Genomic DNA, 230,686 nt, shown 5'->3' with positions numbered 1-230,686 from the left:
CGGAGGGAAGACAAGTATTGCATACCGCCTTACGCAATCAGTCAACACGTCCCGTGTTGGTGGATGGTGAAGATATTATGCCCAAAATAAAAGCTGTGCAGGCGCAAATGAAAGACTTTACCAACAGGATTCTTTCGGGCGAATGGAAAGGGTATACCGGCAAAGAGATAACGGATGTGGTGAACATCGGCATTGGCGGCTCAGATTTAGGGCCCGTGATGGTAACGGAAGCCCTGAAGGCATACAAAACGCGGCTGAACATGCATTTTGTATCCAACGTAGACGGCACACATATTGCGGAGACATTAAAAGGACTAAATCCGGAAACAACTCTCTTTCTTATCGCGTCTAAAACCTTTACAACGCAGGAAACAATGGCTAACGCCAAATCCGCAAAAGCTTGGTTCTTGGCCTCCGACGCTAAAGAGGCTGATGTAGCAAAGCATTTTGCAGCGTTAAGTACAAATGAACAAGGTGTAGCTGCGTTCGGCATCGACACCAGCAACATGTTTGAATTTTGGGATTGGGTAGGTGGTCGATATTCGTTATGGTCAGCCATCGGATTATCCATCGCTTTAGGTATCGGCTATGCTAATTTTGAACAGCTTCTTCAAGGTGCCCATGCGGCAGATGAACACTTTAAAGACACGGCGCTTGAACAGAATATCCCTGTTATACTTGCTTTGCTGGGCATTTGGTATAATAATTTTTTTGACGCAGAAAGCCATGCTATTTTACCGTATGACCAATATATGCACCGTTTTGCAGCCTATTTCCAACAGGGTGATATGGAAAGTAACGGAAAATATATTGACAGGAACGGCAACCGGGTAGATTATCAAACAGGTCCTATTATTTGGGGAGAGCCCGGCACCAACGGACAGCACGCTTTTTATCAGCTCATCCATCAAGGCACGAAATTAATTCCTTGTGATTTTATTGCTCCTGCTGTCTCACATAACCCCATCGGCAATCATCATCAATTACTGCTATCCAACTTTTTCGCACAGACCGAAGCACTTATGAACGGAAAGACGGAAGAAGAAGTGGTAGGCGAGCTACAGAAAGCCGGTAAAACAGAAGCGGAAATTACAGCACTGAAAAATTTTAAAGTATTTGAAGGTAACCGTCCCACCAACTCGTTCCTTGTTAAGAAAATCACGCCCTATACGCTCGGCTGCTTGACAGCCCTTTATGAGCACAAGATTTTTGTTCAAGGCGTTATTTGGAATATATTCAGTTTCGATCAGTGGGGTGTAGAGCTAGGCAAACAATTAGCAAATAAGATTCTTCCCGAATTAGAAAACGACGAACCCGTAAATGCACACGATGTATCTACAAACGGCTTGATCAACCAGTACAAAGCCTGGCGGTAAATAAGTAGGGGCGCAATGCGCGCCCCTACTGTCAGTTTAATATCTCATTCAGCTTCTCTTCCAGTGCTGGCCCCCTTAGGTTGGACGCCACAATTTTCCCTTCCGGATCTAATAAATAATTCTGCGGAATACCCCGAATAGAATATAATTTCACTACCGGTGATTCCCAGAATTGCAAATCGGATACATGCGGCCATTGCTCCAACTTGTCATCGTGAATCGCTTTTATCCAATCTTCCTTTTTTCCCGGGCGATCCAGCGAGACCCCTAGAACAGTAAAGTTTTTGTCTTTAAATTTCTCAAAAGCGGCAACTACCGTTGGATTCTCGTTCCGGCAGGGGCCACACCAACTCGCCCAAAAGTCCACTAGAACATATTTGCCGCGCATGGAAGAAAGCGCTAACTCATTACCAGCTGTGTCAGGTAATACAAAATCGGGTGCCAGGGCGCCGATCGCTAGCTTCTCCATATTCGCAATTTTTTCCCCTAACCGCTTACCCAAACCTGTAGCCTTTAAACTGCTTGATAAGCCTTCATAAGCTGGCTTTACGAAACTGGCTAGCTTTTCAGGAGATGCTTCCTCATCCAAGATAGTTAATGAAACATAGCTATTGGGATTCGAAGTGACGAATGCTTCGCTAATATCCGCTTGTTTTTCATAGAGCTCTTCTGCCTTTGCTTGAAGACCTTGAATAAAGGTTTCATCCTGCTTCTGCTCGTCTGGAGCCGCTTGATACTCGGCATCTAAGGCCGCAAACCCCTCATTAATGTCGTTCAACAAGCCCTGATACTTCGAAAAGTCATCATTGATAGCGTTACCTGTTGCTTTTGCACTGATAAAATCATCTCCTTCAAACTTGACAACTCCTTTAGCGAGATACACTGAATTTATAGGAGGTCGCTCCCCGCTGGCACGCAATTCATCCATCGTCTCCCCGTTCGCTGCTAAAACTAGCATCGCCCGGGTAGGGTGTGCGACCGTCCCCTGATACTTAAATGCACCGTTCGCCATAACCACGGAATCCAAAACGGTTTGGCCATTATCTCTATATTGAAAAAAGACTTTGGCTCCTTCTTGCGCACCCCCTACCTTTCCATTTATGGTAAAGTCCTCTTGGGCAAATAGCAACGCTGGGATTGCCATTATCGTCGTTAATATTCCTGTTTTCATTTTAATGTGTTATGTTGTTTATTGTTACTATGTCGTCTACTATCCTGACACATCGTTACTCGTTTTCACAAATTACCAACGTCCACTAGCTCCGCCGCCACCGAAGCCACCGCCACCAAAACCTCCAAAACCACCACTTCCTCCTCCACCGAAGCCGCCGCCACCGCCGCCACCTCTACCCAAACCACTAAGCAAAGTCCACCAAAAGATATTTGAAGCGCCTCTCCCCGTCATCACACGTCCTCCACGTCCGCCACCGCCACCCTTTGAAAATAGGGATATGATGATGATCGCTATAATGACAATCAAGATAACAGGTACACCGTCGCCGCCCTCTCGCCGTTCCCGGGCGTCAGCTTTGTATTCACCTTTTGTATACGCGATAATCGCATTTGTTGCCGCATCGAGGCCCTGATAATATTGCTGTCGACTAAAGTGGGGTCTTATTTCATTCTGAATAATCCGATGCGCGATGATATCCGGCAAGACTCCTTCCATACCATAACCTGTTTGGATAGTAACTGTCCTGTCTTCCAACGCAGCCAACAAAATAACCCCATTATTATATTTTTTACCCCCAACGCCCCACTTTTGCCCTAATCGAACGGCGTAATCCCCAACGTCATAGCCGTCGGTTGTCCTCACCAACACGACAGCAATCTGCGTTGATGTCGAGTCTTCAAAGGCCAGCAATTTCCGCTCCAATGCTTGGACTTCAGTGCGGCTCAACGTTCCGGTATAATCCGTAACCAGTTGGTTCGGGGCATCGGGTAAATCTTGTGCAAAAAGCGAAAAAATTGAGCCCAATAGCACAAGAAATACAGCTCCAATCCATTTTATGGCCGGCTTAAACAATATATATAGTTGCATTGGATTTTTAATTTGTTCCAAAATAAATATCATTTGGAAGTTCATTCACGTCATCAACACCACGAGGAAAATAGCGTTGTAACTGATCCCCTACATGGTGTATCCCTTCAATGAGCCCTTGGACGATATCATCACGACGGAAGAAAGAAATCATCAGTTCCCGCGTCTCATCCCAAAAATTGGCCTCTAATTTTGTATCTAAACCGCGGTCTCCTATAATGGCAAATTCGTGATCATCTATTGCCATGTAGATAAGCACGCCGTTATTTAATCCCGTTTTATGCATTTCCAATTTTTCGAAATACGCCACCGCCGCATCCATCGCAGAAGATGCCTTTAATTTTTCATCGATTACGAGACGAATCTCACCCGACGTTTTTGCCTCTGCTACATTGATAGCGTGAACAATACGATCTTGTTCTTCTGATGAAAATATATCCATATCAAACCCTCCTACTCAACTTTTCGTTATTAAAATGTATGCTAAAACTCCACCGTAGGCGCCTTGTCAGATCCTTCCGCCGCTTTAAACGTTCCTTTCGGCTTAAACCCGAAGATGCCGGCCATAATGTTATTTGGAAAACTCCTTACTGTCGTATTATAATCTTGAACAGCTTCATTATATGAACGTCGTTCCACAGAGATACGGTTTTCCGTTCCCTCTAACTGTACTTGCAATTCTTGAAAATTGGAGTTTGCTTTCAAATCTGGATAAGCCTCTACACTCACTAACAATCTGCCAATAGACTGTGACAATGCATCCTGCGTTTGCTGATAGTTACCAATAGCCTCTTCAGTTAGATTAGACGGGTCAACTGTAACGGAAGTAGCCTTCGCACGCGCCTCCACAACAGCCGTTAATGTCCCCTCTTCGTGTTCAGCGGCACCTCTTACCGTTGCTACTAAATTAGGAATCAAGTCCGCACGGCGCTGGTAGGCGTTTTCTACCTGTGCCCACTTTCCTTTTACATTCTCATCTTTAGAGACCATGGTGTTATACCCACAAGAGCTGAATGACAGCGCTGTAAACAAACCTACGATTGCAATAAGTAATCTTTTCATCTGTGACGTTTTATTCAAATTTTTATAAAAATACTAATTATCGTTCTTTTTTTCCGTAAAAAAGAACCAAAAAACTCGTCACTTCAAATGTTTTACATATGGGATAGTGCAGAAATAAGTTTGTACAGTTGTAAAACATTTGGATGTGACCTTTTATGTTTATTGGGGATGGTGCAAATGCGTATATAAAAGCGATCAGGATGGCTTCGCGGTTATATGGGCTGTAACGGCCTAGCATTGTTCCGCGGTCAGCTTTACGCAGACTATTCCATTAAAAACAGAAAGTTGTCCGAGCGTCAGCGAGCTCCTTTCTGTTTAGGAATAGACAAGTAAAGGTCGCGGAACCTTGCAAGTCTTGACTTTTTTTGTTTCTTTTTTCGTCAAGGAAAAAAGAAAAGAGACTACCTTTGTATTTGTTTTTGGGATAAAAACCCAACCATCGTCATTATGCAGAAAGAAATTGAAGTTACCGTATTTCCGGATCAGATTCACGATATCGACTACCTTATCGCGATTGGCTCGGAACAACTAAAGGTAGAACGCTCGCGTATACAGGGGTATCACGTCCGCAAACGGTCTATTGACGCCAGAGGCCGCAAAGTTGTGTATCGTCTTCGCGTCGTTTTCTATATCGACGAGCCTCGTCTCCCGGAAGTATTTACTTCCTCCATTAATCACGTGCATCATGCTGAACCCGTCATTATCATCGGAGCTGGACCGGCTGGACTTTTCGCAGCATACCGATGTTTGGAACGCGGATTTAAACCAATCGTATTAGAACGCGGAAAACCTGTAAAGGACAGAAGACGGGATTTAGCAAAGATAAACCGCGAGGGTGTTGTGAACCCAGAGTCCAATTACTGTTTCGGCGAAGGTGGGGCAGGTACTTATTCAGACGGCAAATTGTATACGCGGTCAAATAAACGCGGCGATGTGGAAAAAGTGCTACAGATTTTTGTACAACACGGTGCTCCACATGATATTTTGGTCGATGCCCGTCCGCATATTGGCACGAACAAACTCCCCCATATTATTGAAGATATGCGTAACACCGTCTTGGAACACGGGGGAGAAATAAGATTCGATTGTCGGGTCGATGATATTCTTACCGATTTCGGAAAGATAAAAGGAGTACGCACGTCGTTAGGAGACACGATACATGCGCATCACGTTATAGTAGCTACGGGACATTCTGCCCGTGATATCTTCCATCTTTTTCAGCGGAAAGGTTGGTCGATAGAGGCTAAACCTTTTGCTTTAGGCGTTCGGATCGAACACCCGCAGGAGATCATCGATCAGACACAATACCATTGCACGACACGTCCCGAAACCCTCCCACCCGCTTATTATAGCCTGGTAGAGCAGGTTAACAACCGGGGTGTCTTTTCTTTTTGTATGTGTCCGGGCGGAATCATTGCCCCCTGTGCTACGGAAGATAGGGAGATCGTCGTTAATGGTTGGTCTCCGTCAAAACGGAATAATCCGCATGCCAATTCGGGTACCGTTACCCAGATTAACTTAGAAGATGTGCCCAATTCGTTATTGGATCCATTCGCGCTCTTGCGATTTCAACAAGAAATAGAACAAAGGGCGTTTCATTTAGGGGGAGGCAACCTGGTTGCTCCGGCACAACGTATGGTCGATTTTGTACAACAAAAAGTCTCCACAACGCTCCCCGGGAACTCTTATAAGCCGGGGACAAAAAGTGTCGATCTTAATGAGGTGTTACCGTCTTTCGTGCATCAAGCATTACGTGGAGCGCTCCCGCTGTTTGGTAAAAAGATGAAGGGGTACTATACCAATGAAGCCATTTTGGTGGGTGTTGAATCCCGAACATCTTCCCCTGTCCGGATTCCAAGAGACCAAGAAACATTGCAGCATCCGGAAATTTCCGGTCTTTACCCCTGCGGGGAGGGTGCAGGCTATGCCGGCGGAATTGTATCGGCGGCAATCGACGGGATCAATTGTGTGGATGCTATTTTGAAATATTAAAATTCAAAAAGCTATTGACAGATATATACCGAATCGCTATCTTTGTACCACAATCAGCGAAAGTAGCTCAGTTGGTAGAGCACAACCTTGCCAAGGTTGGGGTCGCGAGTTCGAATCTCGTCTTTCGCTCGAAGAAAGGCCTCTGTATATGCAGAGGCTTTTTGTTTTTCACTAACGGAATTTTCTGAAAACGTGAGGTTAACGTACTTTCTATTTGATAAAGAACATATATAAATAGGAATTAATACTTAAATTTGTGCAAGGCTTCGTACAATTCTGATTACGCTAAACCAAAAAATGAGACATAAGCTAATTTTCATATTATTAATCGTTGTAGGCATCAACAAACAAGTATTCTCTCAGCCTTTTGGATTACGCTTTGCCAGTTACGAAATTGTGCAGGATAAACGGACCTCGTTGGATTTAAGTGCAAATAAAACCATCTGCTTCGACCGTAATTTTGAGTTGTCTTTTGATTTTTCTTTTTATTCCGGCTATTCAGAATATTTTGGCTACATATTCCGGATAATAAATGATGAAGAACAAAATATAGACTTAATTTATGACCACCGGCGTTCAGAAAAAGAAAACTTTAAAATTATTATAGGAGATAAGGCTTCGAATATAAAATTCAACATCAGCCTCGAGGAATTATTCAAAGGCTGGCATACCATCAAGTTAAAATTTGATGTTGAAAAAAGTGAACTGCACGTATTTGTTAACGACAAAGTGCTACTTGACAAGGTTAAACTCAAAAAAAGCTGTTATAAAATACTTTTTGGAGCAAATAACTATAAAGATTTTAAGGTTACCGATGTTCCCCCGATGAAACTTAAAAATATTAAGTTGAAAGAGGAAAATAACACCGCTTATTTCTGGCCGCTCGACGGTATAGAAGATGATATAATAGTTGACAAAAATAACGGGCTGGCGGCAATAACCTTTAATCCTATTTGGATTAGGGAAAAACATCGGGACTGGGATCTCGTCAAACGTGCTACCATCAAAGGAGTTGCAAGCTTGGCGTTTGACAGTGTTAAGAACGATATGTATCTCATTGGCGAGGATTCTCTCTATATATATAATATAATCAACAAAACACTTAGCCTCAAAGCATATCCCCATACTTATCATTTATTGGCCGGAAACCAGTCTTTATTTGCTTCAGATAGATTGCTTAATTTATATATAGATCAACAACTAATCTCTACGTACGATTCTGTAACAAACAGCTGGACAAGTGAATATATATTCCCAGACGTCATTACGAACTTTTGGCATTATAATAAATTTTATTCTTCATTGGATTCTTCTCTTTATATGGTTGGGGGTTATGGACAATTTAAGTATAAAAGTAATATTTATAGATACCACTTGCCCTCGAAGGAATGGACGGAAGTAAATCCAGCGGAAGGGTTTGTACCGAGATATTTGGCGGCATTAGGACAGCTGGGAGATGGGGCTTACCTATTAGGGGGATATGGCAGCACTACCGGAGAGCAGATATTAAATCCAAGAAATTTATACGATTTAATCTATTTTGATATCAAAAACAAGACCGTTACAAAGATTCTGGAGCTCGATCCTAAGGAAGAAAATTTTGCCTTTGCCAACTCGATGGTTGTTGATGCCAAGAACCGTAGGTATTATGCGCTAACTTTTCCGAACCATAAATACAATTCACATTTACAGTTAATACAGGGCTCTCTTGATTCTGCATATTATAAATTATTAGGGAACGAGCTACCCTATACTTTCCACGATATTCACTCATTCGCTGATTTATATTATAGTCCGGGAAGTAAGCAATTTATTGCCGTAACCACGTTTCATGATGATGAAAGTAATCAGACGGATATAAGTATTTACGTTTTGGGAAGCCCTCCGCTAGAAATGAAGTTCAATAACCGCTTTCTATCTTATAACAGCTGGGTTTATTTAATACTGCTCTTCGGATTGATTGTCTTCTTGTTTCTATTTTTTCGCAATCGCAAAAATAGAACTGTCGGAAAAAAAACAACGCACCGGGAAGAGATACCCAACGTCCCGGAAGATGTCGCTACGCTTTCACCTCAGCAAGGGGCTCCCGCCATCATCGCTCAAGAGGCGGAGCCGGAGGATGTGCCAAAAACAAATACCATATTCCTTTTTGGGGATTTTCAAATCTATGACAAGGAAGGAAATGATATTACGAGACTCTTTACCCCATTGATTAAGGAACTGTTGTTAATAGCCCTTTTATATACTTTAAGATGGGGAAGGGGAATAAGCTCCCAAAAATTGACGGAAATTTTATGGTTCGATAAAACAACAGAAAGTGCGAGGAACAATCGTTCAGTGAATATTGCAAAGCTGAAAAGTATTTTAGATAAGCTAGAGGGCTTCCAGGTATCTAAAGAAACTGGTTACTGGAAAATTAATGTAGATGCTCCGTCATATATAGATTACAAAGATTATTTACACATTGTAAATAGGGAGAAAAAAATTTCCAAGATGGAAGTCAACCGTTTAACGGAGATTGTCCAACGAGGTAGTTTTTTATCTAATCTGGAATATGAGTGGCTGGATCCATTTAAATCTGAAATATCGAATGACGTTATAGATACCTATCTACATTATATGTCTACGCTACAAATTAGCGAAGATCCCGAGTTTATTATTGGTTTGGCTAATTACATTTTTTATTTTGATCCAGTAAATGAAGAGGCCATGGTGTTTAAATGCAAAGCGTTGGCTTATCTGGGTAAACATTCTTTGGCTAAGACTACTTTTGATAATTTCAGTAAAGAATATAAGGCCATATATGACGAGGATTTTTATAAAAGCTTTAATGAAATTCTGGAATAAATAAAGAACTTAATCGATTCTTTTGCAAAGCTTAATATCTGGCGCATGCCAGATATTAAGCACTATGCTTCGCCTGTCGGGCTGATTTTGGGCTCTTAAATGATAATCAATATGTCGTCACAATGAATGACTCCCACTCGTCGACTGAAGTACGATTTGCAATTAAAGGGGAATTACCGCTGTTATCGGCACAAACGTATTTATTGTTAACGTCTGCCAACAATCCTATATTTCCGTTGCCTGCGTCAACTTCCGTAAAGGTTTCATAAGATCCAATCACCGTGCGATTGGCAATCAGAGGAGAAGCGCCACCATTATCTGCGCATACATACTGGTTATTAGCTAAAGAACGAAGGGCGATTTTGCCATTACCCGCATCAACAATTGTAAATTTTTCCCACTGCCCGGCAGAAGTACGGTCAGCAATGAGGGGGCTGTTTCCTCCATCATCAGCACATACATATTTTCCGTTAACAAGTGCGGTAAGGGAGACCGTGCTGCCGACAATTAATTTCTTTGTGCTGGTTGACGCCTGTACATGTGCCGTGGGGTGCGTACTGGTATGGGGAATCTGTTGTTTAATCATACGGGCCCCATCCCCTGTCAATCGCAGATAAAAGTCTGCGGAACATGCAATCCCGTCTGCGTCTAATGTCAGGAAATATTGGTTGGTTGGTATCATGGAGCTGTTTTCTGCAGCTTTGGCTATTGCCGTCGCTTCGTCGTATTCATCAAACATAGCTACGTATGCGCTTGGAATCCCTTTCACCCTGATGTTAGCAAATTGGCGCCACATGAAATCACCATGAAGCCGCGGGATCATGTTCTGCGCCGTACCAGGCTTCCAGTTTGACCATGCGAATCCGGGAAAGGCAACAGGTTGGTAATCCTGCCCACGGCTATCAAGATAGGCGACATCGGCCTGCATGACTGAAGCATACGTGTCTGCTTCTGCCAGGTTTGAAAAGGTGCCTACGGACCATGGCGTAATCATATCTGCGGCATGATAAGCTGCCATATTTGTCGCATCAGTACGCCAGCCACGGGCGGTACCTGCTATAACATAGCATCCCTGTGCTTTAAACCAATTAATTACATCTGTCCAGGATGTAACATCGCCGGGCCTTCCCGAAACGCCAATTCCCCATATACATACTACTGGTTTACCATTCTGCTTGGCATAGGCAGTGGAATTTGTGTGAACTTGCATCGCATTGGTCCAGTCTGTCTTAATCTCTGCCTGAAAACTATTCCATCCTGATATATCATACATGATGTAAAATTTTCGATCATAATTTTCTGCCTGGTTTCTTGCCTTCGCTACGATGCCATCCCTGAATGCCTTATCTCTGGAATCAACATAAAGATAGTTGCCGAATCGTTGTATAGCAGCACAGTCAATCCCATATTGCTGCATCCATTGAAAATGCTTGGCAACGGTTTGGGACGTCCAGGAAGAAAAGAGTTTAGCCGGCTGGCCATTCCCAAGGTTTCCATAACCGGTCTGGAAAGTGGTTAAATATTCTCTTGTGTCAGGATATAATTCAAACATCTGATTTCCGGGAGCCGGTGTTCCTGAGGCAGCCCAATGACGCCAGGAATTAAACGCAGAACCATCACCAGCAGCTCCAAACCATCCCTGGTAACCGACCACTAATTTTCCGACTACGTCTCCAACGGGCGAACGTAATATATCTGTCGTTATATTTTTAGTATTGGCCATCGCCTCCTTCTCAGGGGATATAGCGGCTTCTTTTTTAGAACAGGAGGCTAGGGCTACTATTAAAAGGCTATAAAGCCCAATTTTTTTTACAGCGATCATTTTCATATTTTTTTAATTTTTGTTTATCTGATTAGATATTATCCCTTTACGACGACAAACCACCTAACTACCGGCTATTTATGGAGTATATAAAACAAGTACTACTGAAAAATTAAAAAACGGCTACAGGAAGAAAAAGTTTATACTGGCAGGTTGGTATGCATATCCCGGATAATAGATGCGTTTGTTATGAACAGCAATTTTATGATAAAAAGTACTTTTTATCATAAAGGAAGCCAACGTGTTTAACCTGGTTATACATTTTCGGCTTCCTTTACTGATACATAAGTGACGGTATTAAAACCGCTACATGTTAGATAACATTACTCCTTTTCAAATTTTAAGTGATCGGCACCTATTGTTAGCGGATTTTCTTCAGATACTAAACCGGTAGCTCTCAAGTACATCCTAAAAAAGTTAATGTTTGTCAAGTCAACTGTTCCTCCCTGTTCTGCTCCCTCGGACAGCTTCAGTTCTACTTTATTCCAACCGTTTTTCGGATTTTCTATTTGGGAAGGGAACCAATGTATCTCGTTCATATCGGCTCTACCGGAACTGCTTAATTCGATCTGCGAATTTGTTGCTGCCCAGTCTATTTCACTTACATCAGCGACCCATAACCAAAATGTGAATTTACCATCTTCAATGGTTATTTCCGGGTTTAATGGTGTAGCAAATTCTTTTTTGAACTCTAGAGCACTGCTTCCCCCTTCAGCTGTACTGGTAGGTGTACCCGGACTACCAGGTCTATCTTTAAATATAAAGCTTAATGACCCCGTGCCTTCTTGCTTGTCCAAAGTGTTCAGCGAAAGCTCTGCAGCGGTACCCCTATTCCAGCCGGTAATATCATCACAGGCATCAAGCAGCATATTGTCAACAGGATCTGTTATAACTTCAGCTTCCACAAATTTTATATCGTCTAAAGCAACAGAGAACGGGGTTGTCGTTGCTTCTTTGAGCTTAAAGTACATTCTAAAGAAATTGATGGCATCCAGATCAGCTCCTCCATCGCCGGAAGCACCGGCTTGACTTACTTTTAATTTGACCTCATTCCATCCGTCTTTTAGAGACAAAGATGCTGTAGACCAGTTAAATTCATTGACATCAGGCCCGCCTGAACTGGTGATCTCTATTTGTCCTGTACTCATGTCTAATTTACTCACATTTTCTATCCATAACCAGAAATTTAGTTGTGCTGTTTCCTTGGTTAACTGCGTAACTATCGGTCGGGTTAACTGTTTTTGCATCCTTAGGTCAAGTCCCGACGTTATGGTGAATTTCACAGATGCAGCACCTTCTTTGCTATCCGTATAGAGAGAGTTGGTTCCAGTCTGCTCCCAACCATCGATCAGATCAGCATTATCAAAAATCTTAGTAATGATAGGGGTCGTAGGATCCGGATCTGTATCACCGGGATCCGGAGTTGGGGGAGTTCCCGTAATAGGTTCTCCGTGAATTAACGGAGGAGCCACATCCTTTGTACAAGCCGTTGTAAAACAGATGAAAATCGATATCAGAAATAAATTTAAAAGCTTCATTTTTTTCATTTTAATGATTTTTAGTTAATTATTGAGTTGATTTTTTTAATTGCTCGGCGTATCTCCATCCTAATTGTGTGGCGGATTTACTGTCAAAATGTAAAGCATCTCCTCTGTCAGTGAGGCCTTCAGAAGAAATTCTATACGTATTTGGAACGGATTGTATAAGCGCCGGAATTTGGTTGTTGATCAATATAAAATTCTCCTTACCATTAAAATCTCTACCTATTTCTCCGATTAGAAATTTTAAGTCCGGGTCCCGTAACTCCTTCCTATATCCGTTAATAATAAGTTTAACCTTATCCCCCCACCCCACGGTGGTATTTGCAAACGCATCTGCTTCCCCCTGTAAATAAAGTACCCCCTTTATTACGCCATCAGTTGCTGCAAAAAGTGATTTTCCTATCGAAGGACCGTAAAGGCTACCTCCCGGTATCCAATGACCAACATTACTGCCACCTTTGGCTGTAGGGATAAGCCCGATTTTTACCTTCGGATCAGCTTCTTCCAACATTTTAATTGCGAAATCTAAACCGGGACCAACGCCGGCGTTGTTTTGTTCTTCCGGATGTAAAGGATGTTTAGCAATATCCCATTCATTTTCCGAGTTCAATACCAATACCCGGTCGTTGGCGATGTCCGCATATTTTATATTTAATGTTGGATGGATATCCGTTAGATAACCGTATCCAGCCATATTAGACTGCCCGGCTAATATATATATGTGGAAATTAGGATCTACAACATGTCCATTATCATAAAAATTAGTGAAACGGATATGGTCAATCTTAAAGATAACAGACTCCCCATCTTCTGAACTAGCATAGAATCTCAAAAAATTAATGCCCGTGAAATCGGTCGTGCCGCCTGTATTAGAACCAGCACTTAGCTTTAATACCACCTCATTCCATCCGTTTTTAAGGCCTAAATAATTAAAGTCCCAAGCGGTTTCATCTAAATCGGCTTTCCCGGAGCTCGAAATTTCAAATTGCCCCGATCCCGTTAATTTAGACAAGTCGGAAACGTATAAAGAAAAACATAGGTACGCTTCATCCGGATCAATGGTTATGTTAAAGGGAGAAAATGATTTGATTAACCTACCTGTCGATGACCCTTCTGATTTTAACGAGCCGTTTCCCTCTGTTTTATCCGTTTGGTCTATGGTGAGTTCGTTGCCCGGGGACTGCCACCCTTCATTATTTTCCAGTCTATCAAAAGAGTGTGTTATCTTACCATCTCCATTTTCTTCTTCTGGCGGCGGGTTGTTCCCATCATCCTCGGGCTCTACTTGTTCTTCATTGTCTTTTTTTGATGCTGGACTCGCTTTTTTACATGCCTGGTTTATGAAAAAAAACATCACAAAAGCGAAAAGGATTAAATTTTTAATCTTCATAACGCTGTTGTTTTATGGAAAGTTTCGGTTTTTCTTTTGATGGCGCTGATCCTGTCTTTTTCAGTAGAGGAATTTCTTTACCCGAAAATTGTAGAAAAGCCCCATTCTTTAAGTGGCTTAGACTCATGAATTAAAATTTAGTTATTTATATATTGATTAACCTATGCAGGATTTTATAGCAAGTATAGCTCGCAACATTAATAAAAGATAAATAAATAATTAATTGTACGAGTTTTTGTGAAAAGGTTTTCTCCCAGGTTGGCAATTTCCGGTTTGGATAGGGCAAAAACTATGCATCGTCCTTTGAATCAAGAGAGGATAAGAGCCTTTAATATCACCTGGAGTGTTAGTTAAATATTAATTTTTTATTAAATGCCCTTATGTATATTTAGTGGGAAATTTAAAGAAAAATAATCAAAAACTAAGTTATATGAATACAAGAAGACGATTTCTCCAAAAAGGACTACTGAGCCTGTCGGGAATAGCATTGGGAAACACAATCCAGTCTACCGCTCAAGCTGCTCAACCCGTAAAGAAAGTAAAAGAAAATCCATTTCATTTAGGAATAGCTGGCTTCAGCTTCGTTAATTTTCAGCTTGATGCATCTCTAGCCATGATGAAACGCTTGGATATAAAATACCTATGCATCAAGGATTTTCATTTACCTTATAACAGCACTGAAAATGAAATTGCCGATTTTCATGCAAAACTGCAACATGCTGGGGTTATCGGTTATGCTGTCGGACCAATTTATACCAAGTCGAAAAAGGAAATTGATGATGCCTTTGATTATGCAAATAGAGTGGGCGTGAGCTTGATCATCGGTGTACCAAACCCCGAGGATCTAACCTATTTATCAGAGAAAGTTAAAGTTACCGGAATTAAGTATGCTATCCATAACCACGGCCCGGAAGATAAGCTTTATCCTAATGCTACCGCTATTTATAATTTTATTAAAAACTTACACCAAAATGTAGGAATCTGCTTTGATATGGGCCATGACGCAAGAGATGGACAAGATGTGATCGAAGACATCCAGCGTTATCATAAGCGTATTTTGGATATTCATCTTAAAAATGTGACCTCAGCGACAGCGGAAGGATCAACCACAGAAGTCGGACGGGGCGTCATAAATATTCCATTATTTATTAAAGCGCTGCGGAACGTAAACTATCGTGGCAAATGTAGCTTAGAGCATGAAAAGGACATGAAAGATCCTTTGCCGGGCCTGGCAGAGTCAGCAGGGTATTTTAGAGGCGTTTTAGCTGATTGATACCGCCAAAACCGCTTACCAGCTCGTGAAGATGAAGTTTTATGTAGTTTACCGTTTATCCAAGTTGGTTTAGGGCTGAAGGCGACGGTAGCCATGCTGGATTTAGCCATTATTTTCGGGTAAAGAAAAAGTAGGTATTGATATGTGGTCGCTTTTAATACGCCTCCCGATCATTACCTCTGGCTAACCGGAGAAGCGAGGAAGGTGCTTCGGGGAGAAAAACCATTAAGCACGGTTATACCAAAAAGATAATGCGGATACGGTCTGTAATCAAGATAAAAAATATCTATTTAATTACGATATTAATCAATTTTTAATCTTTTTTTAAGCCTGTAATAGTTATTTAGAGCTGTTATGATCGGCAACCATGAATCTAGATAACATCTATCATAACAAACAACTTATAATTATATAATTAATTAATAAACCAAGTAATAAAAACAAAGCATGAAGAAATTACTCTTTTCCATATTGATGTGTTTTACATCAATATGCCTATGCGCTCAAAATGTAACGGTGAGAGGTAAAGTTACCGATGAGTCGGGAAAGCCGCTTCCTGGAATTTCAATTAAACTGAGGGGGAGCGGGCTGGCAACACAAACGGATATTGACGGAAGCTATTCCATACAAGCTGAAGACCCCAATTCAATTCTAGAATTTTCATATATAGGTCTCCTATCGCAAGAAATTAAAATAGGGACACGAAAAGTTATTGATGTGGTTTTGATCTCTTCAAATACGGGTCTTGATGAAGTCGTTGTCGTTGGATATGGTACCCAGAAAAAAGAAACCGTGGCAGGCTCGGTGGCCGCTATTTCAGGTAAAGAACTTACTACGACAAAGACGCAGAATGTTCAGAATATGATGACAGGGAAACTGCCGGGTGTACGCGTTGTCCAAAGAACATCCGAACCAGGTGAGTTTAATAATCAATTTGATATAAGGGGTTTTGGTAATCCTTTAATTGTTATCGATGGTGTCCCCAGAGATAATATCACACGGTTAAATCCCAATGAAATAGAAAGTATTTCGGTATTAAAAGATGCATCTGCAGCTATTTACGGTGTCCGAGCGGCTAATGGCGTAATCCTGGTGACCACTAAGCAGGGGCGTGGTAAACCAAAAATTGAATATTCGGGGTACTATGGTACACAAACACCTATTGGATTCCCAAAACCAGTCGGTGCAATTGACAGAATGACCCTTATGAATGAAAAAAGTATGCATAATGTTGAATCTCCTGTAATTACTTACGAAGAATCAGAATTTGAGGCATATAGAAATGGTACAAGAGTAAGTACAGATTGGCATGATATCATTTTAAGACGGTATGCTCCACAACAGGAACATAATATCAGCACCGCGGGAAGCACCAAGGATGATGACATCAAGTATTTTTTAAATCTCGGCTATACCAATCAGGAAGGGCTATGGAGAAGTGGAATTACAAAGTATGACCGATACAATCTGCGTTCTAATATTAGTGCAAAAATATCAAAAAGACTGACTGCATCACTAAACCTTAATGGCGTCGTAGATGAGGCTAAAAGACAATCGACCCCTACTTGGGAAGTTTTTAGCGCGCTATGGAGAGCACAGCCTACAGAGCCTTATTATGCGAATAATAATCCTGATTATTTATTCAAACCGCTATTTAGACATGTCGGAGCTATTACAGATGAATCCATATCAGGCTATAATAAAAGTAAAAATAACTGGCTTCAAAGTCAATTTAGTTTAGAATACGAAATTCCGTATGTAGAAGGCTTAAAAGCAAAGGGAACATTTAGTTACGATAGAAGGTTGACGGACAATACGAATTACAGAAAAGAGTATAGTACCTATCTTTTTGACGAGAGTACCTATACTTACCATGTAACGGGTAATAATACGCCCCAACAAATCACGCGTAATTATGGCAGTAATCCACAAACCTTACTCAACCTGTCTTTAACGTACAATAAAACCATTGCAGAGAAGCATAACATAGGGGCGTTGGCATTATATGAAGAGAGCACCTATGATGGAGATAATTTCGGTGCATTAAGGGAACTTTCTCTTCCATTGGACTATTTGTTTGCAGGAAATGCATTAAATCAGCAAGCAACATCTAATGCCAATGGCATTTATAGAAATACAAACAAAGCATTTGCAGGTAGAATTACCTATGATTTTGAAGGACGATATATTATAGAGGGGACCGTCAGGAGAGATGGCTCTTCTAAATTTACTGAAAATAAAAAATGGGGAATTTTTCCTTCAGCTTTAGTAGCCTGGCGTATTTCAGAAGAGTCTTTCATTAAGAACAACTCCTCTTTGTCTTTTATCAACAACATTAAGTTAAGAGCGACTTATGGAGAAATGGGAGATGATTCGGCAAATAGCAATCAGGATATAAACGGATATACTTATCCATTTTCGGGAAATCCATTGTCTTTAGCTGGGGGCGCCATATTTGACGACGTATTTGTGTCCTCCTTGTGGCCGACCGTGTTGCCCAACGTAAATCTTACATGGTATACAGTACAAACTTCTAATATAGGTATTGATGCTGATTTCTGGAACGGAAAATTAGGAATCAGTTACGATCTGTTCAGGAGAAACAGACAAGGGCTATTAGCAACTAGACTCGTAACCTTGCCGGCAACGTTTGGTGCTGCGTTACCGCAGCAAAATCTGAACGAGGACCAAACAAGTGGCTGGGAACTCGTTTTATCCCATAAAAATACAATCAACGACTTAAACGTCAACATTTCTGCTAATCTAAATTACACCAGGACAAAGGTTATTTTTCAGGAAAGAAATATGGATGGCAGTAAGTACATGCAATGGAGAAACGATCCGATTAACAGATACAATGATATTTGGTGGGGCTATGGAGATGCAGGACAATTTACTTCATACGAAGAGCTTGCTAATGCACCTTATTTTACGGGGATAGCGATGTTACCCGGACAGTATAAATATGAAGATTGGAACAATGACGGTGTCATTGATGATCTGGATAGATATCCTATTGCTACTGGTACAAATAGAGGTGACGGAACAAGACATAACTTTCCATTAATAACCTATGGTTTTAATATCGGGTTAGACTATAAGGGATTCGACATGAACCTATTGTTCCAAGGAGGTGCGATGTCTTATATCTCCTATCCGGAACAATTGTCCCAGCCACTAGGATGGGACGGGAATGCACTAGATATGTTTATGGACAGATGGCGTCCGGTAGATCCGTTGGCCGACCCATATAACCCAAAAACACAATGGATCCCTGGTCATTATGGGTATACCGTTACCGGAGTTGACGCGAACTCGGCAAGAAATATACAAAACGGTGCATATATGCGATTAAAAAGCGCAGAGCTAGGTTATACATTACCTTTAAAAATTTGCGAGCGTGTGGGAGCAAAAAACCTTAGGCTATACACGAATGCCTATAACCTGTTTACCATGACAAAAGTAAAATTCTTGGATCCGGAACATCCGTCCGAGCTCTATGGCGCTATGTACCCTATCACAAGAACGGTAAATTTCGGAGCAAGTATTACATTTTAACTAAAGTTTTATAAAATTATGAGAAAGCAAATATTGGCGTTATTTATAGCAGCATTATCCTTAGGTAGCGCTTGTAATAAAATAGACATCGCGCCCCTAAATATTATCCAGGACAAGGATGTGTTTACAGATGCGGGCATGAGATCTTATATGGCCGCTTTATACAGTAGGTTGCCCATCGAGGATTTTAAACATGGTTTAAGTGACGGTGGTGCAGAGGAAGGTTTTAATACATGGAATTGTATTGTTACTCCGGAACTAAATACGGGAACTATAGCCAATCGTAATCAGGGAAATTTTGCAGATCCCGGAACAAGGCAATATTGGAGATCTGGATATCAATTGATTAGAAATGCGAATTATATTATTGAGAATTTACCAGAATATGGTGAATCCGTTGGAACAGACAACGTAACACGATGGATATCAGAAGCAAAATTCATCAGAGCATATACCTATTTTGCTTTAGCAAGAAGATACGGAGGTGTTCCGATTATTGACCAGGTCTTATCGGCAGATCTGGAGACAGATAATAATGATCATTTGAAAGTACCTAGAAATAGTGAAGAAGAGACTTACGACTTTATATTAGCGGATCTGGATGACGCTTATGCGAACATGCCGACAGTAAGTGAACAAAAAGGTCGTGTTAATAAAAATGTGGTGGCGGCCTTGATATCCCGGGTTGCATTACATGCCGGATCTATAGCGCGATACGGAGCGTTACAAAGGTATGCCGTTGACGGTGTCATGTTGACAGGTATACCGGAAAGCAGGGCAAACGATTATTTTTCCCAGAGCTTTAAAGCGGCAAAAGCAATTGAAGGGGTATATTCCCTATATAAGAAAAAATGGTCTGCAACGGATAAACTCGCCACGGCAGATAACTATGCTGATTTATTTTTAGATCCGGAAAGTCCGGAGACGATCTTTTCCAGAGCCTACCAATACCCCTATGCAGTACATAGTTTTGATGCCGTTTATTCACCGACTCACATGACCTCCGATTATGGGGACAGGTATAATATTACATTGGATTATGTTGAGCTATTTGATGGTTTACCGAAAAATGCAAAAGGGCAGCTGAACACACTCCATCCGAATGGTACTTATGTCGTTTACAACACGGTGGACGAGCTATGGGCAAACGTGGAACCCCGTTTGAGAGGAACAGTACTTTTACCGGGACAGCCATTTAAAGGATTTAGAACGGATCTGAGAAGAGGAACCATTATAGAAAGTGTCGATCCGGCAACTCCAATTCAAAAAATGGTTGCTGAAGAAACAACCGTTTCTTATAACAGTAATCCTTTTTATCAAGCCAATATAAGATCCTTTGGAAATGTTAATAATCAAGAACAGGTTACATTGGCTAATGGAACAAAAATCAACCCAATTGGTCTTGACGGGCCAACCAATGCCAATACCGGGACAATTACCGGATTTCATGGACGTAAATGGCTGCAGTCTGATATTACCAAAGCACAGACAAATTTACATCTTTCAGATCAGGCTTGGATAGATATCCGATATGCGGAAGTTTTATTAAATAGAGCAGAAGCGGCTTTAGAATTAGCTCAAAATGGCGTTCCTACATTGGAGGGCGTAAATCTTCAACAAGATGCTTATTTAAGTATTAACCTGATTAGAGAAAGAGCGGGTGCAACTTTGTTAACTTCTTCGGGTGAATTGTCTTCCGCGGCTCCTTTAGAAAAAAATACAGGTGTTGGCTCTTACGTATTGGCACCAACCAGAGGCCTACAAATTATTAGGGTAGAACGTAGAAAAGAATTAGCTTTTGAAAATAAACTTTGGTGGGATTTGGTAAGATGGCGTACCGCGGACCAAGAAGTAAACAACCGTACTTGGAGAAAGTGTAATCCATTTCTTTTCGCAAAAGGGGCTATCGTTGAGTCTGCTGATTATGTAAGAGGCAAGTATATTTTTGACTGTAGGTATGAAGAAAGGAATGCTCGTTTTACAGTTCCTGCAACACGATATTATCAAGGTATCCCTAATAATGAGATTACCGCAACGAATGGAATTATCAAACAAAATAACAACTATTAATTTTTGTCATTTTTAAAATACGAACAATATGAAAAAAATATTTTTTAACCTGATGATTCTCGTTCTAACCTTTCATTCTTGTGAAATAGATAATTTCGAGGGTCCCGATGCCTCTTTGCAGGGAGAAATAGTTGATCCGAACGGGAAAAGGCTGGAATTGGAGCAAGGACAGGGAAGCGCAAGAATCAGGATGGAGGATTTCGGATTTACGGAAACTCCGGTTCCATTTTACTTGAATTTTAAAATGGACGGAACCTACATAAATACAAAAGTGTTTGCTTCCAAATATTACATTACGCCAATTGATGGCCCTTTCTTTCCGGTATTGGGCGATACGGTTGAGGTAGTAGGTAATACTACGCATAATTTCACGGTAATACCCTATCTAGACGTGGAATGGGATGGAGATCCACAAGTAACCGCGGATAAAAAGGTCGTCGCTAATTTTAAGTTTAAGCGGAATGAACCAAGTGCTGGTGCAGCCAAACCGGATGTCTTAGATTATCAGCTTTTTATTTCGACAACCAAATATGTAGGGAATAATAATTCGGTATCAAACGGGCAACCTACCTCTGTAGGAAACGCCGCTGAGGGGACGTCTTTATCCATTACATCCCAAAACCCGATGAAATATGCAACAACTTATTATGTCAGAGTTGGGGTGAGGGTAGATGATAGTTTTAAAAAGTATAATTACAGTTCGGTCAAAACGGTTCAGATACCAGAATAAAATCAACGTTTAATTACTGCAGGGTATTTTATTATACCCTGCACTTAATCATTTATCAATATGAAGATAGGAACAGTACAACTCTTTGCTTTTTTCTTACTTTTTGTATCGTGTTCAAAAGGAAGTGATGGGCCTGTAGATAATGGAGATGGAGATCCAGTAAACGAAGAAAAGCGAGAGAAGGTCGTTTATGACGAAACCGGATTAGCTTATACCAGCTATACGGGTTTAGTCATGGCAGGTTATCAAGGGTGGTTTAATACGCCTGACGATGGTGCAAATAGGGGCTGGACGCATTATACCAAAGGAGGCTGCACGTTCGGCCCGGGATGTGTAGGGGTAGATTTCTGGCCGGATGTTACGGAGTATACGAAATTGTATGATAGTCCATTTAGATTTGAAGATGGCTCCATTGCGCAACTACCTAGCTCCTATGATTATGAAACGGTAGATCTTCATTTTAAATGGATGAAGGAGTATGGAATAGACGGCGTTTATCTTCAAAGATTTATTTCACAGCTACGCAATCCAGGCGCAAAAAATCAAGTAGACAAAGTATTTGAACATGTACTTAAAGCAGCCAATAAGTACGGAAGAGCGGTCAGCTTAATGTATGACCTTAGTGGATTGAGCGACAGAACAGGTATAGAAGCAGATTTGGAAATGATCGTGGAGGATTGGGAAAGTCTTCAAGAAAAACATGATCTCTTTAATCATGTTAAAAATCCCAGCTACTTAAGACATAACGGACAGCCGTTATTGGCATTATGGGGAATAGGATTTAGGGACAGAAGATATTCTACAGCAAATATAAAAGATCTTATTAATAGGTTGCAAGGGGAAGGAACGAAGAAATATTCATTATTACTTGGTGTACCTTATCACTGGCGGGAATTGAGAGGAGACGCAGAGAATAATGTTCATTTTCACACTTTAATTAAAGAAGAGGCAGATGTTATTATGCCTTGGGCTGTGAACAGATATAACAGTGGGTCTTATAATACGGTTGCAACGCCTGTTTTAAAGCCAGATATCACATGGTGTGATCAGCATAATATAGATTATGCCCCGCTTGTGTTTCCGGGATTTAGCTGGGCAAATTTATATGAATCGTCTTCCAATGAAAATGATAGAGTCTACGACGGAAACCCCCGATTGAAAGGAGATTTTTTTTGGATGCAAATAGCCGGAGCCAAAACAGCGGGGGCAAAATCGCTTTATATTGCGATGTTCGATGAGATTGACGAAGGTACGGCGATTTTTAAATGTGCGACAAGTGATAAACTTCCGCTAAATGGTGATGGGAGATTTGTTGGGATTGACCCTGAATTAGGTAGCGATCATTATTTATGGCTCGCAGGAGAGGCTACAAAATGGATAAAGGGTAACGGAACATACACGTCAACCAGGCCTGTTAGAACCGCCCAGTAATCATGCAAATGTACATACAGCAAGTTTGATCGTTACACCGCTATGAGAGGGTGTAACAATCAAACTTGATAATTCAAGATAAAGAATGAAGCTTAGTTTTAATTTATTTTATATTATCTATATTTTTTTTATCCCTCTATTTTCCCAAGCCCAAACTAAACATCATAAAACATCTGCCTTTAAAAGCTACAAAGGACTGATCATGACAGGTTATCAGGGCTGGTTTAATACGCCACAAGATGGAGCTGGAAGAGGGTGGGTTCATTATTCCAGGCAAGGCAAATTTGAACAAGGATTTAGTAGTGTAGATATGTGGCCAGATGTATCGGAATATGAGGTGATATACCGGACTCCATTTTTAAAGCAAGATGGAAATAATGCATATGTATTTAGTTCCTATGACTCGTCTTCCGTTAAGTTACACTTTAAATGGATGAGAGAATACGATATCGATGGTGCATTTGTACAACGGTTCGTCACCAATCTTAAAGGAGAAAAGAGCTTAAATCAGAAAAACACCGTATTGAAAAACGCTTTACATGCTGCCAAAAATAATGACAGGGCAATATCCGTCATGTATGACTTTTCCGGCATGCAGGATAGTGATGCTGAATTTGTTATTGAGGACTGGAAATTTCTTGTTGATAGCATGAAGATAACAAATAGAGGGCCACAGCAAAGTTATCTGTACCATAATCAAAAACCACTGGTGGCTCTGTGGGGGGTCGGTTTTAATGATAAGAGAAAATACTCCTTAAAAGTGGTTAACAAAATAGTTGACTTTTTACAAAATGATCCTCAATACGGGAATTGTTCCATATTAATTGGAGTGCCGACTTTTTGGAGAGAGCAAAAGGGAGATGCCGTAAAAGATACATTATTTACTAAAATATGTAAGAAAGCGGATATTATTCATCCTTGGTTTGTAGGTCGATTTGATGAACAAGGTTATCCTCGATTTCAGCAACTTATAAAAAAGGATCTGGAATGGTGTAGAATTAATAAAATTGACTACGTGCCGGTTGTATTTCCGGGATTTAGCTGGCATAATATGCATCCGAGCAGTAAATCTAATCACATTTCCCGAAATCGTGGCAGTTTCTATTGGAAACAATTAATGGGAGCCATAGATGCTGGTGCGAATATGATCTATGTCGCGATGTTTGATGAAATTGACGAAGCAACCGCTATATTTAAAATTGATCAAGATCCGCCTGTGGGTAAAAGTGTTTTTGTAAATTTTGAAGAAGGCCTTCCTTCAGATTATTATCTCTTTCTAACAAAAGAAGCATCGGCTATCCTTAAAAAGAAAAAAGAGAAACCTAAAGAATTACCGATTAAACAGGCACTAATGCATTAAAGCTTAACCAAATAGCGATTATTAATGTTTTATTAAGCTTTTTTTATTCCTCACCGCTGTTATTGCAAGAGTCTTTAAATATCAACATACTATTATGAGGAAAAGTAAAAAAAAGTATTGGCCGTTATTGACATATTTAGCCATTATTGTCACGCAGACTTGGGCATATGCTCAAACAGATTTTAGATTAGATACCAAATTTGATAACGACATCCCCAAATTTACCAAAGTCGATAGAGGTATCGTAAAAATAGAGGAAGGAAAACTAAAAACGAAAGAGGCTTACGCCACGTTTGGAGAAGATGACTGGACAGATTATGAAGTCAGTTTCAAAGCAAGAACATCTGCTACAGAAAAAGAAGTCCAGATATGGACAGGATTTAGAGCGTCTAGCCGTAACGATAGATATATTTTAGGAATTAGAGGCGGTATCCAAAATGACCTGTATTTGGCCAGATTGGGCTATATGGGAACAGATGACCATCTAGCACTTCGTCATCTTGAATTCCCATTACATCCAGGCGAGTGGTATAATGTTAAAATTCAGGTGTTTGGGAATCGGATACGGGTTTTCTTAAATAATGAGGCTTTACCTAGAATAGATATAGAAGATATGTATTCCAGGTTTTCCCCTACAGGAAAAATAGTCTTAGGGGGTAGTTGGCTTATCAATGAATTTGACGATTTAAAGGTAAGGTCCCTATCCGTAAGAGACTTTGATATAACGTTGCCATTTACGGAGTTCTCACGAAAGCCTATTAACAAAGAAGAGAAAAGGCAACGCGAACGGGCAGCTTACAAAAGTATCAACATAAGTTCGATTGTAGATAAAAGAATAAGTATTCTACTAAATGGGAAATGGTTGTTTTTGCCGGGCTATGAAGTTAGCAATGAAGCAGATATTATAAACGGTAAAGCCGACGACGCACAGTGGCACGTCATGCATGTTCCGGATTTTTGGAATCCGAATAGAGAATGGCTGCACGGAGAAAAGTATAATACCGCGAGTAAGGGTATTTCCGATAATTTTTATCAGAAAGAAATTGAACGTTGCGAAGCTTATACATTCGATTATGAAAAAACGGAAGTAGGATATTATCGCCACTGGATAAACCTGCCTACCCATGCAAGAAACAAAAAATTTGTGATAAAATTCGATGCCGTTTCTAAAGTAGCTGAAGTTTATGTAAATGGTACAAAGGTAGCACATCATATTGGCATGTTCGGGGAATTCAAGGCAGATGCTACCAAAGTGATCAAACCCGGTAGGAATATGATCGTAGTAAAAGTTACACGTGACTATGTTAAGGATATAGAAAATCCCGGTGAGATAAAAGATGTTTCGGTAACGGTGCCTATTACCAATAAAATGCTTAAAGATCTTGCGCATGGATTTTATAATGATGATCCGGCCGGAATCTGGCAACCCGTCAGTTTGGAAATAACAGACCTTTTAAAAGTAGAGGATGTCTTTATCAAACCGAATCTACAAGGCAGCGAATTTGAAGTAACCATAAAAAATCAGTCGAAAAAAGATGACGTTTTTTCATTAGGCATGCGAATAACAGACAAGCTCACCAAAGAACAAATCTATAATAAAGAACCGATTCAACATATCAGATTGAAAGCAGGACAAGAAAAGAAGCTGGTATACGAGGTAAATGGCTTATCCCCAAAACTATGGTCTCCTTCAAATCCAAATTTATATGACTTTGCCTTTGTTATCAAACAAAAAGAAAAAATAGTGGACGAGAAGATAGTGACTTCGGCTTTCAGAACATTTGAAGCTAAGGGCGACTATCTGTACTTAAATGGTCATAAATATTGGCTAAGAGGTGGTAATCATACTCCTATGTCTTTGGCGCCCAATGATACACTTCTAGCGGATACCTTTTCTAAATTGATGCGACAGGCCAATATTGCGATAACCAGGACACATACTGCTCCCTATAGCGAAACATGGATGCAGGCCTCGGATAAGAATGGAATAGGCCTGAGTTATGAAGGGCAGTGGCCATGGCTGATGATTCACGAAAGCTTCCCAGACCAGCATTTAATCGACCTATGGAAGGAAGAGTTTTTCGATCTGATGAAAAAGTACAGAAACCACCCTTCTTTATTGTTCTGGACGGTCAATAACGAAATGAAATTCTATGATAACGATCCAGATTTTGAACGGGTAAAAATTAAAATGAAAATAATTTCTGATGTCGTAAAAAAAATGAGAGAAATAGATCCAACAAGGCCTATTGTCTTTGATTCAAACTACAGAAGAAATGAGAAAAAATTTGGTAAAGATTATTTCAATGAAATAGATGATGGAGATATCGACGATCAGCATTGGTATATCAATTGGTATCATGGATCTGTATTTTCAGAATTTAAAGGAGAGTGGCAAAAAAGATTCAAAAATCCGAATCGGCCATTAATCAGCCAAGAGTTTTCAACCGGGTATCCAAGTGAAACAGGGCATCCTACACGTTTCTACACGTACGTTCATCAAAATCCTGCTTCCTTAGTTGGAAATTATGCTTACGAGTATGCCGATCCGAAGTATTTCTTACAGGCGCAATCGTTCATATCCAGAGAAAGTGCGGAAGCAATAAGAAGAAGCAATGATAACGCCGCCGGAATTCTACACTTTGCTACGCTCACCTGGTTCAAGAATGTTTATTTACATGACAAAATAGTGCCACACGTCACTTACGATTTAATGCGTAAAGCATTACAGCCAGTTTTGGTATCTGCGGAAATATGGGGCAGGCACTTTTATGCCGGTGAAAAATTGCCCGCAAGAGTGTATGTTGTCAATGATAGTGAGGACAATCGTGATCTCAAACCTACGACTTTAACCTGGAGTATCGTTGTGGACGGAAAGCCGCTGACATCGGGAGAAGAACAGTACCGTGCTATACCTTATTACGGAAGAGCATATCTGGATTTGAAAATGAATACCCCCACTAATCTACCCGCCGACCGAGTAGACGCAAAATTAGTTTTAAGGCTCTCAGAAGAAGATCACATTATCTCCGAAAATGAATATGAAATAACCATTGCGAATAAAAAATGGTTAAATGCAGACGCCGTCGATAAGAAAAAAATTACCGTTTTAGATCGCGAAGGAGGACTATCTGAAGTACTAGACTATCAAGGCGTTAGCTATACAAAAGCAACAACTCTTGATGGTGCTATACAACATAGGTCTGATTTACTTGTCGTATCTGATTTAGAAAACGTAGATATCGATAAACTGAAGCATTATATAGCGAATGGAGGCAAGGCCATCATCCTAAATCCAGAGGAGAATGCTACGATGCTCTACCCGAATTTAATCAGAGGACTGATTAAAGAAGATGCAGAAATAATTTCAATGGAAATTCCGGAATCCTCGGTTTTTGACGGGATTGAACCTATGGATCTAAGATACTTTAATGATAATAGCAGAGAAAATCCTCTAGTAGCAAAAAGCGTTTATCAAATAAACCGTGGTTCCAACATCGAACCATTAGCTGTGTTTACAAAAGTACACGGTTATTTAGAGGGGCCGATAGAGCAAAGAATAAAAACCTTAGACGCTATGAGGGGCTTTCCTCTCGTGAAGATCAAAGATAAGAAGGGCGAGGTTATCCTTTCAGAGATTTTATTCCATAAAGCAAAAACAGATCCTGTGGCAGGAAAGCTATTGGTAAACTTGATATTCAACTTAACCTATCAATAATTTTATACAGAAACGAAAAAGCACCAATCTGATTTTTTAAGAATTATAAATGAAACATTTAAAAATTAACATGTTACAACAACCAATCTATACCAAGGTGAAGCACTATTTATCGACATATTGTGTCACCATTACGCTTGGATTAGCGACATTTACTGCCTGCTCCTCAAAGAAAGCAATAGATATAGATCCTATCGATTATGTCAATCCGTATATGGGTAATATAAGCCATTTATTGGTGCCGACGTATCCAACCATCCATTTGCCCAACAGCTTATTGAGGGTATATCCGGAAAGAGGCGATTTTACAACCGATAGGTTACATGGGTTGCCTTTAATAGTAACTAGCCATAGAGGTAACTCCGCCTTCAATTTAAGTCCGGCACATAGCGAAATTGATATTTCTAAACCGGTGATAGATTATAGTTACGATCAAGAAGTTATTACCCCATATTCTTACAACGTTTATCTGGAAAAAGAAAATATAAATGTTGATTTTGGGCTATCGCATCAATCGGCTATCTACTCTTTGGATTTCCCCGAAAATAGTACCCCCCATTTAATTTTTAATTCTAAAAATGGGGGGTTAAAATGGGATGGAAAAGGACTTACCGGTAGCCAAGACATCGGTAACAACACCATTGTTTATTTATATGCCGAACCAGAGACTGCGCCTGTCCATGTGAAGGTGCTACAGCATAAAACAATTTCTGAAGGAAACCAGGCAGACGGCAGGAACGCGTGCTTAATATTGACGTTCGATAAGAAATCGAATATTAAAATTAAATACGGAATATCATTTATAGATACAAAACAGGCCAAGTCCAACGTAGACCGCGAAATTAAGAATTTTGATATTGCCGAAGTACAGAACCGCGGTAGAGAGATATGGAACGAAACGCTAGGTAAAATTAAAGTAAGCGGTGCATCGGAATCAGATAAACACGTTTTCTACACTTCGTTATATAGGACTTTTGAGCGTCCGGTAAATATTTCGGAAGACGGACGGTATTTTAGCGGATTTGACGGAAAGGTTCATGCGGACAATGGACGACCTTTTTATACAGATGATTGGATATGGGATTCTTATAGAGCACATCATCCTTTAAATGTGTTAATTGATGGAGATAAAGAAGCCGATATTTTAAACTCCTTTGTCAGAATGTCTGAACAAATGGAGAACTTTTGGCTACCTACCTTCCCCGAAATTAATGGAGATAGTAGAAGAATGAATTCTAACCATGGGGTCATCTCTTTATTAGATGCTTACGAAAAAGGTCTAAGAGGTTTTGATCTTGAAAAAGCATACCAAGCGGCAAAAGGCGCATTAACAGAAAAAACATTAGCTCCATGGTCTGCCATGCCTGCCGGTGAATTAGACAACTTTTTCAAAGAAAAAGGGTATATACCTGCGTTATATCCGGGAGAACAAGAAACTATCCCGGAGGTTCACCATTTTGAGAAAAGGCAACCTATAGCAGTGACGCTCGGTACGTCCTATGATCTGTGGTGTTTAGCTAAAATAGCTAAAATATTAGGCCATGATAATGATTACGAGTTATTTATAAAACAATCTCTTAATTATCGTAATCTATTTAATCATGAAACTAAATTTTTTCATCCAAAAGACGACAAAGGTAAATTTATCGAACCTTTTGATTATGCTTTATCGGGTGGACAGGGCGCAAGAGAATATTATGGAGAAAATAATGCCTGGATTTATCGGTGGGATGTACAACACAATATAAAAGATCTGATAAGCTTAATGGGTGGGAAAGATCAGTTTGTCAACTACCTTGAAGATATGTTTAATGAACCTCTAGGAAAGTCCAAGTCTAGTTTCTATGCACAGTTGCCAGACCATACGGGAAATGTAGGACAATTTTCCATGGCAAATGAACCTTCATTGCATATTCCGTATTTATATAATTATGCTAGTCAACCGTGGAAAACACAAAAAAGAATCAAAACCTTAATTCATCAATGGTTCAGAAACGATTTAATGGGCGTTCCGGGAGACGAAGATGGAGGAGGTCTTTCTTCTTTTGTTGTTTTTTCTCAAATGGGATTTTATCCTGTAACTCCCGGGAGTCCAATTTATACAATTGGGAGTCCGTTTTTTGAGAAATCCGTGGTGAAGTTAAAGGGAGGTAAAGAATTTATAATCCTGGCGAAAGGAGCTTCTAAAAGGAACAAGTATATACAGTCAGCTAAGCTTAATGGCAAGGAATTACCTACACCTTGGTTTACGCATAATGACATTATTAATGGAGCCACATTGGTATTGGAAATGGGTCCATTACCTAATAAGAACTGGGGTATAGAAAAGTAATATAAGTCATTTACAAATAAAAAAGCAAGAGGTAGCCTCTTGCTTTTTTATTTGTAAACATTTTGATTTTTTTCACTAAAATTTCTAACATTCCGATCAATGTCCGGACGACATTAAAGTTGAACCGCCCGTATCCAGTTTATTCTTATGACAGAAATATCCAAACCATGCAATAAAAGTATAACACAGTACAGGAAGCAGGAAAGAAATCTGTAATCCATAAAAATCAGCTATAGCTCCCTGTATCAGCGGAACAATAGCGCCTCCCAATATGGCCATGACCAATAATGAAGATCCTTGACTAGTATATTCCTGCAAACCTGAGATAGATAAGGTAAATATATTAGACCACATGACAGAATTAAAAAGGCCTATCGCCAAAACCATCCATACAGCCGCCTGTCCGCCCATCGACACCGCCAATATGAGCAATAAAACATTGATAGTTGCGAATAACAGTAAAGTACGGGAAGCTATCGATTTCCCTATATAAAACATCAATAAATTGAGCAAGATCAGTACAGGAAATACCCACAACTGCTCAAACGTCAGATTGACCATACCGAAAATCAAGAGAAATACCGTAAATGCCACAACGAACATATACAGTGCTTTCTTGACAACGGGGATGTTTTGGTTAAAGGAAATAGCTGCCAGGAATCTACCAATCATCGCTCCGCCCCAATACAATGCTAGATAATTCTTCGCTACAGCTTCGGATACACCAATTGTCTCAGGCAAATTCAAAAAATTGATTAAAAAACTTCCTATTGCTACTTCTGCGCCTACATAACAAAAAATCGCCAATGCACCCATCCTCAATTGTGGAAATTTTAATGCTCCCAAACCTTTCGTTTCTTCCTGAGCATTTTTAAAAACAGGCAGTTTGACAATCTTCACCAATACAAAGAGCAAGATAAAAATAGCTGCAAAGACCAAGTAGGGCTTCTTGGTTTCTTCGCCCGATATACTTTCGCCTTCAGCGAACAGTTCAAAAACCATATATCCACCAACCATAGGTGCTATAGTTGTACCTAGGGAGTTAAATCCTTGCACCAAATTCAATCTTCCCGAAGCTGTCCTTTCATCGCCCAATAACGCGACAAAAGGATTCGCTGCAATCTGCAGTAATGTAAACCCAAGTCCTAAGATAAAAAAAGCGGACAAGAATAAGAAATATTGCACATATTCGGCAGCGGGATAGAACAAGACGCAGCCGACTGCAGAAATCAATAAACCTAATAGAATACCATTTTTATATCCGATCTTATTGATAGGGTCCGAATAAAAATATGAAATAAAAAAGTACACCAAAGATCCTATGAAATAAGCCCCAAAAAAACAGAACTGTACCAACATAGCCATCAGATAACTTAGGCTAAACAATTCTTTAAGATGAGGTATCAATATATCATTCATGCAGGTTATAAAACCCCACATGAAGAAAAGCAATGTTAACGTTACTAATGGGATCGTTGTATTTTTTTTATCTTGATCAGTTTTCATAATTATTTACAGATAGAACTAAGAATTAAAAATAGTGTGTTCTTCATACTTTTCGACAAAATTACTTGCGGCACCTAATAACGCAGCACCTTCACCGGATACATTAATCTCAATCGAAACTGGTAACTCTTGCAATACCGGCATAAAATATGCAGAAGCTTTCGCAATATTACCTCCAATGATGACTTTCTCGACACGAAAAGCAGCTATCTGCAGCTGTAGAAATTCTTTAAGATTATTCGCAAATTCAGTAAAAATATCGTCGATCAGAACTTTTGGAGCTTCTTCACAAAGCTGTAGAACGTTTTTAACAGGCTTTCCTGTTAAATTTAGGTACTTTGTTATAAACCATCTGGTAGACAAATAATCTTCGGCTATCCCATCTTTATAAGCTGAGCACCACAATTCGGCATCTCTTACTTCACCTTTAATTGACACCACCGACCCCAGTCCGGTTCCCAATGTCAATCCCAATACATTCGCAACATCTGTAGCTTTGCCTACAAATACTTCTCCCTTAAGAAAACAGAATGCGTCATTGCTTAATAGGATATAATCTATCGGTAATTTTAGTGATTTGGCAAGTTTTTCTTTTACATTTACTTTATAAAGTTTTTCGTATTTATCCTGGTTTTTTATCAAGCATATTCCTTGATCGTAATCAAATGGGCCCGGAAGAGCCAGGCCTATATACGAAACATCTATACCCGACAGCCCTATAGATTTTTGTATGGCATTTGTCCAAAGCGCCATTATTTCACTGACTGATCCCCTCGAATTCACATGCCGCCTGATGTACGTATTTGTCAACACCTTCTTGTTCTCCATATCTACTACTGCTGCTGTGATATGAGATCCACCTATATCGACGCCAAGGATGTATTTAAGTTTATTTTTCATATATGCTATCGATAAATTCTGAAAAGCCCCTAGTCTAATAATAGAAGCTCGCTAAAATTTGTAACAAGAATATCGAACAGGTATTAATTTTTCCTTAATTTTCTATTAACAAGAAAAAGTTATTCATAAAAGGCTTATAAACAAAAGACTAGACATCGCCGTATGTCTAGTCAAATCATCCATATCATGCTCTAAAATCAGCATGATAGTATCATCAGGCACGCATAAGATATCCGGATGAAAACCTAAAAAACTACTTGCTCTTTTCCAATCCTTTTTCTATTAAGTGCTCGATGTATTGACGAACAATTTCGTTGGAGAAACGAGACGTTACATCAAATGCAAAGGCATGTACTAATAGCACACGGGCCGATTCTTCACCGATACCGCGGGCGCGCAAATAAAACAGTGCATCATCGTCAAACTGCCCCATTGTACAACCATGAGAACATTTCACGTCATCTGCAAAGATTTCTAGCTGCGGTTTTGAATATACAGTTGACTTATCCCCGATAAGCATATTATTATTTTGCTGAAAGGCATTCGTCTTTTGTGCATCTTCGCGAACAAAAATTTTACCGTTGAACACCGCAATGGATTCGTCCTGCGGGATATTCTTATACCATTCGTAAGATTCACAATGTGGTTTCATATGATCCACAACAGTATGGTTGTCTACAAATTGTTGGCCTGCCGTCAAATTGATACCGTACAGATGCGATTCCACCTGTTCTGCATCTAAACGTACATTAATGTTATTCCGCACGAAAGATGCTCCCGGCAAATTACAGTTATAGTTATTATACAGACTGTTTTGCGCTTGGTAAACTTCTGTATGCATCATGTAATGGCTCGCTGTGTCGGCCACTTGCAGGTAGTAATGTTGTACTTTTGCGCCCTCCTCTACAACAATTTCTGTCACTTTATTGTGTACATTTTTGGCAGTGCCATCCATGGTAATAAAGGATTCAATAATTTCTACCTCCGCATGGGGTTCTACTACGACCAGATTACGTGTTTGGGCAAAAAATGCGTCCTTTCCCGTAGCTACATGCACGATATGGATCGGCTTGGAAATCACTTTGTTTTTAGCGACCGATAAATATATGCCTGCGGTACTTAGCGCGGTGTTTAACTGCACCATTACATTATCCGATTTATCGGCATGCTGCGCATAGTGTTTTTCAAAGTTAGCTTCTGTATAGGCTTCGGTAATGGGCTTTATTACCAGACCAATTTCGTCTTCCAAAGAAGGAAACGCTAAAATATACTGACCGTTAACCAACACAATCCGATGGGCATCTAACCCGGTAATATCTGCTTTACGCGTATCCACCGCATCCACATCTACCGGTGTATCCAACGCATAGCTTGAATTGATTAAAGAATGTATATTGGTATATTTCCATTCTTCGTTCTTAACAGTCGGAAAACCTTCCTGTTGAAAACGTTCAAAAGCTCCTCTGCGCAACGCTGTCAAATGTGACGGTCCTTGCGTGTCCGACTCTTGAAACACCGAAACCAACTGTTGATATAATGAATCTGCAACTATTGTACTCATATTCTTTGTTATCAATCCGCTGTCCAAATTATCCATTGATAAATTTATTAAGCGGTTTGCGTGTCGTATTCTTTTAGCCAATCGTAACCCTTTTCCTCCAACTCTAGCGCCAATTCTTTCGGCCCTGTCTTCACAATTCGTCCGTTATGTAATACATGAACAAAATCGGGCACGATGTAATCTAACAGACGCTGATAGTGTGTAATAACCACAAATGCGTTGTTTTCGGAACGCAACTGATTTACACCGTTTGCTACAACGCGCAACGCGTCGATATCAAGACCTGAATCTGTCTCATCGAGGATGGCCAGTTTCGGATTTAACATCGCTAGTTGGAATATTTCGTTCCGTTTCTTCTCACCGCCCGAAAACCCTTCATTCAACGATCGGTTGGCAAGGCTCGCCGAGAAGTCTACTAATTTCTGTTTTTCTTTCACAGTTTGTAAAAACTCCTTTGCTTCCATTGGTGGCAGACCTTTATACTCCCGAATATCGTTTACAGCGGTTTTCAAGAAGTTAATATTGGACACGCCGGGGATTTCCACGGGATATTGGAACGCCAAAAAAAGACCTTCTCGAGCACGTTCTTCCGGCGCTAGGTCCAGCAGATCAACACCATCCAACATCGCTGATCCCTCCGTAACCTCATAAGCATCGCGGCCCGCTAACACATTTCCTAAAGTACTTTTACCCGCACCGTTAGGTCCCATAATCGCGTGGATTTCTCCCGCTTTGACCTCTAGGTCTAATCCCTTTAATATTTGTTTGCCTTCAACAGAGGCATGTAAATTCTTAACTGATAACATTTTTTTGAATTTGGAAATTTGAAAATTACTACCCTACCGATCCTTCCAAAGAAATCGCTAATAATTTTTGTGCTTCTACAGCAAACTCCATTGGCAGCTGATTTAACACCTCTTTGGCATAACCGTTGACAATCAAACCAACAGCTTTCTCTGGATCTATACCTCTTTGGTTTAGATAAAAAACCTGATCTTCACCAATCTTTGATGTTGTTGCTTCGTGTTCCAACATCGCTGTCCGGTTTTTGTTTTCTATGTAAGGGAATGTATGTGCTCCACAGCGGTCTCCAATTAATAAGGAGTCACATTGCGTAAAGTTTCTAGCTTTATCTGCGTTGGGACCAATTTTCACTAACCCTCTGTAACTATTATGGCTCTGACCCGCAGAAATACCTTTAGACACGATCTTGGAACGTGTATTTTTTCCGAGGTGTACCATTTTCGTTCCCGTATCGGCAATCTGTTTATTCCGCGTCATCGCGACGGAATAAAACTCCCCTACAGAATTATCCCCTTTCAAAATGACGCTAGGATATTTCCACGTGATCGCAGAACCTGTCTCTACCTGTGTCCACGAAATCTTAGCATTGTCACCTTTGCAAATACCACGCTTCGTTACAAAATTATAGATACCGCCTTTGCCATCCTTATCTCCGGGATACCAGTTTTGTACAGTCGAATATTTAATCTCAGCATCTCGTTCAGCAATCAGTTCAACCACCGCAGCATGTAGTTGGTTTTCATCACGCATCGGCGCTGTACACCCTTCCAAATAGGATACGTATGAGCCTTCTTCTGCAACGATCAGTGTGCGTTCAAACTGTCCGGTGTTCTGTGCATTGATACGAAAATACGTAGAAAGTTCCATGGGACATCTTACACCTTTTGGGATGTACACAAAAGAACCATCCGAAAAGACCGCGGAATTCAACGCTGCGTATATGTTGTCCGTTTGCGGTACCACGGAGCCCAAGTATTTTTTTACCAATTCGGGGTGTTCCTGTACGGCTTCACCAAAAGAGCAGAAAATAACACCTTGCTCTTTTAACTTCTCCCGAAATGTAGTCTTCACGGAAACAGAATCAAATACGGCATCAACAGCCACCACCCCAGCTAAAACCTTTTGTTCGTCCAGTGGGATTCCTAATTTCTCAAACGTTGAAAGTAACTCTGGATCAACCTCGTCAAGGCTTTCTAGTTGTTTTTTCGGCTTGGGTGCTGCGTAATAGGAAATAGCTTGAAAATCCACCTCCGGACTTTCAAAGTTTTGCCATGCCGGCATCTTCATCGTCAAAAAATGACGCAATGCTTTTAATCGCCATTCCAGCAACCACTCAGGTTCGTTTTTCTTTGCAGAAATAAAACGAACGGTATCTTCGCTTAGCCCGTTGGCGGCTATTTCCATCTCGATATCCGTCGTAAACCCGTATTTATATTCCTCGAGCTCTAGCTCCTTTAGTAATTCATCGTCTTTGGTACTCATTTCTCTACCCCTTTTTTTATTCGGCGATTCCTACCTTAATTTGGACAACAAAGATACGATTAATAGACGACATACCCTAAGCTAACGACCATTCCAACGTCCTTTTTAGAAAAAAAAATGACAAAAGTCATTTCTGCGCTTGTAAATGCGTATCGCCTCTATATTTTTGACATTATCATGATTCATGATAATATTTAACAATAACATAAAGAAAATATAATAAGATTTATCTATAACAAACAAGCCTTTACGAAGTTTTTTGTTCGCCAAATAATATTCCGTATATTTACATTCTGTAAAATATAATATTCACGTTAGCTGATTGTAGAAATGCCATATCAACCAGATAAAACAGATTTGAAAATCCTGAAACTTTTACAGGAAAATGGACGAATTACCAACCTGCAGTTGGCTTCAAACATCGGCCTTTCGCCCGCTCCCACATTGGAACGTGTGCGTAAATTAGAAAACTCAGGGTTTATTAAAAGCTATCATGCGTTTGTAGACGAAGAAAAATTAGGGTTGGGCATTAAATCATTCATCCAAATATCGTTAGACTTCCACACACACAATGCGATACCAGAGTTTGTAGAAGCAGTCAAAACTATACCCGAGGTGACTGAATGTCATCATGTTACGGGCAATTGCGACTTTATGTTAAAGGTTTACGTAAAGGATATCAAAGCGTATGAAGCGGTTATTATGGAAAAAATATCCAAAATTCCGTTTGTCAAAACTTTTCAAACCATGATGATCATGTCGACCAGCAAAAAAGAACCCATCATCCCTTTAGAATACTAACGTAAAAGGAAATCTATGCAGTCGACCATAACGTATAATGATATAGCCCTTATCCTTACATGGCCTGATGCCACCATTCGTGGGGACGAAAAATGGATGATGTTTTTTAGGAAGATCGGCATTGTAAAAAACTTAAATTTCAAAGTAGGCCATACGGGTATCGTTATAATTAAGCGGGAAACTGGCGAAATGCTCTTCTATGACTTCGGACGGTACATCACACCCCGGGGATATGGCCGGGCACGCTCCAAATTTTCAGACCCCCGCCTGGAGATAAAGCTCAAGGCTAGATTTAAAAAAAATGATATTATCAATCTCGGAGAAATTGTAGAACAGTTCGAGAAATTGAAACCCGCGATGTACGGCGACGGCATTCTTTATTTTTCTGTCGCCCGCCACATTAATTTTGAACTAGCTAAGGCGTACGGGGATGACTGCGTCCATCAAGGAACCTTTCCTTATGGTGCTGTGGCACGCCACAATAACAATTGTTCGCGCTTTATTGCCCGCATGCTAATTCGTTCGTCCAAACAGTATACCTGGCGACACAGTATTAATTTCCCGGAAACGATAAAAGCCAGCCCCATTAGCAATGTGGTAAACGCGGTCCCAAACCGCATGATTTATTCATTTTCGCCCGAACAAGGTTTAAAACACTTTCGAATGAACCGCTGGCAATCTTTTGGCTTTTTGCTAAAGAAACTGGGCGACAACGTGACACAAAAGAAAGCAGATCTTTTGCCCAACGACCTGATCATTGGCTGTATGAACTTCACATCCAGACCTATTGCTGTACCAAAAGACGCTCAATATCTGGGCGGCGTAGGTGATGGTGCATGGTTCAGTATACAACCTGCGACAGAAGACCAAGTCATTATTAGACGGTTTACGACAAAAGGGGAGTTGGAGTATGTCATTCTCGGTGAAGCAATGGAGTCGTTCGATTTATCCCAGCCGTATGAAATCACGTACGACAGCCATCTTCTCTTCACGCATATCAAACAACATGGAAGAAAGATACGCATTCACCATTTACAACGCCTGGCAAATCAGGATTATCAATTTAGCCTGCTAAAAGAACGGTTCGCTTAAATTTGCCAATCTATTGACTCTCTGCCATTAGATTGTAAATAGGCGTTGGCGCGGGAGAAATGCCTACACCCAAAGAACCCTCTGTGCGCCGACAGCGGCGATGGATGAACAGCTTTTAGTATCAAGTGTTTCTGAGAATCGATCAGCATAGCTTTCTTTTGTGCATAGCTCCCCCATAACATGAAAACTACATTTTCCAACTTCTGAGATATCAAGTGAATGATTTGATCGGTAAATTCTTCCCAGCCTCGCCTCTGATGGGAGGCTGCTTGATGAGCGCGCACAGTAAGCGTAGCGTTCAGCAGTAAAACACCCTGTCTAGCCCATTTTGTTAGGTCCCCGGACGTCGGGTACCGGAAACCCGGAATATCGGAAGCTAGTTCTTTATAGATGTTTTTTAATGACGGCGGTAATGCGATCCCTTCCGGCACCGAAAAAGATAATCCATGAGCCTGCCCATCATTGTGATAAGGATCTTGGCCGAGTATGACAATCTTAATATCGTGAAAGGGGGTTAGGCTGAAAGCATTTAATACGAGATTTTCAGGCGGAAAGACTACGGCTTGCCTCCGTTCATGCTGTACAAAAGTCGAAAGGGCTCGCATATAGTCTTGCCGGAACAACGGCTTCAAGACGGGCTCCCAGCTAGGGTCATAACGTTCTGCCATAATACAAACCTAAATAAATTTTACAATTTTATCACGCAAACAAGTTGGATAAACTCCAAAATAACCGGATATTTGTGCATAATTTTATTTTAGGTAAATCATATGTCAAATATAATTCGCATTATCCTGAGCAGCTTTCTCTTAATTGGAACAGTAGCGCTATTTTGGTTCGGCCATTGGGGATGGGGTATTTTAGGAATTTTTATTACTATTCTAGCTTGGGTGACTGTCTTTTTTAACGAAAACATGCTTATCGCACAGTGGTATCTGAGAAAGGAGAACATGGTTAAAGCGGAACAATGGTTGCGAAATATCAAGAATTACGAGAAACAACTTATCAGTGCCCAACACGGATATTACCATATGCTATTGGGCATTCTAGAATCGCAACGCGCCCCTCTACAATCTGAAAAATATTTTAAGAAGGCTTTATCTTTGGGCTTGCATATGAGTCATAATATCGCCTTGGCAAAATTAAGTTTAGCAGGCGTAGCAATGGCAAAACGCAATAAACGCGAAGCGGAGAAACTTTTGGCCGAAGCAAAAAAGGCGGATAAAAATAAGCTGCTCGCTGATCAGATTAAAATGATGAAGAATCAAATGGGAATGATGGATAAACAGCAATTTAGGTATTCTAGATAAACGTTATCCGATAAAGAATAACACAAGAGGTTGACTAGAATAAGTCAACCTCTTGTGTTATAAACCTTCCTTCCTCTGTACTATCTTCAAACACGAGTATTACTTTAGATGCTTTCTTTCCATTCCAATCCCCAACCTGTATAAGTAAAGGTACGGGCACATCTTCGTCCAGTAAATAGTGTAAGTAATTTTGCCTGTCTGCTAGTCGCACGAACACACGCCCCATCTTCATGGTGGAGAACAGGTGTTTACCCCCTTCACTATCTACAATCTGCGTGGCAAACGTATTCAGTTTAAATTCCCGCGGATCCATTTGATAAGAAATGAGAAATAACGCTATGGAAATAGTATCCCCATCCGCATGTGTCTTCACCGATTTTACGTCAACCTGAATATCATCCTGTATATTTTTTACAGGTTCCTGTTCTTGTGCTAAAAGCTCATAGGAAGAGAGCCAACATAGGGGTAAAAACAAAAAATATATTAACCTTTTCATCGCAAACGATCGGCTGATTTTATCAATTTTTCATCCTTACGAATGGCCCCTACAGCCATTCCTAAAAAGATTATAGCAATAGGCAAAAGGAAAAAGCCCACGCCAATATTTCCTGCTCGCAACTTTTGATTGATCACATCCAACGTCGTATGCGCGGTACTCCACATCCATATTCCCAGCAATATAACTAATACGATCTCTACGATCGCGAAAAGTACCTGTCTCTTTCTGTTTTTGTACTGAAAGACAATCAGTAATGGTACAATGGTCACAATACCTGCATAAATTGCTAATGCGATCGATGTAGATTCCCGAACAGATTCATTGTTATTTGAAGAATATATCCCCGTAACATAGATTTGTTTACCAAGACCCACCAAGTCAATAAAGCTCACAAAGGGAAAAACAAAAAGACCTAATAAAATAATAGCGGCAGCTAAAAGCCATAATGTTTGAATACGTTGAATCATAACTAAACTTTCTTTTTGTTTAACAAAGATACTCCTATTTTCTTTTTTCCTTAATGAAAAAAGAAACAAAAAAATCAAGGCTTAGAACGTTTTCGCTATTTTTCTTTGCCTCTTCCTAAACAAAATAAACTCGCTTCGCTTCAGACAATATTTTGTTTTTAACGGAATAGTCTGCTGAAAAATGGGCGCGAAAAAGTTCAAGGCCGATTTAATACCGCTTATCCACGAGCAGTTATTGCCCGTGATTATTTACGCATTTGTACTATCCCTTAATTAACTTAAAAGGTCACATCCAAATGTTTTACAACTGTACAAACTTATTTCTGCACTATCCCATATGTAAAACATTTGAAGTGACGATTTTTTTTGTTACTTTTTTTGAGGGAAAAAAAGTAAAAAGAAAAGAAGTAACTTTGTATAGTGGAAGATTCATTACAACGTTTTTTTTTGGAAATTGCGTATGACGGCACGTCCTACCATGGCTGGCAGGTGCAGGATAATGCTATTTCAGTGCAGGAAAGGCTAAATGAAGCGCTCCGTAAAATTTTACGTTATCCAATAGAAACCATCGGTGCAGGCAGGACAGATACCGGTGTGCATGCTAAGCAGCTTTTTGTCCATCTGGATATACCCGGGAGCAGCATAAAAAACGAGGATCGTTTTCTGCATTCACTAAATGCTTTGCTCCCTCACGATATTGCCGTATACCGTGTTTTTGCCGTTGACAAAGAGGCACATGCCCGTTTCGACGCAACGGAAAGAGCATATGAATATCACATCCACTTTCGGAAAAACCCTTTTCTTCTTTATAAATCTTGGCAACTACGCGAACGCCCCGATGTCATGGTTATGAATACAGCCGCTGCATTTCTAGTGGGTACCCAGGATTTCGAATGTTTTTCGAAGAGTCACACGCAAGTATATACGAATATATGTACTGTAACACAAGCGTACTGGCAAGAGACAAAAGATGGCCTTGTTTTTCACATAACCGCTAACCGATTTTTGCGGAATATGGTTCGGGCCATCGTGGGCACCTTGTTGGATATCGGTCTGAAGAAGAAAACGCCCGAATCTATACTGGACGTCATCGGTAGCAAAGACCGATCAAAAGCGGGTACCTCGGTGCCGGCACACGGCTTATATTTAACAAAAATTGTTTATCCTTATATTGATACAACATTTTGAACAAACAAAAAATAACTGGCAAAACATACGACTCCCAACTTCTCCAACGGATGGCGCGTTATATGGCACCCTACAAAGGTATATTTTGGGCTTCTGTCATATTGACCATCCTGTTGGCCGCGGTAGCACCTGCGCTGCCCATGCTTGTGGAGTACACCTTGGACAAGTATATCCTAAAAGCTGATGCTACGGGGCTTACGTGGATGTTAGTCATCATGATCGCCTTGTTAATCGTACAGACGGTAATCCGCTATTATCATACGTTGGCGACCAACGTCTTGGGACAAAACGTTATTCGTGATATCCGTATACAGGTATTTAATCATATCATTAATTTACGATTAAAATATTTCGATAATACGGCTATCGGCAAATTGATCACACGGACGATCTCCGATCTCGAGACAATCTCCAATATTTTCTCCCAAGGGCTGATTCAAATTATTGGCGATCTACTGCAGCTGGTTGTAATCGCAGGCGTCATGTTTTATACAGATTGGCAATTGACGCTTATCGTGCTCATTCCTATGCCGCTCTTGATATGGGCGACCTATATATTTAAGGAATCGATGAAATCGGCTTTCGTCGATGTGCGTACTTGGGTATCCAATCTGAATACGTTCTTACAGGAGCATATCAGCGGTATGGCTATTATTCAGTATTTCTCACGGGAAAAGCAAGAAATGGAAAAGTTTAAGGCGGCCAATAGCAAGCATCGGGACGCACATATCCGCGCGAATTGGTATTTTTCTATCTTTTTCCCTGTTTTAGAGATTATCCTCGCTATTGCGATCGGCCTTTTGGTATGGTATGGATCGAAACAGATTCTCGCCAACGCTATCTCGCCGGGAGTTGTAGTTGCCTTCCTGATGTACATCAATATGATTTTCCGACCTATTCGAGAACTAATAGATAAATTCAATACCCTACAAATGGGGATGGTTTCCGCAGAGCGGGTATTTGATGTATTAGATACCAAAGAATTTACACCGGATAACGGAACGTTTTCGCCAGATAGCATAGCGGGTGAGATCGAGTTTGATAAGGTTTGGTTTGCTTATAACGAGGATACCATCCGTCTCTCGACAGAGAGCTCCGTTATGGATGAAAAAGAAATTTATGCCAATGGAAAATGGGTATTGAAAAATGTCAGTTTCCACGTCCGGCCTGGAGAAACCCTCGCTTTAGTAGGGGCCACAGGCGCCGGAAAATCGTCTACCATTAATATACTCAGCCGTTTTTATGAAATACAGCAAGGCCGTATTTTATTAGATGGCAAAGATATACGTGCGTACAAACTCCATTCTCTCCGTCAACACATCGCCACCGTTTTACAAGATGTTTTCTTATTTTCCGACACCATATTCAATAACATTACCCTTTATAATTCGGATATTACCGAGGAAGAAGTTATAGAAGCTGCTAAAAAGGTCGGAGCATACGGTTTTATTATGCGATTGCCCGGAGGTTTCGATTATCAAGTACAGGAACGAGGTGCTACGCTATCTTCAGGGCAGGCCCAGTTAATCTCTTTTATCCGAGCATTGGTACATGACCCCGCTATATTGATCCTAGATGAAGCAACATCATCGATCGATACAGAAACCGAATTACTCATTCAGACCGCAATCGAAAAGATGATGGTCGGTAGAACGGCTATAGTCATTGCACACCGCCTGTCTACTATTCAGCGAGCGGATAAAATCATCGTTTTCGATAAAGGAGAAATCAAGGAAATTGGCACACATAGGGAGTTGCTGGCTGTTAAAGATGGTTATTACAAAAAGCTTTACGATCTTCAGTTTAATTCGTTAGGCATATAATCATAAAATGCGCCACTTTACACCGACCTGGTATTGCTGAATCATTGTTGTCCAACTACGGTGCACGTTAGTTGAGCGTTCAAATCCACGGTAACGAAAATAGAACTTTCCCAATTCTAGTCCGACAGTGTATCCCAGTCGGGTCCCACCCTTGAAAGCCAATTCGCCGTTTTGCAAGCGGTACCTGTCTTCATTTAAAAGCGAATTGAACTCAGCCCCTCCCAATAACGCAAATTCCGGAGTAAGATCTAACCTAAACAAGATAGGCAAATCAAAAAAACGCAGGCCTTTGTTTCCTTTGTCAATCCCGTTTGTCTCCTGGGTGGTCTCGGCATTTGCCCGTATCCGCGTAAGGTTCAAGGTAGGCTCCGCTTGAATGGCCATGTTCGGATGAAAGTGGTAGTTCATCATCACACCAGCCTGAACGCCCAAACGCTTCGATGAACGAAAAGAAAATGCGTCAGCACTAGACAAATTGCCTCCTAGTTTCACGCCGAGTCCCACTTGTGAAAAAACACTATCTCCTAACAATAAGCACAATAATATAAGCAAAATTTGCCGGACGGCTAGACGATTTAACATACGCAAATATATATAAAGAACGACAAGCCTATTTACTGACTATTGTAAAGAAATAGTCAATAAATAGGCTTGCGATGTTAAAAACGGAAAAAAGCAACCGTACAAATAACGGTTGCTGCTGATTTTAATCCAGTCCTCGTTTTTTCATGAGATGAACCGGGTCCGGGTCTTTACCCCTAAACTGTCTGTACATTTCAGCCGGATTACCGGTACCGCCTTTTTCTAAGATGTTTTCCCGGAAAGAAGTCGCTGTAGCTTGATCAAAAAGACCATTTTCCTTAAACGCTGCAAAAGCATCGGAATCCAGTACTTCAGCCCAGATATAAGCATAGTAGCCTGCAGAATATCCGCCAGAGAAAATATGTTGAAAATAGGTGCTTCTATAACGCGGAATAATAGCATCAATTAATCCGATCTTTTGCATACCGTCCGCCTCAAATGCATTTACATCACCCTCAATAGGCTTCGTTGTCGCATGATAATCCAAATCCAACAAAGAAGCTGCAACATACTCCACAGTTGCGAAACCTTGGTCGAACGTTCCTGCCTGTTCCATTTTTTCGATCAGCGAATCTGGAATAGCTTCGCCTGTTTGATAATGTTTGGCGTAGGTTTTCAATACCGCCGGATCAGCCGCCCAATTTTCCATAACCTGCGATGGTAGCTCCACGAAATCGCGCGATACAGATGTGCCGGCCAGGCTACGGTATTTTACATTCGATAAAAGTCCATGCAACGCATGTCCAAATTCATGGAACAATGTGGTCGCTTCGTCGAATGTTAATAGTGCAGGCTCATCTCCCACGGGTTTTGTAAAGTTGCATACGATAGATATAACAGGAGCTACACGCTCTCCATCTTTTGTACTTTGCGAACGGTAAGACGTCATCCATGCGCCCCCTCTTTTGGATTCCCTAGGGAAGAAATCGGCATAAAGCAGCCCTAGGTGTTTATCATTTTTGTCTTTTACTTGGTATACTTCGACCTCTTCATGGTAGGTCGGCACATTGCTCAAGGCGACAAAATGCAAACCGAATAACTTATTAGCGGTATCAAACGCGCCTTGTCGTACTGCTGCTAAACTAAAATAGGGCTTGATCTCCTCTTCATTCAACGCGTATTTTGCTTTGCGGATTTTTTCTTGGTAATATCTCCAGTCGTACGGCGCTACCTGAAAATCTCCGCCAGCGGCTTCGATCTCTTTTTGAATGTCAGCCGCTTCCACTTTTGCTTTTGCTAACGCCGGTGTCCATATTTTATTCAGTAGCGCATATACGTTCGTTGGATTTTCTGCCATAGCTTCTTCCAACACATATGCGGCATGTGAATCGTAACCCAATAATTTTGCCTTCTCTAAACGGAGGTTCGCTGTTTTAAGCAGGATTTCTTTGTTATCGTTATCATTGCCGTTGTTGCCTCGCATTTGGTAGGCATTCCAAATTTCCTTACGTAATTCCCTGTTATCTGCATACTGTAAAAAAGGCATTACAGAAGGATTCTGGAGAGTAAACACCCATTTTCCTTCTTTATCTTTCGCTTTAGCCGCATCGGCAGCCGCTTGCTTTAAAGCCGCAGGTAGTCCGGCCAAGTCTTCTTCATTATCTACAACCAATTCGTAGGCATTTGTTTCTGCCAACAGATTTTGTCCGAAATCATTCGTCAGTACCGATAATTCTGAATTAATTTTCTTCAGTTTCTCTTGATCACTTTCGGAAAGATTTGCCCCTGCGCGAACAAACCCTTTATATGTTTCCTCCAACAGTTTGGCATCTTCCGCATTCAACGCTAAAGAAGCACGATTATCGTATACTGCTTTTACACGTGCAAATAACTTTCCATTCAGCGATATCTCATCCCCGTGTGCTGACAATACAGGAGCCATATCTTTGGCTATGGCTTGAATAGAATCGTTTGTATTCGCTGAATTAAGATTAAAAAATACGCGCGAAACATCTCCTAACAAGCTCCCTGCATCTTCTAATGCCACGATGGTGTTTTGAAAAGTAGGCTCCTCGGTATTGTCTACAATAACATCAATTTCTTGATTGTGCTGTTCCAAAGCAGCTTTGAATGCTGGTCGAAAATGCTCGTCCCTGATTTTGTCGAACGGCGGTACTTGAAACTGGGTGTCATAAGCCGATAGCAACGGGTTGTTTTCGTTTTGGGTACTATCCGTCTCTTGGCAACCCACGACTACTGTCGCAACGACGATGCAAAATGGTAAGAATTTTAATTTATTCATTCGTGTTGTTTAGTTTTTGGCAAAGATAAGGATTACGAATTAGATACTTATTTTAATTTCCCACTTTCCTTCCGGAACTACCCATTGACCGTCCGAATTTCGTACAGCTATTTTTCCTTTTCGTATGATCTTGTCTACAGGGACTCCGTTGATAAGAATAGATGCATAATTCTTTAAAGGAAGCTCAAAAACCGCCGCTGAACCTTTAGGGACATTGAACGTTACCACCATTTGATCAGCAGATTGCGTGATAGAACTCTCTATCTCGCCCTTGATGGAAGAAACCTTGGCTTTGGCAAACGATAGATTACCTAGCTGAGGCGTCACCGAGAACGTTTTATACCCCGGTGTTAATGGCTTAATTCCACAAACCTCACTAGACATGATGGTAAGCCCTCCCCCGCTCCAAGCATGGTTTACAGTACCCCCGCCGTATCCATCCTTACCGATGCCCCAACCTTCGAATAGGGTAGTAAAATTAGGATTATTGACCATTTCGGCAAAGCGCTTTTTATGACGGACATTAGCCAAAACAGGTTCCCTCATTTTGTACATCGCTTCAAACACATATTTTTCCATATAAGGACTTGCGTGCTCCTGCTTCGAAAAGACATCTAGAATGAGATCATATTTATCCTTATCAGCAATATCAGCGAGAACTGCCAAAGCATGCGCCCTATCATCTGTCTTTCCGCTATAGGATGGATCGCGGTATGCTGCCCCATTCCAGAATCGCTGGTTGAAGGTTCGCTTAAATTGTTTCATTTCAGCCTCGATCCGGCGCATATCCTCCTTATACCCAATTTCATCAGCCATCAGACAACTTCCCTTCAAAGCTAGATAATACCAGAGGTTATAGAGCAGTAACATATCTTTATTCTCTCCCCAGTCACCCCATTGCCACCCCCCTTCCCGCAACAGAACCAGACCATCTTTATCCTTCTCCCAAAGCGAAATGTACTTTTGGATAGCTGGATAAAGATCCACAAGAACCTGCTTATCGCCTGTATGCATATAATACATCCAAATTCCATAATAGCCAATACTCGCAAGCGCTTGATCAGGAAGTTCTTTATCCCAGTTGCCAGCAGGAACAGGGGAAAACAGCACACCATCTGCTTTTTGCCAACCAATCAGCTCATACAGCCACTTTCTTGCCAGGGCGTGAGAAGAAGGGTTTAACGCATAAAAAGCTTCCTGCGCTTCAAGTACCACATCCCCCGTCCATTGCGCTCGCTCACGGTCGGGACAATCCATATAGGTGTCACGCATGGTTATATAAAGTGTACGGGCAGCCTTTTGCCAAAGTGTATTGAAAAAGGGATCGGAGCATTCGAAAAATCCTGCAAATTCCGTATCGTATCCCGTTTCGCGATACATTAGCTGATTGATCTTGACATGTTCGGGAACGATTAAGTACATCACATGTCCGTTGATCCATCCCAGACTTTCGTACTGCTGGCGACCATTTTTGGCGATATAGGCTGCGCGTAAATTTTCGGCCGAACCGTTATAATATAAGTAGTTGTCGGTAACTATGTGAATCGAATCTCCTTCATTGGCCTCGATATCAAAATAGGGGGTGAACTGCATGTTATATGGCAGTTTGCAGATGACGGTATCCCCGTTTCGGAGGATGTCCTGGGAACGAAACGCTTTAAGACCAAAGTCCTTCCATAATGGAATCGGCCGTTTAACGAGCTTATTCCAAGGTACAGATCCGAAAGCACCATGCTCTATAGCTGGTTCGAAAGAAGTCAGCTTTCCTTCGCTGCTATACCAGCCCTCGTCTCCCAAGCGAGCATCGTAAAGAATATTGGACTCAGGCAACCTGAAATTAGGTTCCTTTCCCGGAGCCGACTGATACTCCACCAACCGCTTGACAAGCCAGCTCTTGTTACTGGAAAGTTCAAGATTTTCACTCTGCAAATCAAACAAGAGCCCCAGCTTACCACTACTATTGTGCGAAAAACCATGTTTTCCAAAATACCACAGCTTGATTGCGATGGTATTGTCTCCTTTTTTAAGGTATTTGCTGATATCCACTTCATCGTAGTAGGTATCGCTTGGACTGGGTCCTCTTTTTAACCCACCCTCGAATACGACAAGTTTATCATTGACATAAAGCCAATATTTACTATCTACTGCAATCTTTGCTATAGCGTGCTTGGGTAATCTATCTATGTTAAAATCTTTCCGAAAACCTGCCCAGATGTTGGTTGAGCTTGTATCTTGAGACGCTAATCCAATCCACTTACCTTCCCATTGCTGGGCCGCAATCCGGTTAGAAAATAAAACGATAGAAAAAAATATTAGCAGCCACATTCGGTTCATCTTCATACTAGTTTTTCTTTATCTGGTTTATGTCGGACTATTTTAACTGCTTTTGGAGCATCACTTTGATCCTATGCAAATTAATCAATCGTTGGTACTTCTTGAAGGAAATTCTTTATCTGCTTAACAATATACGGGTTGTTATGATTAAGCAATGCCATTACACGCCGAAGGATTTCCGGCTCTTGAGGGAGATAATTCCGTAGACAGTGCAGTGCAGCAGCCAATACAGGGCCGTACATTGTTGGCAAGCGGTCGGTAATGTCCAACATAATTGATCTGTCTAGTTTTTCGTATGTACAAAGTTTTCCAATCACCTTTGGTTTCAGTGCTGCTGGAACGCAGTCAAATGCCAACCATAATTTATGCTGGAAGGAAGAATCTTCACCCCACTCCTTTGGTAAAACGGTTAAGGTATGTAATACAAGGTTGTATGAACTATGGCATAAAAAACCAACTACCTTTTCTTTCACTTGAAGTGGGTGATCTGGCAACATATGCATTCGATCCAGTGCCCAATATCTATCCCAGATATCATCGCTATTCAGCATATCAAGTAAAAAACCAGGATTCAGCGCAGCTTCGGTTGCGTTTTCAACATCCCGCTGCATCTGGCCATACACGAGACTCCACATCCTGTGGGTAGTAAAGACCGCTCCTTTTACGACATACGGCAGTACATCCTTGGATGTAGGACGGGTTACAGCATCCACGCTTTCAGCTGCACTGCTCTCCGGAATTAAATTTTGGTAATTGAAATTGCCTATGGGCGAAAGACTATCGGCCAATATGGTGTGTAGTAGCTGGTACTCCTGCGCATTGAAAGGCTCATGCTCCGCTTTGCTTAAAAATTCTGCTGGAGGAAGTTCAAAGCCAAGGTATCGACCCGTCACATTCCAATAAAGGTTTACCCTCAGCAACCGACAAGACCCGTCAAAGCAGACTTCTGTGCTTATCTCCCGATAATACGATATCGGATCGCCGCGTTCAGTCAATAGTTGAAAAAGAGTGTCTTTTGCCGTCGAAACGCCTCCTGTATCGATGAGTATACTATTGACATAAGCGACATTTTGCGGTAGCGTGGGCGTTGTGAAATAACGAATGGTGTCTTCCTGACGCTGCTGGCTGAAAGTCGAGGTAGTCCCATAGAAAAAAAGGAGTACAATAAAAATGGTTTCTAAAACCCTCATGACCAAATCTTATCTTTCTACCTATCCTGCCGGCACAATAGCGCCGTGTTCCATCAATAATTTCTTTATATCTGACATCGAAACCTCCGCTGGCGTTTTGCCCTGCGTGTGCGCCAATACGGCTGCGACAGCCGCAGCTTGCCCCATGCCCATACAGGATGCCTGGACACGTAAAGCTGAATTTGCCAAGCGGTCACTCCCAATACAACGACCAGCAACGATTAAATTGCGGCTATCTTTTGGTATTAGGGCTCTTAACGGCACGGATGCGACCCGTCCCTCTTCCAGGTGTTTGGGAATAACCCCCTGTTCGTCGTGAAGGTCTATAGGGTAGTAAGAATAGCAAACCGCATCTTCAAAAATTCGTCCCATAACGTAATCTTCATGTGTAACCCGGTAGATACTATCAATGCGATAGGTCTCCCGGACGGCTGTTTCGTTTTGCATATCCAACAGCTTTAAACCCGTTAAACCTGGCAACGTTCGAAGAAACTTCAGCGTCCTAAACAGCGATGCCCGTCCGTTGATGTTTGCAATAGTGTGCGATACAGAGGTGGTGGCGTCAGCGCCGGCGATGTGCTGCACGTTATCGCCGGCGTTACGAAGCAAAGATTCAACATTTAAAAACTCTCCTTTAATCAGGTCGCCACGATCTACCGCGGCGCTAAATTCATCCTTAATCCAGTTCATATCGAGTTGATCCACGGAATATCCACCAATACGGAACATCAACGTTCCCGGCTGCGTCTCTTTCTCCCGCAGCAAATTGAATCCTGCCAAGGAGACAGCAAACGCATTTCCGGTGCAATCAATCAATTGATTGCAGACAATCTCCGTTTTCGTTCCTTTTCCGATCGTGGTTACTTTCCAACCCTCCTTATGTTGCACGACCTCTACCGGCGTTTCGTAAAATCTCAGGTTCACACCCGCCTCCACACATTTATCTTCGATCATCATCGCATATAGCGGACCGTTTAAACGCACTTGATGATGCCAATGTTGGCGGCCATGAGGAACGGAAAAGTCAGGTAATTTGTCATCATTTAATGCGACAGCCTCCTGCACCATTTCCCAGCCTATGCCGCCAATAACCTGCTTGCCCCATGCGAAAAAAATACCAGGAAACGCGACTCCACCGGTCGTGGTAGTACCACCTAACATACTTCCGTTTTCGACCAAAATAGTTTTCTTCCCCGCCCTTCCGGCTTGCACCGCAGCTACTACGCCTGCTGTGCCGCCACCGATTACTAGAATATCGGTAGTGAGCATTTCCTTTTTTAGTACACGTGGTCCCTGTAGCATTTCTCCTTTGAGTAGCCGAGGCGTAGTCAATCCTAAGGAGATTGCTCCCAACGTGGCTATAGCTGACCTTCTTTTCATTTTGTCCATTCCTTTAAAGGTTTCTAGTTGTTAATACCCGGGGTTTTGATCAGTCACCGGGTCAATTGCATTGTTATAATTTGTCTCGGAAAGGGGAATCGGCCAAAGTAAATGCTTTTGGACAACCGATTTTCCTTTGCTATATTGAATGCGTTCATCCAATTTTCCAGTTCGCTTCAATTCGAACCAACGCTTCCCTTCATATATGAATTCATATCCCCGTTCCTGGACGATGAGATCCACAAAGGTGTCACTGTCATAATCGGCAGCGTCGTAATCGACTGGAGCTGACGCATTCGGCGCATAGCCATAAGCCCTCCGATGCACCTTGTTCAGTGCCTCCATCGCCGTTGCGGTGACGGTATTTTCAGCTTTTGCAGACGCTTCAGCGAAGATCAACAAAGCATCGGATAACCGATATATCGGCAGGTCATTTCCTGAAGTATTCGCATCAAGCGCATCCGGATCCACATACTTCGAACTAACCAGCGTATTTGGTCCCAAACCAAAGTTAATCTGGTCCCAGAGCTGCTTGCGGATATCATCGTTATTCCACTCGATATAATTCGCGTTGGTCGCGTCGCCATGGACGGCATAAGCGCCTGTACCGCCTGCTGTGAGCAGCTTAGTACTTGGATGGTTGGATATCCACAAAATGTAATTGCCTTGCGCAGGAAGACGTGCGTACTTCAGCGCAAAAATCTCCTCAGTGCTTGTGGTGATATCCGGTCCGAAAATTTTATACTGGTAGTCTTCGGGGCCACTCACGCTTACTAAACTAAAACCCGCTTGGACAACTTCGTTGGCCAGTTCAGCTGCTTCGTTATGGCGTTCCAATTGCAAGTACACATCAGCCAGTAGTGTTTTAGCGGCCCATTTAGTAGGGCGGCCACTAGACGCAGCAGTTTCTGGCAGCGATATCGTCGCTGTTGCCAAATCATCTAGAATTAACTGGTAGACTTCGTCCTCTGTACTGCGCGGAAGATCCTTTACGTCCATTGTTTCCTCCGTGCGCAACGGTACACCCCCCCAATTCCTGACCAGCTGAAAATAGGAAAAAGCACGCAGAAACTTTGCTTCGGCAACGTATTCCGCAAACGCTTCCCCCTCTACCACATTCAAGACAACCAGATTTGCGTTCCTGATCGCCAGATAGAAACCATTCCAAAAACCTTGGACGCGCGTTATGTTCGCGTCATCCAGCCCCTGGTAGTTACTCAGGGGGGTCCAACTGCCACGACCATACATCCAGTCTGAATGACATTCCAGCGCAGCAATATAATTCGGCATGAGGTCTTTACGCAACGGGCTATAAATCGCATTCACCGCGGCTTCCACTTCTTCTGTCGTATTATAAAAATTCTCCTCCGAGATCTGCTTAGGTGTTTCTTCGAGGGTCTTTTCGCACGCAACAAAAAGTGCAACTATACCCCACATGCATATTAATCTCTTCATCGTATTTAATTTCAATTTCTTCATCCTATGAACTGTAAAAAGTTAGAAACCGGCACGGATACCGAAGGTGACCGATTTCGCAGACGGGTAGCTATTATGATCGAGTCGAAAATTCACTTCCGGATCCCACCATGAATAATTGGTGAGCGTAAGTAGATTTTGTGCGCTCACATAGACCTGCAGCCGCTGTAATTTGTTCGCATTCCATGCCTGCAGCGGTAGGTTGTACGCCAAGGATATGTTTTTGAGTCGCAAAAAAGAACCGTCCTCTATAAATCGATCCGATACCTTTACGGGTGTCGATCTACTGATCCGCGGGTAGTCAGCATCTGTATTATTGATCGTCCAATGATTCTCATACACTGATTTGGGCATATTCAGACCAAAGCCATAGTCCATGGTGTTCGTAACAGAGCTCGCATTGAAAATATCATTTCCATACGTTCCCTGGAGAAAAAACGAAAATTCGAAATTCTTATAATTCATTACTGAATTAAATCCATATGTAAAATCGGGGTTAGCGTCTCCAATATATGTTTTGTCAGCAGATGTGATGCTACCGTCCTGATTGATATCACGAAAAATAATGTCTCCCTTCTCGTCGTAACCATCCTCTATGTAACCCCAGAACTGTCCGACAGGTCTCCCCTCCCTCAATATGCTGGTAGCATCGCTCACGATGACCATACCGATATTATCCCGCAGAACATCTTCGCCGTTGTATAGACTGATTACTTTGTTTTTGTTAAAGGCTATATTGGCATTTATATTCCACGTAAAACTGCCTTCAAAAGGCCTTGCTTCCACGCCTAACTCAACGCCTCTGTTTTGTACCCTGCCGACATTTCGGATTGTTGTCGTATAGCCCATGGAAGCCGGCAACCGGACATCACTTAGCAAATCGCGCGTATTCTTTACATAGTAGTCCGCGGTTAACAAGACTCTATTATTCAGGACGCCAATATCTGCTCCAATATCAAACTGCTCGGTAGTTTCCCAAGTTAAGTCATTCGGTAGCCGTGTTAATGGACTAACCGTATTGAAATATTCATTACCAAATATCGTCTTACCTGGGGACAGTAGATTAAGCGTAGTATACGGATCAATGGCCTGGCTACCGGTTAGCCCCCAGCTGGCCCGCAACTTGAGATCCGAAAAGGCCGAAACATTACTCATGAAATTTTCGTTTGAAATACGCCACGCAAGCGCTGCTGAAGGAAAATTCCCCCATTTACTTCCCGGCGAGTAGCGCGAGGATCCGTCACGACGAAAACTTACCGTGGCGAGATAACGGTAGTCGTAGCTATAATTGACACGCCCTAAGAGAGAAATTAATGCAGACTTTGTATACGCTGACCCGGGAACGCCTGGTGTACCAGCTGCCCCCAGATTGTAGGTCTCATAGATATCAGAAAGAAAATCCGTCCCTCCGGCATTTACAGCCGTAGTCATAAAATTCTGGTAGGTCAGCCCCGCTACCGCAGCGAAGTTATGCTTGTCACGAAACGTTTTATTATAATTTAATGTGTTTTCATTCAACAGGCTGGTCTGCTGCGTGGAAGATACATTTGCAATCCCCGGGCTATCAAAAAATTTGGTCGTCGTATAATTATCCGAACGGTCATCGCGGTTCTCCAACCCTCCAGCCACTTTGAAGATAAGTTCGGGGGTAATCCGATAGGATACAGCCGTATTGATCAATGCTACGTTGGCTTTGGTCTGTGCTGTACTTTCATTGATCCAGTTAATAGGGTTGCGCAGATCTGTTGCCAAAAATGGATAAGCTGTGTGAAGTATTCGATAGGAACCGTCTTCGTTATAGGGTGTCAGAATCGGAGGAGCAGAAATGGCCGCAGCAATCATGGAGTTGCCTCGATTGCCTCCTCCACTGTCTCGTCTTTCGGTTGTCAGGCGCGAGAGGATCGTATTCAATTCGACGGAAATCTTATCGTTGATTTTGTGATCAATACTGCTTTGCAGCGAATAACGATTGTAATTACTTCCTTGGATGATACCACCTTGCCCGAAAAAGCTACCATTTATGGAAAACCGCGTTTTCTCATTTCCGCCAGCTATGCCAAGCGCAGCCGTGGTCATCGGGGCCTTCCTAAAGACAAAATCCTGCCAGTCAAAACCTTCCCCAAATCCACTTATCTCTTCTTCGTTAAAATAAGGTGCCACATTATCGTTCGCCGCCTGTTCGTTGTAGAATCTCGCATACTCCTGCGCATTCATAAGATCGAGTCTACGGATGAGCCGCTGCGAACTGTAACTGGTTTCAAACGACACGTCGGTACGCCCTTCTTTTCCCTTTTTTGTCGTGATGATCACGACGCCATTGGCACCACGTGAACCATATATTGCCGTAGCTGATGCATCCTTTAGAATCTCAATACTTTCTATATCAGCGGTATTGACTATGGAGGGATTAGAACCGGCTATGGGAAATCCGTCAATAACATACAGCGGTTCATTACTTCCCTGAATAGAATTTCCTCCGCGAACACGAACGGATATACCGGGACCGGGGGCACCCGAACTCTGGCGTATATGTACCCCCGGGGCTCGGCCCGCGAGGGCTTGTAATGCGCTGGCATTAGGAAATGCATTTACCTCTCGAGCCTTTACCTGCGCTACAGACCCGGTCAAATCCGCCTTCCGTACTGTCCCATACCCTACCACAACTACTTCATCAAGTTCATCCGTTCGATCTATTAGTACAACATCGATCACCGTTCTATTTCCAAGACTTATTTCCTGATCTTCATATCCGACAAACGAAAAATGCAGCATCGCGGCATCATCTTCTGTACGGAGAATATAATTTCCTCTTTCATCAGTCATCGTACTGTTGGCTTTCCCTATTTCCGAAATAGTAACTCCCGCGAGCGGTTCACCTCCGCGATTCGTCACGTTACCCTTCACTATTCTTTCTTGGTTTATTCTCAGATTGTCCGTGGCTGCTATCGAAGAGTTTTCCTTTCGTACCAATATGATGTTCTTGTCCACCAACTTATATTTTATATGAAACTTCTCCAGCAGTCCGGTGAGGACTTTCTCGACATGTGTGTCGTGCACCTGCAAATCCACCATTGCATTTGCTGGTATGACAGATTTATCGTAAAAAATATTATATCCGCTTAGTTGCTGGATTTCCTTCAAAACAACAGTTAGTTTTACGTTTTTTCGGCTAAGCGTAATTTTTTGACCGAATGTAAATGCGCTAACCTGCAACGTACCTACAAACATTAAGATCAAGGATAGTTTCATGACGAACAATCTAGGTTTTAAACGCCTGCAAAACGGCGTAAGTATATCATAATTTTTATACATTTGTATTTAAGATTGGTTGTTTACTATTATATACTAAGACATCAATCGACAAGCCCGTAGGACTTGGTTAATCAGGGGCGGTCGCAACGCTCCTGATTGTTATGTTCTTCAAATTCTGCTGATTTTCATTCCATAACCAAAATCCTCCTTCCCTTGATTTCGAATTTTACTGATCCTGTTAACTCGACCGTTTGCAACAACTTCTGAATATTCTCAAATCTGGATATCGTACCGGAAAACCGCTTATCCTTTAAATCACCTTTAAACGCCACATCCACATCATACCATCTGCCAACACTTTCCATAACCTCCTCTATCGAGGCATCCTCAAATGCAAAGGATCCGTTTTTCCAAGCGAGAACATAAAAAGGATCCACGGTATTGATGGCTGTTCTTTTGGATTTCCGCGTGTAAACAGCTTGCTGATTGGGTTTTAGAACATGACTTTGTCCATTGTCGAAAGAGATTCTTACTGATCCTTCTACCAAGGTTGTTTGAATCATTCTACCATAGCTGTTGACGTTGAAAGCAGTACCTAGTACCTCCAAGGTTTGCTGATCCGTCTCCACAATAAAGGGAATCCGGTTACCATCTCTATATTGTTTGCTGACATCGAAATATGCCTCTCCCTTCAGTTCAACAGCGCGGGCATCTTCCTGGAAACGGATAGGGTAACGAAGCGTGGATGAGGCGTTCATCGCTATTTTTGTACCGTCAGACAGGGTTAAATTATACGCTCCACCTTTTGGCGTAATAATGGTGTTATACATGTCGCCGTTCAGGCTATGTTCATCCGTTACGGTGTAGGTAATGGATCCGTCGGCTGTCTTATGCACAGCATACCCTTCCAACTGAATTACCGTATCAATTTTCACCGTTTCCAAGTCTAATTGAGTTCCATCCGCCAAAACAATCCGGGCTTTATTTCCTCCCGGCGTAATCGTCCCAATCGCGCTCTTAGTGCTGAGCCCCGCCTCAATTGGATCTGGCCCATTTATAAAATCTATTGCAAATTTTAAAAAGACAAGGATACATGCGGCAGCCACCAGCGTGACTAAACGTTTGGTTGTTTTAATCTTTTTGGTGTCTTTAGAAAAATTCGGCTGGAGCCGCCCATCCAACATAATCCGTTGGAATAGGTGGTCGGAATCGGGGGCATGTCCTTTCGTGGCTGCCGACGACTCCATAAGGATATCCCAGAGCCATAAGAGATCTTCATCTGCTTTCTGCTCCAACGCGTTTTTAAGCAAAACAAGATTGTCGTCAGATATGGAATTATCCATATACTGATGTATGAGATGAATGAGCTGTCCTTTTTCCAACGTTTATAATTACTGGTTACTTATATAAACGAGGTAACAAGAAAAAAGGACTAGATCAAAACAAAGTTTTCAATAAAAAAAGTAAAAAATAAATACTTTTCACGATTAACCTCACTGTTTTGGATGCCATGATCAATTGATTCTTAACGGTGTATTTGGATACACCGACCTTATTCGCAATCTCCTCATAGGATAACCCATTGATTTTATTTAACGCATAGACTTCCCGTTGCTTTTCGGGCAGACGCTCAATAGCACTAGTCCATATACTGGTCAACTCGGTCGTATCGAGTGTGTGTTCGGTACTTTCACACGCTTCTTTCCAACTATACTTCAAATGATGATCAAATTTGGATTTCACCACCTTTTTTCTGAAAATGGAAATTGTTATCCGTTTGGTGATGATAAATAGATAAGGGTAAAGACTCTCGGGATTTTCTATCTTATCACGGTTTATAAATAGGGAAACAAACACCTCCTGGACAAGTTCTTCCGCTTCGTCATGATTTTTACTAAACTTATAGGCATAGTTATAGATTGACTTATGATAAGCATCAAAAACTTTGCGGAAGGCCTTATGGTCTCCGATCTTGAAATCCGCAAATTCAACGTCCGATATCGTATTTAAAATTTGGGCCATTACCAAAAGATTGTATCATATTCCTGTAGGCTTATACTATAAAATGTACGATGGCAATGAATACATTACCTAATACAACTGGATATTTCAAAAATATCAAAACGAACAACAACAACTGTCCTGCACTATCCTGCTACTATGGATGATATACGACCACGATTTCTTTATTTCCAGTCCCCAGGTCTGGCAATTTTATCCAATTTTGACGGAGTTCATATTCTTGTTCCTTCCCGTTCACACGCAAAACAGGCTTACCGCTTTTATTTTTACGTGGCAAATAAATTTCAGCGACGGTATTCGCCGGTATTGACAACTGCGCTTCCAGCCCATTCGCTGATTGTCTGTATGCTGCATCGATATAACCCTTAATGGTGGGAAAACGGATCTTAGCGTATTCAAGGTCGGCCAGTTGTGGCTGTATTCTAAATGTCCTCCACCCGGGCTCTAGGGGCTCGATTCCCATCAGTTTTCTGGGAATTCATTGTCTACACAGTAATGACACAATTGATTGATAAGGGCGTCCGCCTCGTAAGGAATGCGTTCCCGGTCGCCGTCAACGTATATTCCGGCAAAGCTGGTGGCCTTAATACTATATTTACTTAAGTCCCAGACCTGGTTCAGGATTTCATTCGATGAACGGAAATAAGATGCCTTGTCGTCGAAAGGATAATGCACCATAGACCGCTGTACATCAGCCTGGTGTAAAGGATAGTCGTAGCCTTCAATTTCCACGTAACGGAAAGGCAGAACTTCTCCGATATAATCGGGCATCAGGATAGCTGATCGCCCGGTATTCTGTCGATCTTTTCTAAATTTGATCCGGTACGTGTTCGTTCCCGGAGATAAAGAAAGCTTATACTCTTGGTAACGTATCGTGCCACCTGGATTTCTGTCGATTTGTCCTTCTGATGTAATTTTTTCACCGAACCGGACCAAAATCGTATCGGCGACCGGACTATCAATATTTAATCTCAACTGGCCGAAAGCAGCTTTTCCAAAATCGGCAAAGTACTCTTGATCCTTTTTTATCAATTTCTTAGGGACTTGATCCGTTCGCTGCAAAGGGTAAGTAGTTGTTTCGTATCCATCCACAAATTGGCCCGTATAAAAACAGGACACAGGACTAAATTCGCTTTCATTTCCCTGCTCATCCCAGACTTTTACTTTCCAATAATAAAGGTTACCTGAACGTAAGTCGTTTCCTCCGTAAAGCACCGCTGTCGATTCGGACGACCATACTTTTCCCGAATTCCATAAGTTGCCTCTGTCTTCCATTATATCTTCGAGATTATCTGCCAACAACAATTGATAATATTGTTGCCGGGTGGAGGTGTTTCTCGCGTTCATTATCCAGCCGAATACAGGTACTTTATTCTTGACAACAACCGATTCTCCCTGCTCGAAGGCTTGGGGAGTCCATTCGGACTGCAGCCGATATCCTTGCAGCGACTGATAGTCGGATTGCCGGAGCAAATCGCAGTGCGTATTAACAACCTTGAGTTTGCTCCGGGCACCTTGTCCGTACGTCGGATAGGCCACGCAGATCAGCAAAAAAACTTTAACAACTTTTATGATAATATGTTCATTCATCACCTGTTAATAAAATTTAGATTTAAAAACCTAAATATGAGAATAATAACTAATATATCCCCACGCAAACGATCGTTTTCCGGGATGACAGAGTCAGACAAAATCCTTACCTTTGTGGGTTATGTCAAAAAAATCGGAACAAAACGCTAAATCGTTTATCCAAATTAAGGGTGCGCGGGTCAACAACCTGAAAAATATTGATGTCGATATTCCCAAAAACAAACTAGTCGTTATCACCGGGATGTCGGGCTCGGGGAAATCCTCTCTTGCTTTCGACACCCTGTATGCAGAAGGACAGCGGCGTTACGTCGAGAGTCTATCTTCCTATGCCAGACAATTTATGGGAAGGATGAATAAACCCGAGGTAGACTACATTAAGGGAATCGCTCCTGCAATTGCTATCGAACAGAAAGTAATCACGTCCAATCCACGATCTACGGTAGGTACATCTACTGAAATATACGATTATCTTAAACTTCTTTACGCACGGATCGGCAAAACCTTTTCTCCAATTTCGGGCGAACAGGTCACAAAAGATACGGTATCTTCTATTATCGATGAGTTGATGGTCTATCCTGAGGATACCACAATTACGATTTTTGCTGAACTGATACCTATTAATAAGCGAAAGCTGAAAGAAGAGTTGTCCTTGCTGCTTCAAAAAGGATTCGTACGTGTTCTTTTCGAAGAAAAGATCCAGAAGATAGAAAGTATTATCGAAGATACGACGATACATAATAAAGATTTTAAGGCAGGAGAAATACAGATTGTCGTAGACCGTATCCGCTTGGATAAACAGGACGAGACAAACAGCCGTATCGCAGACTCGCTACAGACCGCTTTTTTTGAGGGGAAAGGCGAATGTTATATCGATATCGATGGTGACACACAGCATTATTCCGACAAATTCGAGCTCGACGGTATTCTATTTGAAGAGCCCACACCAAACTTCTTTAGCTTCAACAACCCCTATGGTGCATGCAAACGCTGCGAAGGATATGGAAAGGTCATCGGCATAGACGCCGATTTAGTAATCCCTGACAAAAGTCGTTCTGTTTACGACGGCGCTATCGCGCCGTGGCGGGGGGAAAAAATGGGTGAATGGTTAAATCGCTTGGTACGCAACGCCCTTAAGTTTGATTTTCCTATACACCGCGCTTATGGCGATCTTACCGCAGCCCAGCAGGAGCTATTGTGGTCCGGCAACAAATATTTTGGCGGGTTGAATCAATTTTTTGAAGAACTGGAACAACAGACTTACAAAATCCAGTATCGAGTGATGTTATCGCGGTATCGCGGTAAAACTGATTGTCCTGAATGCAAAGGTTCTCGGCTGCGCAAAGACGCCTCCTATGTAAAGGTCGGCGATAAATCGATTACGGACGTCGTGTTAATGCCGCTGGAAGAAGCATTGGAGTTCTTTCAGGAGCTTGAATTAACCGAACACGAACAGTTAATCGCTAAGCGTTTGCTCGCCGAGATCGTCAACCGGCTCCAGTTCCTTTGTAATGTGGGGTTGAGCTATCTCACCCTAAACCGTTTGAGCAACACACTTTCGGGGGGAGAATCGCAGCGCATCAACTTAGCCACATCCTTAGGAAGCTCCTTGGTGGGGTCTATCTACGTGTTGGACGAACCCAGTATCGGTTTGCATCCACGCGACACACAGCGTTTGATCGGTGTGCTGAAATCACTCCGTGATATAGGTAATACGGTGATCGTCGTAGAGCACGAGCAGGAAATGATGGAAGCGGCGGATTACCTGGTCGACATCGGACCGGAGGCTGGTATAAATGGGGGGCAGCTCGTTTTCGCCGGAACGTACCCGGAGATTCTTCAGGATAAACACAGCTTGACAGGACAATATTTAAATGGCCAATTGACTATCCCCATACCGAAAGAACGACGCAAATGGCGTGATTCCATCACGATCAAAGGAGCTCGGGAAAACAACTTAAAGGGAATCAATGTAACCTTTCCGTTAAATGTATTTACTGTGGTAGCGGGGGTGTCCGGATCCGGCAAAACTTCACTTGTTAAAAGGATTCTTTATCCCGCTTTACAAAAAGCCATCGGGAATTACAGTGGAGAACAAACCGGTATATTTGATGCGCTCGAAGGCGATACGACAAACGTTGAACAAATCGAGATGATCGATCAAAATCCGATAGGCAGATCCTCTCGTTCCAATCCGGTAACCTATGTAAAGGGCTGGGACGAGGTAAGGTCAGTTTATGCTAACCTGCCCGCGGCGAAGGCATCCGGGCTGAAGCCTGCCGCCTTCTCTTTCAACGTGGAAGGAGGGCGCTGCGATGTCTGTCAAGGAGACGGTGAGGTAAAAATCGAAATGCAATTTATGGCGGATATTGTCCTACCATGTGAGGCTTGCGGCGGTAAACGGTTCAAACAACATGTGTTAGATGTGGAATACCACGGCAAATCAGTAGCTGACGTTTTGGATCTCAGCGTGGACGAAGCTATGGAGTTTTTCAGTGACGTCCCTAAAGTCATTGCAAAAATTAAACCACTACAGGATGTTGGCTTGGGTTATGTGAAACTAGGACAGCCTTCGAGCACCCTATCCGGAGGTGAAGCGCAACGGATTAAGCTTGCATCTTTTTTAATCAAAGGGAACAATAGCAAAAAAACACTCTTCATTTTTGATGAACCGACAACAGGACTGCATTTCCACGATATTCACAAATTACTCAAAGCCTTTGACGCGCTGATTGCACTAGGCAACAGTATTCTGGTCATTGAGCATAATATGGAGATGATAAAAACAGCGGACTGGGTTATCGACATCGGACCGGAAGGCGGGAATAAAGGAGGAGAAGTCGTTTTTGAAGGTACACCGGAGGATTTGGTAGCATGTAACGTGTCTTACACTGGGAAGTACCTAAAAAATCATCTATCTTTAATCGTTCAATCTGAAAGCTAACTTTGTCATGTGGAAATTCTTCTTTACGGCTCTTTTGACCATAACCATCGCTATTCAAGTGGAAGCACAACCTGCACGTCCAAAATTGGTTGTGGGGTTAATGATCGACCAAATGCGATGGGATTACCTTTACCGCTTTGCCGACCGTTATGGAGATGATGGCTTCAAGCGTCTTTTAAATGAGGGGTTCTCGTGCGAAAATGCCCTTCTTAATTATATTCCAACGGTTACCGCTATAGGGCACGCCTCTGTTTACACTGGTTCCGTTCCCGCCATCCATGGCATCGCGGGGAACGACTGGGTTATACAGGCAACTGGACAGCCTATGTACTGCACGCAGGATGATAACGTCCGGGGAGTAGGCACGCTGGAAAGGGAGGGGCAACAGTCGCCTCGGAACCTACTAGCATCCACCATCACGGACCAACTGAAACTAGCGACGAATTTTCAGGCTAAAGTAATTGGCATCTCGATGAAAGACCGTGGCGGAATCTTGCCAGCAGGTCATTTTGCCGATGCGGCGTATTGGTTTGAGGGAAAATCAGGCAACTGGATTTCGAGCACTTTCTATATGGAGAAACTCCCGGGTTGGGTGGAAACCTTTAACAAACAAAAACTAGCGGACAACTATTTAAAACAGGACTGGAACACGCTGTACCCTATCGACACGTATATTAACAGTACTGCGGACGACACGCCTTACGAAGGCAAGTGGCCTGGCGAAGAGACTCCCACATTCCCTAGAAAGACTTCCGAACTAATGAAAGATGCTGGCTATGAGCTTATCAAAACAACGCCACAGGGAAATACCCTGACCTTAGACTTCGCCAAGGAAGCCATCAAACAGGAACAACTGGGAAACAATTCAACGGGCACGACAGACTTTTTATGCGTGAGCTTATCGTCAACGGATTATATCGGGCACCGTTACTCACTATCAGCCATAGAAATGGAGGACACTTATCTTCGTCTTGATCAGGATATTGCAGATTTTTTGGCTTATTTAGATAAACATATAGGTAAAGGTAACTATACTTTTTTCCTGACGGCCGATCATGCGGCTTCCTATAACCCCATGTATTATACGGACCAACAAGGCAACGGAGGCTATTTGTTCGCGCGCCAAATCCAACGTAATCTGAATAACGAACTTGAGAAAAAATTTGGCAGCGACAAAATCGTCAGAAGCCTGATGAATTACCAAGTACATCTTAACTATGGCCTCATCGACTCCCTTCAGCTAAGTCTTAAAGAGATCAAGAAAACGGTTATCAATTCGCTTAACAAGGAAGATGGTATTACGTATGTTATCGATATGGAGGGGGCACAGCATATGTTCATTCCCGCTCCGCTCCGGGAGAAAGTTATCAACGGCTATAACCGCAAGCACAGCGGCGCCATCCAGATTATCGCTGATCCCCAATGGTATGCTGGAACACCACGTAGCCCCGGAACGACACATGGTGTTTGGTCGCCATACGACTCGCATATACCGCTCGTTTTCATGGGTTGGGGGATACAACGCGGCGTAAGCAATAAAGAAGTTCATGTGGTAGATATAGCGCCGACGCTCGCATCGTTATTACATATTATGGAGCCGAATGGCAACATCGGAAAGCCTATCGTAGAGGTATTAGGGCAATAAGTCAAGAGCAAATTATTTTTTTCCGTATCTTCGCTACTATTAATTGATCCAAAAAAGGGAACGCATGCTTTCTAAGAAAACAAAATACGCCATCAAGGCGCTCATGGTGTTGGGACGTAACTACGGAAAAGAACCTATGCAAATTGTAAAGATTGCTGAAGAGGAACGTATTCCGAAAAAGTTCTTGGAACAGATTCTTTTGGAAATGCGGAATGCTGGTATACTATACTCTAAAAAAGGGGCCGGCGGGGGATACAGTTTAAATAAAGCGCCAGAAGACATCTACCTCTCCCAAGTTATGCGGTTAATTGATGGCCCTATTGCCTTATTGCCTTGCGTGAGTCTTAATTTTTATCGCTCCTGTGAGGAATGTGTGGAAGAGCATGCTTGCGGTATCCGAGACACCTTTATTGAGGTTCGAAACGCGATGCTACAGATCCTCAACGACACGAGCGTGGCGCAACTTATCAATAAGGAGAAGCAGTTGTCCTTGGAGTAGACCCACTAGTACTTCCTACAGTACTTCCGTCAATTTCTCGAAAGCCATACCACGAGAAGCTTTCAAAAGGACCGTACTATTAACAATAGGTCGTTCGCGGAATGCTTTTTTAGTAGCGTCCGTAGTTTCGTAAAATTCCGCTTTCGTATTTTGATGAGCATAAAATGCTTCACCCACAAATATAGTCCGATCGGCACCGATTGCTAAAGCACGATCGACCACGTGACGGTGTTCTTCCTGCGTGTTTTCACCCAGCTCAAACATATCGCCTAATACGATTACCTTGTGATCCGCTTCGATAACTGCCATATTCGCCAACGCGGCTTCCATACTACTTACGTTTGCATTATAATAGTCGGCAATAATAGTATTGTGTGTCGTCCTAGTAATTTGGGAACGGTTATTGGTCGGTGCATACGCCTCAATCCCTTGGCTGATATGGTCATCATCCATGCCGAAATAATGCCCCACCGTAACCGCGGCTAATATATTTTCCGTGTTATAGGAGCCCGTTAACTGCGTTGACACGGTATGGTATACCGCTGCATCATGGACTTTCCAAGAAACACAAAGTAGTGGGTTTGCATATTCCAGTCGTCCTATGACGTCATTTGCCGATGAAAAACCATAGCGAACAATTTTTGAAATTCCGCGCTGTATTTCCATTTCTCGCAGATGTTCATTATCTCCTTGTAGAAACAGCACACCATCATGAGTTTTAAGAAAATCGTACAGCTCACCCTTGGCTTTCTTCACCCCTTCAAACGAACCGAAGCCTTCCAAATGTGCCTTTCCTACGTTGGTAATCAGACCATGTGTGGGCCTAGCAATGTCGCACAGAAATGCAATTTCTTCCTGGTGATTAGCACCCATTTCGATAACCGCCATTTCAATGTCGTCATTTATCGAAAGCACGGTTAGCGGAACACCGATATGATTATTAAGATTTCCTTTTGTCGCATACGTTTTGAAGCGTTGCGATAATACGGCATGTAATAACTCTTTAGTGGTGGTCTTCCCGTTCGTTCCGGTGATCCCGATAAATGGTATGTTTAGCTGGCCACGATGATACCGTGCCAGATCTTGCAACGTAGCCAATACATTTTCTACCAAAATATAGCGTTCATCCGTTGCATATTTTGCTTCATCGACAACTGCCCATTTGGCGCCGCTCGCTAACGCTTGCCCTGCAAATTCATTTGCATTAAACCGCTCTCCTCTTAAGGCGAAAAATATACTATCGGGTATGATGTTACGCGTATCTGTAGATACCGAGTGATGTTCTTTATATAAAGAATATAACTGCTCGATTGTCATGCTGCTCAATTTTAGACAAAGGTAGTTTTATCCCCTTAAACTTACTATATCTTTTTCTTGATCTTATCCCCATTTACGAAAACATTCACGGTTTCACCCTTTTTGCCGCGCACCTTGAAGTTGGTGACGCGACCATCCTTCCATCGAATATCCACGGTATAATTTCCCCGTGCTTTCAATCCTTTCACTTCACCACTATGCCACGCTTTAGGTAACGCGGGGAGCAAGTGGATATAACCGTCATGCGACTGTATGAGCATTTCGGCAATTCCCGCAGAGCCGCCGAAGTTGCCGTCGATCTGGAACGGTGGATGCGCACAGAAAAGATTTGGATATGTTCCGGCTCCCACGCCTACATAACTCGCTTCATCTTTAAAAGCAGGTTTGAGCAATTGCCGGAGAATCTCCAACGCGCGATCACCATCATGCAGCCGAGCCCAGAACAAAATCTTCCACGCTCGGGACCAGCCAGTACCTTCGTCGCCTCTCGCAAGCAGCGTCTTCTTTGCCGCTTCGGCCCACTCAGGTGTACTAACCGGCGAAATGAAATGCGCCGGATATAGTCCGTATAAGTGTGACACATGGCGATGTTGAGGCTCAACTTCTGCGTAGTCCTCCAACCACTCCATCACACGCCCTGAGTTGCTGACAACCACCGGGGGCGGCACATCACGAAGTTGCCGTTCCAGATCTACCACAAATGGGTCCTTTAATTGGAGTATATCGTTTGCTTCGATTACCGCCTCGTACAGCTCCCGGACGATCTGATTGTCTATTGTAGGGCCCATCGCTACCGACGCCACCTTACCATTCGGCATCTTGAAAGCATTTTCCGGCGAAACTGACGGCGCAGTTACCCACCAACCGTTTTTAGGCTCTTTAACCAGTGTCGCATGGTAGAAAACAGCGGCTTTTTTTAGTACTGGATATATTTCAGCGAGGTAATTTTCGTCTTTTGTGAACTGATAATGTTCCCACAAGTGGTTGCAAAGCCAGCCCGATGCTGTACTTGCGCCCCACGATGCTTGCTCGCCCGGCGCCGAATACCCCCAAATATTCGTCATCATATAGACCACCCAACCGGGCGCATTATAATAAGCTTTGGCTGTCTTTTCACCTTCTTTCGCAATACGCTTAATCAAATTAATAAAAGGTATATGGTACTCCGAAAGATTATTTACCTCGACCCCCCAATGGTTCATCTGTGCGTTAACGTTCAAATGGTAGTCTCCATTCCAGGGCGTTTGGATTTGATGCGCCCACAAACCCTGCAGATTTGGGGGAAGCGCGTTTCCTACGTTCGGCGCGGTACTGGATATACTAAGGTATCGGCCAAATTGATAGTACAAAGCCGCCATGGCGTTATCCTGCGCAGGATCCTCAAAAAATTGCTCGATGCGTTGGTCGGTAGGAATGTCCCGGCTGTTCCGGTTATCTTCCAAATGTAACGAGACACGACCAAAAACATTTCCAAATCGCTGGCGATGTGCTTTCCACAGACTTTTGTATGTCCATTTAGCAGCACCGGCCAACAAACGCTCAACAGCCTCGTCAGGACGGTGTCCATAATAATCCGTTGACGCCGCAAAAACTAGCAGTACTTCATCCGCATTTTTAACAATGACTTGATGGTCATGCGTCCTATGGCTGCCACCATTGGTAATGACTTTTACTTTCCCCGCGAACCGTAATCCATCCCCTCCTTTTCCGTCGGGTAATGTGCCTCTCCATGTCATTTCGTTATCAGTCACGTTCATATGACGCACATTTTCATCCCTGTAAAAATGTGTAGCAAAGGTAATGGCTCCTTTCCTATTGGCTGATAAACGGATTACACCGATATTCCCGTCAAAAGAGGTAAAATACTCACGTAAATACTGTACCCCATTTGCCTCAAACGACGTTGTCGCGGTAGCATTTGCTAGGTTCAGCGTACGTTTGTATTGCGAAACCTCGCCCTGTATGGAATGTAAGAAATTGAGGAATCCGAAGTTCTGGAAACAGCCATAAGGCACCTTTGCTCCGTTTCCATTTCCCGAGCCTTTTCCTTTCGTTACAAAGTTCCTGTTGACCAACGCTTCTGCCTGTCCATTCTTCCCCGCGAACAACAGCTTTTGAATAGCATCGACGCTTTTATACGCATCATTGTTATTCGGATCTTCGGGGCTTCCCGACCACATGGATATCTCGTTTAGTACGATGGATTCGTCCAGAACTTTACCATCGGGCATCATGCCGATCTGCCCGTTGCCCAACGGCAAAGTTTCTTCCCAGCGAGCGGCGGGTTTATTATACCACATCGTCAAATCCTGCGCACATAAATTGCAGACGAAGTGGAAGAAGATGGAAAGGGTTAATAGCCGTCTCAACCCTCTTTTATTTTTTATCAAGCTTAAAAGCTTTGACGCTATTGCTATTAAACGTAGGAATGTATATCGTATTTGTCTCTGGGTGTATACCCAAATCTGCTGTGTTCATTTTCCCCCGCACATCCATCATTTTCTCAAAAGAGCCATCTGCTTTTACATAATACACCAGGCCTCCCCAACATGTAACAAGAAAATCTCCGTTGTTACCGACCGGCTCCAGCCCATCACCCCCCAGCTCAAAGCCTTTTGCGAGAACTGTGCTTTTCTTGTTGGCATCGATCTTCCATAATTCCGGCCCTACCAAAGCATAAAGATTTCCTTTAATAAATTTCAACCCGTTGACATTCGACGCATTTTCTAGAAATACCGTTGGCTTGTTATTTCGCATCTGGTAAATAGTCCCGGTACGCGTATCTGATACGTAAACCACGCCGTCATTATCTACTGTCACATCGTTCAGGAAAACAGCTCCCGGAAATTCAATTTCATTCACGACATTACCCGTCTCCATATCGATAACCGCAACAGCGGTAATATCAGCCACATATAATAAATCCTTGTAACTAGCCATTCCTTTGGGCGCGTTCATCCCAGTTACCCAATTTTGATCCTTCACGCTGCCATCCAGATTTAACACCGCAACACCGCCTTGTCCGTCTTTTGTCGCACCGTCTCCGTCAATCAATGACACGTATAAAACATCATTTCCGGCATGATAAAGCACAGACTCGGGAACCGGTAAATTTTTCGTTTCCCATAATTCCGTCAGTTGATGCTGACTAAACGCCGTTGTGGACAATACAGCTCCTAAAGAAAAAAGAAGTAATCGTTTCATTTGTATATTTTTTTATTTTAAACCCATACAAGATAACAATTTTTTAGGAGTTTGGTTTATCGACCTACCGGGCGCGGCTTGCTTCTTCAGATTCCTCGCCCCTTTTTTTCATTTGCTGTTTCAGATTACCGAATTTATAGGTATAAGTTAATCGAACGGTTTGATTGTCGTTGTACTGACGTATCATGGAGTTGAACTGCCCAAAATCTGTCGATACGTTATTTTGTTGTGTTCGGAAGATATCTGTTGCTGCCAATTTCAGCGCGTTCCGCTCGTCTTTGAAATTATAGTTAATACCTATATCCGTTCCCCAGCGTGCATGAATTTTATAAATATTATAGAGGAATGGGCTATTGTAATCAACGGCCAACTCCGCAGAAAGTGCTTTGGTCAGCTTAAAATTATTCGTGCTACGGCCTTGAAAGAAAACAGAACCAAGGTCGGCATACTCTCCAGCTATCGGACCCTTGAAATGCATATAAATCGTCGTCAGGTTATTGTTCATCGTCCAAATTTTTCCAATTCTAAATGGCGCATTGATATTCAGATAGGAAGTCATTGTTCTGGCAAGGTTCTCGCGCGTCACCCACGACTCGCCTTTAATATCGTCTTGCCCCATGCTTTCTACCATAGCGTCGTTCGTGATATCCGTACCCAGTGTTATATTAAACATCTTATAAAGTGTATAATTTAATGTAAATCCATCTGTATACTGAGGTCTGAGATAGGGGTTCCCTAACATAAACGTAAACTTGTCTATATAATAGGGCATGGGATTCAAATAGCGATAGTTTGGTCTAGAGATCTTTCGCGCATAACTTAAAGAAATAATATTGTTCTCATTAACCGTGTGAGAGATACTCGCCGAGGGAAAGAAGTCCAGATAGTCACGTTTATTGGTTACGCCGTTGGTGACCGAATGGGCATCCGAAAACGTATACTCTGCCCGGACACCGACCTTGATATCGGTTGCGCCGAAAGAGCGGTTGTAATCCAAATAACCCGCTGCAATCTCCTCGGTGTAGATAAAGTGATTTTGGCGCCCCTCAAAATCCTCCCATGTGTCATCAACAAATCTTTCAAAAGCTAAATTATTATCTGATTTTACGCGACTATATTTTAGCCCCGATTCTAGCTTTCCCTTTCCCAACTTTTTAGAGAAATCAATTTTCCCAACGTAAATATCAATATCAACCGGCATCCCCGTCCGCCATTTTTCTGGAGCATAAGACAGGTTCCCGTCTGGAAGATAGGTTTTATAGTCGTAATCGATATCGGCATCATTGCGAAATGCTGTCCAGTCAAAGTCAAATATCAATTTTCCGCCTAACGTATCCAGCTGAAGTTCATTGTTAAAGTTCAGGGAGTAACGGTTAAAAGGTGTTCTACTATTCGTTACCGTACGTAGAACCGAGTCCACGAGACCCAACTCCGGACCGATATTGGTCAAACTCGCATTAACGGAGCTTTCCTTATCGTTATCGCCAGAAAATTGCAATAGCATGGTGTTTCGTTCGGATGTCTTCTGTTCTATCCCTATTCGGTAATTGTGGGTTTTATTAGTTTCCACCAAGCTAGCGTCTTGATCAAAAACCCGGTCACCGACCTCTTCAGAAGGGATTTTTCGCTCCAATCCTAAATCAAATTGTCTCTTATTACGAGTGAACCCATACGTTCCAAAAACAGTTGTGTTGTTTTTCTTATAACTGAGGTTCAGTGACGAATTTCCCCGTGCATGCTTACCGTGCGCGCCACTGGCCAGAAACGATCCGTTGAAACCTTCAAGTCTATTCTTTTTCAAAACAATGTTGATGGTGCCCACCGTACCTTCCGCATCTTCCTTTGCACTCCTTATCGTGCTGACTTCCACACTTTTAATCTGGTCGCCGTTCATAGATTTGAGGAATGTCGACAGCTGTTCGCCACTCATGTATGTCTGTCGGCCATCAATTGTTACATTTACACCTTGCTGTCCCATCAATTGAAGATTTTCATCCTTGTCAACGCTTACTCCCGGGGCACGCCGCACCACTTCTAATGCATTATTGCCTGCTGCCAAGGTAGAGTTTTCCACATTCAAAATTAATTTTCCATCTCGTTGCTGGACAAGTGGAACCTGCCCTTCCACCGCAACCGCATCTATGGTTTGCGACTCGCTTTTTAATAGCATATCGTCTATCACCAGCGACTGCCCAGTGGCCTTCACTACAGCGGATTTCAATGTTTCATATCCGACAGAGGACGCTTGAATGACAAACTCGCCATGAGGTACATTTTTGATAACATATCGTCCTTGCTCATTGGTTACTCCCGTTTTTAGGAGAGCCCCTGCTTTTGCCGTCAGCAAATAAATCGACACATTCGATAAGGGTTCTTGTTGTTCGTTCAAAACACGACCGCTTACCTCCCCTTGTTGTGCTTGTGCTGTCAGTACAGCAACCAGGAGAATACATATATTTAAAATCGCGCGCATAAATTAGCTGTCTTCTTTTTTGGTATTTATTTTTACGTTTTTGTCTTTTACTTCAATTGTCACGTTAGAACCATCAATGTGGATAACTGAATCCTTCTCTATCGCCACATTATCTAGCGAAGCTTCTCTGCGGGATTCCACCTCATCTTTTTCCTCCTGCTCCTCTTCTTTTTTAGGCTTCGGCAGTTGCGCACATAGCAATCCGGTACTTGACATGGTCCACTCCGTGTATTTCTGTTGACCTCCGTTAGGATAGTTATTTTGACACTCCCAGTAAGATATGTCACGAATTTTGGATTCTATGTTCCGTTGGAGCACTACCTTAGCTCCCTGAGGCAGATATACAACAACTCTTACTCGCTGATCTCTATCTAAAGCATTTTTCTTTAACAAAAAGTGACTTGGAAACAAAATAGTTTGGTCTTCTTGGATGCCCTCATAAGCAATATTATCTGCTCGCTCCGACGCCAATTGATAGGTTTTCCCTTTCGCCGAATAACTATATTGTATATAAGGCTGGCTTAGTGAATCGATGCTTTCAAAATAGATGCTGATATCACGGTGCAGGTAGTTTCGTAAATCCTGTCCGTCTAGCTGAATATTGAATTTCGATTTCAAAGAGTCCTGCTCACTAGCATCTAAAACACGTATATCTTTCTCTGTGAAATAATAAATTTCTTGTGGCTGTATGTTTTTTTGCACATTAATTGTACTCTCTTCCCGGAAATCTTGGGACGCAGCTATACAATAGTAGACGATCGCAACGATAGATACAATCCATACCGCAAACATCGTCAGTGAGAGGTAACTGTTGATTTTATCCGTTTTAAACAATACTCGTATAAGCCAAAAAAACAGGGCGAAAAAAGGGATAGCAATCGCTAAGAAACCAAAGGTCAATGCAATAATGCCGTCATTGGTCGCCAACCCTTTCAATGGCGGGAAAAACATCGGATTTTCGAGACCAAAGAAGTTCATCATATTAAACATATAAAAGATAAACAACCCTAGCAGGTTTAGCCCCGCGAAGATGAGCATAATCCACGCAATCATCTTACCAATCAAGCCTAAACAGCCACTGACGAGATTACCTGCGGTACGGACACCAGAACCAACGCGTTCGCCCGCTCCAGATAGTGTCTCTGAAAAACCTTTAGCTTTTTCATCATACGATTTTTTAAAATTCTGTAAATTCGGCTCCTCCCCCCGCATAGCCATTTTATCAGCACGGGTTTCCGCGATGGGCATAACAATCCATAAGATAATGTATGCTAAAATGCCGGAACCACCAATTAGGACAAAAAGCACCAATAAAATACGAATCCAAACGGGTTCTATCCCAAAATAGTGTGCCAAACCGCTACACACCCCGCCGAGCATTTTGTCGTCCGGGTCACGCATCAGTTTTTTACCGACATATTCTACATGAGGCGCTTGTCTCGTCTGTTGTTCATCACGGAAGCCCTCTTCTACAGTTACGGCTTCGCTCTCTTCAAAATCGCTTACGCGCCCCATTTGCTCAATGACTTGCTGGACATCGTCTAGGTTGATCACCTCTTTACGTCCTGTCTGGATACGCTCATTAAACATTTCCGCAATCCGATTTTCAATGTCCTCCAGAATTTCCTTGCTTTCAGCAGTATTCCCAAAATGTTTTTTTATGTCAATCATGTACGACCGCAGCGTGTCGTAGGCATCTTCCTCGATGTGAAAGACGATACTGTTGATATTTATAATAATTGTCTTGTTCATAACCCCGTTTAATATATGTAGATGAGTATTATTAATCGTTTCGTCCCTGTAAAGATGTTTCCACCGCGAAAACAAGTTCTTTCCATGTTACATCTAGCCTAGCCAACACCGCTCGTCCCTCTGCTGTAACCTGATAATATTTACGAGGGGGACCGGAAGTGGACTCTTTCCAGGTATAACTCAGTAACTGATTGTTCTTCAAACGGGTGAGCAAAGGATACAATGTGCCCTCCACCACCAGCAATTGGGCCTTTTTTAATTCTCCAATAATGTCTGAAGCATAAATCTCCCCTCGGGAAATTATCGAAAGGATACAGTATTCCAATATTCCCTTCCGCATTTGGGTTTGTGTATTTTCTGCTATCATAACATGACAAAGATATAGGTTTTATATTGTACTATGCAATACATAGTACTATAAAAACTGAAAACAAAAGTATACATGTCTGATTTTCAGATTATTAATTTTTGTATAAGCAGAAAGGAGATTGTGTATTTTTATAAAGTATCGGCCTTAACCACGATTTAATATGATTTTTTTTGAAAGTTCCGTAATTAATACGACTTTTACCCCCCATGTTGAGAAAGTTGTTTAACTATATCTGGGCGATCGCTTGGGGTGCAATTATGCTCCTCCTCATGGGATTACCTTCAAACGATATACCAAGCGTTGGATTTTTTGAAGGGTTCGATAAATTGGTACATTGTGGCTTTTTTTTCGTTTTTACGGCATTGTTGTTATTTGGCTCCATAGCGCAACCACTCAACAGGCCTAGCAAAATAAAAGCGATCATCGTTACGTTTCTTATTGCCAGTATCTTCGCTTTCGGCACAGAAGCTATTCAATATTTCTTTTCCGAAGGACGCCAAGCGGATTGGTGGGATATTTTTGCTGATTACGTTGGGATAGGAATGGCTCTTTTCAGCTATATTTTGTTCTATCGGAGATCCGCATTTTGATTGATCTCCGTGAGCGATCAGATGGGTTCATGCTATCGCTAAGACAGCGACAGAAACTTTACAGGTACACTGGTCCGTCAGCGTTCGCACAGCAGAAGCAACGGTGGCCCCAGTTGTGAAAACATCGTCAACCAATAATACATGCTTGCCTTCAAAGACTGAAGGTCTCACGCAGGTAAAAGCGTCTTCGACATTATCGTGGCGTTCTAAACGGCTTTTCTTCGTTTGTGTTTCTGTATTTACAAGGCGTACGAAATCTGACTGGTTTAAAGGCAATGACATTGCTTCGGCAACGCCTTGCGCAATATATTCGCTCTGATTATATCCGCGAATCCGCTTTTTCTTCTGATGGAGTGGCAGTGGGACAACCACATCAATATCAGCATAGAATGGCGAAGTAAACAAATCCATGCCGAAGCATCTCCCAAAATACGTTCCGATACGATAATCCTGACGATATTTCAACTTATGGACTATAGCTTGTACTAACGAAGATTTTGAAAATGAAAGGTAAGCTGCACCGGTATTAACCGGAGCTTTGCCCAAAAGACGCTGCGTTAATTCGTTCTGCATGAACAGATAATGATCATTGATCGGTAAATGGAATCGACAGGTTGTACACATAAATTCTTCTTGGTACAACAGTACATTTTCACAGGAAACACACAATGGCGGGAATAAGATAGATACAAAGCTTTCCCAATACGATATTAGTTGCATACTGTTTACAATTGGTGGTATACAAATCTAAGGTTTTATGTACTTTTTTCCCTCAAAAAAGTACCAAAAAAATCGTCGCTTCGGATCTTTGACAGAAAGGGTAGTACTAAGAATGAATTTCTACAGATGTCAAAGTTCCGGAGGCGACACCAAACGTTAATAGGAGGACAGTACATAAAACTAGTAGCTTTCTATCTTTTGTTTGTTCCCTTATTCCTATTTGCTAACCGACGGTTTCTTCTTTGATAGCAAGCTGGCCACAAGCGGCATCGATGTCTTTCCCCCGGCTCCGACGGACGTTCGTCACAATATGCTGGCTACGCAGGTACTCCGCAAACTGATCAATCTTATCTGCATCTGCGTTCACAAAATCAGCTAACGCAATGGGGTTATATTCGATGATGTTCACCTTGCAAGGTACATGCTTACAAAATCTGGCAAGCTCCTTTGCATCTTGCAATTCATCATTAAAATTATGGAACACAATATATTCGAATGTGACCGGATTCTTGGTCTTTGCGTAATAGTATTTCAATGCGTCTGCTAATGCCTTCAAGGAATTCTGCTCGTTGATCGGCATAATCTGATTTCGCTTTTCGTCGTTTGCGGCGTGTAGCGACAGGGCTAGATTAAAGCGCACTTCATCATCTCCTAATTTCTTAATCATCTTGGCGATACCCGCTGTGGATACTGTGATGCGTTTCGCTGCCATATTCAATCCATCAGGCGCCGTAATGCGTTCGACCGATTTCATCATACCGCTGTAATTTAACAAAGGCTCACCCATTCCCATGTAGACGATATTGGTTAATGGTTGACTGTACTTTTCTTCAGCCTGTTTGGCAATCAATACTACTTGATCGTATATCTCGTCGGCTTGTAGGTTCCGTTTACGCTCCATATAACCCGTCGCACAAAACTTACACGTCAAGCTACAACCTACCTGCGAGCTTACGCACGCTGTCATTCGATCAGGGGTTGGAATCAAAACACCTTCTATCACATTTCCATCATAAAGCGTAAAACTGCTTTTGATCGTCTTGTCCGAGCTCACTTGTGATTCTCGGACCTTAACATCGCGTATCTCGAAATTATCCTTCAGCGTTTCACGCAACGCCTTGCTAAGATTCGTCATCTGGTCGAAATCCGTGCAGGATTTCGACCATAGCCACTCATATACCTGTTTCGCCCGGAACCCCTGCTCACCGATCGCGGTTAGTTTATCTTTCAATTCAGATAAACTTAAACTTCTGATATCAATTAATTTACGCTGCTGTACCACGCTACAAAGATAAGGAAATTTATTTCAACGCGGCCTTCACTTTGGGAATGATTTGCGTACCGTACAATTCAATTGCTTTCATCATATCTTTGTGATTTGGACTACCCACATCGGTGTGGGCGGAAAAACGAGTCAGGCCAAACGTCTCTATAACATGTAATATCTTCTCTACCGACTGGTTCACGTCCCCTACCACCAAATGTCCATGAATAGAACGTCCGAAATCGTATTGCGAGCGTTGATAAGGTGGCCAACCTCTCGATGCACCGATTCTATTCATCTGTCCAGCATAGAGCGGATAATATTGGTCCGCCACTTCCTGCCCTTGTTCGCCAAAAAATGCATGCATATGGACGCCTACTTGAAAGTTATCCATAGTATGTCCGTTATCTTCCCACGCTTGTCGGTACACTTCAAACAGAGGTTTAAAGTTATCAATTGCACCACCTATAATCGCAAACATAACTGGCAGCCCTAATTTTCCTGCACGAATTACCGAAGAAGTAGTGCCTCCAACAGCTACCCAAATGGGCAGAGAACCCTCGACAGGTCGTGGAAAAATTTCTTGGTTTACCAATGGCTTCCGAAACTTACCCGACCAAGTCACTGTATCCTGCTTATTAAGTCGGAGCAACAACGCTAACTTTTCCTCAAAAAGTTCGGCATAGTCCTTTAAGTCATACCCGAATAGTGGGAAAGACTCTATAAAGGATCCCCGACCGGCCATGATCTCCGCTCGGCCATTCGAGAGCAGATCCACCGTCGAAAAATCCTGAAATAACTTAACGGGATCTGCCGAGCTGATAACCGAAACCGCGCTACCTAACTTGATCTTATTCGTTACCGTAGCAGCTGCCGCCAATATAATTTCCGGAGAAGAAACGGCGTAATCTATACGATGGTGTTCCCCCATCCCAAAGAAATCCACACCGACTTCATCCATCAATTTGATTTCTTCGATAATCTCCTGCGTACGTTGCGCCGCAGATTGCATTTTGCCTGTTGTGGGATCTATATGAACATCCCCGAACATACCTATTCCTAATTCGATCATAGCCTTTTTCCTTTCTAATCTATAACAAAGATAGGGATGTTTTTTGCGGTGGGTATTGATGTAGATCAAGAAGTATTTCCTTTTTCTTTTCCCTAGATGGAAAAGAAACAAAAGATCACGACTTGTATAGTTCTGCTATTTTTTCTCCTCTATTCCTAAACAGCATGAAACTCGCTCCGCTCAGACAATATGCTGTTTTTAACGGAATAGTCTTCGTAAAAATCAACGCAGAACAATACGATGTCGATTTAACCCGCATAATCGCAAAGCAATATTGATCACTTTTATATACGAATTTGCACAATTCCTCCTTAACGCTAAATGTCGCCTCAAAAATTTTGAAACATGTAGAATTTCATCCTTAGTACTATCCCATCCTTTCAAAATTTTTCAGCGACGGGGTTTTGGTTCTTTTTACGGGAAAAAGAACACAACAATATCAACCATGGATATATTCTTTTTTACCGTAGCTCTGGATCAACTCCCCTTCAAAATCCAACCATTCCTGCCATCTTTTATCTACATCAACATCTGTTGTATATTTACGTGCAAAATGGAGGAATGTCGTATAGTGGTTAGCTTCAGAGACCATCAAATCGTGGTAGAATTTTGCTAGTTCTTGATCATCTATATTTTTGGAAAGAACACGAAAACGCTCACAACTACGTGCTTCGATCATTGCTGCAAACAACAAACGGTCAATAAACGCTTGATTACGGGAGCCATCTTTCTTTGAAAACCTCATCAATTGTCCAACATAATCATCTTTTCTTTCCCTTCCCAACGTATAGCCACGGGCCTTGATAATATCGATTACCATTTGGAAATGCTGCATTTCTTCGATCGCGATAGCGGTCAATTCATGAACAAGATCTTCGTGTTCCGGATTCTGCGTAATTAGCGTAATCGCATTAGATGCTGCTTTTTGTTCACACCAAGCGTGATCTGTGAGAATTTCATCTAAATTGGATGCTGCGATATTTGCCCACCGAGGATCTGTCAATAATTTTAGTCCTAACATATTCTTTTCTATTAAACCCTTGGATTATCCAAAAAATTGTGCAGGGTCAAATCCATGTTCTTTCAATATATCCTCTGGGACACCGTTCCACACCCCGGGTCTATTCCCTACGTAGCCAATATCTTTAACGCCCATTTCGGTGGTATAAAATCCTGAAGCCGTTAAGTTACGCATCAAAGAAAAGAATGCAACCCCCTGTTGCATTTCTGGTTTAGCTTTGTCAGGGTAAGCAATCTCGTCGATGAGTGCAATCTGTTGTTCTTTAGTACACTTTATAAATGCGTCACCGTACCTCTTCTGGCATTGTACATCCATCCATTTCAACCCTCCGCGCATCGGAATCTTGTTGGATGGAAGATCCTTTACGATAAATTCTATAAACTCCGGCACACCTGCTTCTGAGGCACTTCCAGAAATATCATCCTTTGGTATAATAATATTAGCTAATACCGTAATGGTCGCCATCTCATGGTCTGTAAAAAACTTTTCTTCGAGCAGTTTCTGCGTTCGCTCGTGTTCCCAATCTTCGACTCCGGGCAACTTATCAGAAGTCTCGTTAGCGATTCTCGCTTCCTTCGCACTCTCTCCGTTGCAGGCTGTGGCTAAAACGCCCGCTCCTGCTGCAAGTAAACCTAATGCCTTAAGAGATTCTCGTCTATTCATATCTTTTTCGATTAGCCGTTTAACTTTTTCTTCTCTTCCAATATATATTCTGCTGTCCGCATTGACATCGCCAAGATGGTCCAAGTCAGGTTCTTGTCGCCTTGTTGCACAAAAGGGCCTGCATCCACCACATACAAATTCTTGCACTCATGCGCTTGTCCCCATTTATTCAAAACCGACGTCTTGGGATCATTTCCCATACGGGTTGTTCCTCCTTCATGGATAATCACACCCGGCGCTTCCAAGCCATATTTTGTTTCTGGCCCCTGCTCTGGCGACAAAACAACAGCCCCCATCTCGTGCATGACCGACTTGAACGTCTCTTGCATATGTTTGGCTTGCTCCACTTCCTCGTTGGCCCATTTGTAGTGAAAACGTAATACAGGAATACCATATTTGTCGACTCGTGTTGGATCGATTTCGCAATAGTTATCCTTTCTTGCCAAAGCAGTACCACGTCCAGCCATCCCGATGGATGCACCGTAAAAACGGCGATAATCTTGCTTCAGTAACGCACCATATCCTCCACTATCTCGCTTTTCTCCATCGTTACCGGCCACCATACCCACAGCACCGGGTACCCAGTTCAAGAATCCATATCCCGGCATATTCAGGCCACTACCATATTCAATATGATAGCCTCTGGGAAAACGCAGTTTTTTATTGTCTTCCCACCATGGGGAATAAATATGCACACTGCCCACCCCGTCCTCGTTAAAACGTTTTCTATCCAATAACTGGGGTAAGAATCCCCAAGCGCTCGATCCCGTCGAATCGTGTAGATATCTTCCTACTAAACCAGTACTATTACCAAGTCCACCTGGGTGGGCGGATGATTTGGAATTCAACATGATACGTGCGCTCTCACAAGCACTCGCGCCAAGAATCACCGTTTTTCCTCTCACGGCATACTCTTGTAAATTCTTGGTATCCACATAGGAAACCCCGGTCGCCAACCCTTCATCGTTTGTGAGGACTTCGCGAACCATAGCGTTATCTATCACTTTCAGATTTCCGGTCTTCATTGCTGGCATGACCAAACAAGAAGAGGAAGAAAAATCACCATACACCTTGCAGGCTCGTCCACACTGTCCACAATAGAAACACGTTCCGCGTCCTTTGATCTCCGGAGAAGATTCGGTCAAAACTGCGCCTCGTCCCGGAATAACCGGAACACCTGCTTTTTTCGCTCCCCGAGCAATATAAAGCTCACCCAAACGGGGTTTCGGTGGTTTCATAAAAATGCCGTCCGGCTCATTTCGTATACCTTCAACCGTTCCGTAAATACCAATCATACGGTCTACACGATCGTAAAAAGGCTTGACCTCGTCGTAGGTGATCGGCCATTCTTCGGTAACACCGTCTGTTGGTTTAAAATCATCCGGTCCCATCCGTAAAGAAATTCGACCCCAATGATTGGTCCGACCTCCGAGCATACGCGCACGAAACCATTCAAATTCCGTTCCGCTGACTGTGCTATAGGGCTCCCCTTCTAACTGCCAGCCACCATAAGCGGCATCAAAATCTCCAAACGGACGGGTTGTTCCCGCTCCTCTACGCGGCGACTCCCATGGCCATCGCAATTGCAATGCGTCTTTCGCCGGATCATAGAATGGTCCTGCCTCCAACATCAATACTTTCAATCCTGCATGGGCCAGAATATAGCCCGCCATACCTCCTCCAGCTCCCGATCCCACCACAATGGCGTCGTAAACCTCCGGACTTTCTTTTATTTGGTATTCGCCCATATTTTATGAATTTGTAAAAAGCGGTAAAAAAATTTTCTCTTCTCTGTTACTGTTTAGCCACCACCAAAGTAAAAAAAAAATCTAATTTGAGAAGAATGTTATCATATTTATTACCGAAGTTGTCTACCGTCTCTTGGGAATGTTCAGCGACGCTTATTCTTCTCCTCGATCCAAAGCGACATATATTTACTGGCATTATGGTGCTGACGCTGTAAGATTTGTCCGATAAAATTTTGCCGACGATGCGTATGCAATCGCTCTTTTAATTCATCTATGTACGTAAGAAATGGTGTTTCAAACTGCGCTTTACTACTTGTTGCGTTAAGTACGCCTGCTCCTCTTTCCTGTGCTTCGTGCCAGACCTTCGAATCTGCATATAATAGAATCGCCTTTTCGACGAAGCTATCCGGATCATCTTCAATATAGCCGTTCCAGACGTCATCAACCGTCATCGATTCCGCGCCTATTGCAGTCGTAACGGAGGGAGTTCCCGCCTGCATAGCATCGATAAATTTACCTTTTACACCCGCTCCAAACCGAATCGGCGCAATCAATACCCGGTAGGCTTCGAGGGTTTTACGGGCATCGTCGGCTCTTCCTTTTATCAGAAAATTATCTTTGGGCTGATGTAGTTGATTGACTTTTTCGCTTGCATAAGCGCCGTAAATATGCAATTCCGTCCGGGGTAAACGCTTCTTTATTTTTGGCCATATATCTGTTTTCAGTAGCCGAACCGTATGCCAATTAGGCTCGTGCAAGAAGTTCCCGATGAACACAAAATCCTTCCGTTGCGCGAAAGGACGCCATTCATTCATTGTTGATTCTTCTATTTTTGGTTCCAAGAAAGGGAGATAGCATAAAATTTCGGCCGGCAAACGGAATGTCTGCAAAAGCAGTTTCATTTCGCTCTCCGAAATAATTAAAGAAAGATCACAACGCAGTATCGCGGCAATCTCTCGCGTGGTAATATCATTATAATAGTCCGGCGCTGTATTCCTTTGCACGCCTTCTTGTCGCGCCCGACGCAGAAAATGTAAATCTTCTGTATCCAATATCGTTAGTGCAGACGGACAATATTGCCTTATCCGCCATCCGTACTGCTCTTCGCTGACAAAACGGTCAAAAACAACAATATCAGGTTTTAAGGATGTAATAAAGGTATCAAAACTACTGTCGTTGAGCTGAATATCTTCTTCCCGAACGCCCTCTCGAGAAAGCGGGTGGCTATAAGGAGATCTGACAGCAGCCGAAGCGAAAACCACTTCGTAACCCACGCTTTGGAACATCCGAACTAATTGCAGAATCCGTGTTCCTGCTGCAGATGATTGAGGCTCAGGCCAAACAAGTCCGATGAAAAGAATCGCTTTCATCGGACTAAAATACTTATTTTGTCGGAACTATGCTTTTTAAGGTAATTTTGATTTCTTTTTCATATCTCTCAGCAAGCTTGCGCCAAAGTAAAAAATTGCTAGAACGCCTATCACCGATCCTAAAAAAAGCATGAGACGACCAATGTCGTGTTGCCGCCCGTTTGTAGGTGGTGGTGCCACCTTTTCAATACCCTTGAGGGTTGCCCGTGGAAAATTCGTCGTGAAATCGATCGTTGCCCTGCCCAAGTCGTAGTTTGGTAACATCCGGCTACTGTCGGCATCCAGCACGTATGTTTCTCCTTGTTTTAGATCAGCCAGTATCGTAATCGGCTTTTGAAAAAAGGACAGACTATCTATCGTTAATGGTACATTGTCTTCATTTTCAATAAGAATACAAAATGTATCTTCCGATAGATTTTCTACGGTCACCTCATTTGCCTGCTGGTCACTCAAAGTCATATAGGTCATCGGCTGATCGTACGTATGTGTTTGACGCTTATGAGTTTCGGTGTGTGTGGTGTACAATGTCGCCTGACGGTGGTAGCGTTCCGGAGCAGTGATGTGAAATTGGATATAATCTATCGGTGAACGACCATTTTTACGAATCGTTAAGATAGTTTTTTTGTTTTTACCGTCTTCCTTCCGCTCGCATAAAACATGTTGTATTGGTTCGTAACGTTGTGCAATCTCATGTGTAACCTGTTCGCCAATGCCCAGCACCTGCACCGGTGCCGAATTTTTATTATCCAGCGTCACGCGGATATAGCGGTAGTCCGTCAGCGGGAAACTAACATTTTTCACAACAGAAGTGTGATCTTCACTATATACCTGGGTGAACTTACCATTGTTCATCAACCCAAACCAGGTTTCTTGGTCATCGCTACCTTCAATAACATAATCCTTGCTGCCAGCCGAGTTAGCGATACGGAAAATGTAGCCTTGTTTTCTTTCTTTCTTGGGATTGTGAATAACGAATGCGTCGGTACTGTCAGTGACCATTTTGTGAAAAGGCACCGTTTGAAAGGTAGTCGTTTCACGAATATCGGGCTTCCATACGAAACCTATCTCGTTACCCTGCGCATTGTGTATGCGTAACGGAGCAACGTCGTTGCCTATCCATCTCCGAAACTCCTGCGGGATCTGTATTGCCTGCAATCCGTCAACTTTCGCCTCTATGGTAGCTTTTACCACCTGCTGCGCCGACGCAAATTGACCCCATAGCAGCAGGAAAACAACAGCCATGTATTTTGCGTTTATTGTTTGCATATTGCTACCCTGCCTTTTCGTTATCATCTACAATCAGTTTTTTTATTTTTTGATATACAAAAGAAATTATTAATATCAATACACCCAATAGTATAAACGCAATGATTTTTCCGGTTTCGGAAACCATACGAATATCATACAGGAACAACTTCAGGACGGTAATCCCCAACAGCGAGAGGGCAATAATACGTGCAGTCTTCATATTCCGGCGGATACCGAAAATAAGGAACATAAACGACAGGATGCCCCATAAAACGGGGAATACGACCCGAATCACACTGTTCTTCATTTCATAAAACGCCTCCCACTCACCTGTGGTCGAGAGAAAGGCAATGTTTACTTCCGTGCTCAACAAGTATACGATAAAGAAAGCGAGAAACCACGAGATGTATGGGGGGCTGAAAGCAGTAAACCGATCGTTTGTCGCTTTGTTTTTCATAAAGAACCAAGTTTGATAGAGCAAACACAGCATGCTTATATAATGCAGCGTCATCGCCCAAGGGAATACACGAACTTCGTCGATGAACATATCTTCTTTTTCCATCAACGGCAGTCTGTAGGCGATAACGATATAGACCAACATGTTAAAAAGAGCGATAGCATTTGCCCATTTGATATTTTCTGTTGACTGCCGGCTGCTAAAAAACAACAGCGTGCTGCTGTACAGCATATGGTATAGATACAGAAAAAAATAAATCGTCGCCGAATTGCCAAAATAAGCATTGCCCTGATAGCCAATTTCTATCAGCGGCAATACGTAACCCAGTACCAACGCAAGGTTGTAAAAGATTTTCCGGTGGACAACATGATCGAAGTTAATTCCTAAGATAACGCTGCTGTAATCGTTGATCTTAAACAACCTATAACTTAGCACTAACGAAGCGATGACAATAAGTCCAGTAAGAAACATCGAGTTATACCCGGGGTGATAAGGCACATCGTCACCCAGATAGGTTTGCAGGTCCATCAGGAGACTGATTACGGCAAGCCACTGCACGACGATACCAGCAAGGGTAAACCCTTTCAGATTCGATTGTTTGGTTAGCCAGAACAGCAACACCGCTTCGCATGCCCAAAACAGCGTAATGTATTTGCCGGAGAATTGCACAGGAATGGTGATGGTGGCCAAGGTCAATGCCAAACCGATCAATACATAGATGATGTTTTTATCGAATTTGTACTTTTTGTAGATAATGGTTGCACATAACAAATTGAACAACGCCAGCACAACCGTGAATAGCCCTAAACTTTTCGGTGCGATAACGCCGACTATGTAATGCCCGACAGCGTAGTAGACCACGGTATTGCTGATAAGCGCTGCTATTTCGTAGTTGGTAAATTTGTTTCTATACAGTACGTTGTTCAGCACAAAGGCGAGCGCAAACATACTATAAAACACAGAAGCGTAAATCAGAACATGCCCTAAGGCTTCCTGTTGTTCCACGTCTGCCGCGGCAAGCCAGCCGACAAAGATCCCGATGGTCAGCACAAAAGCTACAAAGTTGACAAAGAACCAGCGCCTGAAATAGGAAATCCCCAACATACCGGCGTTCAGAATCAATAGGTAGGTATACAGCACATGGTAATTGCCTTCTCCACCGCTCACCATAAATGGCACGGCAAAGCCCCCGATAATGGACAGCACAGCAAGCTCCTGGCGGTTATACAGCACCGAAACAAAAATACTGAACGCGGTAATAATCACCATCAGGATAAAGGCGGTCGTCTGGCTGAACAGTTTATAATCGTGAAACGCAATGGCTATCGTAAAGTAAAACACGGCAATGGCTCCGGCAACCAAAACCGAACTGAAAGCTTTATATTTTAGCCGGAGACGGTGTGCCACGCCAAGCAGTAACCCGCCGCAAAGCATGCCTATACCCACACGTGCCGGTTCGTTAATCCAATCTTTGTCGATTGCATATTTCACAAAGAAACTGATGCCAAGCACAAGGATAACGATACCGATTTTGTTGACGAGGTTTTCGCCGATAAACTTTTCTAGATCAGGATTATCACGCTTAAAACGGTCAAACCAAGACAACGTAGGTTCGGCTTCCTCCGGTGCGACATTATGCACTGCTCCTGGTTCAGGCCGTTCATTATATTCTGATACTGACGGAACCGGGGGTAAATGTGATTCTTCATGAATGGCGTCGGGCATAGCGTCAGATACGACAACCGGTTCTTCCGGTTGGGTATGGGGAAGAACCGGCTGCTCTTCAGTTGTAGGTGTTTGCTCTTGCTGTATCGACGGATTATTCCGACTATCCTCCAATAGTGACTTGATGTCCAGCAGCTGATCGAATGTCTGCTCCAAACCCTTTCTAAGGCGCGTAATTTCGTCTCTCTGACGCAATATCAGTACGATGAGCACCACAAAACCAAGGATATAGATGATTTCCATGTGTTCGGTTTATATATCTATTCCCGAAGATAAGGTTTTGTCTGTGATATTCTTCGCTATCTCCGCCTAAATTCAATTTTTGTAGTGATGTTGCCCGCTGTATTTACCAACGTAAATTTAGCTACGGTTTGGATGATATTTTCCTGAATATCGTACTCTACATTGTCAAAAACCATCTTCTTACTGGTTGGCATACTATAGGAATAAGAGCTTGTTTCTCCTTCTGTCCCATACACATAAGCGTATCCGTTGGATTTAAACTCCATATTTTCACCTTCTCCCACTAACGTTACCCGAACATCGGCCTGACCGGCTACCGTTGTTGTTTTCACCACATCAAACCACTTGTTCGAACGAATAATATTCAACGCTGTATCTCTGCCAATATTATCCACGGTCTCTTTACTACAAGACGATAGCCCCATTAGAATTGTTCCTGTAAGCAGGAACATCCAGGTTCTAAATGTTAATCCTTTCATCATTCTTAATTTTAAATTACAAAAGGACGTATCCAAGTATAATGCCAAAATCATGTAGCTAAATCCGAACAATAAAATTAGCAGGGAAAACAAAGGAATAATTTCAAACAAAATGCACTATACAAAGGTTAAGACCATAGTGTATTGACATTGAAATACCCATTTAATTTAAATTATATTACGTTATGAAGTATTTTCTCTATTTTATTTTGGCAGCATTTTTATGCTTTCAACAAGAAACAGCAGCTTGTACACGGGTAGTGTATAAGGGGCCGAACGGAACCGTTATAACGGCCCGCAGTATGGATTGGAAAGACGATATAGCTGCCAACGTTTGGGTATTTCCTCGTGGTATGGCAAGAAGTGGAGAAGTTGGTCCACAGTCGCTCACATGGGTTTCGAAATATGGAAGTGTAATATCGAGTGCTTGGGATATTGCAACCGCAGATGGCTTAAACGAAAAGGGGCTTGTTGCGAATGTATTGTGGTTAGTAGAATCCAGCTATCCTAGATTTGATCCTCAGGGCACAAAGAAGGGCATTGCCATCTCAGCCTGGGCACAATATGTCTTAGATAATTTCGCGACTGTAAATGAAGCGGTAGCGGCATTAAAAGATGAATCTTTTGTTGTCGTTAGTGACTACATACCCGGCACAACAAAATTTACAACGCTCCACCTGTCAATTTCAGATGCTACGGGCGACAATGCCATTTTTGAATATATAGATGGAAAACTTGTTATCCATCATGACCCGTCATATACCGTAATGACCAACTCGCCGGTTTTCGACCAGCAGCTTGCTTTGAATAACTATTGGCAAGGTATTCCGGGAACCATTATGTTGCCTGGTACAAACCGGGCAGCCGATCGGTTTGTCAGAGCTTCTTATTACATAAATGCCATTCCGCAGACGGAAGATACGAGGATAGCAGTTGCAAGTGTATTCAGCGTTATCCGAAATTGCTCTGTACCTTTTGGAATTAGTTCGGAAACAGAACCTAATATATCATCAACACGTTGGAGATCTGTAGCAGACCAAAAGAATAAAGTCTACTATTTTGAAACGGTCTTAACCCCAAATACATTTTGGGTCGATCTGACAAAGTTCGATTTGCAGGAAGGAGCTAAAACCATGATGTTGGATTTAAAGGGACATGCGACGTTCAGCGGTTTATCAAACAGCGCTTTTAAAGAAGCTAAACCTTTTAAGTTTATGGGTATTTAACCTTAGTTCATTGTCCTTATTTCTACAAACAGGGCATCCCTCGTACTTAGGATGTCCTGTTGCATTCTTTCCTATTTTCCCAATTATTTTAATTGGAAAAGCCGTTCTTCAATGATAATAAATGGGACTACACGACATCGTCAATCACGTATTATATAATTCACTTTGTCCAGCCCAGTGTTCCCTGTATGTTCTTCGTAACCGTAAACAATAACTTCATAATTACCCGTTTCAGTGACAGGTATCCCGCCTTCGAAGAGATTCGGTGACGCAAACTTTAAGATCACATCATCGATACGTTTACCATTATGCTTTACCATCGCTTTGATTTCTATTTTGTCGGCATCCCATAGCCCACCAGATTCGACAGAACAGCCACACATCATAACCACATTGGCCTGTATAGGCAATGATTGACTGGTAAGGCTCTTTAAGGAGATGTACTCGTGTGTCCGAGGCTTGAGCACGTCGATAATCAACCCCGGTATTTCAAGCACAATGCCATCGTTTAAGATGTGCTTACCGGGAATAATCCACAATTCGGTGCTCGCCCGAATTTGCGACGTTTTATGGTTGATCGGCGACAGCACTTCGATCTCGACGAATGTAGGCTCGTCAATGTTTAATACCGCCTGAAATTTGGCGGTTTCCGGGGTAGCAATCGATTCTCCTCGTTGCAAAGGCTGATCCATGATCAACTTTGTATCACCAGTCGAACCTTCGGTCTTACCTTCTGCCAATATCTGGCCGTTGACCTTATCGCGGACGATAACATACGCTCCACCCAAGGAGGAGCCGATAAACTTGGCGTCCTTAGCTTTTGCACGAATATTGATACGTGTCTCCTGCGCGAAACTATGGAGAGCGATAAAAAACGTAGCGATAAAAAAAACCAAAAATTTTGTCATAGTTGTTCTGTATAAATTTCCATCTTGTCCATAACGCGTCGACTAATTTACAGAAAGATTTCTTTACAGAAATTAACATTCCGAATACAACTAGGGTATACACAAAAATATTTTCGTTAAAAAGAGTTAAATACCATAAAAATTATGGAACTTATCGAAAGTAGTTGAAAATAATATTACTTGTCCCTTACTTTGCTTATTCGTCATTTGTTCTGCCGATAGGAGCATAGACGAAAAAATTTTCCACCACAGAAAAAATTAATAGATGAACACAACCTTCAAATCAATTGCCTTCATTTTACTGCTTGTATGGACGAGCGCTAGTATCGCCCAGCAAGGTTCCTACACATGGAAAGAAGGGAAAGACGGTGCGTACAGCTACATGTATGTCCCGGGCGATCCAACGGCAGCACGCTTTTACAAACTGAATAACGGGCTAACAGTCATCCTGAGCCCGACGAAAAAGGAGCCGCGCATACAGACGTATATCGCAACGAAAGCTGGCGGTAAGACCGATCCAAAAGACCATACCGGCTTAGCACATTACTTAGAACATATGCTCTTTAAGGGAACTGCTAGATTTGGTTCGCTAGACTGGGAAAAAGAAAAACCGCTATTGGATGAGATTGAGGCGTTGTACGAGAGGTACAACAAGGCAGAAGATCCTCAAACACGTCAAGCTATATATCGCGAAATCGATAGTGTATCAGGATTGGCGGCTAAGTTTGCGATTCCGAACGAATACGACAAACTTATGAGTAACATGGGCGCCGAAGGAACGAACGCCTTTACCTCGTATGAACAGACCGTATATATCGAAGACATCCCTAATACCGTTATCGACAAATACCTGACCGTACAGGCAGAACGCTTTCGCGCCCCAGTACTCCGCCTCTTTCACACCGAGTTAGAAACCGTATATGAGGAGAAAAACATGAGCTTAGATAATGATAATAGAAAAGCCATTGAAGCTATATTTTCTTCCTTATTTCCGAACAACAACTATGGAAAGCAAACGATATTGGGCTCGGTAGAACATTTGAGGAACCCTTCGTTAAAGGCCATTAATGAATATTACAATACTTATTATGTACCGAACAATATGGGTATAATTATGTCCGGCGATTTCGAGCCGGCAGAAATGATCCGTAAGATAGACCAAGCATTTGCTTACATGCAACCTAAAACCATTCCAGCCTATCAATTCGACGCAGAAGAACCTATCACCAAACCGATTGTCCGCGAAGTAAAAGGGCCTAACCCAGAATTATTGTTAATGGGCTTTCGTTTTCCCGGCGCAGCCACAGAAGAGGCACAGATGCTTAATCTCATGGCAAGCATACTCACTAACGGGTCTGCCGGATTAATCGATCTTGACCTTGTAAAGTCCCAGAAGCTACTCGGTGCCGGTGCTTTCCCTTACATCCTAAAAGACTATTCTATGCTGATATTACAAGGCAACCCTTCTCAGGGCCAATCCTTGGATCAGGTTCGAGAATTGTTATTGACGACATTAGCAAAGCTTAGAGACGGCGATTTTTCGGATGACTTGATTACTTCAATTATCAATAACGAGCGGAAAAGCCAAATTATGCGTACGGCCAGCTATAAGAGCCGGGCAGAAGATCTGATGAATGCTTTTACTTCAGAAGTAAACTGGGTAGATGAGCTAGCTTATATGGAACGCTTAGCAAAAATCACCAAAAAGGACGTAGTCGCCTTCGCCAATAAATTCTTGAACGAGCAAAACTATGTAGCAGTGTACAAACGGCAGGGAACCGATGCTACCGTCGACAAAGTAGCAAAACCAGCTATCACTCCAATTACGATCAATAGAGATGCACAGTCGGCTTTTCAAGGAAAGATCAATGAAATCCCAGAGGCGCCTATTACACCACAATGGATAAATTACGAGAAAGATCTTTCCAAAGGAGTGCTAGATGGCCAAGAAATACTTACTGTTCAAAATCAAGAAAATGAACTGTTCAACCTGTCTTATCAATTCAATGTGGGAGGATGGGACAATAAACTATTGCCGTTAGCATTGGGCTATTTCCAATTTTTAGGCACAGCAAATCATTCCAGCGAATATTTCAGTACCGAATTTTACAAATTGGCATCTTCGTTCCGAGTCTCCGCGGGTGATGAGGAAACAACGATTTCGGTTTCTGGATTGAATGAGAACTTTGTGCAGACGGTCCGCTTAATTCAACAGCTGCTGCGCGAGTGTGTAGCAGATCAGGTCGCGTTTGAAGCATTTAAAGGTCGCCTGAAAAGGTCACGGCTGAACGCTAAAAACGATAAGAAAAATATATTGGCAGGTCTGCAGGCTTATGCCAAATATGGCGCAAAAAACCCCTTTAACTATACCTTGACAGACGTTGAACTCGACCAACTGCGAGCGGAAGATCTGGTTAGCATTCTACACGATTTGGCAGAGACAGAACACACGATTTTGTATTATGGACCTTGGCAGATACAACAACTCACAGCTGCATTGCCACCATTAAAAAACAATGACAGGGCTTATCGTACGGTAAAACGAGGTGAACGGTTTATTGAAAAACCGACAACGGCGAACCAGGTTTTATTAGCACACTACGATATGAAACAGGTCGAAATATTCTGGTTACGTAACACAGAAAGATACGACGTCGAAAAAGCACCAATCATATCATTATTTAACAGTTATTTCGGTGGTGGCATGGGTAGTATTGTCTTCCAAACGCTACGCGAAGCGAGAGCACTAGCCTATACCACTTACGCTTATTACGGCCAGCCCCGCAAGAAAGAAAATCATGGCATGGTGGGGGCTTATATCGCTACACAATCTGATAAACTTACTGAAGCGTTAGAAGGCATGAATGATCTGTTAAACACGTTACCTGAATCACCGATGGCACTGGAAACAGCTCGCGTAAGTCTTCAAAAATCGATCGCCAGTGATCGCATAGGGAACGAAAACAAGCTCAATAATTACTTGATGGCGAAACGTCTCGGCAATACAACGGATATCCGCAAGAATATTTATGAACGATTACCTTCGTTACAATATGCGGATCTAAAAGCATTCCACGCTGAGCAACTCGCGAACAAGCCTTATAATTATTGCGTGATTGGTGATGAAGAAAGCTTAAACATGGAAGAACTGCAGAAAACAGGAGAAGTTAAAAAGGTTTCATTAGAGGAGATTTTCGGATATTAGGCGCTATAGGCGTAACATGGCTATAGCTGTCTGTTCGATAGCGTAATACAAAGGGGCATCTGTGATGGTGCCCCTTTGTATTGAAAGCTATTTGATGCTTTTCAAGTCTATCTCAACGGATAAACGTTCAAAATCTTGCAGCAACAAATCCAGTTGTTTCGTCGTTTCCGTGCCCGGCAGCACACTTCCATTTCTACAAGTCAACCCGATATTCATTCCCCGCTGCTTCAATATATATTTTGCGCTGGCTGGATAGGTATCGTGCATAACGGCCATATTGCTTGTGAAAAACTCCTGTACCTTGGCTATCTTATCCTGCTTTTCAGTTTTGGCGTAATTATCACACAGCCACACCACAAGCTCCGGAAAATAGTTTCCTTGGATACACGAAAGACCAGCAGATCCGGCTTTTAAAGACTCCACTGCATGCACCATATAAGCGTCGTACAACCCGAAGGTGCGCTCCGCCTCCGTCTCCGCTATTTTTTGGCGCACATTTCCTATATCCAAACAGGTATCTTTATGATATTTTACACGTCCGGTAGCCACCAGTTCGCCTAGCAACGCAGGAGATATGATACGCTTGTAAGGAATCGGACATTCGTAAAATCCCACAGGAATATCTTCTGTCAAATCCAGCAATTGATAGACATTCTTTCTGAACACCTCTTCTGAATCTTCTTCCTTCGCCAACAGACCGGATATCAAAATAATTGCTGAAACGCCCGTTTCATATATTTTCTTTACATTCTCGGCTTGTACCGCTATCGTTTCGCCAAAAGAACCGGTCGCCACGATAGGAACACGTCCATTTACACGACTTACTATATGGCTTACCGAATCGACCATTTCTTCTACCGACAACTGATACATCTCACTGGACAGACAGTTGGCAAACAGTCCGCCGGCTCCACTTTCAAGATAAAAATCAACCAATCGATCCAATGCATCGTAATCAATCTTCAAATCTTCTTTAAACGGCATCAGCATCACCGGTATAAATTTTTTGCTGTTATTCATCGTTACAATATTCATATGTTTTAGTTATCGGGTATTACGCTTTAGGTCGTAACCGCTGACTAATATTCCCCACTAAGAGAATCGCCATCGTTCCGACCACAATAATCATATTCGCATGAAGCATGTTCCTCAGGAACGCATAGTGCTCAGGTAGCAGATAGGAGAATGTCATCCATAGGATAACGGCTATTCCCACACCGGTAGCTAACATCGCATCGCTATTGCCTACCCTCTTATTGGTAATCCCAAGTAAGAACAGGCCAAGCATACCGCCTGCAAAGATTCCAGACAAGGTCCACCACACGTCCAATATACTTTGGACGCCGATCATTGCAATGCCTGCCGACATCCCAATCACGCCAAATACCCCTGTACAGATTAACAGTAGGCGGAGGTTACCCTTATCCGATATGTTGGGATTGATGTAGCGTTTATAGATGTCCTCCGTAAAAACGGTGGCAGAAGCATTCATCCCTGAACTGATCGTACTCATAGCGGCGGCCAAAATAGCAGAAACAATCAGCCCCAAGATTCCTACCGGAATGTGGTTTACCATATAGTGCGGCAACACTTTGTCGCCGTAATCTGCCGGGGTTAGGGCATTCATCGTCCCCGCAAGGTTGCCTCCTGTGCCCATCCGTTCCAAAGCCGCCTGTTCTTTAACTGTCGCCAACAATTCCGGATTGACGTCGTAATAAGCATATAAACAGACACCTATAACAAAAAACAACAGGGAGATAGGCAGATAAAGCCACACACACAACCACACCGATTTGGTGGCTTCCTTCGCATTTGGTGCGGCATGATAACGTTGGACGTAATTTTGGTCCATCCCGAAGTTTGTGAGGTTCATAAAGAAGCCATATAACAAAATCACCCAGAACGTCGACGAGGAAAAATCCGTCAAGGAGAACGACCCCAAGCTAAATTTATCATCTCTCATGCCGATATCAATAATGGTGTCAGTGCCGCCGGGAGTATTATAAACCAGCGTTCCAATAACAATCACCGCACCTACTGTCAGAAGTAATCCTTGTACCACCTCCGTCCATATCACAGCTTCCAATCCACCAAGCACGGTGTATACGACAATACACACACCGGTAACCAACATGATTACCGACATATCCAACCCTGTCAAGGCTTGCAGGGTGAGGGAAATGCCAAAGAATATAGAGCCCATTCTCGCTACCTGTGTCAGTAGGAAGCAGACTACCGCATAACTTCTTGCCCAGGCGCCAAACCGATTCTCTAGATTAGTATAGGCTGACACCGTCTTATGGTTTCTATAAAAAGGCACAAAATACTTGGCCGCAATAAAAGCCGCTAGCGGCATAGAAAGACTAAAAACAAAAGCATTCCAGTTGGCGCCGTATGCTTTACCGGGAACCCCGAGAAAGGTATTTGAGCTTAAAAATGTCGCATAAAGCGAAATCCCAATCGCCCAACTAGGTATGCTGCCTGCAGCCTTGGTATAAGCATCAGTAGTCGTGTTTTTTCTGGAAAAGTATACACCGACCAGTACCATCGCCAGCAAGTACACAGCTATTACAACCAGATCTATGATCGGTAAGTTATTCATCATGTATCATATACCAATTAGTCTAAATACCGCAAAAATTAATTTTGATACCCAGCGCCTGCAACGCAGCCGCTTTAAGTTCTGCCGCTCTATTCACGTCGAAATCGCCGTCGACATAAGCTACCTGTATGTGGTTGGCTTTATGCTTCGCCATCATCTGGTCTCTACTCACGCCATCCAGCACCCCGTGCATAATTGGCCACTGAGGATCGGTGAGCGCCCATCGTCTTTCTGTTTCCTCCTTCGGCAATTCCACAGCACGTCCTGTACCTATATCGCAGCACAATTCATCTTGCTCGATATAGATTCTGCTCCACACGATTTTTCCAGGACGACTTACCCCACGAAGTGTACCTCCTCCTTTTTTAAAGAACATCGGCGGCTGGCGCATGCTGCTCGCACCCGTATACCCACCTTCAAAATGAGACGCGGGGACCGCTCCGGATATTAGGAACACCCATACAAATTCCTCTCTTCCATCTACTACAAAGTTCTCACCATAACGTAAGTCATGTAGCGTATTATCACCGTTTAACCCTAGCTGTCTCCAGAGGTGATACGTGAGGTAGCCGTCGATCCCAGCACATTCATCTACTTCATTAAAATGTGGTAACGCTTCCCCTGGATACAGTTCCTCTCCTTTTTCGTTATAAACGGGTGGTCGTTCTGTATTGTTCAAAAGACCTTCTACTAGGTCGCTCGCAGCCACCAGGTCTTTCAGTCCCTGCTGGTACTGTATACCAATCGTATCACATCCAAATTCATCCGCTAACCGGAGTGCCGCTACATACATTTTGCATTGTTCTAGCGTCTGCTCTTTTGTCAGTTCGTTCACCGGATCGGTACCCCAGCCGAATTTCATTCCTTTTTTTAAGAGCCAATCCAATACAGCATGTGCCTCTTCATCAGAAACAGTCAACATTTTGGCATATAACGTGGATTGACTAAGACGTTCCTTAAACAGACCCAACTGGTGAACTAACGCATCCGGCACAATCGCGTTAAACATCCCCATACAGCCTTCATCAAAGACGCCCATGATCACTTTGTCATTTTGCATCTTCGCTGCAAATCTTTCGGCCAATGTACTATCTTCTGCCGTGAGGACCTGCGGTGCAAATGCTCGCACATGGGAATAGTCATGCGTGACCGTTCCCCTGTCCAACCATTCCTGTAGTTTACTTTTGAAAAAGTCGTCATTGAAATCTTTGCTCCAAAGGAAACTATACTTCACATTGGCTTTGGTCAATGACCCTGTCAAATTCAAAGCACCGACCAAGCCTGGATAAGTTCCGTCCCAATTGGTCACGACCAAGATAGGTCCTTCGTGCGAAATAAGTCCTGCTAAAACATGATGGCTATATTGCCAGACGCTCTCTGCAACAATAAGTGGTGCTTTTTTATCTATTCCTCTGAATATTTTAACCCCAATATGCTGGTAATCGATAAAACCATGTCCTTTTTCTTCGTCGTACCCATGCGCTCGTTTGATGGTCCAGCCAACATGCTGCAATGCCTGTTGGAGTTTTTCCTCCATCTGTTGCTGCATCGGCCAGCATTTGATATTTGCGGAAGGCCTGAGGTCTCCACTACATACTAAGTAAGCTTGATTATTATCCATTGTTGTCCTTTGATTTATGTCCCGTAATACAAAGATGGTTTAGAAATTCAATGATTTCGTGATGTAACTTTTCCAAAATATATAACATCTTATCATTCCCCGCTACAGACGGCTAAATAATCGGAACGAAAGAATCGCATCGTACTTGCTTCGCCCCTGCTTCGGACTTTCTTTAGACATTCTTCGGACCTTCTTCGGACCTTCTTCTGTTCTCGTTCGGTTTTCGTTCGCCTGCCGAAAGGCTATTGTTCGGGTAATTATCGATAAATAGCCGATAGTTATCCGTAGGGACCTCGATGATGTTCCGAACCGAGAGCGAAGTTAAAGTTAGGTTGGACTGAGGTTAAAGCGAATTGTCTACGGACTTGAGCGGACTTTAACGGACTTGTGTGGACTTTTCCAGACTTATTTGCTAAGATTTTTTACGAAATGCGAGCAGGCATGTCTTTGGTTTTTCAAACATAGTAATTTTTTTTATTTTCGTAAGAAACTAAAAGCTAAAAAAGCTAACTGGACTAGACATGGATGACCTCATTAATAAATTTATTTCTAAAAAGCTACGCAAAAAGGGGCAAGATTATCAATTAAGCGAGAACAGCCGGGTAACGGCGCAGGATTTCGGGCAGTTGAGCACCATCGCCTCCAAAATATACCAACATCTAACCACGCTCAGTCCGCGCTTAAAAGCCGGAAGTACGTTCAATGAGCTGGTCGCACTGCTTCGGGAAATGCGCAACAGAGATCAAACACTTTCTAACGAAGCGGTCGACGAGTATACCCACATTAACATTTTGGAAGGCTTCCCACTAAACAAACGCGCATCTTGGAACACTATTCTCCCCTGGCGTCCACAAATTTCGTTCGATATAGACAGGCTCGAGGTAAAAGTTACACTTCCCCAACAGAAAAATTGGACGTTGCAAAGTTACCCGCCTCGCTTAAGCCGTATCGGCATGACGTTTCACCTTATCGTTATCAATCGAACGGATCCGAAGGAGAAGGCGGCAACCGCTCATACGACGATGGTTTTCGAGAATCCCCCTAAAGAAGGTAAAAGTTTGACCACCGCCATGCGACCGGATTTATTTAAGGACAGCCTGATTATCGTTATAGGCAAGGCTCAGTATTATTTGTTCAATATGCAAGCAACGAAAGACGGTCCTTCCGAACACAACCGCTATAACGCCACCGACATCATGGCAACTTTTCATGTTCGTAACGGAACGCTGCTAAAAAACAAGCCCGTCGCTCACAAACCCTTCCCCTTGCCAAGATTCGATCCGAGCAGTGGTAGTGAATGGGAATAACCGTCAAGACAGGGATAACAAGAACTTCTCCAAGTCGACGTCCTTACCAAAGCCAAATTTCTGTTTCAGCCTGTATTTGAACATCCGGACACTCTGTGGTTCTACGTGTAATGCCTGAGCGATCTGCTTGGTCGTCATCTGGAGATAGATATACGCACAGTATTTCAGGTCGAGCGGCGTAAGCTTATGGACTGCTTTCTCCGTCAGCTGCTGGAAAAAAGTCGGGTGGAGCTCCTGGATTTGCTTCTTAACATCATCAAAATCTGCCCGTAGTAGCATTTCTTCTTTCAGCAGTTTTCGGATATCGGAAGTATCGCCTTCTCGAATTTTGCCTTGTATCTGCTTCAACATATCGTTTTTATGGTCGATAATTAATGAATTTGCCAGTGCTTCTTTTTCCAACTGTTGCCGTTTTAGGTCCAATAGCTCCTGTTCAGCTTTTAGCCTAGCTTGCTCCTCTTTCTCAATTTTTAATTCCATTGCTGCTTGATGTTCCGCATCTTCCTTTTCCTTGGCCAGCTTTGTTTCTCTTTCAACTGCATATTTTAGTCTAAAATGATAGGAAACAAACATGAAAATAAACCCGAATAACAAAGCTACCGCGATCCCGCCGTACATGTAGTTTTGTTTCTTACGGAATACCTCCCGCTCCCCCAACAATTTCAGTTGCTGATCCTTTTTCTCCGTTTCATATTGGACTTCCAGTTTTTGGGCATTGAAGAGTTGCTGTTCATCAAAAGACTTTTTTAGCAAATCCTCTGCCCTTTGCTGATACGTCAACGCTTTTTTTACGTCATTATTCTTTAATGCGATCTCTTTTAGATCCTTGTTGACCGCATACTCCAGTTTAAAATGATTTCTGCTGGAATTCATCAACTGACTCAATCCCTGCAGGAGATAGTGTTCCGCAAGCACAAAATCCCCTTCCTTTTTCGCGAAGCCACTTTTAATGCCATATACATTAATCCATTTTTCTGAACTTGCGTCCGCACGCTGAAGCTTCTCCTCTGCCAGATCGAGATATGGATAGGCCTTTTGACGGCGGGTCATCAAATCCTCTTCGGAAAACTCCAGAAAGTAATTTGCCAGATTGATGCAGGTGATAACCGACGTATTGCCACTGATTTTATCGGGCGACCGCTGATATAATGTTAACGCCCTATCCAAATAGTGATAACTACTATCCAATAAATTTTGTTGACCGGATGCTTTATATCGAGCAAGAAACATACTGGACATACCATTGTTTACGTTCGCTTGCAGATTAATATTGCTTGCTAAAAGTGCATACTGTTGGCAAATACGGATATATTTTTCCATCTTTCCTTCATCATCCCATTTGCTGTAAGCGCTATACAGAAGATAATGAAGGTGATATTTCGTCAACAAGTCATCGTCACTATCTTCGACATATTTCAACCCCGTCAGCGCATCTTCTACGACAGCATCCGGAAGATTGAGTATATTACTTAGGTAGGCTTTAGCGCGGTAAGCGATGGCCTTAGCGTGTGGACTCTTCGATTTTTCTGCATTTTCCATGCTGAGATCCAATAACTTTTTCCCTTTCAACAGGCTATCCACGGCGATGTACATACCACTTTGATGCGCGTACAAATACGCTAAATCCGTGGGAGAGTCCGTATCCTTTATCGCTTTTTCCAAGACGGTAAATGCTTCCGGAGATTTATTGCGCAATTGGAGCTCATCCAATGTATCCAGTGTTTGCTGTGTAATTGGCAGAATATACTGCGCATGTCCTAAGGAACAGATCAAGAAAAGAGTAATAAACAAAAATATTTTGGTCAACATCATAAAAGTTATCTACAAAAGAACAAGATAACCAAAATAAAATGTTAATATAAAATAGCGCACCATAATTTCAAGATTGCAAAATCGCTTATAAACTATAAATCAACAACATAAAAAATTGTAGATATTTTGTATATACATCCGTAACACCGATAGATACTTTGTTATACGTTTCATTATTATACTTCAAATTTTTATGGCGACTTTCGTGGTAGTACGTACAACAAACATAAAGGCCATGTTTTTTCACATTCAAAAAATAGAACAATCGACGCATCATACGGACAACCTACAAAACCCTAAAAACCAAGGAAACCCGATGGTACTAGGCGTTTACCGAAATAAAGCACGGACGATTCTCTATACCGTATATACGAAGAAAACCTTTGGTGAATACTGGGACTCCGTGGAGAACAAACGGATTCCGAAACGGCTTTGGACACCTCAAATGAAGGAATATTATCAACAGAAGGCACTAGACACTCCCAAGCCTCCTTTTGTGTTTAAAATCACCGTTGTCGGGTGGCTATTTGTTCTTCTCTTCATGGGTGTATTCGGTTACGTAATTTATGATTCCGTAAAGCCACCTCCGGCAAAATCTGAAAAGCACCTTGCGATGGAGCAGGCCCCTCTAGTGGACGACATCTACTTTGGTCGGTACGAGCTCTATAAAGAAAAAGGAAACCCGTTGGGGATGGAAGGTCGCTTCGGTTGGTTTAAGGTCCTCAATGTAGAAGGAGACGTTTACTACCTCGCGAAATCCAAAGAAATGAGCAGAGGCCACAAACCCAAAGAACAACTCAACAGCACCGATTTTGAAACAGAAAACATGCTTCCGGTAAGATTAGTAGAACAAACGGGCTATGACATACGTTTGAAATCAGATAACGGGCTATTGGAAATATACATTACGGACAAGAAATAAAAGCGAAATAGCACTGTCCGTTAACTTTAGCAAATACAAAATCCTCAGTTGTTGTACATATGTAATAAAGTCGTAAATTCAAACCATCAAAAGTAAGAGCAGGAGCGACGGTGTCCGATCCAATTAAATTGATATCACATGAAATACGCGTTTAGACAAGCAAAGCCAGAAGATGCTGTTCATATCTGGCAAATTCTGGAACATGCTATCCAACGGAGAAAAGAAGATGGAAGCAATCAATGGCAGGATGGCTACCCAAATCCTGCTGTTATCAGCACGGATATTGAAAAGGGAAATGGATATGTATTAGCGGACGGCGATACTATCGTGGGCTACTGCGCCATATTAATAAATGACGAACCAGAATATGCCCACATAAAGGGCAAATGGCTTACAAAGGGAGATTTTGTGGTTTACCACCGCGTTGCCATCTCTGAACACTATTTGGGTAGGGGGCTTGCGCAAAAACTGCTGCTTCATATCGAAGATTTCACAAGACAGCACAATATCCCAAGTCTGCGAGCTGATACAAACTTTGATAACCCCGGCATGCTCAGTATCTTTGAAAAGATGGGATATACCTATTGTGGAGAGGTAACGTTTCGGGGTACACCACGACGCGCTTTTGAAAAAATTATCGCTTAATCGGTACACTTGCAGTTTCCAACTCAGCAATAAATGCGTCTACTTTATCTTCGTCGGTTGCCCAGGAAGTGATTAGGCGTATAGCTACAAGATCCGCATCGATGGTTTTCCAGACATAAAATGCATACCTTTTTGCAAGCTTTTCAACGACATCGTTGGGAAGAATGGGGAAAATTTGGTTAGTGACAGGCTCTGTAAGGAAATCGTAGCCTAATTTTTTTATCGCGCGGGCTACTTTCATCGCCATTTTGTTGGCGTGCTTTGCCAACGAGAAGTATAAATCGTCTTTAAACAATTCCAGAAATTGGATACCTAATAGGCGTCCTTTCGCCAATAAAGCTCCCTTTTGCTTTAACATGTAATCCAAATCCTTCGCCAGATCCGAATTACCGAAAACAATTGCCTCGCCGAGTAATGCGCCATTTTTCGTGCCCCCAATATAAAAGACATCTGTATAACGGGAAACATCGGATAAGGTCAGGTCGTTGCCCTCCGCGGTAAGGGCATGTCCTAATCTAGCTCCGTCTAAAAAGAGATATAAGTCTTTTGATCGACAATAGGCCGACAATTGCTCAAGCTCTGATTTTTTATATATTGTACCAATTTCCGTCGAATTAGATAGGTATACCAGCTTAGGTTTTACAACATGCGGCCTAAGCAAATACGCTTGCAATATGTTTTCGATAGCAGCAGGAGCCACTTTACCATCTTCTGTATCAACGGTAATTACCCGATGCCCGGTAGCCTCGATTGCACCCGCCTCATTCGCGTAAATATGCCCTGTATTCGCACTAATAACAGCTTCGTGCGGCCGTAACAGCGAAGATATGACGATTAGATTCGTTTGTGTGCCGCCCGAAACAAAATAAATAGCTGCATCGGGGTTTTGTATCTTTTGTCGAAGTACTTCCTTAGCCTCTACAGAATATTCGTCTTCACCATAACCGTCGTGCTGTACAAGATTGGTCGCTATTAATTTTTGCAAGATATCCGGATGTGCGCCTTCGGCGTAGTCATTTTTGAAACTGTACATGTTGTGCATGGATTTTAACAACACAAAAGTACAAAGTCTGAACCTTTTTCTTTTCGCTGTTGAAACTTTAGTTTACGCAATAAAAAATATTTATCTATGTGAACGCTTGGTTATGTAGCAGTTTGAAGACGATAAGGACGCTGCCGCGAAGTCCGTCAACTTCACCAAAGGTGGAACATATCGCGCGGATGATTTATATGCCCGAGCGCAGATGATTAATCAATTACAAGCAGTCGCTCGTTCTACCTCACAACATTTAAATGCTTTTTTGATGGAACTGGATACGCTAGAAGTGGATTGAGCTGCTTGATTAAAAGCTAAACCCTTGGTCTGCTTGTCTAGACCAAGGGTTTTTTAATTTATTTAAGCTCCAATTTCGTGATAACGGGAAAATGATCTGAAGGAAAAATCCCATCAGTTTCATCCTGTAGTACCGCGTATTCATTAACCCGAAAGTGGCTACTTGTAAAAACATAATCAATACGACCTTCATAGGCGCGATCGTTATTCATTCCGTTATATGTACCGATCGGTCCTTCCGGCTCGGTTTCACTGATAGCTCGGCTATCATTAAGGAAGCGTGTCAGCGTGAGGATCGGCATGCTGCCCGGTAAGGCGTTCATGTCACCTGTCAAAATCACGGGTTGCCCGTTGGTCATAAAATCGATTCTTTCTTTCATGAGCAGTGCAGATTTCTCCCGTGCCTCGACACCTATATGATCGAAATGCGCGTTGAATACAAAGAAGTTACGCCCTGTATTCCGGTCATTAAAGAGCGCCCAGTTACATAACCTAATTACTGCCGCGTCCCAACCGTACGAGCTTTTCTCCGGTGTTTCAGACAAATAGAAACGTCCTTCGCTGCGCACAGCAAATCGCTGTCCATCATAGAGTATTCTTTTGGATGTCCCTACTATCTGCAGCCCGGTTGCTCTTTGAATATCCGCCGCTTGGTTTGCTTGATCCTCTTGGAGACACAAGATATCTATCTCCCGATCTACGACCTGTTTTATTAACAAATCTTTTCTTCTGCTCCATTGATAATGCGCCGGTATAGCGTCTGTGTCGTGCAGGATGTTATAACTGGCAACAACAAACGTCGACTCACCTTTTGGATTGCCTCCGTCTTCCTCTGGACCGGCGGTTTCATTCTTTTGGCAGGAAATACTTATTCCGAGCAACAGAACAAACCCATACATGTATTTACGCATAGTCACTATTTTTAACCACAACTTGTCACTTATTCTGTAATAATTTTAAACTCTGCAATTGCCGGTCGTCGACTGCTGATAGAGGGCCCCAATCGATAATCGACTAATTTTTGTGTATCGATATTCTTATACAAAATATGGTCCGCAATAAAGTCTCCTCCGTGCTGGTTTACCGTCGCTTCACAAGGGCGGCAACCCGGTGTCATTTCATCTGTCAAGACGGTCGGTAGCATATCCGATCCTTCATTCTGAAAAAAGAAATTGCCGGCAACAAAAACGGGGATATCCATATCCTTAATGAAATTTACGATGGTTTCCGCCTGTAAAGGTCGGTTATGATTTCTCCTATTCGCATTGCTTCCATCGTCTAAGTGGACGCCAATAAAGGCTATATCGATGTCTCTGCTAAAATTGACTTTCAGGTATGCGAACGGACGTTCATCCCCGTTTACAGCAGGATCTACGGGCAATTTCATAACCGAGGATTCTTCGATTGGCAATTTTGACAATACCGCTAATCCGAACTGTCCTTCCCGGTAGTTATCAAGCTGCGGCGCAAACACATACTGCATACCCACATCGGTTGCGATAACCTCCGCTTGATTGATGCTGATGCCCGTACGCGTATTATTTTTATCAACTTCCCGCAACACGACTAAATCCGCTTGTTCACTATTTATTAATTGAGTAATGGCCGAGTAGTCGGCATTCGCATTGTTTATGCCGATAGAAATAATTTTGATGTTGTTCGGATTTTTCTCTTCTTCGTCATTATCATCATCAGGATTTGTTGCTCCGGGCGTCGGTGGATTTGGATCCACCGGCGCGACATAACTTTCCCAAGGCGCTTTACTGCATGAAGAAACGAGCATCAGGCATATAAACAAGAAACTTAATGAAGTTTTCATAACATGTATCTTTAAAGTATAATTTTCAATAATTAGTAACCGGGATTTTGTTCCATATTAGGATTCGACAAAATTTCCACTTCCGGGATAGGCCACCAAAAGGAACGGTCACCATTCGTCGTACGGGTTTCCACTTCGACTTTCCTTCCGGTTTCTGGATCGACGGCACCATATACCGTACCGTTCATCACCTCTTTCCATGTTCCCCAGCGTCGGATGTCAAAATAATGAACGCCTTCGAATGCCAACTCCACGGACCTTTCCTGACGGATAAGCGCACGCATTTTTTCCTTTGAATCGTATTTACTTAGCGTCGCACTTGGCATACCGGCACGATTACGCACCAAGTTGACGTAATAGAGCACATCCGGATGATTCCATTCATCGAGTTCGACAAGGGCTTCGGCATAGTTCAATAGTACTTCTGCATAACGAATAATCATAAAATCAAGGATCCTTGTGCTGGATGTATTCTCCTTATCCCGTTCATCGAGATACTTTTTCACCCAGTAGCCGGTAGCCGTGGAATATTGGATCCCCAAACGATTGGCGTTAACACCGGAGTTATCAAACGGATTTAAGGTAGAGCTCATAAAGGTATCGCCCACTAAAAATATAGACGCTTTCAGTCTGGGGTCGCGCATATCCTTATGATTGGGGTCGCGATGAAATAGCGCAATAGAATCTGCAGAAAGCTCGTTTAAATTTCGGCCGTCCTTGAGCTGATACGTATCGACGATAGCGGCCGTCGGCGATAGGACACTTAGTCCGCCCTCGCTGGGCATGCCGATTGCTGTAAACGCGCCACTACTTCCCTGATCCCGAAAGAAAATCCGTTCTTTGTTTTCTTCGCCGGCGTAACGAAACAGATTCGTATAACTATCGGATGGATTTGGTGCGCGATAAAGCTCATACTCTCCCGATTCTATCACCTTTAATGATGCCTCTCTTGCAGCTTCGTAATCATGGAAAAATAAAGCTAGCCTAGCCATCAGTGCGTAGGCAATCCCGGATGTGATGCGTGTACGGTCGGCGAAATCGTAGCGCGCAGGAAGCTTTTCTGCACAGGCCTTCAGCTCGGACATGGCAAACGCATACACTTCTTCTTCTGTGTTTCGCTTCATATAGCTATTCTCCGGACTGAGCGCGGTGGTTACGATCGGCACCCCCCCAAATAGCATCAGGAGCTCCATGTGATAATACGCCCTTAGTGCCCTGCCTTCCAAAATAAATCGCTCCCGTTTCCACTCTTCCATATACACGCGACCGATATTTTCGAGCAGGCGATTTGTTCGTCGGATGGTTTTGTAGTTGTCCATATAAATATGGTTGGCTCTATCCCAGTTCGACGCCTGTATCCCTCTGACGTACGCTTCGTATTCGCCACGCGTATCTTGCCGTGCCACAAGCTGGTCGCTCAGGGCGTCCAGAAACATAATCTGCCGCCCCGAAAGACCATGCGGAATGCCGACATAGCACCTGTAGAGCCCCAGCTCCGCGTCTGCGGCTGTGTTCCACCACAGCTCATCGTATACGCTGGTAGGGTGGTCCTGCACCAAAAATTTCTCACAACTAGTTGTTATCAACAAACCAACTGCTAAACATGCTGAATAAATATATCGTTTGTTCATTTTTTAAAATCTTATACTTGCTCCTACTGAATATGTTGCCATGATACTATGCTTCCATTGATCACCCCGACTTTCCGGATCCACTAATTTCATACTCGTGAAGGTCATGGGGTTCTGTGCGTTCAAAAACACGCGTAGTCCGGAAAGCTTAAGTCTGTTGGCCAAGTGCTGGTGTAGTGTGTAGCCCAACTGGATGAACTTCACACGCACATAGGCTCCATTCTGGAACCAGAAGTCGGATGCCATACGGTTATCACTCGGGCTAACATTTAAGCGTGGAAAACGCGCATCGGTTCGATCGGGTGTCCAATAGTTATCTGCGTAATAAGTTGTAGGCACGCCACCATCGGCTATCCCATCGAGCGGAAGCGCAAACATTCCCGTCAGCATGGCATCACTCTTGCCGGTACCCTGAAGTAAAAACTCCAAGTCGAAATTTTTGTAATCAAACCTAAAGTTGGAAAAGAAGTTAACGCGGGGCATAGGATCACCAATGATTGTTTGATCAGCTTCATCAATCTGTCCATCCTGATTGATATCGATGTATTTAATATCACCAGGGGCTGACAAGTGGCTTCTGACCGCAATCATTGGCTCTCCATTGTCATAGAAATCTTCTGCCTGCAATAAACCGTCCGTTCGGTACCCAAAGAAGCTACCGATACTTGAACCCACTTGGTTGCGGACAGCACCGCTACCGGCGTAAGGCCCTCCTACAAGGCTCAAAATCTCATTCTTGTTGTAAGTAAAGCCCGGTCGTATCGAAAACCCAAACCCGTTATTCAGCTTTTCTGTATAGGTTAACGACGCTTCCCATCCCTTATTTTGTACCTCGCCGGCATTAACCGGCACTTTTTCCTGGAAGCCTCCGGTCAAGGGTAATTGTGGTTGCAAAAGCATCCCGTTGGTCCGCTTGTCATAGAAATCGACCGTCAGCTCCAGTTTATTAGATGCAAACAAACCCAAGTCAAACCCGACATTTAGCATATCGACTTTTTCCCAGGAAATATCCGGGTTCCCATGTGAGATCTCCAAAGCGGTGCTCGGATTGATCAACGATTGATAAAGGTAAGGGTCGATGTTCTCGTTTCCGAGACTACCGTAAGAGGCTCTTAGCTTTAGGTTGTTCACTAAGGTGGATTCGTTCAAAAACGCCTCGTTATGCAAGTTCCATCCTACGGCTACCGAGGGGAAGAAACCATACTTTTTGCCCGGGCCAAAGCGGGAGGATCCATCCATACGAACCGTACCTTCCATCAAAAAACGATCATCGTACGAATAATTCAATTTGGTATATGCCGAGCGCAAAGCATATACGGTCCAATCACCCTGATTTCGCTGCTCCTGCGAATAACCCAAAATACCGTACACACTATGTTTATCGCGATTAAGCGTATAGTCTGCATTCAAACCCACAAAATAATAGGTCGAACGCGATTGGTCGGCCTCCCGTTGCAGGCCCCATGTCCGAAGCAACACGCCGGTATAATAGTCAAAGTGATTAAAATTTTCGCGTACATTATGGTGTGCGTCGCTATTCAACCGGAAGCTAAACTGCCCGTTGACATTTAATCCGGGAAGCACCGTCCATTTCGGACGGAAGTTGATCAGTGATTCTGTGTACTCATTTTTACGTACTCCGCCTACTTCCGCGTAAGCCAAGGGGTTCACAATATCTGCAAACTGTCCATAAAATTGTCGTCCATCCCGATCGGGATAGCGTGGCAATACGTTCGGCGCTACACGATACAAATCCTCCAAAAAGCGAAACGTACCGCCTGATGTCACCCGATTTACGAGTTCCCTATTCCGTCTGATTGCCGTAAAATCTAAATTGACCAAAAAATTGTCCGCCAGGGTGACTGTCGTATTTGCCCGGATATTAAAGCGCTTGAGATTCGAATTGGGGAGCATACTGCCCTGATCCATATAGTTTCCGGTCACCGCGAAGCGCGCCAGGCTGTTACCGCCGCTCACAGAAAGACTGTGGCTCGAAATCGGCGCCATCTTGTCTAGCATCAGATCGACCCAATTGGTATTGGGGTACAAGAGCGGGTCTGTTCCCTTACGCGTCTCCTCAATAGTAAGATCAGTATGCGGTGAAAGTCGACCCGCGGCAACGTGGGCTTCGTTATCCATCTCCATATAGCGGACCGCATCCACCGTTTGGGGCAATGCTGTAGGTGCTTGATAACCGTGATAACCGTCGTAATTCACCTGCATTTTGCCGGGTGTTCCTCTCTTAGTTGTAACGACAATCACACCATTTGCGGCACGTGATCCATAGATGGATGCCGCGGCCGCATCCTTCAATACGGTTACGCTTTCCACTGTTACCGGGTCAATATGGTTCATGTCCATTGGAATTCCGTCTACCAACACCAAGGGGTTTGCGCTGTTCAACGTGGTGATACCCCGGATATATACCGTCGCTGCATCGCCGCCGGGCAGTCCAGAACCCTGATTGACCTGAATACCGGTCACTCCGCCTTGTAAAGCCTGCGAGAGATTTGTTATGGGCTTGCCGGCAATATTGCTCTCTATAGGTAACGTCGACAAGGAACTGGCGATGTGTTTTTTCTGTTGTTCGTTCATCCCTACGACGACAACTTCCTCGAGTGCCGCCACATCGCTTTGTAAGGCAATAGGTAAGCTTCTTTCGCTTTTCGTAACGCGGTGTTCTCTAGGGTGAAAGCCGACCATCGAGAATACCAAAACGTCTCCTTTTTTCGCGTTTACAGAGAAGAAGCCCGTTTCATCTGTGGTTGTATTTTCGGCGCTACCTTTTACCATGACGTTTACGCCGGCCAGTGGCATCGGCGGCTCCTGCGTATCGTAAACCACACCGCTGATTGTCACTGTTTCCTGCTGTGGACGGCTAGATGTTGTTGCCACTTTCGTTGCATTCGCTTCCAGGATAATGGTTTTTCCTTGTAGCGTATACGTCAGTCCTAAATTGCTTGATATTTCATCCAGTACGCTGGACAAGGGAGCGTTTTTTACATCAATTGCTATTGATTTCGTGCGCTTCACAAGATGCTCATTGTAAATGAAATAATAACCTGTTTGTTTATTGAGCTCTTTAAAAACACTTTTCAGGCTACTGTTTCGGGCCTGTAGCGTTACATGCTGTGCAAGGGTATGTGCACTTAGGTGCATGCCGAAAAATAATAATAGAATGCCGGTAAGCTTCATAATTAAAAATGTTCGTCGAAATCTGGGAGATTTTCTACTGTTTTTTGAATGAACGAGCGTCGTTTTAGACCGCCGGAGTTTAAAATGTAATACTTCTTTCATACATTTGAAATGTTTGATTATTAATTCATAAAAGGATATGCTGACAGGCGTTGGCAGCAGTTAATTTAGTCGAACGTCTTCCTTCTCGGTTGCCGCCGGGAAGGATTCTTCATTCATAGGGTTTTATTTATACATCGATTTTTATTTTAATTGTTTGACCATTATTTTGTTTTTCTGAACATCAAAGTGTACCCCCCCTGCACGCTCCAAAATAGAAAGAAGTGTAGCCAAAGGATCTTGGCGGGATACCATTCCTGTTAGGCTCACCTCAGGCACTTCCCCTCCGTAAACCACCTCGGCATTATACCATCGACCTATCTGCCGCATCACCTGTGGCAGTTCAGATTGGTCAAAAAGAAAGATTCCGTTTTTCCAGGCGATGACAGGTTCTATATCTACGGCACGCACCCGAATTCCTGTTTCTTTCCGCTGGATTTCAGCCTGCTGCCCCGGGGTCAGGCGCATGGCTTCTTCGCCTCTTTTCACATGGACGGAGCCGGTTAGTAAAGTTATTTGGCTCTTTTGTTCTTCCGGATAAGCCATTACATTGAAGGTGGTCCCCAACACTTCCACCTCGCTTTCGGCGGTCTGCACAAAAAAAGGTTTGGTGGCATCATGCGCGACTTCAAAATAGCCCTCGCCCTCGAGCTTCACGCTACGTTTGCTTCCGGAAAAATGACTTGGAAAAATTAAAGAGGATGATGCATTCAGCCAAACTTTCGTCCCGTCGGCCAAAATAAGTTGGTACTGACCACCTCGCGGCGTCCGCATGGTGTTCAGCGCATGGTCGGCCTGGTCTACTTTATCGTCGTCGACCCGATAGATAACCAGCCCTTCCGATGTATTGGACACCGTGATACCCGCCTCTTGGAGCAGCTGATCTTGTCCCAGCTCATTTAATACTATTTTCTTTCCATTAAACAAGGTCAATTCAGCTCTGTCGCTTCCGGGCTGCGGATAGCTATTTACCTGTACTGCTATCTGCTCCTCAGGTTTATGCTTTATATGGCGATAGGCAAATAGTGATACGAATGCTACGAGCGCAACTGTCGCGGCGACCGCCATCCAATGTGCTGCATTTAAAGGTCTATAGCGGGGGCTCGGTGCAGGCGTTTGGATCTTCTCCTCAATTTTATCAAAAAGATTAGACAAGTGTGGCTGCTGCGCAGCAATCTCCGCTGTATCGACTTCCCTATTTAGCGCTTTCAGAATCAATTCTTTCAGCATGTCCGCATTTTCTTCAATATCGAAATAGCGATAGAGCTGAGTCAATTCCTCAGCAGTACACTGTCGCTGAAGAAATTTCTGAAACAGATGCGTAACCGTATGTGGATGCTTTTTCAATCGTTTGTATTTTCTTTTCTCTATTACGTATGAAAAGAAATTTACATCTGCTCCGCTCGGATTATTTTTTCAATAAGGACGAAAGCGAAAGAAAAATAAATGGTAGGGGAAGCTTAAAAAATAAGAAAGAACAAAAGTAGTGTGTAATAGCGTGTCTCAATTAGATGCTCCTTTAAGGTTTTAGTAGCTTTAACGATATGATCATTGATCGTCGAAGTGGAAACGCCGAGCATATCGCTCACTTGGTCATAGCTTAGCCCTTCCAGTTTGCATAATTGGTAAATCTCTCTTCTTCTGGGCGGAAGCTGATCCACAGCGCTCTCCAAGATCGCCTTATCTTCCTTTTCTCTGAGCCATTTTTCGGTAGGGGACTCGCTTTTTTCTCTTTCTTCTCTTCGACGCGAAGTAACAGAAATCAGTGTGTGTTGTCTTGCTTCTCTTCGGAAGTTGTCGAAAACTGCATTTTGGGCTATTTGAAAGATAAACGATTTGAAAGATCGGTCCGTGTCTATAGTAAGCCGGTTTTCCCAGATCTTGATAAATACGACCTGTAAGATATCGTCGGCAATTTCGCTACATTTGGTCATTCGTTGTATATTCCCGTACAACTTACCGCTGTATCGATTATATAACTCCCGAAAGGCACTTTGGTCGCTTTGCCTTACTAATGCCAGTAAGGCCGTCTCGGGCAAATCAAGATACGATTCGGTACGCTTTTTCATTCGCATAATTTAATTATTCATTTGTGTCTGTTTCCGAAGGCATTACCCTTTCGTGTCTGGCTTCGATGATACCCATGAACTCGTTACACTCGGTTTGACTTTTTGGAGTGATGAAACGACCAAACACGTTCATCACAAAGTCGCGCATAGCCACGTCGCAAATCTAAAGTTCCAATATTACCTCTATATTAAGAAACGATAATTTATGTCAATCCCTCCTCTTTGTCCAACCCCGTATAATCGAAAGCCCGCAAAACTCTTTTGATTATCAATTAGACTGATCCCGAAAATGCTTCAGAAAACGGCCGTGTATAAAGCAATTGTTACGGGTGCGTTAAATGATTTATTTGTTTCGACGGATTTAAAAATAGCCCGTATATTTACACCGGTCAGCAGAATTGGCCATCCGCAGAGCGTTAGCCGGTAACGTTCCGAAGGTTCGAATCCTTCCTCTGCAACATCATCAAGTTTAGTTTAGTTAGTTAGTCAGCTAAGCCCCTCCTCCCCGTTGGGGCTTATTTGTTCTACGAGGTGACGCGGTATAATTTTAGAACTCCGCATGGAAAGGAAGTCTGCATACCAATAGCCTGAAGATTTCACAATACGTTTTTGCGTTGTAAAATCAACATATACCAGCCCAAATCGAGGGTGATACCCTTCTGCCCATTCGAAGTTATCGAGGAATGTCCACACGAAATATCCATTTACTTTTACCCCTTCTTGTTTTGCACGGAACACCTGCTCAATGGTGCTTTGTAAATAAGCCTTTCTTTTCGGATCGTTTACTTGTTGATCTCGGACCTCATCATGAAAGGCAGCTCCGTTTTCGGTTATCATCAGCGGAGGCATATTTTCGTAAGCACTGAATTTCTTCAATACGTGATAGATTGACGCTGGATAAACTTCCCAATTCATAGCCGTTACCTCCACCTTACGTTTTTTTGCACTGACAATTTTTGCTTGTAACCACGGAACAAAAGGTGCAAAACGGATTACTTCTCGTGTGTAATTTTGTATGCCGATGAAATCCATATCAAACTTCAGATCGTTCTCATCGTTTTGTTGTATATATTTTTCTATTCGATTCAGAATCTTCAGATCCTGCGTAGGGTATCCCATGCCTAGTAACGGCTCGATAAACAGACGATTGAGCAGGGCGTCTGCCTTTCTTGCAGCAAGTATATCTTTTTCGATTGCGCGGAATGGCTCAACGTGTGAGCACGAAAACGTAGTACCAACACAACTGTCGCTTTGTATAGATTTAATTATCCGTGCTCCGTAAGCCTGTGATAGCGCGGCATGATGCGTAGCTGCTAAAAAGTTGCCCAGCCCCTTTCTACCCGGAGCATGTACGCCAAAGAAATATCCCGCGCCGGTAAACACAACTGGTTCGTTTAAAACCATCCAATTTTTCACGCGGTCCCCAAAATGTTGGACACAGATGGACACATAATTGCCAAACCACTCTCTGACATCACGATTTACCCAACCTCCCTTCCATTCCAGTGCGTGGGGAAGATCCCAATGGTAAAGCGTTACCCACGGCGTTATCCCTAATTCAAGCGAAAGATCAATAAGCCGATTATAAAAATCTATCCCTTTTTGATTAATCTCTCCTGTCCCGTTAGGAAGTATACGGCTCCACGCGATAGAAAATCGGTAATTCGGGATGTTTAAGCTGTGCATCAGATACAAATCGTCTACGTAACGATTGTAAAAATCACATGCAATATCCCCGTGTTGATTTTGGAAGATTTTATTCTTTCTTTTTACAAAGACATCCCAGATCGATAACCCTTTACTATCGTGGTTATGCGCTCCCTCGATCTGATAAGCAGCCGTGGAAACGCCCCAGATGAAGTCTTCTCCGAAGGCATCCTTATTCAACGACATCTAATTCTTCCCTTTTTGTATGTCACAGTTTATGGAACCGCATAGGTGAATAGAATGAGGAGAACTGGGCTAAAAACAAGCGCGTGAACACTTTCTGGAAGAAATAAACGACCCTTTTCATGGCAATTAAGTTTTAATCCTTATGTAAATTAAGGGATTACATATGAATAAACGATTACCAGCATATTAAGTTTTTGTTTACTACTAATCACACAGTCTTGCCTTATGTTGCTTTACATAGTATTATCACATCAGGGCACCGAAATTCCTCTTTTATTAAAACCAAAGGTAGCAGATCGACGTATATATAGAAAACAACTGCGTATGCAAATAGGTTTTCACGCGTCACATGAACAGTTTTCACCCAAACATTTGCTCGAACTGGTAAAGTTGGCAGAGCGTGCCGGTTTTGATGCCGTGCTTTCATCAGATCATTTCCATCCCTGGAGCAATGCCCAGGGAGAGAGCGGCTTTGCGTGGAGCTGGCTAGGAGCCGCTATGCAAGCAACGCAGCTGCCCTTTGCCATCGTCAATGCGCCAGGCCAACGCTATCATCCAGCGATTATTGCACAAGCCGTGGCAACACTGGATAACTTGTTTCCGGAGCGGTTTTACATCGCTGTGGGCAGCGGGCAGGCTTTGAACGAAGCCATTATAGGAGCGCAGTGGCCCGTAAAAGAAGCCCGCAATGCGAGGCTTAAGGAGGCGGTGGATATCATGCGGGAGCTTTGGCGAGGAGATTATGTAACACGGAATGGGCTGATTCGGATTGAACGCGCTAAATTGTTTACACGGCCACAAGCAACTCCGGTGGTTTATGGCGCCGCCCTTACAGAAAGGACCGCGCAATGGTTAGCCGACTGGGCAGACGGAATGATTACCATATCACAGCCAATGGAACAGCTTGAAAAAATGGTCGCTGCGTTTCGGAAAGGAAGTGTCGCTAAACCGATGGCATTAAAAGTTCAGGTATCCTACGCCACTTCCGAAGAAAACGCTCTTTATGGCGCTTGGGAACAGTGGAAAAATAATATATTCCCCAGCGAGCTCCTTGCCGAGATCAGCACACCTGATCAATTTGATGCTTTAGGCACTGTTGTGCGTAAGGAAGACTTAAAACAGCATGTTATTATTTCAAATGATCCCATGGTTTACGTCCAGAAAATCAATGCCTTTTCCGAGATGGGTTTTGAAAAAATATATATACACAACGTAAACAGTGAGCAAGAGCTTTTCATTGACTTTTTTGGAGAACAGGTTCTACCTCATTTAAAAAAATAGTATAGATGAATAAACACTGGTATAAAAAAGCTGTCATCTATTCCTTGGATGTTGAAGACTTCATGGATGCGGATGGAGATGGTGTGGGCGATTTTCAAGGATTAATTGAGCGGATCCCTTACTTGTCCGCTTTAGGCATCGATTGTATCTGGTTACTTCCTTTCTATGGCTCACCAAATAAAGACGACGGCTATGATGTAAGCAACTATTTTGAGGTGGATGAGCGGTTGGGAAATTTAGGTGACTTTGCCGAATTTGTCGATGCTGCCACCAAAGCAGGTATTCGGATCTTGGTAGACCTTGTGATTAATCATACCTCAGTTAAGCACCCGTGGTTTATAGAAGCTTCAAAGGACAAAGCATCCAAATACCGCAACTTTTACATTTGGGCTGATGAGAAGCCTGCCGATGATGGCAAACATGCCATCTTTGGGCCAGATCAGGGATATTCAAACTGGGAGTACAGCCGAAAAACAAAACAATGGTACTACCACACATTTTACAACGATCAGCCCGACCTGAATATGACTAACCCAGGTGTTCAAGAAGAAGTTTTCCGAATCATTAACTTTTGGCTAAAGTTAGGGATTGCTGGCTTCCGTGTTGATGCTGCTCCGCATATTATCAGACAGAAGGGCAACCAAAAGTTTGACGGAGACCCTCATGATATTTTCCGGAAGATCAGGCAGTTTGTCAGCGAAAGAAATCCCGAAGCGGTTTTACTAGCTGAAGTAAATGTCAAGCCAAACCAATACAGCCATTTTTTTGGGGATGATGATCAAATGCACATGCTCTTTAATTTTTACGTCAACAATTATACATTTCTTGCGTTTGCGCAGGAAAAGGCCACGCCGCTCCTGAAGGCGCTAAGTCACCTTCCGACATTAAGTTATAATCAACAGATGGCTAATTTTCTTCGGAATCACGATGAACTCAATCTGGGGCAACTAACCGACAAAGAGCGCGAAGAGGTGTTTGAAGTTTTTGCTCCAGATGAAGGCATGCGCATATTTGACAGGGGCATCCGAAGAAGGCTAGCCCCTATGCTGCAGAATGATCGGAAAAAGTTAGAGCTAGCTTATAGCCTGCTACTCACGCTTCCTGGAACCCCGGTGTTCCGCTACGGGCAAGAACTCGGAATGGGGGAAGCCCTTTCTAAAGAAGGTAGGGGTAGTGTGCGCACGGTTATGCAATGGCACGGCGGAAAAAACGGCGGTTTCTCCAAGGCGGACAGCGAAAACCTCATAGAAGATATTATTACGAAAGGTCCATATGGGTATAAGAAGGTGAATGCGAAAGCAGAAAGCTTGGATGCAAACTCATTGCTAAACTGGATGATGAGAGCTATTAGGATAAGGAAACAATTATCCGAAATAGGCGATGCGAATTTTAAGATCATCGAGGCGGACAGTGACAGCGTTATGGCCATCAAATATGAAAGCGCACACGCGTGCGCCCTGATACTTCATAACTTTAGCGGTAACGATGTCCACGTCAAAATCGAGATGGAAGATATCAACGGGTATCTTGAGGTTTTCAGCAACGAAAGTTATGAGGAGTTCAATCCTAAAAAAACGATCCAATTATCCGCGTTTGGTTACAGGTGGATGCAGAAGAGAGAGCTGTTTGATTAAACTCTTTGGGCAAATTATACATTAACGTGGTTTATTCGAAAATAAAATGGTATAATTCCAACATTCCTCCACGCTACAAATCAACTTTTCTATTTTTGGAGGAAAAGAAAGCTACATGCATCGTTATATTGTATTATTCAGTTTATTTTGTGCTTCCCTACCTCTTCAAGCACAATACGGCAAATTATCCGGCACGGTCAAGGATGCTATTTCTCAATCACCCGTTTCGTACGCGAGCGTCGCTATCGTCGATACCAACCATAATGTGTTAGATGGCATTATATCTGATTCTCTAGGCTATTTCCAGTTTTCCGATGTAAAGGACGGCACATACCATTTGCTAATCAAGTCTATCGGATACAATCAACAAAAGATCGATTTTGAAATTAGCCGTAACCAAAATATTAATTTGGGGACGTTGTTACTCGCTCCTGCGACCACGGAAATAGAACAGATTGAGGTCACAGGTAATGCTGCTCCCCACCATCATCGCTCTGATCGCCAAGTATATCGATCTGACCAGTATAAAAACGCTGTCGGAGGAACGGCCTTGGATATCGTAAAAAACCTGCCCGCCGCATCCCTCGATGCCCAGGGTAATATCAGTATTCGTGGGAACGCGGGCATTCTTGTTTTGATCAATGGCAAACCCTCTTTTTTGGATCCGGCGACTATTTTAAGCCAGATAGCGGCTAACGACGTGTCCGAAGTAGAGTACATCAGTAGCCCGACGGCTCAGTTTGACCCGGATGGAAAGGGCGGAATGATTAATATCAAAACCAACCGAAAACCGGATACAGGTTTTTCTTGGATGCTTAATCTGCAAGGTGGCTTACCAAGTATTGACGATTATAACAACAAGGAGAGACAACAGCGTTATGGCGGCGATATTGCCTTCCAGTATAGGCAAAACAAGCTGGAATTAAATGGCTCCGCAAACTACCTCAGGAATGACAATGCCGGCTTCCGAGACGGCGATGTATATACCATCATCGACGACAGACAGACTTTTTTTCCTTCAGCGGGTGAGAGGAGCTTTGATAAATATAATTATGGTCTACGCTTAAACGGCTCGTATGCATTTTCCGAAAAGCAGATGCTCAGCTTAGGTGTTCTAGTTTCCCGTCGATTTCAGGACCGGGTAGCCGATATCCATTATACTAATCGGACTATCCAGCCGTCAACCGGCCAACAAATATCCTCCGTAAATTATTTCAACCCGAACCTGCAAAACAAACAGGGGGAGTTTTATTTGCTTGACTTATCTTATCAATACAAAATAAATCACGCTCATGCTATACAGGTCAATGGTATATATGAGTATGCCAATATATACGGATCGACAAAGAATGGTAACATTGAAAATGGTGCTGACACCGTTCAGTGGACATATAATCCCTATAAAAATCCATTACAGGGCCTGCGGTTGTCTTTGCAGCATCAATGGAAAATAGGAGAAGCAGAATGGGTAACGGGTTATCAGCTACGACACGATAGCCAAAAGGGCGATTTCGCGTATTATGAATCCAACACGGGCACTACGAACCTGGTCTTAAATCCTGAATTTACCGGAAAATTAAATGCTACCAATATGGTTCATGCGCTATATAGCCAATATGATAAAACGTTTAATAAAACGCAACTATCCTTAGGGCTGCGGTATGAATACTATCAACGGGACCTGCTTTTACTAAACACGGGGCAACAATTTCCTTACGCCATCCACCAACTCTACCCTACCTTGAATCTTATGCACGATTTGGGCTCGGGTTGGTCCTGGAAATTGGCTGCTGCAAGAAGGGTACAACGCAACAACAATTTCGAACTCAATCCTATTCCTGAACGAGAGCACTCCGAAACGTTGGAACAAGGAGATCCGGAGCTACTGCCGGAGTTCGTTACAAATGCCGAAACAGGATTGGTCAAGAAAATCAACACAGGGAGTCTTTTTGTCAACGCGTACTATCAACATAGTAAAAATCCAATACAGCGCGTCAATGCGGTCTATGCTGATACCATTCTACATCGGGTTTTTACTAACGCAGACTATGCGAGTCGTTGGGGTATGGAAATGGGCGGTAATGGGGAGCTTACACGATGGCTATCGCTGAACGGTGGTTTGAACATTTATAATTACAAGATAGCTGGACAGGTGCTGGACTATCAAGAAACCCGCGAAAATCAAGATTGGGTATATTCCCTCAACACCGGAATTCAGGCGAACCTGGCAAATAACTGGAGTATGGGACTGCAGGTAAATTACCTATCGGAACGGCCTACCGTTCAGGGAGTAGATTCTAGATTCGTTACTCCTCATTTTAATCTGAGCAAATCCTTTATGCGGGGTGCTATGACGGCCCAAATCCAATGGCAAAATATAGAACTGGGCAAATGGGGCGTCAACGAGCAAAGAATCACTACACAAGCACACGATTTCTATACCACGACAAATTACGTCTACGAGAAAAATATACTGTTGATTAATTTAAAGCTCAATCTGCAGCGTCTGAATGATGTATTCAAGTTGCCTAAAAGTGAATTTGGTGAGAAAGAATTTTAAATTCGCTGATTCCGGAAATTCTTGGGTGTGGTGCCAGCATACCGCTTAAAATACTTGGAAAAATGGGATTTATCAGAAAACCCTAGTGTATAAGCTACTTCCGATACTGTTTTTCCGGTGTAAACGAGCAGTCGTTGCGCTTCTTTGACAATATAGGTCGCTATGACTTCCGAAGCGGTTAGATCCGTGTTCTTCTTGCAGGCCATATTCAGGTTTTGTGGACTTGTATGTAGGATTTCGGCATAATAAGCCACGTGATTAATCACTTTGCCGTCTTCGCTTAACAACGCACAGAACCGAACAAAAAGGCTGTTTTGCATCGTTATACTCGGTTTTATCTTTTGTGCATCTTCTAATGTTTTTGCCAAAATAACTTTGAACAACCCCTCTTGGCAGACCATATTCTTTTCTTCCTGAAGCATTTCTAAAAGGCGCTGAAGATACTGACCGTCTTTCAGGTAAACCGTGTTATACTTCCCGACCTCCTTCACAAGGCGGTTAATTTCAAAATCCAAGGACTGGTCAACGAATGGTTTCTTCACTAAAACCACGTAACCTACTACCGGAAGGGCCAATTCCCAATGATGAACGTTTCCTTGTTGGATAACCAGCACACATGGTGCTTTGACAAGAATTTCTCGACCATCAATATAATGTTTCCCTGAAGTTTCTGTCAAGAACACTAGTTCCAGGTAGCCATTATGTTTGTGGGCCGTGGTGTGATGCTTAGACTGATCAAATCGCCTGACTTTGATCAGTTGCTGAGCGTCCATTTTGTCCTTGATTTCAATTTCTTTCCGCATCATCTCCAATCAAGAGGCTTTTGTGAATACACATATATTTATTTTAACTGATGTGCTTACCCGTTGGAAAACACGCTGTCAAACCTACACAAAGTTCCTCGTACATACAATAATGCGTTCTTATCGGTACTGAAGTTGGGACTACCTCCGTATGTACCGCAGCACGGAAAGGAATGCCGATTAAAATCGATAGGTTAAACCAACGGTACCTCCACCATGAAAGGTATTTCGTCTCTGGTCTGCTCCCCAAATTTTCCAGATCAACCCTTTATTCCCCAATTCAGGATGTATTGCCTCCGAATACGTTAGCGATGGGGCAGCATATACTTGAAGATGTCGGCTCAAGTTTATCGCGGGTATGATCCGCAATGAACTGCGATTGGTATCATTATATTTAAGATCTTCATCAAAATGCGTCCGATGAACCAATTCCGTCGACAGCGTAACCCTTGTTCGCTGTATAAGATGTGCACCGATACCTGCTTCAATTCCGTATTTAAAGTAACCATCGTTTAGGTAAGTTCCTATTCCCAAGACGCTGTACATCACCCGGCCGCCACTTCTGAAGCTCAAACCCATGAACTTGCTCTCATCAAATCCCAGTGACAACTGACGAGAACCATTTTTTATCCAGTTAAACACGCCTATAGGGTAGTCGCTACTATCGGCAATATTAATAACGGCAAGCTGCACACCATGCACCTTCCTAGCGATATTTATACCTCCTGCCAATTGACTTCCGACTTCGCTTTTAGCTAAATTCATCGCGCCGGCCAACTGTATACCCCGCTCCGCGTTACTGGCTAGATTAATTCCACCCGTCAACTGTATCCCGGAAGTAACCGTGTCTATGCTATTCCATATTCCTGCCAATTGAATACCAGACAGTTTATTCAACCCAACATTACTAACTCCTGCGGCCTGAAAGCCTCGAACATCGCCTCCTACGACATTGAATAAACCAGCAAATTGAACGCCCTGCATATCAAATTGGTTTACGTTAAATGCTCCTGCAAGTTCTGTACCCGTCACGCCCGCTGTATACCCCCCAATGATGTTTAGAGAGAACTTATTAACGATCTGCGAATTGAAAAAGCCATGGGTACTCAATCCTGGAGTCATCGAGATCTGAAAAGGGCTGTACACAAAGAAACCTCCTAAGTTAAGATTTTGAACCCGCTGTCTAGAGCTGGTAAAAAACCTCCCAAAAGCGGTGTTCGAAATCATTTTGCTCGAATCCGAAGCATGGTAATATCCCGTTTTCCTTTCCTTACCCTTGCGTGAAACTTCTACCGGGAGCAATAGAACTAGCGCTGTATCTCGATAATTTTCTTTACTCATCGCTATCGTAAAAGTAGGTTCTAGACTCTTAACGTCTAATTCGAAGTACCCGCTCTTGTCAGTCAATGTAGAAAATTGATATGCCGTACCATCATACACCGTGACAAACTTAACAGGCATATTTGTACGGATGTCTTTGACATAACCGGAAATCTTCGTTCGATTATTTTTGATGGTGTCCATATCGACCGTGCTTACATCCATCCGTTGCGGGGCATACGTAATGATGATGTGCGAATTGGTTTCTTTAAAACTATATTTTTCTCCGAGCAGTTTTTCCAAATAACCGACTAACAGACCTTGATAACGATCTACATTAACTTCTTCATCTAAATTAAGCAACTGGCTGTTGTACGAAAAAAAAACCGATTGCTCTTGCTTCAATACGTCAAAAATCGCTCTCAGCGTAGCCCCTTCGAATTTTGGCAATTGTATATTATCTGAAAGCCTATTTTGAGCATCCGCGGATAAACTGCTGAAGCACATAACCAGTGTGCTCACGGCAAAAAGTTTCGATTTCCGGACGATGTATATAACAATTTTCAAACGTTTAATAAAGTCGTAATATTTAGACATGGAATGCTTATTTAATATAATAGATGTCATCTTTTTTGCGCATTTTTAAGTCGAATGTTTTCAGAATAACATCCACGATTTCTGTTAGATTCTGCTGTTCGAAAGTTGCTGTATATGTCAGCTCTTTTGTTTTCGGATCTTCAATTAAAAACTTTTTTCCATAGGCTTTACCTAAGACTTCAAAAACGCGCCGCAAGGGCGTATTCTCAAATGTAAATTCCTGATGGACATAATACCGATAAAGTTGATCCGGAACCGTGTCAACACGAAGCTTCTGATTGGAGGTATCTGAAACAACAAGCATCTGATTGGGCTTTAAAATAAGTTCCTGTCCACCATAGGTAACTTTTACTGCACCACTCGCTACAATAACCTCGGTATCGGTTCCGTCTCGTCGAACATGAAAACTGGTTCCCAAAACTGTGATTTCACTTTTACCACTTTCAATAACGAAGGGATGGTTCTGGTCTTTTTTCACATCAAAAAAAACAGCTCCTTTGAACAGCTGAACCTTTCGATCTTTTCCAAGCCACTGTTTTTGATAAACCATTTCTGCATGGGTATTAAGATGAACGGTGCTCCCGTCTGGCAATCCGGCATGCTGTACCTGCATATCCGTTTTTAACTCCTTTTTTACGCTGAGCGCGGATTGGAGTCCCCAAAAAGCTAATGTACCAAACAGCATTAGCGATGCAGCAACGCTTAACCACCTCGGGCTAATTCGCTTTTGTGTGGTATCTATTTTTTTTGCCGTGTTACTTTGCGTATCGCGCATCCGAACGAAATCCGACCAGGCTTTGTCTACATCTATTTCAGGAATCTGTTTAAGATTTTCTCCGATATCCCATATTTTCTTCATTTCTTCCAGTTCCTTTTTATTGTCGTTATGCTCAGCAACCCATGCTTCCACTAAAAGACGTTCTTGATTGTCGGCTTCACCAACAATATATTTTATTATCAATTCCTTCATAACCCTGTCATCATGATTAAAGTCAATACATTTAAATAATCCGCAAGATGAAGTCTCAGATGCTTCAATGCTTTGGTCATATGTCCTTCTACTGTTTTCAGCGACAACCTCAGTTCTTCAGCTATTTCCTGATACTTCAATTCCTGAAATCTGCTCATCTCAAATACGATTCTACTCTTTTCAGGCAACTGCGCAAGAGCCACGTGCAACTGTTTCCGCAATTCGGTATCACTTTGCTGGGCATACACCGAACCGGCGCCGGTATTCTGCTGATACAATTCGTACTTTACCTTACGCTGTTCCCTCTTGATGAGATTCATACTTTCGTTATATACTGCCCGATACAAATAAGATCGAACAGACGTGTGGATATCCTGTTGCCAATCTTTTTCCCACAGCTTTAGAAAAACTTGCTGAACGGTTTCTTCGGCCGTATCCGCATTGCCCAATATTTTGAATGCGTACCGGTACAGCTCCTTAAAATACGTCCTAAAGACTTCTTCAAATTTTTTCTCTTTATCCAATAGCATATTTTATGATGCTTTTATTTCTTAGTCTGTACATTGTCTGATGACCCTAACTATATATGTAGACAATCAACTTGAGCTTAACCCTTATACGAGCCTTACTTTTTCTTTTTCATCGAAAGGGTTAAATGATCCCCTGCCAGCAAAAATACCCAATGCGCTAATTTTTTTCAGTTCAGGTAAAGGGTATATCTCGTATCAATTGTCATAAACATAAAAGAATACTATAACATTTAATCTTAAACGTAATCAAAATGAAAAAACACGCGAGATACGGATTTATAATTTCCGTCTTATGTCTTGGTTTACTACAAACCGTTAATGCGCAGGATATTGAATATGGTGTGAAAGCCGGAATTCTATTCAATATGCCAAGCTATGATAATAATGCGGTGGGCAATTCCGATTCGAAATTTGGTGTACAGGCAGGCGTCTTTGCCCGGACATCTGAACGACTTTTTCTCCAAGGCGATTTAACATTTTCCACTTTTAAATCGGCGTATACCTTCCAGCAGCAAAATTATAATCCTACATTCTACCAGTTGAATTTACCTATTCAATTAGGTTACAAGATAGTGGAAAATGACCAAATGAACCTAAGAGCGTCTGTAGGACCTCAAGTAAACTATAATTTGAAAGAAAATCGCTCCACAAGTAACGATCATTTCAATAGATTTACTTATGATGGTGTTGTTAACCTCGGCACTGATATAAACCGTTTTGCTATAGATCTCCGATATAACCATTCCGTCAATAAAACCAGTAAAGACCTTGAAAGCCGAGACCGAATAATAGGCTTATCTGTAGGGTATAAATTTTAAATCGAAAAGGCCGCTCCTAGATGGGCGGCCTATATAAAATGCTTTGCATTCACGAATTCCTAAAGGATAAAATTATCATGAGTAATTCGCTTTTATTTGCAATAGATAGGAATTCGATGTAACGAATGAAATACCGAATTTTGGGGGTTTATAGAGAAGTTTAAAATATGCATTTTTGTATGGTATGAACTATCTTTATAACGAAATAACACGGAAAACATGGATCCTCGGCACGATGCTTATTTTCATCGTGCTGACATCCTGCGATAAAAAATCTCACAACCGAAAGCCATTCGTGTGGGACGACGAAGTCAAGCAACTGATAGGTGTAGAAAACCTGAATACATGGCTTCGGAAGGCACCTTTTGGAAACGAACTGAAGCAAGCCGAAGCGGATAAATTAATTTTCACCAATGCAAAGCAGGTATTCCCTTTTATGAACCGTTATTATGATGCGGTAGAAGAGCTTCGCCAATACGGAGATCCCGCCTCAGATACGGTCATTTTCAGTGCAAGGGAGGTGTTGTTTCAGGATTCCGTCTGGGGAGACCTGTTTGTTGGCGCGACGTTACTTTATGATGACCGGGAGGTATTTTTGAGCGACAGTTACCTCAAGACCGGTAGTCCGTTTTTTGGCGGGGTAGAGGCCGTTACCGATATACATCGCGCATCGCTATATGAAACCGGGGTTTTTGCTAAACACCCGAAATACAAGACCGGTATCTACCGGGTGTGGACCAGTTATCGCGATTATCTGTTGGGCTTTTATCAGCAGGGGCAATTGGTTTTTGAGGCCGTGGTACCTCTGCTGGGAAGCGATACACTCGCCACGCTGAACAAAATGAAAGAAATTAGTAAAAATCTCGGACTCCATGTTCCTGAATGGGAAAATGCTACGGTAGCACAACTACGGCAAGTCGACGAACCGGAAAGTTTTTGGCAAGATCCGTTTTTCGGCATTTATCCAAACAAATTCACGCATGATGTATATCTCAAAATAAAGGATACCCCGTTTGTGCAAGATGAAAAGCCACGCAAAGGGGATTATTATTTTGCCTATCGTTCTAACGGTGGCGACGTTTCCCTTTATACTTCGCTGCAAAAAACGGAAATGACCAAAGATGATTTCAACGAGGCGAACAAGGAAATGAATAGCTACCGCTACAGTTATGACGATATTTTCTACGAAGAACGGCCAAAAAATGGTTACGTGGACGGTACGGCAAAAACCTATTTTAAGGATAATCAATTCCTAGAAATCTATTATTCCTATCCGGAAGCAGATGGGGAAGCGAAAAAACAGGTGCACAGTGTTTTGCGGTACGTCAACACGCGTATTTATTAACGGTGAAATTGAATCCCAACAGCGAACGGCTTGACAAAGACTCGTTTATCTTCGAAACGGATGAAAGCGGTACATGGAAACGGTGGTTTATTCGTCAAGCTTGATATGCGACACCAAGTACGCCTTTCCGAATTTTTCGGGGTCGTGGGTGACGGTAGCCGTTATGGATGTCCATTTTATATTGTTATAGATGCCCTCTGCATAACCTTGTCGTATTTCCTTATTGTGTTGCCATATTTCTTCTAATTTTTCTCCTACTTGTTCATCAGTATAGGTGAGTTGGATCTGGACTCCCATGTTAAGAATGTACATATACTTGCCTTCGTCTTTCTGGAGCCATATCACGTCCGGCCCAGGCACAATCGACCGGACAAGGGATAGTTCAAAAGTTTCGTTGCCCTCATATTTCTCTTTACTGATAGTTTCCATAAACTGAAGAGCGTGTCCGGGACCACCGTCCATCATCTGGGGACCTTTGTAAGCAACCATCTTCGCTTTCACTCTATAAGTATAGCCCGCCTCCCTATCGTCGAATCCAGAAAGTGCTAATTGCGGAGATTCATTTTGTGGCAATAACAATGGAATATCACCGATAGCCCCGTAGCGGTGACTGACCAAGAGTTCTACCTCTTGCCCTTCTTTCAAATTAAAGGGGCCATATCCCTCTTCCTTTGAACATGCAGAAAAAATAAACACAGTAAATAACAGATAAATGTGCTTCATGGTTTATAAAATTATGTGAATTAATTTACCTATATAACGGCGTCGCTGTACATTATGCTACAATGACCTAACCTTATGCTGTTAACAAACTACTCCTTCGAACAAACCGTGTCGGAGCGGGATACACTGATGCCACATAACGAAAAGCCGCCCTTAAATATATTAAAGGCGGCTTTGAATCTTCTTGACTCTCTTTGGAGCCTATCCGTAGCCCGTAGGGGAATCGAACCCCTGTTTCAAGAATGAAAATCTTGCGTCCTAACCCCTAGACGAACGGGCCATTTGCTTTCGGTGATGCAAATATAAGAGCAATATCTATATTGCCAAAACTTTTTCACGCCCTATTTTATAATACATTGAATCTGAAAAAGTTATTTTTACAACGGGGCATGTCTTAAAAGGCGTAAAGCGTCTTCAGGATGTTTACGCCCTTTAATTTCGTTTTGGTGAGACTTATATCAAGTCGAACCCGATATCTTTCCGAAAATATTTACGTTCAAAAAATATTCTTCCGGCATCAGCGGTTGCTTGTTGAAGTGCATCAAACAAGGTATCTTGGAGTGTCGTTACGGCAATAACGCGTCCTCCAGCTGTAACAACCTTTCCATCTATCTCCTTAGTTCCTGCATGGAAAACAATAGAATCTTCTACATTTTCGATATTCGTAATCTCCTTGCCCGATTCATATTCTCCTGGGTAACCTCCTGAAACCAACACTACTGTTACAGCTGTTTTGTGGCTAACTGTATAACTCCGAGAATCTAAATCGCCTTTCGCCACTCCATCCAATAGATCGATCAAATCCGACTCAATCCTCGGTAATACAGATTCTGTTTCCGGATCGCCCATACGGACATTATACTCGATAACATAAGGTTCTCCATCGACATTCATCAAACCAATAAAAATAAAACCTTTGTACGGAATTTCATCTTTCTTTAGCCCTTCTATTGTTGGCTTGATAATGCGGTCCTCTACTTTGGAAAGGAAAGTCTCGTCAGCGAATGGAACGGGAGATATCGACCCCATCCCTCCCGTATTTAAACCAGTATCACCTTCTCCAATACGTTTATAGTCCTTTGCCGAAGGCAATACTTTGTATGAATCCCCATCCGTAAGTACGAAAACGGAAAGTTCTATACCCTTTAAAAACTCCTCAATAACCACTACGGAACTAGCATCTCCAAATTTCGCATCCGCGATCATCGCACTTAGCTCCGTCTTAGCGTCTTCCAACGTTTCACAAATCAAAACCCCCTTTCCAGCAGCTAAGCCGTCTGCCTTCAAAACGATAGGCAGTTTCTGCGTCTCTAAGTAAGCCAGCCCTTCTTCCAGATTAGACTTGTCAAACGATTTATAAGCAGCTGTGGGAATTTCATGGCGAAACATAAACTCCTTTGAAAAATCTTTAGACCCTTCGAGCTGCGCTCCTTTTTGTTGAGGACCGATAACAGGTATGTGCTTCACATCTTCTCGGTTCAAAAAATAATCGTGAATACCTTTGACTAGTGGCTCTTCAGGCCCTACTAGAATCATATCGACCGCATTTTCAACGGCAAAAGATGCTATCCCGTCAAAATCCGTGACTTTCAAGTTTACATTTTGTCCATACTGGCTCGTTCCTGCATTTCCTGGAGCGATAAAAAGCTGATTCAATTTTGGACTTTTCGATAATTTGTACGCAAAGGCAGATTCCCTGCCGCCGGAACCGATAATTAAGATATTCATATCAACAAAGATACCGATGTTGATTAATAATCATCAAAAAATAATAATGTATACTGATTTTTTTGTATTTTGAGTTCAAATTTCGCCTGTTATGAATACGAAAAGACTCCTGTTGTTATGCTTTTTCACATTAGCTACAGCTACTATGAAAGCACAAGATTTACAAGGTCTTCTTGCCAGAGTAAACGCATACCACGACTCCCATCCTATTGAAAAGTTGTATCTCCATATGGACAAACATACCTATACAGCGGGAGAGACTATCTGGTTTAAAGCCTATGCTACTGTAGGTGTAGATAACCTTTTGTCTAACATTAGCAACATTGCCTACGTGGAGCTCATCAGTCCGAAGGAAGAAGTTGTATCACGCATCCGGATCCCTGTATTGACGGGTATCGGCATAGGCGACATTACATTGACGGACACGCTGGTTGAAGGAACATATCGTATCCGGGCATACACCAACTGGATGCGCAATGATAGCACTATTTATTTTTTTAACGAGAATATACAGGTTAGCAACGGCAGGTTAGACAACGTTCTTTCGCGTTCTTATCTAGACAGTCGCAACTTTATCATCCAATTACAGGATATTCAGGGCGTTCCTTTGGCAGAAGAAATCATACGATACGAGATTATCTCCCGAGAAGGCAAAAACCTAAGAAGGGGTCGTGTTAAAACCAATGATCGGGGGCATCTGGAGATTCCTTTTAAAGATGATTACGCGGGAGCGAAACTTTCCATTAATTTTACGAATACCGCAAAAACACAAATCGAAAAAATCTTCAAATTGCCGAAAGCAACAGCTTTAGAAAATAGCATACAATTTTTTCCGGAAGGAGGAAGCCTGTTGGCTAACCGTATCAATAAAATCGCGGTCAAAACATTAAAGCCAGACGGTCTCGGCACGGAGAGCCAGACGATTATACTGACAGCGACGGGGGACACCGCAGCAACCATCGAAACCAATATTTTGGGCATGGGTTCGGCTCCACTATTTATTCAAAACACAGAACCCATGGTCGCGCATACCACATTCGACGATGGAACGACTATCAAATCGAAACTTCCTACACCCCTCGCGTCCGGTTATAGTATCCAGATGAACAATGGAAATAGCGATAAACTGTTTGCACAGGTAAATGTAAGTACCGATAAGCAAGACGGTAGCGAGCTCTATTTCGTGGTTCAATACATGGGAAATGTTTATTACGCATCAAAACAACCTGTTTCCAAGCCAGAACTGGTTTTTTCTGTACCTAAAACTGATTTGCCCAACGGCATATTAACCATCAGCATCTTAAATAGCAACCTGGAGCCACTGATAGAAAGACCCGTTTTTGTTTACAGTGAAAAGAAAACTCTACCATTAATAGCGAATACGACCACACCAACAAGCACCAGAAGAAAAAAGATAACCGTGTCACTTGAAACGGGAATCCCATCGGACAGCGTACGAACTGCTGTTTTATCCGCTTCAGTAGTCAACGCCTCCAAATTGAAAGATAACGCTAGAATAGCGGCCAACATGCTCTCATCGCTTTTATTAAGCGCAGACATAAAAGGCTACATCGAAAACCCCGGCTATTATTTTGATGGTGAAATAAAAACCAATGAAATAGACAATTTACTTCTAACCCAAGGTTGGAGAAAAATAGACATTGCAGGCCCTTTAGAGGTCAGCGAACCTGCTTTTGCTCCTGAGAAGAGTATATCTATCAAAGGTCAAGCCCGAAAACTCGGTCGAAAGGCACCCGTCCCAAAGGCCAATATGGTGTTGGTGCCAACACATAGTTTTATGGAATTTATTGATACGGTGACGAACGAAGAGGGCTATTTCGAGTTCAACAATTTATTTTTCCCCGACAGCATAAAATTCCTGATAACAGCGAAAGACGAAAAAGGCCGGAATAACATCGACATTATTGTTCCTGAAGACACTTGGCCTGTAATCGGCCCTAACAAAAATGCACCCGGCGAACAGAATGATGTGAATACGACCTTTGTCGACGAGCTTCTCCACAGTAAGAAATATTTCTCGGGGTTAGAGGCGCAAGGGCTTATGGAAAATTCCATCGCGATTGAAGAAGTTATCGTAACTGCCCAGCGCCCACGACATAAGGCTTCCGAACGCTCCGCAAACCTCAACGGTCCTGGCAATGCGGATCAAGTAATCTCCGCAGAGGACCTGGAAACGTGTACGACTTTAGAAATGTGTCTAAACGGGCGTTTGATGGGGGTCATGTTCAGAAATGGTATTCCGTACACCACCCGTGGAGGTGGTGAAATGCAAGTTATCTTGGATGGGATGTATGTAGAAAGCGATATGTTATCCATGATTAACCCCATGGATGTGCAAAGTGTGGAGGTACTGCGGAACGTTAACTATACGGCCATTTATGGTTCTTACGGTGGAAATGGCCTAATCATCATTACCTCAAAAACGGGCGCTGACGCCATGCGAAGCAACTATATTCCTAAAGGTATCGTTACGGTGCAACCCAAAGGCTTCCATATTCAGAAGACGTTCTACAAACCTGTCTATGAACCTGATTCAGAAACAACACTGCATCAGGATCTACGAACTACCATCCATTGGGAACCGAATATCATAACGGATGACAGTGGTAAAGCGACTTTTGACTTTTATACTGCCGATGAAGCCGGTGAATACGTTATAACGATAGAAGGGCTGGATTTTTATGGAAGATTGGGGAGGAAAACGTTAATCGTCAATGTCAAATAAAAATAGTGCTACATCATGCTTTTTTCTATATCGTTAACTTTCGTAATCATATAGCGACTAATTGCTGCGCGTTGTACTGCATCCACTGCATCCACAAGATTTCGCGCTATAGATCCTTCACTGGGCTTAATCAGCACGATAATATCCTTCCCATTGGTTGCCTGTTTCACGTCAACAGCTGTCTTTGTCAGCAGTTCTCCTAAACCCAGCTTTCCATACGCTACTTTTTGAGGACTAGTCTTCGGTGAGTCGGCGTTACCTCGATAGTACGTTAGTTCATTATTTTCCCCTAAGATAAGGTTCAGCACTCGATCTTCACTCATCAAAATCGGCTCCGTTATAGGGCCTTTGTCGGGCATGGCAATATCCAATTGATTGGGTGTATTCAGCGAGGTGGTGAGCATAAAAAAGGTAATTAGGAGAAACGCTAGATCAACCATTGCAGTCAAATCTACTTTAGGCACGGCTGTGTTTCGAATGCTCCTACGTTCTTTCTTTCCTCCTACTTTCTGGTTGTTCGTTAATTCTGCCATAATCTATTATTTTTAAGAAGTGCAACTTGGTTATTTATAATATTGATGTTTTTTTGCGTATTTTTCCATAAAATAGCACAAAAAGAATATTATGGGCGAATTCATCAAAGCACAGATAAGCGAACATATTACTTATATCGGACTTGACCGGGGAAAGTCCAACGCCATGCATTTAGAAATGATGCAGGAACTAACAAGTGAATTGGAACGCGCGAAAGAAGACCCCGCAGTGGAGGCTATTATTCTTCACGGCAAAGAGGGTTTCTTCTCTGCTGGGCTCGACCTCATCGCATTATACCAGTACGATGAAGAACAAATAAAAACCTTATGGGAAACGTTTATCGATCTGATATACACCTTGGCGTCGTTTCCTAAGCCAGCCATTGCTTCTGTTACAGGACATGCGCCCGCGGGAGGATGCGTTTTGGCCATCTGTTGTGATTACCGTATTATGGCCGACGGCGAATTTATTATCGGATTAAATGAAGTTCCCATCGGCTTGATTGTACCGCCAAGTATCTTTGATCTCTACAGCCTATGGCTAGGGCAAGCCCAAGCTTATCGATACCTTTTAGATGGAAAACTTTTCTCTCCGGCCGAGGGACTACAAAGTGGCCTTATCGACGAGGTTGTTCCAGCAGACCGCATCCATACCTCGGCTACTCGAAAAGCAAAATCATGGACGCAATTTGAGCGCCAAGCCTGGGGAACAACGAAATTGAATATGCGCAAACATCTACTGCAACATATCAACGAAAATAAAACAGAAGTGGTGCAGCAAATGTTAACACAATGGTGGAAACCATCTACGAGGCGTATATTAAAAACTATTATCGACAATCTCACTAAATAAGAACAGATTAAAGAACAAAGACATATGAACATGAAGAGCATTCCTATTTTAATATGCTGCTATATCTTTTTTTTGTTAGCGTCGTGTACCTCCTCCAACAAAAAAAGCGAAGAAACAAAGGATTCCCTTGATATACCGACCGCTTCCTTTCCGGATGATACACAAGGAATAAGCGAAGTCATTACGCGTTTTGCAAGGGCATATCTTAGTCAGGATAATGAAAAAGCCAATGCCCTTATACACCCGGATTTGGGTCTATATGTCATTTATCGGCCCGGTGCCCAAGACACTTATGAGCGCGTGGACAGCATCGATTTTGCCAAACCGGTGCCTGAACATTTTCCCTACACGACGTTCGAGAACGGTTATGCGCTAAACTTTGAGGAGCTTCCTTCTTTTGACTGCGGCATGGAAAAATGGAATAAATTAGGTTTTTTCTGTGACACGACTGTACAAGCAAACGAACTCACAGCTATAGCCACCTTTAATTATGAGTTTAATGGCATCAACGACACCGATCTTGCGGAGGTCAAACAATTAGAAAAAGGTACTTTCCGTGTTATGCTAACAAAAGACGAAAATCTAATTTTTCACGTTAAAAAACATCAAGGCAATTGGTATGTGTTTGTGCTTGATCGTGCTTACGGTTGGTGCGATGCTTAAATAGAAAGATAATTTGTTTTTATCATATAATGAACGCATTTTTAAGCTAATTTTAGCAAAGATGAATAACAAAATAGACAAAGAAATAAAAGATCGTATTCAACAATGGCTTGGCGCGGAATACGACAACGATACAGTTGCAAAGGTACAGAACCTAGTAGACAGCAACGAAGAAACAGAGCTTATAGATGCTTTTTACAAGGAGTTAGCGTTCGGAACGGGGGGGTTACGTGGTGTTATGGGTGTTGGCTCCAACCGAATCAATAAATATACTATCGGTAAAGCAACACAGGGCTTGGCAAATTACCTAAAAAGCCAGTTCCCTGACCAAGAGGTCAAAGTGGCAGTAGGTTATGACTGTCGGAACAATTCGCAACAATTAGGTCATCTGGTAGCCGACGTTTTCTCGGCGAATGGCCTTCACGTATACCTATTTAAAGAGCTCCGCCCTACCCCGATGCTTTCTTTTGCTGTTCGCCATTTCGGATGCCAAGGGGGTGTTATGTTAACCGCTTCCCACAACCCAAAAGAGTACAACGGATACAAGGCATACTGGAACGACGGAGGACAACTAGTCGCACCACATGATAAAAACGTAATCGATGAGGTTAATGCCATACGATCCGTAACAGCTATTAAGTTTGAACGTGATCATACGAAGATAACCCTCGTGGATGAGGATTTTGATACACGCTATATCGAGGAGACTAAAAAGTTAAGCATACACCCCGAAGCTGTATCCGCTCAAAAAGACTTGAAGATTATTTTCTCCCCTATTCACGGAACAGGTATTATCGTTCCTAAGATGCTTTCTGCGTGGGGCTTTACCAATGTACAGGTTGTAGAAGAACAAATGACGCCAGACGGAAACTTCCCAACGGTAGTATATCCAAACCCCGAGGAGGAAGAGGCTATGACAATGGCGAAACAAAAAGGACAGAAGCTAGACGCGGACGTCGTCATGGCGACTGACCCTGACGCAGATCGTGTGGGTTTAGCGGTAAAGAACCGCAAAGGCGAAATACAGCTATTAAACGGAAATCAGATCGGTAGTTTGCTTATCTATTACGTACTATCGTCTAAAAAAGCAAAGGGCGAATTGCGTGATAGCGATTTTATCGTGAAAACCATCGTAACATCCAACCTCATGACCGACATTGGCAGCAGCTTCGGTGTAAAGCATTACGACACATTGACCGGTTTTAAATTCATTGGTGAAGTGATGACGAAATTGGAGGAGAAAGAAAATTATCTTGTTGGTGGAGAAGAAAGCTATGGCTTTCTAGTTGGCGATCTAGTTCGGGACAAGGATGCTGTAAATGCCTGTGCCTTTATCGCCGAGATGGCTGCTTACTTCAAAACACAAGGGAAAACAGTATTCGAAGTATTATTGGAACTTTACGAAAATTATGGTTTCTACCAAGAAAAACTTATCTCGCTTACCAAAAAAGGAAAAGCAGGTGCCGAAGAAATCAAGCAGATGATGGCAGATCTACGTGCCAATCCTCCACAATCATTAGGCGGTATCAAGGTTAAAGAAATCCGTGACTATTCCACCAGTGTCGCGCACGTATTGGCAGATGGAACGAAAACATCCATAGATTTGCCGAAATCAGATGTACTTCAATTTATCACCGATGATGGCGATGTGATCTCTGCCAGACCATCAGGCACCGAACCTAAAATTAAATTTTACTGCTCTGTCAAAGAGGATCTCGCATCTAGAGATGCTTACGAGCAAGTACTCGCAAAATTGGAAGATAAGGTAAAACGCATTATGGCCGATATCGTGAAAGATTAATTATGGAGAAATGGACCTTATTAGATTCAAAGTATATTATCCAACGTCCATGGGCTACTTTGCGTGTTGATAAATTACAGCTTCCAAACGGAAATATCAAAGAGGAATATTACGTGCTGGAATATCCCACCTGGGTGAATATGGTTGCCTTTACCGAAGACAATCATATCCTGTTTGTTCGGCAGTATAGACATGGCGCAAACAACATCATGGTAGAGCTCCCCGCTGGTGTGGTCGATGACGGCGAGCGGCCAGAAGAGGCAGCCCGGCGCGAGCTTTTAGAAGAGACGGGCTATATTTTCGAATACATCGAATATATCTGCGAATTATATGCCAATCCGGCGACGAGTGGAAATTTAACGTATACGTACGTCTTAAAAGGAGGCAAGAAAATTCAAGAACAACAGTTGGACAGTTCGGAGGATATCGAAGTTGTGATTATGAGCATCGAAGAGGCCAAACAATTTCTTTTTGACAATAAGATAGGCCAAGCTTTGCATGCTTCTGCCCTGTTTTACGCATTTCAAAAATTAGGTTTACTTTAAGTAAGCCTAATTTTATTTTTAAAAACAGCTTTCACACCGAATAATATTCAATATTTTGTACCTTTGCACTCATGGCAAGAGAGATTTTTGAAACGAAGCGAAAAGCATTAAAAATTAACCTCAATCCCGATATTTATGGCACCTTTGCTGAAATTGGTGCAGGGCAGGAAGTCGCCCGTAACTTTTTTGGTGTGGGAGCTGCTTCGGGCACCATTGCAAAAACGATGTCGGCTTACGATATGGCATTTAGTGATGCCATATACGGTGTGGAGGAATCCGGTCGTTATGTGAGCCGAACGCGGGTCAATAAGATGTTAACGCACGAGTTTAATTTATTGACGGAACGCCTACAAGGGGAAAAATATAAATCAAAAAAATTCTTTGCTTTTGCCGATACCGTCACCACGCTTAATTTCACCAAAACCAATGACCCACACGGGTGGATCGGTATACGTTTTCAACATGAAGTTGGTGGTCCGGTCAACGATATCGTTATTCATATACGACTCTTGGATAGCGATTCACGGTTACAGACAAAGGTATTGGGTATCTTAGGCGTTAATCTTATCTTCGCAGCATATTACTATGCAGAGGATCCGCAAACCATGATTGAATCGCTTGTAGACAACCTTTCCATCGGATCAGTTGAAATCGATTTGGTTAAAGTATCGGGACCTGTTTTTGAGCACGTTAATGAACGACTGCTCAATCTTTATCTCATCGCAAAAGGGTTCGCACAAGCAGCTATATTCAAACCTGATGCACATGCGGCGCAGATTAAAGACTACCTGTACAAAAAAAATATCATCATTCTACGTACCAAATATCGGCAGAAATCAAACCCTAATTTCGATCTTTTCAACCTCGCCGTAGAGCAGTTTAAGAAGAACACAAGTGCTACAGAAAATGATACGGTGGTATTAATTGAGGTCTTAATGGGTAATGCGCTCGACGAGGAGAACCAAATCACCAACGACGATCTTCAGTATTTTGCTGAACGCGCTGAATACCTTTGTTCAACAGGAAACAATATCATGGTGTCGAATTTTCAGCGTAATAACCATTTAGCGGAGTTTATCCAAACATTTAAGCCGAAACACGTGGGCATCGCAACCAACACCTCCAATTTGAAGAACATTTTCAATACGGAAAACTACAACAAAGACGTATATACCAACGAGTTGCTTTCATACATCTCCGGCATGTTCAGTAAAGATGTCAAACTATATGCTTACCCCTATTTAGATAAGAATACAAACGAGATTATCACAACCGAGAATATGCCCGTTGCCGATGAAGCAAAACCGCTATTTGACTTTTTGGTACAAAATAAATATATTGTCGATATCGAAAACTACGACGAGAAATTTGTGAAAACGGTATAAGCCGAGAAAAGATTACAGGTACTTCTTAAAAATAGCGTACAGGATTTTCAGTTCTCTTTCATTTAAAACAGCTGTAGTGGAGCCGTCTTGAATATAATGAACCTTAAATGCTTTTACCGCAGCATCGATGTTTGTTATATTATATCCAATAATACGTAACGCCAATGGCGGATCAAAATTTTCGGGCGGTGTTTCCAGATTATCGTCATACCAGAATCCAAATCCTGCTTCTGCCAACTTTTTCCAAGGAAAACGAGACGGATCTATCTTCCTTCCTGGTGAAACGTCCATATGTCCAATAAAATTTGCCTGTGGAATTTTGTAGGTTTCTTTCAGGCAGTGTAATAAGCTAATCAAAGCATCAATCTGAACATCGGGCCAAGGGTCTGTTGTCCCATTATTATCCAACTCTATACCTATGGATGATGAATTAAGATCTGTATCGTTGCCCCATCTGCTCACGCCAGCGTGATGCCCTCTGTACAAATCATTCACCATTTGTATAACTTTTCCATTACGCCCGATCACGTAATGAGAACTTACCCCAGCCTTCTGATTATGGAAAGTTCGAACGGTTTGCTCTGTAGAATTTTGCGCCGTATGGTGAAGGACCACATAGTTTGGTTTGCGAACACCGAAATTGACCGAAGCTATCCATTCCTTCTCCGGAACAATAACCTTTTCCAGTTGACCGGTTACAGGTGTCTCTCTATATATTTCCGCAAAGGCTTTCGCCTTCTCTTTATAAATTTTTTCCGTTACCGCGTATTTTCCGCCGCCACAGGACGACAGCAGAATGGCGCAGCTCAAGTTGAATATCCATTGTTTCATATGTGTTCCTTGCTCCCTATTCTTTCTTATTCTGCCAACACCAAGCAATAAATGCTCCAATTCTTAAAGTTCCTCTACGATGTGCTCCGGCAGGATATAACCGCTGTCCAATTCGATAATCTGCAGGTTCTTAAACATGATCTGGGCTCCTTCCGATTCAAGGCATATATATCCCTTCCTTTTGGAAGCTTCCCGTACGCCATTTACAAATTTTCCATTAACAGCGAGTTTAATAGTTCCGTCTACACAAACCACCGTATATTTATTCCACTTACCTACACCTAGACATCTGTTCTCAATCGATTTGCTTCGCACGCCTCTGGGATTATCCGGCTCCGTAGTAACTTTCCCGGCTCCGAAAAGCTCACCATGCACATAGGCAATAGGTGGAGTTTCTCCATTTCGCTTATGCTGATTGACCCAGTCCAGCTCCAACATCTGCACTTCTACTCCGCTCGGCAACCTATTGTGTTTCTCTGGTTTCGCATCACACCAAACAAAGATGCCTGAGTTTCCTCCTTTCTCCATGTGGCGCCATTCCACATGCATGATAAAGTTCTGATACATCTTTTCCGAACGCACAACCCCAATCGGTAAACCACGACATATGAGTATATCCTTATCTTGATACCAAGTTGTATCGGCGGTATTCACGTCAATCCATTTTAAGGCCTCCGCTTCCGACCCACCACTTATTAAGGTATTGAAATCCTTACGCTTTCCAAACTCAAAAAGAGTTTCCTGCGCTTTGGACGTCAATCCAAATAAAATAAACAACCCGACGAAAGTTAGCTTCTTCCTTATGCGCATGATAAAAGGATTAAGTTTTCTCTAAAATAAAAAAACTCCTGCAATTAAAAAATCGCAGGAGTTTTAAATCATATTATCCGCCAACTAGCGAGCATCCCTTCTTTAGGCTTCTACATATTCTTCTATAGAAGGACACGAACAAATCAATGTTCTATCCCCTTGCGAGTCGTTTACTCGACCTACCGATGGCCAGAATTTATTCACTTTTAAATAAGAAAGTGGATAAGCGGCTGTTTGACGGCTATAAGGTCTATTCCATTCATCGGCAGAAACAATCTCTGCTGTATGTGGCGCATGTTTCAATACATTTTCCTTCTGATCGATCTCACCAGTTTCTACCGCAGCAATTTCAGACCGGATGGCAATCAATGCATCGCAAAAACGATCTAGTTCTGCCTTGGATTCGGATTCGGTAGGTTCGACCATCAATGTACCTGCCACCGGAAAAGATACCGTTGGCGCATGAAAGCCGTAATCCATTAAACGTTTAGCGATATCACTCACTTCAATGCCAACGCTCTTGAATGCCCGACAATCTAGTATCATCTCGTGTGCACACCGTCCTTTCGCCCCCGCGTATAACACAGGGTAATGGCTTTCCAAACGCGCTTTGATATAATTTGCATTCAAGATCGCCGTTTTGGTTGCGTCGGTCAACCCATCTCCTCCCATCATTGCAATATATGCATACGAAATAGTTAAGATGGACGCCGACCCAAAAGGCGCAGCAGAAACAGCAGAAATACCTTGCTCTCCCGATATTTCTACCACCTCGTGATTCGGCAGGAACGGCACCAAATGCGCCGCGACACCAATTGGTCCCATACCGGGGCCACCGCCACCATGCGGAATACAGAAGGTCTTATGTAAGTTTAAGTGACATACGTCCGCCCCAATAAAACCGGGACTGGTCAAACCTACCTGTGCATTCATATTTGCACCGTCCATATATACCTGTCCACCGTTTTGGTGAATAATTTCACATATTTCGATAATCGATTCTTCGAACACTCCATGCGTTGAAGGATAAGTTACCATCAAGGAATTTAAATTTGCGGCGTGTTCTTCTGCTTTCGTCCGAAGGTCCGCTACGTCGATGTTGCCATAGACATCGCATTTTACAACCACAACTTTTAAGCCTGCCATAGACGCAGAAGCTGGGTTTGTGCCATGTGCTGAAGCAGGAATCAAACAAATATTACGATGTCCCTCGCCACGGCTTTCATGATAGGCGTGTATCACCATCAGTCCCGCATATTCGCCTTGGGCTCCCGAATTTGGCTGAAACGACATCTTCGCGAATCCGGTAATCTCGGAAAGCCAGTCGTTCAACTCGTTGATTAGCTGCATATAGCCGGATGTCTGATCCACAGGAGCGAAGGGATGCAGACCGCCAAAACGTGCCCATGTTAAAGGCAGCATTTCGGTCGTTGCGTTGAGTTTCATGGTACAAGAGCCCAATGGAATCATGGAGTGACATAAAGATAAATCTTTAGCCTCCAATGATTTGATATACCGAAGCATTTCACTCTCGGAGTGATAACTGTTAAAAATCGGATGGGTAAGGTAAGGAGAGGTACGTACGGCTTCCGAAGGAATCGAGGGTTCCAATTGCGCTGTCAAGCTCCGTAGATCAACATCATTCCAGGATTTTCCTTTAATTTTGGCAAAAACCCTAACAATGGTTTCGACGTCTTCAAAGGTGGTGGCTTCATCAAGGGAAATACCAACCGTTCCGTCATGGTAAAAGAAATTCAGTTCATTGTTGAGTGCTTCTGATTTCAACGCGCCAACCTGATCGCCGACCGCGATGCGTAGGGTATCAAAGTACGCAGCGTTGACCTGTTCGTAACCGAGCTCCTGTAAAGCCTTGTCTAATAGCTTAGTTAAATCGTTAATACGTCTGGCTATATTTTTTATGCCTTGAGGACCGTGGTACACTGCATAGAACGATGCCATAATCGCTAACAACGCTTGTGCTGTACAAATATTGGAAGAGGCCTTGTCACGACGGATATGTTGTTCCCTTGTTTGCAGCGCCATACGTAACGCGTAATTGCCACTAACGTCGGAAGTAACACCAATAATGCGTCCGGGAATATTCCGCTTATACGCTTCTTTCGTTGCAAAAAAAGCGGCATGTGGTCCTCCGAATCCCATCGGAACACCAAAACGCTGTGAATTTCCTACGACAACGTCAGCTCCCCATTCTCCAGGAGGAGTCAGTAGTGCCAATGACATTAAATCGGCTATGGCACATACCGTGATATCTTTTCCGTGAGCTGCCGCGGTAAAACCGGTGTAATCCTTAATTGTACCATCCGCAGCAGGATATTGAATAAGCGTTGCGAATATGTCTTCGCTCAAGTTTTTTTCTTCCAGATCAGCCACCCGAATCTCAACACCAAAAGGCACGGCTCTTGTCTGCAACACATCCAATGTTTGTGGATAAATATTAGGGGTTACCAAGAATACATTGGCTGTTTTATTTTTACGTGCACTGTATAGCATAAACATCGCTTCAGCAGCAGCGGTAGCTTCGTCCAATAGCGACGCATTCGCAATTTCAAGTCCTGTTAAGTCAGCGATCGCTGTCTGGAAATTTAACAAGGCTTGCAAGCGCCCTTGCGCAATCTCTGCTTGATAAGGTGTATATTGCGTATACCAGCCCGGATTTTCCAGTACGTTACGCTGAATAACAGCAGGCACGGTAACATCATAATATCCCTGTCCGATATAGGATTTGAATACTTTATTTTTATCTGCAATTTGTTGAATTTTAGCCAAAAATGATTTTTCGCTCAATGCCGTTGGCAAGGCTAGCGCCTTCTTTAACCTAATCTGGCTTGGAATCGCCTGGTCGATAAGCTGATCCAAGGATTGTAGCCCCAAATAGCCTAACATTTCTTGCACCTCTTCTGCCCTCGGGCCGTTGTGGCGGTCCTGAAATTTTTCTTGATAAAATACGTTGCTCATTTTGCGCTTTACTTTTTCGTATGATCGTCCTAAACCATCTTATTTAGACCTTTTTAGGACGATACTTTCATATACTTTTTGAGACCGCAAAGATACGATTTAATCATCGAAATTAATAGGACCTGCGTGCTTGGTATAGCTTCATATGCACAACAATCGTTTGCGGTATTTTTTATACCCAAGCTTATATTCAAAATAAAATCAAAATAAAATCGGCTTTCTTTTTATGAATTATTAACCTTTTAACAAGAATCTTATCAATAATGTATTTCGATATAAAAATTAACCTTTGTGAGATAAATTACTTATCTTTAAGACATTAGCAGGAATAGGTATGTTAAAACTTCATGTGACAAACGAAACAGGGAGATTAAGAGCGGTCGTGCTTGGCATCGCTAATCAAAACGGCCCGGCTCCGAAAATAGAAGAGGCTTATGATCCAAAGTCCTTGGAACATATAGTGGCAGGTACGTACCCAGTAGAATCGGACTTGGTTTTTGAAATATCCGCCTTTCGTGATGTATTGGAGCGTTATGGAGTAAAAGTATATCGGCCCGATTTGATTCCCGATTTAAATCAAATATTCTCACGTGATATCGGCTTTGTCATAGACCGCTACTTTATAAAAGCGAACATCCTGCCCGACCGTGCGGAAGAATGGCGGGCGATCGAGCATATTGTCAAACAGATCGCTCCAGAGGATCTTATTGAAGCACCAGAGGAAGTACACATTGAGGGAGGAGATGTCATCCTTTGGAATGAATACCTCTTTGTGGGCACCTACAAGGGTGACGATTACTCGGCTATAAATACGGCCAGAACGAACGTGAAAGGTGTGCAATTTTTGAAGGATATGTTTCCTGACAAAATTGTAAAAGAATTTGACCTTATAAAATCCATGACTAATCCGCGGGAAAATGCACTCCATCTAGACTGTTGTTTTCAACCTGTTGGCAGAGATAAGGCTATCATTTATCCCGGTGGTTTCCGGAATCCTGCAGACTATCTCTATCTCCGCAAGCTTTTCGGAGGGGAAAATATTTTTACCATAACAGCAGACGAAATGTATGAAATGTATAGCAATATATTTTCTATTTCAGAAGATGCGGTGGTTACGGAGCGACGATTCGATCGACTCAACTATTGGCTTAGGAATCAAGGATTTCATGTGGAAGAAGTTCCTTATCACGAAATTGGCAAACAGGAGGGACTGTTGCGCTGCTCCACTCTTCCACTATACCGAGATTAATTTTTTATTTTCTTTTTGTCCGTCAAAAAGAAACAAAAATCTCGTCGCTGCAGATATTTGAAATAATGGATAATGCTAAGGATAGATTTCTACAGACTTCAAATATCTGGAGGCGACATTAAGTGTTAAGGAAGGAATAGTGCATGTGTGGAAATAATAATCTTTTGTGGGTATGCAAACAACAGATACATTACTTTTAGTTCGGCCCTATCAGTTTCGGAAAAACGAAGAGACTGCCATAAATAATTATTTTCAAGAAGATTTAACGTCATCCTCCTCTGCTCAGCACGCTCAAAAGGAGTTTGACAATTTTGTAAGCACGCTTAACCTACATAAAATAAATACGCTTGTCATACAGGATGAAGGGGAATATGATACGCCCGACAGTATTTTTCCAAACAACTGTATTTCATTCCATAAACAAACAGCAATTTTCTATCCGATGTTTGCTGAAAACAGACGGCGGGAACGAAAATTGGGTTATCTGGAAGCGTTGAAACAGCATGGCTTGACGTTCGATATTATCATAGATTATACTGGTTTCGAGGAAGAAAATCGCTTTTTAGAGGGAACAGGTAGCCTAATCTTAGATCGCATAAACCGGATTGCTTACTGCGCATTGTCTCCCCGCGCTGACGCCGGCATTGCACATCAATTCTGCCTCGACCTAGGGTATGAATTATTCATTTTTGAAGCCAACCAAACAATAGATGGTTTGCGCAAGCCCATTTACCATACCAATGTGATGATGTCTGTAGGAACACGGTTCGCCCTCGTATGTACCGACAGCATCGACAATATATACGAAAAAAGGAACCTGGTTAATCGCTTAAAAGAAACCGGAAAGAAAATTGTGGAGATATCGGAGCAACAGGTTAATTCTTTTGCAGGCAATATACTGGAAGTACAGTCTATTACAGGAGACCCTTTTATTGTGATGAGCTCACAGGCTTATCACAGCTTTACAGCAGAACAGCTAAGGCTGCTGTCTTCCTGGGGACAAATTATACATAGCCCCCTGAACACCATTGAAAGAGGTGGTGGCGGCAGTGCACGGTGTATGCTGGCTGAAGTGTTTTATTGAGTTTTCTTTTTTATGCCTTGCTCTAGTAGTAGTTCTCGACGCACGCGGCTAAGGCTTTCAGGAGTTATACCAAGATAGGAGGCAATCATCCATTGAGGGACACGCTGTAGCAAACTCGGATACATATCCATAAACAACAGATATCGTTCCTTGGCACTCATGGCCAATAGCGAATTTATCCGTTGTTGCTGTATATGGATATTTCGCTGTAACGAGCTCTCCATAAAGCAGGCGAAGGAATGGCTTAACTGAGACGCCTTTTCCATAAATTCCGGTTGAATGAAAACAATCATCGAAGGTTCGATTGCTTTGATGAAAAAGTCGGTTGGCTTATTGAAGTATTGGCTTGCTCGATCCGAGATAATCCAATTCTCCGGCGCAAACTGCAAAATATGCTCTCCTCCCTTTTCGTCCAACGAAAACGAAAGCAATAGTCCCGATTCCACAAAAAAGGCATAGCGACTCAATTCTCCTGCACTGAGCAAATACTGATTATGGGAAATCTCCCTAAACGAAAAGTACGGCCCTAGTTGTTCAAAGACCTCTTCGGAAAGCTCAGCTTTCTCGCTATAATATTTAAAAAAATTACTTTCTCGCCAATTGAACTCCATAGAAGCCTTTAATATAAAATCGTAAATTTAAACTCGAGCGGGTTAAAGTGCCTTTCCAATTCCCGAATGAGATCATCACCGTGTTTCAAATATAAAGATGCAAAGTTCTCCGTACGCTCTTGTAGTCCGCCATCCGGAAATAGCTTGTCTTTTACACGCTCTATCTGTACAAGTGCGTCCTCATGGTTATGCTTGTCGGCTTTCAGCAGCTTCTTCTCTAAATTATTAACCGCTTTTTTTAAGCGTGCTTTCACTGCTTCTGTGCTCGGGCCCAAGCTGGGGTCGATTTTATGCGCACGCAGTTTAATCTTTCCAAAAATAGCATTGAACTCCATCCACTCGTCACGCAGGTTCAACCGATGTTTGGTATGGCGACGGACATACTCATTCTTTAACACCTCTGTTGATTTAAATATACTTTTGAAAGTCAAGTCCAAACGAAAAATTTTTCCCGCGACATTATCATCTGTGATCATGGCCGAGTTACGTGGAACAAGAATAGGGAACGGCACTTGATAGTAATCGAAGTTGGCCTTCAATTGCAGCCAATACACAATCTCCGCTCCTCCACCGATATAAGCCAAATTCGGTAGGATAAGTTCTTGATATAACGGTCGCATAACGACATTCGGACTAAAACGTTCGGGATATTGCTCTATTTCCGTCCGCATCTCCTCTTCCGAAAAATAAAGCTCTCGATGCAACACTTCAAATCGACCATCTTCCCTACGCACGATACGCTCCCGAAATTCATCCGTTAGGTAAAAGAAGTTGATTTCCCGCGCGTGCACTTGGGTATGGTAACCTAATTTCTCGAGATTTCTAGAGGTATCTTCAATAGCTTTAAAGCTATTTTCATCAAAAATATCCCGTGCTATAATCGGCGCGAAAATTTTCTTAAAGTCTTGGCTATCCGCGTCAATAACCACCAGTCCGTACGGTTTGAACAGTTCATTGACCATGTACCGAGTAGCTGCCGCAAGAGACCGGTTTTGGAGGTAGGCATCCTCGACTATCCTTTTTAGCTTATCCGCGTTGACAGATAAGCCGAAGGTGCCGCAATATTGTTTGACGGTGTCGGCAATGTCTTGTGTGGGCATCCGTCCCGTAGCGGAAACCGTTGGCGTGTCCCATATTATCTTCTTCCCGAATACTTTAGTGTTATTTATTTCGGCAAAATCGTGGTCTTCGGTTGCCATCCAATACACCGGCACGAAAGAACACTCAGGGTACGCTTCTTTTAAATCTTTCGCCAACCGTATCGCGGTAACAATCTTAAAAATAAAATAAAGTGGGCCGGTAAATATATTGAGTTGATGCCCCGTCGTAACCGTAAAAGTCTTTTTATCTCCCAGCAAGGTGATGTTAGCTTCCACTTCCGGCGATTGTGCTAAAAGCGGGCCGTATTGCTCACGAAGGGTTGTCGTTAATAAATTTCTATGCGGAAAGTTTTGCTTCTCGGCGATCTGTTGCCGAAATCCTTCCCGCGTCGGTGGTTGCCCGTAAAAAGGTCGCAATTGCTCGTCGTTTGCGAGGTAGGCTAATAATGTATCTGAAAAACTACCGGTGTCGCTGTAATCAATATATGTTGCTTTCATCTAACGCAGTTCGTATCGTCTCGTAGTATCTACGGATTGAGCGGACAATTTACATATTTTTGAACGAAGGTGCCACGCGGAGACCGAAATTATAGCAAACGTTTGACGAAAGACATTCATGCTACGATCCAAAATGCGGTCAGCGATCTATTTAAGCACTTGCCCGTATAAATCAAAATCCTCTGCCCGTTCTACTTTTACTTGAACGAAATCTCCGATACGCGCATAATCTGTCTTCGCATCCAGCACCACTTCGTTATCCACCTCCGGTGAATCATATTCCGTGCGGCCAATGAAGTAATCACCGTCCAGGCGGTCAATGAGTACCTTAAACGTTTGTCCGATTTTTTCTTGATTTTTTTCGTAGGAAATACCTTGTTGTACCTCCATGATTTGGTCGACACGCGACTCTTTCTCCTCTTGGGATACATCATCTACTAGCGTATGGGCATGTGTCTTTTCCTCGTGAGAATACGTAAAACAACCTAAACGATCAAACCGGGTTTCTTCTACCCACGTCAACATTTCATTGAAGTCCTGCTCCGTTTCTCCCGGATAACCGCATATTAAGGTTGTACGCAAGGCAATATCGGGCACGCTATCACGAATTTGATTAACAAGGTCGATTTGCTTTTGCTTCGTCGTTCCTCGACGCATCGATTTCAACATGGCATCAGAAATGTGCTGTAGGGGCATATCAAGGTAATTGCAGATATTCGAGCGCTCCTTTATTACATCTAAAATATCCATTGGAAAACCCGATGGATAAGCATATTGCAGTCGAATCCATTCGATACCTTCGACATCCGATAAATGGCGTAATAAATCAGCCAAATTACGCTTTCCATAAATATCCAACCCATAGTACGTTAGATCCTGCGCGATGAGTATCAATTCTTTCGTTCCGTTGGAAGCTAAGAACTTGGCCTCTTTCACTAAATCGTCGATAGACTTGGACACATGTTTACCCCGCATAAGTGGGATGGCGCAAAACGAACAGGGTCGATTACATCCTTCTGCGATTTTGAAATACGAAAAATGAGAAGGTGTGGACAGTAAACGCTCTCCTAACAATTCATGACGATAATCTGCTCCAATTGTCGTCAGCAATTCTGGTAGATCGTTTGTTCCGAAATAAGCATCAACATTCGAAATTTCAGATTGAAGTTCTGGTTTGTACCGCTCAGATAAACAACCGGTCACAATAACCTTATTTATCTTTCCCTCTTCCTTTAAAGCCGAATATTGCAAAATAGTATCAATAGATTCTTGCTTTGCATTGTCAATAAAACCACAGGTATTGATGACAACGATATCACTTTCCTGTATGTTGGCAGCCTCGTGCACAACTTCCATTTGGTTGCCTTTCAGCTGCCCCATTAATACTTCAGAATCATGGATATTCTTAGAGCATCCCAACGTCACGACATTCACCCTTGGTTTACTCACTTGAGGAGCAACCTTGCTATTTTTTGTTCTCATTGCTGTTCATTATGATGACAAGAATGTGCCATCGAGGACTATTGTATAAAAGGAAACTATTTAAACAACGAATCGACGAAATCTTTTTTATTAAATAGCTGCAAATCGCCAATCTTCTCACCCACACCGATATATTTGACCGGAATTCTAAATTGGTCTGAAATACCGATAACTACCCCCCCTTTTGCTGTGCCGTCCAATTTCGTTAGCGCTAAAGCATTGACGTCTGTCGCTTGCGTAAACTGTGTGGCTTGCTCGATGGCATTTTGCCCCGTTGAGGCATCCAGTACCAATAAGATTTCATGGGGAGCACCCGGTATGACTTTTTGCATCACGTTTTTAATCTTGGTCAACTCGTTCATCAGACCAACTTTGTTATGCAAACGTCCAGCTGTATCTATGATAGCCACATCATCGCCGTTCGCAACAGCTGATTTAACAGTATCATACGCTACCGACGCTGGATCGGATCCCATGGGCTGGGCTACCACACGTACGTCAACACGTTCTCCCCATAGTTTGATTTGATCCACCGCAGCTGCACGAAAGGTATCTGCTGCGCCTAAAACAACTTTATTTCCCGCTTCTTTCAATTGATGGGCAAGCTTACCGATGGTGGTCGTCTTGCCTACACCATTTACACCTACAACCATAATTACATAGGGTTTGTGGGTACCGTACTCAAAAGTTTCGAAGTCGTTACTGTTGTTTTCCGCTAATAGTGCTTGTATCTCCTCTTTAAGCAAGCGATTTAAATCGTCTGTGCCCACATATTTATCACGTGCAACACGTTGTTGAATACGGTCAACAATCTTCAAGGTTGTCGTTACCCCGACGTCGGACATCACAAGCACCTCTTCGAGATTGTCTAAAACTTCATCATCGACAGTGGATTTTCCGACAACTGCTTTGGTTATTTTTGAAAGAAAACCTTCCTTGGTTTTTTCCAAACCTTTATCTAAAGCTTCTTGTGCCTCTGCTGTTTCCTGCTTCTTTTTAAAAAAATCAAATAATCCCATGGAGAAAAAAGTAAAAGGTAAATATACAAAAAAAGCCCTTTCGGTAAATACCAAAACGGCTTCTCTTATTTTTTAAAGAAAACTTTAAAAAGGAATAGCTGTTGTGCAACTTATTTAGCAGCTTCTGCTACAAAATCTTTCACCTTGTCGTTGTGAACCATACCTTCTTTAAAGGTATAAGCTCCCGTTTTGGCAGACTTAGTAGTTACGACAACTTTGGTAAATTCCTTACCGCCTCCTTTTTGTAACGATGCAACCGATTTCTTTGCCATTGTCTTATATTTTTAAGTGAGCTAATGCTCTACGCGTTAATTACTTAATTTCTTTATGAACAGTTACTTTTCTAAGCACAGGATTGAATTTCTTCAATTCCAATCGCTCTGTAGTATTTTTTTTGTTCTTTGTGGTGATATAGCGAGACATTCCCGGAAGACCACTTTCTTTGTGCTCGGTACACTCTAAGATTACTTGTACTCTATTTCCCTTTTTTGCCATTGTTTTACTTTATTTTAATCCCTAGGGATTAGATTTCATGAATATTTTTGATAACAGGCGGTAACGATTAAATAAATCCTTTTTTGATAAATGTATCAATTACTGCTGTAATTCCCTTTTTATTAATCGTCTTGATAGCCGAAGTAGATACTTTTAGCGTAATCCAACGATCTTCCTCTGGAATATAAAAACGTTTAGTTTGTAAGTTAGGATAAAACTTACGTTTAGTTTTAACGTTTGAGTGCGAAACGTTATTTCCTGTTAATGCCGCCTTGCCTGTTAAATCACAAATTCTTGACATGATATTTGATTTTTAATGTTGTTTCTCCAATCGCTCTTTTCACAAAGAGTTTGCAAATATCCATATTTCTTTTGTGAAATGCAAGTAATGAATTAATATTTTTAAAGTTTTCCACAATTCACATTATATTTAAAGATAAGGGGAAGCCTTTCCTTTTTGTATATTTCCTCTATAAAATAAGGCTTCAAAGGCAGAGGAGAGCGAAATAAACCACGTAGTGCTCATGAATGCCTTTTGGAAGCATACGAATATGAATAATTCATTTTATATAATGCGCAGTTAGATTGCATATAAAAATGAATTTATTTAGGTTTGTCCTTTTAGACACAACATGCTTCACAAAACGCACGGAATTGCTCTCAAGACGACCAACTATGCAGATAACAGTATCGTCGCCCATATCTTTACGCAGACGTTTGGCATGCAGTCCTATCTTATAAACGGTGCGAGAAAACCTAAAGCGCGGATTCCAGCGAACCTCTTCCAACCTTTGCATCTTCTAGACCTTGTTGTCTATCATAAGGAAAGTAACGGCCTCCAGCGTATCAAAGAGGTACATCCCCGCCCCGTATTGAAAGAAATCCCCATGGATATCACAAAATCTTCCATTGCGCTATTTCTAAACGAGATACTATATAAAGTTCTTCATCACCAATCGCCGGATGCTTATCTCTTTAACTTCATACAGCAGTCGATTATATGGCTAGATGAAACGGATGAACGCCTCGCAAATTTTCACTTAATATTCTTGATTAAATTGAGCCGATTTCTCGGTTTTTTGCCTTTGCACCATCATAATCAGAAACATCCCTATTTTGACCTTTTAGAAGGTGTATTTGGCAAGAACCTTCCCGCACATGGCCACGTTTTACAGGAACCACATACATCCCTTTTTCTCCAATTGCTCCAAACTGATTTCGGAGACGCACATCGCATTAGAATGAATAAAGATGATAGAAAACACCTGATAGAGAAAGTGCTGGTGTTCTACAGACTCCATACGGAGAACTTTGGGCAGGTAAACTCACTATACATTTTGGAAGAAATATTCACGTAAAAGTACTATGTAACTTTTTTATTGGTATTTTTAACATGGCAATAAAATTTGTTTACTTATTTACTTTAATTTAAATCTACTGTTATGGACTGGTTTCTGAAAACATTAAAAGAAAACTATGCTAATTTCGATGGCCGAGCGCGCAGAAAGGAATTCTGGTTATTCGTTCTATTTTCTTGGCTAATTTATGTTGCGCTCAGTATCGTGGCGGGCATCCTTGCTTATATCAGCTCTGTTTTGGGCGGTCTGGTATATATTGTCGTGGGTCTTGTTTCTCTTGGACTCCTCATCCCCAGCCTGGCTGTAGGTGTACGCCGTCTTCACGATACAGGTTGTCCCACATGGTACATTATTTTCGCCTTTATCCCGCTTATCAATTTGTACTTTCTGTATCTAATGATAAAAGAGGGAGACAACGGGCCTAACGAATTTGGGCCGGATCCAAAAGAAAGTGGTGATAGTGCCAATCCATTTGGTAACTTCCCGCCGACGCCAGGCGGCGGCACATTTCGGAACGACTCCGATGCGTAAACAGAAAGCCAGACCTAGAAATGAAAAATAGTGTCTGGCTTTTGCTATAATCCCAAATAGGTTATAAAAAAGAAGCTGTTTTCCTCTTCGGAAAACAGCCCTTCACAATAAATATATTTGAAATCTAAATTAGATAAGCTTTACATTTACCGCATTAAGACCTTTACGGCCTTGTTCTACTTCGTAAGATACATGGTCGTTCTCACGGACTTTGTCTACTAATCCTGACACGTGAACAAAAATTTCACTCTCGCCAGAGTTAGGGATAATGAAACCGAAACCTTTGGTTTCATTAAAGAATTTTACTACGCCTTCTTGCATTATTGTATTATTATTATGTATTGTTTCTAAAGGTAGAAATTTATTTTTAATGTCTCTTTATTTATTTTGAATTTTAAACGAAATGAAGCTTGTTCCGTCAAACAATACGCATACAATTTTGTAATAGTAACAATAAAAACAAATAAAATGAAAAAAATAACCGTTTTAATCTTAGCTATCTGTATGGTATCCATGTCCAATGCGCAAACGAATAATTTCGAATCCAGCAGAAGAGTCTCCACGAGAGGATATGCTGAAAAAGAGGTAACACCTGATATTGTGTATATTTCCATTTCGTTAAGAGAATATTTTGTCGATGGCAACACCAAAAATAAAGTCGATATAGAAACACTGGAAAAGCAACTTTACGATGCTGCGTTGGCGATCGGTGTTAAAAAAGACGATTTCAATATCCAAAATATCTACAGTTACAATTATGATAGTTCTAAGAAAAAAGAAAACAAGCAATTGCTGCAAGCGAAACAATATAGGATCAAAGTGTCCAACCTCAATGGATTGAACACCATGCTGGATCAAGTAGACCCTAAAGGCATACAGAACACTTCAATAAATGGTTACGATCACTCCCAAAAGCGACAGATCGAGAAAGAGTTGAAAGTGGCTGCAGTACAGGATGCACGTACCAACGCAGAGATTATTGCTACCGCGACTGGCGATAAAATCGGAAAGGTACTTGCCATTAATGACAACAGCTCATTTGGCTGGAACGATATTTTACCGACTCCGCGTATGTATGCGATGTCGGCAAAGGCGGAAATGGCAGATGCTACTTCGGCAGGTATGGGAGAAAATCTTGACATCAACGTGCGCCCCATTAAGCTTACCTGTAACATCGATGGTATCTTTGAGTTATTATAGTTTTTTATAGTTCTTTTTTACCTCAAAAAAGAACCAAAACCGGAACGAAGTGGAAATCATTACACACTAATCGCTACTTTTGTCCTTTAATGAGTAAGACAAGAATATTCGCCGTCAGCATGATTGTGTTCATGCTGATAGCTTTCTTCAGCAACCCCAAACAGGAGCAACACGAAAAAATAGTGCGGGAAAAAGCTATAATGCTTCTTAAACAACAGGCGGGCAAACAAAACGAACAGGTAGTGGATTTTGGCATACAGCTTTTTGGAAATACGTTAATCGACCAATTTATGCAGAACCATGTAAGCGTTGAGAATTACTATCTTTTTTCCCTCACGAAAATCCGTGTAGGCCATCAAGACAATACGATTGGCGGAGGAGCCTTCGGCACCATCTGGCTTAGCCCGAAGATAGATGAAAAAGCTGCGGAAATAGCCAAAATGATAAAAGAGGGATTATAATGTTGGACATCCTTTACAACGACGAAGATCTAATTGCCATTAATAAACCACATGGACTGTTGGTACATCGGTCATCCATTGCTGTGGATGCCTCCGAATTTGCCCTACAGCTCCTGCGGGATCAGCTGCAGCAAATGGTATACCCTGTTCATCGTTTAGATCGTAAGACTGGCGGTATTCTGCTCTTCGCACGAAACAAGGAAATGGACTCGCTCACACAACAACTCTTTGCTAATAAAAATGTCGCCAAAACATACTGGGCCATAGTACGAGGCTACACCGATGATCAAGGAACAATTGATTATCCCCTCCGTAAGGAAAACAGCTCCCTACAGGACGCCATTACACACTACCGAACGTTATCCCGCGCGGAGATTGATCTCCCTTTTGGCAGACACGCTACTTCTCGCTACTCACTGGTTGAAGTCAGACCGGAGACGGGCCGGATGCACCAGATTCGTAAACACCTCGCCCATATCTTCCACCCCATCTTAGGCGATAGACCTCATGGCTGCAATAAGCAAAACAAGCTTTGGAAAGAGCAGTTTTCCATGGACACCATGATGCTCCATGCGCAAGGACTAGCCTTTCTGCATCCGCGGACTCAGCAAGAAATCAATATTGAAGCGCCTACGCTTTCAGAATTTACCCGTGTACGACAAATTTTGGATTTATGAAAACAAAGCGATAGGGTAAATCGTTTCGTGAATTGAAAATAACCGAATATTCAGGCGTTGAATGGCAAAGGAAAGCTCACTTAATTCATTTTATATACAGATGCGATTATATTGTATATAAAAATGAATTTCGTTAGGTTTGGAAAAATTTAGATTATCATGATTAAAAACGTTGCGTTAGCCGAGCATCATATAGCGCTTGGTGCTAAAATGGTGCCTTTTGCCGGGTTCAACATGCCCGTTCAATATTCAGGAATCAACGATGAGCACGAAACCGTACGCACCGCAGTGGGTGTCTTCGATGTAAGTCACATGGGTGAATTTATCCTAAAAGGTGAAAAAGCGATAGATTTAATCCAAAAGATATCTTCCAATGACGTTTCTAAGCTATACGACGGCAAGATTCAATACGCGTATATACCGAATGAAACGGGCGGAATTGTAGACGATTTTCTAACTTACCGCATCGATGAACAGACCTACTTATTAGTTGTAAATGCGTCCAATATAGAGAAAGACTGGAACTGGATCAGTAAATATAACACGTATGGGGTGGAAATGAAGGATATTTCGGACAAAACGTCGTTATTTGCTGTTCAGGGTCCGAAAGCAGCCGAAGCATTACAATCCCTCACCGATATCGAATTAGCAGAGATGGCGTATTATACCTTCAAAAAAGGCACATTTGCAGGCGTAGCTAACGTGCTGGTATCGGCGACAGGTTATACCGGCGCCGGTGGATTTGAAATATACGTTGCCAATGAGGACGCTAAGAAAGTATGGGATGGCGTATTCGAAGCCGGAGCAGCATATGGCATCAAACCAATCGGTCTCGGAGCCCGGGACACACTACGTTTGGAAATGGGATTCTGCCTCTATGGAAACGACATTGACGACAACACTTCCCCATTGGCTGCTGGACTTGGCTGGGTGACAAAATTTACAAGCGACTTTGTAAACAGTGAGAATTTAAGAGCCGAAAAAGAAAGTGGTGTATCGCAGAAGCTAATCGGCTTTGAAATGCTTGAGCGTGGTATTCCTCGCCACGATTATGAAATCGTCGATGCGGAAGGCAATAAAATTGGACGCGTCACATCGGGCACACAATCGCCGACGTTAAAAAAGTCTATTGGTCTCGGTTATGTCGACACAGCCTTCGCAAAAGAAGGAACCGAGATATACATTTCGATCCGAAATCAAGCGGTAAAGGCCCGCGTGAAAAAACCGCCTTTTGTGAAATAGGGGCATAAAATATCGGTAGAGATGCGGCAGTTCGCGTCTCTACTTCTTTCTTTTCAGCTGCTGCTTCCCCTCCCGTACGCTTTTCTTCACCCCTTTTAACAAGACCACCTTCAGGTAAATCAATACAACCAGGAGGGCTATGGATATGAATAAAAATAGATGGTTACCCGTTTGAAAGGACATGATACCACTATACACCAAAAACGCAATGGCAAGATTTAAAACAATATTTAAAATAAAATACTTTGTCATGTTTATTTTTTAACAGCCTTCCCGATCACCTTTTCACGCAGAAAGAAAAAATAGACTGCTCCGGCTATGATGTTACCAAAGATGATAAAAATGATTAACAATAATCGCTCTGTATTCGTCAATTTTACAGAGAGCATAATTTCCCGCAAAACCAAAAAGGTCCATAGCAAGGATAATAGCAATGCGATGCTTATCAAAATGTGAGCCAAGGAAAAATTCAACATCCACAATATAAATGCTAGAATGTAGAAACCTAAGCTAAAATAAAATGCTTGCTGGGTCTGATGAATGAGATTCTTCATCCCGCAAAAATACATAATCTAGTAGAGACGCAATGTATTGCGCCTCTACAAATACATTAAGGGAATATACCTAACTGCTCGTATGCAACACCTATCTTGTCGATAGCGCAGATAAAAGCCGCGGTCCGCAAATCCTCTACCCCCTCTCGGTTTCTATAAATTTCGCGAATTTCGCGATAGGAGTCTACCATTGTATCCTCTAATCCAGAGTGAACAAGATCTATTTCACTGGGTCCCCGCAGAACCATTTTCCGCTCCAGATCAGACACCCGTTTTCCTGTTGTAGATTCGATAATGTCAATTAGCTCGTTATACATATTCTCACTAAAACGTTTTTCAAGACGTCCGTAACGAACATGGCTTAGGTTTTTCAACCACTCAAAGTAGGATACTGTTACCCCTCCAGCATTCAAATAAATATCCGGAATAACCAAAACGCCCTTTCTGTTCAAAATTGTGTCTGCTTCTGATGTCAAGGGGCCGTTAGCCGCTTCACCAATAATTCTAGCTTGGATTCGCTCCGCATTATCTTTATGAATAACACTCTCCAAAGCGGCAGGAATAAGAATGTCACAGGCCTGCTCCAATCCTTCTGCGGGATCTGAAAAGTTAATTGCTCCCGGATAATTAAGAATCCCTCCTGTCGTCTGCCTATGGGCCTGTACCTGGTCAACATCCAGTCCATTTTCGTCATAGATAGCGCCGTTATATTCGATTAGTCCGACTAATTTTGCGCCTGCTTCCTGAAAATACTTGGCAGCATGATAACCTACATTTCCCAAGCCCTGAACAATGACCCGCTTGCCCGCAATACCTGGCGTAAGGCCCAGCTTCTCCATGTCCTCTTGAAACGCACATGCCTCACGTATTCCGAAAAATACGCCCAAACCGGTTGCTTCTGTCCGGCCATGTACACCCCCTTGCGAAAGAGGTTTACCTGTAACGCAGGCCTGCGCATTTATATCTGTAGGATTAAGCGAGGAGTACGTATCTACAATCCAGCTCATTTCACGAGCCCCCGTACCGTAATCTGGTGCAGGAACATCGATGCCCGGACCGATAAAGTTCTTCTTGCATAATTCTGATGTATACCGACGCGTTATCTTCTCCAACTCAAAAGCAGTATATTTACGCGAATCGATTTTTATCCCGCCTTTTCCTCCACCAAAAGGAACGTTTACAATAGCACATTTGTATGTCATGAGCGCAGCCAATGCCATTACCTCTTCTTGATCCACTTCCATGCTGAAGCGAATTCCCCCTTTACAAGGAAGCTTATGGTGGGAATGCTGCACCCTATAAGCTTCGATGACTTCAATACTGTCGCCGATCTTGACGGGAAATTTTACTCGAAGAATAGAATTACAGGCTTTAATCTGGGCTATTATACCCTGATCAAATCGTGTGAACTGAGCGGCCTTGTCAAAATTCCGTTGAACGCTTTCAAAGAAACTGTTATTTGCTGTATTCGTTATACCCATAACATGCTTATTTATATATTTATGTTGGTTATTGTTTTATGCTTTAAAATTAATAAACTTTGGTGGAGTTAAGCACAAAATACGAACAGCATTAAATATTTACGTTTTTCTTGTTGGAATCTGCTTTTTGTTTTTCGTTATATAAAAACAACAATGTCTGCTCGCAATTTTATTTAAAAAGAAGCAACTTTCTTGAAAAAATAAAAAAGGAGATTATCCTCTCCTTTTTACAATTGTTGCTAGAAGCCTTTAATAAACATCCATTTCTGGATCAATTTCTTCTTTCCAAGCTAGAATACCGCCTGTCAAATTGGCTAAATTATCAAACCCCTGCTGTTCCAATAACATAACCGCCTGGGCACTACGTTTTCCGCTACGGCATTGTATAATGACGGGCTTGTCTTTCGAAACTTTGTCGGACTCGATTACGATCCCTGCCAACGGAATGTTTAAGCCATTTAGATTAGAAACTTCGTATTCAAAAGGTTCACGCACGTCAATAAGTTGAAAATCCTCATTGCGGTCCATCATTTCTTTGAGTTCCTGAACTGTTACTTCTTTCATGTCTTTTTACTTTTCTTTATCAAACCTAATTAATTTCATTTTTATATGCAATTTAATTGCACATAATATAATGCTATCAAACGCACCATGCAGATTTTATACCCAACTATACTTATTATTGTACTTATGAAACAAAAACTTATCCGATGGGTTTTTCTGTCCATCATACAACTCGTGGTATGCTCGACTTTCGGTACGGCCCAAGTAGTGGAGACAGCCGACGTGGAACGTATTATCTCTACGCTGGCCGCCGACGATATGCGAGGAAGGGCGGCATTAAGCCCCGATATCGCCCGCGCAGCAGACTTTATTGCGGATGAATTCCGGCAGGCGGGGCTACAACCGTATGCCGAAGACAATTATCGTCAAACATTTGAGGTCACGAAAGTTTTTACAGAAAACGAGTCCATAAAGATTAATGGAAAAGCACTCAAGGTAGACGAATTTATCATATTAAACAACAGTCCCGACCTCTTATGGGATCAAGATACACAAATAGAAATTATGGAAATCAGCGCAGGGGACGATTTCTCCGAACGTTTCCGCGACATCGTCAGAAACAACCCGAACAACAACATCGTATGGGTGGACCCATCCTTTGCACCTATGTTGGCACGTTTCAAAAAGATATTCTCACGTGAAAACGTCATTCCAAAACAAGCAAGCACAACTGAAAGCCCAAATAAAGTCTTTGCCATCAAGAAAAAGAATATAAAAAGTTTTCACGTAGAAGCTCGCACGGTACAAGAAGATTTCCCATTATTTAATGTCGCGGCTGTTATTCCAGGAAAATCTAAAGCAGACGAATTTGTTGTTTTCTCCGCCCATTACGATCATATCGGCATCCTCGATCCGGTAGGCAAAGACTCCATCGCCAATGGCGCGGATGACGATGCGTCCGGCACGACGGCCATGATTGCCCTAGCTAAACATTTCAAAAAGGAGGACATCAATGAACGCACTTTGATATTCGTTGCTTTCACGGCCGAAGAGATTGGCATGTTCGGCTCTAAATACTTTTCCAATAATATTGACGCAGATAAAGTAATCGCAATGATCAATATAGAAATGATCGGCAAGGGTTCGAAATTTGGGCCGAATAGCCTCTATGTAACGGGCTACCATCATTCCAATCTGGCAGAACTGATGCAAAAAAATCTGAAAGGAACCACCTTTACCTTCCATGCAGATCCTTACCCCCAACAAAACCTTTTTTATCGGAGCGACAATGCTATATTAGCAGCTTTGGGAGTCCCCGCGCATACTTTCTCCACCTCGCAGATTGATAAAGATGAGTACTACCATACGGTGAAGGACGAGCTTTCGACATTAGCTATTCAAAATATAAAATCCAGCATCGAAGCCATTGCTAGGGGCGCTGTGGGAATTGTCTCCGGAGAACAAACACCATCACGTGTAGAGAAGCTAACGGACTAGTCTCTGCATCACGTAATCATCGAGGATAAAACCATAATAAGGTATATCCACTTCCTGCGTGACGCGGAATCCTTGTTTGAGGTAGAAGTGGTATGCTTTGTTACCTCGGTTTACATTGAGTTCAACGATGGAAAAACCGTGCTCTATAGCTTGATTTAATGCAAAATCCAGTAGCTTTTTACCTAAACCCAATCCTTGGCTACTTGCTAAAAGGTAAAGTTTTTCTATGCGCAAAATGTCTTCACTCTTCTTTTGAAGCGCCATAAAGCCCAAGGGTTGTGTCTCTTGTTGGAAGATAAGGTAAAAATCCTGCCCGTTTAACATAGACTGTTGAATGGCTTCAGGACTATAATTATTATGCAACATAAAATCTATTTGTGCACGACTTAAAATAGCTGTATACGTCGTATGGTATACCGCTGTTCCCAAATGCTGGATAGTCGCTGCATCTTCCGGGTCTGCTTTCCTGATAGTAAACATTTCTAAATATCTTCGGCTATACGAACATGTTCATCCGTGTTAAATTCCAGATAGATAAAACCGTCCCGTTCCGTGACAAATTCATTCGGGTTAATATGTTTAAGCCCAAGTAACGATTTGAGTTGGGTTTCGGGAGCGAACATACGCGCACCCGCCTCTTTCCATTTTTCGTAACGATCACGAACATATACGTACCGTATTCTGTGAGACAACACAACAATATTGATCAATGTACAATAGGATGCTAATATGTCCTCTGGCCCATCACACACGATATTAACGGCTTCGTGATCGTTCTGAATCAGATAGTCCAAAGCGTCTGGTATGAATCCGTTTTTTATCTGGAAGGTTCTGATTTGCTCTTGCGGATATGTTATTTCTTTTACACTGAATACTACGTCCACCTTAATGTTAGCAGCTAAAAAGAAGTCTATGGTATCATCGTTGGCTATTATCGTCGGACTCCATTCTAGAAGTTGTCCCATATATTCTTCATCGAGCGCCTCATACGCAGCCACAATTAAGGCCGGTTCTTGATTCTCTCTAATAATGTGATGTGAGGACATTACTTACTTCTCGCCAAGTTGTCGTAGCGTGATATACGACATTAAGCCTATACTTACTTTCAGCGCATTTTCATCAATATCAAAGGTTGGTGTGTGTACAGCTGATGAAATCCCAGCAGCTTTGTTTCCGGTTCCTAATCGATAAAAACAGGCATTGGTTTCTTGCGAATAATAAGAAAAATCTTCTGCTGCCGGCCATATATCCAACTCAACAACATTTTCTTCCCCTAGGTATTCTACAGCAAAAGTGCGGGACGATGTCGTTAATCGCTCCTCGTTAATCAAGAAAGGATAACCTTTGCGTACTTCGAAATCGCAAATTGCGCCCATGCTTTCCGCGATGCCCGCTGCCATCTTGACCATTTGCTTATGGGCTTCCGATCGCCACTTCTCGTCAAATGTGCGGAACGTTCCTTCCAAATATACTTCGTCAGGAATAATGTTAGTAGCACCATTTCCCACTATCTTGCCCCAAGACAGAACCGTCGGTATCCTTGGGTCTGCATTTCGGCTCACTATTTGTTGAAGCGCTGTAATAATTTGTGCTGTAATAGCTATTGGGTCTATATTTTGATGGGGGTGTGCTCCGTGTCCGCCTTTACCCTTCACGGTCATAAAAAGCTCATCACAGGAAGCCATGTATTTTCCCGCGCGAAAACCGACCTTACCGGTTTCAATAAAGGGCATAACATGTTGTCCAATAATACCTGTAGGTGTCGGATTTTCCAGTACCCCCTCCTTAATCATAATGGAGGCTCCACCTGGCAGGCGTTCTTCTCCAGGCTGAAATATAAGCTTTATAGTGCCCCCGAATTCGCTTTTTAAGGATTGCAATATAGACGCAACACCCAACAGCGACGAGGTATGCACGTCGTGTCCACAGGCATGCATAACACCAACATTTTGTGATCCATAACGACGTCCATCCACTTCTTGTATGGGAAGGGCGTCCATATCTGCTCGAAGCGCAAGTACAGTAGACGATGGTTTCTCGCCCTGAATCAGTCCTACCACACCTGTGTTTGCCATACGCTCATATGAAATACCCAAGCTGTCTAGTTGCTGTTTGACAAAAGCAGATGTCTCGTATTCTTCAAACGACAATTCGGGGTGTTGATGCAAATGCCGTCTAAACCCGACCGTCTCTTCAAAGAAGTCTTCGGCAAGTTGTCTTATCTTTTCTTTCAACATGGACATGATTTTTCTCCTTATTCATACGCCCAAACGTCTTCGGTGAAGACGAAGACATTGCTATATTGGGAGCGTAGCTCTCGCATAAAACTCGTGGCTTCGGACCGACTTCTAAAATCGCCGACCTTGACGCGATAATTTGGTTCGTCATAGCTTACATAACTTCCTATATCTTTATACGAGGTCTGAAATCTAGATTGTACAGCATAGGCATCACTTCGGCTCGATCCAGAAAATATCTGTACACGAAATCCGCGTACTTTTACCCGTTTACCATTTTTTTTATCGACTACTTTCGATCCCAAGCTAATCATACGGGAGGTGCTAGGATTGATACCGTTTTCTGCTCTGAATGCCTGCAAAAGATTAATCAATGAATCCTTTTCTACTTCAACGATTCCCGATTGTGCTTTACTAAACTGTGCTAATCCAATGAGTACAAAACCAAATATCAATCCTTTATGTAACATCTTCCGTAAAATTTTTTACCCGTTTTTTCCGTGACAGTTTTTATATTTTTTTCCCGAGCCACAAGGACATTCGTCGTTTCTACCCACGGTTTCCGTTTTGCGTATAGGTTGTGTCACCTGCTGCTCACGTGTGTCCTTATCTTCTGCGGAGACCCCTGTCGGCGAAGCCAGCTCCGCTTTAGTCGCTCTAACCTGTGGTGGCTGGGCTTGTATCGGGCGCGCTTCCCGCACATTTTGTGGCTCTTGTTGCTGACCTGGAATTTCCCCTTTAAATAAGAAACTTACAATTTCTTTGTTCATCGAAGCTAGCATGCTCTTGAACAGATTGTAGGCTTCCATTTTGTAAATAATAATCGGGTCTTTTTGCTCGTATACAGCATTTTGTACGGACTGCTTCAAATCATCCATTTCACGAAGATGTTCTTTCCACGCCTCGTCAATTAGTGCTAAAACGATTCCTTTTTCGAACGACCTGAAAACTTCTTTGCCATGAGACTCTACTGCCTTCTGCAAATTCGTCGCAACTTGTATGCCACGAATACCGTCGGTAAACGGAATGACAACGTTTTCTATCATAGCGCCGCGTTCAGCTAACACATTGGTTAATACAGGAAGTGTTTGCTCTGCTATTTGTTGCGCCCTATTTTGATAATGTGAGATGATTTGTTGGAATAGTCGATCGGTCAGCACCGCTAGGCCACTTTGCGTAAACTCTTCCTCCGTAATTTCAGGGTTGACGGCAAACAAACGGATAACCTCGATTTGGAATTCCTCGTAGGTTCCTCCCTCTTTCGCTCCGGACACGATATCCTCAACAACATCGTAAATGGTGTTGTTTAGGTCAACGTCCAATCGTTCACCAAACAACGCGTTCTTACGTTTTGTATAGATTACGGTACGTTGGGAGTTCATCACGTCATCGTATTCCAATAGGCGTTTACGAATACCAAAGTTGTTCTCTTCCACTTTACGTTGCGCTCTTTCGATCGATTTCGTCAACATGCTGTGTTGCATCACCTCGCCTTCTTCCACACCCATTTTAACCATGATGTTAGAAATTCGTTCGGAAGCGAATAAACGCATCAGATTATCTTCCAAAGACACAAAGAATTGGGAAGAACCAGGGTCTCCTTGACGACCGGCACGTCCACGCAACTGACGGTCTACACGACGCGATTCATGGCGTTCTGTACCAATAATCGCCAAACCTCCGGCTTTAATAACATCCTCTGTCAACTTAATATCTGTACCGCGACCCGCCATGTTGGTAGCAATCGTTACCTGCCCAGGGCGTCCTGCTTCCGCAACAATATCCGCCTCCTTTTGGTGGAGCTTCGCGTTCAGCACATTGTGTTTGATACCGCGTAGTTTCAACATCCGGCTAAGCAATTCCGAAATTTCCACGGAGGTCGTACCAACTAGTACCGGTCTTCCTGCCTCTGTCAAGGCTTGAATCTCCTGTGCCACCGCATTGTATTTTTCTCTCGCTGTACGATAAATTAAATCATGCCGATCATCGCGTGCCGCAGGCCGGTTTGTCGGAATTTCAACCACGTCTAATTTATAAATCTGCCAGAGCTCGCCTGCTTCTGTCGATGCCGTACCGGTCATCCCTGCAAGCTTGTGATACATACGGAAATAATTTTGTAAGGTAACCGTTGCATACGTTTGTGTAGCGTCTTCTACCTTTACATTTTCCTTTGCCTCTATTGCTTGGTGCAAACCGTCAGAATAACGGCGTCCCTCCATAATACGGCCGGTCTGCTCATCAACAATCTTAACCTTACCCTCATCTACGATATATTGATCATCAATTTCAAATAAGGTATATGCTTTAAGCAGCTGATTTATAGAGTGTATACGCTCTGATTTAATCGCGTAATCCCGCAGTAATTCTTCTTTTTTCTGTGCCTTTTCCTCTAGCGATAGCTCTAATTTTTCGATATCGGCTATTTCAGATCCTACGTCGGGCATAATAAAAAAAGTGGGGTCTTCACCGGAAGCGGTAATCAGTTCGATACCTTTTTCAGTAAGCTCAACCTGATTGTTTTTCTCATCTATTACGAAAAACAGCTCTGCATCCACTTTAGGCATATTGCGACTTTGCTCTGCCATATAGTAGTTCTCTACTTTCTGTAACAGTTGTCTGTGATTTCCTTCGGATAAAAACTTAATCAGTGCCTTGTTTTTAGGCAAACCACGATAAGCACGCAACAATGCCATCCCGCCTCCTTCGACGTCAGAATCTCCGTTGGAAATGGCTTTTTTGGCTTCGTTAAAAACCGTATTTATATATGCTTTTTGCGCATTTACTAATCGTTCTATACGCGGCTTTAGTTGATAAAATTCATGCTGATCGCCACGCGGGATTGGACCGGAGATAATCAATGGCGTTCGTGCATCGTCAATCAAAACAGAGTCAACCTCATCAATCATCGCAAAATGCAGTTTACGCTGCACCATAGCGTCCGGCGTCTGTGTCATGTTGTCGCGCAGATAGTCGAAACCAAACTCATTATTTGTTCCGTACACGATATCGGATAAATATGCTTTCCTACGTTGTGGTGAATTTGGTTGATGTTTGTCGATACAATCGACACGCATTCCGTGAAATTCGAATAACGGCCCGTTCCATTCCGAGTCACGACGAGCCAAGTAGTCGTTGACAGTCACGATATGTACGCCCTGGCCTGACAATGCATTCAAGTAAGTCGGCAGTGTACCAACTAGCGTTTTACCCTCACCTGTGGACATTTCCGCAATCTTACCTTGATGCAATACGACACCACCAATAAGCTGTACATCATAATGCACCATATTCCAGGTAACTTCCGTGCCAGCTGCTATCCAGGCGTTTTTCCATACCGCTTTATCACCCTCAACAATTACATTCGGTTTAAGTGTCGCTAGTTCGCGATCAAGGTCGGTTGCTGTTACTTCTATTTCTTTATTTTCTGTAAACCGACGAGCAGTTTCTTTTACCACCGCAAAAGCTTCGGGTAGGATTTCCAACAATACTTCTTCGAGTTTCTTATCCCTATCCTTAGCGAGCTTATCTACCTTCTCATAAAGTTCCGTTTTTTTACCCATCTCTACACCTTCCCCGTCAGCCTCTGCTTTTAAAGACGCCATTTCTTCGTCTATATCAGCCAGATATGCTTTGATTCGGCTTTTAAAATCGGTTGTCTTCGCCCGCAATTCGTCATGGCTTAACGACGATAGCTTCTCGTACTCCTCTTTGATCTTATCTACAATGGGTTGTATGGATTTGATATCTCGTTCTGACTTGCTGCCAAATAATTTACTTAAAAATTTTAACATAATATTTTTATCTCCGTATATCGCTGTGCAATAATGACTCCAACACGATGTTTACAGACATTTTGACACTAACCGGGCAAATTTAATTATTACATGTGATAACTAACAGGATTCCAGTTTATTTTTTTGTAAAACCTATGTTGTCGTACTACTCCTAAAATAGCCTCTTAATTTTTTATGAAATAAGGAGTTTTATTCGGTCAAAAAAAGCCTCTTATCCAGCGGTGGAACAAGCTTTAATACTTGCGCTTTGTCGAACATTTGTTGTATTGCTCTACGGCCGTCGGCTCCCAGATGTTCCGAATATTCGTTGACATATAGTTCAATATGCTGATACATCACAGCCTCTTCCATTTCCTGTGCATGCGAACGGATATAATTCAATCCTGATTTCGGATTTTTAAAGGCAAATTGCACGCTTTCACGAACCAGTTCGTTAATTTGAAGCTTGAGACTCTCCGCTAAATCACGTTTAACAACGATTCCACCTAAAGGAATCGGACTGCGAGTTGTTTGTTCCCAAAAATCACCCAGATCCACGACCTTATGTAATCCTCTTGCCTGGTAGGTAAACCGGTTTTCGTGAATTATCAAACCAAGATCAATACGACCATCCAACAATGACTGCTCGATGTCGGAGAAGATCAATTCAACTTTATTACGCAGGCTCGGAAAAGCTAATCCAAGTAGGAAATTGGCGGTGGTGTACTTTCCGGGGATACCGATTCTTAACCCGCTTTCCGAAGCATTTAGCTCAACTTTGTTTTCCAACGCTCTTTTTAGCCCGGCAGCCAGTGTCGGGTCTTTCGCAATGAGCAATGGTCCAACACCTGAACCCAATGCACTACCCGCATCCAATAGTTCATAATCATTTACCGCATAAGCGAAAGCATGATAACTCAACTTGGTAATATCCAACTCGCCCTGAAAAGCCTTTTGATTTAACGTTTCTACATCGTGGTATTGGACTTCAAATTCCAGCCCTCCGGTGTCAATTTTATGATGGATCAACGCATCAAAAATAAACGTGTCGTTGGGGCAGGGTGAAAAGCCTAGGGTAAGTTTCATTTCTATTATTTTTAGTACAAAAATAGGGATAAAAAGAGTACAATACTATCGAGAATAGGAAAACACCAACTCTCTCTGAACGACAATCAAAACAATCATGGCTAAAAATGTAACGAACACCACACCGTTAGCTGTAGCATCTTTCTCATAGCGGTAGAGATAGCGGACTCCAATCAGGTTTGCGGTGGCAGCAATTACATACAAAGCGATAGGTTTATGCACGAATAACGAGGTCTGAATCGTGGTAAAGGTCGCCACGAGATAAGCCAACAGCGGAAAAATAACGCCGAATGCTATCCCCAGTACAAAACTATTTTTCATCCGCCCTCCTCCTACTGTACATCAAAACTCCAGGAATTTAATTCTGTAATGGTGTGGTGCGCTGTCATGTCAAATTGCGTTGGTACAATAGAAACGTAGCCATTACTTAATGCATGAGCATCCGTATCCTCTCCTCTGTCTAACAATTGAAATTTGCCTGTCATCCAAAAATATTCCCTATTGTAAGGGTCTAAGCGTTCGTCAAACTCTTCAAACCACTTGGCAGTAGCCTGTCTACATATTTTTATTCCTTTTAGTTCTTTGCTGATATGCGGAAAATTAACATTCAGTAACGTAGCTTTTTGCAGTCCGTTACTTAATACCTGCTGGGCGATAGTGCGTATATACGGCCGGCAATGAGAAAAATCGGCATGATGGGAAAAATCATCCAGCGAAAACCCGATGGAAGGAATGTCTTCTATGGCCCCCTCGACAGCAGCAGACATGGTTCCCGAATACAACACATTGATGGAATAGTTCAAGCCATGATTGATTCCCGATACACATAGATCCGGCTTCTTGCCTTTAAAAATTTTATTTACGGCAAGCTTTACACAATCCACCGGTGTCCCTGAGCATTTGTACATCTCCACACCTTCATACAAATCAATTTTATCTAAACGGAGGGGTCTCCCAATGGTAATAGCATGTCCCATACCTGACTGCGGACTGTCGGGAGCTACCACCACAACATTGCCTATTTTTTGCATCTCTTCCAACAGCACTTTGATGCCAGGAGCTGTAATGCCATCGTCGTTAACGACTAAAATCGTTGGTTTCTTTTTCGCCATAGTGCGAATTTATAAAAATTAAACGAAGGTTTTCTTTCTACAGGAAAGTTCCGTTTCCTATCGCACAACCTTTCCGCCACTCGCCGGGGCATGGCATTACTTTTTGAGAGCAAAAAGTAACCAAAACCGAACGAAGTGAGCTCCTCAAATGTTTGAAGCGACGATTTTTACGTAACTTTCTCTAAAAAAGTTGGATAAGAAAAATCTCTAATTTTATTTGTATCTTCATTTCAAAAAAACAATATGGAAAGAAGAAACTTTTTAAAATCAGCTGCCGCCGCGGGTTTAACTGGTACGCTGCTCGCATCGTGTACACCGCTCGACAATAGAGAATCAACGTCGTCTAACACGATCGCTAAAGGAACAATTTTGCACAGTGTGTATTTTTGGCTGAAAGAAGACATTTCCCAGGAAGAAGAACAGGATTTCTTACATTTTTTTGAAGAGCTTCGTGAAGTCCCTGGCGTGCAAACACTGCAATACGGAAAACCAGCGCCCACCAATCCACGGCCGGTAGTAGACAACTCATTTCAATACAATCTGTTGGTTACCTTCCAAAATTTGGAGGACATCAATACCTATGAAACGCACCCCACCCATACCGCTGCGGCAGAAAAATATAGTAAATATTGGACAAAAGTAGAGGTTAAAGATACTACCATTTTGTAAACGTTTCCGAAGATACTTGCCTTTAAGTGCACTTTAACTCTTATCTTAGGACATTTATTAGTTATAATCATTATAATACTATGGCAAAGCACACTGTCTTCGAGAGTCGATACGCGATTGGTCCCAATGAAACTAAATCATTGGACACCAAAGGACTTCGCGAAAACTTTTTGATCGAAACCGTTTTCGCACCGAATAAAATCCATTTTGTATATACCCATTACGACCGTTATATGGCCGGAGGCGCGATGCCTGTTGATGGGCGCTTACAATTGGAGACTATAGACGATCTTTTAAAGGAGCCCTATTTTCTGTCCCGACGCGAGTTAGGCGTTATCAATGTAGGCGGAGATGGCAAGGTAGAAGTCGACGGTACCGTATATGAAATAGGCCACAAGGAAGCTTTATATGTAGGAAAAGGCATAAAAGAGGTCTTTTTCAGTAGCAATGACGCTGCTAACCCAGCGAAATTTTATCTAAATTCTACACCGGCACACCACAGCTACCCTACAAAGCGTGTCACCAAGGCAGAAGCTAACAAAATTGAACTCGGTGCGGCTGAAACGGCGAACCATCGTGTTATCAACCAGATGTTGCTACACAAGGTACTAGATACCTGTCAGTTGCAGATGGGTATGACGGAACTACAACCAGGATCGGTTTGGAACACGATGCCATCGCATACACACGATCGCCGTATGGAAGTATACTTCTACTTTGATTTACCAGAAGACCAAGCCGTTTCTCATTTTATGGGGCCAATCGATGAAACCCGCCATATCTGGATGAAAAATGAACAAGCGATTATCTCTCCGCCTTGGTCTATCCATTCGGGCGCAGGAACGAGTAATTATACATTTATCTGGGGGATGGCCGGTGAGAATCTGGACTACGACGACATGGATAAATGCGCTATAACGGATTTAAAATAACAAGAGGTTGATTATTACATAGGGTGGACGTGTATGTCGCAGTGAACCGCGTTCGTTCGTCTTTGAAAAAGTTTAATTTGAAAAAAATGTCTGTTTTAAATACATTTGATTTATCCGGAAAAGTAGCGTTAGTTACAGGCTGCAAACGTGGAATCGGGAAAGCGCTGGCAGAGGCCCTTGCGGAAGCCGGCGCCGATGTTATTGGCGTATCCGCGTCGTTGGAGTTAGAAAACTCAAAGGTTGCGCAATCTGTAGAAAGCATCGGACGTAAGTTCTACGCTTATCAATGTGATTTCGCAAACCGCGAATCACTGTATCAATTTATCAATCAAGTCAAGAAAGACCATCCCGTTATTGATATCCTATTTAATAATGCCGGCAATATCTTACGCAAACCTGCCGCAGAGCATCCGGATGAATACTGGGATCAAATCATTGAAATTAACCAGAATGCACAATTTGTGCTTACCCGCGAAATCGGAAGGGATATGATTGCACGCGGATCAGGGAAAATTGTTTTCACCGCGTCGCTATTGACATTCCAAGGCGGCATCACTGTGCCCGGATATGCTGCATCTAAAGGCGCTATTGGTTCATTGACCAAAGCTTTTGCCAATGAGTGGGCTTCTAAAGGAGTGAATGTGAATGCTATTGCTCCGGGTTATATCGCTACCGATAATACCGAAGCGCTACGTGACGATCCGGAACGCTCGGCTTCTATCCTCGGACGTATCCCCGCCGGACGCTGGGGCGAACCGGAAGACTTTAAAGGTCCTGCGGTATTTCTCGCTTCTAAAGCTTCGGATTATGTCCATGGTACTATCCTAACCGTCGATGGCGGCTGGATGGGGAGATAACTCGCGGTTTTATAAAAACGCATATGCATTTATAACAATTTGCATATGCGTTTTTCTCGAAATGCATATGCAAAATTTGAAAGTCCGACTTTACCTTACTTTAAATAAAGCCCCTTTTTTTCTATAAAGTCAATAACCTTATCCGGTACATAAAACCGTACACTCTTCCCTGTTTTTACGGCATTTCGCACAAACGTAGACGACAGCTCCATAACCGGGGTCTCTGTCACAATAACAGAAGGGTGCCTTTTAAGATCTCCTCCGTCATAATCTGGCCGGGGATAAACAATGATTTGGTAATCACGGAGGATAATATCGGCATTCTTCCACTTATGAAAACTGGCCAAGTTATCTTCGCCCATAATTAAGGAAAACGCTTTCGTCGGGTACTTTTCGGCCAAATGAGTCAGGGTATCGATGGTATAAGAAGGTTGAGGTAAAGAAAACTCGGCATCAGATGCCCGTAGCTTTTCTGCCCCCTCAATGGCAAGGTTGACCATCTCCAAGCGGTCGTACATATTGCCTAAGTTCTTTTTCACCTTGAAGGGATTCTGTGGCGAAACGACAAACCAGACTTCATCAAGGTTCGTATAATTAGCCATATAGTTGGCAATAATCAAGTGCCCGATATGTATCGGATTGAAAGAACCGAAAAATAATCCGATTTTATTGTTTGTCATCTCCTTATTGGGCAGACATAGAGGTCGGCCCCTTATTAATTTTTTATTTTTCCAAAAACTTCAGTACCAGTTCCTCAGCTTCCGCACAGGCTGCTTCCAAATCAAAATTGTTTAGCACCACATCAAATTTATCAGCATAGCTGAGTTCGAGCTCCGCTTTGGCAAAACGCTCTTGTAGCTTTTCCTCAACGTCGGTTCCTCGGCCTCTCAAACGCTCTTTTAGCACTTCTAACGACGGGGGATTCACAAAGATTGCCAAAGCCTCTTCTGGATATTTGGATTTCAGACGAAGACCGCCCACCACATCAATATCGAAAATAACTGATTTTCCAAGCGCCCAAATCCGCTCCAGTTCTTTTTTTAATGTCCCATAAAAGGTTCCCGCATATACTTCTTCAAATTCGATGAATTCGTGTTTTGCTACTTTGTGCAGAAAATCCTCTTTGGAGATGAAATAGTAATCTTTGCCATCTATCTCGCCCATTCTAGGCTGCCTTGTACTGGCAGAAATAGAAAACGCAATCTTGTCTGCATGATTGGACAACAACCGCCTGACAATGGTCGTTTTCCCCGCACCAGAGGGAGCAGAGAATATAATCAGTTTTCCTCCCATCTCTTATAACACGTTAAGTAACTGTTCTTTTATCTTTTCCAATTCCTCTTTCATCCGGACAACAATCTGTTGAATATTAGCGTCGTTCGCTTTAGATCCTAGCGTGTTGATCTCCCGACCCATTTCCTGCGAAATAAAACCCAATTTCTTCCCGTTAGAATCATTTGCATTCAATGCTTGGACAAAGTAGTCACAGTGACTTTTCAAACGAACTTTTTCTTCCGTAACATCCAGCTTGTCTATATAATAAATAATCTCTTGTTCGAAACGGTTCATATCCACATTCTCCTTTCCCACCGCCTCATCCAAATAATGACTCAAACGATCCCGTATTAAGGGGATACGATTTCCTGCCACCTCTTCTACTTGCGACAAATAGGACAGAATCAGGTGTACGCGGCTTTCCAGGTCCTTCTTTAAAACCTCGCCTTCATCCTGCCGAAACTTTGTAAAGTGCGCTATCGCCCGATAAAAAGCCTCCATCAACACTTTACCTTCTTCCTCGTCTACTGCGTCCTCACTAGCGTTTACAACCTCTGGCATCGTTAGTGCTATCTCAAAAAGGGATGTGTTCGTTTCGCCTATTTCCTGCGCGATCTCTTTTAACTGTTTATAGTACTGCTTTAAAAGTGCCGCATTAATAGTCGAAGCTTTCGCTGTTTGGTCAGCATATTCAACGGACACCGTAATATTTACCTTGCCCCGTTCGATCAATTTGCTGGCTTCGGTTCGAAGCGTCAACTCACGGTCAGAAACAACCTTCGGTAAACGCAGGCTAAGTTCAAGAAACTTGGAGTTCAGGGATTTTAATTCAACGGTATATTTGACCTGGCCATTTTCATGACTGCCAATACCATACCCTGTCATAGATTTAATCATACGTAATTACGCTTCCTTTTTTACTTTTTTGTTGCTTAGTTTCTCTTTGGCCACCTCAAAGATAATCGGTAGGATAGAAAGAAAAATGATAAGTAACACCACTTTCGAGAAATTATCCCGAATGATGGGGATATTGCCTAAGAAATAGCCGGCTAAAGTGATTCCCACTACCCATAAAACAGCACCCACGACGTTATATGTCAGGAATGTCCCATAGTGCATTCTGCCTATTCCACCTACGAATGGAGCCAATGTTCGCACAATAGGTACAAAACGAGCAATTACAATCGTTTTACTACCATACTTTTCGTAAAAAGAATGTGTTTTTTCGATTTGCTCGTCCTTTACAACACGTTTTCCGAACACCTTAAATCTGGTTATTTCCATACCAAAACGCCTCCCGATAGAATAATTCATCGAATCGCCGGCGATAGCGGCAATCAAAAGCAATGCTATCATAATCCAAACATTCAATTCATTAGGCTGTGCGGCCAACATGCCGGCAGCGAACAAAAGAGAATCCCCGGGTAAAAAAGGCATGATTACTATCCCTGTTTCGATAAAAATGATCAAGAATAGGATAAGGTATGTCCAGGTCTGATATGAATTCACGATCTCCACAAGATGCTTATCGATATGGAGAACAAAATCTATTAAAGAATATACGACTTCCAAAATGACGAGTTTAGATATTATTCAACATAACAGGCATCACCAACATCAAAATATCTTCATTGTCTTCTTTTACAGCGGGAATCAATAATCCGGCTCTGTTTGGCGTACTCATTTCAATGGCGACTTCGCTAGAACTTAAATTACTCAACATTTCCACCAAGAATTTAGCATTAAACCCAATTTCCATATCCTCGCCTTCAAATTGGCAATTTAAACGTTCATGCGCTTCGTTCGAAAAATCTAAATCTTCTGCCGAGATGTGTAGTTCACTTCCAGAAATCTTCAATCTCACTTGATGCGTGGTTTTATTCGCAAAGATAACCACACGACGAAGGGTGTTTAAAAATAACAACCGGTCTACCGTCAACTTGTTTGGGTTAACCTGGGGAATCACCGCTTCGTAATCTGGGTAGCGCTCATCGATAAGACGACATATCAAATGAATGTTGCCGAACTGAAAAAATGCGTTCGTGTTATTGTATTCTATAGAAACGACCGTCTCATCAGATGGGAGCGAAGATTTCAATAGCGTCAATGCCTTCTTAGGTAAAATGAAAGACGTTGGCTTTTCTGAACTTACATCCGTCCGTCGATAGCGAACAAGTTTATGCGCATCAGTAGATACAAAAGTGATATTTTGTTCTGCTAACTGCACTAACACACCGGACATCGCGGGACGCAATTCGTCATTGCTTACAGCAAAAAGTGTTTTATTAATGGCTTCTGAAAGAATTGACGCATTTAAGGATACCGTAGCAACGTTATCCACCACCGGAATTTTTGGAAAATCATCTGCATTTTCTCCGCTCAATTTGTATTTTCCGTCACCGGCACTAATTTCAATAGCCAACGTATTGGTATCCACAGAAAACGCTACGGGCTGATCAGGAAGGGTCTTTAATGTTTCTATCAAGATTTTGGAGGGCATGGCAACCCGGCCTTCTTCCTTCGCCTCAATTTGTAAGGATGTGACCATACTTGTCTGCAAGTCCGTAGCCGAAATGGTCAACAAGTTATCTTTAATTTCAAACAAAAAGTTCTCAAGAATAGGCAGCACCGTGCTACTACTCGAAGCTCCGCTAATCGATTGTAGTTGTTTTAATAAAATTGAAGTGGATACAATAAATCTCATTTCCTGATTTTTATAGATTTTTATATGCAATATTACACAAAAGAATCTATATTTTATAAACTGAGCGCGTGTTAATTCTTATAGCGAATTAATTAATTAGTACCTTTGTATCGTTTATAAAGACATGCAGTTTAAGGATATTATCGGTCATCATAAAATCAAAACCCAACTGGCTCAAACCGTAAAAGACAATCGGGTAAGCCACGCGCAGTTATTCCTCGGTCCGGAAGGTTCGGGAAGCTTGGCGTTGGCGGTCGCCTATGCGCAATACATCAACTGCGAGCAAAAATCTGAAAACGATAGCTGTGGTACCTGTAGCTCTTGTCGCAAATATCAAAAATTGATTCATCCTGATCTGCACTTTTCCTATCCGTTTTTTGCGGGCGGGGAAAAAGACGTAGCCACCAGCTATTTAGAAGAATGGCGCGCTGCTTTTCTGGATAATCCTTATATGGGGCTAGATTATTGGCGCCATCAGTTAGAAGCAGGCAATAAACAGGCAAACATTAACATTGCAGAGGCACACGACATCATCAAAAAACTCAGTTTGAAAGCGTTTGAAGCGCAATACAAAGTATTGATCTTGTGGCTCCCAGAATACCTGAATGTACAGGGAAACGCATTATTGAAACTGATCGAGGAACCGCCAGAGAAAACACTGTTTCTTCTCGTATCGGAAAATCAAGATAGGATACTGAACACCATCATATCGCGTACGCAACTGGTAAAAATCCCTAAATTTTCACATAGCGATGTAAAGCAATACTTGACAGCAGAAAAAGCAATTGCAGACGAGCGAGCAAGCGAAATTGCTTTCATAGCTGACGGAAACGTACAAACGGCGACAGAACTCATAAAAGACGAAACTAATCCTTATTTTGATTTGCTTATCAATTGGCTAAGATTCGTCGTAACCGATTCGGGGCTGCATATTATCCGTTTATGTGAGGAGGATTTTCCCAAACTAGGACGTGAAAACCAAAAAATTTTTTTACTTTACGCCATTAGTGTGTTCCGTCAGATTCTATTAATACAAACGGGCCTTTCACAATTAGTGCTTTTACAGGGCAAAGAATTGGATTTTGTCCAGAAATTTGGTGATAACTTTATAGGTGAACAGTTGGAAGTCGCTATTGATTTACTCGAAAAAACACATTATAAAGTAGAGCGTAACGCTAATCCTAAAATTTTATTTTTAGACTTATCTTTGCAATTAGTTTTAATATTTAAATATCAAACGTTCCCACAAGGGACTCAATATATATAAAAGGAAAGAATATGGGATGTGGCAATTGCTCATCCGGAGGTGGGTGCGGTAGTGGTTCTACCGGAAAAGCACCTGCAGGCTGCCAAAATAACGGTTCCTGCATGACCAGCGGATGTAATAAACTAGATGTATACGACTGGCTTTCCGACATGGATTTGCCGGCAAACTATAAACCATTCAATATTGTAGAAGTCCGATTTAAAGGATCACGCAAGGATTTCTATATCAACGCGGACAATCATTATCTAGAAATGGGTGAAATGGTCGTCGTTGAGCCCTCCACCGGGGGGTATGATATCGGACATGTATCACTAACCGGTGAATTGGTGCGTTTACAGTTAAAGAAAAATAACGTAAAGGCTGAAACAGTCGCTAAAAAAATATACCGAAAACCAACAGAGGCGGACGTACAGAAATATAACGCGGCGAAAGACCTGGAGTGGGAGACTATGCACCGAGCGAGAAAGCTTGCGCTAGATCTGGGTTTGTCTATGAAAATTTCCGATGTCGACTATCAAGGAGACAAAACCAAAGCAACCTTTTACTATACAGCAGAAGGACGAGTGGATTTTCGGGAACTCATCAAGCGTATGGCAGAAGCATTCCGTATACGGATCGAAATGCGGCAGATCGGGATGCGCCAAGAGGCCAGCCGTTTGGGCGGTATAGGCTCCTGCGGGCGAGAGTTGTGTTGCTCTACATGGCTAACAGACTTTAAAACGGTCTCTACCGCAGCAGCGAGATACCAAAATCTCTCGCTAAATACGCTTAAGTTAGCCGGGCAATGCGGTAAACTAAAATGCTGTCTTAACTATGAGCTTGACAGTTATATGGATGCGTTAAAAGATATTCCTAACAATGTTGATCGTTTGGATACCGAAGCAGGCACAGCCTTCTTGCAAAAAACGGATATCTTCAAAAGAATCATGTGGTATTCTTATCCAGGCGCCGAAAGCTGGATTCCATTAGACGTAGACAAAGTGCGTGAATATGCTGAAATGAATAAAGCCGGCCGAAAATCACAGGATTTGAAGCTCCATCAGGAGCCGGTAGAAGAAACAGAAAAACTCATCTCTTACGACTATGAAAATGTGGTGGGACAAGACTCCTTAACCCGTTTAGATGAAAAGAATAGGAAAAGAAGAAAGAAGAAGCCGAAAAACAAAAAAGAGACGAACACAACCGGAAGCAAAATTGCAGCATTAAAAAAAGTGGAGACGACCGAAAAACAAAAAGTCGTTCCTTCCGACGAAGGAAACACCAACGGAAATAAGCCGAAAAGACGCTTCAACCGGAACAAGAATAAAAACAGGAATAAAACATCAAATAATAATAATAAAGACGATAGCTAGAATGAAGCTACATAAAAAAGTTGTAGGGTTTAGTGTGTTGTTTCTCATGCTGGCTTGTTCCAATCAACCTTTTTATGACGTTTATAAAACGGTACCGAACAGACAATGGCATCATCATGAGAAACAAGCATTCCAAGTACACATAACCGAAAATAGTGCCCGATACGATATTTGGGCTTATATAAGACATAGCGGCGAATACGATTATGCGAACTTGTTTTTTTTATTACATGAAACGGGACCGCAGTTAGCGGATACCTCCTACAGGCACGAGCTTACGCTAGCGACTACCGATGGTAGATGGACAGGAAAAAGCGCGGGCAACCTATATGAAAACAGGTTGCTTTTGAAGGAAGACTATATTTTTCCCGATACAGGAATTTATACTTTCGAAATAGAGCAAAATATGCAGGAAGATCCGATATTGAATATCACCGATATTGGGTTAAAAATGGTTAGAAAGTAATGATTAAGTTCATCCGTTGGTTGCTTTTTCCGTTTAGTATTTTATACGCAGCGGTGGTCTTACTTCGGAACTGGGCTTACGACAACCAACTGTATAACAGTACTTCTTTTCATTTTCCGGTAATAGTTATCGGAAACCTGTCGGTGGGTGGTACAGGAAAAAGTCCGATGACGGAATACGTACTCCGATTGATCAAACCCCGCCTAAATGTAGCTGTTCTCAGTCGGGGGTATGGACGAAAAACCAAAGGATTTCGATATGTTGATGTACATGATTCCGCTAAGCTCGTGGGAGATGAACCCCTCCAAATAAAACGGAAATTTCCAGACGTGATGGTCACTGTCTGTGAAGACCGCGTACACGGCATTCAACGAATTCAGGATCAAATTGATGCCGTGCTCTTGGACGATGCCTACCAGCATCGGAAGTTACGTCCGAGCTTTTCAATATTGTTACTTGACTACGAATCGTTACAGCACCCCGTTATTCCATTACCTACTGGAAATTTTAGGGAACTGCTACTCGGGTGTAAACGTGCTGACGTAATCGTAATTACTAAATGTCCGAAAAAAATTTCCGCACAAATGCGGTTCTCTATAGAATCTCGACTTCGCAAGTATACCCTCGCCCCCATTTTTTACACAAAAATAGCCTACAAAAGACTACAGACAACAGATGGTTTATTGTTACACGAAGCGCAACTTCAAGATACCTGTGCGGTGGTCGTAACTGGTATAGCAAAACCGCAACCACTGCTATCTCATTTAGAACCCCAATTGAAAAAAATAATTCATTTGTCTTTCGCCGATCATCACCATTTCTCAAGAGGTGATCTCCATAAAATAACCCAAACCCTTCAACAGATCGACGATCCTCAAAAAGTTATTATCACGACAGAAAAAGATATGCAACGGTTACCGTCCTCGTTCATAGCTCAACATCCAGTGTATTTTATTCCTATAGAGCAAGCTTTTTTATTCGACCAAGCGAGTACGTTCGAAAACATCGTGATACGTGCATGCGCGTCCAAATAGCATCGTTTTGTTCATATCGCCATGTTCTCTTCTTGCAATTTCACAAAGTCATCTGCTGTGTATACGCAGAATCATGAGGTTAACACGTGATTGAAACTGTATTTATACGGGAATGCCGTTAAGAAATGTTAAAATGTAACACTTTTGATACATTGCGCGCAACAAACCTGTGAGAAATGTGTTCTATACTATGATAACACATTTATTATGTGATTTAACAATTAAAATATAGTGTCATGAAAAGATTATTTTTAACCGGAATCAGCTTATTATTTGCGCTGACATTAACATTTGCCCAGGATGCAAACCCGGAAGCCAAAGCACAAGAAAAAGTTACAAAGTTAACAGAGAAACTAACGTTGACAGATGAGCAACAAACGTCTATCTACGACATCGTCTTGGAACATGCAAAAGCAAAACAGGCATTAAAAGCAGATGCATCACAATCGCCAGAAGCATTGGCTGAGGCAAAAAACAGATTGCAAGAGACAACAGATGCTCAAATAAAGGAAAAATTGTCTGATGAGCAAAAAACACAGTATGATAGGATAGTCGCTGAGCGTCCTAGAGAAGAAACGCCCGCACCTGCTACGCCAGTCACGCCACCTACACAGCCGCAAGAGCCTATGGAGCCACAGCAGCCAGGACAACCGATGGAACCGCAACAACCGGAACCACAGCAGCCCATGGGTGAGTAATAGTGCATCATGAGAGGTTGATTCAAGAAAAATGCGAAACCAGAATGAACTGGTTTCGCATTTTTTTACATTCAAAAATCAAGGAAAAACAATGACGTATCCTTTCTGCTTTTTTAAGACGACTTCAGCTTCTTCTGAATATCCTGAACATACGTCTTAAATTTCTTATCTGTTTCAATCAAATCTTCTACTGTCTGGCAAGCATAGATCACCGTAGAATGATCTCGTCCTCCAAAGAAATTGCCAATCGTTTTTAACGAGGACTTTGTGTGATTTTTTGCTAAATACATGGAGATTTGACGAGCCTGTACAATCTCACGCTTTCTAACTTTTGATTTTACCATCTCCACCGGTACCTCAAAATATTCACAAACCAGCTTTTGAATATATTCCATAGAGATTTCTTTGTGTGTATTTTTCACAAAGTTCTTCAACATGGATTTAGCCAGATTTAAGTCTATTTCCTTTTTGTTTAACGTAGATTGAGCCAAAAGTGATACCATAGCACCTTCTAACTCTCGTACACTATTGTCAATCTGCGTAGCAACAAATTCGACAACGTTTTCTGGTAATTCGATACCATCGGAATACATTTTTTTCTTCAAGATAGCCATTCGGGTCTCCAGATCCGGAATTTGGATATCTGCAGACAATCCCCATTTGAAACGACTTAATAGACGTTCTTCCAGACCGGATAAATCTTTAGGTGGTTTATCCGATGTCAAGATAATTTGCTTGCCGGACTGATGCAAATGATTGAAAATATGAAAGAAGATATCTTGCGTCTTTTCTTTACCTGCGAAATTATGCACATCATCCATGATAATCACATCCATAGCTTGGTAAAAATTCACGAAATCGTTAATGGTATTATTTTTTAACGAGTCCACGAATTGCTGACAGAATTTTTCACAAGAAACATAGATGACTAGCTTGTCTGATAAATTCTTTTTGATCTCATTGCCGATGGCTTGTGCCAAATGCGTTTTACCTAAGCCTACGTCTCCATAAAGCATCAAAGGGTTGAAAGAAGTTCCCCCCGGCTTGTTTGCTACAGCAAAACCGGCAGAACGAGCCAATCGATTACATTCGCCTTCAATAAAATTATCAAATGTGTAATGGGTATTTAGTTGGGGGTCTACCTGTAGCTTTTTTAAGCCAGGAATAACAAAAGGATTTTTGATATTCTTGTTTAATGCTACCGGAACAGGAATGGACTGTTTTTTACCCTCAGCACCGTTTCCATTGGAGGGAATATTAGTGGTATAGGGCGTATTGGCGGAAGATTTATCCACAATGATGTTGTATTCCAAACGACCCTGTTCCCCTAGAAATTTCTTGATTGTCTTACGCAGTATCCCGACATAATGTTCTTCCAACCACTCGTAAAAAAACACCGAAGGTACTTGAATAGTCAAAACGTTCCCATTTAAACCTACCGCTTTAACAGGCTCAAACCAGGTCTTAAAACTTTGCGCAGGTATATTGTCTTTGATGATCTGAAGACAGCTATTCCAAACACTTGTACACGTTTTTTCCATTCTTAAATTGTTAATAACTTGAAAACCAATATTTGACAAAAAAATTGTTTAAAACTTTCGCTTAAGACGAAGATGACAAAAAAAAACGACCAAAAAAACTAAAAAGTTAAAAAAAACATAAACAACTATAAACCAGTGTATTAAACAAAAAAATAAACCTGTTTTTACCCTGAAATAACTCTTAAAAATATTTTTTCAACATCTAAAATTTAAGTTTTAAAAAACCGCTACTACCACCTAAAAACAATATACAACCTGCTTTAATGTGGAAAACTATTAGGTTTATTTCGCTTATAAATATAAGGAATTTTTATTGAATTCTATTTACGATACCATGGTATCTGTCTGTATTCCCGCAGTCAAATTTTTTACCTGTTTCACGATAGCGTGTGCATCGTATCCACATAGTTTCCACAGTTCTGCTTGCTCGCCGTGTTCGACAATTTCATCCGGAATTCCTAGACGAACCAATGTCGCCTGATAACCTTGATCTGCCATAAACTCTAAAACAGCAGAACCTACTCCCCCCATAACACTGCCGTCCTCCACGGTGATAACTCTATTAAATTTTTTAAATACGTCATGCAGCAACACTTTATCCAGTGGTTTTGCAAACCGTAAATCATAATGGGCAGGGTAAATACCTTCCTCATTTAATGTCTGAACAGCTTTTACAGCTTCATTTCCGATAGCACCGAAGGTCAGGATCGCGACTTCTTCGCCATCATGTAATTTACGTCCTTTCCCTATTTCTAATTGGGAAAATGGGCGTTTCCAGTCTACCATGACGCCGCTGCCCCGTGGATAACGGATAACAAACGGTCCAGCATCCGGTAATTGTGCCGTATACATGAGATTCCGAAGCTCCTCTTCATTCATTGGGGCGGAAACAATCAAATTAGGAACACAGCGCATATATGCAATGTCATATGCCCCATGATGTGTTGGACCATCGGCTCCGACTATTCCCGCACGGTCTAGACAGAAGACTACATTCAATTTTTGCAACGCCACATCATGAATAACCTGATCATACGCCCGCTGCATAAACGACGAGTAGATATTACAGAAAGGTACTAACCCCTGTGTAGCCAAACCAGCACTAAAGGTTACTGCGTGTTGCTCAGCTATACCGACATCAAAAGCGCGGTCAGGCATGGCTTTCATCATAACGTTTAGCGATGATCCCGAAGGCATTGCTGGCGTAATACCCATAATTTTATCGTTAGCTTCTGCCAACTCTACTAACGTATACCCAAATACATCTTGATATTTAGGTGGTTGTGGTTTATCTAAAATCAACTTCTTAATCTCGCCGGTTATTTTATCAAATAAGCCGGGAGCGTGCCATTTTGTTTGGTCCTTCTCTGCTAGTGCATATCCTTTGCCCTTCACGGTTACCGCATGCAATAGCTTTGGACCGGGAATATGTTTAAGATCTTCTATCGTTTTCGCTAGTTTTGTCACATCATGCCCATCCACCGGACCAAAATAACGGAAATTCAGCGACTCAAATAAGTTGGCATTCTTCAACAATGTACCTTTAATACTTTGTTCTAGTTTCTTTGCCCATCCATAGGCATCTGGTCCATTCTTCGAAATCTTTGCTAATACAGCAATCAATTCATCTCGAAACTTGTTATAGCTTCTGGATGTTGTAATACTGGTCAAATACTCCTTCATTGCTCCCACATTGGGATCAATAGACATGCAGTTATCGTTGAGTATAACCAATAAATTGGATTTTTCAATCCCTGCGTGATTTAAGGCCTCGAAAGCCATCCCACCAGTTAACGCGCCGTCTCCGATCACCGCCACATGTTGCCTGTCCTTCTCCCCTTTGTACTGTGAAGCAACAGCCATTCCCAACGCCGCTGAAATAGAAGTAGAAGAATGCCCAACGCCAAAAGCATCATATTCGCTCTCACTTCTTTTTGGAAAACCTGATATCCCGCCAAGAACCCGATTCGTATGAAAGCTTTCTTTTCTTCCTGTTAGTATCTTGTGCCCATACGCCTGATGCCCTACATCGAAGATGACTTGATCGTAGGGTGTATTCAATACGTAATGTAACGCTACGGTTAATTCTATTACACCCAGGCTCGCTGCAAAATGTCCTCCGTTGACCGAAACGATATCGATAATGAATTGCCTCAATTCGCGGCAAACCTCTTCCAACTCACTTGTTTTCAGCTTCCTAAGATCTGACGGGTAATTTATCTTTTGTAATAGTGGACCTGCCTCTACTTGCATTTCTTTAATTATATAAAATAAGTTACAAACTTAATAACTTATTCCCTAAACTACAGAACAATAAAAGCAAATAAAAGTTTATTCCTGTTAAAGTCGAAATACTGTAAATGTATAATAATTGTTATATAATTGTTAATAGAATTCCCATTGTGGATAAAATAAAAAATAGCTTTAATGCACAATTCCTTATTTTTGAGAGGATATGCAAACAGCAGGTTACGAAATCAAACTCGCACAATTTGAAGGTCCTTTCGACCTGTTACTTTTCTTTATTGAAAGGGATGAATTAAACATTCACGATATTCCGATTTCTAAAATAACAGATGATTTTTTGGATTATATTCAGAAAATGCAGTCTCTGAATATAGAGCTCGCCAGTGAATTTATATTTGTGGCTTCCACATTGATGCGTATAAAGGCCAAGATGCTTTTACCTCGTCAGGATCTAGACGACGCGGAAAACGAGATAGACCTGAAAAAAGAACTAACACAAAAGCTTATTCTTTACAAACAGTTTAAGGAGGTCTGTGAGGAGTTACGAACATTGGAAGAAAACCGAACACGGCTACATGCTCGGGGAAATATAGCAGGGGACAATAAGCTTGCTCGTTACGCCGATACTACGGAGGAAGAATTATCTTCTTTCGACTTATACAAACTCTTAATAGTGTACGAAAAATTGATGTTCAATTTTACCCATCGTATTCAGGAAGCCACCCATACCGTCGTAAAATTTCCCTATACTATAGAACAGCAGAAAACGGCCATCGCCCAGCTGATAGAAATAAACAAAAAATTGGATTTCCAGCAAATCATCAAAAATTCAGCGAATAAGGTACAACTCGTGTTCAATTTTTTGGCTATTCTGGAGATGCTCCAACAACGCTTATTGGAAATAGAAATAGGATTAGGGTTCAATAACTTTTCAATCGGTAAAAAAGAAGAGCTTCCCTACGAGTCCGAATATGTGGCTTAAACCCTCTTACTACTGAAAGCCAGGAGATTTCCTAGTGCTTGAGCTGTCCGATAAAGATTCTTTTCTGCGTTGTCAAGCGCTTCTTCCAGCGACATAGCTTCATGACTGATGGGCAGAAGAACATCAAACAGGCCTAATAGGCGGGACGATGGTTCTAAGGGTACTTTTCCGGCTATTCCAATTACAGGAACTCGGTATTTTTTTGCTAAAGAAGCCACTCCAGCAGGCCCCTTACCAGATAAAGTTTGCTCATCTAGACTCCCCTCCCCCGTGATTAACCAATCCGCAGTTTTGAGTACTCCTTCAAAATCCGTCTTTTGCAGGAAGAAGGTTATTCCATTTACTAATTGTGCATTTGCCAATGCATACATGCCTGCAGCAGCTCCTCCGGCTGTTCCTCCGGAAACAACGTCTGCCATATTCTTTCCCGCTGTTTGTAAAACAATATCGTTTAATTGACATAAAAATTTGTCCAAAACTTTCACTTGGGCTGCGGAAGCGCCTTTTTGAGGTCCAAAAACATGCGCAGCTCCCCCTTCTCCGAGAAGACAATTATCTACGTCGCAAAGAATTTTGATATCGCAGTCTAATACACTTTTGTTCAAATTACCTGTATCAATACGTGCCACATACTGCAACTGTTCAGGAATGGGCTCAAGCTCCTTTCCTTTTCCGTCAAAAAAACGTATACCAAGCGCATGAAGTATACCACAGCCCCCGTCCACCGTGGCGGATCCACCCATTCCTAGAACGATTTGGTCTATCTTATAGTGATTTAACGCATGTAGGATTAGCTCCCCTGTACCTTTACTACTCGCATGAAGCGGACTTCGTTCTTCTTTTTCTATCAAGTGTATACCCGATGCTTCAGCCATTTCGATGATCGCTGTTTTTCCTTCTTCCACAATACTGTAAGAAGCGTCAATTGCCTTTCCTAGTGGTCCCGAAACAACCGTCGTAACCAGCTCACCTCCTAATTTTTCATGTAGTAGCTTGCATGTACCATTGCCTCCATCGCCAATAGGAAACAGCGTTGTGCGACAATTTAAACGACTCTGTGAAAAACCAACGTGTATTGCTTCTGCAACTTGGCGAGCGGTCAGGCTATGTTTGAAAGCATTTGGTGCAATAAGAACATGTAGCATGCGGGGAATTTATTTTCCAAAAATTCTATCCTTCACTTCTGCGGAAGACTTCAGTGCATGCAAGGTTTTCAACAGAAAATTATACCTGTCCTCAATAGCCACCGAGGGAAGTATACTCGCTGCTTTAAAACCTGAAACAACTGCAGAAGAGCTTATATCTTTAAATCTGGCTAAAAAGGCTGCTATATCTAGCTCTTCCAAAAAGCCGTCTACCAAACCATATTCCATCGCTTCCTGAGCAGAAAAATAGTCGGTACGCAAACAAAGCTGCAGCATTTTCTTTTCAGGCATTACCCGCATTAAACTCGCCATAACTTGAAAAGGGAATATACCCAAGTTTAATTCTGGCAATCGGAACTGCACATTTTCCGTACAAAATACATACGTACATCCTGCAACTATCAGAAATGCGCCAGCGATAACATTCCCTTCGACAATAGCTACGGTTGGTTTATGCAAGCCTGTAAACACTTCGCCTAACGATATATTTTTATTCTCGATTAAGGGATTCCGTATATCAAGTTCTTCGTTTTCAAAGGTCTTTAAATCCATTCCGGCACAAAATACGGGTCCTTCGGCTTTCAATATCACTATTTTTACGGTATCATCTTCATTGGCGCTTTGAAAAGCATGTGCTATTTCATTCACCATCGTCGGTGTAAAAGCATTTCGTTTCTCTGGCCGTGCAAGAGTAACTTCCACACAGAAATCCATCTTGTTTACCTTAATGTATTGATATGTCATTGCTTGCATATAACAAAGATATTGTTTCTCTATTTCTTAAAAAGAATCATTTCCTGGAATCCCTCCAACAAGGCCTGTGTTGTATGTTCATTCTCTACATTTTTGAAACGCCGTAACAACATCTCCGTGGGAATATTGCCAACCAAATCATTTTGTGCAAATGGACAGCCCCCGTATCCCATGATAGCACCTTCAAAAATTCGACAGCCCGCATCATATGCCGCTTCGATTTTCGAAAGCGCATTTTCTTCTTTACTGTGTAAATGCACCCTAAATTCTAATGCCGGAAAAGTGTTTGTTATCAAAGTAAGCAACCTTCTAATGCTTTCCGGCGATGCTTCTGACGTCGTATCGGCAATAGAAAAGCGAAATATTCCCAATTCGGAAAGTTCTTCTATCCATTTCAATACCAAGTCGGTATTCCACGGATCGCGATAAGGGTTGCCAAATGCCATAGATATATATATCACGATCTCTTGTTTACCCGAAGCCGTGATATTTTTAATCTGTTCCACCCGTTGAAACGATTCCGCAATAGTAGAATTAGCATTACGGCGTTGAAAAGTTTCGGAGATGGAAAATGGATAGCCTAGGAAATCAATTTTATCCATAGGTTTAGCTATTTCGGCACCTCTTTCGTTGACTATAATCGCTAATAATTTAGTTTCATTTTTCTTTTCTATCCCCGCTAAAACCTGTTCCGTATCCTGCATCTGTGCAACAGCCTTAGGTGACACAAAACTCCCAAAATCGATACAATAGAAAAAATTACTATCAATCAATTGATTGATATAAGCTACCTTTTTCGTTGTGGGAATAAAATCGTGAATACCTTGAATGGCGTCACGAGGACATTCTATCAACTGTATTGCTTTATTGGACATCCTTTTTAATTTCTCTTGCAATAACCATCTTTTGGATAGCACTAGTTCCCTCTCCGATCGTACACAATTTTGCATCCCTAAAGTACTTTTCTGCTGGATAATCTTTTGTAAAACCGTAACCACCATGCACTTGTACACTTTGATTGGATACTTCCACAGCTACTTCAGAAGCATAATACTTGGCCATCGCGCTTTCCTTCGTAACTTTCTGACCTGTATCTTTTAAATGACCTGCTTTTCGTATTAATAATTCGGCGGCGTCGATTTTTGTAGCCATATCCGCTAGGGTAAACCCGACATCTTGAAAATCAAAGATCTTTTGTTGAAATTGCTCCCGCTCATTCGCATACCGCAGCGCACATTCATATGCTCCGCGAGCGATACCTAACGAAAGTGCAGCAATAGAAATGCGTCCACCATCCAAGAGCTTTAGCGCTTGAACAAACCCATCGCCCACCTGACCGATGACTTGACTTTTATGTACCCGACAATCGTCAAAGAACAAACTCGCCGTTTCCGAAGCACGCATACCTAATTTGTCCATTTTTTTACCAGCGGTAAAGCCCGGCGTACCCTTTTCGATAATGAATGCAGTAACCCCATGTTTATCTCCTTTTTTACCCGTTCTCACCATCACCACAGCCACATCTCCACTAATCGCATGGGTGATAAAGGTTTTAGAGCCATTAATAATAAAATAATCACCATCCGCCACCGCGGTGGTTGCCAACCCTCCTGCATCCGATCCTGAACCGGTTTCTGTAAGCCCCCAAGCACCAATCCATTCAGCGGTAGCTAGGTTTGGAAGATACTTTTCTTTTTGCGCCTCGTTTGCAAACGATAAAATATGATTCGTACATAGGGAGTTATGCGCAGCTACCGATAACCCAATGGAACCACAAACTTTTGATATTTCATCAAGTATCGTAATATATTCTTGATACCCCAGCCCAGCGCCATTGTATTTCTCGGGAACCAATGCACCCAAAAAGCCATATTCACCCATTTTTTTAAATAACTCTACCGGAAAATATTGCTTTTCGTCCCATTCCATCACGTACGGTTTAATAAATTCCCTAGCAAACTGTTGAGTGCTATCCCGTACCAAAGCTAATTGTTCATTTTCTTGTATTTGCAGTATCATATTTTAGAGGTTTACATCCATATTTGTTAAATATATAAAAAATACGATATATTTTAAAATATTTGAATTTACACCTATAAAAACAAGGCTGCTATTAAAAAAGTTTTAAATTAGACGTAATAACCATACCTACCACATTATTCTAAAAATATATTGTTCACGATTGCCATCGGTAATTTCATTCACCCGTTTAGATCGCATTTGCTGAATTTGGATTCAGGCAGGTTTTATTATCTTTGAGAAAAGGAATACACATATTCAGACAATAAACCAATGGCAGTATGGAAAACCTACTAAAGGCACTAAAAAGCAAATATGAAAAACTTCTTCTTGGAGGCGGATTAAATAAGATAGAAAAACATAAAGAAAAAGGGAAAATGACGGCATGGGAACGAGTTGTTTATCTGTTGGATAACGATAGCCCCTATGTAGAAATAGGTTCTTTTGCAGGAGATGATATGTACGAAGAGCATGGCGGATGTCCGAACGGCGGTGTTGTCGTTGTTATGGGATATGTAAAGAACAGGCTTTGTATCATCGTCTCCAACGATGCAACGGTAAAAGCCGGAGCCTGGTTTCCCATTACAGGAAAAAAGAATCTGAGAGCGCAAGAAATCGCCATGGAAAATCGCCTGCCCATTATTTACTTAGTAGATTCCGCAGGCGTATATCTGCCTATGCAGGACGAAATCTTTCCAGATAAAGAACACTTTGGCCGTATCTTTAGAAATAACGCCAAAATATCCGCTATGGGCATCCCACAAATTTCAGCCATTATGGGTTCCTGCGTTGCAGGTGGTGCGTATTTACCTATTATGTCGGATTACGCTTTGATTGTAGAAGGTACAGGTTCCGTATTTTTAGCTGGCTCCTATTTAGTTAAATCTTCCATTGGCGAAATAATTGACAATGAAACACTGGGTGGCGCTACAACCCATTGCGAAATATCTGGTGTAACAGACAACAAATATCCCGACGATAAAAGCTGTCTGAATGCCATTAAAAACATCGTTGATAAATTCGGTCAAAACGATAAAAATCAATTCTCACGGATTTCCAGCATACCGCCCGAATTTCCGGCTGGTCATATTTACAAAAATCTTCCGGAAGATCGCTTGAAACCCTACAATATGCTGGAAATATTAAAAGCTATTGTAGATAAAGACTCATTAGAAGAGTATAAAAAAGACTATGGGAAGACTTTGATCTGTGCTTTGGCGCGTATCGATGGTTGGGCTGTGGGTATTGTCGCCAATCAACGGGAAATGGTAAAAGCAAAGAAGCCGGGCAACGCTACGGAAACGCAAATGGGAGGTGTTATCTATTCGGATTCGGCAGATAAGGCCACTCGATTTATCATGAACTGCAACCAACAAAAAATCCCACTGGTGTTTTTCCAGGATGTCACCGGCTTTATGGTCGGTTCCCGTTCAGAGCATGGAGGTATCATAAAAGATGGTGCTAAAATGGTTAACGCAATGGCAAATTCCGTTGTGCCCAAATTCACTTTTATTGTAGGCAATAGTTATGGCGCTGGAAATTACGCGATGTGTGGAAAAGCTTACGATCCTCGCCTGATATATGCCTGGCCTACGGCTCAAATGGCTGTTATGAGCGGCGCCTCTGCTGGAAAAACGTTGCTGCAGATACAGGAAGCTACGCTTAAAGCAAAAGGGGTCTATTTATCTGATGAGGAAAAGAAGGATTTACTCTCCAAAATCGAACAACAATACCATCAACAGCTTAGCCCTTATTACGCTGCTGCACGTCTCTGGGTGGATGGGGTTATTGACCCAAAAGACACCCGCAAGATTGTTTCAATGGGGATTGAAGCCGCCAATCAAAATCCCGCTACGGATCGGTACAATGTGGGAGTGATACAGGTATAGTTGGTTATCAAGGCCGTTGGTGTTACGGTGCAAATGCCCTATCTCCTCTTCTGTACGGATAAGCCCCATCAAATTTACCCGGAACTTTTACATATCGCAATCCTTCGGTCATTCCTACTTTAGAAGTAAAAAAACCTGTAAGCGTCAATTGTTTCAGCATCGTAAAGAAGTGATTAGGAAGCTCCTCTACGCTATTATCTTGCTCCTTCTCCCTCTTCTTTCTTTGGTAGTCTTTTGCTTCTTTATCCAATTTATTCACGAACTGTAAGCGCTCTTCTGCTGTCAGTTCTGTAAATTTCTTATTAAATCCTTCTTCCGAAACCTCATCTGTTTTAAACAACCCCTCCAAAAAAGCTTCTTGATCAACTGATGTATAACAATCTCTTATCATTACCGGAATAAACGCGCCTACATTCGCATCTTTCGCACCTGGAGTGGACGTACGCGGTAAAATAGCATCTGCCAACTCATTTAATAAATCTACATTGGTCTGTTCAAATAATGCTGCTACATCTTTACCAGCAGGTCTTATACATCCTTCTAAAAATAAATTAGCACCGATTACTGACCCACCCATGATCATTGCAACGCGTTGTATTGCTTGTCTCCTATTCATTTCTCTTAATAATAAAGTATAGATAATTACAAGTTGCCTTTTTTCAATTCAGAAACTGCGAAATCTACTGCTCTTGCTGTCAAAGCCATATACGTTAAAGAAGGGTTTACACAAGATGCTGATGTCATACCCGCACCGTCCGTAACGAATACATTTTTCGCATCCCAAACCTGATTATGTTTATTCAACACAGAATTCTTTGCGTCCGTACCCATGCGCGCGGTACCCATTTCGTGGATTCCCATACCAAAAGCGTATCCTCTATCAAATGTCTTGACATCTTTCACGCCCAGTTTTTCTAACATCTCTTTCATCTCCTGCCCCATATCTTTGCGCATTTTCTTCTCATTGTCTTTTATCTCCATATCCATAGCCAATACAGGCAAACCCCATTTATCTTTTGTAGTTTTATCCAAGAAGATTCGATTTTCATGGTATGGTAGAATTTCACCAAATGCCGTAAATCCGACTGACCAATGGCCAGGTTCAAGCATAGCATCTTTCCAATCCCCACCCACACTCATCTCCGCTACCTCACCAGACCAACGACTACGACTGGCTGCTCCTTGATACCCAAATCCACGTACATAATCACGCTGTTTTGTGTCTCCGTCTACATTGACAAAACGAGGGACATATAAGCCTGTCGGTCTACGTCCATAAATATATTTGTCTTCATAGCCTTCTACTCTTCCACGAGCACCAACCCGGAAATGGTGATCCATTGCATTATGACCCAATTCCCCACTACTGCTTCCCAGCCCACCTTCCCATACATCCGTTGCAGAGTTCATCAATACCCAAGTAGAATTAAACGCAGACGCACAAACAAAAATTACTTTAGCAAAAAAATCATACGTTTGGTGCGTCTCTGCATCAATGATCCTTACGCCTTTAGCTTTTCGTAGATCTTTGTCATAGATGATTTCAGTGACGATGGAAAACGGTCTTAAAGTCAGATTTCCCGTGGCCACCGCAGGCGGTAATGTCGAAGACTGGGTACTAAAGTATGCCCCGAAATTGCAACCTAGCCAACATTGGTTTTGGTATTGACAGTCGATACGTCCCGTATGCGGTCTAGTGATATTAGCTGTTCTTCCGATGATGAAATGTCGCCGACCATCATATTCTTTCTTTAAGCGTGAAGCGAGACCTTTCTCGACGATGTTCATATCCATAGGGGGCATATAGTCTCCGTCAGGCAATACAGCTAACCCATCACGATTCCCTGAAATACCGGCCCATTTTTCCACATAACTGTACCAAGAAGCGATATCAGCATATCTGATCGGCCAGTCTGTACCATATCCATCTTTTAAGTTGGCTTCGAAATCAAGATCTGAAAGCCGATAACTATGACGTCCCCACATCAGGGATCGCCCGCCTACCTGATATCCTCTAAACCAATCAAAACGCTTGATCTCTGTGTATGGACTCTCTTTTTCGTTAACCCAAAAGTCCAAGTTCTTCTCATTTAAGGGATAACTCCGTTTTAAAACCGGATAATCCGCTTCCATTTGTTTTGTACGGCGACCGCGGTGTGGGTATTCCCATGTATCTTTATCCGCATGATAGTCCTTAACATGTCTGACATTCCGACCACGCTCCAACATAATGGTTTTTAATCCTTTTTCTGTAAGCTCTTTCGCAGCCCATCCTCCACTAATCCCTGATCCAATTATTATTGCATCATAAACATTATCTGCCATACTACGCCTATTTGTTTTAGTTTGTTTTTAAAAATTTTTGGTTCTACCTTCTAGTTTTCTTCCTTAAAAGTTTTGACTTCTAAAGTCGACACAGGAAAACGAACTATCCCAGAAAACACTGGTGTCATATCAATAATCCATGTCATCGCACGAACAACATTATAAGACCTAGGTCTCGGTTTGAGCCGCATTCGAAATAATGTCAGCATAGCCTTTCCGCAAAATTGCCAAATCAGAGTCTATAGCTATGCAGGAATAACCTAATTGTTTCATCGGCGCTAAATCCGATGGATTACGCAACAAAATACCTGCTTGTTTCCCATGTTGCTTCGCTGCGTCAGCCACCTGTCGCACTGCTGTTTCAAAATTGATAATGTTATCGCCTCGTTGATGGCTCAATGCTAAGTTTAAGTCACCGGGACCAACAAATAGTACATGTACACCTTCGACCGCAGCTATTTCAGAAGCATTCCGAACACCTTCAACATCCTCAATCTGCGCAATACAGAATGGTTGCACACTATCCAGATCTTCAGGACGTTTTAGCCCATACCCGTATGCGCGTACTGTAGTAGAGTACCCTCTATTTCCCTTGGGCGCATAATACATGGCGGACACACACTGAGCAGCCTGTTCCGCAGAGGAGACATGAGGCAACATAATACCATCAGCGCCCCAGTCGAGTACCCGGGCAATCGTTGCTGGTTGTAACGCAGGCACCCTTACGATAGCCCGGGTATTCATATTTGCACCCGCACGCAGTTGATCCGGGAGTGTCGATTCTGGGGAACTACCGTGTTCCAAATCATACAATAACCAGTCAAACGGGAACTGGGAAACCAATTCGGCAACGACTGATGATCCGATGCTTAGCCAAGTGCCCAAACCCAATCGGACATCTTGTGGGTGGTTTAAAACACTCATAGTTCATCAATTGATTTACATCCTTTCAAGCCCTCAACAGCACTTTCTATTCGTCCCAACGTAAATTTCTTTAGACTCTTCTGTTTTGGGTTGCTCAAAAAAAACAGTTCAGATTTGTCAAAATAATTACCCTTCACTCTTATCACAGATTTAAAAATAATATTGCGCAATAGATGTAGCCAAAAACGTTGTTCATAATTTGAGGGGAGGATTCTTTCCTTCTCGTATCCGCGTATAGCTGAAAGAACCACCTCTCCCGAATGAAAACAGCCCAGCAGCGCCAAGTCATCCATAGGGTCTCCCGAAACAGCGTCGTCCCAATCAATGACAGCACTTATTTTGTCGTTCTCGCCCAGCACGTTCCATAACGCCAAATCTTTGTGAACTAAGCACCCTTCCTCAAGCTGAAGTAGCGGAAGGAAGTCTTCCACTAAACCTTTTAATTCGGTCGCCTTCGCTTCCTGTATAAAACCAGATCTAGTCAGGTAATCAAGATGTACATTCCAATTTAATAAAAAATACTGTGGATACGTATCGTGAAAACCCTCTAAGCGAGCATCTTTCATTAAAACCTCTGGATTAAAAAGCCCGAATTTCGCTGGACGGATAGCTTGCCAACGAGCGACATACTGACCAAGGGTCTCCGCAATACTGATAGTGTCCAAGTCGCCTCTTTTTTCCGCCATATTGAGATCTTCATGTTCGACACATTCCATGATTTGTATAGCAAAGGGCACATGAGTTCGAGAAATGTCTGTTACATGTATGTATGGAACAGGCACGTTGACATCTCTCACCTGATGCATAATTTCAGACTCTACAGACATGTAGTCGTCTCTCTCCGGACCATTTTCCAAGCGGACAAAATATTTGTTCTGATCTTGAAATAGAAAGTACGTGATATGATTTCCTTGTCCTCCTGCTGGTGTTATGGTGAAGTCACCATTACCGAAATGCATTGTGAGATAAGAAACAAGCTGTTGTTCTATCTCCATGCGGGTATCGTGCGGAGATGCCTGCGTGTTGGCCGCTGTATGCGGTCGGTCGGATTTCCAATAATAAATCGATTTCCTGATAGCCATACAATTTTTAGTGATGATCTTTAATTAAATTGATAGATGTTTTTGGTTGCCCTCTTCTTGTTGTTTTTATCTGTTCTATTCGCTTCGGGTCGGATTTCCACCGCCAATAAGCAGCCAACAATCCGCCAAGCAAAGTCTGCATGACACTGCTGAAAACCGCAGGCACAGCTGCAAGAGGTTGCATAGGAAAGTTTTGCCTTGCCAACACTGCAGCGAGTCCGCCGTTCTGCATACCGATCTCGATAGAGGCAGTCCTAGCGATAGTTTTGTCATACCCGAAGAGACGGGAAACTATATAACCCACTATAAACCCGATAATATGCAGCGAGCCTGCTGCGGCAATAAGTACATATACATTGGCGGCAACCGCGTCGGCACTCTGTGCCACGATGCTTCCGGAAATAAATACAATCGCCCAAACAGAGACGACAGGGCCTGCTAACGACAATTTCTTTCCGACATCGGGAAATTTATAGTTGATAAACACTCCTAGCGCGACGGGTATCAAAACGGTCTGCACCGTGGTCAGGAAAAGACCCCAACCGTCTACGGGCATGTACGTGCCGGCAAACGTCTGGGTAAGCAGGGGTATCGCGACAATGGCCAACAGGGTCGACACCGTCGTCATGATAATAGATAATGCCAAATGTCCTCGCGCTAGATAAGTGATAACGTTAGATGCTGTCCCACCGGGACAGCACCCGACAAGAATCAGCCCTACGGCTAACACCGGATCTAATTGCAATAGTTTGCCGATACCAAAAGCTGACAATGGCAACACCGTATATTGTAACATTGCTCCCATAAATACAGCACCTGGCATCTTCGTGATTTCTTTGAAATCATCTACATGTAAGGTAAGCCCCATGCCCAACATAACCAATGCCAATGCACCTACCATCCAATTGCCCGAAAACCATTGGTAAAGTGGTGGATAGAGATATCCCAGCAAAGAACTACAGATAATCCATAACGGATAAAGGTTTACGAAAATGTTTAAAATTCTTTTCATTGAAATAATTTATTCATGAGTGTAAGTATTCGATATTGTAAATGAATTTTCTAATAGGCATTTATTCCCTTGTCATCTATTACTCCGTCATATCCCGGTCCGCCGGCACCGATATAGCCGTGACTGGCTCCACTTTTGTCAGGGCTCACCCAGAACGAGTATAACTTCCCATTTGTCAAGTGAAAACGGAATTTAACAGGTGTGCCTGCCAAATCAGATAAGTCATCACCGGCTTGCCATTCGACTTTTTGCAATGTTTTGTCTGTCCGAATTGGACGGCTTGTTTTTGCGTTGAACTGCTTCAATACACGGTTTTGCTCATCCAACACCTCTACCTGAAGCTCACCGTCGGGACAATCCACATTCACGAACAAATGTTTCCCCCTAAATGTCACCGGCCTGGTCAGCAGGATTCCCTTTTTCTTTCCGGCTTCCATAGATGCGAATCCGTCTCTACGTAGGGTTGCCATCCCGATACTCGCACCCGTATACATACCACGGTACCCGTCCGGTGAAATGCCCGAATAGCCGGTGTAGGGAAACCAAAGTTTATCCCCCATCACTAAACATACGCCCATTGTACCGTGCAAGTAAGCACGATCAAAATCCTTCTCATCTCGGGTGGCTTCTATAAATGGTCTGCGGTCCGGCCGGTCCCAGTGAAAACCGTCCCTGCTAAAACCCATTTTTAGTTCGGTAATTTTTGGAAATCTGCCTTCTTCGCAGACTCTGTTATAGGGCCCCAAAAGGATATAGAACTGCCCCAGCATAATACTCTCATAGGCGATGCCATTTAGGCTGTAAAGCTGAGGTGTATTTCCTATTTCGGAGTCAGGTTCGTCCAGCGAATCCGCGTTTACCCAATATACCATGTTCTCCCATGAGGCGCCTCTCATAAAATCTTTAGATTCGGCGTAAAAACGTTTTCTTCCGCTTACTGACTTCTTAATACTATATGACCACACCTCCCGAAAAGGGTTATAAAAGAACGAACTATAGTCCTCTGCTCTTCTTGTCGTAATCCCCTGTGACCAGATAAGTCCGTCTGCGGAGGTGTGAAGCGTATGAGTCGGGCTGTCATCGCGGGTATTGAAATTGCTCCGCCATCCATGCAATCGCTCAATGATCGCTTTATAGCGTTGCGCGGAATCCTTTGCATTTAGATCGAGCCAAATCGCGTTATCACCACCAGCCATTAACGGACCCGGAGGCAGAATTAGGTTTTCCCCGGCAAGCCCCAGTTCGGGCCGCTCCCAACGCAACAGGTCCTTACTCGTGGCCAAAGCGAGCCCTCCACGCCAGCCTGCCGTATAGAACATTTTAAACTCCTGAGCTGACGGATCATAAAATACGCCTCCGTGTCCAAGATAGGTTACCGCTTTATTTTTATGCCGTTCCCCTAGTTCATGTTCCGTTTCTGGGAAAAAAACAGGGTTGCCTTCCCACTTTTCAGCTTGGTGGAAAACACGGTTCAAAGTTGTCTCCTCAATAAGAAAATCATCCACAAACAACTGCCTTCCCACGTCAATGGGAATAATATCCGGAATGTTTTCCAGATAGGGAACTCGCATAGGAGTTATCGACTCCGGGCTTTCCGTATCCGGAGGCCATGCTTCCGGCAATCGAATCCCATTATACAGTATTTCTTCGGAGGAATCTGGCAGACATACTGTTGAATTGTAGTCACGCGGACTTGCTATTACATCATTACACGTAAACCAAAACGACATAACTCCTGCCGCACAAAGAAACATCTTTTTCACAAGGGGAAACCTTCCCGCGAAAACGCCTTTTTTAACATTCATAAAATCAAGTTATTCAGCTTTCGAAACCACCACATCATCTAAAAAGAACCGACCATCATATCTAGGGTCACAGACAAATCGAACCTTTGTTTCTGGAGTAGCACCATTGATGGTAAAGGTAATCGCCTCCCAAGCAGCAGGCTCCGGTGTTTCAACGTATTCAACGGAAGCCGTACCACCTCCTACGATTTCAATAAATACTTGGGGAGATGCCGTAGTCCAGCGCGCAAGATTAAAGGATACTTCAACATTCGCCCCTTCTTCTGGAATTTCTGTAAAGGAAGGTGTAACCAAATATGCGTTCCGACTTGCGCCCGTTCCGACTTTAATATAGCCCGGCCGCTCGTAAACCTTATCACCATCCCAGTCTATCATACGACGATTGATAAGGTATGAATCAGCCATATGATAATAAAAATCTCCACTTCCATCCGTCGTAGGCGCACAATCCACTGGGGGCTGCGATTCATCGATGATATTCTTGCCGTCTTCATTTTGTATGTATACGGCCCTCAACCCGCGTTCATTCGCGATGTAATCTCCACCCCACTCCATCTTATCAAAACGTTCCTCAAAATAAACTGTACCTACTGGGTCTTCTACATCTCTGTCGTCGTTTTCATCTTTTGAACAAGACGCGAAGATCACCGTAAACGCTAAAAGCGATAAAAAAACTCTCTTTTTCATAATAAACTTTTTAATTAGTGAACAATTAAATTTTTGGCTTTAAACCTTTCATGACTAAAGCCCTAAATCCGACAACCGTACCCGGGTAATTCCCATATCTTCTTTACCAATGGAATATAACGTATATAACCACCCCTCATGCACGAGCGAACTGGAATAGGCAAACCCTGGGTTACGTCCCCCTATTCCACCTGCCAATCGCCATGTTGTAGGCGCATTTGCCCGTAACGAATACACCCGATCGAAAACATACCCATCTTGGCTAATCGCTACGGTAATTGGCGTACGATTCAAATATTCTGCTCGATCAAAAACATTCACAATCTGATTACCGATCAACAGCACAGTACCGTCATCAAGTGTAACGGCCTCGCCACGACTTGGTGAATCAGGAATATCACTTGGGTAAGGCGCGGACCAAACACCACCGTCATCACTGCGGAAACTTACATAAATGCGGTTGTTATGGACTGGATTATTCCAGTGCCCCCAATCCCGTAACATCACGACTAAGTTGTCGTCTTTTGCTCGATACATAAAGCATTCGATCAAGGTTTGTCCATCTACACCTGTACGACGAACTCCCCATTCGCCCCCTGCCCACCAACTGACCTGGTCCGTCTCATCGTACCAGTCTCTCAACCGGCCTCCGATTACAGGGGGAGGTCCCGAATGATCCTCCTCATCCATATATTCCGGCAGCCCACTATTGTTTGGTAGTGGTGTCACCAAAAATGGCTCTCCAATTTCACCATTCTCATGCACCTGGCGGGCAATAGGATAGCCGGTTCCCGCACCCACCACATAGGTAATGGCATACAGTTCATCATCGATAACCGCCCAGCGGTCGGGTTTTAGATGAATGCCATTATCATCTCGGGGAAGCATTGGTCCTGGAGAAGGAAACAGTTCCTCTGCACCAGTCCAACTACCCCACTCGTCCGAACTCGCCCACATCACCTTTTGACCTGGACCATCTTCTCCATATTGGTGATTTCCCCACATCGCATAGAAACGACCGTTATGATAGGCTAGACAGGCATAATGGTTATAAGCCCCTTCCGCCAGGCTTTGGGGTTGCCAAACAGAAGCGTGTTCAGCATTATCCAATAACTCGAACCCTCCTGTTCCATCATCAATAAGTGGATTGAACAATGGCAAATCCCACATCGGAACAACTGGCGTTCCGGCGGCCGTATATTTATTTGTTGTAAACGTTTTGCTACCTACTTTAATCTCGATACCTTCCGTCGACCCATCATCATCCGGATCGGGGTCGTTTTCATTATCCGTACTCTTTTCACAAGAACATATTTGCACGGCGATCAATAATAAACCTGTCCACCGAAATACACATTTAATTTTTTCTTTCCATTTCATAACTTTTTTACTTTTTATCTTTCCCTTTACTAATTAGTTCCTTTTGTCTCGATTGCTTACCGGCAAACTGCCCCTGTACAATATCTTCTTCTGTAAACGTCGCCAGCAAGATTTCCTTTTCTCCTCGACGTGAACGGTCATAACAAACGTAAATTATCCCTTCTTCGTCTTGCACCATATCAGGATAGGAGACATCGTCTCGTTCATCCAATAGCAAAGTTGATGACCACGTTTTACCCTCATCTGTGGAAAGACGTGCTGTCAAATTCTTCCGCTTTTTTCCCTGCGTACTATCATTATAAATCAAGAGCAGGTTACCTGACCGTAGCCGACTGATAAACACCCGCGAATTAGCAGAAGCCAAACCTTTTACTTTTTTCAGCGATATCCACGTCTTACCCTTATCCGTGGATAGGCTTTCCTGAATATTCCGTTGCAGCATCCAGATATTTCCATCTTTCAACTGTACGCACATGTGTTCATAAAAATTGCTGGTAGGCTTATTAAAAGGACCACCTTGTAATGTCCAGTTTTTTCCCTCGTCTTCCGAAATATAAACGGCACTTTGGTGACTAATCCAATCATAAGACGGTAACAGCCATTCGCCGGAAGACAATACAATTGGTTTATTTCGGGTAAGCCCATGACATAAGCGTCTTGGCTCCGTCCAAATAGGTTCATCCGCTTCGGGGTTATCGATGCGAATCGCCCAAGTTCCCCATATTCCGTCGAAACCCTTTGGTCCAGTATTTTGAACCCAAAAAACCCATAAACTTCCGTTAGGATCTGTCCAAAGTTGTGTATCCATTACCCTCACATTGGTATCGGGATGGACAATAACCATTGCGGGATCAACCCATTCAGTATTTGGGTCTCGATAAGAGACGATACCATAATTGCCCACATCGGGTTCTCGTGTTCCACCAGAAAACCAAGCTCCCCACAAACGACTTCCCGTCCGGTCTATAGAAGGACAGCCTTGCCACAGCCTAGTCTCTATGGCATATTCATTATCTGGGCTCCAAACCACTTCCGCGGGTGTCGCAAAAGAGGGTAGTTCACTCACGTTAAAAAAGGGCACTGCCCAGCCATCATAAACGACATGCTTTAAACGAAATCGCTGAAATTTTACTTCCTTCTTAAACACTCCTATTGATACGCCTTGACCTTCAAATAAAGTGAATGATGGATAGAAAACTCTTTCAAAACCATCCGCCAAAAGTGCTTCTTCCTGTGATCCCTCTTGACCAACAAGCGGCGTAACCATAAGCACGGTCCCCTCTGTCACCGGTACAATACGATTTCCATCTGCCATCGATCCAACCAAATAATGTGCTTCGGAAAGAAAGGACGGCAACTCTGCAAATACATACTCCCTATCAACAAATATACGCTCGCCCTGACAAGCTTTTCCGACCCTATCCTCGTGCTCGGGGAAAACTGTCGCTAATGCAATAGTAGTGTCAAGGGGATGTGACATTGCATCTACCTCCACGGGAAGAGTCATCAGCATCACTGAATTTAAAAATAACATTAGACGTGTCACATAAATGCTTTTCATCTGTCTAATCAGAATAATATTCATAAAAAAATTCTATTTAAAATTCGTATTTCGTTACAAGGCACCAACAGCTCCCACCTCGTTCATTAGGAGTCTTTAATTATTCATTTTTTCAAAAAGAACCGCATCAGCGATTACCAACCCTTTTGCTTCTTTACTTGAGATTTCAACATAACCGTTAGCCTCTTCAAAAGAAAACTCTCCAACATTCGTCGATTCAGATGGTTTGATCCATATACGCTCAACTCCATTAGCATGACTTACGTTTACATAGAAGCCTTCTATTTGACTTGTAATTACGTCCTCACTATAAAGAGGACTGTAAAGGGAAACACGGTACTCCCCTTTTTCCAACTTTGGCAAATATCGAACTGCACCGTCTTCTTTATTATTGGAAAATAACAGAAAACTTTCCCCGTGATACTTCGCCCATGGCAAATTGAGTTTACTCGTAAGCCAAGAATAATTACTTTTTATACATTCTTCATCTTGGTCATCTACAACTATGACCGAACCCTTTTTCGTTCTATAGAAATTGACTACGACCCTAACTAGATAGGGCGCATTAACGAACCCATTATCATTAACGAGCAAGAAAGCAACAGATCTCCCTTCCTGCGTATTTAAGTTTTTTACCTGCGGTTTGAGTGTTACATTTATAAGATTGTTGACCGAATCTTTCTCGATGTCCAAATCCAACCAATTGTTTCCGTGCACGTATATTGTTTCAATTCTTTCCGCATATCTATGCTCAGAGAAGCCCTCCGAATTGATAAATTCCAATGTTATTTTTTGTGATGGGATATCGTCTTTTGTACGATGAGACATGTGAAAATTGACGGTATTCGGCAGTAGTGTCTGTGGATTATTATACGTATCCAGCTCCCAGGTATGTCGAACATGGAACGACATATTACTTTGTTGTGTGATTCTCAACTCGGGTAAGATGACAGGCTCGCCACTTATCGTGATATGTTGAGTCGTCGATGAATAACTTACCCCATCAAATATGGTCAAGGTGACAGGGTATATCCCAGGTTGCTGATAAATATGCATGGGACGCTGCCCTACGGAAAAGCTTCCATCGCCAAACGACCAATAATATTCGATCTCAGATGACATTAATCCCGGATTGGATTTCGTACCATCAAATTGAAGTCTGTCACCCGTTTCACCTGGAGCAAGTGGTGTAATTTTAGCTTTAAGGACTCCGGATCTTTCTTTTCTATGTTCTAGAATCTGCCAAAAAATTATCCATGGATCGACAAAATATTCGTCGTAACCGGGCTGTTTCACCCGGAAGGTAAAATGAGTGTGTGTATGAGCACCGGACAGTGTCCCAGCGGTGTAAGCATACTTTGTTTTCTTAGTTATATTTTGAAACTCTGGAACGAGCAACTCATTGAGATGGCTGGAATGAAGTGTCCACGTATCGCCGTTTTCCCAATGTTTTATCGCTTTCCATCTGTTGTTGTTGTGCCCAGCTTTTAGCGTTGTAAAAAAATAATGATAATCCAGCGAGATAGGGGCCCATAAAGGCGTATTGGAAGGCATATTTATATCCAAGCCCCCATGCAGATCGGTTCCAAAATACGTTCCTAGCCATGTGTCTTCTCCACGGTAACTAAGGCCGACATCTGGATAATTATTCGGTAACGGACACCAGTCTACAATTTCCTCATCACAAATGGACAGCGTAGCATCGTGCACCGCTATCCTTACATCATTCTTTGGAAGACATTCCCCATGATTTTCATTGTAAAACTGGTTCAAACTTTTCACCGCGTCAAACCAGATGCGTAATCCATTCACATTATAAGGCTCGTAAAAAGACTCTTGCGCAGGGACGTATCTAATCATCTTCATTTCTTGACCGTCAATCTGAAAAAGACATTCCATTTTAAAAATGGATGCGTCCCTATTCGTACCCTTTGCCGGGAGATCTAACGTAGAGAAAATGATTTCCGCCTTACTTTCCAGCAGTTTTAAATGTACGATTCTACCGGACGCCAATTCATACTTTATCTCATCGTTCTTATTAAGCTCTATAACGGTAAGGGTACTTTTGGCTTCAAACTCAAACACTTCAGCTTTAACCCGTGCAGGGTTCAAGATGAAATAAAGAGCTGCGAATAAAAAGAAAAACCTTGTTTTATACATAAAATACCTTGTTAAAATATCCACAATCACTGGTCATCCTCTGGAACGAAAAGCACCGCGTTAGCTACTACGACTCCGTCTGCTCCTTCATTACTCAATTCCACATAAGGATTATCCGTTCCCTCAATAATCTGATATTTGCCCAAGGACACCCATGCGCCGGAGGTTTGCCCCTTTATCTCTACATTAGATAAATCCAACACCTTTTCTACAAGCTTTTCTCCATTATGGATCCGATAGGTTAATTTTTTTGAGCCTTGAGGTAATCTAGAATAGTAAGTATATACTTCGTATTCTCCTGAGAGCAATCCCTTCGGATTGAATCTCGCTATACTGATTCCTTTTTTAACATCCGTCTGTTTGTAAATAGGGCCGTATCCCCTTCTTGACGTACTTCTACTTTCCTTCCAATCCCCATCAAGTGTTACTGCCGAGGGATCTCTAAAATCGATGAGTACATCGGCCTTCCGAAAATCTGCCTTAGGGTTAGCGGCAAACTGCTTGTCAATATCTATAATAGACACGTCCTGGACTTTTTTGTCCTGGTCTACGGCGAGGCAGGCCGCTATTGCAGCCGATTGGGCCAGAACCATAAACACCGGCTCCATACGGATAGAACCAAACGCGATGTGACTGGCCGACATACACACCGGTACCAAAAGGTTGCTCACCTCATCTCGCTTGGGAACAATAGAACGGTACGAGATAGGAAAAGGAGGGAAACCGCCTACCTCTACATTCCCTTCGTTCTTGACCATACCGTTGACAACCAGCCGGTCACAGTTATGGGAGTCCATTTGATAGGCTGCATACCCAACCGCATCCGTCACGAAGTCCCGTCCCTGGCAGTGGTGCTGCGTCATCACCAGTTCGCCGATCAGCCTGCGGGCCTCCCGGATATACAGCTGGGGCGTCCAATGGTTGTTCTCTACATACTCATCCTTGGGATATCCCCATTCCTTCATCTCCTTGCGGATAAACTCCGGAACAGATGGATCGTTCCCTACAAAATACAACAGGCCTTTGGTATAGTCTTCATGCTCCTTGATGATCGCCTGGCGTCTTTCGTAGTCCGCCTCCGGATAGTCCCAGTTTGCTCCGATCATGTCCGTGGAGAAACCGTTCCGGTTGTTGATGTCCGTCTTCCCGTTGGGCATCAGGCTCCAGATAAATACGTCCGTCAAAGCCTTCCACGGATCGATCTCCTTCTGCCGCCGAAGCAGCTCATAGCGTGCAGGGTCATAATTATCCGGTTCGGTGATCGGGATACGGTTCTCCGGAACATTCGTCAAAGCAATGCGGAAATTATATGCCTGCACCTTGTCATCTCCCGTGCCATTCGGCTCCAGTACATCATCGCGAACACCCCAGACCAGACCCGAACTTTTATCACCTGGGACTATATACGGGTCCACACCGTCCGGAAACTGGTGCTTCGTGAGCAGCTGTACACCGTTAAGTGTCTCGCTGTACGTACTGTTGCTCTCCCGGCCGACATGGTAGGATGCACCAGCTTTGGCTAACAGATCGCCCTCGTAGGTACAGTCCAAGAAGACCTTAGCCTGCACCGTTACCGAATCCCTGCCCAGATCATCGGTAGACTGCAGCCGGATCTGCCTGATATCCGCACCCTCCTTATCCACATCCAGCAGCACATGGCCGAACAGAACTTCCGCATCGCACTGCGCCATATAGTCCTTAAAGATGCCTTCGGCAACTTTGGGCTCAAAGATCCACTGTTCAAAACTTCCATAATGGTTGCCCATCTTGCGGTAAAAGTCCAGTGCCAGCCCTTTTACGACATACTTGTTCCCGATGTCGGTCTGTCCGAGCCCACCGGAACTCAGGCCTCCAAGCCGACGGCCGGGCTCGATCACAATGACCGATTTCCCTGCCTTCGATGCCGTATACGCAGCAATAACCCCCGCAGAGCTGCCCCCGTAGATACAGATATCTGCTGTTCTGACATCCTGACCCCTCGCAAGGGTACAACAAAATAAAATAAATAAGCAAATAAAATACGACTGTTTTCCTTGTCTCATATCATTTAAAATTTATCAATATCCCGGATTTTGCTCAAGATTTGGGTTTGTTACGGTTTCAATATGTGGAATCGGCCATAAATAGTCACGTGCAGGATTGAAAGTACGCACTTCCACAACTCGCATTTCATTATGGTTTGGCACCTTCGTATAGTCAACAAACCCATCTTCATCAATACTAGGAGCGGCGGCAAGACGTCCTGACTGAATACTCCCATATACCCGGGCGTTCATCATCTTGTCTGCTAACTCCCAACGACGTAAATCCATCAGCCTGAATCCCTCCATCGCCAATTCATAAACACGCTCTTTGCGCACCAACTCCCTCAGCTCCCTTTGTGTTTTCCCTTCTGAAATAACAGGCATATTAACCGTTGGCCTTTGTCTGATAGCGTTAAGTGCTTCATAAACGGTATGGTCGAGCCTATTCAATTCAATCATAGCTTCTGCATAAATCAACAATACTTCTGCATATCTTATCTGGATAATGTTTAATTCAGACTGATCCGGAAAATCCAAGTCTTCAGCAACAACATATTTTCGCCACAGATAACCGGAAAACGTAGCGTAGGCATTCGTAGCATCTTCATTCGGCACCCTAATGGCAGGCGTTACGTTATAGTTCCAAACACGTGTACTATCTCTGTGTGTTTCAAACTGATATCCAAGATATATTGATCCCGGAACACCTATCGTATATCCTAGGCGTGGATCTCTGTTTTCAAAAGGCTTTTCTGGATCATAGTTTCCAGATTTGTCTATTTCTAAACCATCTGTACATAGAAAGAGATCGACAAGCCCTTGTGCGGGTATTTTATTAGAATTACCTAGTGCGTTTCGTGAAGCCAAACGCCTATTAATATAGTGCGTCTGCACATTTTGCGTGCGCAGGTATTGTTCTGCAAAGATAATTTCCGATGAGTTCTGACCGGCATATGTAAATAGCTCCGCGTAGTCCGAGTGCAGGCTATGTACGTCCATATCCATAACAGCCTTTGCAGAACTGGCAGCCTCTTCCCATCGTCTATTATTTAACGCTGTCCGCGCACGAAGTGTCAACGCTGCTGCTCGTGAAGCACGACCCGCTTCTGAAGCAGGAATCGTAGCGGGTAACATGGGTGCTATTTCTTCTAATTCCTGAAGAATAAAATCAACGATAGTTTCTTTATTTGTTTTTCCGATTTCTGCATCATAAAGCCCTACATTTTCCGTCAAGAAAGGAACGCTCCCATAATAATCAGTCAACCGACTATACGTATACGCTCTTATAAACCGAGCTTCCGATTGTGTGCGGTTGTACAAACCTTCATCTATTTTTCCCTCAAGCCGATCAATATTATTGATTACAAAATTACATTTACCGATAATTCTATAGGACTCTCGCCAGATAGTCAAAGCAAATCCATTATTAGCATTGTGGTCACCTCTTCCCATACTTTGCATAGCCGAGTTATTACGATCCCAGCCCATATCTGTCATATTATCAAGTAATAGATTCGTCGGCATATTATCCAGTGGAAGATAAACCATTGCACTATATAGTCCGTTTACCGCCAACATCAATTCATCCTCGTTGGCAAAATAATTGGCATCTGATGGGCCATCCCATGGAAAACGATCTAGATAATCAGAACACGATTGCATCATTATTGCCGTATTGGCAACAACAAATAGCACGATATACTTTTTTATTATTTTCTTTAACATTGCTTTAGTTTTTTAAAAGGTAAGTTGCATTCCAAATGTGTATACTTGTACCTGAGGATAAAAGTTACCCGTACCTACAGGTGCCTCTACATCATATCCATTCCAGAAATTATCTATGCTAAATAGATTGGTACCATTTGCAAAAATTCGAACGTTCTGGATATTCCTTTTCTCTAAAAAAGTGCTGGGCAGCGAATAACCTATCTGGAGGTTTTTCAGCCTAAGATAGGAGGCATCCCTCAACCAAAAATCCGATGGTTGCTGATTGTTTGATTGTCCAAACGCCAAACGTGGATGACTTGCGTTAGTGTTTTCAGGTGTCCAGCGGTCCTTGTTTTCCTCCCGTATCGTTCCACCAATCGTTCCTGTCTGAAAAGGCATTATCCCTGGCCCGTGCAAATAACCATCCGCCTTACCTACACCCTGCAACTGGGCATTTAGATCAAAGCCTTTATAGGCAAGCGCCGTTGTCAATGAAAAGGTGTATCGTGGAATCGTACTTCCAATAACCACTCTGTCACCGGCTACAGTAATCGCCCCATCGCCATCCTGATCTATATAACGTAAATCGCCGGGTGCTACTGCACCAAATTGGGTAGCGTGTCCCGCCACTTCTTCTTCGGATTGAAAGTATCCATCTGTTTGATATCCGAATATGGAATTGATCGGATAACCTACTCTATTCACCGTCAATCCGGTTTGTTCAATATCTCGCATATCCAATACTTTGTTGCGTACATCGGATAAATTGAAATCAAAATTATAACGGAATTGTTTATCTGTGGAACCACTATAGCCTATCCCAAGTTCCCAACCTTTGTTTTCTACGGCACCCGCATTCTGTGAGGGTGCAGATAATCCAATAATAAGAGGAATAGGTAGCGATAGCAAAATATCGTTTGTCCGACGGTGATAATAATCTGCTGTGATACGAAGGCGATCAAAAAACGTCAAATCTAAACCAATATTTCTTTCCTCGGTCGTCTCCCAAGTAATGTCTTGATTGGCCATATTGTTTAACGCGGCGGTATTAACCACTTGACCACCAATAGCGGTCGATCCCATATCCATAGCAGCAACAGCGGGGTACGTTCCGATGTTTTGATTACCCAAACGCCCCCATGAAGCTCTGACTTTTGCATCGCTCAGGACGTGTTTAATATTGTTCATAAATGACTCTTCCGAAAATCTCCAACCCGCGGACATGGAGGGGAAAAAACTATAACGATTTCCTTTCGCAAATCGTGATGATCCGTCGTATCGAGCATTTGCTTCAAACAGAATTTTCTCTTTATAACTGTAGTTTAGTCGTGTAAAAAAGGACTGCAAAGCCCAGTCGGAGCCGCTTCCTCCTGCCCTTTGATTCTCCGCTGCACCGGCATCCAACACATCATAGTCAGGAAGTACATAAATATCCCGGAAACCCGTAATATATTGATTGGTAAAATCTTCACGGGAAGCTCCACCCAACCACTTAAAACTGTGATCGGAAAACGATTTCGTCGCCGTCATCGTAGCCCGCATATTGTTATACAATTGCTGACTATACCGTTCGGATAAAGAGGTACGTGTTGGCTGTACAAAAGTGGGTGTCCCATCAGGTAGATAGGATTGCACCATACGATGGAAGGTTTTGGACACTGGCGCTACATACTTGGGTGCATAGTTAAGCTCTATATCCAACCATTCCACAGGAGAATAATTTAAGAACGCATTGACACTGCCAAAAGGTGCTCTGTCTAAGCTGTATCCCCGATCTCGTGCTGCCGAAATCGGATTGTTCCCATTCCAACCCACACCCCAGGTACCGTTGCTGTTTATACCGATTTCATTCGCTGGAATAGCGTTCATCCATTGAAAGATGGTACCAACAGATACTGCCGGTGCATGGGTGATTGGATTAACATATTGCATATCTATCCGACCCCGGAGCTTATCCGAAAACGTAATGTCTATATTATTTCGTAGGGTGTAACGTCTAAAACTGGTGCTTTCAATAAGACCTTGCTGATCGAAGTAACCAACCGAAGCCAACATTCGCACACTTTTCGTTCCGCCGTTGATGGTCACAAAATGACTATGCTGTATGCCCGAGCCAATAAGCGTCTCCTTTTGCCAATCGGTATTCGGAAATTCATCACTATTAACTCCATTTTGAGCTATATAACCTTCAATTTTATCATCCGAGAAAAGCGGTGAACGACCAACATTTGTGTACGCTTCGTTCATAAGTATCATGTGATCCAAAGCGTTAACTATTTCAGGCATATTCGTTGGATGCTGCCACCCCACGTAATTATTATAGGAAATAGATATCTTATCTTGTCCGCCACGCTTCGTCGTTACCAATATAACCCCATTTGCGGCCCGAGATCCATATATAGAGGCAGACGCAGCATCCTTCAGTATCGATATAGACTCTATAAGATTAGGGTCTATATTATTTATCGATCCTTCGACACCGTCGATCAATACCATAGGATTGGCATTTCCCATCGTACCAATTCCTCTGATACGAATATTGCCCTGATCATTTCCCGGTTGACCTGAGCGCTGTGTCACTGTAACACCCGGTGCCAATCCTTGTAAAGCTGCTGAGGTTTGTCCGGCGGGTCGCATAGCGAGTTCGTCTCCCGAAACTGTTGATACAGATCCCGTAAGGTTTGCCCTCTTTTGTGTACCAAATCCGACCACAACGACTTCATCTAATGCAGATGTACCTGCTGTGAGCGTAACGTTGATTGTTGTAGATCCCCCGACAACATGCTCAGCAGATTCATAACCAATACTCGTGAACAACAAGACATCACCTACTCGAGCTTGAATATTGTATTCTCCTGCAGCATCCGTGCTGGTGCGAATATCAGTACCCTGACGCGTCACAGATACCCCAGACAACGGACCGGTGTCATCCTGCACTATCCCGGAAATTGATCGCAATTCCTGGGCATAGCTTACCGATAACATCGGTATTAATAATAAAAATGTAATGAAGTAAAAAAATCTCATCATCTGTTTATAATTTTGATTAACGTTTTATTGTTAGGTTTCCTTGTTACCAGTACTCAACAATACAAATTTGGCATAAAAAAGCACGATAAGAGTTCACCCTTTTACCTACGTTGTATACTATTTTGTCTTCTTATTAATAAATTTGTATATATAGAATGGAATGTACAGCTTAGCGTATTACATCTTCTCAACAGTTGCTAAGCCGAATCATAAAATATAAGCAGGACATTAAGGATTTATGTTCAGGTCAATCACAAACCCAGTGCTTTCAACGGAACACGCGTAATGGCCATATCCTCTTTTCCGATAGAATATAAAGTATATAACCAACCATCCACGACAATTGAGCTTGCGTATGCATATCCCGGATTTCTTCCTCTCACACCAGAAAAACGGAAGCCTGTTGGTGAATTTGTACGTAATGTGTATATATTGTCGAATGTATACCCATCGTTACTGACCGATATGGTCATTGGATCACGATCTAAGTATAGCCCTTGATCAAATTGATTAACGGTCTGGTTCCCTATCAAAAGAACGGTGCCGTCTTCCAACGTAATTGCCTGTGCTCTACTCGGCGAATCAGGAATATCTGTGGGGTACGGCGCTGACCACCCTTTTTCTCCGTTACTGAAACTCACATACATTCGGTTATTATGCACAGGATTCTTGCTATGTCCCCAGTCACGGAGCATCAATACTAATCCGCCATCCTTGGCCCTGTAAATAAAACTTTCAATAAGGCTTTGGCCATCTACCGCTCGACGTGGTACTCCCCATGATGATGACGCCCACCAACTGATTTGGTCGTTTTCCCGATACCAATTGTATAGCTGTGTACCAAGAGATGAAACCGTAGTGGGGGCATTTGAACTTTGCATATAAATTGGCAATGCACCGTTAGTTGGTAGGTTCTCGACTAAAAACGGTTCTCCTAATTCTCCGTTCTCACCTACCGAGCGGGCAATGGGGTATAACCCAGCACCGTGAATGTATGTTATAGCATACAACACCTCATCGATTACCGCCCATCTATCTGGTTTTAGGTGAATCCCTTTTTCGCTTCTAGGCAACACAGGGCCAGGTGCGGGATAAAGCTCTTCGGCACTCGTCCATTCTCCCCATGTATCGGATGTAGCATATAGCACACGTTGCCCCGGCTCATCTTCTCCGGACGCATGATTGGCCCACATCGCGTAAAACTTTCCTTTATGATAAATCAAGCTTGCATAATGGTTATAAGCACCGTCTTCCCGAATAGAAGGCTGCCATACATACGCGTGTTCCGCTTCTTTCAATATAGGGAATCCCGCTCCGTTACGCAGATCATCAGTCGCCACACGGGTATTCCACATCGGTACAACAGGAAATCCTTCATCGGACCTTTTAACTGTTTTGACTGTTTTACTTCCTACCTGAAACTCAATAGAGTTTTGGCCTCCACTATTTAATGGTTCCGAAATCATCTTACCCTCAGCAATAGAAATTTGCCAACAAATGATAATACTCAGGGATATAATTTTTCTTACCTTATCCATTATAATACAAGCTTTATTATTAGCTCTTTAATCTTCGGCAATTCGTTCTATTGATCATCTTCTGGAACAAAAAGTACCGCATTCGCTACCACTATTCCATCAGATCCCTCATTACTTAACTCTATATATGGGGTTTCACCGTCAGGGTTAATTTTGTACCTTCCTAATGACAGCCATGTACTAGCCGTATGTTCTTTTATTTCAACATTGGATTTATCCAATGTCTTTTTAATGATTTCTTTTCCGTCATAAACCCGATATGTCAATTGCTTTGCACTTTTTGCATATCGTGGATAATAGGTATAAACATCATAGTAACCTCCCTCAACTTTATCAGCTATAAACCTAGCGGTAGCTGTGCCCTTTTTTTCATCTGCCAACTTATGGGATCTTCCATACCCCCTTCTTTTGCCTGAATTCCATTCACCATTAAGCTGGATAGCATCTGGGGTCTGGAAATCAATCAGGATATCGGGTCTTCTATTATCCGCTTTTGGATTCGTATGAAGCTCCTTATCAATATCGGTTATGGATACTTCCTGGACTTTTTTGTCCTGGTCTACGGCGAGGCAGGCCGCTATTGCAGCCGATTGGGCCAGAACCATAAACACCGGCTCCATACGGATAGAACCAAACGCGATGTGACTGGCCGACATACACACCGGTACCAAAAGGTTGCTCACCTCGTCTCGCTTGGGAACAATAGAACGGTACGAGATAGGAAAAGGAGGGAAACCGCCTACCTCTACATTCCCTTCGTTCTTGACCATACCGTTGACAACCAGCCGGTCACAGTTATGGGAGTCCATCGTATACGCCGCATAACCAATAACATCTGTCACGACATCACGACCCTGGCAGTGGTGCTGCGTCATCACCAGTTCGCCGATCAGCCTGCGGGCCTCCCGGATATACAGCTGGGGCGTCCAATGGTTGTTCTCTACATACTCATCCTTGGGATATCCCCATTCCTTCATCTCCTTGCGGATAAACTCCGGAACAGATGGATCGTTCCCTACAAAATACAACAGGCCTTTGGTATAGTCTTCATGCTCCTTGATGATCGCCTGGCGTCTTTCGTAGTCCGCCTCCGGATAGTCCCAGTTTGCTCCGATCATGTCCGTGGAGAAACCGTTCCGGTTGTTGATGTCCGTCTTCCCGTTGGGCATCAGGCTCCAGGCAAATACATCCGTCAAAGCCTTCCACGGATCGATCTCCTTCTGCCGCCGAAGCAGCTCATAGCGTGCAGGGTCATAATTGTCCGGCTCGGTGATCGGGATACGGTTCTCCGGAACATTCGTCAAAGCAATGCGGAAATTATATGCCTGCACCTTGTCATCTCCCGTGCCATTCGGCTCCAGTACATCATCGCGGACACCCCAGACCAGACCCGAACTTTTATCACCTGGGACTATATACGGGTCCACACCGTCCGGAAATTGGTGCTTCGTGAGCAGCTGTACACCGTTAAGTGTCTCGCTGTACGTACTGTTGCTCTCCCGGCCGACATGGTAGGATGCACCAGCTTTGGCTAACAGATCGCCCTCATAGGTACAGTCCAAGAAGACCTTAGCCTGCACCGTTACCGAATCCCTGCCCAGATCATCGGTAGACTGCAGCCGGATCTGCCTGATATCCGCACCCTCCTTATCCACATCCAGCAGCACATGGCCGAACAGAACTTCCGCATCGCACTGCGCCATATAGTCCTTAAAGATGCCTTCGGCAACTTTGGGCTCAAAGATCCACTGTTCAAAACTTCCATAATGGTTGCCCATCTTGCGGTAAAAGTCCAGTGCCAGCCCTTTTACGACATACTTGTTCCCGATATCGGTCTGTCCGAGCCCACCGGAACTCAGGCCTCCAAGCCGACGGCCGGGCTCGATCACAATGACCGATTTCCCTGCCTTCGATGCCGTATACGCAGCAATAACCCCCGCAGAGCTGCCCCCGTAGATACAGATATCTGCTGTTCTGACATCCTGACCCCTCGCAAGGGTACAACAAAATAAAATAAATAAGCAAATAAAATACGGTTGTATTCTTAATACCATAAGTAAAATTTTAACTTCCCCTAATGATACAAATATGATGGAAAAAGACCCGAATAGAGTTCATCTTTTTGCCTACGTTGTATGCTAGATTATCATTATTGCAAATGGTTTAAGTGAATTAAGCCACTTCCTTCACAGCTTCACCATAAATATCCCTTTTACTTGCAGGCATTTCCATCAAGCGATACCACTTCCAGAATGCTGCTATGAATACCACAGCCATGAGTACCATCGCCAGTATTGCCATGGCAGCCAACAGATATTGTTCATTCGGAAGATAAATATCAATCACTTGTAAGTACCCTGCCCAAAAAGTAATTAAAGCCATGAAGATGCCTGGAATTGCTGAACATAATGCGTATTTGCCCCGATTCAGTCGAATAAGCATGGTGGTACATACGATTAAACCACAAGCCGCCAGTAGTTGGTTACTGATGCCAAAGAGTGGCCAAATGCTGCTCACATTACCTGTATAAACAAGATAACCCCATGAAAGTGTAAACAGAAAGCTACTCATCAATATGCCGGGCATCCAATTCTTGTTCCTGAACTGCGGAATAATACCACCTAACATTTCCTGAAGAAAAAAACGTCCCACTCGTGTACCGGCATCTATCGCTGTTAAAATAAATACTGCTTCGAACATAATAGCAAAATTATACCAATAAGCTGTTACCTCATCCATGAACGGAATGCTATTGAAAATGTGTGCCATTCCTACAGCCAAAGATACAGCACCTCCCGTTCGACCTTCCAATTCCACACCGATTTTGTCCACGAAGCCAGGCAAATCCACTTGATGCAAATTGGGATTAGCTGCCAGAAAGTTTGCATATACATCCGTTGGCGTATTGATAGCAAAATAATCTCCCGGCATCAGTGTACACGCAGCAATTAACGCCATCAGCGCCACAAATCCCTCAACCAGCATAGCGCCATAACCTACAAACAGAATTTCCTTTTCGTTGGCAATCATCTTGGGTGTTGTACCCGTGGCAATAATAGCATGAAAGCCCGATATTGCTCCGCACGCGATAACAATAAAAATGAATGGTAATACAGGACCACCAATCACTGGACCTCCGCCATCGACAAATTGCGTAATCGCAGGCATCTGTAACGTGGGATATACAAAGCAAATTCCTACAGCCAACATGACAATGGTTCCGATCTTCAAGTAGGTGGACAAGTAGTCCCTCGGCACCAACAGGAGCCACATTGGCAGCACAGAAGCTAAAAAGCCATACACCGCGATGCCAATAGAAATCGTATTGATATTCCAATGAAATAGATTGCTGACACTTTCATATTGCATGAGTGAATGCCCTCCGATAATCGAGACTATCAGTAATATCCCGCCAAAAATACTAGCAAATGCCACACTGTTTTTTCGATAACGCATAATTAACCCCATCATGACCGCAATAGGCATGGTGGCAATTACTGTGAATAACGACCAGGATGCTTCGTGCATCGCACTTACACAAGCCAGAGACAAACCAGCCAACGTAAGTACTAAAATAAACAACACAGCTACCCCAGCAATGGTGCCCGTGACGGAACCAATCTCTTTTGACGCGATAGTAGCAAGACTCTGCCCTTTATGTCTAACTGAGGCGAAAAGTACGACCATATCATGCACTCCTCCACCTAGCACACAACCGATTAATATCCACAGAGCTCCTGGTAAATAACCAAACTGGGCTGCTAACACTGGTCCAACTAGCGGTCCTGCCGCGGCAATGGCTGCAAAATGGTGACCGAATAATACATTTTTATTGGTCGCCACATAATCCCGACCATCAGCTAATGCCACAGCCGGTGTCACATTTTTAGCGTTCAGTCTCAGTACACGTTGAGCTACGAATATTCCATAGAATCGGTAGGCAATAGCAAAAATCAGTAACGCTACAAAAACTAATGTCAGAGCATTAATACCGTCTAGAAACTCCATAAGATTGATACATTTAATTTCGACGCTTACGATATGTAAACATTCATTTTATCTATAATTTTTATTAGATGTGTTCTGATGTTACATTTAGCGATCAGTCAAAGATGTAGTTTAAAAGCCCCAATACAGTTCATCTTTTTAGCTTTGTTGTATACTGAATTGTCATTATAATATATCTATGATACAGATAATATCTTTAAAATTTAACTATAAAAAACTGATATAAAACCAATTATGTATACAAACTATATTTTTAATAAAAAACGAACCTATTGATTTTGTATACACTTTTCTGTAAACTTGTATACGCAATAACAATTATAGACATGAAACCTTATTTCCACTTAGTACCTCGGAGTACCGAATATCCTTACTTATCAAGACAACACACCTTACCTAATTTTGGAACGGTATGGCATTACCATCCTGAATTGGAATTACATTATATCATTCGCGGAGAGGGGGTACGTTTTGTAGGCGACAATATTAGTAATTTCGATGCTGGCGAATTACTTTTACTAGGTGAAAATCTACCACATATGTGGCGATGCGATAGGCAATATTTCGAAGGAAATCCCAATGTCACAGCGGAGGCTATTGTCATACATTTTCTCGCTGATTTCATGGGTACAGATTTTCTAATGAAAAAGGAGGCTACAGCCATCGGATCGCTGTATGAGCGGGCGCAGTCCGGTCTGATCATCTATGGTAAAACAAAAGAAAAAATTGTCGAATTGATGCGAAAGTCCGTAGAGGAAGAAGGTATAGACAGACTAATTAATATTCTTAATATGGTACATATCTTGGCTAACAGCAAAGAGACGGCCAAAATCACCTCTGGACTTGCAGCTTATCATCCCGATAAAGATGAAACGGATCGAATCAATAAAGTATACCATTATATCCTCTCCAATTATCGAGAGGAGATCTCGTTGGAAGAAGTCGCATCGATAGCTCATTTAAGTGTTACATCCTTCTGTCGATACTTTAAGATGATGACTAAAAAGACATTTCGGGATTTTCTAATTGAAGTACGTATAAGTCATGCCAAACGTTTGCTCATCGAAAATGATCTCCCCACTACCGAGTCTATATGTTTCGAATCTGGTTTCAACAATAGATCAAATTTTTTCAGACATTTTAAACGTATAACCGGCTGTACCCCAATTGAATATAGGCAACGCTATCTTTATGAAAATGTTTTTGGATAAGGATGGACTATATACTGATTATACATTAACAGCGTATTAGTAGCGGGTTTATAGGGGATAATATCCCTGCAAAATATCCGCTAAGGATTAATGTGAGTAGAGGCAGGACAGATGCATTACGCTAGCTAGAGTGCAAGTATATTTGCACATATTCATCCAGACATTCGGGATTACGCATCACATCTTTTGAAACAGCTTTCTCTATAGGATAACCAGAGAAAATTTTCTTAATCGGTATTTCTAACCTCTTCCCACTCAATGTATAAGGAATATCTTTTACCGCATAAAATAAGTCCGGCACATGCCGTGCACTATATTGCTTAGCAAGTTCACTTTTGATAAGAGGTATAATAATTTCCGATTCGTTTCCTAGATCTAATTGGATAAATAATAGCATCTTCGATTCTCCCTTCTCATTATCCGTCGCAATGACCAAACTATCCCTTACACCATCCAAGTCATTCACTACGTTATATATTTCAGCAGTGCCGATGCGTATTCCACCTCTGTTCAATGTGGCATCTGAACGTCCGTACATCACAATACCACCATGATCCATAATGGAAATCCAGTCGCCATGGCTCCATACGCCTTTCCGCTCCGAAAAATAGCTTTCCCTATATCTTTCGTTTCCTTTATCGTTCCAAAAGTAAAGCGGCATAGACGGCATAGGTTTCCTGATGATAAGTTCGCCGACTTCATTAGCTACCTCCTCACCTTGATCATTTACCGCTACGATATCTGATCCTAGTGTTCGGCACTGAATTTCGCCAGCATAGACGGGTAAATAAGTGCATCCTGATAGAAAGGCACTGCATACATCTGTTCCGCCACTTAACGATATAATATGTGTACCTGGAAATTTTTCTTGCAGGTTTTCAAACGTAGCCACAGGCAGGGGTGAACCCGTCGAACCTACTACCTTTGGTTCATAATTTTCCACTTTCAGATTATGTATAGCTGAAAAATACGCGGCCCCTCCTCCTAGATGATGGACGTTTGCCCGTTTTACAAATTCCCAAAACGCCCGATGCCCATCATAATGAATAGCTCCGTTAAATAGGCATAACGTAGCTTCACAAAGTAAAGAAGACAAAGCATAATTCCACATCATCCATCCCGTGGTAGAGTACCAGAGAAAATTTTCTCCCTTTTTAACGTTTTGATGGATAGCCAAGGCTTTATAGTGTTCTAATAAATTTCCACCTGTACGGTGTGTGATGGCTTTGGGCTTACCTGTCGTACCAGAAGAATATAAAATCCATATCGGATGGGAAAAAGGAACGTTCAAAAAGTGTAAATCCCGGGAGGGATAATTCCTAAAGATAGCTTGCCAATCGTCTTTATAAACCGTAATTATAGTTCCAATAGATGGAATATTATTTTTTATATAAGCTAACGTTTCTCTCTTAGAGAATGTTTTGCCATTGTATTGATAATCCAGCTCAATAAATAGTACTTTGGGGTCTATTTGTATAAAGCGTTCGGTAATACTCCTATCTCCGAAATCTGGTGAACAGCAAGACCAAATGGCACCTAGAGAATTCGAGGCAAGAAAAATACTAACAGTCTCTATCGTATTATTTAAAATACCGACTACCCTATCTCCTTTTTTAACTCCTTTTTCGCTTAAGAATTGCTGTATACTGGATACTTTTTCACGTAGCTCATCCCACGTAATCTCTAGATAATTTCCGGCCTCATCTGTATATTTTATTGCAGGATATATGCCTTTTTTTCCGCGAAAGATATGTGCTGCGTAGCTTAAGGAAATACCTTCAAACCATCTCGCCTCAATAAAATCAATATCGGTATGCTGCCATTTTAATACCGGTTCATATGCCCCTTCATAACTTATTTTAAAGTACAGTAAGATGGCCTCCCAAAAACTATCCTGTCGTTCAATAGACCATTGGTGAAAAGACGCATAGTCCAGGAAACACCGATTGTAGCGCTGTTCGACAAACTGTTGAAAATCATACAGAACGGATGATTTGATATATTGTTCAGATGGAGTCCATATAGGCTGCTTCATTGCGTTTACAGTTTACAAGTGATTAACAACCTAAGATAATAAAAATGCTTTAATGCATCTTTATTATAATATAGTTATGCTTTATTAAATGCGTTCCAGCCTTGCGCTTTAATTGGATGCACATTTCCCGATTTAGAAATCATTTCACAACCAGCCGCTTCCTCTGTGATATGACCGATAATCGTAATATCCAACTGGTTCTTTACTTTATCATACTCCTCTTGCGGAACAGTAAATAGTAGTTCATAATCCTCTCCTCCACTTAATGCACACACAGTAGGATCCAATCCGAATTCACGGGCGGTATCATATGTCATCGGATCAATGGGGATTTTATCTTCATACAATTTACACCCTACCTTAGATGCATTACAGATGTGGAGTATCTCAGAAGCTAGCCCATCCGATACATCAATCATCGCATGTGGTTGTATACCGTAAGTTTCAAATAACTCTACGATATCCTTACGTGACTCTGGTTTTAACTGACGCTCCACAATATAATCTTTTCCCTCTAAGTCTGGCTTGATCTGTGGATTCTCTAAAAAAATCTGCTTTTCTCTTTCCAAAAGCTGTAGCCCTACATACGCACCACCCAAATCGCCACTTACACAAAGTAAATCTCCTTCTTTTGCACCTGAACGATAAGCAATTTTAGCTTCCTCTGCATAGCCGATACTCGTAACAGAAATAACCAATCCTTGTGCTGACGCCGACGTATCGCCTCCTATAAGATCCACATTATACTTTTTGCAAGCTATTAACACTCCCTCATATATCTCCTCTACTGCTTCTAATGGAAACTTAGAAGATAAACCAATGGAAAGCGTAATCTGCGACGCTTTGGCGTTCATCGCGTAAATATCGCTCAAGTTCACTTGGACGGCCTTATACCCTAAATGCTTTAACGGTACGTAGCGTAAATCAAAATGAATACCTTCGAGTAATAGATCGGTGGAAATCAACGTTTTCTTATTAGAAAAATCCAATACAGCCGCATCGTCTCCGATCCCCTTAATCGTTGAAGGTTCCGTAAGCTCTACTGCCTTAGTGAGATATGCTATCAAACCAAACTCACCTAACTCGTTTATTTCTGTCTTATCTTTATTATCAAACATAGTATTTTTTATCAATCCTATCTACAAACCCAATCTCTCCGATATTTCCAACATCCGTTCAATGGGTTTTCTAGCTCGTTCAACTACATCCATTGGCAAATCTACTTCTGGAAGTTCATAATAGAGACAGTTATATAGCTTTTCCAGAGTATTCAGTTTCATATGAGGACAATCGTTGCAGGCACAGATATTATTCGGCGGTGCAGGGATAAAAGTCTTGGTAGGACTTGCTTTCTGCATTTGATGTAGAATACCGGATTCTGTCGCAACAATATACTGTTGTGCATTGTCTTCAATCGTAAACTTAAGCATACCAGAGGTAGAACCAATATAATCCGCTTCCGCTAAAATATGATCTTCACATTCCGGATGCGCGATGAATTTTGCATTAGGAAATTGTGTTCGTAAATCGGCAATCTTGTCCTGAGAAAAAATCTCATGCACCATACATGCGCCATTCCATAAAACCAAGTCCCGACCTGTTTTCTGCTTCACATATTCCCCTAAGTTACGGTCAGGACCGAAGATAATCTTCTGGTCTTTCGGTAAGCTTTCTACAATCTGTACAGCATTACTGGATGTACAAACGATATCCGATAAGGCTTTCAGCTCTGCAGTACAATTCACATAAGTAATAACCACATGATCAGGATATTGCTCTTTAAACTTGGCGAACAAATGGGGTGGACAGCTATCGGACAACGAACATCCCGCTTTTAAATCGGGCAACAATACTTTCTTTGAGGGAGACAAAATCTTAGCCGTTTCCGCCATAAAATGTACACCGGCAAAAACGATAACATCCGCATCCGTTTTAGCCGCTTGCTGGGATAGTCCCAAACTGTCTCCAATATAATCGGCAATGTCTTGAATTTCAGCTTCTTGATAATAATGAGCCAAGATAACCGCATTCTTTTCTTTCTTAAGTCGCTGAATTTCAGCTACTATATCTATCGTAGGATCGATGGGCTCATCGATATATCCTTTAGCCTCCAAATCCCGTTCAAAAATCGTATTCATTCGTTTATCCTATTTAGCTTCCTCAGTTTGACTAAACAACGATACAAAAGTAAAGAAAGAAAATCAAACGAAATCCACATTCCCTTTTTTCAATAAATAATAATCTTTTTTTAAAGAGAGAATCTTATTGTTTATTAGCATGTGGAAAATGGGGATAAGTGTATGGAATTATATTTGGTAAAGTGTTTTTTATAACGTTTTCCACAGGTTGTCCACAAAGTTTATTTGATTATAGCTTGATTTTCAATCAGGTGATTTTTTAGCGTTTTCTTTTTCCATAATTTTTTGTTGAATGTTTGTTGTTTACGATTTGTTAATATTAGGTTGATTTTGTCTTAACTTTTCCCACTGTTTCGTGCGAATTAGAGGTCGACTGTGGAAACTTTTAAAGTTTTCATTTTTAGTTCACCGTTTTTATACATGTTTTCCACATATTTTGTTACTTTGTTCCTGTAAAAGAAAGGCGTTCCGCTTTATACACTTTATGGTACATAGACAGGTAGATTTTTTAGTAGTCGGTTCTGGCATTGCCGGGTTGAGTTTTGCACTTAAGGCAGCCGAATTAGGCAGTGTACTGATAGTTACAAAATCGAATGAAGACGAATCGAATACTAAATATGCGCAGGGAGGTGTAGCTGCCGTTGTGGATAAGTCGGATAGCTTCGATAAGCATATTGCTGATACTCAGATAGCTGGTGACGGGCTGTGCCATATAGACATTGTGGAAAACGTTGTTAAGGAAGCTCCCGAGAGAATTAAGGAACTTATCGGTTATGGTACGAATTTCGACAAAGTTGATGGAGAACATTATGATCTTGCCCGTGAAGGCGGACATTCCAATCATCGTATTCTTCACTATAAAGATATTACGGGTTACGAGATAGAGCGGGCATTATTGGAGAAAGTGCATCAGCATCCTAATATTGAAATGTTAACGCACTATTTTGCAGTGGACCTTATTACGCAACATCACCAGGGCATCCATGTAGACAAAAGCACAAAAAATATTCAGTGTTTTGGAATCTATGCATTGAATACCAGAAACAATGCCATAGAGATTTTTCTAAGTAAGGTGACATTAATGGCTTCAGGGGGGGCAGGCCATGTATATGCAAGTACCACTAATCCGACAATAGCGACAGGCGATGGCATTGCCATGGTATACCGAGCAAAGGGTAAAGTGCGAAATATGGAGTTTATACAGTTTCACCCCACGTCGTTATATAACCCTGCAGAATCACCCTCGTTTCTTATTTCTGAAGCAGTACGCGGGTTCGGCGGGGTTTTGAGAAGAGAGACCGGCGAATCATTTATGGAGGAGTATGACGAGCGCGCATCTTTAGCTCCTCGCGATATTGTTGCTAGAGCGATCGATAATGAAATGAAGAAATCGGGTCTTGATTTTGTGTACTTGGATATTACGCATCGCGAGAGAGCAGATATCATTGCGCATTTTCCTAACATCTACGAGAAGTGTCTTTCGGTTGGGCTGGATATGACAAAAGATTATATACCGGTAACTCCGGCAGCACACTACTTGTGCGGTGGCATCATGGTCGATGAAAATGGAAGGACTTCTATTCAAAATTTGTATGCTTGTGGTGAATGTTCTTCCACCGGGCTTCACGGCGCTAACCGGTTGGCATCAAATTCTTTGTTGGAAGCGGTGGTGTACGCGCATCGAATTTTTGAGGACGCTTCTTCCATATGGCGTACTTTAGAACACGCAATTGATATTCCGAATTGGGATGAATCTAAGGCACAACTGATGAATGAAGAGATCCTAGTCACACATAATTTACGTGAAACGCAGAAATTGATGAGTGATTATGTAGGTATAGTACGATCAGATTTCCGTTTAGATAGAGCGATCAGACGATTGGGATTTCTTTATGAGGAGACAGAGGAATTTTATAGAAATACCAAACTATCAGTTAAGTTATGTGAGTTGCGTAACGTAATACAGGTTTCTTATTTGATTGTTAAATCTGCTATGCTACGTCAGGAAAGTAGAGGTTTGCATTATACTACCGATTTTCCCAAAAAATCAGCACAATTGAAGGACACAGTTTTATAAATAGAGAGATGCCAACTATTTTGCCAGTAAAAGATAAATATCCGCAGATAAACACGTCTGTATTCGTTGCCGATAATGCTACGATCGTTGGTGATGTGGTTATAGGGCCGCATTGTTCTATTTGGTTTAACGCTGTGGTTAGAGGAGATGTAAACTATATTCGTATAGGAAATTATACAAACATTCAGGATGGCGTCGTTATCCATTGCACTTACCAGAAAAATGGAACTGACATCGGGAACCACGTGAATGTGGGTCACAATGCCATTGTACATGGTTGCTTAGTGCACGATTATGTACTTATTGGTATGGGTGCTATTGTAATGGACAGAGCCATTATTGAATCAAATGTAATTATCGCTGCCGGAGCAGTTGTTTTAGAAGACACCCTGTGTGAATCGGGTTATTTATATGCTGGAGTTCCTGCCAAGAAGATAAAGCCGCTAACGGAAGGACAATTAGCTATGTTGCAGCAATTGCCGCACAATTATGTGTTATACAGTTCATGGTTTGATTAATTTAAACTAGCGTATATTAGCGCTAGTTTAGATTAATGGTTTCGTTCTGATCCCAGTTTGCTCGGATGGTAAACGTTTTGCCCAAATACCATATGTTTTCTGCCTGTTTTTTTGCATAAACATCTGCCGGATCCCATCTACCGTTGTGGTTTTCGTCGTAGATAATACGCAGTGAGTATTTACCTCCAGGATAATTCGTATAATTTATTATAGGATTAGAAGCGTGAAGAGACCGTTTATTAAATACCTTCTCTTTAGCTTCGTCAATAAGCTCTACGATGTAATTTTTCGTGGAATCTAATCCATTTACCACGAAATTTATATTTCCATAGTTATCCGACTCATCTAATGTAAATCTTGTTTTGGATTCTAAATTGACGTCGTCAAAAGACGTTCGCATAGCTCCTTCCTGGATTACGAGCTCGTAGTCTTTCTTAGGGCGCCAGTTGTAACGTATGTGGTACAGATTCCTATTTACGGTATCTTGTTGTAGTTGGAAGTTCCTTCTTGATATAGAATCTTCATGGATAAGGATTTTCGATTTATCTATATTGGCCAACGGGCTTTCACTCGTTAACGTGATATGTCGAACACGATCTACCTTGTTCGTGATGCTTAATATGGGCTTTACTTCCCTATCGAATTTTGCGTTCTTATTCGTTCTGATCAATATGGTATCCAATGGTTGACTTTGATCGCTTAATTCTATTTTAATAGAATCGACTTCAGTTTTCGGTATGTAAATTTTGACGGAGTCGTTATTGACGCTGTACCGTTCTATTTTGTTATCATCTAGTTCTGCAGGGAATACGATTTTAGTCTTCGGCTGTTCGAGTGGCTTCGTAAAAGTTAGTAAAATATGGCCAGCCGGTTCGAATTTCTTTTCCAGTGTACGGAAATCTTTTGGATATGCTTTTGTTATTTCGAGATTTATATCCGTTATATCTTTATCCAGGTGTATACTGTCTTCCAGAAAGCCTATCCATTCGTCATTCCCGTTAAAAATACGATCGTTATTCTGCTCTTTTAATGCATAGATCCGATAAGTATCTTCCCTCAGATTATTGAATTTGAAATTACCGGATGTATCGACATTAGCAAATATATTTGCTTTTCTTTTCCCAAATATCGAATCCTGTGATGTGGGGATAAGAAGTATCTTTATATTTTCGTCTTTTTTGGGGTCAAACTCTTTTGTGAATCCGTTGATAACGGAACCGCTAATGGAAAGAGAATCCAATTCATCACCCGTAGCGAACACATAATTATAATCTATAAATGGATTACTTTCGTTATAATCTACTAATCCCTTCCCAAAATTGATAGTATAGGTTGTGTTTTCTTCCAATGAATCCGGTAAGGTAATAACTAAGTCTTTTTTTCGTACCCTATAGTCAACGATATCCTCGACATCCGGGCTGATACTAAATTCCTTATATTGGTTGTTCAGCTTTATAAATTCATCAAACCGTAGAACAATTCTTTTCTCTGTAAAGTTCGTGCTGAAGTTGGGAATCGATACCTCTAATAGTTTTGGGGGAATTGAGTCCTTTGGCCCGCCTGTCGGCCGTTGCATATTTGCACATCTGCTGAAGCTCATCAATATTAATAAGACAAAGCCAATAATAGCAAGGTTTTGCGTTTTTAACGTTTTCAAGCCGTTTGGCGAACTTTTATCTTTTTTGGACCTAGAACTCATAAAATAAAAAATAATCTCTTATATCGCTTTATTCTTAACTATTTTCTTTTTATTGTAAATAATTGATAATGAGTAAGTTAATTCATATGTACCATTAATACGCTGATATCAGAGGGAGAAACTCCGGAAATGCGCGATGCTTGCCCTAAAGTCCGTGGCTTTACTTTTAATAATTTTTCACGTGCTTCAATGGAAAGAGAAGTAAGCGAATTATAATCAAAGTTTGGATTGATTTCTTTGTCCTCCATCTTTTTCATTTTATTAACGATCTCCATTTCTTTGGTAAAATAACTATCATACTTCACTTTTATTTCAGCTTGCTCTATGGTTTCTTCGTCATGTTGTTTTAACAATTCATTAAATTTCCCATCGGCTTTTGCTAGATGATAAATGTTTATCTGGGGTCTACTCAATAAATTGAACATCCTCGACTTTTGATTTAGTGGGCTTGATTCTACTTCTTCGAGAATGGGGTTCATATCATCGACAGACACGCTATTTTGCTTCATATAGTTCACCAAGGTGTCCGAGTTCTCTATTTTTTTATTCACCTTTGACAGTCGTTCGTCGCTCACGAGTCCTAATTTATGCGCCATAGGTGTAAGGCGAATATCTGCGTTATCCTGCCGAAGGAGGAGACGGTGTTCTGCTCTGGAGGTGAACATACGATAAGGTTCTTCCGTTCCCTTAGTTACTAAGTCGTCTATAAGAACACCGATGTATGACTCAGAGCGTTTCAATATCAGTTCATGTAAATCATTAATTCGTTGATGTGCATTGATACCCGCTACGAATCCTTGAGCCCCTGCTTCTTCATAGCCTGTGGTTCCATTAATTTGACCAGCGAAGAATAGATGCTTAACTTTCAACGTTTCTAATGTAAGATCCAATTGCATTGGGGGAAAGTAATCATATTCTATTGCGTACCCTGGCCGATACATTTTTGCGTTTTCAAATCCGGGTATTAGACGTAGCGCTTTTAATTGGACGTCTTCTGGAAGCGAGGTCGAAAAACCATTTACGTATATTTCCACGGTGTTGAAGCCTTCCGGTTCGACAAAAATTTGGTGCCTGTCTCGTTCTGCAAATCGATTTATTTTATCTTCAATAGATGGGCAATATCGGGGACCTAGTCCTTTTATGCGGCCGGTAAACATCGGCGATTTTTCGAAGCCGGTTTTTAGTACTTCATGTACCTTGTCATTCGTGTAGGTAATCCAACAACAACGTTGTTTAGTAGGGATATCGACATCAGTGTAAGAGAATCTTCCTTTTTTCTCGTCGCCCCACTGTTCTTCCATCGAGGCATAGTTGAGTGATCGTCCATCAACGCGAGGAGGTGTTCCTGTCTTCATTCTACCAGATTCAAAACCTAGACTAACGAGTTGTTCAGTAAGTCCCGTAGCGGCCTTTTCTCCTGTGCGTCCCCCTCCTATCTTTTTTTCGCCGATGTGGATTAGGCCATTCAAGAACGTACCGTTTGTTAGAATGACGGCATCAGCCTCTATACGAATTCCGAGTGATGTGACTACACCCTTCGCCTGTCCGTTTTCGACGATAATTTCTTTGACGGTGTCCTGCCACATGTCAACATTTGGGAGTGACTCAAGCGTGAGCCGCCATTCCTCTGCAAAACGCATACGGTCATTTTGGGAGCGTGGACTCCACATTGCTGGACCTTTTGAACGATTAAGCATTCGAAATTGGAGAGTTGATTTATCCGCGATAATACCAGTATACCCCCCCATCGCATCTATTTCTCTTACGATTTGTCCTTTTGCTACGCCACCTATTGCTGGGTTGCAACTCATCTGTGCAATGACTCCCATGTTCATCGTAATAAGTAAAACGGACGAACCTAGATTACCGGCTGCAGCGGCTGCTTCACATCCCGCATGACCAGCCCCTACTACAATTACATTGTATTTATCAAACATGTTATTTTATTCTAATGTTCCACGTGAAAAGTTTGTTTATCTATTTTGTTTCACGTGAAACAAATCATATATATTCTGCGAGGTCTAGCCAACGTTCGGACTTAGCATCGAGCTCTTTTTGTAGCTGTTCGATATCCAAAACAATTTTTGCAATTTCTTCGTGGTTCGAAACCTCATTTAATATTTCCGTCTTTTTTGCGATAGTGTTTTCTATTTCCATTATGTCTTTTTCCAAACCTTCATATTCGAGCTGCTCCTTGTAAGAGAGTTTCTTCTTCTCTGTTTTTGCTGGCGTTAACGGTCTTTCTGTTTCTGTCTTTTTTATTTTATCCTTCTCGTCGCGGCTAATCTGCTCTTGCTCTAGTTTGTAATCCGCGTAATTGCCGTTATATATTTTTAAGTTTCCGCTGTTTTCAAAAATAAAAAGTTGTTCAGTTAACTTATCGATTAAATAACGATCGTGGGAAACTAAAACCAATACGCCCGCATAGTTTTCCAAAAATTCTTCCAGAACATTTAATGTATCAATGTCTAAATCGTTAGAGGGTTCATCAAGTATCAGGAAGTTTGGGTTAGACATCAAAACACGCATCAACTGTAACCGTTTCTTTTCTCCTCCACTCAATCGGTTTACCAAATTGTACTGCTTTTCCGGCGGAAACAAAAATAACGTTAGCAATTGCGAAGCAGTAATGATATCGCCGTTAGCCATTTCAATATAGTCTGCTACATTTTTGACGATATCTAACACCCGATCGTTATCCATGAATGCAAGCCCTTCCTGCTTGTAGTATCCGAACTTGGTGGTCTCTCCTACAATCACTTTGCCGGAGTCTGGTGGAATAGCTCCGGTTAGCAAGTTTAGAAAGGTAGATTTTCCACTTCCGTTTTTTCCGGCTAATCCGATGCGATCACCCCGTTTAAAAGTATATGAAAAACGATCTATAATTTTTTTATCCGCAAAAGATTTCGACATGTCTTCGAGTTCTAATATTTTCGAACCCTGTCTGCTCATTTTTACCGAAAGCTGTACATTTTCTTTCTTGTGTCCTGTTTTTGACTTTTCTTCCAAATCATAGAAAGCCCCAATACGTGCTTTTGATTTTGTTCCGCGCGCCTTGGGCTGACGGCGCATCCATTCCAACTCTCGTCTAAGTAAGTTCTGTGCTTTTTCGACTGCGACGGCATCTATGGTTTCTCGTTCGGCTTTCTTTTCTAAAAAATAGGTATAGTTCCCTCTATACGTGTGTAGATTTCCTTTGTCAAGTTCTCTTATTTCCGTACAGACGTTATCTAGAAAATACCTATCGTGTGTAACCAAGAGTACAGTTTTGTTTCCTGTTGTCAATATTTTTTCTAACCATTCTATCGTCTCTATATCCAAGTGGTTGGTTGGCTCATCTAGAATGTAAACATCGGGTTCATCTATCAGTAATTTAGCTAAAGATAACCTTTTCTTCTGTCCTCCTGATAAACTATCGATTGTTTGATTAAAATCTGAAATCTGCAATCGATTTAAAATTGTCTTAATATTATGTTCGTATTCCCAAGCCTCTATAGCGGATAATTTGTCGGTAAGCTCCGCTAGCAATTGTTGATCTATTTCCTCGCTGCTTAATAAATTCTCATACGACTTTATGAGCTGCTGTTGTTCGTTATCAGTGCTATAAATAAAGTCGTTTACAATTTCCATCCCGCTATAACTGGGCTCTTGCGATAGAAAACCAACTTTAATACCCCGCTCTTTAACGACTTTACCTTCTGTTGGGATAATTTGTTCAGCAAGAATTTTGAGCAAAGTTGACTTACCCGTTCCGTTTATACCGACCAAAGCCACCCTGTCTCCTTTTTGCAAAGCAAAATGGAGCTGTTTAAATAACCATTTATCATGGAAGGAATGGCTAACTTGCTCTGTTGCTAAAATACTCAATTTTATAACGTGTTGATAATTAAATACTTATGTTTTAATTTAATCCGATCTATAACTTATGTATAAATTATAGAAGCGATCTCCACCTGCGTACAAATGGATATAAATTTTCAAGTGCAAAAATACGTAAATATCAGCGTAAATGTGTTTTATTTTCGAGATGCTTTTGATATAGCTTAGCTTGAGTAAAGCTTCGGTGTTGTTATAAAGTTATAGAAATCCGGCAGTAATCCTCTACCCAGTTAACCGTGATGTTTACACAGGTCGGCCACGGACTCAGCTTAGACGCACGCGGTTTAACGGAACGTCGAAAGTCTATGGATTTGTAACTGTAGTGTGCAGTTAGTTTAATTTAAATGAAGCGATTAAATTAAATCTGGGAATATCTACGTGAAATATACTACCATCGACCTCCTTAATCATTTCATAATAGCCCTCCATATATCCTATCTCACTTTTTAGATTACATCCCGAGACATACTGATAAACGGTTCCAGGTGCTAATATGGGTTGTTCTCCTACTACTCCTTCTCCCTCTACTTGTTTAAATTCGCCGATAGAATCGAAAATATCCCAATGTCTATGTATAAGCTGTATGGTGATATCACTTAGATTTTCTATTGTAATTTGATAAGAAAACATAAAATGCATCTTATCCGGACTGGAATATTCGGGCTGGTAGACCACCTCTACAGATACCTTTATGCCGGATGTTATTTGTGTATTCATCTATTTAATAGCTCATTTTAACCACATCGAATACCCCAAGATTGATAATGAACACCTTAATCGAGAGCAAATTATTAATTATCTTTTTAAACATCAAATTTAATTTTTTTTCCTCACTTCCATCCACTCATTTTGGATGACTTTTCGATGGCTTCTGCCCCTTCGGAGATAACCGCTAATCTTTCAAGCGGTTTAAAGAGCTTCAGCGAACGGCTCTTTTGTTTAGTTGGGGTCGATAAGATGGCCTTCCGGTCTCAAATAGCGAAAATATTTAGTAGTTTTGAATAATGGCTTTAGGAACACTATATCTTATACCTGTACCGTTGGCTGAAAATGCGGATAAACAGTCCTACACGCTTTACTATCAGGAAGTAATTAATCATATTGATGAATATGTGGTTGAAAACGAAAAGACTGCTCGTCGGTTTCTAAAGGGGGCAGGACTAAAAATACCACAAAGCGAACTGAAAATGCACGATTATGGGAAACATGCTCGCGAAATAACAGATTATAATCGTATTTTTAAGTCGCTTACGGAGGGAAGGGACATGGGGTTAATGTCGGAAGCGGGGTGCCCTGGCGTAGCCGATCCCGGTGCGGACGTTGTAGCTGAGGCCCATAAGCGAGGAATAAAAGTCGTTCCACTAGTTGGACCTAGTTCGATTTTATTGGCATTAATGGCGTCGGGTTTTAGTGGACAAAAGTTTACGTTCCATGGTTATCTTCCGATAGATAAAGCTGAACGGGCAAAAAAGATTAAAGATATGGAATTTCAGTCGCAAAGGGAGCAGCAGACGCAGGTGTTTATTGAAACACCCTTTCGTAACAATGTCCTATTTGATGATTTGCTTAAACATTGTAAACAGAAAACAAAACTCTGTGTAGCGTGTAACCTAACGGCTTCTGATGAGCAGGTGCTGACGTTATCCGTGTCCGAATGGAAGAGCCGAAAACCCGACCTTCATAAGAAACCCACTATATTTTTGATGTATGTACAAAATTAAAATTCGTCCTATAACATGTTAGATATTTTGTCCCAAAATATAACCGATGACATGGCCTGGTACATGCTAATCGGCGGAATAATCCGAATTATAATATGGATTTTTTTCGCCTTGACTCTTTATCGCACTTTAAAACTGGTAAAAAAAGAAAACCTATGCATACTGCCTAGTCAAGCCTGGTTCGTTGCAGTGCCTCTTTTCAACATATACTGGAATTTTGAAGTAGCCAAGCGTTTGGCGGATTCTTTAAACAATGAATTTTATGACCGGAAAGTGGAGGTAGAAGAAAGGCCCACCCAAAAATGGGGACTTATATTTGCATGGACTTTTTTATTGAGTAATATTCCGCTACCCTTATTCGTATTGACAATAATCGGCATATTGCATTTAGTGTATTTTATAACCTATTGGGTCAAAGTTCACGAATACAAAACACTGCTGCGCATGCATGTCGACCATTACGGAAAAGATTTTACAGCGGAAAATAAGGATGAAACCGAGATGTAATAACGATGAAAATTAGCGAACTTACACAATATCTAGAGCAGATAGCTCCGCTGGCTTATCAGGAATCGTATGATAATTCAGGATTGATCGTTGGCCATCCAGAAGACGAGATAGGACAGGCACTAATAGCTTTGGACTGCACGGAGGAAATCGTTGACGAGGCCGTACAAAAGGGATGCGATATCATTATTGCGCATCACCCGATAGTTTTTACGGGATTGAAAAAACTGAATGGTAGTAATTATGTGGAGCGGGTGATTATTAAAGCGATACGCCATGGCATTGCGCTTTATGCGATTCACACGAATCTCGATAATGTTTGGGGAGGCGTGAGCAGTAAGATTGCCGAGAAGCTGGGATTAGCATCACATGCCGTTTTACGGCCTAAACGAAACCTGCTTAAGAAACTAGCGGTTTTTGTACCTCGTTCGCATGCTGAATCCGTTCGGGTGGCATTGTTCGACGCCGGCGCCGGCGCTATCGGCGATTATGATGAGTGTAGCTATAATACGGCAGGATACGGCACATTTCGACCACTTGAGGGGGCAAATCCAACAATCGGTACAGTGAACGAGCAGGAACGTGTTGAAGAAACGAAAATTGAAGTTATTTATCCTGAAAGATTAGAACGTTCTATCTTGGTCGCGATGTACGCTGCACACCCTTATGAAGAAGTGGCCCACGATATTTTTCCTTTGGACAATACACTGCAAACAGTCGGGTCGGGTGCTATTGGCAACCTACCACATCCGATGAGCGAATTGGATTTTCTAGGTTATGTAAAAGAAAAATTGGATGTAAAGGTTATCCGACACACCAAGTTGCTGAATAAGGCTATTTCTAGGGTTGCTGTCTGCGGAGGTGCTGGTGCATTCCTATTGAACGACGCGAAGCGTTCAGGTGCAGATATCTTTATTTCGGCCGATTACAAATACCACGAGTTCTTTGATGCAGAGGATGATATTGTCATTGCAGACATAGGACATTTTGAAAGTGAACAATTTACGCAGGAATTATTATTGGAAATTATTCAGAAAAAATTTGTTAACTTTGCTGTCCTATTGACAGAAATAGAGACAAATCCTATTAAATATTACGTTTGATAATGGAACAATCCGTAGAACAAAAGTTAAAAGCATTATGGACGCTGCAGTCCATCCATACGAAGATAGATAAGATTCGCCAAGTGCGTGGTGAATTGCCTATTGAGGTTGCCGATCTAGAAGATGAGATCGCAGGTCTTGATACCCGAATTGAGAAAATTAGGACAGACCTGGATGATCTGGAAGATTCCATCGTGAATCGCAGAAATATGATTAAAGATGCACAAGCTGCGATTAAAAAATACGAAGGTCAACTCAATGAAGTAAAAAACAATCGTGAATACGATGCCATCTCAAAAGAGATTGAAATTCAAGGCTTAGAAATTCAAGTATGTGAAAAGCGCATTCGTGAAGCAGAGTTTGAGATAAAAAATAAAACTGAACTTTACGAAAGCACGCAAAAGAGCCTTGAATACAGTAAAGGTGAATTGGATGTAAAGAAGCAAGAACTTGAAACCATTACTGGCGAAACGCAGAAAGAAGAAGATGCGTTAGTTGATAAGGCAGATAAGGCAGAAAATAATATTGAAGATCGCTTATTAAAAGTATATAACAAACTTCGTGGGACGTTCCGAAATGGCCTAGCTGTTGTCTCTATTGAACGTGATAGCTGTTCGGGATGTTACAATAAGATTCCACCTCAGTTGCAGTCTGAAATCCGTCAACGGAAGAAAGTCATCATTTGTGAACATTGCGGAAGAATCATTGTAGACGAAGGTATCGTTTTCGAAGAAGAACACGCTTAATGTAAGCTGAAGATTATAAGAGGCCGTCTCAAAAATAACTGAGGCGGCTTTTTCATTTTTGGAGGTTTCCCAATATTTTTATCGAAGGTTTTCTGTTTTTCTGATTCTGTAATGGTTTTGGGAAGACCGGAAGGCATGTTCTGT

Annotated in this window: 180 protein-coding genes and 2 tRNA genes (1 of these 182 cut by a window edge); 63 read left to right on the top strand and 119 right to left on the bottom strand. The window is 42.3% G+C overall.

What is annotated here, in order from left to right:
• Positions 1–1,376, top strand: partial view of a glucose-6-phosphate isomerase gene (pgi, locus tag C5745_RS02855; RefSeq protein WP_105715458.1) — the 3' portion only. The gene continues 271 nt to the left of window position 1, outside the view; 1,376 of the gene's 1,647 nt are visible here — the last part of the coding sequence; its start codon lies off the left edge, out of view; it ends in the stop codon at positions 1,374–1,376.
• Between the two features lie 31 nt (positions 1,377–1,407).
• Here the strand turns inward: pgi and C5745_RS02850 are convergent, their stop codons facing one another.
• The 4 genes from C5745_RS02850 to C5745_RS02835 all read right to left on the bottom strand — a co-directional run bounded on the left by C5745_RS02850 (position 1,408) and on the right by C5745_RS02835 (position 4,479).
• The gene (locus C5745_RS02850) at positions 1,408–2,547 is read right to left on the bottom strand and encodes a TlpA disulfide reductase family protein (protein WP_105715457.1); all 1,140 of its coding nucleotides are present in this window, start codon (positions 2,545–2,547) and stop codon (positions 1,408–1,410) included.
• Between the two features lie 72 nt (positions 2,548–2,619).
• The gene (locus C5745_RS02845) at positions 2,620–3,417 is read right to left on the bottom strand and encodes a TPM domain-containing protein (protein WP_105715622.1); all 798 of its coding nucleotides are present in this window, start codon (positions 3,415–3,417) and stop codon (positions 2,620–2,622) included.
• A gap of 7 nt (positions 3,418–3,424) precedes the next feature.
• Positions 3,425–3,859: a TPM domain-containing protein gene (locus C5745_RS02840; protein WP_105715456.1), complete on the bottom strand. Its 435-nt coding sequence runs from the start codon at positions 3,857–3,859 to the stop codon at positions 3,425–3,427.
• 41 nt (positions 3,860–3,900) lie between these two features.
• Positions 3,901–4,479 (bottom strand): LemA family protein, encoded by a 579-nt coding sequence (locus tag C5745_RS02835; RefSeq protein ID WP_105715455.1) that lies wholly within the window; start codon positions 4,477–4,479, stop codon positions 3,901–3,903.
• A 447-nt stretch (positions 4,480–4,926) separates the two neighbouring features.
• Between C5745_RS02835 and C5745_RS02830 the strand changes: the two genes are divergently transcribed.
• The 3 genes from C5745_RS02830 to C5745_RS02820 all read left to right on the top strand — a co-directional run bounded on the left by C5745_RS02830 (position 4,927) and on the right by C5745_RS02820 (position 9,318).
• On the top strand, positions 4,927–6,471 hold the full coding sequence (locus C5745_RS02830) for an NAD(P)/FAD-dependent oxidoreductase (protein WP_105715454.1): 1,545 nt from the start codon (positions 4,927–4,929) through the stop codon (positions 6,469–6,471).
• Positions 6,472–6,527: 56 nt separating this feature from the next.
• Positions 6,528–6,600, top strand: a tRNA-Gly gene (locus C5745_RS02825).
• A 168-nt stretch (positions 6,601–6,768) separates the two neighbouring features.
• Positions 6,769–9,318 carry a Kelch repeat-containing protein gene (locus tag C5745_RS02820; protein WP_105715453.1) on the top strand — a complete coding sequence of 850 codons (2,550 nt, stop codon included), beginning with the start codon at positions 6,769–6,771 and terminating at the stop codon, positions 9,316–9,318.
• 106 nt (positions 9,319–9,424) lie between these two features.
• On the opposite strand, the gene C5745_RS02815 is transcribed toward C5745_RS02820, so the two are convergent.
• The 3 genes from C5745_RS02815 to C5745_RS02805 all read right to left on the bottom strand — a co-directional run bounded on the left by C5745_RS02815 (position 9,425) and on the right by C5745_RS02805 (position 14,071).
• The gene (locus tag C5745_RS02815; protein WP_105715452.1) at positions 9,425–11,146 is read right to left on the bottom strand and encodes a lectin; all 1,722 of its coding nucleotides are present in this window, start codon (positions 11,144–11,146) and stop codon (positions 9,425–9,427) included.
• 317 nt (positions 11,147–11,463) lie between these two features.
• Entirely contained in the window at positions 11,464–12,678 is a 1,215-nt protein-coding gene (locus tag C5745_RS02810) for a hypothetical protein (protein ID WP_133166281.1), read from the bottom strand.
• 28 nt (positions 12,679–12,706) lie between these two features.
• A complete protein-coding gene (locus C5745_RS02805; protein WP_105715450.1) occupies positions 12,707–14,071 on the bottom strand; it encodes a sialate O-acetylesterase in 1,365 nt (454 codons plus the stop codon).
• A 430-nt stretch (positions 14,072–14,501) separates the two neighbouring features.
• On the opposite strand from C5745_RS02805, the gene C5745_RS02800 reads away from it, so the two are divergent.
• The 8 genes from C5745_RS02800 to C5745_RS02765 all read left to right on the top strand — a co-directional run bounded on the left by C5745_RS02800 (position 14,502) and on the right by C5745_RS02765 (position 30,543).
• A complete protein-coding gene (locus tag C5745_RS02800) occupies positions 14,502–15,344 on the top strand; it encodes a sugar phosphate isomerase/epimerase family protein (RefSeq protein WP_105715621.1) in 843 nt (280 codons plus the stop codon).
• 447 nt (positions 15,345–15,791) lie between these two features.
• Positions 15,792–18,902, top strand: coding sequence for a SusC/RagA family TonB-linked outer membrane protein (locus tag C5745_RS02795; RefSeq protein WP_105715449.1), 3,111 nt, complete (start codon positions 15,792–15,794; stop codon positions 18,900–18,902).
• 18 nt (positions 18,903–18,920) lie between these two features.
• Positions 18,921–20,972, top strand: a complete 2,052-nt coding sequence (locus C5745_RS02790; RefSeq protein ID WP_105715448.1) for a RagB/SusD family nutrient uptake outer membrane protein — start codon at positions 18,921–18,923, stop codon at positions 20,970–20,972.
• 28 nt (positions 20,973–21,000) lie between these two features.
• Positions 21,001–21,702, top strand: coding sequence for a DUF3823 domain-containing protein (locus C5745_RS02785; protein ID WP_105715447.1), 702 nt, complete (start codon positions 21,001–21,003; stop codon positions 21,700–21,702).
• A 60-nt stretch (positions 21,703–21,762) separates the two neighbouring features.
• A complete protein-coding gene (locus tag C5745_RS02780) occupies positions 21,763–23,133 on the top strand; it encodes a glycoside hydrolase family 71/99-like protein (protein ID WP_105715446.1) in 1,371 nt (456 codons plus the stop codon).
• 85 nt (positions 23,134–23,218) lie between these two features.
• Entirely contained in the window at positions 23,219–24,493 is a 1,275-nt protein-coding gene (locus C5745_RS02775; protein WP_105715445.1) for a glycoside hydrolase family 71/99-like protein, read from the top strand.
• A gap of 94 nt (positions 24,494–24,587) precedes the next feature.
• A complete protein-coding gene (locus C5745_RS02770) occupies positions 24,588–28,211 on the top strand; it encodes a glycoside hydrolase family 2 protein (protein WP_105715444.1) in 3,624 nt (1,207 codons plus the stop codon).
• A 70-nt stretch (positions 28,212–28,281) separates the two neighbouring features.
• Entirely contained in the window at positions 28,282–30,543 is a 2,262-nt protein-coding gene (locus C5745_RS02765) for a GH92 family glycosyl hydrolase (RefSeq protein WP_105715620.1), read from the top strand.
• A gap of 96 nt (positions 30,544–30,639) precedes the next feature.
• Here C5745_RS02765 and C5745_RS02760 read toward each other — a convergent pair whose 3' ends face one another.
• The 5 genes from C5745_RS02760 to sufB all read right to left on the bottom strand — a co-directional run bounded on the left by C5745_RS02760 (position 30,640) and on the right by sufB (position 36,796).
• On the bottom strand, positions 30,640–32,049 hold the full coding sequence (locus C5745_RS02760; protein ID WP_105715443.1) for a sugar MFS transporter: 1,410 nt from the start codon (positions 32,047–32,049) through the stop codon (positions 30,640–30,642).
• A gap of 18 nt (positions 32,050–32,067) precedes the next feature.
• Positions 32,068–32,949, bottom strand: a complete 882-nt coding sequence (locus C5745_RS02755) for an ROK family protein (RefSeq protein WP_105715442.1) — start codon at positions 32,947–32,949, stop codon at positions 32,068–32,070.
• A gap of 253 nt (positions 32,950–33,202) precedes the next feature.
• Positions 33,203–34,510, bottom strand: coding sequence for a Fe-S cluster assembly protein SufD (sufD, locus tag C5745_RS02750; protein ID WP_243403232.1), 1,308 nt, complete (start codon positions 34,508–34,510; stop codon positions 33,203–33,205).
• Between the two features lie 47 nt (positions 34,511–34,557).
• Positions 34,558–35,316 (bottom strand): Fe-S cluster assembly ATPase SufC, encoded by a 759-nt coding sequence (sufC, locus tag C5745_RS02745; RefSeq protein ID WP_105715440.1) that lies wholly within the window; start codon positions 35,314–35,316, stop codon positions 34,558–34,560.
• Between the two features lie 28 nt (positions 35,317–35,344).
• Positions 35,345–36,796, bottom strand: a complete 1,452-nt coding sequence (gene sufB / locus C5745_RS02740; RefSeq protein ID WP_105715439.1) for a Fe-S cluster assembly protein SufB — start codon at positions 36,794–36,796, stop codon at positions 35,345–35,347.
• 330 nt (positions 36,797–37,126) lie between these two features.
• On the opposite strand from sufB, the gene C5745_RS02735 reads away from it, so the two are divergent.
• A complete protein-coding gene (locus tag C5745_RS02735; protein ID WP_105715438.1) occupies positions 37,127–37,597 on the top strand; it encodes an Lrp/AsnC family transcriptional regulator in 471 nt (156 codons plus the stop codon).
• Between the two features lie 15 nt (positions 37,598–37,612).
• A complete protein-coding gene (locus tag C5745_RS02730; RefSeq protein WP_105715437.1) occupies positions 37,613–38,689 on the top strand; it encodes a DUF6695 family protein in 1,077 nt (358 codons plus the stop codon).
• Here the strand turns inward: C5745_RS02730 and ung are convergent.
• Positions 38,686–39,357: a uracil-DNA glycosylase gene (gene ung / locus C5745_RS02725; RefSeq protein ID WP_105715436.1), complete on the bottom strand. Its 672-nt coding sequence runs from the start codon at positions 39,355–39,357 to the stop codon at positions 38,686–38,688. The genes C5745_RS02730 and ung overlap by 4 nt on opposite strands.
• A gap of 102 nt (positions 39,358–39,459) precedes the next feature.
• Here ung and C5745_RS02720 point away from each other — a divergent pair, with 102 nt between their 5' ends.
• The gene (locus C5745_RS02720) at positions 39,460–39,999 is read left to right on the top strand and encodes a tetratricopeptide repeat protein (RefSeq protein WP_105715435.1); all 540 of its coding nucleotides are present in this window, start codon (positions 39,460–39,462) and stop codon (positions 39,997–39,999) included.
• A 34-nt stretch (positions 40,000–40,033) separates the two neighbouring features.
• Here the strand turns inward: C5745_RS02720 and C5745_RS02715 are convergent, their stop codons facing one another.
• Together C5745_RS02715 and C5745_RS02710 are read right to left on the bottom strand one after the other, a co-directional pair.
• A complete protein-coding gene (locus C5745_RS02715) occupies positions 40,034–40,495 on the bottom strand; it encodes a hypothetical protein (protein WP_105715434.1) in 462 nt (153 codons plus the stop codon).
• A complete protein-coding gene (locus C5745_RS02710) occupies positions 40,492–40,965 on the bottom strand; it encodes a DUF4293 domain-containing protein (RefSeq protein WP_105715433.1) in 474 nt (157 codons plus the stop codon). The genes C5745_RS02715 and C5745_RS02710 overlap by 4 nt, the downstream gene beginning before the upstream one ends.
• Positions 40,966–41,385: 420 nt before the next feature.
• On the opposite strand from C5745_RS02710, the gene truA reads away from it, so the two are divergent.
• Together truA and C5745_RS02700 are read left to right on the top strand one after the other, a co-directional pair.
• Entirely contained in the window at positions 41,386–42,153 is a 768-nt protein-coding gene (gene truA, locus C5745_RS02705; RefSeq protein ID WP_105715432.1) for a tRNA pseudouridine(38-40) synthase TruA, read from the top strand.
• On the top strand, positions 42,150–43,976 hold the full coding sequence (locus C5745_RS02700; protein ID WP_105715431.1) for an ABC transporter ATP-binding protein: 1,827 nt from the start codon (positions 42,150–42,152) through the stop codon (positions 43,974–43,976). The genes truA and C5745_RS02700 overlap by 4 nt, the downstream gene beginning before the upstream one ends.
• Here C5745_RS02700 and C5745_RS02695 read toward each other — a convergent pair whose 3' ends face one another.
• From C5745_RS02695 to C5745_RS02645, 11 genes are all read right to left on the bottom strand, one after another.
• Entirely contained in the window at positions 43,977–44,558 is a 582-nt protein-coding gene (locus C5745_RS02695; protein WP_105715430.1) for an outer membrane beta-barrel protein, read from the bottom strand. It lies immediately after the preceding gene.
• Positions 44,559–44,682: 124 nt separating this feature from the next.
• Entirely contained in the window at positions 44,683–46,800 is a 2,118-nt protein-coding gene (locus tag C5745_RS02690) for a M3 family metallopeptidase (RefSeq protein ID WP_105715429.1), read from the bottom strand.
• Positions 46,801–46,839: 39 nt separating this feature from the next.
• The gene (locus tag C5745_RS02685) at positions 46,840–49,140 is read right to left on the bottom strand and encodes an alpha-L-rhamnosidase-related protein (protein ID WP_243403231.1); all 2,301 of its coding nucleotides are present in this window, start codon (positions 49,138–49,140) and stop codon (positions 46,840–46,842) included.
• 74 nt (positions 49,141–49,214) lie between these two features.
• Positions 49,215–50,324 carry a hypothetical protein gene (locus C5745_RS02680; RefSeq protein ID WP_105715428.1) on the bottom strand — a complete coding sequence of 370 codons (1,110 nt, stop codon included), beginning with the start codon at positions 50,322–50,324 and terminating at the stop codon, positions 49,215–49,217.
• A 21-nt stretch (positions 50,325–50,345) separates the two neighbouring features.
• Complete coding sequence (locus tag C5745_RS02675) at positions 50,346–51,704, bottom strand: FAD-dependent oxidoreductase (RefSeq protein ID WP_165792997.1); 1,359 nt, start codon at positions 51,702–51,704, stop codon at positions 50,346–50,348.
• A gap of 30 nt (positions 51,705–51,734) precedes the next feature.
• Positions 51,735–53,159: a RagB/SusD family nutrient uptake outer membrane protein gene (locus tag C5745_RS02670; RefSeq protein ID WP_243403230.1), complete on the bottom strand. Its 1,425-nt coding sequence runs from the start codon at positions 53,157–53,159 to the stop codon at positions 51,735–51,737.
• Positions 53,160–53,201: 42 nt separating this feature from the next.
• Positions 53,202–56,429: a SusC/RagA family TonB-linked outer membrane protein gene (locus tag C5745_RS02665; RefSeq protein WP_105715425.1), complete on the bottom strand. Its 3,228-nt coding sequence runs from the start codon at positions 56,427–56,429 to the stop codon at positions 53,202–53,204.
• 188 nt (positions 56,430–56,617) lie between these two features.
• Entirely contained in the window at positions 56,618–57,775 is a 1,158-nt protein-coding gene (locus C5745_RS02660; protein ID WP_133166280.1) for a FecR family protein, read from the bottom strand.
• Between the two features lie 94 nt (positions 57,776–57,869).
• A complete protein-coding gene (locus tag C5745_RS02655; protein WP_105715423.1) occupies positions 57,870–58,454 on the bottom strand; it encodes an RNA polymerase sigma factor in 585 nt (194 codons plus the stop codon).
• A 136-nt stretch (positions 58,455–58,590) separates the two neighbouring features.
• A complete protein-coding gene (locus C5745_RS02650) occupies positions 58,591–58,917 on the bottom strand; it encodes an alpha-L-rhamnosidase C-terminal domain-containing protein (protein ID WP_105715422.1) in 327 nt (108 codons plus the stop codon).
• Positions 58,917–60,044: a family 78 glycoside hydrolase catalytic domain gene (locus C5745_RS02645; protein WP_105715421.1), complete on the bottom strand. Its 1,128-nt coding sequence runs from the start codon at positions 60,042–60,044 to the stop codon at positions 58,917–58,919. Before C5745_RS02645 ends, C5745_RS02650 begins: the two co-directional genes overlap by 1 nt.
• 121 nt (positions 60,045–60,165) lie before the next feature.
• Here C5745_RS02645 and uvrA point away from each other — a divergent pair, with 121 nt between their 5' ends.
• The 3 genes from uvrA (at position 60,166) to C5745_RS02630 (ending at position 65,129) form a co-directional block, all read left to right on the top strand.
• A complete protein-coding gene (uvrA, locus tag C5745_RS02640) occupies positions 60,166–62,985 on the top strand; it encodes an excinuclease ABC subunit UvrA (protein ID WP_105715420.1) in 2,820 nt (939 codons plus the stop codon).
• 7 nt (positions 62,986–62,992) lie between these two features.
• On the top strand, positions 62,993–64,630 hold the full coding sequence (gene pafA, locus C5745_RS02635; protein WP_105715419.1) for an alkaline phosphatase PafA: 1,638 nt from the start codon (positions 62,993–62,995) through the stop codon (positions 64,628–64,630).
• Between the two features lie 64 nt (positions 64,631–64,694).
• Complete coding sequence (locus C5745_RS02630) at positions 64,695–65,129, top strand: RrF2 family transcriptional regulator (protein ID WP_105715618.1); 435 nt, start codon at positions 64,695–64,697, stop codon at positions 65,127–65,129.
• A 15-nt stretch (positions 65,130–65,144) separates the two neighbouring features.
• Here the strand turns inward: C5745_RS02630 and C5745_RS02625 are convergent, their stop codons facing one another.
• The 6 genes from C5745_RS02625 to C5745_RS02600 form a co-directional block, all read right to left on the bottom strand.
• Positions 65,145–66,446 carry a UDP-N-acetylmuramoyl-tripeptide--D-alanyl-D-alanine ligase gene (locus C5745_RS02625; RefSeq protein WP_105715418.1) on the bottom strand — a complete coding sequence of 434 codons (1,302 nt, stop codon included), beginning with the start codon at positions 66,444–66,446 and terminating at the stop codon, positions 65,145–65,147.
• A gap of 44 nt (positions 66,447–66,490) precedes the next feature.
• Positions 66,491–68,815, bottom strand: a complete 2,325-nt coding sequence (locus tag C5745_RS02620) for a glycoside hydrolase family 95 protein (RefSeq protein WP_243403229.1) — start codon at positions 68,813–68,815, stop codon at positions 66,491–66,493.
• Between the two features lie 7 nt (positions 68,816–68,822).
• Positions 68,823–69,650: an SMP-30/gluconolactonase/LRE family protein gene (locus tag C5745_RS02615; protein ID WP_105715416.1), complete on the bottom strand. Its 828-nt coding sequence runs from the start codon at positions 69,648–69,650 to the stop codon at positions 68,823–68,825.
• Between the two features lie 64 nt (positions 69,651–69,714).
• Positions 69,715–72,123: an outer membrane beta-barrel protein gene (locus tag C5745_RS02610; RefSeq protein WP_105715415.1), complete on the bottom strand. Its 2,409-nt coding sequence runs from the start codon at positions 72,121–72,123 to the stop codon at positions 69,715–69,717.
• Positions 72,124–72,126: 3 nt separating this feature from the next.
• Entirely contained in the window at positions 72,127–73,875 is a 1,749-nt protein-coding gene (locus C5745_RS02605) for a PspC domain-containing protein (RefSeq protein WP_105715414.1), read from the bottom strand.
• 31 nt (positions 73,876–73,906) lie between these two features.
• Entirely contained in the window at positions 73,907–74,242 is a 336-nt protein-coding gene (locus C5745_RS02600) for a PadR family transcriptional regulator (RefSeq protein WP_105715413.1), read from the bottom strand.
• 209 nt (positions 74,243–74,451) lie between these two features.
• Between C5745_RS02600 and C5745_RS02595 the strand changes: the two genes are divergently transcribed.
• Positions 74,452–74,835, top strand: coding sequence for a VanZ family protein (locus tag C5745_RS02595; protein ID WP_243403228.1), 384 nt, complete (start codon positions 74,452–74,454; stop codon positions 74,833–74,835).
• Positions 74,836–74,862: 27 nt separating this feature from the next.
• Here C5745_RS02595 and C5745_RS02590 read toward each other — a convergent pair whose 3' ends face one another.
• The 10 genes from C5745_RS02590 to C5745_RS02545 all read right to left on the bottom strand — a co-directional run bounded on the left by C5745_RS02590 (position 74,863) and on the right by C5745_RS02545 (position 86,848).
• The gene (locus C5745_RS02590) at positions 74,863–75,555 is read right to left on the bottom strand and encodes a ComF family protein (protein WP_105715412.1); all 693 of its coding nucleotides are present in this window, start codon (positions 75,553–75,555) and stop codon (positions 74,863–74,865) included.
• A 223-nt stretch (positions 75,556–75,778) separates the two neighbouring features.
• Complete coding sequence (gene rlmN, locus C5745_RS02585) at positions 75,779–76,837, bottom strand: 23S rRNA (adenine(2503)-C(2))-methyltransferase RlmN (protein WP_105715411.1); 1,059 nt, start codon at positions 76,835–76,837, stop codon at positions 75,779–75,781.
• A gap of 19 nt (positions 76,838–76,856) precedes the next feature.
• Positions 76,857–77,891 (bottom strand): LLM class flavin-dependent oxidoreductase, encoded by a 1,035-nt coding sequence (locus tag C5745_RS02580; RefSeq protein WP_317046827.1) that lies wholly within the window; start codon positions 77,889–77,891, stop codon positions 76,857–76,859.
• A gap of 439 nt (positions 77,892–78,330) precedes the next feature.
• Entirely contained in the window at positions 78,331–78,912 is a 582-nt protein-coding gene (gene miaE, locus C5745_RS02575; RefSeq protein ID WP_105715410.1) for a tRNA-(ms[2]io[6]A)-hydroxylase, read from the bottom strand.
• A 24-nt stretch (positions 78,913–78,936) separates the two neighbouring features.
• Positions 78,937–79,575: a gluconate 2-dehydrogenase subunit 3 family protein gene (locus tag C5745_RS02570; RefSeq protein WP_105715615.1), complete on the bottom strand. Its 639-nt coding sequence runs from the start codon at positions 79,573–79,575 to the stop codon at positions 78,937–78,939.
• 11 nt (positions 79,576–79,586) lie between these two features.
• A complete protein-coding gene (locus C5745_RS02565; protein WP_105715409.1) occupies positions 79,587–81,323 on the bottom strand; it encodes a GMC oxidoreductase in 1,737 nt (578 codons plus the stop codon).
• A gap of 143 nt (positions 81,324–81,466) precedes the next feature.
• Positions 81,467–82,693, bottom strand: a complete 1,227-nt coding sequence (locus C5745_RS02560) for a glycosyltransferase (RefSeq protein WP_105715408.1) — start codon at positions 82,691–82,693, stop codon at positions 81,467–81,469.
• 36 nt (positions 82,694–82,729) lie between these two features.
• Positions 82,730–83,986, bottom strand: a complete 1,257-nt coding sequence (locus C5745_RS02555) for a hypothetical protein (protein ID WP_105715407.1) — start codon at positions 83,984–83,986, stop codon at positions 82,730–82,732.
• The gene (locus C5745_RS02550) at positions 83,964–86,366 is read right to left on the bottom strand and encodes a DUF2339 domain-containing protein (protein ID WP_105715406.1); all 2,403 of its coding nucleotides are present in this window, start codon (positions 86,364–86,366) and stop codon (positions 83,964–83,966) included. The genes C5745_RS02555 and C5745_RS02550 overlap by 23 nt, the downstream gene beginning before the upstream one ends.
• A 56-nt stretch (positions 86,367–86,422) precedes the next feature.
• Positions 86,423–86,848 carry a hypothetical protein gene (locus tag C5745_RS02545; RefSeq protein WP_133166279.1) on the bottom strand — a complete coding sequence of 142 codons (426 nt, stop codon included), beginning with the start codon at positions 86,846–86,848 and terminating at the stop codon, positions 86,423–86,425.
• 182 nt (positions 86,849–87,030) lie between these two features.
• On the opposite strand from C5745_RS02545, the gene C5745_RS02540 reads away from it, so the two are divergent.
• On the top strand, positions 87,031–88,071 hold the full coding sequence (locus C5745_RS02540; RefSeq protein WP_105715404.1) for a linear amide C-N hydrolase: 1,041 nt from the start codon (positions 87,031–87,033) through the stop codon (positions 88,069–88,071).
• A 140-nt stretch (positions 88,072–88,211) separates the two neighbouring features.
• Here the strand turns inward: C5745_RS02540 and C5745_RS02535 are convergent, their stop codons facing one another.
• A complete protein-coding gene (locus tag C5745_RS02535) occupies positions 88,212–88,979 on the bottom strand; it encodes a hypothetical protein (RefSeq protein ID WP_105715403.1) in 768 nt (255 codons plus the stop codon).
• Between the two features lie 265 nt (positions 88,980–89,244).
• Here C5745_RS02535 and C5745_RS02530 point away from each other — a divergent pair, with 265 nt between their 5' ends.
• On the top strand, positions 89,245–92,184 hold the full coding sequence (locus C5745_RS02530; RefSeq protein WP_105715402.1) for a M16 family metallopeptidase: 2,940 nt from the start codon (positions 89,245–89,247) through the stop codon (positions 92,182–92,184).
• A gap of 87 nt (positions 92,185–92,271) precedes the next feature.
• Here C5745_RS02530 and C5745_RS02525 read toward each other — a convergent pair whose 3' ends face one another.
• The 3 genes from C5745_RS02525 to C5745_RS02515 are packed head-to-tail and all read right to left on the bottom strand — an operon-like array spanning position 92,272 to position 96,407.
• A complete protein-coding gene (locus tag C5745_RS02525) occupies positions 92,272–93,219 on the bottom strand; it encodes a dihydrodipicolinate synthase family protein (RefSeq protein ID WP_243403226.1) in 948 nt (315 codons plus the stop codon).
• A 19-nt stretch (positions 93,220–93,238) separates the two neighbouring features.
• The gene (locus tag C5745_RS02520; RefSeq protein ID WP_243403225.1) at positions 93,239–94,789 is read right to left on the bottom strand and encodes a sodium:solute symporter; all 1,551 of its coding nucleotides are present in this window, start codon (positions 94,787–94,789) and stop codon (positions 93,239–93,241) included.
• Between the two features lie 19 nt (positions 94,790–94,808).
• On the bottom strand, positions 94,809–96,407 hold the full coding sequence (locus tag C5745_RS02515; protein ID WP_105715400.1) for a fucose isomerase: 1,599 nt from the start codon (positions 96,405–96,407) through the stop codon (positions 94,809–94,811).
• A gap of 521 nt (positions 96,408–96,928) precedes the next feature.
• Between C5745_RS02515 and C5745_RS02510 the strand changes: the two genes are divergently transcribed.
• Positions 96,929–97,714 (top strand): hypothetical protein, encoded by a 786-nt coding sequence (locus C5745_RS02510; RefSeq protein WP_105715399.1) that lies wholly within the window; start codon positions 96,929–96,931, stop codon positions 97,712–97,714.
• 3 nt (positions 97,715–97,717) lie between these two features.
• Here C5745_RS02510 and C5745_RS02505 read toward each other — a convergent pair whose 3' ends face one another.
• Complete coding sequence (locus C5745_RS02505; protein WP_133166278.1) at positions 97,718–99,526, bottom strand: helix-turn-helix transcriptional regulator; 1,809 nt, start codon at positions 99,524–99,526, stop codon at positions 97,718–97,720.
• A gap of 235 nt (positions 99,527–99,761) precedes the next feature.
• Between C5745_RS02505 and C5745_RS02500 the strand changes: the two genes are divergently transcribed.
• A complete protein-coding gene (locus C5745_RS02500; protein WP_133166277.1) occupies positions 99,762–100,448 on the top strand; it encodes a hypothetical protein in 687 nt (228 codons plus the stop codon).
• Between the two features lie 138 nt (positions 100,449–100,586).
• Positions 100,587–101,093 (top strand): GNAT family N-acetyltransferase, encoded by a 507-nt coding sequence (locus C5745_RS02495; RefSeq protein WP_105715396.1) that lies wholly within the window; start codon positions 100,587–100,589, stop codon positions 101,091–101,093.
• Here C5745_RS02495 and C5745_RS02490 read toward each other — a convergent pair.
• The 8 genes from C5745_RS02490 to C5745_RS02455 form a co-directional block, all read right to left on the bottom strand.
• Positions 101,083–102,126 (bottom strand): threonine aldolase family protein, encoded by a 1,044-nt coding sequence (locus C5745_RS02490; protein ID WP_105715395.1) that lies wholly within the window; start codon positions 102,124–102,126, stop codon positions 101,083–101,085. The two genes, C5745_RS02495 and C5745_RS02490, sit on opposite strands and share 11 nt — an antisense overlap.
• Before the next feature lie 359 nt (positions 102,127–102,485).
• A complete protein-coding gene (locus C5745_RS02485) occupies positions 102,486–103,337 on the bottom strand; it encodes an endonuclease/exonuclease/phosphatase family protein (RefSeq protein WP_105715394.1) in 852 nt (283 codons plus the stop codon).
• Between the two features lie 29 nt (positions 103,338–103,366).
• Positions 103,367–104,245 (bottom strand): endonuclease/exonuclease/phosphatase family protein, encoded by an 879-nt coding sequence (locus C5745_RS02480; protein WP_133166276.1) that lies wholly within the window; start codon positions 104,243–104,245, stop codon positions 103,367–103,369.
• Positions 104,246–104,277: 32 nt separating this feature from the next.
• Complete coding sequence (locus tag C5745_RS02475) at positions 104,278–105,876, bottom strand: RagB/SusD family nutrient uptake outer membrane protein (protein ID WP_105715392.1); 1,599 nt, start codon at positions 105,874–105,876, stop codon at positions 104,278–104,280.
• 3 nt (positions 105,877–105,879) lie between these two features.
• Complete coding sequence (locus tag C5745_RS02470; protein ID WP_165792996.1) at positions 105,880–109,071, bottom strand: TonB-dependent receptor; 3,192 nt, start codon at positions 109,069–109,071, stop codon at positions 105,880–105,882.
• A 243-nt stretch (positions 109,072–109,314) separates the two neighbouring features.
• Positions 109,315–110,517: a FecR family protein gene (locus C5745_RS02465; RefSeq protein WP_105715390.1), complete on the bottom strand. Its 1,203-nt coding sequence runs from the start codon at positions 110,515–110,517 to the stop codon at positions 109,315–109,317.
• A gap of 113 nt (positions 110,518–110,630) precedes the next feature.
• Entirely contained in the window at positions 110,631–111,239 is a 609-nt protein-coding gene (locus C5745_RS02460; RefSeq protein ID WP_165792995.1) for an RNA polymerase sigma factor, read from the bottom strand.
• Positions 111,240–111,725: 486 nt separating this feature from the next.
• Positions 111,726–113,132 (bottom strand): GH1 family beta-glucosidase, encoded by a 1,407-nt coding sequence (locus tag C5745_RS02455; protein WP_105715388.1) that lies wholly within the window; start codon positions 113,130–113,132, stop codon positions 111,726–111,728.
• 324 nt (positions 113,133–113,456) lie between these two features.
• Here C5745_RS02455 and C5745_RS02450 point away from each other — a divergent pair, with 324 nt between their 5' ends.
• From C5745_RS02450 to C5745_RS02440, 3 genes are all read left to right on the top strand, one after another.
• Positions 113,457–114,413, top strand: a complete 957-nt coding sequence (locus C5745_RS02450; RefSeq protein WP_105715613.1) for a TIGR03885 family FMN-dependent LLM class oxidoreductase — start codon at positions 113,457–113,459, stop codon at positions 114,411–114,413.
• A 5-nt stretch (positions 114,414–114,418) separates the two neighbouring features.
• Complete coding sequence (locus C5745_RS02445; protein ID WP_105715387.1) at positions 114,419–116,047, top strand: alpha-amylase family protein; 1,629 nt, start codon at positions 114,419–114,421, stop codon at positions 116,045–116,047.
• A 115-nt stretch (positions 116,048–116,162) separates the two neighbouring features.
• On the top strand, positions 116,163–118,607 hold the full coding sequence (locus C5745_RS02440; protein ID WP_105715386.1) for a TonB-dependent receptor: 2,445 nt from the start codon (positions 116,163–116,165) through the stop codon (positions 118,605–118,607).
• Here the strand turns inward: C5745_RS02440 and C5745_RS02435 are convergent.
• The 4 genes from C5745_RS02435 to C5745_RS02420 all read right to left on the bottom strand — a co-directional run bounded on the left by C5745_RS02435 (position 118,604) and on the right by C5745_RS02420 (position 122,827).
• The gene (locus C5745_RS02435) at positions 118,604–119,413 is read right to left on the bottom strand and encodes a helix-turn-helix domain-containing protein (RefSeq protein WP_105715385.1); all 810 of its coding nucleotides are present in this window, start codon (positions 119,411–119,413) and stop codon (positions 118,604–118,606) included. The two genes, C5745_RS02440 and C5745_RS02435, sit on opposite strands and share 4 nt — an antisense overlap.
• Positions 119,414–119,590: 177 nt before the next feature.
• Entirely contained in the window at positions 119,591–121,327 is a 1,737-nt protein-coding gene (locus C5745_RS02430) for a peptidase associated/transthyretin-like domain-containing protein (protein WP_133166275.1), read from the bottom strand.
• A gap of 7 nt (positions 121,328–121,334) precedes the next feature.
• Positions 121,335–122,297, bottom strand: coding sequence for a FecR domain-containing protein (locus C5745_RS02425; protein WP_105715383.1), 963 nt, complete (start codon positions 122,295–122,297; stop codon positions 121,335–121,337).
• A complete protein-coding gene (locus C5745_RS02420) occupies positions 122,294–122,827 on the bottom strand; it encodes an RNA polymerase sigma-70 factor (protein ID WP_105715382.1) in 534 nt (177 codons plus the stop codon). The genes C5745_RS02425 and C5745_RS02420 overlap by 4 nt, the downstream gene beginning before the upstream one ends.
• 251 nt (positions 122,828–123,078) lie before the next feature.
• Here C5745_RS02420 and C5745_RS02415 point away from each other — a divergent pair, with 251 nt between their 5' ends.
• The gene (locus tag C5745_RS02415; protein ID WP_105715381.1) at positions 123,079–123,645 is read left to right on the top strand and encodes a porin family protein; all 567 of its coding nucleotides are present in this window, start codon (positions 123,079–123,081) and stop codon (positions 123,643–123,645) included.
• Positions 123,646–123,829: 184 nt separating this feature from the next.
• A complete protein-coding gene (locus C5745_RS02410; protein ID WP_105715380.1) occupies positions 123,830–124,990 on the top strand; it encodes a hypothetical protein in 1,161 nt (386 codons plus the stop codon).
• Positions 124,991–125,077: 87 nt separating this feature from the next.
• On the opposite strand, the gene C5745_RS02405 is transcribed toward C5745_RS02410, so the two are convergent.
• From C5745_RS02405 to purD, 3 genes are all read right to left on the bottom strand, one after another.
• Positions 125,078–125,713 (bottom strand): hypothetical protein, encoded by a 636-nt coding sequence (locus C5745_RS02405; RefSeq protein ID WP_105715379.1) that lies wholly within the window; start codon positions 125,711–125,713, stop codon positions 125,078–125,080.
• A 208-nt stretch (positions 125,714–125,921) separates the two neighbouring features.
• Positions 125,922–125,993 (bottom strand) — tRNA-Glu (locus C5745_RS02400).
• A 173-nt stretch (positions 125,994–126,166) separates the two neighbouring features.
• Entirely contained in the window at positions 126,167–127,441 is a 1,275-nt protein-coding gene (purD, locus tag C5745_RS02395) for a phosphoribosylamine--glycine ligase (RefSeq protein ID WP_105715378.1), read from the bottom strand.
• 91 nt (positions 127,442–127,532) lie between these two features.
• On the opposite strand from purD, the gene C5745_RS02390 reads away from it, so the two are divergent.
• Positions 127,533–130,187, top strand: a complete 2,655-nt coding sequence (locus C5745_RS02390) for a TonB-dependent receptor plug domain-containing protein (RefSeq protein ID WP_105715377.1) — start codon at positions 127,533–127,535, stop codon at positions 130,185–130,187.
• Positions 130,188–130,195: 8 nt separating this feature from the next.
• Here C5745_RS02390 and C5745_RS02385 read toward each other — a convergent pair whose 3' ends face one another.
• Positions 130,196–130,720 carry an ExbD/TolR family protein gene (locus C5745_RS02385; protein ID WP_105715376.1) on the bottom strand — a complete coding sequence of 175 codons (525 nt, stop codon included), beginning with the start codon at positions 130,718–130,720 and terminating at the stop codon, positions 130,196–130,198.
• 91 nt (positions 130,721–130,811) lie between these two features.
• On the opposite strand from C5745_RS02385, the gene C5745_RS02380 reads away from it, so the two are divergent.
• The 5 genes from C5745_RS02380 (at position 130,812) to C5745_RS02360 (ending at position 135,967) form a co-directional block, all read left to right on the top strand.
• Positions 130,812–131,573, top strand: coding sequence for an enoyl-CoA hydratase/isomerase family protein (locus C5745_RS02380; RefSeq protein ID WP_105715375.1), 762 nt, complete (start codon positions 130,812–130,814; stop codon positions 131,571–131,573).
• 24 nt (positions 131,574–131,597) lie between these two features.
• Positions 131,598–132,236 carry a hypothetical protein gene (locus C5745_RS02375; protein WP_133166274.1) on the top strand — a complete coding sequence of 213 codons (639 nt, stop codon included), beginning with the start codon at positions 131,598–131,600 and terminating at the stop codon, positions 132,234–132,236.
• 61 nt (positions 132,237–132,297) lie between these two features.
• Positions 132,298–134,037 carry a phospho-sugar mutase gene (locus C5745_RS02370; RefSeq protein WP_105715373.1) on the top strand — a complete coding sequence of 580 codons (1,740 nt, stop codon included), beginning with the start codon at positions 132,298–132,300 and terminating at the stop codon, positions 134,035–134,037.
• 2 nt (positions 134,038–134,039) lie between these two features.
• The gene (locus C5745_RS02365; RefSeq protein ID WP_105715372.1) at positions 134,040–134,582 is read left to right on the top strand and encodes an NUDIX hydrolase; all 543 of its coding nucleotides are present in this window, start codon (positions 134,040–134,042) and stop codon (positions 134,580–134,582) included.
• Between the two features lie 71 nt (positions 134,583–134,653).
• Complete coding sequence (locus C5745_RS02360) at positions 134,654–135,967, top strand: nicotinamide mononucleotide adenylyltransferase (protein WP_105715371.1); 1,314 nt, start codon at positions 134,654–134,656, stop codon at positions 135,965–135,967.
• 12 nt (positions 135,968–135,979) lie between these two features.
• On the opposite strand, the gene C5745_RS02355 is transcribed toward C5745_RS02360, so the two are convergent.
• From C5745_RS02355 to gcvP, 3 genes are all read right to left on the bottom strand, one after another.
• Complete coding sequence (locus C5745_RS02355; RefSeq protein WP_105715370.1) at positions 135,980–136,798, bottom strand: N-acetylmuramoyl-L-alanine amidase; 819 nt, start codon at positions 136,796–136,798, stop codon at positions 135,980–135,982.
• A 63-nt stretch (positions 136,799–136,861) separates the two neighbouring features.
• Positions 136,862–137,608 carry a 3-keto-disaccharide hydrolase gene (locus C5745_RS02350; protein WP_105715369.1) on the bottom strand — a complete coding sequence of 249 codons (747 nt, stop codon included), beginning with the start codon at positions 137,606–137,608 and terminating at the stop codon, positions 136,862–136,864.
• 102 nt (positions 137,609–137,710) lie between these two features.
• Positions 137,711–140,584, bottom strand: coding sequence for an aminomethyl-transferring glycine dehydrogenase (gcvP, locus tag C5745_RS02345; RefSeq protein ID WP_105715368.1), 2,874 nt, complete (start codon positions 140,582–140,584; stop codon positions 137,711–137,713).
• 334 nt (positions 140,585–140,918) lie between these two features.
• On the opposite strand from gcvP, the gene C5745_RS02340 reads away from it, so the two are divergent.
• Together C5745_RS02340 and ctlX are read left to right on the top strand one after the other, a co-directional pair.
• Positions 140,919–141,833 carry a dimethylarginine dimethylaminohydrolase family protein gene (locus C5745_RS02340; protein ID WP_105715367.1) on the top strand — a complete coding sequence of 305 codons (915 nt, stop codon included), beginning with the start codon at positions 140,919–140,921 and terminating at the stop codon, positions 141,831–141,833.
• A 172-nt stretch (positions 141,834–142,005) separates the two neighbouring features.
• Positions 142,006–142,917: a citrulline utilization hydrolase CtlX gene (gene ctlX, locus C5745_RS02335; RefSeq protein ID WP_105715366.1), complete on the top strand. Its 912-nt coding sequence runs from the start codon at positions 142,006–142,008 to the stop codon at positions 142,915–142,917.
• Here the strand turns inward: ctlX and C5745_RS02330 are convergent.
• From C5745_RS02330 to rpmB, 7 genes are all read right to left on the bottom strand, one after another.
• Positions 142,911–143,528, bottom strand: coding sequence for a Crp/Fnr family transcriptional regulator (locus C5745_RS02330; RefSeq protein WP_105715365.1), 618 nt, complete (start codon positions 143,526–143,528; stop codon positions 142,911–142,913). The two genes, ctlX and C5745_RS02330, sit on opposite strands and share 7 nt — an antisense overlap.
• Before the next feature lie 8 nt (positions 143,529–143,536).
• Complete coding sequence (gene bshC / locus C5745_RS02325; RefSeq protein WP_105715364.1) at positions 143,537–145,126, bottom strand: bacillithiol biosynthesis cysteine-adding enzyme BshC; 1,590 nt, start codon at positions 145,124–145,126, stop codon at positions 143,537–143,539.
• A 147-nt stretch (positions 145,127–145,273) separates the two neighbouring features.
• Positions 145,274–146,608, bottom strand: coding sequence for a 30S ribosomal protein S12 methylthiotransferase RimO (gene rimO, locus C5745_RS02320; RefSeq protein ID WP_105715363.1), 1,335 nt, complete (start codon positions 146,606–146,608; stop codon positions 145,274–145,276).
• A 56-nt stretch (positions 146,609–146,664) separates the two neighbouring features.
• Positions 146,665–147,627 (bottom strand): signal recognition particle-docking protein FtsY, encoded by a 963-nt coding sequence (ftsY, locus tag C5745_RS02315; RefSeq protein WP_105715362.1) that lies wholly within the window; start codon positions 147,625–147,627, stop codon positions 146,665–146,667.
• 110 nt (positions 147,628–147,737) lie between these two features.
• Entirely contained in the window at positions 147,738–147,899 is a 162-nt protein-coding gene (locus tag C5745_RS02310; protein ID WP_105715361.1) for a DUF4295 domain-containing protein, read from the bottom strand.
• 40 nt (positions 147,900–147,939) lie between these two features.
• Positions 147,940–148,122: a 50S ribosomal protein L33 gene (rpmG, locus tag C5745_RS02305; RefSeq protein ID WP_002998409.1), complete on the bottom strand. Its 183-nt coding sequence runs from the start codon at positions 148,120–148,122 to the stop codon at positions 147,940–147,942.
• Between the two features lie 67 nt (positions 148,123–148,189).
• A complete protein-coding gene (rpmB, locus tag C5745_RS02300; RefSeq protein ID WP_105715360.1) occupies positions 148,190–148,423 on the bottom strand; it encodes a 50S ribosomal protein L28 in 234 nt (77 codons plus the stop codon).
• Positions 148,424–148,754: 331 nt separating this feature from the next.
• Here rpmB and recO point away from each other — a divergent pair, with 331 nt between their 5' ends.
• The gene (gene recO, locus C5745_RS02295) at positions 148,755–149,480 is read left to right on the top strand and encodes a DNA repair protein RecO (protein WP_105715359.1); all 726 of its coding nucleotides are present in this window, start codon (positions 148,755–148,757) and stop codon (positions 149,478–149,480) included.
• Between the two features lie 84 nt (positions 149,481–149,564).
• Positions 149,565–150,011: a DUF805 domain-containing protein gene (locus C5745_RS02290; RefSeq protein ID WP_105715358.1), complete on the top strand. Its 447-nt coding sequence runs from the start codon at positions 149,565–149,567 to the stop codon at positions 150,009–150,011.
• Between the two features lie 129 nt (positions 150,012–150,140).
• Here the strand turns inward: C5745_RS02290 and C5745_RS02285 are convergent, their stop codons facing one another.
• On the bottom strand, positions 150,141–150,332 hold the full coding sequence (locus C5745_RS02285) for a cold-shock protein (RefSeq protein WP_093364840.1): 192 nt from the start codon (positions 150,330–150,332) through the stop codon (positions 150,141–150,143).
• Positions 150,333–150,479: 147 nt separating this feature from the next.
• Between C5745_RS02285 and C5745_RS02280 the strand changes: the two genes are divergently transcribed.
• From C5745_RS02280 to gcvT, 4 genes are all read left to right on the top strand, one after another.
• Positions 150,480–151,211: an SIMPL domain-containing protein gene (locus C5745_RS02280; protein ID WP_105715357.1), complete on the top strand. Its 732-nt coding sequence runs from the start codon at positions 150,480–150,482 to the stop codon at positions 151,209–151,211.
• 89 nt (positions 151,212–151,300) lie between these two features.
• Positions 151,301–151,672, top strand: a complete 372-nt coding sequence (locus C5745_RS02275; RefSeq protein WP_105715356.1) for a DUF4359 domain-containing protein — start codon at positions 151,301–151,303, stop codon at positions 151,670–151,672.
• Positions 151,672–152,349: a pseudouridine synthase gene (locus C5745_RS02270; protein WP_105715355.1), complete on the top strand. Its 678-nt coding sequence runs from the start codon at positions 151,672–151,674 to the stop codon at positions 152,347–152,349. The genes C5745_RS02275 and C5745_RS02270 overlap by 1 nt, the downstream gene beginning before the upstream one ends.
• Positions 152,350–152,508: 159 nt before the next feature.
• Complete coding sequence (gene gcvT, locus C5745_RS02265; RefSeq protein WP_105715354.1) at positions 152,509–153,591, top strand: glycine cleavage system aminomethyltransferase GcvT; 1,083 nt, start codon at positions 152,509–152,511, stop codon at positions 153,589–153,591.
• Positions 153,592–153,630: 39 nt separating this feature from the next.
• Here gcvT and C5745_RS02260 read toward each other — a convergent pair whose 3' ends face one another.
• From C5745_RS02260 to C5745_RS02245, 3 genes are all read right to left on the bottom strand, one after another.
• Positions 153,631–153,843 carry a DUF6358 family protein gene (locus tag C5745_RS02260; RefSeq protein ID WP_105715353.1) on the bottom strand — a complete coding sequence of 71 codons (213 nt, stop codon included), beginning with the start codon at positions 153,841–153,843 and terminating at the stop codon, positions 153,631–153,633.
• Positions 153,844–154,201: 358 nt separating this feature from the next.
• Positions 154,202–155,626, bottom strand: coding sequence for a Glu/Leu/Phe/Val family dehydrogenase (locus C5745_RS02250; protein ID WP_105715352.1), 1,425 nt, complete (start codon positions 155,624–155,626; stop codon positions 154,202–154,204).
• A 249-nt stretch (positions 155,627–155,875) separates the two neighbouring features.
• Positions 155,876–156,190, bottom strand: coding sequence for a rhodanese-like domain-containing protein (locus C5745_RS02245; RefSeq protein WP_105715351.1), 315 nt, complete (start codon positions 156,188–156,190; stop codon positions 155,876–155,878).
• Between the two features lie 126 nt (positions 156,191–156,316).
• On the opposite strand from C5745_RS02245, the gene C5745_RS02240 reads away from it, so the two are divergent.
• Positions 156,317–157,627, top strand: coding sequence for a M20/M25/M40 family metallo-hydrolase (locus C5745_RS02240; RefSeq protein WP_105715350.1), 1,311 nt, complete (start codon positions 156,317–156,319; stop codon positions 157,625–157,627).
• Here C5745_RS02240 and C5745_RS02235 read toward each other — a convergent pair.
• From C5745_RS02235 to surE, 8 genes are all read right to left on the bottom strand, one after another.
• Positions 157,616–158,107, bottom strand: a complete 492-nt coding sequence (locus tag C5745_RS02235) for a GNAT family N-acetyltransferase (protein WP_105715349.1) — start codon at positions 158,105–158,107, stop codon at positions 157,616–157,618. The two genes, C5745_RS02240 and C5745_RS02235, sit on opposite strands and share 12 nt — an antisense overlap.
• Positions 158,108–158,109: 2 nt before the next feature.
• A complete protein-coding gene (locus C5745_RS02230; RefSeq protein WP_105715348.1) occupies positions 158,110–158,673 on the bottom strand; it encodes a thiamine diphosphokinase in 564 nt (187 codons plus the stop codon).
• A gap of 3 nt (positions 158,674–158,676) precedes the next feature.
• Positions 158,677–159,864: a M20 metallopeptidase family protein gene (locus C5745_RS02225; protein WP_105715347.1), complete on the bottom strand. Its 1,188-nt coding sequence runs from the start codon at positions 159,862–159,864 to the stop codon at positions 158,677–158,679.
• Between the two features lie 17 nt (positions 159,865–159,881).
• Entirely contained in the window at positions 159,882–160,334 is a 453-nt protein-coding gene (locus C5745_RS02220; RefSeq protein ID WP_105715346.1) for an SPOR domain-containing protein, read from the bottom strand.
• Between the two features lie 15 nt (positions 160,335–160,349).
• Positions 160,350–163,655 (bottom strand): preprotein translocase subunit SecA, encoded by a 3,306-nt coding sequence (gene secA, locus C5745_RS02215; protein WP_105715345.1) that lies wholly within the window; start codon positions 163,653–163,655, stop codon positions 160,350–160,352.
• A gap of 192 nt (positions 163,656–163,847) precedes the next feature.
• The gene (locus C5745_RS02210; protein WP_105715344.1) at positions 163,848–164,723 is read right to left on the bottom strand and encodes a 1,4-dihydroxy-6-naphthoate synthase; all 876 of its coding nucleotides are present in this window, start codon (positions 164,721–164,723) and stop codon (positions 163,848–163,850) included.
• 45 nt (positions 164,724–164,768) lie between these two features.
• Positions 164,769–165,044 carry a hypothetical protein gene (locus tag C5745_RS02205; RefSeq protein ID WP_105715343.1) on the bottom strand — a complete coding sequence of 92 codons (276 nt, stop codon included), beginning with the start codon at positions 165,042–165,044 and terminating at the stop codon, positions 164,769–164,771.
• Positions 165,045–165,055: 11 nt separating this feature from the next.
• Positions 165,056–165,835, bottom strand: coding sequence for a 5'/3'-nucleotidase SurE (surE, locus tag C5745_RS02200; RefSeq protein ID WP_105715342.1), 780 nt, complete (start codon positions 165,833–165,835; stop codon positions 165,056–165,058).
• 243 nt (positions 165,836–166,078) lie between these two features.
• Between surE and C5745_RS02195 the strand changes: the two genes are divergently transcribed.
• The 3 genes from C5745_RS02195 (at position 166,079) to C5745_RS02185 (ending at position 168,293) form a co-directional block, all read left to right on the top strand.
• Positions 166,079–166,504, top strand: a complete 426-nt coding sequence (locus C5745_RS02195) for a Dabb family protein (RefSeq protein ID WP_105715341.1) — start codon at positions 166,079–166,081, stop codon at positions 166,502–166,504.
• 80 nt (positions 166,505–166,584) lie between these two features.
• Positions 166,585–167,436, top strand: coding sequence for a 5-dehydro-4-deoxy-D-glucuronate isomerase (gene kduI / locus C5745_RS02190; protein WP_105715340.1), 852 nt, complete (start codon positions 166,585–166,587; stop codon positions 167,434–167,436).
• 86 nt (positions 167,437–167,522) lie between these two features.
• Positions 167,523–168,293 (top strand): SDR family oxidoreductase, encoded by a 771-nt coding sequence (locus C5745_RS02185; RefSeq protein WP_105715339.1) that lies wholly within the window; start codon positions 167,523–167,525, stop codon positions 168,291–168,293.
• A 95-nt stretch (positions 168,294–168,388) separates the two neighbouring features.
• Here C5745_RS02185 and nadD read toward each other — a convergent pair whose 3' ends face one another.
• The 5 genes from nadD to dnaN are packed head-to-tail and all read right to left on the bottom strand — an operon-like array spanning position 168,389 to position 172,272.
• On the bottom strand, positions 168,389–168,973 hold the full coding sequence (nadD, locus tag C5745_RS02180; protein ID WP_105715338.1) for a nicotinate (nicotinamide) nucleotide adenylyltransferase: 585 nt from the start codon (positions 168,971–168,973) through the stop codon (positions 168,389–168,391).
• A 43-nt stretch (positions 168,974–169,016) separates the two neighbouring features.
• On the bottom strand, positions 169,017–169,586 hold the full coding sequence (gmk, locus tag C5745_RS02175; protein WP_105715337.1) for a guanylate kinase: 570 nt from the start codon (positions 169,584–169,586) through the stop codon (positions 169,017–169,019).
• A gap of 3 nt (positions 169,587–169,589) precedes the next feature.
• Positions 169,590–170,465, bottom strand: coding sequence for a YicC/YloC family endoribonuclease (locus C5745_RS02170; RefSeq protein WP_105715336.1), 876 nt, complete (start codon positions 170,463–170,465; stop codon positions 169,590–169,592).
• A gap of 6 nt (positions 170,466–170,471) precedes the next feature.
• Positions 170,472–171,140, bottom strand: a complete 669-nt coding sequence (locus tag C5745_RS02165; protein ID WP_105715335.1) for a DedA family protein — start codon at positions 171,138–171,140, stop codon at positions 170,472–170,474.
• A 10-nt stretch (positions 171,141–171,150) separates the two neighbouring features.
• Entirely contained in the window at positions 171,151–172,272 is a 1,122-nt protein-coding gene (gene dnaN, locus C5745_RS02160) for a DNA polymerase III subunit beta (protein WP_105715611.1), read from the bottom strand.
• Between the two features lie 124 nt (positions 172,273–172,396).
• Between dnaN and C5745_RS02155 the strand changes: the two genes are divergently transcribed.
• The 5 genes from C5745_RS02155 (at position 172,397) to C5745_RS02135 (ending at position 177,089) form a co-directional block, all read left to right on the top strand.
• Positions 172,397–173,539, top strand: a complete 1,143-nt coding sequence (locus C5745_RS02155; protein WP_105715334.1) for a DNA polymerase III subunit — start codon at positions 172,397–172,399, stop codon at positions 173,537–173,539.
• An 11-nt stretch (positions 173,540–173,550) separates the two neighbouring features.
• Entirely contained in the window at positions 173,551–174,891 is a 1,341-nt protein-coding gene (locus tag C5745_RS02150; RefSeq protein ID WP_207795696.1) for a PSP1 domain-containing protein, read from the top strand.
• Between the two features lies 1 nt (position 174,892).
• Positions 174,893–175,357, top strand: coding sequence for a gliding motility lipoprotein GldH (locus C5745_RS02145; RefSeq protein WP_105715332.1), 465 nt, complete (start codon positions 174,893–174,895; stop codon positions 175,355–175,357).
• A complete protein-coding gene (lpxK, locus tag C5745_RS02140; protein ID WP_105715331.1) occupies positions 175,357–176,391 on the top strand; it encodes a tetraacyldisaccharide 4'-kinase in 1,035 nt (344 codons plus the stop codon). The genes C5745_RS02145 and lpxK overlap by 1 nt, the downstream gene beginning before the upstream one ends.
• A 236-nt stretch (positions 176,392–176,627) precedes the next feature.
• Entirely contained in the window at positions 176,628–177,089 is a 462-nt protein-coding gene (locus tag C5745_RS02135) for a hypothetical protein (RefSeq protein WP_105715330.1), read from the top strand.
• 113 nt (positions 177,090–177,202) lie between these two features.
• Here the strand turns inward: C5745_RS02135 and dnaA are convergent, their stop codons facing one another.
• Both dnaA and dxs read right to left on the bottom strand, forming a co-directional pair.
• Positions 177,203–178,630, bottom strand: coding sequence for a chromosomal replication initiator protein DnaA (dnaA, locus tag C5745_RS02130; RefSeq protein WP_105715329.1), 1,428 nt, complete (start codon positions 178,628–178,630; stop codon positions 177,203–177,205).
• A gap of 324 nt (positions 178,631–178,954) precedes the next feature.
• The gene (gene dxs, locus C5745_RS02125; protein WP_105715328.1) at positions 178,955–180,883 is read right to left on the bottom strand and encodes a 1-deoxy-D-xylulose-5-phosphate synthase; all 1,929 of its coding nucleotides are present in this window, start codon (positions 180,881–180,883) and stop codon (positions 178,955–178,957) included.
• 202 nt (positions 180,884–181,085) lie between these two features.
• Here dxs and C5745_RS02120 point away from each other — a divergent pair, with 202 nt between their 5' ends.
• Positions 181,086–181,859, top strand: coding sequence for a segregation and condensation protein A (locus tag C5745_RS02120; protein ID WP_105715327.1), 774 nt, complete (start codon positions 181,086–181,088; stop codon positions 181,857–181,859).
• Here the strand turns inward: C5745_RS02120 and C5745_RS02115 are convergent.
• Genes C5745_RS02115 through C5745_RS02100 form a run of 4 tightly spaced genes read right to left on the bottom strand, consistent with a single transcriptional unit; the run spans position 181,856 to position 185,776 of the window.
• Positions 181,856–183,004 carry a glycerate kinase gene (locus tag C5745_RS02115; RefSeq protein WP_105715326.1) on the bottom strand — a complete coding sequence of 383 codons (1,149 nt, stop codon included), beginning with the start codon at positions 183,002–183,004 and terminating at the stop codon, positions 181,856–181,858. The two genes, C5745_RS02120 and C5745_RS02115, sit on opposite strands and share 4 nt — an antisense overlap.
• A 9-nt stretch (positions 183,005–183,013) precedes the next feature.
• Positions 183,014–183,757 (bottom strand): enoyl-CoA hydratase/isomerase family protein, encoded by a 744-nt coding sequence (locus C5745_RS02110; protein WP_105715325.1) that lies wholly within the window; start codon positions 183,755–183,757, stop codon positions 183,014–183,016.
• A 20-nt stretch (positions 183,758–183,777) separates the two neighbouring features.
• Complete coding sequence (locus C5745_RS02105; RefSeq protein WP_165792993.1) at positions 183,778–184,632, bottom strand: beta/alpha barrel domain-containing protein; 855 nt, start codon at positions 184,630–184,632, stop codon at positions 183,778–183,780.
• On the bottom strand, positions 184,622–185,776 hold the full coding sequence (locus tag C5745_RS02100; RefSeq protein WP_207795695.1) for an acyl-CoA dehydrogenase family protein: 1,155 nt from the start codon (positions 185,774–185,776) through the stop codon (positions 184,622–184,624). Before C5745_RS02100 ends, C5745_RS02105 begins: the two co-directional genes overlap by 11 nt.
• Positions 185,777–186,057: 281 nt before the next feature.
• On the opposite strand from C5745_RS02100, the gene C5745_RS02095 reads away from it, so the two are divergent.
• Positions 186,058–187,665 (top strand): acyl-CoA carboxylase subunit beta, encoded by a 1,608-nt coding sequence (locus C5745_RS02095; protein ID WP_105715323.1) that lies wholly within the window; start codon positions 186,058–186,060, stop codon positions 187,663–187,665.
• A gap of 22 nt (positions 187,666–187,687) precedes the next feature.
• Here C5745_RS02095 and C5745_RS02090 read toward each other — a convergent pair whose 3' ends face one another.
• The 16 genes from C5745_RS02090 to C5745_RS02015 form a co-directional block, all read right to left on the bottom strand.
• The gene (locus tag C5745_RS02090; protein WP_105715322.1) at positions 187,688–188,281 is read right to left on the bottom strand and encodes a gluconate 2-dehydrogenase subunit 3 family protein; all 594 of its coding nucleotides are present in this window, start codon (positions 188,279–188,281) and stop codon (positions 187,688–187,690) included.
• A gap of 26 nt (positions 188,282–188,307) precedes the next feature.
• Positions 188,308–189,990 (bottom strand): GMC oxidoreductase, encoded by a 1,683-nt coding sequence (locus C5745_RS02085; RefSeq protein ID WP_105715321.1) that lies wholly within the window; start codon positions 189,988–189,990, stop codon positions 188,308–188,310.
• Between the two features lie 168 nt (positions 189,991–190,158).
• Positions 190,159–190,914 carry an HpcH/HpaI aldolase family protein gene (locus C5745_RS02080; protein ID WP_105715320.1) on the bottom strand — a complete coding sequence of 252 codons (756 nt, stop codon included), beginning with the start codon at positions 190,912–190,914 and terminating at the stop codon, positions 190,159–190,161.
• Complete coding sequence (locus C5745_RS02075; protein ID WP_105715319.1) at positions 190,911–191,996, bottom strand: phosphotransferase family protein; 1,086 nt, start codon at positions 191,994–191,996, stop codon at positions 190,911–190,913. The genes C5745_RS02080 and C5745_RS02075 overlap by 4 nt, the downstream gene beginning before the upstream one ends.
• Before the next feature lie 7 nt (positions 191,997–192,003).
• A complete protein-coding gene (locus C5745_RS02070; RefSeq protein ID WP_105715318.1) occupies positions 192,004–193,008 on the bottom strand; it encodes a bile acid:sodium symporter family protein in 1,005 nt (334 codons plus the stop codon).
• Positions 193,009–193,058: 50 nt separating this feature from the next.
• Positions 193,059–194,813 (bottom strand): glycosyl hydrolase family 32, encoded by a 1,755-nt coding sequence (locus tag C5745_RS20145; RefSeq protein ID WP_105715317.1) that lies wholly within the window; start codon positions 194,811–194,813, stop codon positions 193,059–193,061.
• A gap of 9 nt (positions 194,814–194,822) precedes the next feature.
• Entirely contained in the window at positions 194,823–195,500 is a 678-nt protein-coding gene (locus C5745_RS02060; protein WP_105715316.1) for a hypothetical protein, read from the bottom strand.
• Between the two features lie 54 nt (positions 195,501–195,554).
• A complete protein-coding gene (locus C5745_RS02055; protein ID WP_105715315.1) occupies positions 195,555–196,880 on the bottom strand; it encodes an exo-alpha-sialidase in 1,326 nt (441 codons plus the stop codon).
• A 7-nt stretch (positions 196,881–196,887) separates the two neighbouring features.
• The gene (locus C5745_RS02050; protein WP_207795694.1) at positions 196,888–198,441 is read right to left on the bottom strand and encodes an exo-alpha-sialidase; all 1,554 of its coding nucleotides are present in this window, start codon (positions 198,439–198,441) and stop codon (positions 196,888–196,890) included.
• Between the two features lie 96 nt (positions 198,442–198,537).
• On the bottom strand, positions 198,538–200,601 hold the full coding sequence (locus tag C5745_RS02045; protein WP_133166273.1) for a PKD domain-containing protein: 2,064 nt from the start codon (positions 200,599–200,601) through the stop codon (positions 198,538–198,540).
• A gap of 26 nt (positions 200,602–200,627) precedes the next feature.
• A complete protein-coding gene (locus C5745_RS02040) occupies positions 200,628–202,643 on the bottom strand; it encodes an FAD-dependent oxidoreductase (RefSeq protein ID WP_105715312.1) in 2,016 nt (671 codons plus the stop codon).
• A gap of 15 nt (positions 202,644–202,658) precedes the next feature.
• A complete protein-coding gene (locus C5745_RS02035) occupies positions 202,659–204,350 on the bottom strand; it encodes a RagB/SusD family nutrient uptake outer membrane protein (protein ID WP_105715311.1) in 1,692 nt (563 codons plus the stop codon).
• 12 nt (positions 204,351–204,362) lie between these two features.
• Entirely contained in the window at positions 204,363–207,362 is a 3,000-nt protein-coding gene (locus tag C5745_RS02030) for a SusC/RagA family TonB-linked outer membrane protein (protein WP_105715310.1), read from the bottom strand.
• Positions 207,363–207,613: 251 nt separating this feature from the next.
• Positions 207,614–208,900, bottom strand: coding sequence for an exo-alpha-sialidase (locus C5745_RS02025; RefSeq protein ID WP_105715309.1), 1,287 nt, complete (start codon positions 208,898–208,900; stop codon positions 207,614–207,616).
• Positions 208,901–208,947: 47 nt separating this feature from the next.
• Complete coding sequence (locus C5745_RS02020) at positions 208,948–210,954, bottom strand: FAD-dependent oxidoreductase (RefSeq protein ID WP_105715308.1); 2,007 nt, start codon at positions 210,952–210,954, stop codon at positions 208,948–208,950.
• Between the two features lie 118 nt (positions 210,955–211,072).
• Positions 211,073–212,908, bottom strand: a complete 1,836-nt coding sequence (locus C5745_RS02015) for a carbon starvation CstA family protein (protein ID WP_207795693.1) — start codon at positions 212,906–212,908, stop codon at positions 211,073–211,075.
• A 326-nt stretch (positions 212,909–213,234) separates the two neighbouring features.
• On the opposite strand from C5745_RS02015, the gene C5745_RS02010 reads away from it, so the two are divergent.
• Positions 213,235–214,119: an AraC family transcriptional regulator gene (locus tag C5745_RS02010; protein ID WP_105715307.1), complete on the top strand. Its 885-nt coding sequence runs from the start codon at positions 213,235–213,237 to the stop codon at positions 214,117–214,119.
• Between the two features lie 121 nt (positions 214,120–214,240).
• Here the strand turns inward: C5745_RS02010 and C5745_RS02005 are convergent, their stop codons facing one another.
• From C5745_RS02005 to nadA, 3 genes are all read right to left on the bottom strand, one after another.
• Positions 214,241–216,154: an acetoacetate--CoA ligase gene (locus tag C5745_RS02005; RefSeq protein ID WP_105715306.1), complete on the bottom strand. Its 1,914-nt coding sequence runs from the start codon at positions 216,152–216,154 to the stop codon at positions 214,241–214,243.
• Between the two features lie 74 nt (positions 216,155–216,228).
• A complete protein-coding gene (gene thiL / locus C5745_RS02000) occupies positions 216,229–217,272 on the bottom strand; it encodes a thiamine-phosphate kinase (protein WP_105715305.1) in 1,044 nt (347 codons plus the stop codon).
• Positions 217,273–217,293: 21 nt separating this feature from the next.
• Positions 217,294–218,292, bottom strand: a complete 999-nt coding sequence (nadA, locus tag C5745_RS01995) for a quinolinate synthase NadA (protein ID WP_105715304.1) — start codon at positions 218,290–218,292, stop codon at positions 217,294–217,296.
• Positions 218,293–218,776: 484 nt separating this feature from the next.
• Here nadA and nadB point away from each other — a divergent pair, with 484 nt between their 5' ends.
• Both nadB and C5745_RS01985 read left to right on the top strand, forming a co-directional pair.
• The gene (gene nadB, locus C5745_RS01990; RefSeq protein WP_105715303.1) at positions 218,777–220,369 is read left to right on the top strand and encodes an L-aspartate oxidase; all 1,593 of its coding nucleotides are present in this window, start codon (positions 218,777–218,779) and stop codon (positions 220,367–220,369) included.
• Positions 220,370–220,377: 8 nt separating this feature from the next.
• Positions 220,378–220,887: a gamma carbonic anhydrase family protein gene (locus C5745_RS01985; protein WP_105715302.1), complete on the top strand. Its 510-nt coding sequence runs from the start codon at positions 220,378–220,380 to the stop codon at positions 220,885–220,887.
• 22 nt (positions 220,888–220,909) lie between these two features.
• Here C5745_RS01985 and C5745_RS01980 read toward each other — a convergent pair whose 3' ends face one another.
• From C5745_RS01980 to apaG, 4 genes are all read right to left on the bottom strand, one after another.
• Positions 220,910–222,544 carry an Ig-like domain-containing protein gene (locus tag C5745_RS01980; protein WP_243403224.1) on the bottom strand — a complete coding sequence of 545 codons (1,635 nt, stop codon included), beginning with the start codon at positions 222,542–222,544 and terminating at the stop codon, positions 220,910–220,912.
• A 119-nt stretch (positions 222,545–222,663) separates the two neighbouring features.
• On the bottom strand, positions 222,664–224,523 hold the full coding sequence (mnmG, locus tag C5745_RS01975) for a tRNA uridine-5-carboxymethylaminomethyl(34) synthesis enzyme MnmG (RefSeq protein ID WP_105715300.1): 1,860 nt from the start codon (positions 224,521–224,523) through the stop codon (positions 222,664–222,666).
• Positions 224,524–224,587: 64 nt separating this feature from the next.
• Positions 224,588–226,453: an ABC-F family ATP-binding cassette domain-containing protein gene (locus C5745_RS01970; RefSeq protein WP_105715299.1), complete on the bottom strand. Its 1,866-nt coding sequence runs from the start codon at positions 226,451–226,453 to the stop codon at positions 224,588–224,590.
• A gap of 342 nt (positions 226,454–226,795) precedes the next feature.
• Positions 226,796–227,182 carry a Co2+/Mg2+ efflux protein ApaG gene (apaG, locus tag C5745_RS01965; protein WP_105715298.1) on the bottom strand — a complete coding sequence of 129 codons (387 nt, stop codon included), beginning with the start codon at positions 227,180–227,182 and terminating at the stop codon, positions 226,796–226,798.
• 287 nt (positions 227,183–227,469) lie between these two features.
• On the opposite strand from apaG, the gene C5745_RS01960 reads away from it, so the two are divergent.
• From C5745_RS01960 to C5745_RS01945, 4 genes are read left to right on the top strand one after another with little or no spacing between them, the layout of a single operon-like run.
• Positions 227,470–228,186 (top strand): SAM-dependent methyltransferase, encoded by a 717-nt coding sequence (locus C5745_RS01960; RefSeq protein WP_105715297.1) that lies wholly within the window; start codon positions 227,470–227,472, stop codon positions 228,184–228,186.
• Positions 228,187–228,201: 15 nt separating this feature from the next.
• Positions 228,202–228,693, top strand: coding sequence for a hypothetical protein (locus tag C5745_RS01955; protein ID WP_105715296.1), 492 nt, complete (start codon positions 228,202–228,204; stop codon positions 228,691–228,693).
• A gap of 5 nt (positions 228,694–228,698) precedes the next feature.
• Positions 228,699–229,796, top strand: a complete 1,098-nt coding sequence (locus tag C5745_RS01950) for a Nif3-like dinuclear metal center hexameric protein (protein ID WP_105715295.1) — start codon at positions 228,699–228,701, stop codon at positions 229,794–229,796.
• A gap of 2 nt (positions 229,797–229,798) precedes the next feature.
• Complete coding sequence (locus C5745_RS01945; protein WP_105715294.1) at positions 229,799–230,542, top strand: zinc ribbon domain-containing protein; 744 nt, start codon at positions 229,799–229,801, stop codon at positions 230,540–230,542.
• Positions 230,543–230,686 lie beyond the last annotated feature (144 nt).

The sequence above is a fragment of the Sphingobacterium haloxyli genome (genome assembly GCF_002980525.1).
In the GTDB taxonomy this organism is placed as follows: Bacteria; Bacteroidota; Bacteroidia; order Sphingobacteriales; family Sphingobacteriaceae; genus Sphingobacterium; species Sphingobacterium haloxyli.
The sequence above is the reverse complement of the archived record's forward strand: the minus strand, read 5'-3'. Positions and strand labels throughout refer to the sequence as shown.

Coding starts and splice junctions, on each gene's coding strand:
- C5745_RS02455 (WP_105715388.1), bottom strand. CDS start 113,132: ATGTCGTTGAATAAGGATGCCTTCGGAGAAGACTTCATCTGGGGCGTT.
- dxs (WP_105715328.1), bottom strand. CDS start 180,883: ATGCAAGTAGAGGCAGGTCCACTATTACAAAAGATAAATTACCCGTCA.
- C5745_RS02660 (WP_133166280.1), bottom strand. CDS start 57,775: ATGGATAATTCCATATCTGACGACAATCTTGTTTTGCTTAAAAACGCG.
- C5745_RS02030 (WP_105715310.1), bottom strand. CDS start 207,362: ATGATGAGATTTTTTTACTTCATTACATTTTTATTATTAATACCGATG.
- C5745_RS02450 (WP_105715613.1), top strand. CDS start 113,457: ATGCAAATAGGTTTTCACGCGTCACATGAACAGTTTTCACCCAAACAT.
- gcvP (WP_105715368.1), bottom strand. CDS start 140,584: ATGAGCAACGTATTTTATCAAGAAAAATTTCAGGACCGCCACAACGGC.
- C5745_RS02195 (WP_105715341.1), top strand. CDS start 166,079: ATGGAAAGAAGAAACTTTTTAAAATCAGCTGCCGCCGCGGGTTTAACT.
- apaG (WP_105715298.1), bottom strand. CDS start 227,182: ATGAATACACAAATAACATCCGGCATAAAGGTATCTGTAGAGGTGGTC.
- C5745_RS02765 (WP_105715620.1), top strand. CDS start 28,282: ATGTTACAACAACCAATCTATACCAAGGTGAAGCACTATTTATCGACA.
- C5745_RS02840 (WP_105715456.1), bottom strand. CDS start 3,859: ATGGATATATTTTCATCAGAAGAACAAGATCGTATTGTTCACGCTATC.
- C5745_RS02710 (WP_105715433.1), bottom strand. CDS start 40,965: ATGATTCAACGTATTCAAACATTATGGCTTTTAGCTGCCGCTATTATT.
- C5745_RS02420 (WP_105715382.1), bottom strand. CDS start 122,827: ATGCTATTGGATAAAGAGAAAAAATTTGAAGAAGTCTTTAGGACGTAT.
- C5745_RS02220 (WP_105715346.1), bottom strand. CDS start 160,334: ATGTTACATAAAGGATTGATATTTGGTTTTGTACTCATTGGATTAGCA.
- C5745_RS02675 (WP_165792997.1), bottom strand. CDS start 51,704: ATGAAAAGAAGGTCAGCTATAGCCACGTTGGGAGCAATCTCCTTAGGA.
- C5745_RS02550 (WP_105715406.1), bottom strand. CDS start 86,366: ATGGAAATCATCTATATCCTTGGTTTTGTGGTGCTCATCGTACTGATA.
- C5745_RS02120 (WP_105715327.1), top strand. CDS start 181,086: ATGCAAACAGCAGGTTACGAAATCAAACTCGCACAATTTGAAGGTCCT.
- C5745_RS02210 (WP_105715344.1), bottom strand. CDS start 164,723: ATGAAACTTACCCTAGGCTTTTCACCCTGCCCCAACGACACGTTTATT.
- miaE (WP_105715410.1), bottom strand. CDS start 78,912: ATGTTAGGACTAAAATTATTGACAGATCCTCGGTGGGCAAATATCGCA.
- gcvT (WP_105715354.1), top strand. CDS start 152,509: ATGATTAAAAACGTTGCGTTAGCCGAGCATCATATAGCGCTTGGTGCT.
- C5745_RS02630 (WP_105715618.1), top strand. CDS start 64,695: ATGCTTTCTAAGAAAACAAAATACGCCATCAAGGCGCTCATGGTGTTG.
- C5745_RS02375 (WP_133166274.1), top strand. CDS start 131,598: ATGAACATGAAGAGCATTCCTATTTTAATATGCTGCTATATCTTTTTT.
- C5745_RS02555 (WP_105715407.1), bottom strand. CDS start 83,986: ATGATAACGAAAAGGCAGGGTAGCAATATGCAAACAATAAACGCAAAA.
- C5745_RS02445 (WP_105715387.1), top strand. CDS start 114,419: ATGAATAAACACTGGTATAAAAAAGCTGTCATCTATTCCTTGGATGTT.
- rpmB (WP_105715360.1), bottom strand. CDS start 148,423: ATGTCAAGAATTTGTGATTTAACAGGCAAGGCGGCATTAACAGGAAAT.
- ung (WP_105715436.1), bottom strand. CDS start 39,357: ATGGCAGAACGTTATGACCCTAGCTGGGAGCCCGTCTTGAAGCCGTTG.
- C5745_RS02225 (WP_105715347.1), bottom strand. CDS start 159,864: ATGTTGAAAGAAAAGATAAGACAACTTGCCGAAGACTTCTTTGAAGAG.
- C5745_RS02290 (WP_105715358.1), top strand. CDS start 149,565: ATGGACTGGTTTCTGAAAACATTAAAAGAAAACTATGCTAATTTCGAT.
- kduI (WP_105715340.1), top strand. CDS start 166,585: ATGGCAAAGCACACTGTCTTCGAGAGTCGATACGCGATTGGTCCCAAT.
- C5745_RS02025 (WP_105715309.1), bottom strand. CDS start 208,900: ATGGATAAGGTAAGAAAAATTATATCCCTGAGTATTATCATTTGTTGG.
- C5745_RS02645 (WP_105715421.1), bottom strand. CDS start 60,044: ATGAATGAACATATTATCATAAAAGTTGTTAAAGTTTTTTTGCTGATC.
- C5745_RS02170 (WP_105715336.1), bottom strand. CDS start 170,465: ATGATTAAATCTATGACAGGGTATGGTATTGGCAGTCATGAAAATGGC.
- C5745_RS02155 (WP_105715334.1), top strand. CDS start 172,397: ATGCAGTTTAAGGATATTATCGGTCATCATAAAATCAAAACCCAACTG.
- C5745_RS02425 (WP_105715383.1), bottom strand. CDS start 122,297: ATGAAGGAATTGATAATAAAATATATTGTTGGTGAAGCCGACAATCAA.
- C5745_RS02680 (WP_105715428.1), bottom strand. CDS start 50,324: ATGAGGGTTTTAGAAACCATTTTTATTGTACTCCTTTTTTTCTATGGG.
- C5745_RS02780 (WP_105715446.1), top strand. CDS start 21,763: ATGAAGATAGGAACAGTACAACTCTTTGCTTTTTTCTTACTTTTTGTA.
- C5745_RS02770 (WP_105715444.1), top strand. CDS start 24,588: ATGAGGAAAAGTAAAAAAAAGTATTGGCCGTTATTGACATATTTAGCC.
- C5745_RS02515 (WP_105715400.1), bottom strand. CDS start 96,407: ATGGATAATAATCAAGCTTACTTAGTATGTAGTGGAGACCTCAGGCCT.
- C5745_RS01945 (WP_105715294.1), top strand. CDS start 229,799: ATGGAACAATCCGTAGAACAAAAGTTAAAAGCATTATGGACGCTGCAG.
- C5745_RS02370 (WP_105715373.1), top strand. CDS start 132,298: ATGAATAACAAAATAGACAAAGAAATAAAAGATCGTATTCAACAATGG.
- sufB (WP_105715439.1), bottom strand. CDS start 36,796: ATGAGTACCAAAGACGATGAATTACTAAAGGAGCTAGAGCTCGAGGAA.
- bshC (WP_105715364.1), bottom strand. CDS start 145,126: ATGAAAGCAACATATATTGATTACAGCGACACCGGTAGTTTTTCAGAT.
- C5745_RS02570 (WP_105715615.1), bottom strand. CDS start 79,575: ATGAATAGACGAGAATCTCTTAAGGCATTAGGTTTACTTGCAGCAGGA.
- C5745_RS02625 (WP_105715418.1), bottom strand. CDS start 66,446: ATGACAATCGAGCAGTTATATTCTTTATATAAAGAACATCACTCGGTA.
- C5745_RS02810 (WP_133166281.1), bottom strand. CDS start 12,678: ATGAAGCTTTTAAATTTATTTCTGATATCGATTTTCATCTGTTTTACA.
- C5745_RS02040 (WP_105715312.1), bottom strand. CDS start 202,643: ATGAGACAAGGAAAACAGTCGTATTTTATTTGCTTATTTATTTTATTT.
- C5745_RS02105 (WP_165792993.1), bottom strand. CDS start 184,632: ATGTCCAATAAAGCAATACAGTTGATAGAATGTCCTCGTGACGCCATT.
- C5745_RS02565 (WP_105715409.1), bottom strand. CDS start 81,323: ATGGGCGAATACCAAATAAAAGAAAGTCCGGAGGTTTACGACGCCATT.
- C5745_RS02475 (WP_105715392.1), bottom strand. CDS start 105,876: ATGAACAAACGATATATTTATTCAGCATGTTTAGCAGTTGGTTTGTTG.
- C5745_RS02440 (WP_105715386.1), top strand. CDS start 116,163: ATGCATCGTTATATTGTATTATTCAGTTTATTTTGTGCTTCCCTACCT.
- C5745_RS02690 (WP_105715429.1), bottom strand. CDS start 46,800: ATGAATAAATTAAAATTCTTACCATTTTGCATCGTCGTTGCGACAGTA.
- C5745_RS01960 (WP_105715297.1), top strand. CDS start 227,470: ATGGCTTTAGGAACACTATATCTTATACCTGTACCGTTGGCTGAAAAT.
- C5745_RS02090 (WP_105715322.1), bottom strand. CDS start 188,281: ATGAATAGGAGACAAGCAATACAACGCGTTGCAATGATCATGGGTGGG.
- C5745_RS02055 (WP_105715315.1), bottom strand. CDS start 196,880: ATGAAATGGAAAGAAAAAATTAAATGTGTATTTCGGTGGACAGGTTTA.
- C5745_RS02110 (WP_105715325.1), bottom strand. CDS start 183,757: ATGCAAGCAATGACATATCAATACATTAAGGTAAACAAGATGGATTTC.
- dnaA (WP_105715329.1), bottom strand. CDS start 178,630: ATGGAAAAAACGTGTACAAGTGTTTGGAATAGCTGTCTTCAGATCATC.
- nadD (WP_105715338.1), bottom strand. CDS start 168,973: ATGACAAACAATAAAATCGGATTATTTTTCGGTTCTTTCAATCCGATA.
- C5745_RS02045 (WP_133166273.1), bottom strand. CDS start 200,601: ATGTATAAAACAAGGTTTTTCTTTTTATTCGCAGCTCTTTATTTCATC.
- C5745_RS02385 (WP_105715376.1), bottom strand. CDS start 130,720: ATGGCAGAATTAACGAACAACCAGAAAGTAGGAGGAAAGAAAGAACGT.
- sufD (WP_243403232.1), bottom strand. CDS start 34,510: ATGAGTACAATAGTTGCAGATTCATTATATCAACAGTTGGTTTCGGTG.
- C5745_RS02755 (WP_105715442.1), bottom strand. CDS start 32,949: ATGAAAAATAAACTTAAATACATCCTTGGCGTCGATATAGGTGGATCT.
- C5745_RS02355 (WP_105715370.1), bottom strand. CDS start 136,798: ATGAAACAATGGATATTCAACTTGAGCTGCGCCATTCTGCTGTCGTCC.
- C5745_RS02060 (WP_105715316.1), bottom strand. CDS start 195,500: ATGAAAAAGAGAGTTTTTTTATCGCTTTTAGCGTTTACGGTGATCTTC.
- C5745_RS02150 (WP_207795696.1), top strand. CDS start 173,551: ATGGGATGTGGCAATTGCTCATCCGGAGGTGGGTGCGGTAGTGGTTCT.
- C5745_RS02415 (WP_105715381.1), top strand. CDS start 123,079: ATGAAAAAACACGCGAGATACGGATTTATAATTTCCGTCTTATGTCTT.
- rpmG (WP_002998409.1), bottom strand. CDS start 148,122: ATGGCAAAAAAGGGAAATAGAGTACAAGTAATCTTAGAGTGTACCGAG.
- ftsY (WP_105715362.1), bottom strand. CDS start 147,627: ATGGGATTATTTGATTTTTTTAAAAAGAAGCAGGAAACAGCAGAGGCA.
- C5745_RS02560 (WP_105715408.1), bottom strand. CDS start 82,693: ATGAAAGCGATTCTTTTCATCGGACTTGTTTGGCCTGAGCCTCAATCA.
- C5745_RS02275 (WP_105715356.1), top strand. CDS start 151,301: ATGAGTAAGACAAGAATATTCGCCGTCAGCATGATTGTGTTCATGCTG.
- C5745_RS02435 (WP_105715385.1), bottom strand. CDS start 119,413: ATGATGCGGAAAGAAATTGAAATCAAGGACAAAATGGACGCTCAGCAA.
- C5745_RS02795 (WP_105715449.1), top strand. CDS start 15,792: ATGAAGAAATTACTCTTTTCCATATTGATGTGTTTTACATCAATATGC.
- C5745_RS02460 (WP_165792995.1), bottom strand. CDS start 111,239: ATGAAAAAGCGTACCGAATCGTATCTTGATTTGCCCGAGACGGCCTTA.
- C5745_RS02390 (WP_105715377.1), top strand. CDS start 127,533: ATGAATACGAAAAGACTCCTGTTGTTATGCTTTTTCACATTAGCTACA.
- C5745_RS02790 (WP_105715448.1), top strand. CDS start 18,921: ATGAGAAAGCAAATATTGGCGTTATTTATAGCAGCATTATCCTTAGGT.
- C5745_RS02340 (WP_105715367.1), top strand. CDS start 140,919: ATGTTAAAACTTCATGTGACAAACGAAACAGGGAGATTAAGAGCGGTC.
- lpxK (WP_105715331.1), top strand. CDS start 175,357: ATGATTAAGTTCATCCGTTGGTTGCTTTTTCCGTTTAGTATTTTATAC.
- C5745_RS02270 (WP_105715355.1), top strand. CDS start 151,672: ATGTTGGACATCCTTTACAACGACGAAGATCTAATTGCCATTAATAAA.
- C5745_RS02080 (WP_105715320.1), bottom strand. CDS start 190,914: ATGAGTGTTTTAAACCACCCACAAGATGTCCGATTGGGTTTGGGCACT.
- C5745_RS02430 (WP_133166275.1), bottom strand. CDS start 121,327: ATGTCTAAATATTACGACTTTATTAAACGTTTGAAAATTGTTATATAC.
- C5745_RS02100 (WP_207795695.1), bottom strand. CDS start 185,776: ATGATACTGCAAATACAAGAAAATGAACAATTAGCTTTGGTACGGGAT.
- C5745_RS02615 (WP_105715416.1), bottom strand. CDS start 69,650: ATGAAACGATTACTTCTTTTTTCTTTAGGAGCTGTATTGTCCACAACG.
- C5745_RS02820 (WP_105715453.1), top strand. CDS start 6,769: ATGAGACATAAGCTAATTTTCATATTATTAATCGTTGTAGGCATCAAC.
- C5745_RS02670 (WP_243403230.1), bottom strand. CDS start 53,159: ATGAAGAGATTAATATGCATGTGGGGTATAGTTGCACTTTTTGTTGCG.
- C5745_RS02070 (WP_105715318.1), bottom strand. CDS start 193,008: ATGAAAAGAATTTTAAACATTTTCGTAAACCTTTATCCGTTATGGATT.
- nadB (WP_105715303.1), top strand. CDS start 218,777: ATGGTACATAGACAGGTAGATTTTTTAGTAGTCGGTTCTGGCATTGCC.
- C5745_RS02360 (WP_105715371.1), top strand. CDS start 134,654: ATGGCAAGAGAGATTTTTGAAACGAAGCGAAAAGCATTAAAAATTAAC.
- C5745_RS02685 (WP_243403231.1), bottom strand. CDS start 49,140: ATGAAGATGAACCGAATGTGGCTGCTAATATTTTTTTCTATCGTTTTA.
- sufC (WP_105715440.1), bottom strand. CDS start 35,316: ATGTTATCAGTTAAGAATTTACATGCCTCTGTTGAAGGCAAACAAATA.
- C5745_RS02530 (WP_105715402.1), top strand. CDS start 89,245: ATGAACACAACCTTCAAATCAATTGCCTTCATTTTACTGCTTGTATGG.
- C5745_RS02835 (WP_105715455.1), bottom strand. CDS start 4,479: ATGAAAAGATTACTTATTGCAATCGTAGGTTTGTTTACAGCGCTGTCA.
- C5745_RS02850 (WP_105715457.1), bottom strand. CDS start 2,547: ATGAAAACAGGAATATTAACGACGATAATGGCAATCCCAGCGTTGCTA.
- C5745_RS02545 (WP_133166279.1), bottom strand. CDS start 86,848: ATGATGAAAGGATTAACATTTAGAACCTGGATGTTCCTGCTTACAGGA.
- C5745_RS02050 (WP_207795694.1), bottom strand. CDS start 198,441: ATGAAAAGCATTTATGTGACACGTCTAATGTTATTTTTAAATTCAGTG.
- C5745_RS02235 (WP_105715349.1), bottom strand. CDS start 158,107: ATGTTTACTATCAGGAAAGCAGACCCGGAAGATGCAGCGACTATCCAG.
- C5745_RS02005 (WP_105715306.1), bottom strand. CDS start 216,154: ATGAAGCAGCCTATATGGACTCCATCTGAACAATATATCAAATCATCC.
- C5745_RS02205 (WP_105715343.1), bottom strand. CDS start 165,044: ATGAAAAATAGTTTTGTACTGGGGATAGCATTCGGCGTTATTTTTCCG.
- gmk (WP_105715337.1), bottom strand. CDS start 169,586: ATGGGAGGAAAACTGATTATATTCTCTGCTCCCTCTGGTGCGGGGAAA.
- C5745_RS02500 (WP_133166277.1), top strand. CDS start 99,762: ATGTTTTTTCACATTCAAAAAATAGAACAATCGACGCATCATACGGAC.
- C5745_RS02845 (WP_105715622.1), bottom strand. CDS start 3,417: ATGCAACTATATATATTGTTTAAGCCGGCCATAAAATGGATTGGAGCT.
- C5745_RS02240 (WP_105715350.1), top strand. CDS start 156,317: ATGAAACAAAAACTTATCCGATGGGTTTTTCTGTCCATCATACAACTC.
- C5745_RS02785 (WP_105715447.1), top strand. CDS start 21,001: ATGAAAAAAATATTTTTTAACCTGATGATTCTCGTTCTAACCTTTCAT.
- C5745_RS02145 (WP_105715332.1), top strand. CDS start 174,893: ATGAAGCTACATAAAAAAGTTGTAGGGTTTAGTGTGTTGTTTCTCATG.
- C5745_RS02510 (WP_105715399.1), top strand. CDS start 96,929: ATGGATGACCTCATTAATAAATTTATTTCTAAAAAGCTACGCAAAAAG.
- C5745_RS02285 (WP_093364840.1), bottom strand. CDS start 150,332: ATGCAAGAAGGCGTAGTAAAATTCTTTAATGAAACCAAAGGTTTCGGT.
- C5745_RS02490 (WP_105715395.1), bottom strand. CDS start 102,126: ATGTACAGTTTCAAAAATGACTACGCCGAAGGCGCACATCCGGATATC.
- C5745_RS02495 (WP_105715396.1), top strand. CDS start 100,587: ATGAAATACGCGTTTAGACAAGCAAAGCCAGAAGATGCTGTTCATATC.
- C5745_RS02665 (WP_105715425.1), bottom strand. CDS start 56,429: ATGAAACTATCCTTGATCTTAATGTTTGTAGGTACGTTGCAGGTTAGC.
- C5745_RS02035 (WP_105715311.1), bottom strand. CDS start 204,350: ATGTTAAAGAAAATAATAAAAAAGTATATCGTGCTATTTGTTGTTGCC.
- C5745_RS02650 (WP_105715422.1), bottom strand. CDS start 58,917: ATGGGAATCGAGCCCCTAGAGCCCGGGTGGAGGACATTTAGAATACAG.
- C5745_RS02805 (WP_105715450.1), bottom strand. CDS start 14,071: ATGAAGATTAAAAATTTAATCCTTTTCGCTTTTGTGATGTTTTTTTTC.
- C5745_RS02330 (WP_105715365.1), bottom strand. CDS start 143,528: ATGGAGTTCAATTGGCGAGAAAGTAATTTTTTTAAATATTATAGCGAG.
- C5745_RS02600 (WP_105715413.1), bottom strand. CDS start 74,242: ATGATAGCAGAAAATACACAAACCCAAATGCGGAAGGGAATATTGGAA.
- C5745_RS02760 (WP_105715443.1), bottom strand. CDS start 32,049: ATGAAAACTGATCAAGATAAAAAAAATACAACGATCCCATTAGTAACG.
- C5745_RS02485 (WP_105715394.1), bottom strand. CDS start 103,337: ATGCGTAAATACATGTATGGGTTTGTTCTGTTGCTCGGAATAAGTATT.
- C5745_RS02735 (WP_105715438.1), top strand. CDS start 37,127: ATGCCATATCAACCAGATAAAACAGATTTGAAAATCCTGAAACTTTTA.
- C5745_RS02380 (WP_105715375.1), top strand. CDS start 130,812: ATGGGCGAATTCATCAAAGCACAGATAAGCGAACATATTACTTATATC.
- C5745_RS02695 (WP_105715430.1), bottom strand. CDS start 44,558: ATGTTAAATCGTCTAGCCGTCCGGCAAATTTTGCTTATATTATTGTGC.
- C5745_RS02250 (WP_105715352.1), bottom strand. CDS start 155,626: ATGGGTATAACGAATACAGCAAATAACAGTTTCTTTGAAAGCGTTCAA.
- secA (WP_105715345.1), bottom strand. CDS start 163,655: ATGTTAAAATTTTTAAGTAAATTATTTGGCAGCAAGTCAGAACGAGAT.
- recO (WP_105715359.1), top strand. CDS start 148,755: ATGCTTCACAAAACGCACGGAATTGCTCTCAAGACGACCAACTATGCA.
- C5745_RS02470 (WP_165792996.1), bottom strand. CDS start 109,071: ATGAAGCTTACCGGCATTCTATTATTATTTTTCGGCATGCACCTAAGT.
- C5745_RS02350 (WP_105715369.1), bottom strand. CDS start 137,608: ATGCGCATAAGGAAGAAGCTAACTTTCGTCGGGTTGTTTATTTTATTT.
- C5745_RS02260 (WP_105715353.1), bottom strand. CDS start 153,843: ATGACAAAGTATTTTATTTTAAATATTGTTTTAAATCTTGCCATTGCG.
- C5745_RS02075 (WP_105715319.1), bottom strand. CDS start 191,996: ATGGCTATCAGGAAATCGATTTATTATTGGAAATCCGACCGACCGCAT.
- C5745_RS20145 (WP_105715317.1), bottom strand. CDS start 194,813: ATGAATGTTAAAAAAGGCGTTTTCGCGGGAAGGTTTCCCCTTGTGAAA.
- C5745_RS02730 (WP_105715437.1), top strand. CDS start 37,613: ATGCAGTCGACCATAACGTATAATGATATAGCCCTTATCCTTACATGG.
- C5745_RS02655 (WP_105715423.1), bottom strand. CDS start 58,454: ATGGCCCAAATTTTAAATACGATATCGGACGTTGAATTTGCGGATTTC.
- thiL (WP_105715305.1), bottom strand. CDS start 217,272: ATGTTTGATAATAAAGATAAGACAGAAATAAACGAGTTAGGTGAGTTT.
- pafA (WP_105715419.1), top strand. CDS start 62,993: ATGTGGAAATTCTTCTTTACGGCTCTTTTGACCATAACCATCGCTATT.
- C5745_RS01950 (WP_105715295.1), top strand. CDS start 228,699: ATGAAAATTAGCGAACTTACACAATATCTAGAGCAGATAGCTCCGCTG.
- C5745_RS02410 (WP_105715380.1), top strand. CDS start 123,830: ATGAACTATCTTTATAACGAAATAACACGGAAAACATGGATCCTCGGC.
- uvrA (WP_105715420.1), top strand. CDS start 60,166: ATGTCAAAAAAATCGGAACAAAACGCTAAATCGTTTATCCAAATTAAG.
- dnaN (WP_105715611.1), bottom strand. CDS start 172,272: ATGAGATTTATTGTATCCACTTCAATTTTATTAAAACAACTACAATCG.
- C5745_RS02535 (WP_105715403.1), bottom strand. CDS start 88,979: ATGACAAAATTTTTGGTTTTTTTTATCGCTACGTTTTTTATCGCTCTC.
- purD (WP_105715378.1), bottom strand. CDS start 127,441: ATGAATATCTTAATTATCGGTTCCGGCGGCAGGGAATCTGCCTTTGCG.
- C5745_RS02010 (WP_105715307.1), top strand. CDS start 213,235: ATGAAACCTTATTTCCACTTAGTACCTCGGAGTACCGAATATCCTTAC.
- C5745_RS02590 (WP_105715412.1), bottom strand. CDS start 75,555: ATGCAACTAATATCGTATTGGGAAAGCTTTGTATCTATCTTATTCCCG.
- C5745_RS02230 (WP_105715348.1), bottom strand. CDS start 158,673: ATGTCCTCACATCACATTATTAGAGAGAATCAAGAACCGGCCTTAATT.
- C5745_RS02830 (WP_105715454.1), top strand. CDS start 4,927: ATGCAGAAAGAAATTGAAGTTACCGTATTTCCGGATCAGATTCACGAT.
- C5745_RS02405 (WP_105715379.1), bottom strand. CDS start 125,713: ATGAAGCACATTTATCTGTTATTTACTGTGTTTATTTTTTCTGCATGT.
- C5745_RS02020 (WP_105715308.1), bottom strand. CDS start 210,954: ATGGTATTAAGAATACAACCGTATTTTATTTGCTTATTTATTTTATTT.
- C5745_RS01985 (WP_105715302.1), top strand. CDS start 220,378: ATGCCAACTATTTTGCCAGTAAAAGATAAATATCCGCAGATAAACACG.
- C5745_RS02800 (WP_105715621.1), top strand. CDS start 14,502: ATGAATACAAGAAGACGATTTCTCCAAAAAGGACTACTGAGCCTGTCG.
- nadA (WP_105715304.1), bottom strand. CDS start 218,292: ATGAATACGATTTTTGAACGGGATTTGGAGGCTAAAGGATATATCGAT.
- C5745_RS02595 (WP_243403228.1), top strand. CDS start 74,452: ATGTTGAGAAAGTTGTTTAACTATATCTGGGCGATCGCTTGGGGTGCA.
- C5745_RS02365 (WP_105715372.1), top strand. CDS start 134,040: ATGGAGAAATGGACCTTATTAGATTCAAAGTATATTATCCAACGTCCA.
- C5745_RS02580 (WP_317046827.1), bottom strand. CDS start 77,891: ATGATCGAATTAGGAATAGGTATGTTCGGGGATGTTCATATAGATCCC.
- C5745_RS02610 (WP_105715415.1), bottom strand. CDS start 72,123: ATGCGCGCGATTTTAAATATATGTATTCTCCTGGTTGCTGTACTGACA.
- C5745_RS02085 (WP_105715321.1), bottom strand. CDS start 189,990: ATGGCAGATAATGTTTATGATGCAATAATAATTGGATCAGGGATTAGT.
- C5745_RS02185 (WP_105715339.1), top strand. CDS start 167,523: ATGTCTGTTTTAAATACATTTGATTTATCCGGAAAAGTAGCGTTAGTT.
- C5745_RS02540 (WP_105715404.1), top strand. CDS start 87,031: ATGAAGTATTTTCTCTATTTTATTTTGGCAGCATTTTTATGCTTTCAA.
- C5745_RS02245 (WP_105715351.1), bottom strand. CDS start 156,190: ATGAAAGAAGTAACAGTTCAGGAACTCAAAGAAATGATGGACCGCAAT.
- C5745_RS02095 (WP_105715323.1), top strand. CDS start 186,058: ATGGAAAACCTACTAAAGGCACTAAAAAGCAAATATGAAAAACTTCTT.
- C5745_RS02525 (WP_243403226.1), bottom strand. CDS start 93,219: ATGAATATTGTAACGATGAATAACAGCAAAAAATTTATACCGGTGATG.
- C5745_RS02715 (WP_105715434.1), bottom strand. CDS start 40,495: ATGAAAAGGTTAATATATTTTTTGTTTTTACCCCTATGTTGGCTCTCT.
- rimO (WP_105715363.1), bottom strand. CDS start 146,608: ATGAGAACAAAAAATAGCAAGGTTGCTCCTCAAGTGAGTAAACCAAGG.
- C5745_RS02720 (WP_105715435.1), top strand. CDS start 39,460: ATGTCAAATATAATTCGCATTATCCTGAGCAGCTTTCTCTTAATTGGA.
- C5745_RS02280 (WP_105715357.1), top strand. CDS start 150,480: ATGAAAAAAATAACCGTTTTAATCTTAGCTATCTGTATGGTATCCATG.
- mnmG (WP_105715300.1), bottom strand. CDS start 224,523: ATGTTTGATAAATACAATGTAATTGTAGTAGGGGCTGGTCATGCGGGA.
- C5745_RS02505 (WP_133166278.1), bottom strand. CDS start 99,526: ATGATGTTGACCAAAATATTTTTGTTTATTACTCTTTTCTTGATCTGT.
- C5745_RS02015 (WP_207795693.1), bottom strand. CDS start 212,908: ATGGAGTTTCTAGACGGTATTAATGCTCTGACATTAGTTTTTGTAGCG.
- C5745_RS02815 (WP_105715452.1), bottom strand. CDS start 11,146: ATGAAAATGATCGCTGTAAAAAAAATTGGGCTTTATAGCCTTTTAATA.
- C5745_RS02135 (WP_105715330.1), top strand. CDS start 176,628: ATGAAAAGATTATTTTTAACCGGAATCAGCTTATTATTTGCGCTGACA.
- C5745_RS02775 (WP_105715445.1), top strand. CDS start 23,219: ATGAAGCTTAGTTTTAATTTATTTTATATTATCTATATTTTTTTTATC.
- ctlX (WP_105715366.1), top strand. CDS start 142,006: ATGCAAACAACAGATACATTACTTTTAGTTCGGCCCTATCAGTTTCGG.
- C5745_RS02115 (WP_105715326.1), bottom strand. CDS start 183,004: ATGCTACATGTTCTTATTGCACCAAATGCTTTCAAACATAGCCTGACC.
- C5745_RS01955 (WP_105715296.1), top strand. CDS start 228,202: ATGTTAGATATTTTGTCCCAAAATATAACCGATGACATGGCCTGGTAC.
- C5745_RS02310 (WP_105715361.1), bottom strand. CDS start 147,899: ATGGCAAAGAAATCGGTTGCATCGTTACAAAAAGGAGGCGGTAAGGAA.
- surE (WP_105715342.1), bottom strand. CDS start 165,835: ATGGCGAAAAAGAAACCAACGATTTTAGTCGTTAACGACGATGGCATT.
- C5745_RS02605 (WP_105715414.1), bottom strand. CDS start 73,875: ATGAACAAGACAATTATTATAAATATCAACAGTATCGTCTTTCACATC.
- C5745_RS02480 (WP_133166276.1), bottom strand. CDS start 104,245: ATGAAAACTTCATTAAGTTTCTTGTTTATATGCCTGATGCTCGTTTCT.
- C5745_RS02520 (WP_243403225.1), bottom strand. CDS start 94,789: ATGATGAATAACTTACCGATCATAGATCTGGTTGTAATAGCTGTGTAC.